General features: G+C 67.2%; 162 protein-coding genes and 1 pseudogene (1 of these 163 running past the window's edge). 59 read left to right on the top strand and 104 right to left on the bottom strand.

Annotated features, from left to right (window positions below):
* The 4 genes in view from ACFVUS_RS08265 to ACFVUS_RS08280 are tightly spaced (at most 13 nt apart) and all read left to right on the top strand, a layout consistent with a single transcriptional unit that may run on beyond the window.
* Window positions 1-424 carry the final stretch of a J domain-containing protein gene (locus ACFVUS_RS08265; protein WP_387762571.1) on the top strand. Its footprint begins 596 nt before the window's first position, so 424 of the gene's 1,020 nt are visible here — the last part of the coding sequence; its start codon lies beyond the left edge, outside the window; its stop codon occupies window positions 422-424.
* Window positions 425-429: 5 nt separating this feature from the next.
* On the top strand, window positions 430-1,416 hold the full coding sequence (locus ACFVUS_RS08270; RefSeq protein WP_387762573.1) for a hypothetical protein: 987 nt from the start codon (window positions 430-432) through the stop codon (window positions 1,414-1,416).
* A 13-nt stretch (window positions 1,417-1,429) separates the two neighbouring features.
* Window positions 1,430-2,728 (top strand): adenylosuccinate synthetase, encoded by a 1,299-nt coding sequence (locus ACFVUS_RS08275; RefSeq protein ID WP_387762575.1) that lies wholly within the window; start codon window positions 1,430-1,432, stop codon window positions 2,726-2,728.
* Between the two features lie 10 nt (window positions 2,729-2,738).
* Entirely contained in the window at window positions 2,739-3,368 is a 630-nt protein-coding gene (locus tag ACFVUS_RS08280) for an NUDIX domain-containing protein (RefSeq protein ID WP_387762577.1), read from the top strand.
* Window positions 3,369-3,544: 176 nt separating this feature from the next.
* Here ACFVUS_RS08280 and ACFVUS_RS08285 read toward each other — a convergent pair whose 3' ends face one another.
* Complete coding sequence (locus tag ACFVUS_RS08285; protein WP_387762579.1) at window positions 3,545-4,333, bottom strand: TetR/AcrR family transcriptional regulator; 789 nt, start codon at window positions 4,331-4,333, stop codon at window positions 3,545-3,547.
* Between the two features lie 85 nt (window positions 4,334-4,418).
* Here ACFVUS_RS08285 and ACFVUS_RS08290 point away from each other — a divergent pair, with 85 nt between their 5' ends.
* On the top strand, window positions 4,419-5,390 hold the full coding sequence (locus ACFVUS_RS08290) for a zinc-binding alcohol dehydrogenase family protein (RefSeq protein ID WP_387762581.1): 972 nt from the start codon (window positions 4,419-4,421) through the stop codon (window positions 5,388-5,390).
* Window positions 5,391-5,626: 236 nt separating this feature from the next.
* Complete coding sequence (locus tag ACFVUS_RS08295) at window positions 5,627-6,499, top strand: SDR family NAD(P)-dependent oxidoreductase (RefSeq protein WP_387762583.1); 873 nt, start codon at window positions 5,627-5,629, stop codon at window positions 6,497-6,499.
* Between the two features lie 79 nt (window positions 6,500-6,578).
* Here the strand turns inward: ACFVUS_RS08295 and ACFVUS_RS08300 are convergent, their stop codons facing one another.
* The 4 genes from ACFVUS_RS08300 to ACFVUS_RS08315 are packed head-to-tail and all read right to left on the bottom strand — an operon-like array spanning window position 6,579 to window position 9,106.
* Complete coding sequence (locus ACFVUS_RS08300) at window positions 6,579-6,836, bottom strand: YciI family protein (RefSeq protein WP_387762584.1); 258 nt, start codon at window positions 6,834-6,836, stop codon at window positions 6,579-6,581.
* A 17-nt stretch (window positions 6,837-6,853) separates the two neighbouring features.
* Window positions 6,854-7,363: a transcription antitermination factor NusB gene (nusB, locus tag ACFVUS_RS08305; RefSeq protein WP_387762586.1), complete on the bottom strand. Its 510-nt coding sequence runs from the start codon at window positions 7,361-7,363 to the stop codon at window positions 6,854-6,856.
* 19 nt (window positions 7,364-7,382) lie between these two features.
* Window positions 7,383-7,946 (bottom strand): elongation factor P, encoded by a 564-nt coding sequence (efp, locus tag ACFVUS_RS08310; protein WP_364632428.1) that lies wholly within the window; start codon window positions 7,944-7,946, stop codon window positions 7,383-7,385.
* Between the two features lie 35 nt (window positions 7,947-7,981).
* Window positions 7,982-9,106 (bottom strand): M24 family metallopeptidase, encoded by a 1,125-nt coding sequence (locus tag ACFVUS_RS08315; RefSeq protein WP_387762588.1) that lies wholly within the window; start codon window positions 9,104-9,106, stop codon window positions 7,982-7,984.
* A gap of 154 nt (window positions 9,107-9,260) precedes the next feature.
* Between ACFVUS_RS08315 and ACFVUS_RS08320 the strand changes: the two genes are divergently transcribed.
* The 4 genes and pseudogenes from ACFVUS_RS08320 (at window position 9,261) to aroB (ending at window position 13,545) form a co-directional block, all read left to right on the top strand.
* Complete coding sequence (locus ACFVUS_RS08320) at window positions 9,261-9,746, top strand: prepilin peptidase (RefSeq protein WP_387762590.1); 486 nt, start codon at window positions 9,261-9,263, stop codon at window positions 9,744-9,746.
* Window positions 9,747-9,806: 60 nt separating this feature from the next.
* Complete coding sequence (gene aroC, locus ACFVUS_RS08325) at window positions 9,807-11,015, top strand: chorismate synthase (RefSeq protein WP_387762592.1); 1,209 nt, start codon at window positions 9,807-9,809, stop codon at window positions 11,013-11,015.
* 20 nt (window positions 11,016-11,035) lie between these two features.
* A pseudogene (locus tag ACFVUS_RS08330) lies at window positions 11,036-11,527 on the top strand (shikimate kinase); the annotation flags it as partial.
* Between the two features lie 896 nt (window positions 11,528-12,423).
* Window positions 12,424-13,545, top strand: coding sequence for a 3-dehydroquinate synthase (aroB, locus tag ACFVUS_RS08335; RefSeq protein WP_387762594.1), 1,122 nt, complete (start codon window positions 12,424-12,426; stop codon window positions 13,543-13,545).
* 85 nt (window positions 13,546-13,630) lie between these two features.
* On the opposite strand, the gene ACFVUS_RS08340 is transcribed toward aroB, so the two are convergent.
* Window positions 13,631-14,113 carry a B-4DMT family transporter gene (locus tag ACFVUS_RS08340; RefSeq protein WP_387762597.1) on the bottom strand — a complete coding sequence of 161 codons (483 nt, stop codon included), beginning with the start codon at window positions 14,111-14,113 and terminating at the stop codon, window positions 13,631-13,633.
* A gap of 135 nt (window positions 14,114-14,248) precedes the next feature.
* On the opposite strand from ACFVUS_RS08340, the gene ACFVUS_RS08345 reads away from it, so the two are divergent.
* On the top strand, window positions 14,249-14,866 hold the full coding sequence (locus ACFVUS_RS08345) for a helix-turn-helix transcriptional regulator (RefSeq protein ID WP_387762599.1): 618 nt from the start codon (window positions 14,249-14,251) through the stop codon (window positions 14,864-14,866).
* A 13-nt stretch (window positions 14,867-14,879) separates the two neighbouring features.
* The gene (locus ACFVUS_RS08350; protein ID WP_387762602.1) at window positions 14,880-15,332 is read left to right on the top strand and encodes a DUF3291 domain-containing protein; all 453 of its coding nucleotides are present in this window, start codon (window positions 14,880-14,882) and stop codon (window positions 15,330-15,332) included.
* Between the two features lie 6 nt (window positions 15,333-15,338).
* On the opposite strand, the gene ACFVUS_RS08355 is transcribed toward ACFVUS_RS08350, so the two are convergent.
* From ACFVUS_RS08355 to alaS, 4 genes are all read right to left on the bottom strand, one after another.
* The gene (locus ACFVUS_RS08355; protein ID WP_387762605.1) at window positions 15,339-16,166 is read right to left on the bottom strand and encodes a shikimate dehydrogenase; all 828 of its coding nucleotides are present in this window, start codon (window positions 16,164-16,166) and stop codon (window positions 15,339-15,341) included.
* Window positions 16,141-17,616 (bottom strand): endolytic transglycosylase MltG, encoded by a 1,476-nt coding sequence (gene mltG / locus ACFVUS_RS08360; RefSeq protein ID WP_387762607.1) that lies wholly within the window; start codon window positions 17,614-17,616, stop codon window positions 16,141-16,143. The genes ACFVUS_RS08355 and mltG overlap by 26 nt, the downstream gene beginning before the upstream one ends.
* Window positions 17,613-18,116, bottom strand: coding sequence for a Holliday junction resolvase RuvX (gene ruvX, locus ACFVUS_RS08365; RefSeq protein ID WP_387762609.1), 504 nt, complete (start codon window positions 18,114-18,116; stop codon window positions 17,613-17,615). The genes mltG and ruvX overlap by 4 nt, the downstream gene beginning before the upstream one ends.
* A 77-nt stretch (window positions 18,117-18,193) precedes the next feature.
* A complete protein-coding gene (alaS, locus tag ACFVUS_RS08370) occupies window positions 18,194-20,860 on the bottom strand; it encodes an alanine--tRNA ligase (protein ID WP_387762611.1) in 2,667 nt (888 codons plus the stop codon).
* Between the two features lie 71 nt (window positions 20,861-20,931).
* Here alaS and ACFVUS_RS08375 point away from each other — a divergent pair, with 71 nt between their 5' ends.
* Window positions 20,932-21,591 carry a CatB-related O-acetyltransferase gene (locus tag ACFVUS_RS08375; RefSeq protein ID WP_387762613.1) on the top strand — a complete coding sequence of 220 codons (660 nt, stop codon included), beginning with the start codon at window positions 20,932-20,934 and terminating at the stop codon, window positions 21,589-21,591.
* On the opposite strand, the gene ACFVUS_RS08380 is transcribed toward ACFVUS_RS08375, so the two are convergent.
* A complete protein-coding gene (locus tag ACFVUS_RS08380) occupies window positions 21,592-22,794 on the bottom strand; it encodes a cytochrome P450 (RefSeq protein WP_387762615.1) in 1,203 nt (400 codons plus the stop codon). It abuts the gene before it with no gap.
* Between the two features lie 329 nt (window positions 22,795-23,123).
* On the opposite strand from ACFVUS_RS08380, the gene ACFVUS_RS08385 reads away from it, so the two are divergent.
* Complete coding sequence (locus ACFVUS_RS08385) at window positions 23,124-23,909, top strand: VOC family protein (protein ID WP_387762617.1); 786 nt, start codon at window positions 23,124-23,126, stop codon at window positions 23,907-23,909.
* 6 nt (window positions 23,910-23,915) lie between these two features.
* On the opposite strand, the gene ACFVUS_RS08390 is transcribed toward ACFVUS_RS08385, so the two are convergent.
* Both ACFVUS_RS08390 and ACFVUS_RS08395 read right to left on the bottom strand, forming a co-directional pair.
* The gene (locus ACFVUS_RS08390) at window positions 23,916-25,265 is read right to left on the bottom strand and encodes a replication-associated recombination protein A (RefSeq protein ID WP_387762619.1); all 1,350 of its coding nucleotides are present in this window, start codon (window positions 25,263-25,265) and stop codon (window positions 23,916-23,918) included.
* Window positions 25,266-25,342: 77 nt separating this feature from the next.
* Entirely contained in the window at window positions 25,343-25,948 is a 606-nt protein-coding gene (locus tag ACFVUS_RS08395) for a hypothetical protein (RefSeq protein WP_387762620.1), read from the bottom strand.
* Between the two features lie 106 nt (window positions 25,949-26,054).
* Between ACFVUS_RS08395 and ACFVUS_RS08400 the strand changes: the two genes are divergently transcribed.
* The gene (locus ACFVUS_RS08400) at window positions 26,055-27,695 is read left to right on the top strand and encodes an alkaline phosphatase D family protein (RefSeq protein WP_387762622.1); all 1,641 of its coding nucleotides are present in this window, start codon (window positions 26,055-26,057) and stop codon (window positions 27,693-27,695) included.
* 84 nt (window positions 27,696-27,779) lie between these two features.
* Here the strand turns inward: ACFVUS_RS08400 and ACFVUS_RS08405 are convergent, their stop codons facing one another.
* A complete protein-coding gene (locus ACFVUS_RS08405) occupies window positions 27,780-28,949 on the bottom strand; it encodes a phosphotransferase family protein (protein ID WP_387762624.1) in 1,170 nt (389 codons plus the stop codon).
* Between the two features lie 195 nt (window positions 28,950-29,144).
* Here ACFVUS_RS08405 and ACFVUS_RS08410 point away from each other — a divergent pair, with 195 nt between their 5' ends.
* On the top strand, window positions 29,145-30,503 hold the full coding sequence (locus ACFVUS_RS08410; protein WP_387762626.1) for a hypothetical protein: 1,359 nt from the start codon (window positions 29,145-29,147) through the stop codon (window positions 30,501-30,503).
* A 67-nt stretch (window positions 30,504-30,570) separates the two neighbouring features.
* Here ACFVUS_RS08410 and aspS read toward each other — a convergent pair whose 3' ends face one another.
* Entirely contained in the window at window positions 30,571-32,361 is a 1,791-nt protein-coding gene (aspS, locus tag ACFVUS_RS08415; RefSeq protein ID WP_387762628.1) for an aspartate--tRNA ligase, read from the bottom strand.
* 119 nt (window positions 32,362-32,480) lie between these two features.
* On the opposite strand from aspS, the gene ACFVUS_RS08420 reads away from it, so the two are divergent.
* Complete coding sequence (locus tag ACFVUS_RS08420; RefSeq protein WP_387762630.1) at window positions 32,481-33,404, top strand: neutral zinc metallopeptidase; 924 nt, start codon at window positions 32,481-32,483, stop codon at window positions 33,402-33,404.
* A gap of 15 nt (window positions 33,405-33,419) precedes the next feature.
* Here the strand turns inward: ACFVUS_RS08420 and ACFVUS_RS08425 are convergent, their stop codons facing one another.
* Together ACFVUS_RS08425 and ACFVUS_RS08430 are read right to left on the bottom strand one after the other, a co-directional pair.
* Window positions 33,420-34,835, bottom strand: coding sequence for an MFS transporter (locus ACFVUS_RS08425; protein ID WP_387762632.1), 1,416 nt, complete (start codon window positions 34,833-34,835; stop codon window positions 33,420-33,422).
* 31 nt (window positions 34,836-34,866) lie between these two features.
* Window positions 34,867-35,535, bottom strand: coding sequence for an SGNH/GDSL hydrolase family protein (locus ACFVUS_RS08430; protein WP_387762634.1), 669 nt, complete (start codon window positions 35,533-35,535; stop codon window positions 34,867-34,869).
* 138 nt (window positions 35,536-35,673) lie between these two features.
* Here ACFVUS_RS08430 and ACFVUS_RS08435 point away from each other — a divergent pair, with 138 nt between their 5' ends.
* Window positions 35,674-36,495, top strand: coding sequence for a hypothetical protein (locus ACFVUS_RS08435; RefSeq protein ID WP_387762636.1), 822 nt, complete (start codon window positions 35,674-35,676; stop codon window positions 36,493-36,495).
* 11 nt (window positions 36,496-36,506) lie between these two features.
* On the opposite strand, the gene ACFVUS_RS08440 is transcribed toward ACFVUS_RS08435, so the two are convergent.
* From ACFVUS_RS08440 to ACFVUS_RS08455, 4 genes are all read right to left on the bottom strand, one after another.
* The gene (locus ACFVUS_RS08440) at window positions 36,507-37,586 is read right to left on the bottom strand and encodes a 2-oxoacid:ferredoxin oxidoreductase subunit beta (protein ID WP_387762637.1); all 1,080 of its coding nucleotides are present in this window, start codon (window positions 37,584-37,586) and stop codon (window positions 36,507-36,509) included.
* Window positions 37,583-39,505: a 2-oxoacid:acceptor oxidoreductase subunit alpha gene (locus ACFVUS_RS08445; RefSeq protein WP_387762639.1), complete on the bottom strand. Its 1,923-nt coding sequence runs from the start codon at window positions 39,503-39,505 to the stop codon at window positions 37,583-37,585. Before ACFVUS_RS08445 ends, ACFVUS_RS08440 begins: the two co-directional genes overlap by 4 nt.
* Before the next feature lie 132 nt (window positions 39,506-39,637).
* Entirely contained in the window at window positions 39,638-40,654 is a 1,017-nt protein-coding gene (locus tag ACFVUS_RS08450) for an Rv2578c family radical SAM protein (protein ID WP_387762641.1), read from the bottom strand.
* A 50-nt stretch (window positions 40,655-40,704) separates the two neighbouring features.
* Window positions 40,705-41,694 carry an NAD-dependent epimerase/dehydratase family protein gene (locus ACFVUS_RS08455; protein ID WP_387762643.1) on the bottom strand — a complete coding sequence of 330 codons (990 nt, stop codon included), beginning with the start codon at window positions 41,692-41,694 and terminating at the stop codon, window positions 40,705-40,707.
* A 177-nt stretch (window positions 41,695-41,871) separates the two neighbouring features.
* On the opposite strand from ACFVUS_RS08455, the gene ACFVUS_RS08460 reads away from it, so the two are divergent.
* On the top strand, window positions 41,872-42,201 hold the full coding sequence (locus ACFVUS_RS08460; protein WP_387762645.1) for a type VII secretion target: 330 nt from the start codon (window positions 41,872-41,874) through the stop codon (window positions 42,199-42,201).
* A complete protein-coding gene (locus ACFVUS_RS08465; RefSeq protein WP_387762647.1) occupies window positions 42,198-43,778 on the top strand; it encodes a hypothetical protein in 1,581 nt (526 codons plus the stop codon). Before ACFVUS_RS08460 ends, ACFVUS_RS08465 begins: the two co-directional genes overlap by 4 nt.
* A 9-nt stretch (window positions 43,779-43,787) precedes the next feature.
* On the opposite strand, the gene ACFVUS_RS08470 is transcribed toward ACFVUS_RS08465, so the two are convergent.
* From ACFVUS_RS08470 to ACFVUS_RS08485, 4 genes are all read right to left on the bottom strand, one after another.
* Window positions 43,788-44,447 carry a hypothetical protein gene (locus ACFVUS_RS08470; RefSeq protein WP_387762649.1) on the bottom strand — a complete coding sequence of 220 codons (660 nt, stop codon included), beginning with the start codon at window positions 44,445-44,447 and terminating at the stop codon, window positions 43,788-43,790.
* A 26-nt stretch (window positions 44,448-44,473) separates the two neighbouring features.
* Entirely contained in the window at window positions 44,474-46,984 is a 2,511-nt protein-coding gene (locus ACFVUS_RS08475) for a hypothetical protein (RefSeq protein ID WP_387762652.1), read from the bottom strand.
* The gene (locus tag ACFVUS_RS08480; protein ID WP_387762654.1) at window positions 46,981-47,298 is read right to left on the bottom strand and encodes a hypothetical protein; all 318 of its coding nucleotides are present in this window, start codon (window positions 47,296-47,298) and stop codon (window positions 46,981-46,983) included. Before ACFVUS_RS08480 ends, ACFVUS_RS08475 begins: the two co-directional genes overlap by 4 nt.
* Window positions 47,299-47,563: 265 nt before the next feature.
* Entirely contained in the window at window positions 47,564-48,313 is a 750-nt protein-coding gene (locus ACFVUS_RS08485) for an SDR family oxidoreductase (protein WP_387762656.1), read from the bottom strand.
* 252 nt (window positions 48,314-48,565) lie between these two features.
* On the opposite strand from ACFVUS_RS08485, the gene ACFVUS_RS08490 reads away from it, so the two are divergent.
* On the top strand, window positions 48,566-49,438 hold the full coding sequence (locus ACFVUS_RS08490; RefSeq protein WP_387762658.1) for a TIGR03619 family F420-dependent LLM class oxidoreductase: 873 nt from the start codon (window positions 48,566-48,568) through the stop codon (window positions 49,436-49,438).
* Window position 49,439: 1 nt separating this feature from the next.
* Here ACFVUS_RS08490 and ACFVUS_RS08495 read toward each other — a convergent pair whose 3' ends face one another.
* The 3 genes from ACFVUS_RS08495 to hisS form a co-directional block, all read right to left on the bottom strand.
* A complete protein-coding gene (locus ACFVUS_RS08495; protein WP_387762660.1) occupies window positions 49,440-50,450 on the bottom strand; it encodes a malate dehydrogenase in 1,011 nt (336 codons plus the stop codon).
* Between the two features lie 158 nt (window positions 50,451-50,608).
* Entirely contained in the window at window positions 50,609-51,256 is a 648-nt protein-coding gene (locus ACFVUS_RS08500; RefSeq protein WP_387762662.1) for a hypothetical protein, read from the bottom strand.
* Between the two features lie 502 nt (window positions 51,257-51,758).
* Entirely contained in the window at window positions 51,759-53,039 is a 1,281-nt protein-coding gene (gene hisS / locus ACFVUS_RS08505) for a histidine--tRNA ligase (protein ID WP_387762664.1), read from the bottom strand.
* 128 nt (window positions 53,040-53,167) lie between these two features.
* Between hisS and ACFVUS_RS08510 the strand changes: the two genes are divergently transcribed.
* On the top strand, window positions 53,168-53,977 hold the full coding sequence (locus ACFVUS_RS08510; RefSeq protein ID WP_387762666.1) for a peptidylprolyl isomerase: 810 nt from the start codon (window positions 53,168-53,170) through the stop codon (window positions 53,975-53,977).
* 425 nt (window positions 53,978-54,402) lie between these two features.
* Window positions 54,403-54,957, top strand: coding sequence for a hypothetical protein (locus ACFVUS_RS08515; protein WP_364632359.1), 555 nt, complete (start codon window positions 54,403-54,405; stop codon window positions 54,955-54,957).
* A 114-nt stretch (window positions 54,958-55,071) separates the two neighbouring features.
* Here the strand turns inward: ACFVUS_RS08515 and ACFVUS_RS08520 are convergent, their stop codons facing one another.
* The 13 genes from ACFVUS_RS08520 to ACFVUS_RS08580 form a co-directional block, all read right to left on the bottom strand.
* On the bottom strand, window positions 55,072-55,458 hold the full coding sequence (locus tag ACFVUS_RS08520; RefSeq protein WP_364632357.1) for a DUF4913 domain-containing protein: 387 nt from the start codon (window positions 55,456-55,458) through the stop codon (window positions 55,072-55,074).
* Window positions 55,455-57,314 carry a type IV secretory system conjugative DNA transfer family protein gene (locus ACFVUS_RS08525; RefSeq protein ID WP_387762669.1) on the bottom strand — a complete coding sequence of 620 codons (1,860 nt, stop codon included), beginning with the start codon at window positions 57,312-57,314 and terminating at the stop codon, window positions 55,455-55,457. The genes ACFVUS_RS08520 and ACFVUS_RS08525 overlap by 4 nt, the downstream gene beginning before the upstream one ends.
* 37 nt (window positions 57,315-57,351) lie before the next feature.
* Window positions 57,352-57,879 (bottom strand): hypothetical protein, encoded by a 528-nt coding sequence (locus ACFVUS_RS08530; protein ID WP_387762671.1) that lies wholly within the window; start codon window positions 57,877-57,879, stop codon window positions 57,352-57,354.
* A 190-nt stretch (window positions 57,880-58,069) separates the two neighbouring features.
* Window positions 58,070-58,378, bottom strand: coding sequence for a transposase (locus ACFVUS_RS08535; protein ID WP_376069057.1), 309 nt, complete (start codon window positions 58,376-58,378; stop codon window positions 58,070-58,072).
* Entirely contained in the window at window positions 58,375-61,770 is a 3,396-nt protein-coding gene (locus tag ACFVUS_RS08540; RefSeq protein WP_387762674.1) for a hypothetical protein, read from the bottom strand. The genes ACFVUS_RS08535 and ACFVUS_RS08540 overlap by 4 nt, the downstream gene beginning before the upstream one ends.
* A 6-nt stretch (window positions 61,771-61,776) precedes the next feature.
* A complete protein-coding gene (locus ACFVUS_RS08545) occupies window positions 61,777-63,267 on the bottom strand; it encodes an SCO6880 family protein (RefSeq protein ID WP_375953523.1) in 1,491 nt (496 codons plus the stop codon).
* Window positions 63,264-64,742, bottom strand: coding sequence for a hypothetical protein (locus ACFVUS_RS08550; protein WP_375953525.1), 1,479 nt, complete (start codon window positions 64,740-64,742; stop codon window positions 63,264-63,266). The genes ACFVUS_RS08545 and ACFVUS_RS08550 overlap by 4 nt, the downstream gene beginning before the upstream one ends.
* Before the next feature lie 56 nt (window positions 64,743-64,798).
* Window positions 64,799-65,629 (bottom strand): hypothetical protein, encoded by an 831-nt coding sequence (locus tag ACFVUS_RS08555; RefSeq protein ID WP_387762677.1) that lies wholly within the window; start codon window positions 65,627-65,629, stop codon window positions 64,799-64,801.
* A gap of 52 nt (window positions 65,630-65,681) precedes the next feature.
* Window positions 65,682-65,945, bottom strand: coding sequence for a hypothetical protein (locus tag ACFVUS_RS08560; RefSeq protein ID WP_375953529.1), 264 nt, complete (start codon window positions 65,943-65,945; stop codon window positions 65,682-65,684).
* On the bottom strand, window positions 65,945-66,235 hold the full coding sequence (locus tag ACFVUS_RS08565; protein ID WP_364632339.1) for a hypothetical protein: 291 nt from the start codon (window positions 66,233-66,235) through the stop codon (window positions 65,945-65,947). Before ACFVUS_RS08565 ends, ACFVUS_RS08560 begins: the two co-directional genes overlap by 1 nt.
* A 160-nt stretch (window positions 66,236-66,395) precedes the next feature.
* Window positions 66,396-67,049: a hypothetical protein gene (locus ACFVUS_RS08570; protein ID WP_387762679.1), complete on the bottom strand. Its 654-nt coding sequence runs from the start codon at window positions 67,047-67,049 to the stop codon at window positions 66,396-66,398.
* Window positions 67,046-67,921, bottom strand: coding sequence for a MinD/ParA family protein (locus tag ACFVUS_RS08575; protein WP_387762681.1), 876 nt, complete (start codon window positions 67,919-67,921; stop codon window positions 67,046-67,048). The genes ACFVUS_RS08570 and ACFVUS_RS08575 overlap by 4 nt, the downstream gene beginning before the upstream one ends.
* An 18-nt stretch (window positions 67,922-67,939) precedes the next feature.
* Window positions 67,940-68,596, bottom strand: coding sequence for a hypothetical protein (locus ACFVUS_RS08580; protein WP_387762683.1), 657 nt, complete (start codon window positions 68,594-68,596; stop codon window positions 67,940-67,942).
* Window positions 68,597-68,920: 324 nt separating this feature from the next.
* Here ACFVUS_RS08580 and ACFVUS_RS08585 point away from each other — a divergent pair, with 324 nt between their 5' ends.
* Window positions 68,921-69,682 carry a 3-hydroxyacyl-CoA dehydrogenase gene (locus ACFVUS_RS08585; RefSeq protein ID WP_387762685.1) on the top strand — a complete coding sequence of 254 codons (762 nt, stop codon included), beginning with the start codon at window positions 68,921-68,923 and terminating at the stop codon, window positions 69,680-69,682.
* Between the two features lie 85 nt (window positions 69,683-69,767).
* Here the strand turns inward: ACFVUS_RS08585 and ACFVUS_RS08590 are convergent, their stop codons facing one another.
* Window positions 69,768-70,739, bottom strand: coding sequence for a zinc-binding alcohol dehydrogenase family protein (locus ACFVUS_RS08590; RefSeq protein ID WP_387762687.1), 972 nt, complete (start codon window positions 70,737-70,739; stop codon window positions 69,768-69,770).
* A 100-nt stretch (window positions 70,740-70,839) separates the two neighbouring features.
* Here ACFVUS_RS08590 and ACFVUS_RS08595 point away from each other — a divergent pair, with 100 nt between their 5' ends.
* Complete coding sequence (locus ACFVUS_RS08595) at window positions 70,840-71,757, top strand: dienelactone hydrolase family protein (RefSeq protein WP_387762689.1); 918 nt, start codon at window positions 70,840-70,842, stop codon at window positions 71,755-71,757.
* 72 nt (window positions 71,758-71,829) lie between these two features.
* Here ACFVUS_RS08595 and ACFVUS_RS08600 read toward each other — a convergent pair whose 3' ends face one another.
* The 7 genes from ACFVUS_RS08600 to ACFVUS_RS08630 all read right to left on the bottom strand — a co-directional run bounded on the left by ACFVUS_RS08600 (window position 71,830) and on the right by ACFVUS_RS08630 (window position 81,059).
* The gene (locus tag ACFVUS_RS08600; protein WP_387762691.1) at window positions 71,830-72,141 is read right to left on the bottom strand and encodes a pyrimidine/purine nucleoside phosphorylase; all 312 of its coding nucleotides are present in this window, start codon (window positions 72,139-72,141) and stop codon (window positions 71,830-71,832) included.
* Window positions 72,142-72,214: 73 nt separating this feature from the next.
* Complete coding sequence (locus ACFVUS_RS08605) at window positions 72,215-73,531, bottom strand: serine/threonine-protein kinase (RefSeq protein ID WP_387762693.1); 1,317 nt, start codon at window positions 73,529-73,531, stop codon at window positions 72,215-72,217.
* Window positions 73,532-73,620: 89 nt separating this feature from the next.
* Window positions 73,621-73,971 carry a hypothetical protein gene (locus ACFVUS_RS08610; RefSeq protein ID WP_387762696.1) on the bottom strand — a complete coding sequence of 117 codons (351 nt, stop codon included), beginning with the start codon at window positions 73,969-73,971 and terminating at the stop codon, window positions 73,621-73,623.
* 9 nt (window positions 73,972-73,980) lie between these two features.
* A complete protein-coding gene (locus ACFVUS_RS08615; protein ID WP_387762698.1) occupies window positions 73,981-74,616 on the bottom strand; it encodes a pyridoxamine 5'-phosphate oxidase family protein in 636 nt (211 codons plus the stop codon).
* A 134-nt stretch (window positions 74,617-74,750) separates the two neighbouring features.
* Window positions 74,751-77,108, bottom strand: coding sequence for a RelA/SpoT family protein (locus ACFVUS_RS08620; protein ID WP_387762700.1), 2,358 nt, complete (start codon window positions 77,106-77,108; stop codon window positions 74,751-74,753).
* 207 nt (window positions 77,109-77,315) lie between these two features.
* Window positions 77,316-78,911 carry an ABC-F family ATP-binding cassette domain-containing protein gene (locus ACFVUS_RS08625; RefSeq protein ID WP_387762702.1) on the bottom strand — a complete coding sequence of 532 codons (1,596 nt, stop codon included), beginning with the start codon at window positions 78,909-78,911 and terminating at the stop codon, window positions 77,316-77,318.
* A 165-nt stretch (window positions 78,912-79,076) separates the two neighbouring features.
* Window positions 79,077-81,059, bottom strand: a complete 1,983-nt coding sequence (locus ACFVUS_RS08630) for a peptidoglycan DD-metalloendopeptidase family protein (protein WP_387762704.1) — start codon at window positions 81,057-81,059, stop codon at window positions 79,077-79,079.
* Window positions 81,060-81,216: 157 nt separating this feature from the next.
* Here ACFVUS_RS08630 and ACFVUS_RS08635 point away from each other — a divergent pair, with 157 nt between their 5' ends.
* Complete coding sequence (locus ACFVUS_RS08635; RefSeq protein WP_387762706.1) at window positions 81,217-81,504, top strand: hypothetical protein; 288 nt, start codon at window positions 81,217-81,219, stop codon at window positions 81,502-81,504.
* An 8-nt stretch (window positions 81,505-81,512) separates the two neighbouring features.
* Here the strand turns inward: ACFVUS_RS08635 and ACFVUS_RS08640 are convergent, their stop codons facing one another.
* Window positions 81,513-82,703: a PucR family transcriptional regulator gene (locus ACFVUS_RS08640; RefSeq protein ID WP_387762708.1), complete on the bottom strand. Its 1,191-nt coding sequence runs from the start codon at window positions 82,701-82,703 to the stop codon at window positions 81,513-81,515.
* 220 nt (window positions 82,704-82,923) lie between these two features.
* On the opposite strand from ACFVUS_RS08640, the gene ACFVUS_RS08645 reads away from it, so the two are divergent.
* Window positions 82,924-83,181: a hypothetical protein gene (locus tag ACFVUS_RS08645; protein ID WP_387762710.1), complete on the top strand. Its 258-nt coding sequence runs from the start codon at window positions 82,924-82,926 to the stop codon at window positions 83,179-83,181.
* 34 nt (window positions 83,182-83,215) lie between these two features.
* On the opposite strand, the gene ACFVUS_RS08650 is transcribed toward ACFVUS_RS08645, so the two are convergent.
* The 5 genes from ACFVUS_RS08650 to yajC form a co-directional block, all read right to left on the bottom strand.
* The gene (locus tag ACFVUS_RS08650; protein ID WP_387762712.1) at window positions 83,216-83,788 is read right to left on the bottom strand and encodes an adenine phosphoribosyltransferase; all 573 of its coding nucleotides are present in this window, start codon (window positions 83,786-83,788) and stop codon (window positions 83,216-83,218) included.
* Window positions 83,789-83,823: 35 nt separating this feature from the next.
* The gene (locus ACFVUS_RS08655; RefSeq protein ID WP_387765454.1) at window positions 83,824-85,476 is read right to left on the bottom strand and encodes an ABC transporter substrate-binding protein; all 1,653 of its coding nucleotides are present in this window, start codon (window positions 85,474-85,476) and stop codon (window positions 83,824-83,826) included.
* A 103-nt stretch (window positions 85,477-85,579) separates the two neighbouring features.
* Window positions 85,580-86,809 (bottom strand): protein translocase subunit SecF, encoded by a 1,230-nt coding sequence (secF, locus tag ACFVUS_RS08660; RefSeq protein ID WP_387762714.1) that lies wholly within the window; start codon window positions 86,807-86,809, stop codon window positions 85,580-85,582.
* Window positions 86,809-88,509 (bottom strand): protein translocase subunit SecD, encoded by a 1,701-nt coding sequence (secD, locus tag ACFVUS_RS08665; protein WP_387762717.1) that lies wholly within the window; start codon window positions 88,507-88,509, stop codon window positions 86,809-86,811. Before secD ends, secF begins: the two co-directional genes overlap by 1 nt.
* A gap of 97 nt (window positions 88,510-88,606) precedes the next feature.
* Window positions 88,607-89,008, bottom strand: coding sequence for a preprotein translocase subunit YajC (gene yajC / locus ACFVUS_RS08670; RefSeq protein ID WP_387762719.1), 402 nt, complete (start codon window positions 89,006-89,008; stop codon window positions 88,607-88,609).
* 211 nt (window positions 89,009-89,219) lie between these two features.
* Here yajC and ACFVUS_RS08675 point away from each other — a divergent pair, with 211 nt between their 5' ends.
* Together ACFVUS_RS08675 and ACFVUS_RS08680 are read left to right on the top strand one after the other, a co-directional pair.
* The gene (locus ACFVUS_RS08675; protein ID WP_387762721.1) at window positions 89,220-90,140 is read left to right on the top strand and encodes a helix-turn-helix domain-containing protein; all 921 of its coding nucleotides are present in this window, start codon (window positions 89,220-89,222) and stop codon (window positions 90,138-90,140) included.
* Between the two features lies 1 nt (window position 90,141).
* Window positions 90,142-90,669, top strand: a complete 528-nt coding sequence (locus ACFVUS_RS08680) for a dihydrofolate reductase family protein (RefSeq protein WP_387762723.1) — start codon at window positions 90,142-90,144, stop codon at window positions 90,667-90,669.
* A 97-nt stretch (window positions 90,670-90,766) separates the two neighbouring features.
* Here the strand turns inward: ACFVUS_RS08680 and ACFVUS_RS08685 are convergent, their stop codons facing one another.
* Complete coding sequence (locus ACFVUS_RS08685; protein WP_387762725.1) at window positions 90,767-92,260, bottom strand: flavin-containing monooxygenase; 1,494 nt, start codon at window positions 92,258-92,260, stop codon at window positions 90,767-90,769.
* A 58-nt stretch (window positions 92,261-92,318) separates the two neighbouring features.
* Here ACFVUS_RS08685 and ACFVUS_RS08690 point away from each other — a divergent pair, with 58 nt between their 5' ends.
* Window positions 92,319-92,990, top strand: a complete 672-nt coding sequence (locus ACFVUS_RS08690) for a TetR/AcrR family transcriptional regulator (RefSeq protein ID WP_387762727.1) — start codon at window positions 92,319-92,321, stop codon at window positions 92,988-92,990.
* Window positions 92,991-93,080: 90 nt separating this feature from the next.
* On the top strand, window positions 93,081-93,632 hold the full coding sequence (locus ACFVUS_RS08695; RefSeq protein WP_387762729.1) for a DivIVA domain-containing protein: 552 nt from the start codon (window positions 93,081-93,083) through the stop codon (window positions 93,630-93,632).
* Window position 93,633: 1 nt separating this feature from the next.
* Here ACFVUS_RS08695 and ACFVUS_RS08700 read toward each other — a convergent pair whose 3' ends face one another.
* Together ACFVUS_RS08700 and ACFVUS_RS08705 are read right to left on the bottom strand one after the other, a co-directional pair.
* Window positions 93,634-94,884 carry a hypothetical protein gene (locus ACFVUS_RS08700; protein ID WP_387762732.1) on the bottom strand — a complete coding sequence of 417 codons (1,251 nt, stop codon included), beginning with the start codon at window positions 94,882-94,884 and terminating at the stop codon, window positions 93,634-93,636.
* Between the two features lie 107 nt (window positions 94,885-94,991).
* On the bottom strand, window positions 94,992-95,375 hold the full coding sequence (locus tag ACFVUS_RS08705; protein ID WP_387762734.1) for a VOC family protein: 384 nt from the start codon (window positions 95,373-95,375) through the stop codon (window positions 94,992-94,994).
* A gap of 93 nt (window positions 95,376-95,468) precedes the next feature.
* On the opposite strand from ACFVUS_RS08705, the gene ACFVUS_RS08710 reads away from it, so the two are divergent.
* Window positions 95,469-96,959 (top strand): phospholipase D-like domain-containing protein, encoded by a 1,491-nt coding sequence (locus ACFVUS_RS08710; protein ID WP_387762737.1) that lies wholly within the window; start codon window positions 95,469-95,471, stop codon window positions 96,957-96,959.
* Between the two features lie 54 nt (window positions 96,960-97,013).
* Here ACFVUS_RS08710 and ACFVUS_RS08715 read toward each other — a convergent pair whose 3' ends face one another.
* The 5 genes from ACFVUS_RS08715 to ACFVUS_RS08735 all read right to left on the bottom strand — a co-directional run bounded on the left by ACFVUS_RS08715 (window position 97,014) and on the right by ACFVUS_RS08735 (window position 102,098).
* Window positions 97,014-98,153 (bottom strand): ABC transporter substrate-binding protein, encoded by a 1,140-nt coding sequence (locus tag ACFVUS_RS08715; RefSeq protein ID WP_387762739.1) that lies wholly within the window; start codon window positions 98,151-98,153, stop codon window positions 97,014-97,016.
* Window positions 98,154-98,210: 57 nt separating this feature from the next.
* Window positions 98,211-99,194 carry an ABC transporter permease gene (locus tag ACFVUS_RS08720; RefSeq protein ID WP_387762741.1) on the bottom strand — a complete coding sequence of 328 codons (984 nt, stop codon included), beginning with the start codon at window positions 99,192-99,194 and terminating at the stop codon, window positions 98,211-98,213.
* Window positions 99,191-100,045, bottom strand: coding sequence for an ABC transporter ATP-binding protein (locus ACFVUS_RS08725; protein WP_387762743.1), 855 nt, complete (start codon window positions 100,043-100,045; stop codon window positions 99,191-99,193). The genes ACFVUS_RS08720 and ACFVUS_RS08725 overlap by 4 nt, the downstream gene beginning before the upstream one ends.
* Window positions 100,046-100,115: 70 nt before the next feature.
* Window positions 100,116-101,315: an amidohydrolase family protein gene (locus tag ACFVUS_RS08730; RefSeq protein WP_387762745.1), complete on the bottom strand. Its 1,200-nt coding sequence runs from the start codon at window positions 101,313-101,315 to the stop codon at window positions 100,116-100,118.
* Window positions 101,316-101,348: 33 nt separating this feature from the next.
* A complete protein-coding gene (locus ACFVUS_RS08735; protein WP_387762747.1) occupies window positions 101,349-102,098 on the bottom strand; it encodes a sulfite exporter TauE/SafE family protein in 750 nt (249 codons plus the stop codon).
* A 213-nt stretch (window positions 102,099-102,311) separates the two neighbouring features.
* On the opposite strand from ACFVUS_RS08735, the gene ACFVUS_RS08740 reads away from it, so the two are divergent.
* The gene (locus ACFVUS_RS08740) at window positions 102,312-102,956 is read left to right on the top strand and encodes a GntR family transcriptional regulator (protein WP_387762749.1); all 645 of its coding nucleotides are present in this window, start codon (window positions 102,312-102,314) and stop codon (window positions 102,954-102,956) included.
* Between the two features lie 132 nt (window positions 102,957-103,088).
* On the top strand, window positions 103,089-104,342 hold the full coding sequence (locus tag ACFVUS_RS08745) for an amidohydrolase family protein (RefSeq protein WP_387762752.1): 1,254 nt from the start codon (window positions 103,089-103,091) through the stop codon (window positions 104,340-104,342).
* A 38-nt stretch (window positions 104,343-104,380) separates the two neighbouring features.
* Here the strand turns inward: ACFVUS_RS08745 and ACFVUS_RS08750 are convergent, their stop codons facing one another.
* Both ACFVUS_RS08750 and ACFVUS_RS08755 read right to left on the bottom strand, forming a co-directional pair.
* On the bottom strand, window positions 104,381-105,631 hold the full coding sequence (locus ACFVUS_RS08750; RefSeq protein WP_387762754.1) for an amidase family protein: 1,251 nt from the start codon (window positions 105,629-105,631) through the stop codon (window positions 104,381-104,383).
* Entirely contained in the window at window positions 105,631-106,773 is a 1,143-nt protein-coding gene (locus ACFVUS_RS08755; protein WP_387762756.1) for an acetamidase/formamidase family protein, read from the bottom strand. Before ACFVUS_RS08755 ends, ACFVUS_RS08750 begins: the two co-directional genes overlap by 1 nt.
* Window positions 106,774-106,930: 157 nt before the next feature.
* Between ACFVUS_RS08755 and ACFVUS_RS08760 the strand changes: the two genes are divergently transcribed.
* Entirely contained in the window at window positions 106,931-107,632 is a 702-nt protein-coding gene (locus ACFVUS_RS08760) for a FadR/GntR family transcriptional regulator (protein WP_387762758.1), read from the top strand.
* Window positions 107,633-107,685: 53 nt separating this feature from the next.
* Here the strand turns inward: ACFVUS_RS08760 and ACFVUS_RS08765 are convergent, their stop codons facing one another.
* On the bottom strand, window positions 107,686-108,660 hold the full coding sequence (locus tag ACFVUS_RS08765) for a GlxA family transcriptional regulator (RefSeq protein WP_387762760.1): 975 nt from the start codon (window positions 108,658-108,660) through the stop codon (window positions 107,686-107,688).
* Between the two features lie 70 nt (window positions 108,661-108,730).
* On the opposite strand from ACFVUS_RS08765, the gene ACFVUS_RS08770 reads away from it, so the two are divergent.
* Entirely contained in the window at window positions 108,731-109,693 is a 963-nt protein-coding gene (locus tag ACFVUS_RS08770) for an NADP-dependent oxidoreductase (RefSeq protein WP_387762762.1), read from the top strand.
* Between the two features lie 167 nt (window positions 109,694-109,860).
* On the opposite strand, the gene ruvB is transcribed toward ACFVUS_RS08770, so the two are convergent.
* The 8 genes from ruvB to ACFVUS_RS08810 all read right to left on the bottom strand — a co-directional run bounded on the left by ruvB (window position 109,861) and on the right by ACFVUS_RS08810 (window position 115,899).
* Window positions 109,861-111,027, bottom strand: a complete 1,167-nt coding sequence (gene ruvB, locus ACFVUS_RS08775; protein ID WP_387762764.1) for a Holliday junction branch migration DNA helicase RuvB — start codon at window positions 111,025-111,027, stop codon at window positions 109,861-109,863.
* 6 nt (window positions 111,028-111,033) lie between these two features.
* Complete coding sequence (gene ruvA / locus ACFVUS_RS08780) at window positions 111,034-111,639, bottom strand: Holliday junction branch migration protein RuvA (RefSeq protein ID WP_387762766.1); 606 nt, start codon at window positions 111,637-111,639, stop codon at window positions 111,034-111,036.
* Window positions 111,636-112,205, bottom strand: a complete 570-nt coding sequence (gene ruvC, locus ACFVUS_RS08785) for a crossover junction endodeoxyribonuclease RuvC (RefSeq protein WP_375953598.1) — start codon at window positions 112,203-112,205, stop codon at window positions 111,636-111,638. Before ruvC ends, ruvA begins: the two co-directional genes overlap by 4 nt.
* Window positions 112,206-112,310: 105 nt before the next feature.
* A complete protein-coding gene (locus ACFVUS_RS08790) occupies window positions 112,311-112,757 on the bottom strand; it encodes an acyl-CoA thioesterase (RefSeq protein WP_387762768.1) in 447 nt (148 codons plus the stop codon).
* 40 nt (window positions 112,758-112,797) lie between these two features.
* On the bottom strand, window positions 112,798-113,307 hold the full coding sequence (locus ACFVUS_RS08795) for an O-acetyl-ADP-ribose deacetylase (protein ID WP_387762770.1): 510 nt from the start codon (window positions 113,305-113,307) through the stop codon (window positions 112,798-112,800).
* Between the two features lie 147 nt (window positions 113,308-113,454).
* Window positions 113,455-114,207 (bottom strand): YebC/PmpR family DNA-binding transcriptional regulator, encoded by a 753-nt coding sequence (locus ACFVUS_RS08800; RefSeq protein WP_387762772.1) that lies wholly within the window; start codon window positions 114,205-114,207, stop codon window positions 113,455-113,457.
* 127 nt (window positions 114,208-114,334) lie between these two features.
* Window positions 114,335-114,958, bottom strand: a complete 624-nt coding sequence (gene pdxT / locus ACFVUS_RS08805) for a pyridoxal 5'-phosphate synthase glutaminase subunit PdxT (RefSeq protein ID WP_387765456.1) — start codon at window positions 114,956-114,958, stop codon at window positions 114,335-114,337.
* 125 nt (window positions 114,959-115,083) lie between these two features.
* Window positions 115,084-115,899 (bottom strand): NAD(P)H-binding protein, encoded by an 816-nt coding sequence (locus ACFVUS_RS08810; RefSeq protein ID WP_387762774.1) that lies wholly within the window; start codon window positions 115,897-115,899, stop codon window positions 115,084-115,086.
* Between the two features lie 87 nt (window positions 115,900-115,986).
* On the opposite strand from ACFVUS_RS08810, the gene ACFVUS_RS08815 reads away from it, so the two are divergent.
* Complete coding sequence (locus ACFVUS_RS08815) at window positions 115,987-119,277, top strand: arabinosyltransferase domain-containing protein (RefSeq protein ID WP_387762776.1); 3,291 nt, start codon at window positions 115,987-115,989, stop codon at window positions 119,275-119,277.
* Between the two features lie 139 nt (window positions 119,278-119,416).
* Window positions 119,417-121,177, top strand: coding sequence for an APC family permease (locus ACFVUS_RS08820; RefSeq protein ID WP_387762778.1), 1,761 nt, complete (start codon window positions 119,417-119,419; stop codon window positions 121,175-121,177).
* 12 nt (window positions 121,178-121,189) lie between these two features.
* Here ACFVUS_RS08820 and ACFVUS_RS08825 read toward each other — a convergent pair whose 3' ends face one another.
* Entirely contained in the window at window positions 121,190-122,041 is an 852-nt protein-coding gene (locus ACFVUS_RS08825) for an acyl-CoA thioesterase (protein WP_387762780.1), read from the bottom strand.
* Window positions 122,042-122,286: 245 nt separating this feature from the next.
* On the opposite strand from ACFVUS_RS08825, the gene ACFVUS_RS08830 reads away from it, so the two are divergent.
* From ACFVUS_RS08830 to ACFVUS_RS08870, 9 genes are all read left to right on the top strand, one after another.
* On the top strand, window positions 122,287-124,542 hold the full coding sequence (locus ACFVUS_RS08830) for a tetratricopeptide repeat protein (protein WP_387762783.1): 2,256 nt from the start codon (window positions 122,287-122,289) through the stop codon (window positions 124,540-124,542).
* Window positions 124,543-124,555: 13 nt separating this feature from the next.
* On the top strand, window positions 124,556-125,995 hold the full coding sequence (locus ACFVUS_RS08835) for a hypothetical protein (RefSeq protein ID WP_387762785.1): 1,440 nt from the start codon (window positions 124,556-124,558) through the stop codon (window positions 125,993-125,995).
* Between the two features lie 43 nt (window positions 125,996-126,038).
* Window positions 126,039-126,644 carry a hypothetical protein gene (locus ACFVUS_RS08840; RefSeq protein WP_387762788.1) on the top strand — a complete coding sequence of 202 codons (606 nt, stop codon included), beginning with the start codon at window positions 126,039-126,041 and terminating at the stop codon, window positions 126,642-126,644.
* Window positions 126,645-126,707: 63 nt separating this feature from the next.
* Window positions 126,708-126,890 carry a hypothetical protein gene (locus ACFVUS_RS08845; protein ID WP_387762790.1) on the top strand — a complete coding sequence of 61 codons (183 nt, stop codon included), beginning with the start codon at window positions 126,708-126,710 and terminating at the stop codon, window positions 126,888-126,890.
* A 47-nt stretch (window positions 126,891-126,937) separates the two neighbouring features.
* Window positions 126,938-127,492, top strand: a complete 555-nt coding sequence (locus ACFVUS_RS08850) for a DUF1990 family protein (protein ID WP_387762792.1) — start codon at window positions 126,938-126,940, stop codon at window positions 127,490-127,492.
* A 103-nt stretch (window positions 127,493-127,595) separates the two neighbouring features.
* Entirely contained in the window at window positions 127,596-128,561 is a 966-nt protein-coding gene (locus ACFVUS_RS08855) for a DUF1152 domain-containing protein (RefSeq protein ID WP_387762794.1), read from the top strand.
* 70 nt (window positions 128,562-128,631) lie between these two features.
* Window positions 128,632-129,183 (top strand): LppP/LprE family lipoprotein, encoded by a 552-nt coding sequence (locus ACFVUS_RS08860; protein ID WP_387762795.1) that lies wholly within the window; start codon window positions 128,632-128,634, stop codon window positions 129,181-129,183.
* A 124-nt stretch (window positions 129,184-129,307) separates the two neighbouring features.
* The gene (locus tag ACFVUS_RS08865; protein WP_387762797.1) at window positions 129,308-130,498 is read left to right on the top strand and encodes a Rieske 2Fe-2S domain-containing protein; all 1,191 of its coding nucleotides are present in this window, start codon (window positions 129,308-129,310) and stop codon (window positions 130,496-130,498) included.
* A gap of 43 nt (window positions 130,499-130,541) precedes the next feature.
* Complete coding sequence (locus tag ACFVUS_RS08870; protein ID WP_364632222.1) at window positions 130,542-130,790, top strand: hypothetical protein; 249 nt, start codon at window positions 130,542-130,544, stop codon at window positions 130,788-130,790.
* Window positions 130,791-130,793: 3 nt separating this feature from the next.
* Here ACFVUS_RS08870 and ACFVUS_RS08875 read toward each other — a convergent pair whose 3' ends face one another.
* Genes ACFVUS_RS08875 through ACFVUS_RS08890 form a run of 4 tightly spaced genes read right to left on the bottom strand, consistent with a single transcriptional unit; the run spans window position 130,794 to window position 134,910 of the window.
* A complete protein-coding gene (locus ACFVUS_RS08875) occupies window positions 130,794-131,270 on the bottom strand; it encodes a hypothetical protein (RefSeq protein WP_387762800.1) in 477 nt (158 codons plus the stop codon).
* Between the two features lie 15 nt (window positions 131,271-131,285).
* A complete protein-coding gene (locus ACFVUS_RS08880) occupies window positions 131,286-133,784 on the bottom strand; it encodes an ABC transporter permease (protein ID WP_387762802.1) in 2,499 nt (832 codons plus the stop codon).
* Window positions 133,781-134,473 (bottom strand): ABC transporter ATP-binding protein, encoded by a 693-nt coding sequence (locus tag ACFVUS_RS08885; protein ID WP_387762804.1) that lies wholly within the window; start codon window positions 134,471-134,473, stop codon window positions 133,781-133,783. Before ACFVUS_RS08885 ends, ACFVUS_RS08880 begins: the two co-directional genes overlap by 4 nt.
* Window positions 134,473-134,910: an SRPBCC family protein gene (locus tag ACFVUS_RS08890; RefSeq protein WP_387762806.1), complete on the bottom strand. Its 438-nt coding sequence runs from the start codon at window positions 134,908-134,910 to the stop codon at window positions 134,473-134,475. The genes ACFVUS_RS08885 and ACFVUS_RS08890 overlap by 1 nt, the downstream gene beginning before the upstream one ends.
* Before the next feature lie 317 nt (window positions 134,911-135,227).
* On the opposite strand from ACFVUS_RS08890, the gene ACFVUS_RS08895 reads away from it, so the two are divergent.
* From ACFVUS_RS08895 to ACFVUS_RS08930, 8 genes are read left to right on the top strand one after another with little or no spacing between them, the layout of a single operon-like run.
* Window positions 135,228-141,629 (top strand): type I polyketide synthase, encoded by a 6,402-nt coding sequence (locus ACFVUS_RS08895; protein ID WP_387762808.1) that lies wholly within the window; start codon window positions 135,228-135,230, stop codon window positions 141,627-141,629.
* Window positions 141,626-143,263 carry a fatty acyl-AMP ligase gene (locus ACFVUS_RS08900; protein WP_387762811.1) on the top strand — a complete coding sequence of 546 codons (1,638 nt, stop codon included), beginning with the start codon at window positions 141,626-141,628 and terminating at the stop codon, window positions 143,261-143,263. Before ACFVUS_RS08895 ends, ACFVUS_RS08900 begins: the two co-directional genes overlap by 4 nt.
* The gene (locus tag ACFVUS_RS08905) at window positions 143,260-144,195 is read left to right on the top strand and encodes a metallophosphoesterase family protein (protein ID WP_387762813.1); all 936 of its coding nucleotides are present in this window, start codon (window positions 143,260-143,262) and stop codon (window positions 144,193-144,195) included. Before ACFVUS_RS08900 ends, ACFVUS_RS08905 begins: the two co-directional genes overlap by 4 nt.
* On the top strand, window positions 144,192-144,449 hold the full coding sequence (locus ACFVUS_RS08910; protein WP_387762815.1) for a hypothetical protein: 258 nt from the start codon (window positions 144,192-144,194) through the stop codon (window positions 144,447-144,449). The genes ACFVUS_RS08905 and ACFVUS_RS08910 overlap by 4 nt, the downstream gene beginning before the upstream one ends.
* The gene (locus ACFVUS_RS08915; RefSeq protein WP_387762817.1) at window positions 144,446-144,946 is read left to right on the top strand and encodes a hypothetical protein; all 501 of its coding nucleotides are present in this window, start codon (window positions 144,446-144,448) and stop codon (window positions 144,944-144,946) included. The genes ACFVUS_RS08910 and ACFVUS_RS08915 overlap by 4 nt, the downstream gene beginning before the upstream one ends.
* On the top strand, window positions 144,943-145,806 hold the full coding sequence (locus tag ACFVUS_RS08920; RefSeq protein WP_387762819.1) for a class I SAM-dependent methyltransferase: 864 nt from the start codon (window positions 144,943-144,945) through the stop codon (window positions 145,804-145,806). The genes ACFVUS_RS08915 and ACFVUS_RS08920 overlap by 4 nt, the downstream gene beginning before the upstream one ends.
* Entirely contained in the window at window positions 145,803-147,317 is a 1,515-nt protein-coding gene (locus tag ACFVUS_RS08925) for a flavin-containing monooxygenase (RefSeq protein WP_387762822.1), read from the top strand. The genes ACFVUS_RS08920 and ACFVUS_RS08925 overlap by 4 nt, the downstream gene beginning before the upstream one ends.
* Window positions 147,314-147,955: an ester cyclase gene (locus tag ACFVUS_RS08930; protein ID WP_387762824.1), complete on the top strand. Its 642-nt coding sequence runs from the start codon at window positions 147,314-147,316 to the stop codon at window positions 147,953-147,955. Before ACFVUS_RS08925 ends, ACFVUS_RS08930 begins: the two co-directional genes overlap by 4 nt.
* A 23-nt stretch (window positions 147,956-147,978) precedes the next feature.
* On the opposite strand, the gene ACFVUS_RS08935 is transcribed toward ACFVUS_RS08930, so the two are convergent.
* From ACFVUS_RS08935 to ACFVUS_RS08960, 6 genes are all read right to left on the bottom strand, one after another.
* Window positions 147,979-148,848, bottom strand: coding sequence for an MHYT domain-containing protein (locus ACFVUS_RS08935; protein ID WP_387762826.1), 870 nt, complete (start codon window positions 148,846-148,848; stop codon window positions 147,979-147,981).
* Window positions 148,849-149,102: 254 nt separating this feature from the next.
* Window positions 149,103-149,279: a hypothetical protein gene (locus ACFVUS_RS08940; RefSeq protein ID WP_387762829.1), complete on the bottom strand. Its 177-nt coding sequence runs from the start codon at window positions 149,277-149,279 to the stop codon at window positions 149,103-149,105.
* 77 nt (window positions 149,280-149,356) lie between these two features.
* On the bottom strand, window positions 149,357-150,106 hold the full coding sequence (locus ACFVUS_RS08945) for a nucleotidyl transferase AbiEii/AbiGii toxin family protein (protein ID WP_387762832.1): 750 nt from the start codon (window positions 150,104-150,106) through the stop codon (window positions 149,357-149,359).
* Window positions 150,103-150,759, bottom strand: coding sequence for a hypothetical protein (locus ACFVUS_RS08950; RefSeq protein ID WP_387762834.1), 657 nt, complete (start codon window positions 150,757-150,759; stop codon window positions 150,103-150,105). The genes ACFVUS_RS08945 and ACFVUS_RS08950 overlap by 4 nt, the downstream gene beginning before the upstream one ends.
* A gap of 123 nt (window positions 150,760-150,882) precedes the next feature.
* Entirely contained in the window at window positions 150,883-151,785 is a 903-nt protein-coding gene (gene pdxS / locus ACFVUS_RS08955) for a pyridoxal 5'-phosphate synthase lyase subunit PdxS (protein ID WP_387762836.1), read from the bottom strand.
* 143 nt (window positions 151,786-151,928) lie between these two features.
* The gene (locus ACFVUS_RS08960) at window positions 151,929-152,591 is read right to left on the bottom strand and encodes a winged helix-turn-helix transcriptional regulator (protein ID WP_387762837.1); all 663 of its coding nucleotides are present in this window, start codon (window positions 152,589-152,591) and stop codon (window positions 151,929-151,931) included.
* A gap of 78 nt (window positions 152,592-152,669) precedes the next feature.
* On the opposite strand from ACFVUS_RS08960, the gene ACFVUS_RS08965 reads away from it, so the two are divergent.
* Window positions 152,670-153,803 carry an acyl-CoA dehydrogenase family protein gene (locus tag ACFVUS_RS08965; RefSeq protein WP_387762840.1) on the top strand — a complete coding sequence of 378 codons (1,134 nt, stop codon included), beginning with the start codon at window positions 152,670-152,672 and terminating at the stop codon, window positions 153,801-153,803.
* Between the two features lie 312 nt (window positions 153,804-154,115).
* On the opposite strand, the gene ACFVUS_RS08970 is transcribed toward ACFVUS_RS08965, so the two are convergent.
* Complete coding sequence (locus ACFVUS_RS08970) at window positions 154,116-155,849, bottom strand: hypothetical protein (protein ID WP_387762843.1); 1,734 nt, start codon at window positions 155,847-155,849, stop codon at window positions 154,116-154,118.
* Between the two features lie 133 nt (window positions 155,850-155,982).
* Between ACFVUS_RS08970 and ACFVUS_RS08975 the strand changes: the two genes are divergently transcribed.
* Window positions 155,983-157,248, top strand: coding sequence for a hypothetical protein (locus ACFVUS_RS08975; RefSeq protein WP_387762845.1), 1,266 nt, complete (start codon window positions 155,983-155,985; stop codon window positions 157,246-157,248).
* Between the two features lie 207 nt (window positions 157,249-157,455).
* Here the strand turns inward: ACFVUS_RS08975 and ACFVUS_RS08980 are convergent, their stop codons facing one another.
* The 17 genes from ACFVUS_RS08980 to ACFVUS_RS09060 form a co-directional block, all read right to left on the bottom strand.
* Entirely contained in the window at window positions 157,456-158,025 is a 570-nt protein-coding gene (locus ACFVUS_RS08980; protein ID WP_387762847.1) for an alkaline shock response membrane anchor protein AmaP, read from the bottom strand.
* On the bottom strand, window positions 158,026-158,562 hold the full coding sequence (locus ACFVUS_RS08985; protein ID WP_387762850.1) for a DUF6286 domain-containing protein: 537 nt from the start codon (window positions 158,560-158,562) through the stop codon (window positions 158,026-158,028). It abuts the gene before it with no gap.
* On the bottom strand, window positions 158,559-158,900 hold the full coding sequence (locus ACFVUS_RS08990; protein ID WP_387762853.1) for an Asp23/Gls24 family envelope stress response protein: 342 nt from the start codon (window positions 158,898-158,900) through the stop codon (window positions 158,559-158,561). The genes ACFVUS_RS08985 and ACFVUS_RS08990 overlap by 4 nt, the downstream gene beginning before the upstream one ends.
* Window positions 158,897-159,085: a hypothetical protein gene (locus ACFVUS_RS08995; protein WP_364632201.1), complete on the bottom strand. Its 189-nt coding sequence runs from the start codon at window positions 159,083-159,085 to the stop codon at window positions 158,897-158,899. The genes ACFVUS_RS08990 and ACFVUS_RS08995 overlap by 4 nt, the downstream gene beginning before the upstream one ends.
* Before the next feature lie 25 nt (window positions 159,086-159,110).
* Complete coding sequence (locus ACFVUS_RS09000) at window positions 159,111-159,587, bottom strand: Asp23/Gls24 family envelope stress response protein (protein WP_387762857.1); 477 nt, start codon at window positions 159,585-159,587, stop codon at window positions 159,111-159,113.
* A 44-nt stretch (window positions 159,588-159,631) separates the two neighbouring features.
* The gene (locus ACFVUS_RS09005) at window positions 159,632-159,934 is read right to left on the bottom strand and encodes a hypothetical protein (RefSeq protein ID WP_387762860.1); all 303 of its coding nucleotides are present in this window, start codon (window positions 159,932-159,934) and stop codon (window positions 159,632-159,634) included.
* Window positions 159,931-160,455, bottom strand: coding sequence for an Asp23/Gls24 family envelope stress response protein (locus ACFVUS_RS09010; protein WP_387762863.1), 525 nt, complete (start codon window positions 160,453-160,455; stop codon window positions 159,931-159,933). The genes ACFVUS_RS09005 and ACFVUS_RS09010 overlap by 4 nt, the downstream gene beginning before the upstream one ends.
* Window positions 160,452-161,048 carry an anti-sigma factor family protein gene (locus ACFVUS_RS09015; RefSeq protein ID WP_387762865.1) on the bottom strand — a complete coding sequence of 199 codons (597 nt, stop codon included), beginning with the start codon at window positions 161,046-161,048 and terminating at the stop codon, window positions 160,452-160,454. The genes ACFVUS_RS09010 and ACFVUS_RS09015 overlap by 4 nt, the downstream gene beginning before the upstream one ends.
* Window positions 161,039-161,599, bottom strand: coding sequence for an RNA polymerase sigma factor (locus ACFVUS_RS09020; RefSeq protein ID WP_387762868.1), 561 nt, complete (start codon window positions 161,597-161,599; stop codon window positions 161,039-161,041). The genes ACFVUS_RS09015 and ACFVUS_RS09020 overlap by 10 nt, the downstream gene beginning before the upstream one ends.
* Before the next feature lie 154 nt (window positions 161,600-161,753).
* Window positions 161,754-162,422: a hypothetical protein gene (locus ACFVUS_RS09025; RefSeq protein WP_387762871.1), complete on the bottom strand. Its 669-nt coding sequence runs from the start codon at window positions 162,420-162,422 to the stop codon at window positions 161,754-161,756.
* A gap of 454 nt (window positions 162,423-162,876) precedes the next feature.
* Window positions 162,877-163,905: an NUDIX hydrolase gene (locus ACFVUS_RS09030; protein WP_387765458.1), complete on the bottom strand. Its 1,029-nt coding sequence runs from the start codon at window positions 163,903-163,905 to the stop codon at window positions 162,877-162,879.
* A complete protein-coding gene (locus ACFVUS_RS09035; protein WP_387762874.1) occupies window positions 163,905-165,029 on the bottom strand; it encodes a glycosyltransferase family 4 protein in 1,125 nt (374 codons plus the stop codon). The genes ACFVUS_RS09030 and ACFVUS_RS09035 overlap by 1 nt, the downstream gene beginning before the upstream one ends.
* Window positions 165,026-166,045 (bottom strand): phosphatidylinositol mannoside acyltransferase, encoded by a 1,020-nt coding sequence (locus ACFVUS_RS09040; RefSeq protein WP_387762877.1) that lies wholly within the window; start codon window positions 166,043-166,045, stop codon window positions 165,026-165,028. Before ACFVUS_RS09040 ends, ACFVUS_RS09035 begins: the two co-directional genes overlap by 4 nt.
* Window positions 166,042-166,713 (bottom strand): phosphatidylinositol phosphate synthase, encoded by a 672-nt coding sequence (pgsA, locus tag ACFVUS_RS09045; protein WP_387762880.1) that lies wholly within the window; start codon window positions 166,711-166,713, stop codon window positions 166,042-166,044. Before pgsA ends, ACFVUS_RS09040 begins: the two co-directional genes overlap by 4 nt.
* 1 nt (window position 166,714) lies before the next feature.
* Window positions 166,715-167,323, bottom strand: a complete 609-nt coding sequence (locus tag ACFVUS_RS09050; RefSeq protein ID WP_387762883.1) for an HIT family protein — start codon at window positions 167,321-167,323, stop codon at window positions 166,715-166,717.
* A gap of 3 nt (window positions 167,324-167,326) precedes the next feature.
* Window positions 167,327-169,378 carry a threonine--tRNA ligase gene (gene thrS, locus ACFVUS_RS09055; protein ID WP_387762885.1) on the bottom strand — a complete coding sequence of 684 codons (2,052 nt, stop codon included), beginning with the start codon at window positions 169,376-169,378 and terminating at the stop codon, window positions 167,327-167,329.
* Window positions 169,379-169,490: 112 nt separating this feature from the next.
* Entirely contained in the window at window positions 169,491-170,177 is a 687-nt protein-coding gene (locus ACFVUS_RS09060; protein ID WP_387762888.1) for a (2Fe-2S)-binding protein, read from the bottom strand.
* A gap of 479 nt (window positions 170,178-170,656) precedes the next feature.
* Here ACFVUS_RS09060 and ACFVUS_RS09065 point away from each other — a divergent pair, with 479 nt between their 5' ends.
* Both ACFVUS_RS09065 and ACFVUS_RS09070 read left to right on the top strand, forming a co-directional pair.
* A complete protein-coding gene (locus tag ACFVUS_RS09065) occupies window positions 170,657-171,118 on the top strand; it encodes a hypothetical protein (RefSeq protein WP_387762891.1) in 462 nt (153 codons plus the stop codon).
* A 121-nt stretch (window positions 171,119-171,239) separates the two neighbouring features.
* On the top strand, window positions 171,240-171,587 hold the full coding sequence (locus ACFVUS_RS09070; protein WP_387762893.1) for a hypothetical protein: 348 nt from the start codon (window positions 171,240-171,242) through the stop codon (window positions 171,585-171,587).
* Here the strand turns inward: ACFVUS_RS09070 and ACFVUS_RS09075 are convergent.
* A complete protein-coding gene (locus ACFVUS_RS09075) occupies window positions 171,584-171,733 on the bottom strand; it encodes a hypothetical protein (protein WP_364632171.1) in 150 nt (49 codons plus the stop codon). The genes ACFVUS_RS09070 and ACFVUS_RS09075 overlap by 4 nt on opposite strands.
* Window positions 171,734-171,982: the final 249 nt, after the last annotated feature.

Below are 171,982 nucleotides of genomic sequence, written 5' to 3' on the forward strand. Positions count from 1 at the left end.
GATGCACCGGCGGCTACTGCGCTGCCTGTCCGGGGCCGCACTGGCCGGATGGGTGCACACCGCCATCTGCCCGGCCAATGTGCTGATCCATCCGGCACAGCACGGTGTCGTCCTGGTCGGCTGGTCCTTCGCCACCCGCCCCGGCGCACCCGCCGGCGCGACGCTCGGCACGCTCGACTATCCGCCGGAGATTCGCGATGCGGTCTCCCCCGCCACCGACGTCCATCTCGCACATCGGCTGATGCTCACCATGCTCGGCCGCCACGCTCCCCCGGCGATGCGATCGTTCGCCGCCGGATCCATGCAGCCCGATCCACGGCTGCGCCCCGACGCCGCCGATCTACTCGGCGAATTCGACGACCTGCTCGACCGGCTTTACGGACAGCGCCGCTTCCGGCCCTTCGAGCTCACGAAAGGACAGTGATCACAATGGGTTACGGAAATTGGGACGACACCGCCTACGACGCCGCCCGCACCTTCCGCGCCGCGCGCGGCCTCGACGATTTCGGCTACACCGCGGATATGCGGTCGCAGCCGTTGAACGATTGGAAGGCGCACCCCTCGCTCGATCCCAAGGGGGTGAAGTTCCGCGAATCCCGCGATTCGGATGATCACGGGAACTCGCTGCCCATCGCGGTGCTCTTCGATGTCACCGGATCCATGGGCGCGGTACCGCGCATCATGCAGGAGAAGCTCGGCAAACTGCACGGACTGTTGCAGCGCAAGGGATATGCCGAGGATCCGCAGATCATGTTCGGCGGTATCGGCGACGCGGACTCGGACCGAGTTCCGTTGCAGGTCGGGCAGTTCGAATCCGACAACCGAATGGACGAGCAGCTGCGGCTCATCTTCCTGGAGGGCAACGGCGGCGGACAGAAGTCCGAAAGCTATGAACTGGCCGCGTATTTCATCGCCCGGCACACCGCCACCGATGCCTGGGACAAGCGCGGGCAGAAGGGGTACCTGTTCATCGTCGGCGACGAATTGAACAAGCCGCGCCTGGCATCTCGGCACATTCGCCGCGTGATCGGCGACAAGGTGGACCGGGATATCACCGTCGAATCGGTGTTCCGCGAGGTGGCCGACCGCTGGCACGTGCACTACATCCTGCCCAATCAGTCCAGCTACTACAACGATTCGGAGATCTCGGACTACTGGCGCGGACTGCTCGGCGAGCGATTCCTGCGCCTGGACGATCCGGCGGCGGTGTGCGAACTCATCGCACTGACCATCGGCATCGGCGAGGACCGCATCGATCTCGGTGCGGGACTGGCGGATCTGCGCGATATCGGCTCCATCGACGAAGCCGATGCGGTCGGCAAGGCGCTCGCCCCCATCGGGGCCGCGCGGCGCACCCGCAGCGCCGGGGCACTGCCCGCCGCCACCGGCGACGATGCCGTCGACTTCGGAAACTAGAAGGGAGACAACCATGTTCGGCGATCGCCACCTGATAGTGGTCGACCTCGGGTTCGGCGATGCCGGCAAGGGGGCGACGGTGGATTGGCTCTGCGCGCCGGCGACCGGGCTCGATGTGGCCGCGGTGGTGCGATTCAACGGCGGCGCGCAGGCCGCGCACAATGTGATCGCCGACGGGCGGCACCACACCTTCCGGCAGTTCGGGTCCGGCACCCTGTCCCGGGTGCCGACCCTGCTGTCGCGATACATGCTGGTGGAGCCCATCGCCCTGGCCGCCGAGGCGCGGGCGCTGGAACTGCTCGGGATCGCCGATCCGCTCTCGCTGATGTCAGTCGACGGACGGGCGCTGCTCACCACCCCGATCCACGGGGCCGCCAACCGTTGCCGGGAAGACACGAGGGGTGCTGCCCGGCACGGTTCGTGCGGAATCGGAATCGGGGAGACCGCGAGCTACGCGCTCGAACACGACGCACCGCGGGTGGCGGACTGCCTGCGGCCGGATGTGCTGCGGCGCAAGCTGATCGCGCTGGAGGAGCACTACGCGCCATTGCTGAGCGGGAGTGTGCACGGGTACGACGCGATCGATGATCTCGTCGAGGTGTACACCGAATTCGCCCGGGCCGTAGCGATTCTGCCGGGCGATCAACTGGCGGCGTTCGCCGCCCAAGGGCGATTGGTGTTCGAGGGCGCGCAGGGTGCGCTGCTGGACGAATGGCGCGGGCTGCACCCGTACACCACCTGGTCGACGGTGGAGCCGCGCAATGCCCGGGCCATGCTGGCGCGCATCGACGCGCCCGGCTATGTCCTCGGGGTCACCCGCAGCTACTTCACCCGGCACGGGGCGGGACCGTTCCCCACCGAGGACGCCGAACTCTCGATCGTGGAGCGGCACAATGGAACCGGGACGTACCAGGGCGAATTCCGGCGCGGGCACCTGGATCCGATTCTGCTGCGCTACGCCGTGGACGCCTGCGGTGGTGTGGACGGGCTGGTGGTGAACCACCTGGACGCGATCGGCGATATCCGCACGGCCACCGGCTATCTCACGCCCGAGAGCTATGTGGACCGGCTCGATCTCGGTGACTGGCAGGATCTGGTGCATCAGCGCCGGTTGACCGAGCTGCTGCACCGCGCGACACCGGTGCTGGCCGACCTGCCCGCCGATGTGCCCGGATACCTCGAGGCCGAACTCGGCGTGCCGGTGGTGCTCACCGCGAACGGCCCCGATCGAGCCGATCGAAGGCCAGCAACAAATCGGTCATTTCGCCCAACTCGGGCCGAACACGCGAATCCTCCCCCGGCTACGGCATGATTATCCACTTGTGGAGCAACAATCCGCGGTATCCATCGATGTGATCGCCCTGCGCTACGGGCGCGATGACCCCACCGTCACGGTCGGCGTCGCACCCCGGCGCTGGGAACCCTTCTCCGGCGAACTCGCCCTGCCCGGCGTCCTGCTCGGGCGAGGTGAACGCCTGGAAGCGGCCGCCCGGCGCGCCGTGCACACCAAACTCGGTGTGCCCGAGGACGCCATCCGCGCGGTCGGCCAGCTGGTCACCTTCGACGAACCCAACCGCGACCCGCGCGGCCCGACCCTGTCCATCGCCATGTGGGCGGTCATCGGCGACCACGACGGCGACACCGCCGAATGGGCCAACTTCGAGCGAATGCCACACCTGGCCTTCGACCACAATCGCATCGTCGACACCGCCCGCGGTCTCTTCGCCGAAATGCTCTGGAAGCACCTCGGATTCACCCGCCCCCTGATCGGCGAACAGTTTCCGGCCACCCGCGCGGTGGAACTCACCGCCGCCCTCGAAGGCTCCCGCCCCGACCCCGGAAACCTCAACCGCACCCTCGCCGCCCTCCCCGGCCTCACCCGCACCGGCGACCGCATGCGCGTCAAAGCCACCGGCCGCCCCGCCGCGGTCTGGGCCTTCGAGGCCGAGTAGACATCCGGCTCTGCTCAGGGCATTTCATGACGTGAGCACCGAATTTTGGTGTGGACGGGCTGCTTTCGTGACCCCGGGTGTATCTAACACGCGGAATTCACATATTTAGATGCGCATATCTACGTCTAGGTATGTTCGAGACCGGAGCGCTTGGATTCCAGCCCGGCACTCCGGGATCAGGCCGAGTGCGTGATCGTCAGCACCGAGTTCACCAGTGCACGAATGGCATTGCGCAGGCGCTCGGTCTCCCCCGCCCGGACCATGGCACGCGCGACTTCCGAACCGACGGAGCTGAAGAGCAGGCGGCCCGCCGCTTCCGCGTCGAGGTCGGGTCGGGCTTCGGCCAGCAGGGTGGTGATGTGGTGATCCCAGGTTCCGTGGAATTCGGCGGTGCGCGGATGCGGGGGGATGGCGGAACCGGTGTATGCGGCCATGAGTTCGACGTTCTCGGCCATCATGACCGTCATCGCGTCGAAGAAGGCGAGTAGGCGATCACCGGCGGACGCGCCCGGGCCGAGCGGGGGCGGGCCGGTGCTGATCGCGGCCAATAGCGCCTCGGCGGGCTCGGCGACGAGGGCGTGCAGCAGTCCCGCCCGATTGCCGAAGCGGTGAAAGATGGTGCCCTTGCCCACCCCGGCCGCCGCCGCGACCCGGTCCATGGTGATCGCGTCCGCGCCATGCTCGGCCAGCAGCCGGCGGGTGGCGTCCAGAATCGAGCGGCGATTACGAGCGGCATCGGCACGCTCCCTCGGCACCGCCCGCTCCGCCGACGCACCGGCCTGCGTCGAGGATGCGCGGTCGCCCGGCGCGCCGTGAGCTGTCGAATCGCCGTGTGCTGTCGAATCCTCGGCTCGATTCGGCGCAACGCGCTCCCCCGTCGCCGCGTCTGCGCTCGACGCGGGTCGCGGCGGGATCACGCCCTCGGTCGCACGGCGCGGCTGGCGATCGGGCTGCTCAGCTGGCATTTCCTCGACTTTCGTTGACAAGTTGACCGTCGGTCCATATCGTAGCGACGCATAACTGGACCGCTAGTCAACTTATGAGGTTTCGATGCAGGCAATCCTATTGACCGCCACCGGTGGACCCGACGTCCTGGTGCCGAATGAGGTCCCGACGCCGCGGCCGGGAGCCGGGCAGGTGCTCGTGCGCAGCGAGGCGATTCCGGTGTTGTATCCGGAGACCATGCTGCGGTCGGGGGCGTTTCCCATTCCGCTCGAGAAGCCGTTCATCTTCGGCACACAGGCCGCCGGCGTGATCGTGGAACTCGGGGACGGGGTGGATCCGGCACTGCTGGGGCAGCGGGTGATCGTGGCCAGTGACAGCTTCGGCACCTATGCCGAATTCGTGTGCGTCCCGGCCGAATCCGCGGTGCGCATTCCGGACGCGCTCTCCTCGGTCGACGCCGCGGCGCTGACCATGAGCGGGTCGGTGACCGTTCCGCTGTTGGCCGCCGCCAAACTCACCGGAACCGAGACCGTGCTGATCGAAGCCGCCGCAACGGGAATCGGCGGCTATCTGACCCAGCTCGCCAAGGAGGCCGGGGCCGCGCGCGTCATCGCCACCGCGGGCGGGCCCGAAAAGGCCGAGCGCGCTCGCGAATTCGGCGCGGACCTGGTGCTCGACCATCTCGATCAGCAATGGCCCGCGCACCTGCGCGAAGCACTCGGCGGTGCGACCATCGACGTGGTCTTCGATTCCATCGGCGGTGAATCCGCCACCGCGCTACTGGATCTCATGACCCCGCTGACCGGTCGCATGCTCAGCTACGGATTCCTGTCCGGCGCACCCGCGCAGGTCACCGCCATGGACCTGATCATGCGCGGCCTCACCCTGATCGGCTGCTCCGGCCCGGCCTGGCTGGCCGGTGTCGCGAACTCCCGCGCGGCCGCCCTGGAACTCGCGGTGACCGGATCGATCACCCCGCTGGTCGATCGTGTGCTCCCCCTCGATCAGGCCGCCCTGGCCCACCAGCTGCTCGATCAGCGCGCCGCCAAGGGAACGATTGTGCTGCAACCGAGTTAGCCGCCGAGCCGGGAGAGTCGCACCGGGACAGCGCAACCGAGTCGGCCCGATGCGCCGACTCGACCGGTGCGCGACTCCCCCTGGAAGATCCGGCGGCAGCCACATGCCGGGATCGACACGCTGAGGTTGTCCGGCGACCCGGCGCGCAGACCGGCCAAACCTTCCGATTCGGGCGCGGGGTCCGCATAGAGTGCGTAGACGACAGCGGCGCGGCATCCCACCGGAAGCGAGACTCCATGAGCTCCTCGAAAACCGTCCTGATCACCGGCACCTCCACGGGTATCGGCCTGGCCACCGCCATAGCGGCGGCGCGCGCGGGCTGGCAGACCGTGGCCACCATGCGCGATGTGGGGCGCGCGGGGGCGCTCATGGACGCGGCCAACGAGGCGGGGGTGGCCGGGCTGATCCGAGTGGAGGCCCTCGATGTCACCGATTCCGGCTCGGTCGCCAACTGCGTGCAGCAGGTGATCTCCGAATACGGACGACTGGACGCGGTGATCAATAACGCCGGAGCCGGATTCGTCGGGACCATCGAGCAGACCGGCGTGGACCCGGTGCGAAAGGTCATGGAGGTCAACTACTTCGGCGTGGTAGCGGTGACCCACGCGGCCATGCCGCATCTGCGCGCCACGGGCGGACGGCTGATCACCGTGTCCAGCGTCGGCGGGGTGATCGGGCAGCCGTTCAACGAGGCGTACTGCGCCGCCAAGTTCGCGGTGGAGGGCTTCATGGAGGCCCTCGCACCGGTCGCGGCGACCGTCGGCGTGCGGGTGCACGTCATCGAACCCGGTGCGGTGGCAAGCGAATTCGTGGCCAGCCAGGGCATCGATATCCCGGCGCTGCTCGCCGCGGCCGGACCGTACGCCCCGGCGCTGAAGTTCTATATCGAACGCACCCAGCAGGCGTTCCGCAATGCTCAGACCCCGGAGCAGGCGGCGGTCCCGATCATCGCGGCGCTGACCGATGACGAAGCGCCGTTCCGGGCGCAAACCTCCTCGTGGGCACGCGGATTCACCTCCACCAAGCTCGCCGATCTGGATGGCGCGGCCGTTCAGATGGTCACCTCGAGCTGGGTCGAGAAGCACGATCACGTCGGCGCGGACCACTAGCGCCGGGAACACCCCCGTTTAACGGCAATGAGCGCCATCCGGATTCCGGAGGCGCTCATTCGCTGTGCCGCAGCGGCTCTCAGCCGGTGATCTCCCACTCGTACACGGTGAGTTCGGACGCACCGGTCGTATGAATGGGATCGGTGAAGACCAGATCCCTTGCGGCATCGAGGCTTTCGGCGAGGATCACGTACGCCCCGCCGCTGTCATCGGTGAATTTGCCGGTCTCGACCAGCTGCCCGCGCCAGCGGACGCCGTCGAGCCAATCCCGATGCGGCTGTGCCACAGCCGGATCGAAGCGCGGGGTGCGCATCGCCAGCACCAAGTACTTGCGCACCCTGCGCCTCTCCCTACTTATTTGTCGTCGTCGCGGGGCGCGCGAGTCGCCGCCGCGGCCGCCCGGACCTGCGGTGCGACCTGCACCACCTGGCCGAGCACACCGTTGATGAACGAGGGGGAATCATCGGTGGAGAGCTCCTTGGCGAGCTCGACCGCCTCATCCACCGCCACCACGGGCGGAACATCGTTGGCATGGAACAACTCCCACACCGCGACCCGCAGAATCGCGCGGTCCACGGCGGGCAGCCGGGACAGCGCCCAATCCTGCAGATAGGACTCGATGGTGCCGTCCACCCGATCCAGATCGTCGGCGACGCCTTCGACCAGGACCCGGGTGTAGGGGTTCACCGGGGCCACCGAATCGTCCCGCACGGAGAGCGAGACGCGTTCGGACAGCAGTTCGGCCGGGTCGATATCGCGGGCTTCGGCTTCGAAAAGCAGATCCACCGCACGTCGGCGCGCCTTGTGTCGCGCACCCAGCTTCTTGAAACCGGCGGACTTCTTGTCCGGGGGTTGGTTGGCCACGGTCACCATTATCCGCGCGTCAGGAGTTGACGCGGCTGATGTAGGAACCGTCGCGGGTATCCACGCGCAGCTTGTCACCCTGGTTGATGAACAGCGGCACCTGGATCTCGGCGCCGGTCTCCACGGTGGCGGGCTTGGTGCCCGCGCTGGAGCGGTCGCCCTGCAGGCCCGGCTCGGTGTGGGTGACGATGACGTCGATGGCGACGGGGAGCTCGACGAACAGCGCCTCACCCTCGTGCATCGCGATCTGCACCTGCATGTTCTCCAGCAGGAAGCCGGCGTTCTTGCCGATGGTGCCTTCCTGCAGGTGAATCTGGTCGTAGGTCTCGCCATCCATGAAGATGAAGTCCGAGCCGTCGTGGTACAGGTAGGTCATATCGCGACGGTCGACGGTCGCGGTCTCCACCTTGACGCCCGCGTTGAAGGTCTTGTCGACGACCTTGCCCGAGACGACGTTCTTGAGCTTGGTACGCACGAAGGCGGGACCCTTACCCGGCTTGACATGCTGGAATTCGACGATCTGCTGCAGCTGATTGTCGATCTTCAGCACGAGGCCGTTCTTGAAGTCACTGGTGTCCGCCACTGTCCTGCGATCTCCTGTTTGTCGGTCAACCGGCGTCAGTCGACGACGGTCAGGTCTTTGCTGGTGCGGGTGAGCAGCTCCGGGCCCCCCTGGCGAACCACGAGCGTATCCTCGATCCGGACTCCGCCGCGGCCGGGGAAATACACACCTGGCTCGACGGTCACCGCCACGCCATCGAGAAGTGTACCCGTGCCGGTTTTGGCGATTCCGGGCGCTTCGTGAATCTGCAGGCCGACCCCGTGTCCGAGGCCGTGCACGAACAGTTCACCGTGACCCGCGGCCTCGATGACCGAGCGGGCGGCCGCGTCCACCGCGCGGGTGGAGACACCGGGGGCGAGGGCCTCGCGGCCCGCCTGCTGTGCGGCGTACACCAGGTCGTAGATCTCGCGCTGCCAGTCCGAGGGCTGGCCGAGCACGTAGGTGCGGGTCATATCGGAGTGATAGCCGTCGACCATCGCACCGAAGTCCAGCTTCACGAAATCGCCCTGAGCCAGCACCGCATCGGTCGGACGATGGTGCGGGACGGCCGAATTCGCGCCCGCGGCCACGATGGTCTCGAAGGCGACCGCGTCCGCGCCGTGCTCGAACATGAGCCATTCGAGTTCGCGCGCCACCTGGCGTTCGGTGCGGCCGGGGCGCAGACCACCGCGCTCGAGCAGGGTCGCCAGCGCCACATCGGCGGCATCGCAGGCGGCTTGCAGGCGGCCGACCTCGAAGGCGTCCTTCACCATGCGCAGCTGTTCGACCAGGCCCGAGACCGGGACCAGATCCAGGCCGGTGGACTGGGAGACGAAACCGCGATGCTGATCGAAGGTGACGATATGGCTCTCGAAGCCGACCCGGCCGGTCTGCCACTCCCCCGCTATCTCGACGACGCGGCGGGCGCTGGCGCGATTGATCTCGGCGCGCAGATCGGGCACCTGTTCGCCGACCTGGGTGATGTAGCGGCCGTCGGTGCAGATGACAGTGCGGTCGGCATCGCTGCTCCAGGCATAGACCAGTAGCGCGGCATTCGATCCGGTGAAGCCGGTGAGGTAGCGGATATTGATCAGATCCGTGACCAGTAGGGCATCGACGCGGTTCTCGACGAGCAGATTGCGCAGGTTGGCCCGGCGCTGCGCGTAATTGGGGCGCGCGCCCGGATCGGGAGCAGCAGACATGCGTCCAAGCTACCGCCGACACGCCGCAACACCGACACGCAACACGTTGATCGGCGGGTGCAGGAGAAAGCCCGGTTGTTCACATGTCAAGCGGTTCTCCACATTTCGCGATTCCGCGGCCCGCGGCGGGCTCTCGAAGAGCAGGCTCGAAAGTATGCACCCGCTGCCGCTGTTGGTCCTCGCACTCTGGTGCGCGCTGCTCAGCTATGTCGATCTGCGCGCGCATCGACTGCCGAATCTGCTCACCCTGCCCGGGGCCGTGGCGGTGCTCGGATACGGATTCGCCACCGGGCGCGGCACAATCGCGGTGCTCGGGGCGCTGCTGCTGGCGGTTCCGTATCTGCTCGTACATCTCTGCGCGCCCGCGGCGCTCGGGGCCGGGGATGTGAAACTCGCCCTAGGACTCGGTGCTGCCACCGCGCTCGGCGGGGCGCAGTGCTGGGTCTGGGCGGCACTGGCCGCGCCGGTGCTCACCGCCCTCGCCGGGGTCGGGTCGATCGCCGCGCAGGCGGTGCGACCGGGCAATATGGCCGGACAGAAGCTACCGGCCGGAACGTTTTCCGGTGCCGCGATCGGTACCGTCGCACACGGCCCGGCCATGTGCGCGGCGAGTGTGGTTGCGCTGCTTGCCACACCGTGACGCGCATCATGCGCGGACCACGTGTCCGGGCAGGCTCATTGACATGGAAGGATGTAACCCGTGTTGCGCTGGATAACTGCCGGAGAATCCCATGGCCCCGCTCTTGTCACGATCCTCGAGGGGATGGTGGCCGGTGTCGAGGTGAGCTCTGCCGATGTCGCGGCGCAATTGGCGCGCCGACGCCTGGGCTACGGGCGCGGCGCCCGAATGAAGTTCGAGGCCGATGTGGTCACCCTGGTCGGCGGCGTGCGCCACGGCCGCAGCATGGGCGGGCCGATCGCCATCGAGGTCGCCAATTCCGAATGGCCCAAGTGGACCCAGGTCATGTCCGCCGATCCGGTGGACGAGGCCGAACTCGCCGAGCTGGCGCGCAACGCACCGCTCACCCGGCCCCGCCCCGGGCATGCCGACTACTCGGGCATGCTCAAGTACGGCTTCGACGACGCCCGCAATGTGCTCGAACGCGCCAGCGCGCGTGAGACCGCCGCGCGTGTCGCGGCCGGGACCGTGGCCAAGAACTTCCTGCGGCAGGCGCTCGGGGTCGAGGTGATCTCGCATGTGGTGTCCATCGGAACCGCCGCGAACACCACCGGTTTCGTGCCGACCGCCACCGATCTGGCCGCCATCGACGAGAGCCCGGTGCGCTCGTTCGACAAGGACGCCGAGGCCGCCATGATCGCCGAGATCGAGGCCGCCAAGAAGGACGGCGACACCCTGGGCGGTGTGGTCGAGGTCGTCATCGAGGGGCTGCCCGTCGGCCTGGGCTCGTTCACCAGCGGTGAGGCGCGCCTGGATTCGCGACTCGCGGCCGCGCTCATGGGAATTCAGGCCATCAAGGGTGTCGAGGTGGGCGACGGTTTCGAAACCGCGCGCCGCCGCGGCAGCCAGGCGCATGACGAGATGAAGCCCGGTCCCGATGGGGTGCTGCGCTCGACCAATCGCGCGGGCGGTCTCGAAGGCGGTATGACCAATGGTGAGGCGCTGCGCGTGCGCGCGGCCATGAAGCCGATTTCGACCGTGCCCCGGGCGCTTTCGACCGTGGATATGACCACCGGTGACGAGGCCGTCGCCATTCACCAGCGGTCGGATGTGTGCGCGGTGCCCGCCGCCGGTGTGGTCGCCGAGGCCATGGTGGCGCTCGTGGTGGCGCAGGCCGTGTTGGAGAAGTTCGGCGGAGACTCGCTGAACGAGACGGTCGACAACATCACCAGCTACGTGAAGCGAATCAACGCGCGCCCGCACGTGCCCTCGGGCAACGCACCACAGTGACCGGGGAAACCGGCCAGCCGCTGAGTGTGGTGCTGGTCGGTCCGCCCGGTGCGGGTAAGTCGACGATCGGCCGCAAGCTCGCTCGTGAACTGGGGCTGGACCTCTATGACACCGATGCCGGGATCGAGGAGCAGACCGGGCGCACCATTCCGGAGATCTTCGCCGAGGATGGCGAACCCGAATTCCGCCGCATCGAGGAACAGGTGGTGCGCGACGCCGTCCTGGCCGGGCACGGCATCATCTCGCTCGGCGGCGGTTCGGTGCTGTCCGGGGCCACCCGCGAGATCCTGCGCGGGCGCACCGTGGTCTACCTGGAAATCAGTGTGGGAGAGGGACTGCGCCGCACCGGTGCCAGCACCAACCGTCCGCTGCTGAACGGCGACGATCCGGCGGCCAAGTACCGCGAGCTCATGAAGATCCGCCGCCCGCTCTATCGCGAGGTGGCCTCGGTCCGCGTCCGCACCGACGGCCGTAGCCCGGGCCGCGTGGTCCGCATGATTCTGGCCAAACTCGGCCTGGAATCGGTACTGCCGCAGGAGGAAACCACCCCCGGCACCCCGCCCGCGGTCGTGGAGCCCGGCGATTCGACCCGCACCCGGTCCCGCCGACGCCGCCGTCGCGGCCGTGGACGCGGTGACAAATCCGCCGAGGCACAGCCGAATGCCGCCGCGCCCGAAGCTAATTCGGTAGCGAGCGACAGCACGACCGCCGAATCCCCCGTGACCGCGCCGGACTCACCCGTCGCCACCGAGGACTCGAAACCCGCACGCCGCAACCGCCGTTCGCGCCGTCGCAGCCGCCGCCCCGCCGGTCCAGCGGCCGCGCCCACACCGAATGCCACCGACGCGGGATCATCCACCGCGTCGGACACCGGTCCGTCCGAGTCGGCAATCCCGAACGTGGGCACTGTGAACCATGCCCCGCGTTCGGGTGGTGGCGCGGCGAATGACACCGACGGCAGCACGTCGGTCGCCGAGAGTTCCACCGCCGCAGGTGAACTCAGCGCATCGGGCGAGACTGCCGCCTCGAGCAGGGGGCGTCGGCGCGGTCGAGGGTCTCGCAGGCGCGGGAGCGTCTCGACCGAATCCGTGCGTGCCACCGCGGCTGAAGCTTCGGCGAGCGCCGACCAGCGGTCCGGTGGAACCGATGTCACCCGACCCGGCGCGACCGGTGAACCACATATCGGTTCCGCCGAATCACCCGGGCGGGACCGGACCACCCCGAGTGGATCCGCCACCGAGGGCACCTCAACCACCGCCACGGCCGAATCCGTTGGTGGACAGCAGGGTTCGGTGGCTGGGGAGCCGGGGGCGGGGCGGTCGCGGCGGGCCAGGGCGCGGCGGGCGCGGGCTCGGGCGCGTGGGGAGCAAGCAGAACTATCCGTACGAGAAGAATCGGAGCAGCATCCATGAGCGAGCCGACCCGTATCGAGGTCCGCACCGCCGATCCGTATCCGGTGATCATCGGGCGCGGCCTGCTGGGTGATCTGGTGGAGCAGGTGACCGGGCGCAATGGTGTGCGCACCGTCGCCATCTTCCATCAGCCGCCGCTCGCCGAGACCGCCGAGGTGGTGCGCAAGGCGCTGGCGGACAGTGGAATCGACGCGCACCGCATCGAGATCCCGGACGCCGAGGACGGTAAGGATCTGGCCGTGGCCGGATTCTGCTGGGAGGTGCTGGGCCGGATCGGGCTGACCCGCAAGGATGTCATCATCAGCCTGGGCGGTGGCGCGGCCACCGATCTCGCGGGCTTCGTCGCCGCCACCTGGATGCGCGGCGTGAGCATCGTGCACGTGCCCACCACACTGCTGGCCATGGTGGACGCCGCCGTCGGCGGTAAGACCGGCATCAATACCGAGGCGGGCAAGAATCTGGTCGGCTCGTTCCACGAACCGGCCGCGGTCATGGTCGACCTCGCCACCCTGGAAACGGTGCCGCGCAATGAGATCGTCGCGGGCATGGCCGAGATCATCAAGGCCGGTTTCATCGCCGACCCGGTCATTCTCGAACTGATCGAACGCGATCCCGAAGCCGCCCTGGACCCGACCGGCGAGGTGCTGCCCGAACTGATTCGGCGCGCGGTGCAGGTGAAGGCCGATGTGGTCGCCGCCGACCTGAAGGAATCGGATCTGCGCGAGATCCTGAACTACGGCCACACCCTCGGCCACGCCATCGAGCGCCGCGAGCGCTACCGCTGGCGTCACGGCGCGGCCGTCTCGGTCGGCCTGGTCTTCGCCGCCGAACTGGGCCGTCTGGCCGGTCGCCTCGACGATGCCACCGCCGAACGGCACCGTGACGTGCTTGCCAGTGTCGGACTGCCCACCACCTACGACGCCGACGCGCTCCCGCAGTTGCTGGACACCATGCAGACCGATAAGAAGACCCGGTCGGGCATGCTGCGTTTCGTGGTGCTGGACGGTCTGGCCAAGCCTGGCCGCTTGGAGGCTCCGGACCCGTCCCTGCTGGCCGCGGCCTATTCGGCCATCGCCCGCGAGGCCACCCCCGGCGGCAGCACCGCCATCCTGCTGTAGCGCGAAAGCCTTCGCCCACAACGGGTTTCATACAGCGAACGCCCGCAGTCGATATCGACCGCGGGCGTTCTGCGTGGTGCAAGCGTCAGACGCCGGCGGTTTCCTTGTTCAGGACGACGGTGTTCGCGTTGGCCGAGCCCTTCTTGGACTCGCGGCCGACCAGGTAGCGGCCCAGGGCCACACCGATCATGGCCGGAATGAAGATGAGCAGGATGATGAACGACGCGCCCGAGGAGATCTCGAAGAGCAGGCCGTTGTCACCGAGGTCGAACTTGGGCAGGAAGTCCAGGATCCAGGCGACCAGACCGGCGCCGAGGCCACCGGCGAGCCCGGCCTTGAGCCAGCGCATGGTCAGATCGGCGCCGTGATCGGGATCGGGATTGGCGCGACGATCGTGACGACCGTCCAGCACGCCCCATGCCACGACCGCGCCGACCAGCACGATCAGGCACAAGATCCGCATCCAGGAACCATTGGTCGGCCAGTTCACCATCGCGAAGCCGAGCAAGGTTCGCAGCACAACGGTCAGCGCTCCCAGACCTACGGCGCGCAACACCCACGCATTCATGATGATCACCTTAACCTGCGAATTGGCCCGGCCGAACTGAAACCGGTTCTAGAACTGTATCCGTTTCCGGATTCGGCATCCCGCACGGTACCCGCGACCCCGCTCACCACTCGAACACGCTGCTAGAAATGCAGGGTGAGCATCGAAGCCGTCGCCCTGCTGCAGGATCCGATTCGCAGGCGGCTGTACGACTACATCGCCGCCGCGAACCACGATGTGAGCAGGGACGAAGCCGCCGAGGCCGCCGAGATCAAACGGCCGCTGGCGGCATTCCACCTGGACAAGCTGGCCGAGGCCGGACTGCTGGACGCGGTGTTCCGGCGACCCGAGGGCAAGACCGGGCCGGGTTCGGGCCGGCCCGCCAAGTTCTATCGGCGCGCCGAGGCGGAATTCGCGGTCAACCTGCCCGCCCGCGACTACCGCACGGTGGCAACGATTCTCGCCGAGGTCACCGAACACGCCGGATTCGAGGAGGCGATCGCCAAGGCCGCCGCGCAGCACGGTCCCGCCCTGGCGGGCCGCGACCCGCTCGAGGTGCTGCGCGAGCGCGGATATGAGCCCTACCTGGACGGCGAAGTGATTCGCCTGCGCAACTGCCCCTTTCACCGGCTCGCGGTCGACTTCCCGCCGCTGGTCTGCGGATTGAACTTCGCACTGCTGGAAGGGGTTGCCGCCGAGGCGGGTTGGACGGCGCGCATGGACCCGGCCCCGGGGCGATGCTGCGTAAGTCTTTCTAAAACAAACACAGACTAGTTATAGTCAGGTCATGCACCTCGCGCTCTTCAATATCGGCCGCATGATCGCCCCCGAAGGCGATCCCCGAGTCGCCGAGTTCTACGCCGGACTCGATCGCATCAACGCCCTCGCCGACGACTCCCCCGGATTCGTCTGGCGCATGGTCGACGGGGAATCCAATAACGCCACATCCGTTCGGCCCTACGCGGCCGATCCGGACATGCTGGTGAACCTCAGCGTCTGGGAATCACGCGAGGCGATGTTCAACTACGTCTATCGCAGCGAGCACATGGAATTCCTGCGCCGCCGCCGCGAATGGTTCCTCCCCACCAAGGAGGTGATCACCGTGCTCTGGTGGGTGCCGATCGGATATACGCCCACACTGGCCGAGTCGATCGAACGCCTCGACCATCTGCGCGCGCACGGCCCGACCGCGCACGCGTTCACCTTCCGAAACGCCTTCGAACCGCAGCCGACCGGCTAGGCGAGGTCAGTCTTGGAGTGCGGCAGCCATTTCCGCGCGGGGGGCCGGTTTGCCGGTGAACTGTTCCACCTGGCCGTAGGCCTGGTTCAGGAGCATTTCGAGGCCGCTGACCACGGTGTGGCCCGCGCGGGTGACGGCCTCGGCGAGCGGGGTGGGCCAGGGGTTGTAGATGGCGTCCAGGATTACGGGGGCCTGGGCCACCGCGTCGGCGATGGGTTCGGCTCCGGCCGCGGGGACGGTGCTGACCACGGCGTCGACGTCGGAGCAGACGAAGCCGATACCGTCCGGGTCGAAGCCGATGACCTCGGCCGAAAGGCCGAGGCGCTCGGCAAGTTCCAGGGTGTCGGCGGCACGGCGGGGGCTGCGCGCGACGATGGTGACGGTGTGCGCGCCCAGTTCGGCCAGGGCCAGTAGAGCGGGGCGGGCGGTGCCGCCCGCGCCGATGACCACGGCCTTCTCGATCTCCTCGACGCCCGCGCCCTCGAGTGCGCCGCGCACACCGTCGACGTCGGTGCAGTCGGCGCGCCAGCCATTGTCGATGCGCAGCAGCGTATTCGCCGAGCCGACCAACTCGGCGCGCTCGGTGCGTTCGGTCGCGTAGTCGAGCGCGGCGACCTTGCCCGGCATGGTCACCGACAGGCCGACCCATTCCGGGCCGAGCCCGTCGACCAGACCGGGCAGCTGTTCGGCATCGCATTCGATGCGCTCATAGGTCCAGTCCAGGCCCAGGGCGCGGTACGCCGCCAGGTGCAGTTGCGGCGAGCGCGAATGCGAGATGGGGCTGCCGAGTACGGCTGCCCTGCGGCGCTCACCGTCCACTGTCGAGAATTCCACTCTGCCTGGCCTTTTCGATATTGCGCAGATGTTCGCTGTAGCTGTCGGTGAACAGGGTGGTGCCCTGTTTGTCGACGGTGACGAAGTACAGCCAGTTACCGGGCTCCGGCTTCTCCATGGCGCGCATGGCATCCACGGACGGCGCGGAGATCGGCGTCGCGGGCAGACCCGCCATCGCGTAGGTGTTCCACGGGGTCTTCTTATTGCGGTCGGCGTCCGTGGTGGCGACCTCGGTCGCCGGGAGCGCGTAGTTGACCGTGGAATCGAACTCCAGTTTCTGATCCGCCTTGAGCCGGTTCACGATCACCCGCGCCACCTTGGACATGTCCTGCGGCAGCGCCTCACGCTCCACCAGCGATGCGCCGATCAGCGTGTCATAGGGCGAGAGACCGTTGGCGGCACCGGAATTCATGATCCCGGTGGACTCGTAGGTGGCGGCGCTCGTCGTCACCAACTGCTTGAGGATCTGCTCGGGCGAACCACTCGGATCGAAATCCAGGGTGCCCGCGGCGATCAGGCCCTCCAGCTGCCGACTGCGATCGGGCACCTGGCGCACCCGGTCCATGGCCCACGACGGCACCCCGAGCAGACCCGGATCGGCACTGCCGCCCGCGGCCTCGAGCTGGTCGTAGGTCACGCATTTGGCGCTGGATCCGGTGCCGACACAGCTGGCGTCGGCGATCTTGCGGTAGATGCCGTCCTTGCGCGCACCGGTGGTGACATCGGTGGAATCGTGCAGCTGACGACCCTCGGAGATCACCACGTTGCCGACCCGCGAGCTCTTGCCCACCAGCGCGACAACGGCTTCGGAGGCGCGGCTGTGGCTGGCGATGGCGTAGTAGCCGGGCTGCACCGAGCTCATATTGTCATTGCGCACCGCGGCCTCGTAGAACGCGGCGCTGCTGGCAACCACACCCTTGGCGAACATGGTGTCCGCGATCTGGGTGGCGGTATCGCCGGGCTTGACCTGCACCACGGCCAGCGGTCCCGGATCGCCGGTGTAGTCCTCGGCGGCGGTGAACCGGTTCATGAACTTCCAGCTCGCGAATCCGGCCGCGCCGACGAACAATACGACGAATACGGTGCCGATGACGATCAGGTTCCGCCGCCGCCGCTTGCGTTCGGCGGCCTTGCGCGAGGCGGCGCGGGAGCGGCGCGGGCGCTGTCCGCCGCGGCCGCCCGAGGCACGCGAACCACCGCGCCCATTACCGCCCCGACCGTTGCCACCGCGACCGCGGTCGCCACCGCGCTCGGCGCGCTGGGGCGCCTGGCGGCGCGGGGGTTCCGGCTCCAGGATCGGTTCGTCGTCCTCGTCATCCTCGTAGCGGGGAATGACGGTGGTGTCGTCCTCGTAATCGTCGACTTCCGACCAGTCCAGGTCGTCGCGGCGATAACGGCGTTCAGCGCTCTGCCGGTAACGTTCCTCGGCTCGCGTCCAGCGGTCGGTCATGCAAGATCACCATCACCGCGCGGCTTCAATGCTGCACTCCGTTCGTCCAACCAACCCTGCAGGATCGACACGGCGGCCGCCTGATCGATGACGGACCGCTGCCCGCGCGCGCGAACTCCACTGTCCCGCAACGCCCGTGCAGCAGACACCGTAGTCAAACGTTCGTCGGAAAGCCGCACCGGCACCGGTGCGATCAAAGACCGCAAACGCCCCGCGAAGGTGGCCGCCAGCTTAGCCGACGAGCCGCTCTCTCCGCGCAAGGTGCGGGGAAGGCCGACAATCACTTCCACAGCCTCGTATTCGCGCACAATTTCGGCAATTCGGGCAAGGTCGGGCGCGAGGGTGCCGGGCGCGATCTTCTTCGCCTTGGGCACGGTCTCGACCGGGGTGGCCAGCAGGCCGTCCGGATCGCTGGAGGCCACGCCGATGCGGACCGTGCCCACATCGAGCGCGATCCGCCTGCCGCGACCCGGATCATCCGAGAAGCTGGGCCGGTCCACCGCGAATCCCGGTGTTCCGGTGTGAGTCCGGGCGTCGCCGTCGACGCCCGGAGAGTCCGAGGGTTCGGAAGGGGGCATCACCCGGCGAGCTCGGCCACCCGCGCCCGCAAGGCCGCGAGTCCGGCCTCGATACCAGCGGGTTCGGAGCCCGCGCCCTGCGCCATCTCCGGCTTGCCGCCACCGCGGCCATTGATGCTGGGGCCGAAGGACTGCACCAGATCGCCCGCCTTCACACCCAGATCCTGGGCATGCTTGCTGACCGCGACGACGAACGGGACCTTGCCCTCGTCATTGCCGAGCAGTGCGACGATGGCCGGTTCGGCGCCCAGGCGGCCCTTGATATCGGCGACCAGGGTGCGCAGATCGCCCGCGCCGACGCCCTCGGGCGCGGCGGCGGCGACGAGCAGTACCTTGCCCACGCGCTGCGCCTGCGCGGCGAAAGTTCCGGCCTGGGCGAGCACGGCCTGAATCTTGGTGCGCTCCAGCTCTTTTTCGGCAACCTTGAGGCGTTCGACGAGCTGCTCCACGCGCGCGGGCACCTCATCGGAGGGCACCTTCAGCGAGGAGGCCACACCGGCGAGCAACGCCCGCTCCTTGGCGAGGTACTTGTACGAGTCCAGGCCGACGAAGGCCTCCACGCGGCGCACACCCGAACCGACCGAGGACTCACCCAGCAGGGTGATCGGGCCGATCTGCGAGGAATGCTGCACGTGCGTACCACCGCAGAGCTCCATGGAGAACGGTCCGCCGATCTCCACGACGCGCACCTCATCGCCGTAGTTCTCGCCGAACAGCGCCATCGCGCCCATCTTCTTGGCCGAGGGCAGATCGGTGACGAAGGTGTTCACGGCGAAATCGTCCGCGACCGCGTTGTTGGAGATGGCCTCGATATCGGCCTTCTGCTGCTCGGAAAGCCCGCCCTGCCAGTTGAAGTCGAAGCGCAGGTAGCCCGGCTTGTTGAGCGAGCCCGCCTGAACGGCGTTGGGGCCCAGCACCTGTCGCAGCGCGGCGTGCACCATATGGGTACCCGAGTGGCCCTGGGTCGCGCCGTGCCGCCAGGCCGGATCGACCTGCGCGAGCACGGTGTCACCCTCGGTGAGCTGACCGCCCTCGACGGTGGACCGGTGCACCCACACCGTCTTGGCGATCTTCTGCACATCGTTGACGCGCACCTTGAGCCCGTGCGAGGACACGATGGTGCCGCGGTCGGCGATCTGGCCGCCGGACTCGGCGTACAGCGGCGAACGGTCCAGAATGATCTCCACGTCCTGGCCCACTTCGGCCACCGGCACCCGCACGCCATCCTTGATGAGCGCGAGAACCGTTGCCTCGGTGGCGAGTTCATCGAAACCGGTGAACTCGGTGGCGCCGCGGTCGACGAATTCCTTGTAGACGGTGAGGTCGGCGTGCGCGTGCTTGCGCGAGTACGCGTCCTCCTTGGCGCGGGCGCGCTGCTCGGCCATGAGCGAGCGGAAGCCCTCCTCATCGACCTGGAGTCCGGCCTCGGCGGCCATTTCCAGGGTGAGGTCGATCGGGAAGCCGTAGGTGTCGTGCAGGGTGAACGCCTCGGTGCCGCTGATCTTGCTGCCGCCCTGGGCCTTCACCTCGGAGGCGGCATCGTCGAACAGTTTGGAACCGGTGTTCAGGGTGCGCAGGAACGCGCTCTCCTCACCGACCGCGACGGTTTCGATGCGCTTGAAATCGGTGGCCAGCTCCGGGTACGAGGGGGCCATGAGATCGCTGACGACCTTCATGAACTCGCCCATGACCGGCTTGTCGGCACCCAGCAGGCGGGCCGAGCGCACGATGCGGCGCAGCAGGCGGCGCAGCACATAGCCGCGGCCGTCATTGCCCGGGTTCACACCGTCGGCGATGAGCATGGCGCCGGTGCGGGCGTGATCGGCGATGACGCGGAAGCGCACATCGTCGGTGTGCTCGACACCGTAGTTGCGGCCGGTCAGTTCCTCGGCCTTGTTGATGATCGGGCGCAGCAGATCGGTTTCGTAGACATTGTCGACGCCCTGCAGCAGGAAGGCGACGCGCTCGACGCCCATGCCGGTGTCGATGTTCTTCTTGGGCAGCGGGCCCAGGATCTCGAAATCGTCCTTACCGCGGCCTTCGCCGCGCTCGTTCTGCATGAACACGAGGTTCCAGATTTCGAGGTAGCGATCCTCATCGGCCTCGGGGCCGCCCTCGATACCGAATTCGGGACCGCGGTCGTAGTAGATCTCCGAGCACGGGCCACAGGGTCCGGGGATGCCCATGGACCAGTAGTTGTCGGCCATACCGCGGCGCTGGATGCGCTCGGCGGGCATACCGATGGAGAGCCAGATCTGCTCGGCCTCGTCGTCATCGAGATAGACCGTGGCCCACAGCTTTTCGGGGTCGAAGCCGTAGCCGCCGTCCTCGACGCTATTGGTGAGCAGCGACCAGGCGAAGGTGATGGCCTCGCGCTTGAAGTAGTCGCCGAAGCTGAAGTTGCCCGCCATCTGGAAGAAGGTGTTGTGCCGGGTGGTGATGCCGACATTCTCGATATCGCCGGTGCGCACGCACTTCTGCACGCTGGTCGCGGTCGCCCAGGGCGGGGTCTGCTGACCGAGGAAATACGGGACGAACTGGACCATGCCCGCGTTGACGAACAGCAGGTTGGGGTCGGCCAGGATCAGCGAGGCACTGGGAACCTCGGTGTGTCCGGCACGGACGAAATGCTCCAGGAAGCGTCGGCGAATCTCGTGGGTCTGCACAGATGTCAAGCCTACCGGTCCCGGTCCAGCGGGTTTTCAGCCCCCGCCCGCTGCTGGCTACCATCGCGGAGGTGACTGTGATCCCGGACCCATCGACGCCCTATCCGCTGCCGCACACGGACCGCACCGTCTTCCTGAAACCGCACATCACCTCGGCGAATATCGAGGTCGGCGACTACAGCTATTTCGACGATCCGGACGCGGCGACCGAGTTCGAGACCAGGAATGTGCTCTACGCGTTCGGGCCGGAGAAGCTGATCATCGGCAAATACTGTGCCCTGGCCACCGGCACCCGATTCATCATGGCGGGCGCGAATCACCCCACGGCGGGCGTGTCGACCTTCCCGTTCACCATCTTCGGCGGCACCTGGGCGCAGGACACCATGGACATCCTCACCTCGATTCCGAGCAAGGGCGACACCATCGTCGGCAATGACGTGTGGATCGGCTACAACGCGCTGATCATGCCGGGCGTGCGGATCGGCGATGGCGCGATCATCGCGACGGGCTCGGTCGTGACAGCCGATGTCCCCGCCTACACGATCGTGGGCGGCAATCCGGCCAAGCCGGTGAAGCAGCGCTTCCCGGACGAGGAGATCGATCTGCTGTTGCGCGCCGCCTGGTGGGATTGGCCGGTCGAACTGGTCACCGAACATGTACGCGTGATCATGGGCGGCACCCCGAAGGAGATCGAACGGATCGCCCGGGACAACGGCCTGTTCCGGGACTGATCACCAGCTGACCGGGAGCGATGTCGGCCCGCGCACGAGCATGCCGCGCTTCCAAGGGATTTCGGTATCGGGCACGGCAAGCCGCAGTGCCGGGAAGCGCCGCAGCAGCGTATCGAGCACCACCTGAAGTTCGATACGCGCGAGCTGCGCTCCCAGGCAGTGGTGGAAGCCGTGCCCGAAAGCCATGTGCGGGTTGTGTTCCCGGGTCAGATCGAGGGCATCGGCGGCGGTGAAGACCGATTCATCGCGATTGGCGGCCTGGGTATTGATGAATACCGCCTCACCGGCGCGAATTCGAGTGCCGGACAACTCGACATCCTCGGTCGCGATGCGCGGAAACCCTCCGCCGGAACCCAATTGGACGAAGCGCAGCAGTTCCTCGACGGCGGTGGGCACCAGTTCCGGTCGCGCGCACAGGTATTCCCACTGCCCCGGCTGGGTGAGCAGCACATACGTGAAGTTGGCGATCTGATTCGCGGTCGTCTCATGTCCGGCGATGAGAATGGTGACGCCCAGCCCCACCAGTTCGGCTTCGGTGAGCCGGTCCCCGTCATCGCGCGCGGCGACCAGCGCACCGAGCAAATCATCGCGCGGCTGCGCGCGGCGCGCCGAGACCTGTTCGGCCAGATAGGTTTCCAGCCCGGCGCGGGCGGCGACGATCTGTTCGCGAGTGGCGGCCGTGGTGGACATGACGATGTCGGAGAAGTCCCGGAACCGGTGTTGATCGCGCGGCGGGACACCGAGCATTTCGCAAATGACGGTGACCGGCAGCGGCAGGGCCAGCGCGGGGATGAGATCGGCGGGCGAGCCGCCGCGCTCCATCTCGTCGAGCAGGCGGTCCACGATCTCCTGGACATGCGGGCGCAACGCTCGCACCCGCTGCCCGGTGAACGCCTTCGCCACCAGTTTCCGCAGCCGGGTGTGCTCGGGCGGATCGGAGTTGAGCAGCGAATCCCCGCGCGCCGGTTCGGGAGTCACCCGCGGCACATCCTCACGTCCGACGACTCCCGCCCGGCTGAACCGCGCGTCGGCGAGCACCATCCGCACATCGTCGAACCGCGTGACCAGCCAGCCCTCCCCGCCGTAGGGCAACCGCACCCGGGACACCGGTTCCTCACGCCGCAATGTCTCGAAAAGCGGATGCGCGTCCAGCCGAACCGGCTCCCCGAACGGATACTCGCGAACTTCGGACTGAATGGTCATACCAACTTCTTTCGCCGGAGTCACGACCAGCCTACGAGCGCCCCACAACCGGAGTCAACGATCGAATTCCGTTACAGCGGAAGCACACTCAGCGCATTCGACGCTACCGCCGCAGGATTTCGGAGCCGCCCGCCGAACCGGTTCGCACCATCGCGCCATCCGGTGTCGGCGCACCGTAAACCCGCTGTTCACGGCATGAAAATGAGAACGCCCGGTCGGAACGCGAGTTCGCTGGATAACCGGACATCGAGGGCATGGAGTTCTAGGCTCGCGGTGTCGGCTCATCGGCCCATGAGCCGGTACTTTTTCCCGCCCGAGAGGAGTCGGCCATGCCGCAGATGAGCTCGTACGATCCGGGAGTTCCCAACTGGGTGGATCTCGCCACCCCCGATATCGCAGCGTCTTCGAATTTCTACGGTGAGTTGTTCGGCTGGCAGGCCAATTCCTCACCGGATCCGCAGTACGGCGGGTACACCATGTTCACCCTCGCGGGCAGCGAGGGGAATGAGGTGGCCGCGGCCATGCCGATCATGATGGAGGGCCAGCCGCCCTCCTGGACCACCTATGTCAATGTGCTCGATGTCGACGCGACCGTGAAGGCCGTGCAGGCGGCCGGCGGCCAGGTCTTCATGGAACCCATGGATGTGCCCGAACAGGGCCGCATGGCCGTATTCGCCGATACGGTCGGCGCGGTCATCGCCGCCTGGCAGCCGTACAACTTCAAGGGTGCGGGCATCGTCAACGAACCCGGCAGCTACTGCTGGAGTGAGCTGAACTGCCGGGATATCGACGCCGCCAAGGCTTTCTACGCCGATGTCTTCGGATGGGAAAGCGCCACAGCCGAATTCGGCAGCACCACGTACACCGAATTCAAGGTCGGCGGGAATTCCATCGCCGGCATGATGCAGATGGACGACAACTGGCCCGCGGACCTGCCCGCGCACTGGATGGTCTATTTCGCCGTCGCCGATACCGATGCCATCGTGGCCAGGACGACCGAACTCGGTGGCACCGTCTCGATTCCGCCGACCGATATCCCCATCGGGCGCTTCTCGGTGCTGGGCGATCCGCAGGGCGCGTACTTCTCGGTCATCGCACTGAGCGGCACGATGTAACCGGACCTATTTGCCTCGAACTATGCGGCGGAGCTTGGTGACTCGGGGACCGACTTCGCGTTCATAGCCGTGATCGGTGGGGTGGTAGTAATCCGTCCCGACCAGTTCGTCGGGCGGATACTGCTGCCCCAGCACACCATCGGGGTGATCGTGCGGGTATTTGTACCCCTGCGCATTGCCCAGCGCCGCCGCACCGGCGTAGTGACCGTCGCGCAGGTGCGGTGGTACCGCGCCCGCCTTGCCCGCGCGCACATCGGCCATGGCCGCGCCGATACCCTTCACCACCGCACCGGATTTGGGCGCGGTCGCGATATGAATGGTGGCCTGGGTGAGCGCCAGCTGCGCCTCGGGCATGCCGACCAGCTGCACCACCTGCGCGGCGGCGACGGCGGTCTGCAATGCGGTCGGGTCGGCCATGCCGACTTCCTCGCTGGCCTGAATCATCAAGCGGCGGGCGATGAATCGCGGATCCTCACCCGCGCTGATCATGCGCGCCAGATAGTGCAGCGCCGCGTCCACATCGGAACCGCGCAGCGATTTGATGAACGCGCTGATGACGTCGTAGTGCTGATCGCCCGCCCGGTCGTAGCGTACGGCGGCCTTGTCGACGCTGGCCTCCACCAGCTCCACGCCGACCTTCCCGTCCAGCGAGGATTCGGCCGAGGCCTCGAGCGCGGTGAGTGAGCGCCGGGCATCACCGCCCGCGATGCGCACGATGTGCTCGATCGCTTCCTCGCTGACGGTGTACTCCCCCGCCAGCCCGCGCGGATCCTCGATGGCACGGGTCAGCACCTGTCGAATATCGGCCTCCGACAACGAGGTCAGCTGTAGTACCAGCGAGCGCGACAGCAGCGGCGACACCACCGAGAACGACGGATTCTCGGTGGTCGCGGCGACCAACAGCACGATGCGATTCTCCACCGCCGCGAGCAGCGCGTCCTGCTGGGTCTTGGAGAACCGGTGCACCTCATCGATGAACAGCACGGTCTGCTCACCCACGGTGAGCCGCCGCCGCGCCAGCTCGATGACCCCGCGCACCTCTTTCACCCCCGCCGACAACGCCGAGAGCGCCTCGAACCGCCGCCCGGTGGATTGCGAAATGAGCGAGGCGAGCGTCGTCTTGCCGGTCCCCGGCGGCCCATACAGCAGCACCGAGGCCGCCCCGGAGCCTTCGATCAATCTGCGCAGCGGCGAGCCGGGTCCCAGCAGATGCTGCTGCCCGACCACTTCATCCAGATTCCGCGGCCGCATGCGCACGGCCAGCGGCGCGAACCCCTCACCCATCGGTGCCACACTCGGCACGAACCCCTCGTCCACGTCCTCCGTCCCCGGCGCCTCGAACAACCCGTCACTCACCCCGCGACCGTACCGCCCACCCACGACAGGATCCGCCGCACCGCTGTCCTCTGGCGCGCCAGCCGCCGGTCGACGACCTATTCGACTGGATGAGCCGCGGGCCCCGGATGGCCTTCGAGCGCATGCGCGGCGAAGGCGAAGAGTGGGAGCGGGCTTGCTTCGGCCCGCCTGCCGCGCTCTCGTTCGAGGCCGTCCGGCCCGACGGAACACTCGGGTGCGCCGGGCCGGGTGTGCCATCGGAAGCGAGAGGACCGGAAGTCGCTGTAGGTCAGGATGAGTTGATGGCTCGGACACGCCGGGGTCATCTCGGCGATATCGGCGAGCATCGCGCAGGCATTGAACATGTCGCGCACCTTCGCGGCGCCGGCGACGCGGTCGTCATCGATTCCACCCCACCCCGCCTGTGCGAACAGGGCGAGCGAACCGATGGTGAGCTGATAGGTGACGGCGTACGAATTGATCCCGTGCCCCGCGTGACAGACCGCGACGTAATCCTCGACCCGTTCCCGCTCGGCTTCGTGCGGGTATTGATCGAACAGGTACATCGCCAACGGATCGATATCGCGGGTCGCATAGGCCCATTCACCGAGCTTCGTGAGCTTCGATCGGAATCGGGCCGGAATCGGTGGTTCGCCAAGGTGGTTGGCGTCGAAGAGCTCACACATTTCGCGGTAGTCACGCATGATTCAAGATCGCTGTGCGGTGTGTGAACGTTCACACGGCGTTGTTATGAACTGTTCATCTGTCCAGATTTGCCTATCGGGTGCTGTATCCGATCTGATCGGGGGCGTGCGCCTCACCGAGATCATCGCAACGCCCTTCGGTCGCCGTTCCGCGTTGAAGGGTGGTGGGGCCGCTGTCGCGGTATCGCTACTCGGGGCGGGGACGGCGCGCGCGGAGTCGGATGTGTTCCGGCACGGGGTCGCTTCCGGCGATCCATTGCCGGGCGGAGTGCTTGTCTGGACCCGCGTCACACCGTCCGAGGACGCGACTCCCGGATCGGGTGCGGGTGCGCCCACCCAGGTGCGCTGGGAGGTTGCCAGCGATGCCGGATTCGGTTCGATCGCCGCGTCCGGAACCCATACCGCGACAGCGGAATCCGATCACACGATCAAGGTCGATGTCACCGGGCTGGTCCCCGCGCGCGAATACTTCTACCGATTCACGGCTCTGGGCCAGACCTCGCCGGTGGGTCGGACCCGCACCGCACCGGAAATCTCTGCCGCGCCCGACCGCCTGCGGCTCGGCGTGGTGTCCTGCGCCAATTGGGAGGCGGGCTATTTCGGGGCATACCGGCATCTCGCGGCGCGCGAGGATCTCGATGCCATCGTGCATCTCGGGGATTACATCTACGAATACCCGCGCGGTGAATACGGCGGCCGCAACGGTTCGGTGCGCCCGCACGACCCCGCGCACGAGATCGTCAGTCTGGCCGACTATCGAATTCGGCACGCGCAGTACAAGACCGATCCGGATCTGCTGAATCTGCATGCGCGAGTGCCCTTCATCTGCACCTGGGATGATCATGAATCGGCCGATAACGCCTGGTCCGGCGGTGCGGAGAATCATCAGCCCGCGACCGAGGGCGATTGGCAGGCGCGCCGCGCGGCGGCATTGCAGGCGTATCTGGAGTGGATGCCGGTGCGCACCGGCAGCGATCGGCGGCTGTACCGCCGCTTGCGCTTCGGCACCCTGGCCGAGCTGTCCATGCTGGATCTGCGCAGCTATCGCAGCCAGCAGGCCAAGTCGGGACCGGGCTGGCGGGTGGTGGACAGTCCGGATCGCACCATCGCGGGCAAGGATCAATTGGATTGGGTCTCGGCCGGTATCACCTCCGCCCCGGTGAGCTGGAAGTTGATCGGCAATCCGGTCATGATCGCCCCGCTGGTGTTCCCGCCGCTGGAGCCCGCGACCACGGCCGCGCTCACCGAGCTGATCGGCATTCCAGAATCCGGCATTCCAGCCAATCTGGATCAATGGGACGGATACACGGCAGATCGCCAGAAGTTGTTGCACGCCATCACCGATAACCAGGTCGCCGACGTGGTCTTCCTGACCGGTGATATCCACACCTCGTGGGCCGCGGACATTCCCGTCGACGCCGCGAACTATCCGGCCGGGCAGACCGCGGGCGTGGAATTCGTGGTGCCGTCGGTGTCCTCGCAGAGCATGGGCGATATGACCAAAACTCCGCCGCGCACCGCCTCGGTCATCGCCGAGTCCGCGCTGGTCGGGGTGAACCGCCACCTGCACTACGCGGAATTGGATTCGCACGGGTACGGCGTCCTGCACGTGGACGCCGATCAGGCGCAGATGGACTGGTTCTATCTCACCGATGTGGCCGATCCGAACACCGGTGTCCGCCACGGCATTTCCTTCGGCGTGCGGCGCGGCGGCCGGATCGAGCCACGCTCGAACCCGATGGTTTGATTGCCGAGCCGTCTACCGACACAGCCCTGAACAGCGGAAAGGCCGGGTCCCCAAGGGGATCCGGCCTTTCCGCGTCGAATGTTTCTACTCTTCCCAGTGCTCTTCGAGGGTCGCCGAGACGTGTTCGGCGAAGTCACCCAGCGAGTCGTCACCGGTGCAGCGGGCGTCCTCGGCGAGGGCGGCCCAGCGATTGATCAGTGCGGCCGAGCGCGGAATCGACAATCCGTGTTCGCGTGCCGCGGCGATGCGGGTGTGGTCGGCGGGCAGGAACCAGTAGGTGGACAACCACACCCAGATGAGCCGGGCCTCGAGAATGCGCTCGTTGAGCACATCGTCATCGGCGAGGGCGGGCCACACCGCGACCACTTCCGAGCGCCAGGCCTCGACCATCTGCCGGGCGCGTTCGCGGGAGAGTTCGAAATCGCAGAGGCAGCCGGGGAAGGAGACCAGCGCGTACGCGATATCGAGGGTGGCATCGCGGAAGCCGCCCCATTCGTAGTCGAGGAAGCGTGCGCCCTCCTCGTTGAGAATGACATTGTCGGGGCACAGATCCGAGGGGCTGAAGGCGCGGTAGCGGCCCGCGGAGAACAGCCGGTTACCGCGCACGATGCGTTCGGCGATCTCGCCGGGCACCTCGATGCCGAGTTCACGCTGGAGCATGAGCGGCACTTCGGAAACGGCGGTCTCGGCCTGCTGGGCGATACCGTCGACCCGATGCACCACGTCGACCCGGCGGAGCAGGGCTACGAAGTCGGCCTCGCGGCCGACGGTGGCGGCGTGCATGCGGCCCAGTGCCTGCGCGAACGCCATGAGCGAGTTGCGTCCGGCGGGTTCGGCATTCGCCTGCAACACCGCGGTGAGCGAGGTGTTCTCGCCCAGATCGCTGAGAATGAGCAGCCGGTCGGGGAGGCTGTACCCGAGTAGGTACGCCCCCGGTCGGTGGTCACGCCCCAGCGCGGTGGTGAACTGGTAGGACACCGCCTCGCGCAAGAATGCGGAGTCGATGCTGGCCACACCGGGTGCCATGCCCCCGGTGCGTCGTTCCTGTGCGGCGCCACGTACCTGCTTCACTATGAGTGTGCGAGGAAGTGAAAACGCGTTCTCCGCAACACGCACGCGAAGTACTGTCGTCCTACCACTACCGCTGAGTTCCATAGGATCACTCAGCTTTACCGGAGCACCCATTCGCTTTGTGAGCAACTGTTGTGCCGCGGACACGACTTCGGCGGCGCGTTCGGCCAATAGTGCGGTCATCTCGTCCCAAGTTACTCGCACCAGGTCACTTTCAGCGAGCGGTTGCGCAACCTTTCGCGCGTCGTCCGGCGTGTCTTGGTCAAGGGTTTGCCCACACGGCGCTGGTTGCTTGACACAACCGGGGTGGTCTAGTTGTCTCATGTTCAACTGCTGTGCGCCACACCGTAAACCGGGAAATGTGAAAGGCTCGCGACCATGACCGGCACGCCGCCCTCCGCACCGAACGATCCCTCCGGCGACACTCCCGGCGACCAAGGCGGACCGCGCTCGACCGCCCGTTCCGGACAGCATCAGAACCCCGAACCCGCGGCGTCCGCCACCGGACCCGAACACGGGCGGCACGAATTGCCCGGCCGCGCCGGCTACCCGCAATTCGACGGCCCGGGCGCGGCGCAGTACGGCGAGGCCGTGGAACCCCCGCCCCGCCTGTCCCCGCAGTCGGGCGCGCCCGCACCCCAGGGTCAGCCGGGCGGATACGGCAATCCCGCCGGTGGATTCCCGCCGCAGCAGGGCGGTTACGCACCGCAACAAGGCAATCCGAGTGGCGGGTATCCGCCGCAGGGCAACCCTCAGGGCGGGTATCCACCGCAAGGCGTGCCGCCGCAGGGCGGATTCGCACCGCAGCAAGGTAATCCGCAGGGCGGGTTCCCGCAGCAGCAGGGCAATCCGCAAGGTGGCTTCCCGCAGGGCAATCCGCAGGGCGGCTTCGGGCCGCAGGGTGCGCCGCAGGGTGGATTCGGTCCGGGCGGTCCCCAGGGCGGTTATCCGCAGCAGGGCGGACCCCAGGGATACGGTCAGCCGGGCGCACCGCAGCAGGGTGGTTTCCCGCCGGGTTCCGGACCGGGCAGTGTTCCCCCGGGCAGCGTGCCCCTGGGGCCGGATGGCACTCCCCCGCCCGGACCGGTCGATAACTCCATCTCGGCGCGCCCGTACGAGCGCCTCGATGTCGGTCACGCGGTGTCCTACGGCTGGGATCGCTTCCGCGCCAACCCGGTTCCCTGGGTCGGCATGGTGCTGATCGGTTTGATCGCCTGGCTGGTGGTCACCCTGCTGATCAATATCGTGAATGTGCAGTCCCTCGCCGGCGTGCTGCTCATGTTCGCGGTGGCGACGCTGATCGTCTGGCTGTTGCAGGCGGCCATGATTCGCGGCGCGCTCTACGAAACCGACGGCACCCCACCGGATTTCCCGGCCTTCTTCGGCTTCGTCAACGCGGGCAGCGTACTGCTCACCGCCCTCATCGTCTTCGTGGCGTGCGTGATCGCCTCGATGCTCTGCATCTTCCCCGTGGTGATCGTCGGCATCCTGTGCATGTTCTCGCTGCACTTCGTGATCGACCAGGAAATGGATCCGATCAACGCGATCAAGGCCAGTGCGCAATTGGTGATCGCCAATGTGCTGCAGATCCTGCTGCTTGCCCTGACCGTCCTGGTCATCACCTTCGTCGGCGCGCTGTTCTGCGGTCTCGGTCTGCTGCTGGCCGGTCCGGTGAGCGCCATCGCGGTCACCTACGCGTACCGCTTCCTCACCGGCCGCCTGGTCGTGCAGTACTGATCCACCGGAACGACCAAGCACCCGTTGCCGAGGTAATCGGCAACGGGTGCTTCGTTTTTCGTACGACCTACTTCTCGGCCTTGACCGGGTTGCCGTTCTCGTCGAGCTTCACGTCCAGTCCGGCGTCGCGACGCTGGATCGGGGTGATCGGGGTCGGGGCATCGGTGAGCGGGTCGACGCCGCCACCGGACTTCGGGAAGGCGATGACCTCGCGGATGGAATCGACGCCGGCGAGCAGCGCGGTGATGCGGTCCCAGCCGAAGGCGATGCCGCCCATGGGCGGAGCGCCGTAGGAGAAGGCATCGAGCAGGAAGCCGAACTTGTCCTGCGCCTCCTCGTCGTTGATGCCCATCACCTTGAAGACCCGCTCCTGCACGTCCTTACGGTGAATACGGATCGAGCCGCCGCCGATCTCATTGCCGTTGCAGACGATGTCGTAGGCATAGGCCAGCGCCGAACCGGGATCGGTGTCGAAGGTGGCCAGGTGCTCGGGCTTGGGCGAGGTGAAGGCGTGGTGCACCGCGGTCCAGGCCGAATGGCCAAGGGCCACATCGCCGCTGGCGGTGGCGTCGGCGGCGGGTTCGAACATGGGGGCGTCCACGATCCAGACGAAGGCCCATTCGTTCTCGTCGATGAGGCCGCACTTGCGCGCGATCTCACCGCGGGCCGCGCCGAGCAGCGCGCGCTGCGGCTTGGCCTCACCGGCGGCGAAGAACACGCAGTCGCCCGGGTTCGCGCCGACGTACTTGGCCAGACCCTCGCGCTCGGCGTCGGTCAGGTTCTTGGCGACCGGTCCGCCGAGGGTGCCGTCCTCCTGAATCAGGATGTACGCCAGGCCCTTCGCGCCGCGCTGCTTGGCCCATTCCTGCCAGGCGTCGAGCTGACGCCGCGGCTGCGACGCACCGCCCGGCATGACGACCGCGCCGACGTACGGGGCCTGGAACACCCGGAAGGTGGTGTCCTTGAAGTACTCCGCCATTTCGGTGATCTCGATGCCGAAGCGCAGATCGGGCTTGTCCGAACCGAACCGGCGCATGGCGTCGGCGTAGGTCATGTGCGGGATCGGGGTGGTGATCTCGTGCCCGATCAGCTTCCACAGCGCGACCAGGATGTCCTCGGCGAGGAGGATCACATCCTCCTGGGTCACGAAGCTCATCTCGATATCGAGCTGGGTGAACTCGGGCTGACGGTCGGCGCGGAAGTCCTCATCGCGGTAGCAGCGTGCGATCTGGTAGTACCGCTCGATGCCCGCGACCATGAGCAGCTGCTTGAACAGCTGCGGGGACTGCGGCAGCGCGTAGAACTTGCCCGGCTGCAACCGCGCGGGGACCAGGAAGTCGCGCGCGCCCTCGGGCGTGGAACGCGTCATGGTCGGGGTCTCGACCTCGATGAACGCGTGCTTGCCGAGCACCTCGCGGGCGGCGGCACTGACCTGGGACCGCAGCCGAATGGCCTTGGCGGGCCCTTCGCGGCGCAGATCCAGGTAGCGGTACTTCAGGCGAGCCTCTTCGCCCGGCTCGTCATCGAGCTGGAACGGCAGCGGCGCGGACTCGTTGAGCACCTCGAGTTCGGTGACGTTCACCTCGATCGCGCCGGTGGGCAGGTTCGGGTTCTCACTGCCGGCGGGCCGATTCTCGACTACACCGGTGACCTTCACACAGAACTCGTTGCGCAGCTTATGGGCCTGTTCAGCGGGCTCGCCCTCACGGAAGACGGCCTGCGAAACGCCCGAAGCATCACGCAGATCGATGAAGATCACGCCACCGTGGTCTCGACGCCGGGCCACCCATCCGGTGAGGGTGACGGTCTGACCGGCCTGCTCGCTTCGCAGCGAACCAGCCAAGTGGGTGCGCAGCACGGGAATCCTTTCGACGGGCTGGAAAACACCACGGGGTCCGCCGGGTGCGCTCCCATCGTAGTGAGACACGTTTCCCGAGTGGAAACCGATATCCGTGCGGCCGTGCCAAGCTAGTGCGTATGACCTTCAACGAGGGCCTGCAGATCGACCCGAACCGGGTTTCCGGCGGCGGTGGCGGACCGGGCATGGGCGGCGGATTGGTTCTCGGCGGTGGTGCCGTGGGCATCATCGTGCTGATAGCGACATTGCTGTTGGGTGGCGATCCGGGCAGTGTGCTCGGACAGTTCACCGGCGCGGACAGCAATGCCAACAGCGGATCGGTGAAGACCCCCGATCACTGCAAGACCGGTGCGGACGCGAACAAGTACGTGGACTGTCGCGTGGTGCTGACGGTGCAAAGTTTGGACGCGGTGTGGAGCACCGAGCTGCCCAAGCAGGTGAACAAGAAATATGTCGACCCGAAGGTGACGCTGTTCTCCGGTCAGGTGAACACCGGCTGCGGCCGCGCGTCCTCGGCGGTCGGCCCGTTCTACTGCCCGGCCGATCAGACCGCGTACTTCGACACCAGCTTCTTCCAGGAGCTCAAGGATCGCTTCGGCGCGAGCGGCGGTCCGCTGGCGCAGGAGTACGTGGTGGCGCACGAGTTCGGCCATCACATCCAGAATCTGCTCGGCGATATCAATCGCGCCCAGCGTGATCCGCAGGGTCCGGAGTCCGGCGCGGTCCGCACCGAACTCCAGGCCGACTGCTACGCGGGCGTGTGGGCGTACTACGCCGATAAGCTGCCCGCGCCCGGTTCGGATCAGCCCTTCCTGAAGCCGTTGACCAACAACGACATCAATGACGGTCTGTCCGCCGCCTCGGCCGTGGGTGACGACCGCATTCAGAAGGCCTCGACCGGGCGGGTGAATCCCGAAGCCTGGACCCACGGTTCGTCCGAGGAACGCCAGAAGTGGTTCCTGTCGGGCTACAAGACCGGGCAGATCAAGATGTGCGACACCTATTCGGCGCGCGATCTGAACAACCCGCCCGGCCTGAAATAGCTCCGAACAGTCCTGTCAGGCAATCGCTTTGGCACGCGCAGAAGTGATGCCGAGCGCGGTGAACATGCTGAGCAGTGCCACCGCGGCGATGGCCCACCAGGCGCGGGTGAAGCCGGTGACGGCCTCATCCGTGGCGCCGCTCAGCGTGCCGAGGATCGCGACGAGCATGGTGACGCCGAAGACGTAGCCGAGCTGGCGGCTGGTGTTGACCACACCGCTGCCGCTCGACACATGCGCGGGCGGCAGGCCGACGGTCGCCGCGGCCAGCAGGCTGGGCAGCGAAAACCCCACTCCCACACCGATGATCATCCAGCCCGGGAGCACCCGGGTGAGGTAGTCGACCTCATCGCCCGCGCTCACAGCCAGCAGCACCGCGCCCAGCGCGAACAGCGCATTGCCCAGGGCGACAAGGTGACTGGCGGGCCAGCCGCGCCGGGTGAGTCGCTGTCCGACCACGGCGAAGACCATCACCATGAGCGGTCCGGGCGCGAGTGCCAGACCGGTGGTCAGCGCGCTGTAATGCGCGCCCGTCTCCAATCGCAGTACCGCACTGGGCAATACGGCCCCGAACGCGGTGCAGAACAGCAGCGCGGTGATGTTCGCCCAGAAGAAGGTGCGCACACGCAGCAGTCCCGGATCCACGATCGGCGCGGCATGGGTCAGCACCCGCACGACCACCATGACGAATCCGGCGGCGGCGAGCGCGAAAGCGATGAGCGTGGATACCCCGAACCAGCCCCACTCCTGCCCCTTCACCAGCGCCAATGCCAGCGCGCCGAGCCCGAGCGCCAGGACCAGCGCGCCCAGCAGATCCGGAATCCGGCCCACCGCAGCGTCTTTGATCTCGGGCACCACGTACCCGGCCGCGACCATGGCGGCCACCCCGACCGGGACGTTGACCAGGAAAACCCACTGCCAGGACAGTTGCACCAGTGCCCCGCCGACGATCGGGCCGATCGCGGCGGCGAGGGAGGTGGAGGTGGCCCAGATCTTCACGGCGGTCGCGCGGCGTTCGACCGGCAGCGTGGTCAGCAGCAGTCCGAGGCTGGTGGGCGTGAGCAGCGCCGCCCCCGCGGCCTGTAGCGCACGGAATCCGATCAGCGACCACAGACTCGGCGCGAGGGCGCACGCCACGCTCGCCGCCGTGAATAGGGCCAGGCCCGTGAGGAATCCGCGTTTGCGACCGTATCGATCGGCCAGCCGCCCGGCCGGGATGAGCAGCGCCGCGTACACGATGGTGTACGCGTTCAGCACCCAGCTCAGATCCGCGAGTGATGATCCCGGGAACCCCTCGCCGATGGCGGTGAAGGCGACATTGACGATGAAGGTGTCCAGCATCGCCATGAAGGCCGCCGAACACAGCACCAGCAGAATGAGATTCGACCGGTCCCGGACCGGTGGCGATACCAGAGTCTGACTAGACTCAACCATAGCTAGTTTCCCTAAAATTTTTTGGGCCGGATCATGCCAGGCGATGGGCGAGTTCGCGGACCATGAGCGTCGCCAGGATGGCCTGACCCGACGTGGAGAAGTGGATTCGGTCCTCGCTCAATAGGTTCGGGCGGTCATTGAGCGGGTGATCCTCGGAATCGACCAGTACGGCATCGAATTCGCGGGCGAACTTGCGAGTGAGGTCGTTCAACCTGCGCCGCCGGTCATTCCAATCCGGGAAGACCGGGATGACGAAGGCGCGGCCGAGGGTGTAGACGGCGATGCGGGCGCGGGTGGCGGCGGCGAAGCGGTACATGGTGCGCAGTCCGCCCTCGATCCCATCCCAGTCGGGGTCGCGGCGCACGATATCGTTCGCGCCGCTGTTCACATGCAGCAGATCGGGGGCGAAGTCGTGGATGCGCTCGCCCTGCTCCGCCAGGGCTTGCGCGGTGGTGGCGCCGATGCGCGCGGTATTGAGATACGCCAGATCCGGGCGCACCATCCGCAGCACGCGCTCGACGCGGGCGGGCCACCCCAGATCCAGATACCCCGGGGTGGGATCCCCCGCGCCCACCGAGAGGCTGTCGCCGAATACCGCGTACCGCCGCCAGGGTGCGTCGAACAGCAGAGCGGCGAGTTCGGTGGGCGGCAGGACGTGCGGGTCCGTGTCTTCGGTCAGAGGTTGAGTCAGTGCGGTCATGAAAGTAAGCATACGACCGTACATATACCTAGGCAATGGGATTGGGCCGGCCGAGTGCCGAAGGTGACTCCGGACCGCACACCCGGCAGAATCACCGACGGCGGGCATACGCCCGGTGGGGACTTCGGGAGGGCATCCATGCGAAAACTCGGTACGACACCACGATTCGGCGGCACACTGCGGCAGCATGCCGCGATCGCGGCGGTGATCGCCGGATTGCTCACCGGCGCAGTAGGTTTCGCGAACGCCGATGATCCGGCGGCTCCGCCCGCCGCGCCGTCGGCGGAGCCGGCAACTCCCTCCGCCGAGCCTGCCGCTCCGGCGGCTACTCCCCCGACCGCAACCGCTCCCGCCGTGGAACCCGCTCCGGCCGTGCCAGTTTCACCGCCGCCACCCGCACCCGCCACCACGGTGCCGCCGGTGACCACGATCCCACCGGTTCCGGTGACCACCGCGCCGCCGACGCCGCCGATTCCGCTGACCACCGTCCCCGCCGTCGAAGCTCCGCCGCCCGCGCCGATCGTCCCGGTGCCGACCCCCGACACATCCACCACCACGCCGCAGGCGCCGGTCCCGGTGACCACGCTGTTCATGCTCACGACCATGCCGAACGCGTGGGCGAGCACCCCGGATATCCGTCCGGCGCTGGAGGTTCAGTCCGACGGGCACGCGCTGCGGCGGCAGGACGGTAGGGAGATCAACGGGTATATTCCGGCGGATGCGCTGGTAGCCGCCACCACCGAGGTGCGCGCGCTCGCGCTGTCCGATATGGGGTCCCCGAGTGTCTCCGATCAGGGCAATATGATCATCGATTTCATGCCGAAAGCGCCTGATCAGGATGTGCATCTGATCGTGTACGCGCCCGAGTTCTCCGATGGGCTCACCGATGAGCAGAAGGCGTCCCGCAAGCGCTTCGCCGATGTGTATCAGCGCCTGCTGAACGCCTTTGTCGCGTCCTGATTACCGAAAGCTCAGGCGACCGTCCAGGTTTCGCGGCCGGTGAGCAGGTGCTGGAGCGAATTCTCCTGTACCGGTTTGCGTTCGGCGGCCGTTTCGAGCTGTGCGCGGACGCCGTCGTCGTAGGTGGTGCGCGCGACGCTGCGGAATACGCCGGTCACCACGTGTGACAGGTCCTGATCGGAGAGCCGCGAGAGCGCGTACGCGTATTCCGGATTGTCGGTGTACGCGTCGTGCACCACGATCTCGGATTCGGCGACGGTGTCCGCACGCGCCACCCGCAGCCCGAAACCGCTTCGCACCACCGCGAATTCGCTTTCGGCCCCGAATCGGATGGGTTCCCCGTGCCGCAGCCGGATCAAATGCGATTCGGCGTTGTCGCGGCGCAGCGCGTCGAAGGACCCGTCATTGAAGATCGGGCAGTCCTGCAGGATCTCCACGAACGAGGTGCCGCGATGTTCGGCGGCGGCCCGCAGCACCTCGTTGAGCCCGGCCCGGTCGGAGTCCAAAGCCCGTGCGGCGAAGGTGGCTTCGGCCCCAAGCGCCACCGACAGCGTGTTGAACGGATGGTCGATCGACCCCATCGGCGTGGACTTGGTGACCTTGCCGGTCTCCGAGGTCGGCGAGTACTGCCCCTTGGTGAGTCCGTAGATCCTGTTGTTGAACAACAGGATCGTCATATTCACATTGCGCCGCAGCGCGTGAATGAGGTGGTTACCGCCGATCGAGAGCGCGTCACCGTCACCGGTCACCACCCAGACCGACAGATCCGGCCGGGTGACCGCGAGCCCGGTCGCGATGGCGGGCGCGCGCCCGTGAATCGAGTGAATCCCGTACGCCTCCAGGTAATACGGGAATCGGCTGGAGCAGCCGATCCCGGAGACGAACATGAGGTTCTCGCGTTCGAGTCCGAGATCGGCCAGGAACCCGCGCACGGTGGCGAGGATGACGTAGTCACCGCAGCCGGGGCACCAGCGCACCTCCTGATCGGTGGTGTAGTCCTTGGCTTTCTGCGGTCCGTCCGCGCGCGGTACCCCGGACAGCCCGGTCAGGCCGAGATCGGTTCCCACGAACGGGTTTTCGAGGATGGTCATGCGTTACCCCCTGGTGTGCGGTAGGTGGCCCGCGCGCGGGCGGCGAAGGCCTTGGCCTGTTCCATCTCCGCGATGGATCCGTCCAGTGCCGCGTCGATGACGCCGACGAGTTCCTGCGCCGAGAAGGCCAGCCCGGCGATCTTGGTCCACGGCTGCACATCGACCAGGTAGCGGCCGCGCAGCAGCATGGCCAGTTGGCCGCCGTTCATTTCCGGCGCGACCACGGTGCGATAGCGCTTCAGCACCGCACCGAGGTTGGCGGGGAACGGGTTCAGATGCCGCAGATGCGCCTGCGCCACCGGCACCCCGCGCCGCCGGGCGCGGCGGCACGCCTCGCCGATCGGCCCGTAGGAGCTGCCCCAGCCGATGAGCAGCAGTTCGGCGCGCCCGCTGGGATCCTCGACCTCGAGATCGGGCACGGTGATGCCGTCGATCTTGGCCTGCCGCAGCCGCACCATCAGTTCGTGATTGGCGGGCTCGTAGGAGATATTGCCGCTGCCGTCGGCCTTTTCCAGGCCGCCGATGCGATGCGCGCGCCCGACCGTACCGGGCACCGCGAGCGGGCGGGCCAGGGTTTCGGGATCGCGGGCATAGGGTTCGAACGGATCGCTCGCATCCCCGCCGGGCTCGAATCCCGGGTCGATGCGCGGCATTTCGCTCACCTCGGGGATCGACCACGGTTCGGAACCATTGGCGATAGCGCCGTCGGAGAGCAGCAGCACCGGCGTGCGGTAGGTGAGCGCGATGCGCGCGGCCTCCACGGCGGCGTCGAAACAGTCCGCGGGCGACCGCGGTGCGACCACCGCCACCGGCGATTCGCCATTGCGCCCGTACAGCGCCTGCAACAGATCGGCCTGTTCGGTCTTGGTCGGCAGTCCGGTGGACGGCCCGCCGCGCTGGACGTCGACGATGAGCAGCGGCAGTTCGGTCATGACGGCCAGGCCGATGGTCTCGCTCTTGAGCGCCAGTCCGGGCCCGGATGTGCTGGTGACCCCCAGCGCTCCGCCGAGTGAAGCCCCCAGTGCCGCACCGATTCCGGCGATCTCGTCCTCGGCTTGGAAGGTGGTGACGCCGAAGTTCTTATGTTTGCTCAGCTCGTGCAGGATGTCCGAGGCCGGGGTGATCGGATAGGTCCCCAGGAAGACCGGCAGCCCGGACAGCTGCCCGGCGGTGACGATGCCGTAGGCGAGCGCGGTATTGCCGGTGATCTGCCGGTAGGTGCCCGCGGGCAGCGTCGCCGGAGCGACTTCGTAGGTGGTGGCGAAGGATTCGGTGGTTTCGCCATAATTCCACCCTGCCCGGAATGCGAGGATATTCGCTTCGGCGATATCGGGCGTGGCGGCGAATTTCTCCCGCATGAACTGTTCGGTGCCGCCGAGCGGCCGCCCGTACATCCAGGACAGCAATCCCAGCGCGAACATATTCTTGGCGCGCTGACCGTCTTTTTTGCCCACACCGGTCGGTTCGGTAGCGCCGAGGGTCAGTGAAGTCATGGGCACCTTGTGCACCACGAAATCGGTCAAAGTGTCATCGGTGAGCGGATCACCGGCATACCCGACCTTGGCGAGATTACGTTTGGTGAATTCGTCCGTATTGATGATCAAGGTCGCCCCGCGCGCCAGATCCTCCAGATTCGCCTTCAGCGCGGCGGGATTCATCGCCACCAGCACATCGGGCTGGTCACCGGCGGTGAGGATGTCATAGTCCGCGATCTGGATCTGGAATGAGGAAACACCCGGCAGCGTGCCCTGGGGCGCGCGGATCTCGGCGGGAAAGCTGGGCTGGGTGGCGAGGTCATTGCCGAAAGCGGCTGCCTCGTGGGTGAATCGGTCACCGGTGAGCTGCATACCGTCGCCGGAGTCACCAGCGAACCGAATTACAACCTTTTCCAATTTCTCTGGGGCACCGCTGTTTCCCATGCGCCTACATCACTTCCTCGTCCGTGAGAGGTACCAACGCCAAACTACTCCGCTATATTCGCGGCACGCCCGCGATGTGAGCGGTGAAACGGGCAGAGATTGGTGAATCAGGCAAAGATTGCGCGACCGGCGTCAGGCGAACAGGGCCAGTTGCGGGTCGGGCGTCTGCGATACGGCGGCGCGCACCTCGGGTTCGGCCTGCCGTTCGCGGTTCAAACCGTGCTTCTCCAGCAGTGGCTCGATCCGACCGCGTAGCCATGCGGAGTACTCCGGTGTCACCGAAGCACCGCGACCATACAGCTGCCGGTATCGGCGCAGCATCGCCGGGTGCTGTTCGGCGAGCCAATTGAGGAACCAGCCGCGGGTGCTGCCGCGCAGGTGCATGGGGAATGCGACCACACTCGCGGCGCCGGCTTCGGCGATGGCGGAGATCAACTCATCGAGGTGGGCGCGGCTGTCGGTGAGGTACGGAATGATCGGGGCCACCATGACATTCACGGCGAAACCGGCATCGGCGAGGGCGCGCACCAACTCCAGCCGGGCGCGCGGTGAGGGCGTGCCGGGCTCGAGGCTGGAATGCAGTTCCGGATCGAGGATCGCGATGGAAACAGCGAGATGCACCGGCACCTGCTGGGCCGCCTGGGTGAGCAGCGGCAGATCCCGGCGCATCAGGGTGCCCTTGGTGAGAACGGAGAATCCCGTCCCCGATTCGGCGAGCGCGCCGATGATGCCCGGCATCAGCCGGTAGCGACCCTCGGCGCGCTGATAGGGATCCGTATTCGACCCCAGCGCAACGGTTTCGCGATGCCAGGAGCGCTTGTGCAGCTCCCGGCGCAGCACCGCCGCGACATTGGTCTTGACCACGATCTGACGGTCGAAATCATCGCCCGCGTCCAAATCCAGATATTCGTGGGTGCCGCGTGCGAAGCAGTAGGTGCACGCGTGCGAGCAGCCGCGCATGGGGTTGATCGTCCAATTGAACGGCAGGCTCCCGCCGTCGGGCACCTTGTTCAGCGCGGACTTGCACAACACCTCGTGGAAGGTGATGCCTTCGAAGTCCGGAGTCTGTACGCTGCGAACGAATCCCGCGCGTTCGAGCCCGGGCAGCGCGCCGTTATCGGCCTCCAAGGTCTGGCTCTGCCACCGCACCACCCAAGTCGAACATTTGTTCTAGCGTAAGTCAAGCGTCATCGCCGGTGTCAAGCGATCTTCTGCGTGACGACCTTGAAATTCTGACCGTTGTAGAACGCGACGAGATCGCGGATGGTCTCCTCGGCAGGCCGCGGCCGGTAACCGATTTCGGCGGTTGCCTTGTCGTGCTCCACAATCGGGGCCGACAGCAGCGCGCCCATGGCGGCCTTGGAGATGCGGTCGCTGCCCATGGCCTTGGCGACCGGTTCCATCACCGGCATCAGCGAGTTGATCAGCTTGGCCGGAATCGCGAAGGCGGGCTTCATCTTTCCGTTCACCTCGGCCGCGAGCCGGGTGGCGTCGAACATATTGGTGAAGTGGCCGCCGAGCAGGTAGTTCTCACCGGTGGTGCCGCGCTCGCCCGCGAGCACCAGACCGTTGGCGACATCGCGCACGTCGACCAGGTCGAAGCCGCCGCTGATCATGACCGGGACGCGGCCGCGCGCGGCATCCCAGAGGGTCTTGTTGATGCGCGAATCGGTGTGGTCGACCGGACCGTACACACCGGTCGGATTACAGACGACCGCGTCCAGGCCCTTGTCGATGACCTTGCGCAGTTCGATCTCGCCCTGGAACTTGGAGCGGTCGTAGACCGGCAGTTCGGGATCGATGGACCGCGGCGCGCGCTCATTGATGACGCCGCCGCAGGTGTACTGGTTGAACGCGTGGATCGAGCTGGTGTGCACCATGCGGCGCGCGCCGACCTCGAGGGCGGCCTCGGCCACCACGCGCACGCCCTCGGTGTTGACCCGCCAGGCCAGATCGTTCTTGTGCGCGAGGGTGATGAGCGCCACCAGGTGGTAGACCACCTCGGCCCCGTCGAGGGTCTTGCGCATCGAGGCGGGATCGAGCACATCGCCGCTCACCCACGTCACGCCGGGCGTATCGGTGGACGGGCGGACGCGATCGATGGCAGTCACCTCGTGACCGCGATCCGTAAGCAGGCGAAGCAAATTGGTGCCAAGGAACCCGGCGGCGCCGGTGACTGCGACCTTCATGTGATGAAGAATATAGAACTTGTTCTAATTTGCAAGAACGGCCGGGCGACGATCCGGAAACCGCTTCTACCTGCGGCGTGGAGACCAACGGCACGCCGAGCTGGACTCTCAGTGGGCTATATTCGCAACCGCATGTCTTTTCAACTCGATGCCAGTCACGCTGATTGGGGGGCTCCCATGGCCGATCTCTCGGTCGACACCGACGCGGTTCGCGGCTTCGCTACCGCACAGCACGGCGTGGCCGCCGATATCGCCGCCACCGGCGGCATCGATACGGCCTCGCACGTTGCCGCCATGACACCGGTCTTCGGGCTCATCGGCGCGGATTTCCTGGCCAGCTTCGCGGTCGCCGAGCTACTGCATGACAGAGACATCAACGCGCTCTCGGAGAGATTCGCACATATCGGGCAGACCGCCTTCGGCTCCGCCGCCACCTATGACGCCACCGACGGCTCCTTCGCGAGCGGGCTGGGCAGTGCGGCGAATCAGATCGGTGAGCAGGCATGAGGCCGCTCGATACCGGAGTGATCGGACTGCACCATCCCATCGCCGCGGTCGATCCGGCGCGGGCGGTGCCCACCGAGTACCCCGGAGCCTTGCCCACACTGCCGCTCGGTGATCTTCCGGACGATATCCCCGACTTCGAACCGCCCGCATTCGCCCTGTCCCGCAAGGAATTCGAGCAAGGCAGCCCGCTCTCGGGTGGCCTGCCGCATTTTCCCGGTGGCTCCGGCGGGGATACGCATGCCGCCTCGGTGCTGGACGCCGCGATCGCGCCGGCGCTGGACTCGGCGCACGGTGTGCTTTCAGGTGCGCAGCAGGTGCTGAGCAATGCCCAGGGTGCGCTCGGCAATGCCCATACGGCGTTGAACAGCGTCCCGGCCGCGCTGAGCGCCGCGCAGGCCGCGTTCAACCAGGCCGCCGGTAATCCGGTATTGCCTGCGCTGCCCGCCGATTCGGTCGGCGATCTCATGAAGGGTTTATCGGTTCCCGCGATTCCGGGGATCGACGCGCTGTTCAAGCCGTTCCTGGACCTGATCAACAGCTTCGGCACCGGCGTCCTGGGCACGCTGAATCCGGCCACGCTGCTGAGCCAGGGCTCCAAATACATCGAGAGCGCCGTGCAGATCGGCAGCGGCGCGCTCAAAACAGTCGAATCGCTGTGGAAGGGCCAGGCTTCGGACAAGGCCCAGTCGGCGGGCCAGCAGGCTCAGACGCACGGCGAGGAAACCACCCAGCGCGGTTTCGATCTGTCCACCCTCACCGAGCAGGCCGCCGCGGTGGTGCAGCGCGGCAATATCCAGCTCACCGCCATCGCGCAATCCTTCGCCGCCCAGGCCACCGCGCTGGCCCCGGTAGCGCTCACTCCCCCGGGCCAGACCGCCCTGATCGCCTCCGCCACAGAACATCTCGGCTCGGCGATCACGGTGGTCAATCTGACCCACGGCGAACTCTCCGGCTACACAACCCAACTCAACGCCGTGATCGGCCAGCTCCTGGGCCGCAACGGCACCGGCGTCAACCCCGCCGAGGTGGCCCAGTCCCTCGCCCAGAATGTGGGCCAGCCCATCCTGGAACAGGCGAAATCCCTGCTGGAGGGCGCGATCAATCCCGCCGCGACCACCCCGGCGAGCCCGAACCCCAATTCCCCCACCGATCTCGACACCAAGGCCGCGGGCCTGGGCGGAGGCGGCGGTGGCGCGGCCGGCGGTGGCGGCGCGGGCGGTGGCGGTGGCCTCGGCGGCGGCATCCCCTCGGTCCCCGGCGGCCCCGGCTCCTCCATCCCCGGCGGCCGAATCGCCGCCCAGGCCAACCCCTTCGGCTCCGGAGCCGCGGGAGCCCCCGGTATGGGCGGCCCCGCCAACCCCGGCTTCATGGGCTCCCCGGCGGCGGGCGCGGGCCAGCGCGGCGGCACCGATCAGGATTCCACCCGCACCGTCCAACCCCACCAAAGCCTCACCGCCGAAAGCGAACTCACCGGCAACCTCGGCGCGGCCAGCCCCGAGGTCATCGGTCAGCCCGACACCGAGGAGCCCACCCCTCCCCCGGCGACCACGTCACTACAGGGCCCGATGGCGGACTGACCGACCGTGCTACGACTTCTGCTTCAGGCAGGAGTCGTAGGTCGTCTGGTAGGTCGAGACCAAAATATCGGCCGGGATATGGACATCCCGGAAGTACTGCCCGAAAACCGTCGCCAGCGCCTGATCACCGCCCGCGATGGTCACCGCCCGGTCATAACCGACGAGCGCGCCGCGTTCGTCGAGATACGGACGCAGCACCTCGGATTCGGGCAGCCGGTCGGCGGGCCGGTCGAATTCGTCTGTGCCCGAACGGAGTTGCTGGGCCAGCGTGTAATAGATTCGCCCATCCGTCGCACGCCCATCGGTCACGACGCCAAGCAGATCCATGTAGACATGATTGAACTGATATCCCGGAAAACCCTGACTGTTGAGATAATTCACACCAACAGTGGCCAGCTTGTCATTTCCCAGCCGCGGGTCCTTGCTCGGATTATCTACCTGCAGTGCCGCGTCGAACGGAATGACATTCCCGTTCGAATCCAAATATGGCAGCATATGCGAATCTTCGATCGGCTTCGTCTTCCGGTCCTGCACCAGCAGATTATATTCGAGCAGCGCCCGGTTATTGTACATACAAGTACGGTCGATCGCGGGTTCATTCGACACCGCAGCATCGTGACCACAACCGGTCGCTACTGAAACAATCAGCCCAGCGACGATTACCGTCAAGCAATCTCTCCAACGGTTACCACTACTCATTGCGGGCTCAACACCTCCTGTCGACCATTGCTGATTGCTCGTAGAAATCTGGCGATCGGAAAACCTTGTTTATCCAAGTAGCCCTCGGTGACACCGCCCAGCTTGTCGCGTCCCAGCCGAGGGTCACCGGTCGGGTTGTCGACCCGTATCGCGTCGTCCCAGCCGAGCAGCTTTCCATCCGAATCCAAGTAACGAGCAAGGTAGGGGTCAGGGTGCAACGGCCCCTGGGCTTGGAGCGCACGAACGATGTTGTATGACTGATGAGCGTCGACCTGCTGCTCGGCGTTGCCGCTGCGGGGTGACACCGGGTCAGCGCTTCCGATCAATGTCTGGTCGATCGGATTGGTGAACAAATCTATCAGACCGCTGCTGAATTTACCGGCAGGTTCGAGCGGCCCGAGCGGCAGGTAAGTCACACCATTCTTGATGAGAGCTCGCGCGGAGTCGAAAACATCCTTGCGGTGGTCACTGCCGTCTTTGGCCGCCGAATTCGCATCGTCCTGTCTGTCGTGAGCCTCCAGGGCATAGCCACTCTCCACCATTCCTTGAATACGCCCTGCGGCAGCTCCGATATCAATGCGCGGATTTCCCGGATCATCCATCGTCACTTCGGCAAATTTGTACTCCAACTCCGCGATCGCAATATACGCATGAGCGTTGAAATCCCTCGATGCCACATCGTTCGAGTTCATGATCGAGAAAATATGAGTAGCGGATGCGTTGTCCGTATTTCCATATCCCCGTGTCGACAGGAATTCCGGATCTGCACCAGCCATGTTTCCGATAAAGGGCGCCAGCGCAGTGGACAGTTTCTGCACCGCAACAGGATTCAGCTCGCCTATCGAGGCGTTGTGGTGGCCGGGGACATTCATGAAGGTGTCGTACAGTTTGCTGTCGGTGAGGATCTGCGAGAGGCCGAAGGCGGCCTGCCCGGCGTGTTCGGCTCGGGCGATCTGGGCGGGGTTGCCCGGATCGGTGACGTTGGCGTCCTGGCCGATCCAGTTGTAGAGGCCGGAGAGGGCCTTGCCGTCGTCGTTCCATTCGTGGCGCAGCAGCGGTGCGATGACGTCGTTGCGGTGGTAGCCGTCGAAAGTTTGTCCGGGGACGCCCTTTCCGAAGAGTTCGTCGTCGCCGTTCCCGGTGAGCAGGGCGTAGTTGGAGTCCCGGTTGCGGGTGCCCGCGTCGAGGAAGTCGTGGGCGCTGGCCTCGGTGAGGCGGGAGAAGTAGGAGCTGTCCTCGGAGTGGCCTTCGTAGTGGGTGTACGCGCCGTTCTCCAGCAGCCAGGCCTGATGGGCGGATTGGCGGGTGAGTTCGACGCCGAGGCGCTGGCCGGGGATATAGCGCGGGTCCGCGTTGTCGATGAAGTTCGCCAGCCGGGAGATATCGCGGGTGTATTCCTCCAGCGCGCCGTGGCGGTCCTTGGAGGTGAACAGGCCGGGCCGGTAGTCGTCGGGGACGTCGCGGGTGTTGGCGTCGGGCGCGCCGGTGCCGAAGGCGGGGCGGGTGCCGATGAGTTCGCGGACTTCGGGGGCGAGTTTGTCGTAGGAGCCCTTGTCGGTGACGCGCCCTTGCGAATCGCGTACCACGACATGCTCATTGGAGAGCATCATCATGCCGTTGCCCAGGGAGCCGCGCAGCGCTTGCGCCCCGGGCGCACCGCTGCCGTCGAGTTTATGGGACAGCACGAGCAGTCCGTCGCGGCCCGCTTCCCGATACAGGTTGGTCAGGTAGTCCATGGTGGATTGCGGGACGGTGATGTCCTGGCCATCGGCCATGGCCGCCAACTGTTCCGGGGTGAGTTGCGCCCGCAGCAGTCGCTCGGTGATCCGATCGGACTCGTCCGCGGACAGCTTGCCGTCCGCGATGGTGGCACCGTCTTCGGTTCCGTCCCGGCCGCTGAGTTCGGCCCGGGTGTCCCGGGTGCCCGCTGTCACCGGCACGTCGAGACCGTCACCGAAATTGCTGCCCGCATCCCGAACCTGCTGTGCCGCAGCTCGAATGAGCCGGTCCACCTGATGCGCCGCATCGCGGAGTTGAATCCAGGCGGCATTGATCAGATCCTGGTGACCACGTGCCCGATCGAGAATCTTCGACCTCTCATCCGCGGTGACACCGGCGGGCCAGGTGACCTGGACGGCCCAATCGTCAGCGACCTTCAAGGTTTCCCCCGCGATGGCCCCCGCACCATCCTCGGCGTCGGCGACCTTGCGCAGCAAGGTGTCTCGCTCCCAGAACAGGCGGCCGCCCGCATCGGAGAGCACGGTGCCGAAGTCCGCGACCTCCTCTTTCACCTTGCGAGCCTGCAGTGCGTCCTGCGCCACCCGATCGGATGCCGCATCGCGGGCGCGTCCGGTCCAGCGGTCGCCGAGGTCTCCGAGATGCCTTGGTGGCGTGCCGATTTCGGTCTCGTACAGACCGTTCCGCGTCCCGACGGCGGTGGCGAGATCACCGAGCGCGCCGGTATTCCAGGCCTGGACATTGGCCCGGGTGAGCGACCAACCGCTCATCGCGGCTCGCCGGGCAGTCGGAAGTTCAGTTCCTCCAGCCTGCCCCGAAATGACTCGTCGGTGGCCGACACCCCCGCGGCGCTCTGCCGCATCGCGCCCGCCACCTCCGCGATGCGCTGTGAGACCCGCAGCCAGGCACCTTCGATGTATTCGGCGCCCTGCTCACACGCCTCCCCGAGTGGGGTCCCGGGCAATGCTCCAGCGATCGAGGTGGACGCACCGCGCACATCGAGTGCGTCTATCTTGGCCGCCGCGCCGTCCAGCACGGTGGCGAGTGCGTTGATCTGCTCTATGTCGGCTTTCAGCAGGGTCACCGATATCCCCCTCCGCGGGTGTCGCACCAGGTGCCGCCGGACCGGATCGTCGCAGATCAGGTAGCCAGCAGTTCGCCTAAAGATACCAAGCGCATATTCGGGGTGACGGGACTGCCGATGAACAAGGGGACGAACGAAGTGATGCCGCGGTCCCGGAGTAGCTGCTCCGGGACCGCGGCATCGTGGGGGCCGAGACCGATTGCGGATTTGTACACCTCGCGGGCGACGGCCACCGTTCGTGGGCCGGGGATCGCCCGGCGCCGGATCAGACCGCCGAGGGGCGGACCTGGGCGTCGATACCGCCGTCGATTACGAACTGCGCGCCGTGGATGAAGCCCGCGTCGGGACCGATCAAAAACTTGATGAGCGAAGCGATTTCGGCGGGAGTGCCGTTGCGGCCGATGGGGGCGACGAAGTTGCGGATGGCGTCGCCGTAGCGCGGATCGTCCATACCCGCCTGCAGCAGCGGGGTGTCGACGCTGCCGGGGGCGACTGTGTTGAGGCGAACGCGCGCGTTACCCCATTCGACCGCGCGCTGGCGAACCGCGACGGTGACCGCGTTCTTGGAGGAGGCGTAGGCGTACTGGCCCGCGAAATCGCCCGCGGAGGCGAAGGATTCGGCCTCGGTACCCTTGTTGATCGGGTTGTCCTCCCACTTGATATGGGTGGAGGCCACCGACGAAACCACCACGGCCGCAGGGGATTCGCCCTTCTGCAGGGCGGGGAACAGCGCGTCCAGGAAGGCGATGGTGGCGCGGTAGTTGATCTCGACCACGAAGTTGGGGTCCGGCACGTGCGGGCCGACGCCGGCGCACAGGATCAGGCCGTCGAGCACACCGCCGGAGCGCTCCAGCACCGCCTCGACGGCGGTGGCGCGGGCGGCCGGATCGGTGAGGTCGGCGGTCACATCGGCATTGCGCAGGTCGATGCCGATGATGTCGTGGCCCGCCGCGGTGAGCGCGGCGGCGGTGGCCGCTCCGATGCCCGACCCGGATCCGGTGATGGCGATGGTCATGCCTTGGATTAGAACAAGATGCAGATTCGAAAGGCAACCCCCTCGGACCGGCCATCTCAGCTATCGAGACCTCCGCGGGCGGGTCGGCTACGGCTGCGCTACAACAGATGCTGCACCTCAGCGATATCGCGGCCGGGTGGCAGGTTTCGGCCGGTTCATCTGCCGCCGCGGCCGATATCGGGCTAGCATCACGACAACAACTAGAATCTGTTCTAGTTTTCGAACTTGCTCACTGTCGAGAGGACGAACCCGATGCGCTTCACCTATGCGGAGGCGATGACCAACCCGGATTACTACATCCCCCTCGCTCAGGCGGCCGAGGCGGCCGGGTTCGACAGCATCACCGTGGCGGACAGCATTGCCTATCCGGCCGAATCGGACTCGAAGTATCCGTACAACTCCGACGGCAACCGCGAATTCCTCGAGGACAAGCCGTTCATCGAGACCTTCGTGCTGTCGGCGGCCATCGCGGCGGCCACCACCACGCTGCGGCTGACCCCGTTCGTGCTCAAGCTGCCGATCCGCCCGCCGGTGCTGGTCGCCAAGCAGGCGAGTTCGCTTGCGCGCCTGAGCAATAACCGTTTCGCGCTCGGCGTGGGCATCAGCCCGTGGCCGGAGGATTTCGAGATCATGGGCGTGCCGTTCGAGCGCCGCGGCAAGCGCCTGGACGAATGCATCGAGATCGTGAAGGGCCTCTCGACCGGCGAGTACTTCGAGTACCACGGCGAGTTCTACGATATTCAGAAGATCAAGCTCACCCCCGCGCCGACCAAGCCGCTGCCGATCCTGGTGGGCGGGCACAGCGATGCCGCACTCAAGCGCGCGGTGCGCCTGACCGACGGTTGGATGCACGCGGGCGGCAATGCCGAGGAGCTGGACAAGTACCTGGCCCGGATCAACGAATTGCGCAGTGAGCGTGACAATCCCGGCGAGTTCGAAATCCACGCGGTCTCCTACGACGGCTACACCCCGGATGGGGTGAAGCGCGTCGAGGAGAAGGGCATCACCGATCTGATCGTCGGTTTCCGCAACTCCTACGCCAAGGAGCACGATACGGAAACCCTCGAAGAGAAGATCACCAAGATCAAGTGGTACGGCGACAACATCATCGCCAAGGTGCGCTAGGTCAGGGGCGTTTGGCGAAGCCGAGCTCGATCACCGCATCGCGCTCGGCCGCCAGCTCCGCGACGCTCAGATCGATTCGGGCGCGGGAGAATTCGCCGATCTCCAGGCCCTGCACGATGCTGTACTCGCCGTCGGCACAGATGACCGGGAACGAGCTGATGAGCCCCTCGGGCACACCGTAGGAACCGTCCGACGGCACGGCCATCGACACCCATTCCCCGGGCGCGGTGCCCAGCGCCCAATCGTGGATGTGATCGATGGCGGCGCTGGCCGCACTCGCCGCCGAGGACGCGCCGCGCGCCTTGATGATCGCGGTGCCGCGCTGCTGCACGGTCGGAATGAAGTCGTTCTCCACCCACGCCTGATCGTCGATCAGCTCGAGCGCGGGCTTACCGCCGACGGTCGCGTAGCTCAGATCCGGATACTGGGTCGCGGAGTGATTGCCCCAGATGGCGATTCGCTCGATCTCCGCCGCTGCCGCCCCGGTCTTCTTCGCCACCTGCGCGATGGCGCGATTGTGGTCCAGCCGGGTCAGCGCGGTGAAGCGCGCGGCGGGCACGTCGGGAGCGTTGCTCGCGGCGATGAAAGCGTTGGTATTGGCCGGATTTCCGACCACCAGCACCTTGATATCCGGCGCCGCGTTGGCATTGATGGCCGCACCCTGATCGGTGAAGATGGGCCCGTTCGCGGCGAGCAGATCCCCGCGCTCCATCCCGGCCGTGCGCGGGCGCGCACCGACCAGCAGCGCGATATTCGCCCCGTCGAACCCGACCCACGGATCATCGGAGATATCGATCCCGGAAAGCAGCGGGAACGCGCCGTCCTCCAGCTCCATGGCCACGCCCTCGAGCGAGGACACCGCAGCGGGAATCTCCAGCAGTCGCAATCGCACCGGCGTGTCGGCTCCGAGCAGCGCCCCGGACGCGATCCGGAACAGCAACCCGTAGGCGATCTGTCCGGCGGCCCCGGTAACGGTGACGGTCACAGGCTCCGGCCGAGCGGCAGTGCTCACGACGAACTCCTCGCGGTAGTCGATTCTCCGCCTCGAGCCTAACTCCGCTCACCGCCCGAACACCCCGCCCGTGAGCCCGTTCGTGAGCAATCAGACACCGCGCGCTGGGCCTCCCGGCAGCCGAACAGCGTCCATCCGCGCGATAGCGTGCGCGGCGATCAGCGGGCCAACTGGGCGATATCGGCGTCGGTCAGCACAATCGTGGATACCGCGTCCCGATCCCGCACCAGCCGCACGGCCCGGTACAGCGGCCGCTCCTCGGCGAACGCGTCGCGCGCCTCGGTCCGCGATTGCAGGATGAGCACATCGGACACCGCCAGGGCCGCGGCAAGTGGGCAGGCGGACAACGCGTCGGCGAGTTTGCGCAATCCGAGCGGATGCAGTTCGCGCCCTTCACCGGTATCGGTGTACATGCCGAGCGGCACGATGCGGGTATCGGGTCCGGCGGTGGCGCGCAACACGATTCGACTCAGCCGACCGGGATGCACCAGGATTTCCACCCCGGTGGCGGCGGCCAGATCGAGCCGTTTCTCACCCCGCCAGGTGCGCGCCCGGACCTCGGTACCGGACAGCCGAATTCGCCTGCGCTGCACGGCGATCGCGTAGAGCGCGGTGGGCGCTCCGAGCACCGCTCCCACCGCGATGCCCACCTGCCAGCTCACCAGCACCGCCGCCAGCAATCCCACCCCGGCCCCGATTCCGATGGCCGCCACGGTCAATCGGCGCAGCGCGGGCGCGAGCACCTCGGGTGCGATCAGATCGAGCCCGATCTCTGCGACGGGCCCCGGTACGGATTGTTCTGTCACGGTTGCGCATTCATCCGGGAGGCGCGCCGGTGGGCGTGGCGCACCAGCCGCGCGCCGCACGGGACGCTACCAGCCGTTCCAGACTCATGGCCGCGATTCGCACGGTATCCACCCGACACCGCCCAGGCCGAACGATGACGCCCACGTGGCCGACCGGCTCACCGCGGGCAGATCCTCACCGGCACAACACAGATCGACCACCGCCACCCGGCATCCAGCCCACCACCACCGGGCAACCCGACCACCGGCACCGGCAATCCGACCATGCGTCAGCTGGTACCGCGGGCACACAGCGGGCCACCACACGAGCCTCCCCGATCGAGGGTTGTCAGCTGCGCCGAGGATAACCGCGCACGCGGCTGCCAGTAACGGCGCACCATGGGGTCGCGCCCGCGGCGTTCGCCACGCCCGGCGAGCCCGGATGGTCACGCGAGGCCGTCACAACCCTCATCAACGGCGTTGTCCGGAGCGGCCTTTCAACCGCCCCGGACACCCTCCATCATCAATCCTGTTGGCCCGCAAGGGCCGCGGTCACCTGGGCGACGGCTTCGTCCAGAGGGATCTGGCGCTGTTCGCCGTTGCTCAGGTCCTTGAGGCCGATTTCGCCGTCGGTGACCTCGCGGTCGCCGAGCACCAATGCGTAACGGGCGCCGGACTTGTCGGCCGCCTTCATGGCGCCCTTGACGCCGCGACCGCCGTAGGCGAGGTCGGTGCGGATACCGGCCGCTCGCAGCTGTGCGGCGAGCACGACCAGGCGCTGTTTGGCGATATCGCCGAGCGATACCCCGAACACGTCGACGCGGGAGCCGTCGGTGGCGGATTTGCCCTCGGCCTCCAGCGCCAGCACGGTGCGGTCCACACCGATGCCGAAGCCGATGCCGGACAGCGGCTGACCGCCGAGTTCGGCCATCAGTCCGTCGTAGCGGCCGCCGCCGCCGATGCCGGATTGCGCGCCGAGACCGTCGTGCACGAATTCGAACGTGGTCTTGGTGTAGTAGTCCAGGCCGCGCACCATGCGCGGATTGACCACGTACGGCACGCCGAGCGCGTCCAGGTAGCCGAGCACCAGATCGAAGTGCGCCTTGGCCGATTCGGACAGGTGGTCGATCATTAGCGGCGCGCCCGCGGTCATTTCCTTGACCTCGGGCCGCTTGTCGTCGAGCACGCGCAGCGGGTTGATCTCGGCGCGGCGGCGGGTCTCCTCATCGAGCGGGAGCTTGAACAGGAACTCCTGCAACAACTCCCGATACTGCGGGCGGCAGGAGTCGTCACCGAGCGAGGTCAGTTCCAGCCGGAACCCGTCCAGGCCCAGGGAGCGGAAACCGCGATCGGCGATGGCGATGACCTCGGCGTCCAGCGCCGGATCATCCACGCCGATGGCTTCCACGCCGACCTGCTGCAACTGCCGGTAGCGGCCCTTCTGCGGGCGCTCGTAGCGGAAGAACGGCCCGGCGTAGGCGAGTTTCACCGGCAATTGCCCGCGATCGAGCCCGTGCTGGATGACCGCGCGCATGACGCCGGCGGTGCCTTCGGGCCGCAGCGTGAAGCTCTCGCCGTTGCGGTCGGCGAAGGTCCACATCTCCTTGGAGACCACATCGGTCGACTCGCCGACACCCCGGGCGAAGAGCGCGGTTTCCTCGAAGATAGGCAGCTCCACATGCCCGTATCCGGCCAGTCGAGCGGTGTTCATCAGGGCGTCGCGCACAGCGATGAACTCCGTCGATACGGGCGGGAGGTAGTCGGGCACACCCTTCGGGGCACGGAAGCTGCTGGTCTTGGTCACGGCGTCCAGTTTTCCCCATGGTGCTTCCGCAAGTCCAACCGGTTATCGTGCAGCGGTTATAAGGGATTGTCTCAGGAACTGATGGCACACTCTTAGCCCGGAAGCAACCGATACGGAGGGACTAGCTAGTGCCGAGCAATGAACAGCGACGCGCTGCGGCGAAACGGAAGCTGGAGCGTCAGGTCGCCAGTCGGGCCCAGCGGGCGCGCAAGCGCAAGCAGTTGACCATCGCCGGCTCTGTGGTGGGTGTAGTGGTCGTGGTCGCGGCGGTGAGTTTCGGCATCTACTGGAACCGGGACAAGGACGACGACAAGAGCACGACCGCGAGCGCGTGCGATTTCCGCCCCACGCAGACCCCCGCGGCGCGCCCGGTCGACAAGCCCAAGGTGGACAAGCCCTCGGATGTGAAGAGCGCCAAGGCAACTCTGGACACCACCCAGGGGCCGATCCCGGTGCAGCTGAACGCGGACCAATCCCCTTGCACGGTAGCGAGTTTCGAGTCGCTGGCGAAGCAGAAGTTCTTCGACGGCACCAGCTGCCACCGGATGACCACCGGTGAGGGTCTCAAGGTGCTGCAGTGCGGCGATCCGTCCGCGACGGGTTCGGGCGGTCCGGGCTACCAGTTCGACAACGAGTACCCCACCACCAAGTACAGCCCGATGGATCCGGCCGCGCAGCAGCCGATCGATTACAAGCGCGGCGTGCTGGCGATGGCCAACGCCGGACCCGATCCGACCGATGGCGGCGGTACCAACGGTAGCCAGTTCTTCCTGGTGTACGGCGATTCCAAGCTGCCGCCGCAGTACACCATGTTCGGCACCGTCGACGAGGCCGGGCTGGCCACGCTCGACAAGATCGCCGCGGCGGGCGTGCAGGGCGGTGGCGGAGACGGTAAACCGGTCGACGATGTGACCATCCAATCGGTCAAGATCGACTGATCGACCCAAAACGACTGACCGGCATGGTTTTTCGGTCCCGGCGTCCGATGACGCCGGGACCGTTTGGTTTCCGGCGAAACACGCTGGTTTCGGCCACCGAACCTTCTGTGTAAGGCTTTCCTAACCAAAGAAAATCCTGAGTTTTCCGCACACTGCCGGAATTGTGCGATATATGCTGTATCGCGACGCGCGCGTACGGCGGTATCCGAGTTTTCGCTGGTAATCTCGTAGAACGGAGTACGAAGCGGCGTAGTACAGCCCACCGGGCAACCCCCAACGGGCAGTAACCCCAACGCCTCCAAGTGCTCTCGGTGTCCACGTTTGCAGGCGGGACATGACTACCCGAATTACCGTTCGTGTGGCGATGTCCGTGACGAAGCACCACAATCATCCATAGTGATCACTGCAGCATCGGGGAGCATGCGATGGCCGAGGAACTCGACGACATCGGCCGCGAAACCGCGGCGATGATGAGGCAAATGTTGCAGCTCGCGACACTTGTCGCGCTGCGAACCCGGGAACGTGGCCAGAAAGAGGCGGAAGCCCGCGTCAAAGTCACCGAAGCCCGGCAGAAGGAAGCCCGTGAGCGTCAGCTCCGGGAAGCCGCGGATGCCAAGGCCAAGGATCCGCGCAACGTGGCTCTCGCGCGGATGATCGAAAAGCCGCCGCTGGACAAGGGTGTATCTCTCGAGAAGGACCGGTTCGCCGCGCAGGCCGAGGCCACTCGTATGGCCGCGACCCAGGCCGCGATGAACAAGTCCCTGGTGCGCTACGACTCCGTCGAGCGCCGAACCGCTCTGGCCCAACATCTTTCGCGCATGGGTATCGCTCCCGAATTGGCGGCGGTGCGCATGCTGATGGAGGTCGGGCAGGCGCAGTCCGCGGCCGAGGCCGTGCGCGCCAAGGAGCAGGAGGCCGCGGTGGCACAGCGCCGGGCCCGGGAGCAGGAAGCCCGCGGGCGCGAACGCGTTCGCTCCTGATCCACTCCATCCGAGAGAGCGAAGCGGCGGATCGCGTCGAAACACGATCCGCCACATAGCTTCCGACAGCGCGACCGTGATCGCGCCGGTCGTCCGCCCCGGGTGATCCGCGTGCTACATCCGGAAATCACCCATGGTGGGATCGCTGAACAGTCCGCCCACCGGCGACTTCAACGGCAGCGGCGTGAGCATGTCCTTGTGACCGTTGCGCACGCTGCAGTACTTGAACGGCCCCTTGGGGTCGAACAGTTTCGCCATATGTGGATCGGCGTGATCCAGAAACCACACCGACAGACCGGTTTTGCCGTCCTTGCGGAAGTGCTCCCACGCGCGCCACATGGCATCCAGGCGCGCCACCGCCTCGGCGTGCTTCCACCATTCCGGGCACCAGACGGTATCGCTGATATCGGTCACCTGCCGCCGGTACACCAGGCTCAGATAGTTCTCCACGAACTCCACCACGCTGGCGTAGACCATCGGTGTTTCCTGCTGTTCGTTCACAGCGGCCGGACCTCCTCAATCTGCCCGGCGTCGCTCGCCGGCTCTGCCTTGATCAGCGACGGCGCGCCGATCAGATCAACGATTTCGGTCTTGCGGCGAGGTGAGGGATCGTGATGCGTGATCGACTTCTTCACCTCTTCGTTGTATTCACCCTCCCACCACGGCACGGTGCGCACCAGCACCGCCGGTGTGCCGGAGGAGAATACGATGGCGCGTCCGCGCGGCAGCGTGGCCAGACCGTTCACGCTGAAGGTGCGCGAGGAGCCCAGCGAGCGCGAATAGCTCTTGCCGCCAGAGGATTCCGAGACGGACTGGGAGATGGCGTCATGATCGCCGATGGCCTCGGAGCGTTCGGTGAGGAACTTCGTATCGTCCACACCGCTGCCGAGCACCTTGATATTGGCCGCGGCCCAGAGCGCTTCCATACCGTCCGCGCCCCAGCAGCGAGCGCCCTGCGCCCACGATTGCAGCACCGTCATGACCACGATGCCGCGCGAGCCGAAGTGGCTGTACTGCTTGGGCAGATCCTTCCAGCGCACCACGTTCGCGGCCTCGTCGAGCACCGCGAGCAGCGGGATCTCCAGGCGACCGCCGTGTGAGCGGGACGCCTCGCGGGTGGCGACGTCGATGACCGCCTCGGTCAGGGCGCTGACCAGTGGTGCGGCCGAACCGCGGCCTTCGAGCGAAAGGCAGTACAGGGTGCCGTTATCGCGGATGAAGGCGAGTTCGTCGAACTGCTGGCCGCCGAATTCCTTGGTGATCCAGCGGTGCACGTTCGAGAGTTTGAGGCAGCGCACCATCTTCTTGGCGGTACCGAAAACGCCACTGCGCGTGCGCTCGTCGACGTTGTACTGCTGCGCCAGGCCCGAGGCCATGAAGTGGAACCGCCCGGAGCGGCGCAGCAATTCGATGGGTTCGGTGTCCTGCGGGTTGGTGACCCACTCCCACACCTGGGTGATGGGGCGCTCGTCCACCGCCGCGGCCAGGAACAGACCGGCGAGCAGATCCTCGGCTTCCTGATCGAAGAAGCTGTCGGTGGAGGTGGCGACCGAACCGGAGCTGTCGTCACCGTCGGCGAAGTGCCCGGCCAGCCGGGCCGCGCGCATTTCGCATCCGTCACTGCGGGCGTCGACCCAGGCCAGCGGATCCCAGAACCAGGTGCGGGCGCGGTCATCGTGATTCATCGGATCGACCGCGATGTCCTGCGGATCGAAGATGAAGATCGGACTGCCCTTGCTGTCGCGCACATCTCGGGTGGCGTCGACGACATCGCGCTTGTTGGAGGTGACCAGCACCGGGCCGATGGCGGCGAGAATCGCCGGGATGACCCGTGAAGTGGTCTTGCCCTGGCGCGGACCCCAGATGTCGATGTGCAGATCCTCGTACGAGCCGTACAGCATGCAGCCGTCCGCGACGGACATGCCGATCGGCACACCGGGCATATCCTCGCGGCCCAGGCGCATGCCGAGCTGTTCGGCCTTCTCGCGCACACCGGCGTCGGTGAGCGCCTTGATCGCACCACCATTGCCCATGACGTCGGCCTTGTCGTCGACCGGGAGTCGTCCGACGGCCTTGCGCGCCTTGGCCTTCCGCTTGTACAGCTGATATCCGAGCGCGGCGGCGATCACCAGCAGCACGATGACGGTCGAGCTCCAGCGCCATTCCAGCTTGCCCTTGGCCAGGGCGACGCCGATGGCGATCGGGTTGATCGGCACATCCTGCTTCGGCGTGGACAGCAGATTGCCCAATTGGATTGCCAGCCACAGGGTTCCGAAGACCGCGAAGCCCGCGTAGATCATGTTCAGTTGATGGTCCGGGCCCGCTTCGGCCGGATCCTTCACCGGTGCTTTCGCCATCTCCAGCCTCCTCAGATGACCTGTATGTCGTTGCCGCTCAACGGAATCCGTCGAGTTGCCAGGTGCCGTTGGTTCGTACGACGGTAGCGACGACCGTACTGGCCGGGAGCGGGCTGCGCCGCCCGTCCGGATAGACGACCGTCTGTTCGATACCGATCTTGTACTGCGCCCGATTGGGATCCGCTCCGGGCGGTGCGGTCTCACCCGAAGCGAAGGCGAACGCCTCTATATGCGCTCCGGCCTTGGCCCAGTCGGCCCACTGCAGCGTCGCCTTCGGCATTTCGGCGCTCGTGGGTGGTGTGTCCAGTGTACGGATGAGCGTGGGACCCAGCCATTTCCGCGCCCGGCCCAGCGACGAACTCTGGGATTCGGTAGCCGGATACCAGGTGAAGATCTCGCGCAGCGCCGCCACCGCGACTCCGTCCGCGCTCGTCGGATCCGGGGCCGGGGCACTCTGCAGCAGGCGCGTGGTGGATGTCGGCGGATTCAGCCTGCTCGGCTTCGAATCACCGTCACTGCCACTACTGCACGCGGACACCAGCATTGCGACGCTCAGCACCAGCATCACCACCAGTTTCGTGCGTTGCCCAGTCCTTCGTACGGTTGCCGCACCGGCCGCTGCGCGCGGTTCGCGCGATTGCGGACCTTGCTTCCAGGCTAGCCGCTGTGACCGACACCCGGGCCATACCAGCGGGTTTCCCGGCTCGGCGTGTCCGCGCGGCGGATACGGGGTCATCGGGTGACCCGGTGCGCGGTCACATGCCCCGCTTGGCGTCGTAGAGGGTTTCCACCAGGGTGCGGTTCATTTCCGCGGCGGCGGCCAGCTGCTGTTGCAGCAGAGCTACTTTGCGGCGCAGGTTGGTGGCGTCCATCTGCTCCAGGCCGGGGGTTTCGGCGGCCCGGACCCAGTTGCGCACCGAATTGGTGTGTACGCCAATCTGTTCGGCGACCACCCGGCATGCCTCGGATTCCGAGCGCAGCTTTCCGGTGAGTGCGATGACCTGCTCGACCGCGGCCTGGCGCACTTCCGGTGAAACTCTTCGGTAGGACCTGTGCGGCATCATTCGGTAGCGCTCCCGTCCTCGGTGCCGCGGCGGGCGGTGGATTCGGTGAATTCACTGAACCGCTGGTTGGTGTCGTGGATTCCGCTTTCCTTCTCGGACCACGTGAACTCCATGTGGAACGGAATGCCCGGGCGCCGGTCCTCACCGATCTTGAGCAGGAATTTGCCGGTGCCGGGGGCGGGTGGGCGTTGCTGTCCCGGTTTGAGCGCCTCACCGGTCAGTGCCTGCGGCGCCGACCAGCTGGTGACCATGTCCTCCTCGGCGGAGGTGAACGGGACGGTGGAGTCCAGGCGGGCGATCTCCTCGGCGGGCAGCGCGCCGAAGATCTTGGCGCGGGCGCGTTCCAGGAAGCCGAGCGCCTTGGCGATGGCGGCTTCGGAACCCAGTGCCTGGAGGTCCTTGATGGTGTGGCTGATCATGATGAGCGAGGTCGCGATACCGCGCTGTAGACGGGTCAATTCGTCCACCCGGTCGACCATGAAGTCGCCCAGGCCCAGCACCTGCCACAGCTCGTCCATGACCACCTGGAAGTAGCGCTGCGGGCCCAGATCGGCGTCCGCGAGCACGTGCGCGGCCTCGACCGAGGCGAAACCGTCCGCCCAGCAGGCCAGCATGACCGCGGCCTTGAGCTTCTTGTCACCGCTGGGGATATGCGAGACGTCGATGCAGACCGCGGTGGCGGTGGTGTCGATGGGAGTTGTGGTCTGGCCGTTGAACACCGCGCCGAACGGACCCTGGGTGAGTGCGCGCAGCGAGCGGCGCAGACCCTTGATGGCGTTCTGGTACTCATCGGGATTGTCCGCGCCCGCGTCGAGTTGGAGTTCATCGCCGCCCGCCACGATGACCTCGAGCAGATCCTCGATGATGGGGGGCTTATCCGGGGTGAACGCGCTGCCCGGGCGGTACAGGATGCGCAACGCCGTGGCGAGCAGGGTCTCCTCGTAATCCCGTACGCGCGCACCGCGAACCAGCTCCACCAGACCCGCGACCAGGGTGACCTGGCGCGCGCGCAACTCCTGCATGACCTGGGTGTGCAGGGCGGGCAGTTCGGTCAGCATCGGGACGATGGAGCCGAGCACGCCCGCGGCCAGCGGATTCAATTTGCCGTGGCCGTAACCCAGATCGATGACCTGGCCGCCGACCAACTCCACCAGCTTGCGGTAGTCGGGTTTGACGTCGGCCAGGATGAGCGGGGTGATGCCCTGCGCCACACCGCCGAGCACGATTCGGCGCACCAGCGAGGATTTACCGAAACCGTTGAGTCCCAGCACGAAAAGGCTGGGCGCGGTGATGAAGCTGCCGCGCATGAACCAGTTCATCGGATCGAAGCAGACCGGTGCGCCGGTATGCAGATGCGAACCCAGCGGGGTGCCGATCAGCGGTGCGCCCGCGCCCACCGACCACGGCCACAGGCCCGCGACCTGCGCGGTGGTGGCGCGGTACTCCACCGGCCGCCCTACCACGTTCATTCGCCCGCCACCCGCGCCGATATAGCCGCGATCGGTCAATTGCTGTGTGGTGCGGTCGAATTCGTCGAAGCTGCCGTACTCCATGCGCTCCGCGCGCGCCGCGAAGTTGCGCCGCCGCAGATCGTCGGTGTGCAGCCGGAAGGTCGCCCACAGCGCACCGATGCCGTTCTGCTCACGGGTGATGACCTCGAGCTTGGCCCGCGTCGAATCGTCGAGCAGCTTGGGGCCGGACTGGCGCTGCTTCTTCTTCGCCGCCGCCCGGCGTTTGGCCGCGGCCGATTTGGCGGCCTTGGTCCGCTCGGCGCGCTCACTCCTGGTCTCGCCCTTGCCCTTACCACCGGCTGCCCGGGCCTGGGCTTCGGCCGCACCGCGTTCGGTGCGCCCGCGCCGCTCCCGCCCCGAGCGCTCCCCCGGCTCACCGTCCGGCCGCGGCCGCCGGGTGCGGCTCGGCGAACCGGCTCGTCCACCCAGGTGCACCCGGTCCGGATCGGTCGGCCGCTTACGGGCCTCCGCGCTGCGGCCTTCGGTTCCTCCGGCGCGCTGCGGATCTCGCGCACCCTCGCGCGCATCGGCGCGCCCGTCACGTTCACCGCGCTCACCGCGCCCGCTCGCACGACCGTCACCGCGCGGGATCTCGCGCCCGCGGGCGGCCTCACGACCGTCAGCACGCCTGCGGCCCGCTTCCCGATCGTCACCGCGTGCGGCGTCGTAACCCTCGCGATGCCCGCGTTCGTGGCCCTCGCCACCCGCACCCTCGCGGCTCTCACCCGGGAGCGGCTCACGGCCACGCCCGCGCGTTCCCTCGGTTGCGCCACCGCGCGGGACGTCCCGGCCTTCGCCGCGTCGTCCCTCCCGGTCGGTCCCCGGACCCCGGCGGTGCTCCCGCCCGGCCGGGTCCGTCGCTCGCTCGCCCGCATCGCCACGGCGCGCGACCTCGCGGCCGGGATGCGTTTCGCGCCCTCGCACCGCCGGATCCGCGGCCGCACCGTGCGCCGATCCCTCGGCCGTCGCGGCCTCGGTACCGCGTGCCCGCCGCGCACTGACCGCGGCTGCCCCGGAGTCCGATCCCGGAGTCTGTTCGCGCCCGGCGGTTTCCGCCTCCAGCGTGGCGGCGGTGTCACTACCCGATAACCCGCGCGTGTGATCCTCGTCCATACGGTCCCCCTCGACTCGATCCGAACCGCGCGGGCGCATCCCCTCCGCCGCGCGGGGCGCGCGTTCGCGCTCCACCTGTTTCGAGCCGGCGGCGGATTCCGGTCCGCCCGCCGCGTCTGCCGCGGGCGCGCTCGCGCCCTCGGACGTACCGATCTCGGTGCGAGACACCATTTCCGGCCCCGAATACGGTTCGGGCTCCAGACTGGGCAATTTCTTCCGGCGGCCGAGTGACCAGCTCGCACTCGATCGCAACGCATCGGTGGACCGCGCGCGGTCCTGCGCCTCCTCGGCGGAGAGTTCGGGCCCCGGTTCCGAGAACAGTTCCGGCACAGCGCTATCGGCGACTCCGCCGAGCCCGGCCCGGGACCACGGATCCGGCTCCGGTGCGATCTCGCCCGAGGACTCCGGTTCCGGCGCTACCACCTCGGGCTCGGGCCGCGATTCCGGAGGCGTGAGCGCGACCTCGTCCCGGTTCCGCGCGTCCGGGCTCGCGAGCGTCTCCGGACTCGAATGCTGTTCCGGCTCCGCCGATTCCGGATCCGGGCCGAGTTGCACCGGACCGTCGGGCAACGGGTCGCGGCGCAGCATGCGACGGTCCGGGAGGGTGCCGCGACGGGGACGGTGCTCGTCGCGGGCCACACGGGTTACCGGCAGCGCCGGATCCTCGGGGGTGAGGTCCGGTTCCGGGGGCGTGTCCCGGCGGGTGGAACGGCGGGCGGGTGGCGCGGTATCGCGCTCCCGGACCGGGGGTTCGAAGTCACGTGGCATGAAGGGTTACCCCGCAAGCGCTTTCGGAATTGTCGCGTGTTCCGGCAGGATCACCCCGCAGCCGAGCGAGGCCGCGAAGGCCGCCGCCTGGTAGCGGTAGCAGCGCCGGATCTTCAAACGCGACTGGGTGGACAGATCGCGGGTGATGGCTTCGATGCGCGGCAGATCGCCGCGCAGGGGTTCGGTGATGGTCACCAGCGCCCCGAAGCGGGTCACGCCGTGACCCCTGGCCTGTTCTTCACGCGCCTGCTGGGTGGCCCCGACCCGAATGGACGCCGCCGCCGAGACGACACCGCGCTCACTCTGCTGCGCCACCAGCGCGTTCTTGAAATCGTCGTCCACGATCTGGGCGGCGTCGCCCGCGGAGTGCGGGCGATACACGATGGTCACGCGCTTGCGCGGCACTTCGGGATTCGGTGCGAGCAGCCGCTGCAGCACCCGCTCGTCGACCGCGCCCTCGGGTGCGGTGTCCATCTCCCAGGTGACCGAACGGCCGCCGTCGTGAATGAAGTGATCCCAGCGCTCCTCGTGCGAGACCGGTCCGGCATCGGCCCAATCCAGGCCGTGCCCACCGGGTTCGCCCGCCGCCACCTCGAGATCGGCCTGCGAGGCCGGATCGTAGCTGCGCCGGATGAAGGAGATGACATCGTCGGCCGACATGGGCTGGGCGCGGACGCCCGCCTCCGCCAGCGCCGCGCAGATACCGGGCAGGCGGCGGCCGATCTCGACTGCCTCCTCCGCCGGATTCTTGCGGCGCTCGGCGGTGGTCGCCTTGAAGGTGATGGCCACGCGCGGCAGCAGCTGCACCCGCTCCTGCGGCAGTTCGGTGGCCAGCTCGTACATGACCTGCTGCGCCAGATCCGGCGCCTCGGGACGGGTGATCGCGGAAACCTCGGTGAGCAAACGGTTTCCGGTCTCGGGCACGGTATCGATCACCGGCACCACCGCCACGATGTCCGAGGTCTGGCCCAGCGAGGCCAGGAAGGTGCCCCACGCCGACACCCAGCGGTCGATGACCGGCTGATCGACGGCCTCGTGCCCCTGCGGCCAAGCCCGCAAAACGACCGTGTACTGGCCGAATTGGGGTAGGTGGATCATGCCGAAGCTGTAACCGCCGGCGTCGATGCCCTCGTAGAGCCGCGACGGCGCCATCAGCCCGGGTAGCCGGGTCACACCGCCCGGAATCCGGGAGAACCGGCCGCCGCGGTAGACGTGCTCGCCCTTACTGCGGCCGCGCAACCAATGGAACATCATCAATCCGTTCTCGTAGCCGGAGCGGCCCCCCGTCCGCCACACCAGTGGAACCATCACGATCAGACCGAATACCGCGACGACGAGCGCGGGCATCGGCCCGAAGATCATCGCCGTGAGCAGGCCGCTGATCACGACGGCGAAACCGACCAGGGTCTCGCCCCAGCGCAGACCGAAAAGTCCTGCGCTGCGCGGCTTCTGCCACAGACCGTAGGCCCGGCGCTCGTAGGTATCGGTCATCGTCATCGCGGGATGGTGCTCCTGCCGAGGTCGGGTGCGCGGTTGGCCCAGCGGTCACCGGCGAGATCACCGGCGGCGGCATCGGCCTTGTTCAGGCTGGCGGTGGCCGCTCGGACCTGGGCGACCCGGTTCGCCGCGGACCGCGCCGCGCCTGACGGTACTGCGCCCGAGGTCCCCGGACCGGAAGGATTCGCGGCCGCCGCGCCGCCGCCACTGGGAGCCGGACGCGGTGCGGGCGGTCGCGGACCGCCACCTCCGCCGCCACCGCGCGGACCACCGCCCGGCGGTCGTCCGCCGCGGCCGGGTCCGACATATCCCGCGGCTCCCGGTGCGGCCGTTGCCTTCACGGCCACCGCGCGGGTACCGACCGCGCCGACCGCGGCGACACCGACGAGGGTGCCGGTGGTGGCGGTCAGACCCGAACCACCGCTGCCCACGATGGAGACGGCGGGGGTGGCCAGGCGCATGAGCGCCGGGAGTACGAAGGCCGCGCTGCACAGCAGCACGATGGCGACCAGCATGCGCTGCGCCTGATCGGCGTCGGGCAGACCGGCGGTCGAGGTCAGATCATCGGTATTGCCCGCGGTCACGAAGGCGATCATGTAGACGATCGCCGCCACCGGCTTGTAGAGCATGAACGCGATGATCCAGCTGATCAGCTTGGGATAGGACTGTTTACCGGTATTGGTGCCCGAAGCCGCTGCCGCGAGCGGCAATACGCCCGCCGCCACCACCAGCAGACCCTGGCGCACGATGGCGAGCACGATCTGCGCGAGCGCGCCGAGCAGGCCGACGATAGCGATGATCAACACCAGGCCCGGCGAGAACGCTTGCAGCTTCGAGGTTTTCACCATCAGCTCGGCCAGATCCTTGGCCTGGCCGTTGGTGGCGTCGTTGATCACCCATTCGGAGAACTTGTCCGAGGCCTGTGTCGCGGCGACGATCACCGCGCCCAGCATCCAGGAGCTGAACACCACTCGGGCGTACATTCGGAACGATTCGGCGGCCTCACTGACCGCGGCTCCGCGTCTGGCCTCGGCAAGCTTTGCGCCGGACAGGATTACGGACACCATCAACAGAAGTATCTGTACCTGATACGTGTAGTCGTTGATCTTGGTGAAGAGCGATCCGGAATCACTGACCCGTTCATTGGGTAGTTTCATCCAGAACGTCAATGCCAGGATCAGCGCCTCGCCCAGGCCGTTCATCAGCGAGTCGACCACCTTGCCGAAGGTGGAGTCCCACGCCTTATCGCGTACGGCGGCGGCCGCGTCGGTCGGATGGGTCGCGACATTGCCCGCCTTGCACGCGGCCGAGGCGGCGTCACCGAGGGACAGCCCCGGAATGCCGAGACCGTCGAGCGAGTCGTGTAATTGGTTGCAGGCCGGATCGAATCCGTAGTCCTGTCCGTACGCCACGGTCGGCGTAGCGATCATGACGGTGAACACGACCGCGAGGATCGTAAAGATACGCCTCACCATGTGGTTCCACCCCTCAATGGGTCGCTGGGCCACTTCACTGGTCACCACTCGTTCGTTTACCACCGTGTCCACCCGGCCAGGGAGTCCACGTATTCGGTCTGCGAGGCCTTGGAGCTGGATGGTTTGAGCCGCCAGTCACCGGCGTCCCACACCATGATCAGCCGCACCGCGGCCCAGGTCTGTCTGCTGTCGAGCACCGGACCGCGTGCGGCCAGCCGCACGATGGCCATATCGTCGGCGTAGTTCTCGATCTGGAAACCGTCCGGGGCGACCAGATAGCGGGTCACCTTCTCCGGCTGCTGTTTCGGCAGTCGCTGATCCGCGAGCGCCTGGTCGTAGGCGGACACCTGCTGGGCGGAAACACGCACCTGCCGCACATAGAGCTCACGGTCGGCGGGGCGGGCGTTGAGGCGATAGGTGATCTGCGCCGCCGCCAGCGCCGCACCCTGGGGGGTGTGCGAATAGCCAACGGCCAGACCGTCTTCCAGACGGGTGGGACCGTCGGAGGTGGAGAACGGCACCGACGCCCCGTACACCCGCTGCCAGCCGTGCGGATCGACGGTGCCCTCGGGGGCGGCGGTCAGCCAATCCTGATCGGCGGCCTTGCGCTGCTTTCCGGGCTGCTGCGGAAGCGGTTGCCCGGCAGCGTTATTGGGTATGTCGACGCGGCGGCCGAACAGATCCACCTCGGGTGAGGCGAAACCGGTCGCGCCCGGCTCCGAGGTGGTGGGCGCCGTGCCATCGGGTTTCGCCACCGAGGGGCTGCCGCTGTCGCCGTGGTTGATGTACACCACGACGCCCGCGATGATGATCAGCGCCACCACGGCGGCCGAGGCGATGACGCCGAACGAGACGCGGTCGCGCTCGGGCGACTCCTTCTCGCTCATGACGACGCCTCCAAAGTCTTTTCGTCACTGGACAATTGCGATGCCTGAACTCTTACGTCGGGAGCAGTGCGAGCGCGATGCCGCTGGCCGAACTCGCCATGATCGCACCGAGCAGGCTCACCACCACCCCGTGCGTCGCGTCGTTGGCGGCCAGATCGTCGCGGAACGCGTACCACAGCCGCCCCGCCGAGAGGATCATCCAGGCCAGGCAGAACAGCAGCACGCACCACAGCAGCCAGTCGATCAGCTGCATCATCGGCCGCAGTACGTCGGCCGGCATCTGTTTGTAGGCCAGTACGGCCACTGTGGCGGACATTAGGTGATCACAGCGTTCATGATGGTTCCGGCGCTGGTGGCGATGATTCCACCAATCATGGCCCCTGCCACCATCTTCGGCGACTCCAAACCGCCTCCCGTCCACTTCTCCCAGGCGAACTTGCCGCCCGCGTAGGTGATTCCCATGATTCCGGACAACAGCACGAACCAGGTGAAGTACCGAACCAGCTTCAGCAATTTGTCGGACGCGGGCGGCGCCTCCGGGGTCGGGTTACCGACCTGGGCGAGAAACTGCCCGTACGCGTCGTGTACGGCGAGGATCATGCTCATTGTCTGTCCTTCTCCAAAAGCGAACTGCTAGTGACAATCTCGCCGCCGACCGGCGCGCACGCACGCCATGTCCCGGCAACTCCTTCTTCGGCTAATCGTTCCGCCGTTCCCGGGGCCCGGGAACATGTTCGCGCGCAATGGTTTCCACTATTCACAATGATCACTCCCCGGCTTCCGGAGCGTCCGGGCGGGGGGCATCCAGGGCCTCCTGCGCGGCGGACACGATGCTCAGGCCCAGTTCGCGAACGTCGGTTGTAACCTCTTGCAGCGCATCGGGTTTGCGTTTGCGCTGCACAGGCGGCTGATCGCCGGGCGACCAGACCGGGAGTTGATCTGGCTCGACCAGGGTCCATTCCTCATGCCAGGGCACCTGCCAGACCTGACCGGCGAGCGAGCCCACCACGTCACGGTAGCGGCGGATTTCGGCGGGGATGCGGCCCGGGCGCGCGGCCACGGTCACCAGGCCCAGCACCTCGCAGTCGCCCGCCAGGCCCGCGTGATGCTGGCGCAGCAGGTCGTGGGCGCGGGTGAGCCCGGAAATGGTTTCGCGGGCGACCAGCACCACGAACGGGGATTCGCGGTCGAAGACACCGGGCCAGCGGCGATACGAATCCGCCGCCGGGGCAAGCACATGCGCGAGGGTGCTGGCACCCGCGCCGCCGTGCACGCCGAGCAGCCACACCAGGGGTGCGCGGCCGCCGCCGGGTACGGGTCGGTCCCAAATCGGTGCTCGGCGGGCCTCCGGGGGCGGCACCACGCCCGCCGCCATAGCGGTCTCGGAGGAAGATCGGCGTTCCTTCATGGCTGCGGTCATGATGCCACCCCAGCAAGCAGGCGGCGATACGCGCGGCGTGTCTCGGCGGCGAGGTCGCTGTGCCGCACCAGTTCTCCGCGTGCCAGGTGAGGGTCGTACGGCAGTTCGAGAATATCGCCGACCCAGCCGTCGAGGTGTTCCCGCAAATGATCAGCGATCCGAGAGTCGCTGCCCGGCAACTGATGTGAGACGACGATTGTGGTATCGCCGACAATTCCCGCGCCCTGCCCCTCGCCGGGCCCGCCGAACTGATCGTCGAGCCACTCCAGGGTGACCCGCAACCGGTTCGCGGCGTCCACGCGCGCCGGGATCGCAAGCACCAGAGCGATATCGCCGTCCTCGAGCAGCGGTCGCAGATGCCGGCTCGCGATCGGGCTGCCGCCGTCGTAGACGGGCGTGTACCCGGACTCGTTGATGGCGCGCGCGACCGTCAGATACGTGGCGCGGCGGCGCAGCGGGGCCGGATCGCGCCACAGCAGACCGATGCCGGAGGTGGCGCGGGAGAGGCATTCCTTGAGCGGCGCGGCCTCATCGTCACCGCGGCCGTAGAGCCACGATTGCAGGCTGATCGGGCTCAAATGTTCATCGGCGCCACGTAATGCGAGATCGCTGCCCGCGAAAGTGGCGTCTACGGCTACAGTTTGCGCACCCGCGGCACCGATCTCACCGGCGATGCCGAGGGCGGTCGTGGTCACGCCCGCGCCACCGCATCCGCCGACCACCAGAATCGGCCGTTGCGCCGGGCCGGGCTCACCGGAGTCGCCGCGGCGCTTGCGCAGCCGCACCACCGGAGCCTTGGAACGCGCGGCACTGTCCGACGATTCGCCCTCTTCGGGCACTTCGTCGAGCCAGCGGCTCCAGTCCTGATCCATCTCTGTCAGCTCTCCCTCTTATCCAGCCGGTGTGCCCGCGGTAGGGATATGGTCGCCGATCGCCACGGTGGCCGTCATTTTGTTGTACGCCGCCGGGCGGTCGCTCGTACCCGATTGCGAGTCCATACCGAGTGTGCCGATGGATTGCGAAGTGCCGCCGTGTGAGTTGAGCACATATAGAGCAACTCCTCCGGCAGCGGCTAGCAACAGGATGGCAACGATCAGGAATCCGAGTGCGTACAACCGGCGGCGGCGAAACTGCGCCGGAGACACCGCGGCCGGGCGCGCGGTCGCCTCCGTATCGGCGCCGACGGCATCCAGCAGTGCCGTGGCGACATCCGGGCGCGCTCCGTCTTCCGCACCCTCCCAGGGGAATTCGAGCACCGCGGAATCGCGGTAACGGAGTTTCGGTGTGTACGAGACGGTCTCGCGATCGGTCATCCAATCGGACCACGCGCCGGAGAAGTGCGTGCGCTTGAGCACCGACTCGGGCACCGGCGGGATTTCCAGCTCGGGTTCGGTGTCCTGGATGTAGTGCGGGAAACGCGCGGGTCCGTCATCGCCGTCGAAGGCCGTCTCGCCGTTGACATCCGCGGGTTCGGGCAGACTCCCGTCGGCGGCCACCGGTTCCAGCGCCGGATACCAGCGCGAGACTTTTTTGTACGACTTCAACATTGCTCGGGTCTCCGTGGAGCCAGGCGAGTCTTGCTGCATCGTCGGACCCTCTCGGCGGTTGGTCGTGACGGGACGATCGATCGTCGTACGGCGGCCCGCCGTCACCGCGCCGCCGGGTGCGTCGCAGTCAGGACGGTCCCAGTCGGAAATTATTTCGCATGTGCAGGATTCCAGCGCGTCGACGCGCCGGAGCGCACTCCTGTTTTCCACGCGCGCGTGCGATAGCAGGCCCGGGAGCATGGTGTGCGCACCACGCCGGGGACCCGCTTTTCCGCACCGCCACAGCAGAATCTACATTCACAAGACCAGATATTTGGAGGTTTTGTGAAGACAGCAGACATCGCCGCGGTCGTAACCGGTGGCGCGTCGGGACTCGGCCTGGCCACCGTGCGTGAACTGCACTCGGCCGGCGCGAAGGTCGTTATCCTCGATCTTCCCTCGTCCGACGGCAAAGCTGTGGCCGAGGAACTCGGTGAGCGCGTGGTGTTCTCGCCCGGCGACGTGACCAGTGAAGAGGATGTGACCGCCGCTCTCGACGCAGCTCAGAGCCTCGGCACGCTCCGAATCGCGGTGAACTGCGCGGGAATCGGCAATGCGATCAAGACGGTCGGCAAGCAGGGCGCGTTCCCGCTCGACTCGTTCAAGAAGATCATCAACGTGAACCTGATCGGCACGTTCAATGTCATTCGCCTGGCCGCCGAACGCATTTCGGCGACCGAGGAGGCCGACGGCGAACGCGGCGTGATTGTCAATACCGCTTCCGTGGCGGCGTTCGACGGTCAGATCGGGCAGGCCGCCTACTCCGCCTCCAAGGGCGGTATCGTGGGCCTGACCCTGCCGGTGGCGCGTGACCTGGCCCCGCTCAAGATTCGCGTGATGACTATCGCTCCGGGCCTGTTCCACACGCCCCTTTTCGCCACGCTGCCCGATTCGGCCATCGCGGCATTGGGCGCACAGGTGCCGCATCCGGCCCGCCTCGGCGATCCGTCCGAGTACGCGGCGCTGGTGCGCCACATCGTGGAGAACCCGATGCTCAACGGTGAGGTCATCCGCCTGGACGGCGCGATCCGCATGGCGCCCCGGTAACCAAAGAACGACCTAGCTCCGGAATGCCATGGCTCCGGAGCCGCGACCCGGCCGGAAGTCCTTGACTCCCGGCCGGTTTCGTGACTCAGACCGCGAGGATGAGTTTGCCGGTGGAGGTGCGGCTGTCCATCAGGCGATGGGCCTCGGCCGCCTCGGCGAGCGGGAACTCGGCGGTGATGGGCAATTCCACCTTGCCGCTGGTCACCAATTCGAAGGCGTGCGAAGCGATTTCGCGCAGCACCCGCGGTTCACTCGCGGTCAGGCTCAGGATCGAGAAGCCCGCGATCGAACGGCCGCGCGGGTACAGCTCGGGCTGGCCGATCTGCCAGGCTGGTTCACCGCTGGCGTTGCCGAAGGACACCAGGCGGCCGAACAGGGCCAGCGCGTCCAGACTGCGGCGCAGGGTCTCCCCGCCGACCGGATCGAGCACCAGATCCACGCCGCGGCCGTCGGTGGCGGCGCGGACATCGTCATCGAAAGTTCCGGTGAGGAAGGCGTCGTCGTAGCCGAGCTTGCGCGCGTAATCCGCTTTGGCCGCACTGGAAACCACGCCGTAGACCGCGCCCGCCCCGGCCAATTTGGCCACCTGCCCGACCACGGTGCCGACGCCGCCCGCGGCCGCCTGCACCAGCACGGTCTCGCCCGGCTGTACCCGGCCCACGGTGTGCACCAGCGCGTACGCGGTGGGCAGCACGGTGGGAAGCGTTGCGGCCGTGCGCAAATCGACGCCCTCGGGCACCGGGAACACCGTGGCGGCCTTGGCCCGCACCACCTCGGCGTACGCGCCACCCTCGGTGATGGCGGCGACCGGCTGGCCGACCTGGAATCCTTCGACGCCCGCGCCGAGCGCGCGAATCCGGCCGGACAGTTCCAGACCGGGTACGAACGGCAACCCGGGCACCCGGTAACCGACCGACCGCGCCTGTAGATCCGCGAAATTCACGCCGATGTAGGCGATATCGATGGTCACCTCGCCCGCGGCGGGTTCGGGGATATCGAGTTCGACCACCCGCAGTACCTCCGGTCCGCCGAACTCCTCGAAACGCACACCGCGCATGCGGCACCTCCAGATCCTGATTTACAGCGACGTGAAGTCATAACGAAGACGGGGCCATAGTGTTCCCCGGCCCCCGCCCTATGCGCCTAGGCTGATCTTCATGACGCCGCTGCAGCGCTATATCGCAGAGGAAATCGCCACCGACCACGTCGAGGGCCTGCTCAGTCGCCGCGAGGCGCTGCGCCGCCTGGGCATGCTCGGACTGGGCGCACCGGCCGCGGTGGCACTGCTGGCCGCCTGCTCCGATAAGGCCGACCACTCCGGCGCCGCCGCCGCGACATCGGCGACCGGAACCGGTAGCACCCCACCTTCCGGTCCGCCACCGGGATCGGCGACCGCGCTGCCCACCACCGCCGTCACCTTCCCCGGCCCGGACGGCCGCACCTTGCAGGCGGCCTGGGCCGCCGCCGTCCAGCCGCGCGGTGGGGTCCTGGTGATCCATGAGAACAAGGGCCTCACCGATCACATCCGTTCCATCGCAGGGCGTTTCGCGGGCATCGGCTACAACGCGCTCGCGGTGGACCTGCTCTCGGAGGAGGGTGGCACCGCCACCTTCACCGATCCGGCCGCGGCCACCGCTGCCCTGGGCAAACTCCCCCAGGAACGTTTCGTGGCCGATCTGCAGGCCGGTGTGGCCGAGCTCGGCCGCCGCACACCCGGAAAACGACTCGGCGCCACCGGTTTCTGTTTCGGCGGTGGCCTGGTCTGGCTGCTACTGACCACCGGCACACCGGAATTGGCGGCCGCCACCCCGTTCTACGGGCCCTTCCCCGACAACGGTGAGATCAAGACCAAGGCTGCGGTACTGGCCGTCTACGGCGCTCTCGACTCCCGTGTCGACGCCTCCCGCCCCGCCGCCGAAGCCGCCCTGGACAAGATCGGCGCGACCCACGAATCCTTCGTCGCCGACGGCGCGGACCACGCCTTCTTCAACGACACCGGGCCCCGCTACAACCCGACCGCCGCCATCATGGCCTGGCGGCGCGTCACCGACTGGTACGCCCAGCACCTGGACTGACAGCACAACGCCCGTGTCATCGCGGGGATGACACGGGCGCACGGTGCGCGCTCGGCCGAGCGCGGCCGACGATCAGCCGAAGTGGCACACGTAGTGCACGGGCTCCACGACCTCGATCTGGAAGCTGCTGTCACCGGGCACCGAGAACGACTCGCCACCGCGGTAGACGACGGTCTCGTCCGACCCCGCCAGCGTCACCTTGGCCTCGCCCTCGATGAGCTCCATGATCTCCGGCGCGCCGGTAGTGAAGGTCAGCGTCGCCGGGAGGATGACGCCGACCGACTTCGCGGTGCCATCGGCCAACGTGATGTTGTGGCTGACGCACTTGCCGTCGAAGTAGACATTCGCCTTCTTGGTGACACTGACATTCTCGAACGCGGTCATGAACTCTCCTGGTAGTGACGCTGGGAGAGGTCAGCCTACCGGGGGCCGGGTCACCGGCCGCGCGGCGGCCGGGTCAGCGGCGGCGCAGGCACCACAGTTCGACCTCGGAGGGCGCGGGGTAGGTGAACGAGACGCCGCCGGTGTGGTCGCAGCGGAGGTTGAAATCGGTTTTGGCGGCGTCATCGGTGGGCTGGGGTGCGGCGAAGCGGAGGCGGTCCACGATGAGCCATTCGGCTTCGGCGGCGGTGCACGGGATGGCGGTGCGGGGCGGATTGGCGCTGTCGCGCTTTCGGATACAGCTACCGGGCGCCACCGACAGGCCGTCGGCCAGATCGAAGGTCTCATCGGCGAAGCTCGAGAACCAGACGCTGTTGCGGTAGAGGGTGATGACCGTGACCGTGCCGAGAATGATCACTGTGACGGCGGCGGCGAGGGTGCGCAGCAGGCGGGTGCGGCCGAAAGACCGTCGCGCCGGGCGGGATTCGGCAGCGGGCGGGGACTCGGCGGCGGCGACCGGCGGCCCGGGAGTGCGTCCGCGCACCGGCCGCGGTGCCGGTTCGGACCGAATCACGCTGTCCTGCGGGCGATTCAGCAGGGCGCGAGCGGCGGCTATGCTCGGCCGTTCGCTCGGATCCTTCGCCAGCAGGGCGGTGATGAGCGGTTCCAGGCGTCCGGCGGCGGGCAGCGGCGGGACCGGTTCGAAGAGTACGGCGCTGAGCGTGGCGGTCACATTGTCGCGGTGGAACAGCGAGATACCGGTGCACGCGTAGTGCAGGGTCGCGCCGAGGGAGAACAGATCGCTCGGCGGTTCACTGCGTTTATCGCCGGTGCGTTCGGGGGCCATGAACTCCATCGAGCCGATCAGCACACCGGTCTTGGTGACCAGGGTGTCGGATTCGTGCACGGCGATTCCGAAGTCCGCCAGCAGGATTCGGCCGCTGGCGGCGAGCATGACATTGGAGGGCTTCACATCGCGGTGCACGATGCCCGCGTCATGCGCGGCCTCCAGGGCGTTCAGCAGCGCGTCGGCGACGCCCGCGGTGTCCTCGACCGTCAGCGGCCCGCCGGTCTTGACCCGCTGCTCCAGCGACTGACCGTTGACGATCTGCATGACCGTCCACGGAATCCCGTGCTCGATGACCACGTCGTAGACGCCGACGATATTCGGATGATCGCGCAGCCGAGCGGCATTGCGCGCCTCATGTTTGGCGCGCAGCAGCAATTCCTGATGGTCCGCATCGGGCAGGATCCGCGCGAACGTCACTTCCTTCAGTGCCACTTCGACATTGAGCGCCTCATCGTGCGCCCGCCACACCCGCCCGAATCCACCCGAACCCAGCACTTCGACGAGCCGATATCGACCACACACGGCATGGGCTGGTTCGAACATTCCAGCCATAGGACCCCCGATCACTCACACGCCTCCGCACGGCGTGCACGACGATCGTAGTGCCACCCAACATTTTTCGGTGTTCGAGGCTATTCCGACTGCGCCCAGGCCGCGACCGGGAAGGTGAGGTAGACGCCGAAGTTCTCCAGACCGGTCGCGGTCGCGAGGTCGGCGTGCAGGCGATCGGCCCGGTCCTGCCGGTTCACCGCGCGGCTCTCGAAGAACTTCGAACGCACCTCGATCACGACATCGAGCCCGCTCACATCGAAGGGGCCCAGCGCGCGGAATCGAATCTCGACATCGCCCGGCTGCAGATCACCGTCGTAGGGCTCCTCCGGGCATTCGACCGCGGTCGAAACCAGATGTGGCAGAACATCAGCCAGCCCGGGCAGGGCGGATTCGGGAACGTGCGCGGCGTAGGTGACCTCGATCAGTGGCATCGGTCGATGCTACCGACCAAGATCGGAACCAGGCGGGGTCGCCCGCAGGCGCGCGTTCTCGCGTTCGAGTTCACCGATGCGGTCGTGTAGCGATTGCACGGCCTCGAGGACTTCCTCGCGCGGGTAGAGCTCGGGGATGTGCTGGCTGCAATTCCAGTCGAAGGCCTCGACCTCGATGAGCAGCGCCCGCTCGACGCGGGCCGGATAGTCCTTGTCACCGAGTGCGGCGATGAGGTCCGGATCCTGCTGCGCCTCAACCACTCTGGCCCGACCCATGATCTTCAATCGGGTTCGGGCGGCGTAGTCCATCAGGAACAGCGCGACGCGACCGTCGTGATCGAGGTTGCCGCGGCTGATGTACTGCTTATTGCCGCGGAAGTCGGCGAAGCCGAGGGTGCTGGCATTGATCACCTTCAGGAATCCGCGCGGTCCGCCGCGATGCTGGATGTACGGCCAGCCGGTCTCGCCGACCGTGGCGAGGTAGAAGCTGTCGCGTTCGGCGATGAACAGCGCTTCGTTCGGACCGAGGCGATCGGGCACCTCGGGCACCGCCGCCATCCGCTCGTAGGCCCGCAGACTGCCGTGTTCGCGCTGATGCTCGCGCACGGCGGGCGTGAACGCCACCTGCGCATAGTGCCCCGTCATGACCCGCGACTCCTTCACGTCGATAACCGTCTATATGAGTTTCAACAGTTAGTGACGCGAAGTTGATTCCCGATGCGGGAAAGAAAAAGCGGCGCTTCCCATCGCATGGGAAGCGCCGCCGGTGGTCGTGCGAATCAGGCGGCCGAAGTCACCCGGTAGACGTCGTAGACGCCTTCCACATTGCGGACCACGTTCAGCAGGTGGCCCAGATGCTTCGGATCGCCCATCTCGAAGGTGAACTTCGAAATGGCCACGCGGTCACCGGACGTGGTGACCGCCGCCGAGAGGATATTGACCTTCTCATCGGCCAGCACCTTGGTGACATCGGAGAGCAGCCGGGTGCGATCGAGCGCCTCGATCTGGATGGCGACCAGGAACACCGAGGACGGGGACGGGGCCCATTTGACCTCGATGATCCGTTCCGGTTGCGCCCGAAGCGAATCCGCGTTGGTGCAGTCGGTGCGGTGCACGCTGACCGCGCCGCCCCGGGTCACGAAGCCCATGATCTCGTCGCCGGGCACCGGGGTGCAGCACTTGGCGAGCTTGGACACCGTGCCGGGCGCGCCCGGAATCTCCACGCCCGCATCACCGGTGAGCCGCTGGCGCGAGGGAACCGTTGAGGGCGTTGACCTTTCGGCCAGCTCGTTCTCGACATCGCTGACGCCGCCGAGCTGGGCCATCAGGCGCTGCACCACGTGGTGCGCCGAGACCTGGCTTTCCCCGACCGCGGTGTACAGCGCGGAGATATCCGCGTAGTGCAGCTCGGCCGCGAGGCTGGTCATGGCGTCCGCGCTCATCAGACGCTGCAGCGGCAGACCGGACCGGCGCACCTCCTTGGAGATCTGGTCCTTACCCGCCTCGAGGGCTTCCTCGCGGCGTTCCTTGGCGAACCACTGCCGGATCTTGGCCTTGGCGCGCGGGGAGACCACGAAATTCGCCCAGTCCCGCGAGGGGCCGGCGTTCTGCGCCTTGGAGGTGAAGATCTCGACGACCTCACCGTTCTCCAATTGGCGTTCCAGCGCGACGAGCCGCCCGTTGACGCGCGCGCCGATGCAGCGGTGACCGACCTCGGTGTGCACGGCGTAGGCGAAGTCCACCGGGGTGGACTTCTGCGGCAGCGTGATGACCTCGCCCTTGGGGGTGAAGACGAAGATCTCCGGGGATTTCAGGTCGAAGCGCAGCGACTCCAGGAACTCCGCCGGATCCGCGGCTTCCCGCTGCCAGTCCAGGAGCTGGCGCATCCACGCCATATCGTCGACTTCGGTGGAGTCGTTGGAATGCTTACCCTTGGTCTCCTTGTACCGCCAGTGCGCGGCGATGCCGAATTCCGCGGTGCGGTGCATGTCCTGGGTGCGGATCTGCACCTCGAGGGGTTTGCCGTCCGGGCCGACGACGGTGGTGTGCAACGACTGGTAGACCCCGTACCGCGGCTGGGCGATGTAGTCCTTGAAGCGCCCGGCCATCGGCTGCCACAGCGAATGCACAACGCCCACCGCGGCATAGCAGTCCCGCACCTCATCGCAGAGGATGCGGATACCGACCAGATCATGGATATCGTCGAAGTCTTTGCCCTTGACGATCATCTTCTGATAGATGGACCAGTAGTGCTTGGGGCGGCCCTCGACGATCGCGTTGATGCGGCTCGCGGCGAGCGTATTGACGATCTCATCGCGCACCCGGGCCAGATAGGTATCGCGCGAGGGTGCGCGATCGGCGACCAGGCGCACGATCTCGTCGTACTTCTTGGGGTGCAGGATCGCGAAGGCGAGGTCCTCCAGCTCCCATTTCACCGTGGCCATACCCAGGCGATGCGCCAGCGGGGCGATCACCTCGAGGGTTTCGCGCGCCTTCTTGGCCTGCTTCTCCGGCGGCAGGAAGCGCATGGTGCGCATATTGTGCAGCCGGTCCGCGACCTTGATCACCAGTACGCGCGGATCGCGGGCCATGGCGATGATCATCTTGCGGATGGTCTCGGCCTCGGCGGCCGCGCCCAGATTGACCTTGTCCAGCTTGGTGACGCCGTCGACCAGGTGCGCTACCTCGGTGCCGAACTCATTGGTGAGCTCGTCGAGGGAGTAGCCGGTGTCCTCGACGGTGTCGTGCAGCAGCGCGGCCACCAGCGTGGTGGTGTCCATGCCGAGCTCGGCCAGAATGTTCGCGACCGCCAGCGGATGGGTGATGTACGGGTCGCCGGACTTACGGAACTGATGCTGATGCTTTTCATCGGCGACGTCGAAAGCCCGTTGCAGCAGAGCCAGATTCGCCTTCGGGTACAGCTCGCGGTGCACCGTGGCCAGGGGCTCTAGCACCGGTTTCACAGCGGCGATGCCGCGCTGGCCGGTCATCCGGCGGGCGAGGCGGGCGCGCACGCGGCGGGACGCGGAAGTGGGGACGGCGGCCGAGGCGGGACGCACAGGAGCGCCGGGCGCGGGAGTGGCGGACTCGCCATTCTCCGATTGCCCGGCGTTCGCCTTCTCCAGATTCTGTGTCATGCCACCACCTCTCCCGGCCTCGATCGGAACACCGTACCGGACCGTCCAACCACGTAGACCACCCACTTTAGTCCTGGAAACGTTTCGAGACCGGAACGCCGAACGCCGCCTGACCGGACCTGCCCGGAGCGTTGAACCTTACTCCCCCGCACCGACAGTTCGCGGCGGCATTGCGTCCGGATTGCTCCGGTCCCGAAACCGCATCCCTTATTCGACCGGGGCGTCTGCCAGACCGTCCGCGGTGAGCTCGAGGCGGCGCGTCACCCCGATCTCCGCCAAGAAGCGCGGATCGTGACTGACCACGATGAGCGCACCCTGGAAACCGGCCAGCGCCTGGGTGAGATGCCGCAGGCTGGGCAGGTCCAGATTATTGGTGGGCTCGTCCAGTAGCAGCAGTCGCGGCGCGGGTTCGGCCAGCAGGATCATGGCCAGCGCCGCGCGCAGCCGCTCCCCGCCCGAGAGCGCGCTCGCGAGCACATCCGCGGCACTCCCCCGGAACAGGAAGCGGGCCAGTTGTGCCCGAATCTGTTCCGGCGAGGCGTGCGGCGCGGTCGCGGCCACATTCTCGAAGACCGACAGGTTCTCGTCGAAGACGTCCAGGCGCTGCGGCAGCATGCGCCACGGCACCTTCGGCGATTCCTGCCGAATACGGTGCAGCAGAGTGGTTTTGCCCACACCATTGCGGCCGGTGAGCGCGATGCGCTCGGGCCCGATCACCGTCAGCGATACGGTCGGCCCGCAAGCGAGGGTGATCTCATCCAATTCGATGACGTCCTGCCCCGGATAGAGCCGGGTATCGGGCAGATCAACCCGGATCTCCCGGTCATCACGCAATTTCTCCTGTGCCTCGGTGAGGTGATCTTTGGCGTCCTCCAATTTGCCGATGTGCTGATTGCGCAGCTTGCCCGCCGAGACCTGGGCCTCACGTTTGCGATTGCCCATGACGATCTTGGGTTCGCGCTTCTGATCCCACATCTTCTGCCCGTACCGCTTACGCCGATCGAGCTTGATATGGGTCTCCACCAATTCCCGCGCCTGTTTGCGCACATCGCCGCGCGCGTCGCGAATCGCGGCCCGCGCGGCCTCCTGCTCGGCCTCGATGATTCGCTCGTACTCGCTGAAATTGCCGCCGAACAAACGGATTTCGCCCTGCCGCAACTCGGCGATGGCGTCCACCCGCTCCAGCAGTTCCCGGTCGTGGCTGACGGTCAGCACGGTGCCGTCGAACTGCCCGACCACGTCATAGAGTCGCTCCCGGGCGAGTTGATCGAGATTGTTCGTCGGTTCGTCCAGTAGGAGGATCTCGGGCTCGCGCAGCAATTCGGCCACCAGTCCCAGCAGTACGGTCTCCCCACCGGAGAGCGTCTCGAGCCGCCGATCCAATTGTGCGATATCGCCTGCGACATAATGCAATCCGAGCCGCCCGAGCAGGGCCAGCGCGCGTTCCTCGATATCCCAGGCGGACCCGACGAGATCGAAATCCGCCGTACCGCCCGCACCGGATTCGATGCGGTGCAACGCTTTACGGATCTCACCGATCCCCAGCACCGCGTCCACCCGCTGTCCCGCGGCCAGACCGAGATCCTGTCGCAGATACCCGCGCATTCCGGGCACCGTCACGGACCCCCGGGCAGGTTGAAGTTCACCGGTGATCAGGCGGAAAAGAGTGGATTTACCGGCGCCATTGCTCCCGACCAGGCCGATATGACCCGGACCGAGCCGGGCATCGAGACCGTCGAAAACAGAGGTGCCGTCCGGCCATGTGAATGCGAGATCGGAAATAGAAATAACGGGTAATGACATGCGGACTCCCACAGGTACTCGCGAGATGCGGCGCGCAAGGACTGCGGGCCACGCGGCGGTTACCTCAGGAAATCAACGCATTGTCTCCGATCGATCGGGGCAAGAACGTTTGCCACTCTAACCAGACCCAACGAACCAGTGCAAGTGTCTATTTCGTGAGCGGGCTCACTGGCCGATGCGGCGGGCCTTCATACCGTTCAGGAGCGGGACCTCGGCGACCTTGCCGCCGGGTTCGGCGTGCAGCATGCGGCCGTTGCCCAGGTAGATGCCCACCGTGGCCGGGCCGCGGGGGCCGAAGTTGCCGAAGACGAGGTCACCGGATTTGGCCTTGAGCAGCGCCACCTCGGTACCGATCTCCCACTGCTGTTCGGCGGTGCCGGGCAACGTGATGGTGCCGTTGCTGGCGGAAAAGACCGCGGCGGCGGTCAGGCCGGGCTCGTCGAAGCCGCCGTCGCTGGGGCCCGACGTGGTGCCGCCGCCGAAAACGTAAGGGGTACCGAGCCATTCGTGACCCGCCGCGGCGATCTGCGGGCCGAGGGCGGCCGCCGCGTCGGGGGTGAAGCGGCCGGAGCTGCCCATGCTGCGGAAGTTCGCTTCCGCGGCAAGGATTCTCGCCACGTAGGGGCGGGTCTCGCTGAAGTGGCCGGGTACCTGATTGGGCATACCGCCCGAGGCCAGCACCGCGCCCTCACCCGCGTTGTAGGCGGCCAGACTCAACGCGGTGACATCACCGGTCACCTTGCCCTGATCAATCCAGCCCTGCACGGCCTGGGCGATGGCGCACATATACCGGCCCTGGCCCATGATGGCGTCACCGTCGTCCCAGAGGCTCGCCGTACCGTTGCCGTCGGCGTCTATCACGTACGGCTGGCCGTCCGGGGCCAGCGAAGCCGCTGTGCTGGGCAGGAATTGGGCCAGGCCCTCCGCACCGGCGGGTGAGGTCAGGCCGCGGCGGAAGCCGGATTCGGCCTCGCCCTGCGCGGCCAGCAGCGAGGAGCTGATCTGCGGGCACAGCGAGCCCGCGCGGCGATACCAGACCTCGAGCTCGGGCGGGACCTTGCCGGGGGCGAGATTGCCTCCGGCGGAACCGAATCCGTTCTCACAGTTATTGGGAACGGTCGCGGTCGGGAGCGAGGAGCCCGAGAGCCAGGCCATCGGGTCGACCTGGTGACCGCCGGTCAGGCGACCACCGGGTACCAGCTCGAAATGCAAATGGGGGCCGGAGGATTCGCCGTTGGAGCCGACGTCGGCGATGTGCTGGCCCATGGTGACGATGTCACCGGTGTGCACGAAGATGCCGGACTCGTACATGTGGCCGTACACGGTGGAGTAGCGGCGGCCGCTCTCGTCCAGGGAGTCGATGACGATCCAGTCGCCGAAGCCCGAGGCCGGGCCGGAGGCGACCACCAGGCCGTCCGAGGCGGCGTAGATCGGCGTGCCCGCCGCACCCGCCATATCCACGCCCAGGTGAGCGCCACCGCGCGCGCCGAACGGATCCGAGACGGTGAAAGTGCCTGCGGCCATGGGGTATTGGCGGCGTCCGGCACCGGTCAGCTTGCCCGCCTCGTTCACCGTTCCCGGCATGGCGGCCAGCGAGACCTCGGTCGGGCCGCTCACCGTCGAGGTCGCGGTGACGGCCTTGATGGTCACCTGGACGCGATCCATATGATTGCGCGCCGCGTCCCCGCGATCCTCCATAGGCGTCCACTGGATACCGCTGGAGGCCTCCGGGGTCCAACTGCGCTGGCGCCACAGCACATAGTCGACGTGGAAGTTCGCGGCGCTGTCGCGCAGGAAGTTCACGATGGCATCGCCCTTGGCCTGATCATTGCCGACGATGAATTCCACCGCGCGGCCCTCGCGATGATCCGGGTACGCGTCATCGGCGATCACCCCGCGCATATCCATCATGCCGAAACGCGCCACCACACAGCGCAATGCGCGCAGCGCGCCCTCCTGCAACCCGGCCTCGGCCGCCGATCCGGTGGCGGGACAGTTGGGTTCGGTGCGCGCGCTGGTGGCCACGGGAATTCCGGGAGTGCCCGCACCGCAGGTCGACTCGGTGGCGGGCAGGATGACCACGAGCACCAGGGTCATCAGGCTCAGAATGAGTCCGACGGCACCGCCGATGAGGTACTTGGCCTTCACGCCAGAACGCTTCCCGTGGCCGTCGTGATCACTCGGTCATCATGCCATGCCGGACACGCCGAATCACGGACCAGCCATTCGGTTTCACGATCCAGCGCGTCGCTCGCGACCCGCCGGTTCGCGTTTTCGAAGGGCACACAACGGGCATCCTTCTCCAATGCCTTATGTCGCCCGCAATGAGGCCACCGCCGCCCGCATAATCAGCGGCGTCGGGGCACTGTTCGCCCTCACCGAGGGCCTGTACATCCTGCTGCTGGTGTTGCAGGCCGATCAGTCGAATCGGTTCTTCACCTTCATCAAGGGTTTCGCCGAGCCGCTGGCGCTGTTCTTCCCGGGACTGTTCCACACCGGCAACGACACCATCGACATCATTCTCAATTACGGTCTGGCGGCGGTCTTCTGGCTCGTCGTCAGCGGTTTCGTCGCCCGGATGGTGGCGCGCTGACCGATGCGCTACAGCTCGGCGGTGGCCAGATCGAACGCGGTGAGCGCCGCGGCGAACAGCGGCGTGTGCTCGGAGCGGCCCGGATCGTAACCGGTGAGGGTGGCGATCCGGTTCAGCCGGTAGTTGAGCGTATTGCGATGCACCACCAGCGACTCCGCCGCCGCCACCCGATTGTGGTCGTGGGTAAGGAACGCGCGCAGCGCCTCCATCAGATGCGGATGTCCGGTGAGCGGTTCGAGCAGGCCCACCAACCAGGTGCGCGCGGGTCCGGGCCGGGCGAACTGATACTGCAATGCCAGATCGGCCATTCGATACACACCGGTCGGTCTGCCCAAACCCAGTGCGAGCCGGGCGATCTCACCGGCCTCCTCGGCGCGCGGCGGAATCTCCGAAACCAGTGCGGCGGTGGCCGTTCCGGCGATCACCCGGACACCCGCGGCGGCGGCGATGCGCGCGACCGCGGCATCGAGCCGGGCCGAGGATTCGGTGGCCGGCACCAGCACCCAGCCGCCCGCGCGATCCAGCACGGTGAGCGCGTGCGGCGAAAGCGTATCGATCTCACCGTGAATCACGCGCATGGCCGGCCGCGCACCGTCCGCGGTCTCCGCGCCGCCGCAGGTGCGCAGTGCCAGCACGTGATACGACCCCAGCGTGATGCCGAAGCGCTCGGCCAGTATCTCGGCGGGCTTGCCCTGTAGCAGCGCTTGCGCCAGAGCGCGTTTCACTTCCCGCTGCTCCCAGTGCAGATCCTGGCGCTCGCGCAGATACGAGGCCGCGACCCCCGGTATCACCGCGCCCAGATAGCCCAGCAGCTGCGGTACCGCGGCGATGAGTTCATCGCGCTGCTCCGGCGTCTGCGCCGCGGCGGCCAGGAAATTCCATGCCGCCAACGCACCCCGGTGATACACCGAGAGCACCGAATCCAGCGGAATGCCTTCGCGCGCACGGCGTACCGCGACCTCGATCATCTCGTCGAGATCCCCCGCGCGCGGTTCCCGGTGTTCGCTCACCAGGCGCAGGAACAGCCGCAGATTCTCCTCCGAGCGGCGAATCAGGTCCTGTTCCAGCAATTCGGTCGGCAACTGTTCGTAATCGGGCACGGTGCGCACCACCGCGTGGACCACTTCGCGGGCCACCTCGGGTAGGTGCGCACTGAAGAATTCGGTGAAGGGTGTCTGCTCCCCCGGTGCAGTACTCATCTCGATATTGTGGGCGCGAACGAATCCCCGCGCAGCACAACGGGACACAACAGGGCAATCAAGACACCGACCGGTCTACATCCTGTCATTCGAACAAACCCGGGGCCGCACAATCGACTCCGCGCACCGGAAACACCCGCGCGCCGAACCAGCGTTTCAACCGGCTGACATGGGGAATCGCCCATACATGCCTTACATGTATCAAACCTACCGGGAGAGCATGGCCGCCCGACTGATCGGCGGCATCGGTGCTCTGTTCGCGATAATCGAAGTCGTCTACATCCTGTTGCTGGTCTTCGGCGCGGACCAGGCCAACCGCTTCTTCACCCTGATCAAGGGCTGGGCGGAACCGCTCGCGCTGTTCTTCCCCGGCCTGTTCCACACCGGCAACGGCAATCTGGACATCGTCATCAATTACGGTCTGGCAGCGGTGTTCTGGCTGTTCGTCACCGGTCTGATCGCCCGGGTCGTGGCGTGACCCGGGCGTCGACGACTCGAACGCGACGAACGGCTCAGAGCTTGACGATCGAGGTGAGCGGGTAATCGCCCTGGCGATCCCGCCCACCCAGGAAGCCGAGTTCGAGCACCACTGCCGCGGCGACGATCTCCGCGCCCGCGGCGTGGAAGAGTTCGGCCGCCGCGGCCAAGGTGCCGCCGGTGGCCAGCACGTCGTCGAGCAGCAGTACGCGACGGCCCTTCAGATCGATACCGTCGGCCGGGATTTCCAGTGCGGCCGAACCGTATTCGAGGGTGTACTCGCGGCTGATGACCGGCGGCGGCAGCTTGCCCGCCTTGCGCACCGCCACCACACCGGTGCCCAGAATCGCGGCCACGCCCGCACCGAGCAGGAAGCCACGCGCGTCCACGCCCGCGACCAGATCCGCATCGGGCGCACAGGCGGCGAAGCAGTCCAGCACCGTGCGGAAGCCCTCGGCATCGGCGAACACCGGCGTGAGATCGGCGAAACGCACTCCCGGAGTCGGGAAGTCGTCATGCCAGCGGGTCAACCGCTGTACCGAGTCCGCGGCCCTGGCGGTGCGCTGCTCCACCGTTTCAGCGGTATCCGCGATTCCATGCTTGCTCATAGACCCACTCCTCGTCACCTCGCCACCACGGTCACTCACCGTTCGAGCACCCAGCGATCCATATTCCAACCCGCGCCCGCCCGAGTGGGGCTGGCGATCCCGTCCTTCAGTCCGTCCCCGAACGCGATGGTGCGCGGGGAGGCGAACAACGGGATGGACGGCATCTCGCTCCAGAGCAGGTTTTCCTGCTCGTTGAGCAAGTTCAGCACGGTGGTCGAGTTGTCCTCCGCCGCAAGCTGATCCGCGATGGCATCGTAGCGGCCATTGCCGAACCTATTGAAATTGAGCCCCTGACCTGTGTGAAGCGCGGCGATCGCATCGGTAGCTGTGAGCGATCCGGAGGGTCCCGGCATGGCGGCGGTGCCGCCGAGGATGGCGTCCACCTTGCCGTCGACGAGCTGCTGCGGCGAGAAGTCCGGCGTGCCCGCGTCCACCACCGTGATGCCACCGGCCTTGCAGGCATCCGCGATCATGGTGACGGTCTGGGCGCGCCGCTCATCGGGACGCAGATAGCCGATCCGAATGGTGGCATTGGCCTGACCGGCCGAGGTCATCGCCTGACCGGCCGCACCGCCGTCACCTTTGGCGTACTTGTCACCCGGACCCGAGATGACCGGGTAGTACAGCGAATCCTGCTGCACCGTACGGGAATTCAGGATGCCCGCACCCAGGCCCACATCGACCTTGTAGCCCGGATGCCCGAGCTTGTCGAACAGCGCCTGGCGCGGCACGCAGAGCGCGAACGCCCGGCGCGCGGCCACATTCTGGAACACCCCGCCGGTGCTCAGCACCAGCTGCTCCACACCGCGACCGGGCAGATTCTCCGCGGAGAACCCGCTCAGCTTGGCCTCACCGAGCGCGCCCGCACCGATATCGAGCACCCCGACGGCCTTGGCATCGACCTTGGCCTTGAGGTCGGTGTTCTTGTCCCACACCACGATTCGCGGCGTCCGGGCGGAATTGCCCCACCACTTCTCGTTCTTGACCAGGACCAGACCGTCCTTATCGCTGAACGATTCGATCCGGTACGGCCCCGAGGACGGCAGTGCGGTCAGGTCCAGCTTGCCCGGGGCCAGCTTCCAGCCGTTGTTCCAGAAATCGGCGATCCGCTCCGCGACGCCCTGATCACCGGATTGCAAGGGCGCCACCACATTCGGCACCTTCACCGCGGTGGCGACCACATGCGCGGGCATCAGCTCGGAGGCATTGAACAGCGTCTTCCACGCCGTGTAGTGCCGGCCCGGCCGGAACACCACGGTGGCGTCCTTGGATCCGGGCTGGCAGTCCACGCGCTCGATATCGCTGTATCCGGCCGTGCTCGCGGCATCGAACATCGGCACCGGTCCACCCGGACCGGCCTTGGTGAAACGCCCGCTGCGCGCCGCCCATGCCATGACCAGATCGTCACAGGAGGTCGGCGCGCCATCGGAGTACTTACCGTCCGGATTCAGGCGGTACTGGATGGTCTGGGCCTCGCCCGGCACCTCCTTGGCGGTGCCGGTATCGGTATCGGCCACCGGCTGCCCATCGGGGCCGGTGTAGAAGAACCCGGTGATCACCCGCGAGAACACCGCGGCCGCACCGCTGTTCGCGCCGAGCGTGCTGCCGCCGTTATAGCTGGCGACGGCGGTATCGACGCCATACCCGATGGACGGAACCTGGTTCTTCCCGGCGCAGCCCGCCACCATGCCCGCGGCGACCACACCGGCGAGCACGATGACCGAACCGCGAGCCACGACAGAGCCGTCGCGGCGAGCTTTGTTTCCAATCACTTGCCGCAACCCCCTGCGCTCAGTGCCTTCTCTTGGTTCGTTTCCCGGTCGGTCGAGTACCCGGTCGCGGGGCATCGCCCCCGCGCGAACGCGGTGCGGAACCGTCTCGCCCCGCACCCGCGGTCACCGGACGGCTGGCCGCGCCCGCACGCTGCGCGGCGGCCTCGGTGGCCCGCCCGCTGACCGCGCCCGAGCGCCGCGCCAGCACCTTCTTGGTGTGCGCGGCCACCGGGCCGAAGCGCTCCTTGATGGTCACCAGCAGCGGCACCGCGAAGAAGATCGAGGAGTACGCGCCGACGATCATGCCGACCAGCTGCACCAGGGCGAGGTCCTTGAGCGTGCCGACGCCCAGCAGCCATACCGCGACCACCAGCATGCCGATGATCGGCAGGATGCCGATGATGGTGGTGTTGATCGAGCGCATCAGCGTCTGGTTGGCCGCCAGGTTCGCCTTCTCGCCGTAGGTGTGCTTGGTCAGATGCAGGACGCCCTCGGTGTTCTCCTCGACCTTGTCGAAGACGACCACGTTGTCGTACAGCACATAACCCAGAATGGTGAGCAGACCGATGACCGCCGCGGGCGTCACCTCGAAACCGACGAGCGAGTAGATGCCCGCCGTCACAACGAGATTGAAGAACAGCGAGCCGATGGCCGCGATGGACATATCGCGTTCGAAGCGAATCGCGATGTACACCATGGTCAATACGACGAACACCACCAGCGCCAGCAGCGCCTTGTGCGTGACCTCGCCACCCCAGGTCTCGCTGATCTCCGCGGTGGAGATGGCGTTCATATTGGGCTGTCCGTTCGAATCCTTCGGTTTGAAGGCGTTGAACAGCGCGTTCTGCAGTTTGTCGGTCTGATCCTTGTCCAGGCTGTCGGACCGGATCTGAATGGCCGCGGCCGAACCGGAGCCCACCTTCTGCACCGCGACCGCGTCATGGCCGAGGGTGTCGGCGTAGACCTTCTCCACCTGCGAGGTGGTGACCCCGTCGCCCGCGGGCAACTGGATACGCGAACCACCGGCGAAGTCGATGCCCAGGGTGAACCCGCGCACCGCGATGGAGGCGATCGCGATCAGCAGCAGCAGCGCCGCGAGACCGTAGAACAGCTTGCGCCGTCCGACGATCTCGAAACCGCCGGTGCCGGTGTACAACCGCTCGAACAGGCTGTGCTTACGCGTCGCCCGCTCGGATTCGTAGTCGAGTTCGGAATCGATATCCAGAACCGAACTGTTGTCGCGCGCCATCACGCCTCCTTCACCAGGACGCCGGACGCCGCTTTGCGCTCCCGGGCAATTTCAGCAACAGCGCCGAGACCGTTCACCGACGGCTTGGCCCAGAAGGCCGAGCGCGACGCCAGCATCAGCAGCGGCGAGGTGACCAGGTAGAGCACGATGATGTCGAGCACCGTGGTCAGACCCAGCGTGAACGCGAAGCCCTTCACCTGACCGGCGGCCAGGATGTAGAGCACCGCGGACGCGATCAGCGAGACCGTCTTACCCGAGAGGTTGGTGCGCTGTGCGCGCTGCCAGCCGCGCGGGACCGCGGAGCGGAAACTGCGCCCGCCGCGCATCTGGTCCTTGATGCGTTCGAAGAACACGACGAACGAGTCCGCCGTCATACCGATACCGATGATCAAACCGGCGATACCGGCGAGATCGAGGGTGAACCCGATCGACCGGCCCAGCAGGATGATCAGCGCGTACACCGCCACACCGGCCGCGACCAGTGAGAAACCGGCCAGGAAGCCGAGCATGCGGTAGTAGAGCAGGCAGTACAGCAGCACCGCCACCAGGCCGATGGCGCCGGCGATCAGACCGGCCCGCAGCGAGCTCAAACCCAGTGTCGCGGAGACGGTTTCGGCCTCCGAGGTCTGGAACGAGAGCGGCAGCGAACCGTACTTGAGGGTATTGCCCAGCTCCTGCGCGGAGGACTTGTTGATACCCGGGCCCGAGATCGAGGTGCTGCCGCCGTACTGGCCGCCCTGCTGCACCACGGGCGCGCTGACGACCTTGGTGTCGAGCACGAAGGCCAGCTGCTTGTTGTAGTACTCGGTGGTCAGCTTGCCCCAGGTGTCGGCGCCGCCGGACTTGAAGTCAACGGACACAACCCATTTGGATTCCTTCTGGACGTACTGTCCGGAGGCGTCCTTGATCTCCTGGCCGTCCAGGCGGCTCTTGTCGAGCAGGTAGACCTCATTGCCCTCGACACCACAGGTCACCAGCGGCAGGTTCGGATCGTCGTTGCCCTGCAACGGATCCGGCTTGGTGCAGTCCATGGTGAGCATGGCGGTCTGCTGGATCGTCTGATCGGTGCTCTGGCGCAGGGCCTTCGCGTCCGCGATCTCCTTCTGCGTCTGCTGCGGGGTCGGCTGCGCCGGGGGCGCGGTAGGAGCCTGTGCCGGGAACACCCGGTTCTGCGCGGCCGGGGCCTCGGTCGTCGGCGCGACATCCGCGGCGGGCGGCGCGTCGGCCGGGGCGCTCGGGGAGACCGAGGCGGGCGGCGCGGCCGGTTGCTGCTGCGGTTGTTGCTGCTGCTGATTGACCGGTTGGCCGTTCTTCACCTGCGGCGCGATGGCCTGGATCACCGGGCGGACGTACATCTTGGCGGTGGTGGCCAGCGCCTTGGCTTGCGCGCCGTCCTCGCCCGGAACCGTGATGACCAGGTTGTCACCCTCGATGACGACCTCGGAACCGGAGACACCCAGGCCGTTGACGCGCTGCTCGATGATGCTCTGCGCCTTGCGCAGACTGTCCTGGCTGGGCTTGCCGCCGTCGGGGGTACGCGGCGTCAGCGTGACGCGGGTACCGCCCTGTAGGTCGATGCCGAGCTTGGGGCTCGCCGTTTTGTCTCCGGTGAAGAAGATCAGGCCGAACATCACGGCCACCAGTGCGGCGTAGACGCCGAGCAGGCGCAACGGATGCGCCGTTCCCTGGGAAGGTGGCACAGTACTTATCTCCTAGGCGGATCAGTGATGGATCGAGCGGGCACACCGCAGCGCCGTCGGCCGCCGGATCGCGGCGGGCCGACGGCGCGCGGGAATGTCAGTCCTTGGACAGCTTGGGAGCCGCGTCGGAGTTCTCCGACCCGGCGGTCGCGTCGGTGTTCTCCGACGCGGGAACGCTGTCGGACACCGATTCGATGGCGGGAGCCTCGGTATCGGTGTCGGTCGACTCCTCGGTGACCGCGGCGTCATCCTTGCGGATTTCGCGGATGCTCGCGCGCAGCCAGGTGGTGACGACGTCCTCGGCGATCTCGATATCGACCGAATCATCATCGGCCTCGACGACGGTGCCGAATAGGCCGGAGGTGGTGACCACCCGGTCGCCGACCTTCAGGGCTTCCTGCATCTCGGTCACCTTGGCCATCTCCCGCTTCTGGCGGCGGACCCCCAGGAACATCGGGATGAGCAGAGCAACCAGCAGCAGCGGCAGCAGAAGGTCCATCGTCGAAGTCAGCCCTTAATTTGAGTGGTCGAATGGGTCGTTTCCCCGACAGTCTGCCAGGAGATCCTGAGATAGGGCGCGTCGACCTGTATTGGATTCGCCCAGGGCGAATGAGTTGGCCGGACGTGCGGACAGCACTCGCCCGGCGAATGGCCGACACAGAGCAAGATCGGTCAAGCGCGCCGGGCGGCCCGCACGCGAGACTTGTCGAGTGCGCATCGGACGAGATCGACTTCGTGAACTGCTGGACGCGGTGCTGGCGCAGGACAATTCGACGCTGGGAGATATGGCGGCCGAGGCGTTCTCGTCGCCGTTCCATTTTTCCCGGCAATTCACCCGCGGCACCGGGGAATCACCGGTGGCGCTGCGGCGGCGGGTGCTGCTCGAACGCGCGGCCTGGCAATTGAGTCACGGGGAGAGCGTCACCGAGGTGGCGTTCGAGGCGGGATACGAATCGGTCGAAGGGTTCAGCCGGGCATACAGCCGGGCCTATGGACATCCGCCGAGCGGGACCACGACCGACCGCGCGGCGCGCTGGCTGCCCGCGGTCAACGGTGTGCACTTTCATCCGCCCATGTCGCTGTGGGTGGAGAGCGAACCGAAGGGACGGCCCGATATGGACCCGACGGCGATCATGCTGCACCACGAGGTGGATGACACCCGGGAGCTGCTGGAACGGGCGGCGGGACTGCCCGATGAGCGGTATCGGCACGTGCGCGCACCGGGATTCTCGGTGCTGGAGTGGGACGGGGTGGAGGAATCCATCGCCGGGGTGCTGACCACTCTGATCCGGACCAGGGAGGTCTGGCTGGCCGCGATCGAGGGTGCGGACACCCCGGCCGCGGCGGCCGACGATCCGGCGGCGCTGCGAGAGCGATTCGAGGAGATCACCCCGCGCTGGCTCGCCGCCGTGCGCGAGATCGACGGGCGCGGTGGCTGGAACGACACCCTCATCGACGCGCTGTGCGAACCGCCGGAGAGCTTCGTACTGGGCAGCGTGATCGCACATGTACTGACCTATTCGGCACATCGCAGACTGCTCGTCCGAGCCTGGCTGCGGGCCGAATCACCCGATGAGACAACGGAAATCGGCCACGGGGATCCCATCATGTGGCTACGACGGAGAGGTTGAGATGCCATTCACCACCTATTACACCGCCAGCAGTCTGGACGGTTTCATCGCCGATGCGGAGCATTCCCTGGATTGGCTGCTCACCCGCAAGAACGACGGTTCGGGACCGATGGGTTATGAGCTGTTCATCGCCGAGATAGGCGCGATTGTCATGGGGGCCAACACCTATCAGTGGCTGCTCGACAATGAGCCCGGCCCGTGGCCGTACACGGTGCCGGTCTGGGTGGTGACGCATCGGGAATTCGAGCCGCGGCCCGAGCACGATATTCGCTTCACCAGTGCGCCGATTCCGGCGATCCATCAGCAGATGGCAGCCGCGGCCGGTGACAAGAAGCTGTGGGTGGTCGGTGGTGGCGGACTGGCGGCGGAATTCGCCGAGCACGGACTGCTGGACGAGATCATCGTCTCGTTCGCCCCGGTCACCCTCGGATCGGGCGCGCCGATGTTCCCGGTGCGGCAGGAATTGCGCGCGGTCGAGACGGCACTGAACGGCGAACTCGTCTGCGCCCGTTTCGAAGTCGTGAAATAGCCGCGCAGTCGTGAAGTAGACCTGGCCGCGCGGCCGGAGCCGACCCTCCGGCCGCGCGTCTCCGTACCGGACCTACCCGGCACGGAGCTCACCGGGCTCAGGCCGAGCGGGTGCCGTAGGTGTAATCGTCCAGCGGGAAGCTCGCCGCCTCGCGGTGCGCGTTCAACGTGCTGGTGGGGCGCAGCAGCGCCGCCTCACCGTGCTGGTTGAAGTAGTAGCTGCGCGCGGTGGAGCACTGACCGCCGTAGAACACCGAGGAGTCCAGCTTGTCGGTGACGCGATCCAGGAATCCGGTATTGGCCTGTTCGGTGACCTCGAAGACCTCTTCGCCGCGACGCGCCATCTCACCGAACAGTCGGCCCATATGCTTCATCTGGGCCTCGATGGTGGTGAAGTAGGACAGGCCGCTGTACGAGTACGGGCTGTTCAGGCTGACGAAGTTCGGGAACTTCGGCACGGTGATGCCCTCGTAGGCCTGGAAACGGTTGTCCCGCCAGAACTTTCCGAGGTTGACCCCGTCGCGGCCGATGATCTCGATGGCCGGGAAGTTCACATCCCACAGGTTGAAGCCGGTGGCCAGGATCAGGGTGTCGATCTCGGTCTTGTGACCGTCGGCGGTGACGATGCCGTCGGGCTCGATGTGATCGATGGAGTTGGTCTCGAGGCGCACATGCGGTTCGTTGAACGTCTTGAAGTAGTGATTGGAGAACGTGGGGCGCTTGCAGCCGAAATCGTAATCGGGCGTGAGCTTCTTACGGGTCTCGGGATCCTTCACCGAATTCCGCAGATGCGCCTTGGCGAGTGCGGCGGCGGCCTTGTTCAACGGCTTGGCCTGCTTGAAATGCAGCACGCCGACGACCATGAGCGCTTCCAGCATGGTGGTGTTCACCATGCGAGCGGCCTTCTGCGTCAACGGAACTCGCGCGAACAGCGATTGCACCGGCTTGGGGATGGCGGTGTCGACCTTGGGCACCACCCAGATCGGGGTGCGCTGGAAGACGGTGAGCGCACGCGCCTTCTTGGCGACCTCGGGAATCAGCTGCACGGCGGTCGCGCCGGTGCCGATGATGGCGGCCTTGGTATCGGTCAGGTCGAAATCGTTCTCCCACCGGGTGGTGTGAATGATCTTGCCCGCGAAGGTGTCGATGCCCGGGAAGGGCGGGGTGTAGGGCTGGGACAGGAAGCCGGTGGCGGTCATCAGATAACGGCCGGTGACCGATTCGCCGTTCTCGATGGCGACGACCCAGTGCTGCTGTTCCTCATCCCAGCGCGCGCCCCCGACGACCGTGCCGAAGCGCATGCGACGGCGCAGATCGTATTTGTCGGCGACGTGCTCGGCGTACTTCTTGAGCTCGGCACCCGGCGCGAACAGGCGCGACCAATTCGGGTTGGGCTCGAAAGAATAGGAGTAGGTGACCGAGGCGATGTCCACCGCCAGGCCCGGATAGTGATTGACGTGCCAGGTGCCGCCGAGGTCGTCCTCGCGCTCCAGGATCACGAAATTGCTCAGGCCGAGCCGATCCAGCTCGATGCCCGCGCCCATCCCGCCGAAACCCGCACCGACCACGATCGCGTCGTACTGAGGTGCCACGACGAACCTCCCTGTAAAACTGCGGCCCATAGGCCGTATGTGACCCGGATGTCACGGAATGACATCTCATTCCGTTTGTGAACACCGTATCATCGGGGTCGTGACGAAGCCATCCTCGAGAATCGAACGGCGCAAGGCCGAACTCCGCCAGGAGATCATCGATACCGCGTTCGCCTGCTTCGCCGATAAGGGCTATCACGCCACCGGCATCGCCGATATCGCCGCCGAACTGGGCATCGGGCATGGGACGTTCTACCGGTACTTCGCGAATAAGCGCGACATCATCGATCACGTCATCGACGATCTGGCGGCCCGCATCATCGAGGCGCTGGGCACCGATAACGCACCCGACGCGGCCGAGAGCCTGGAGGAGTACCGGGCGCAGCTCGAACGCATCGGCAGCGCGCTCAACGATATTTTCCTGGCCGATGCCCGGGTGGCGCAGCTGCTGCTGTTCCAGGCCACCGGTATCGATACCGAATTGACCATGCGGTTGTACGGACTGCTCGATACGGCCGACGCGCTGACCACGGCGTATCTGGAACACGGTGTGGAACAGGGGTATTTGCGCGCGGATCTGGACACCGTCAATACCTCGCGCGCGGTGACCGGCATGCTGCTGGCCGCGATCCTGCACGGGCTACGGCAGCCGCAACCCTCCGCGGCGACCACCGCCGATCTCACCCAGGCGATTCGGCGGTTGATCATCGACGGTGTGCGCAAGGACTGAGGCCGGGTGGCCCGGACCCGAGGTTCCGACAAAGCGGATCCGCAAGGGGCGGCGACGATTCGGACATGAGCACCTTGGCACAATGACCGCGTGACCCCCGAGGACGTTCGCCGCAGACACTTCGGCACAGCACCGTTCGGGCACCACGGCTATCACCCCGGCCAGGTGGACGCCTTCTGCGGGCGCATCGCCGACACCATGTCGGGCCATGATCATCTCAGCGCCGCCGATATCCGGCTGGTGGAATTCGACGGGCCGCCGTTCGGGCATCGCGGGTACGACATCGAGCAGGTGGACGAGTTCCTGGATCAGATCTGCCTGGAACTCGAGTATCTGCGGCGCGGGCATCCGCTCATCGCGGTGCGGCAGCAGGAGGATCCGCTCACCCACGACGATGTGCTGCGGATGCGGTTCTCCGCTCCGCCGTTCGGGCTATCGGGTTATGCCGCCGAGGAGGTCGGGGCATTCCTGGATCGGCTCGCGGCGACCCTGGCACATGACGGTCCCAACGGACTGACCGCGGAAGATGTGCGCCACACCAGATTTCACACCGCCTCCCCCGGTACCGCCGCCTATCACCGGGAGGAGGTCGACGCCTTCCTCGACCTCGTCTCGCAGCAATTGTCCAAGGCCACCAGCTGATTCAGTTCCGCGCGCGGGCGTAGTCCGGAAAGCGTTCGCGCAGTGCGAGATCGAACGCGGTGGCGCGGGCGTGCGAATCGAACGCGCCGAACGGGTCACGCAGGCGGCGGAACGGGCGTAGATACCAGCCCATCAGATCCGCGGCCTGTACCGGCTGATCATGGAGCAGACACCAGACGACCGCACCGCGCAGCCGGGCGGCGTTGAAGCGCATTCCCTTGTCGCGCAGGCGAGCCGAGTCCACGAACGCCTGTGCGTCGGGCCACTGCGCCAGCCAGGGCGCGACCGGACCGCGCACATAACCCATGAACCATTCCACCGCTTTGTCGAAATCGGCGCCGCGCCCGAGCAGGAAGCCGTGCCCCGGATCCCAGCCCCGATCGCTCCCGGCGAAGCCGAGGTCGTCGATCTCCCCGAATCGGCGATCATCGCCTTCTTCCCGGTCCAGCCACGCGGTCTCGGGTAGCTCGGCCACCAATCGGCCCACCTCGGCATCGAAAAGCACCGCGTAGCCGTCGATTTCGACATCGCCGAAGCGGCTGCGCCGAATATGGGCCGCCACCGCCGCGGTGATTCCCGGCACCGCGGTATCCCTGGTGAACCAGCAGCGCCACTCGTCGAGGGGATCGACGGCGGTGAAACCGGCCGCGGTCAGGGCGGCGGTCAGCCGGTCGGTGACCCCGCCGAGCAGTTCCGCGGTGACGGGTGATTCGAGTGTTTCGAAGGGCTCCACGGTGTCATCGGGCGCTGCCGTCGCGGAGTCCGCGGCCGCCGTCGCACCGGTGGTGAGGGGCGAATCGTAGCTGTAGCCCACCAGCTCCTCGGCCAGGAACATGGGCAGATCGAAGGGGCTCGCCGCGGCCGCCGCGCACCGGCGGCGGGCCGAATCGTATTGCGGTGGCAGCTCACCGCTCACCCGGAGCTCACCGTCATCGATATACGGATCGAAGGCCACCAGCCACCGCTGCGCCCCATCGACCCACCCCTCGATGGACGCGCACCCCGCCAGCTCCTCGACCTCGAGCGAAATCACCTCGCACCCCACCGAGAGCCGAGGCAGATCCGCGATCTCCTCGATCTCCTCATAACCTCCCTCGGCCACCACGAGATACCACCCACCCCGCCCCATCGCCCCCGAATACGGCGGCGCCGCAACAGCACTCCGCTCCCCCGTCCGCCGCAACCCCAGCGCCCCGCACACCTCATCCGACGTCCTGCCGCGCACCGCGACCCAGCCGACCGACTCTCCCATAACATTCCCTCCCCGATAACACTGTCCCTGACAACGTATCGAGGAAGCCCGACATGCGCCCGCGCTCAGTAGTTCGCACGAATCGACACCCCGCTCGATCGTGCCGCTCACATGAGCGGATCCACCCGGCCGCGCAGCAGACAGAATTCGTTGCCCTCGGGATCGGTCAGCACATGCCAGGAGACATCGGGTCCCTGGCCGATATCGGCGAGCTTCGCACCGGCGGCGAGGATGCGTTCGAGTTCCTCGGCCTGGTCGCGGTCGGTGGGGCTCACGTCCAGGTGCAGCGGGAGTTTGCCGCGCCGGGGGTCGGTGGTGGGGCTGAAGAGCAGGGTGGGGTGGGGGCCGCCGAATTCGGCGCCGGGCGGGCCGATTTCCAGGGTGCCTTCGTCCCAGCCGAGTTCGGTGTAACCGAGGACTTCGCACCAGAAGTCGGCCAGGCGCTGGGGGTCGGTGCAGTCGATGACCAGTTCGGTGATTCTGCAAGCCATGGTGGGGACGCTAGCGCAGAGGATTAGGCGCAGTAGGGTGAATTGTCCGTCTGTGCGGGCGGGTGGGTGGCTGGACGAGAGAGTTGAGTGCGTATGAGTGACGAGTCGCGAATCCTCGTTCCGGGTGAAACCTGCTGGCAGATAGCGCAGGCCGAACGGCTGGCGTGCATTGTCGATGCGGCGGACTACTTTCGCCATGCCAAGTCGGCGATGTTGCAGGCGCGCAAGCGAATCGTGCTGATCGGCTGGGATTTCGACACCCGGATCAAGTTCGAACCGCAGGGCGCGACCCTCGAAGGGCCGAATCGGCTGGGCGAGTTCCTGTCCTGGCTGCCCCGCGAGCGGCCCGATCTCGATATCTACCTGCTGAAATGGAATATCGGCGCGTTCGCGGCGATCACCCGCGGGATGACACCGGTCTTCGTACTGAACTGGCTGACCGATAAGCGATTGCACTTCGAGATCGACGGCGCGCATCCGATCGGTTCGGCACACCATCAGAAGATCGTGGTGATCGATGACGCGCTCGCGTTCTGCGGCGGCATCGATATGACCGTCGACCGCTGGGATACCGGCGATCATCGCGATGACAACCACTACCGCACCGAACCCAGCGGCAACCGCTACGGACCGTGGCATGACGCGACCACCGCGGTCGACGGTGACGCGGCGGCGGCGATCGGCGAATTGGCCAGGGCCCGTTGGAAGTCCGCGACGGGACAGGAATTGGAGCCGGTCGGCGCACTGGACGGGGACGCCCCCTGGCCGGAAGGTTTGAACCCGACCATGCAATCGGTGGATGTGGGTATCGCCCGCACGCTCCCCGAACTGGCGGACCGCACCGAAGTCCGCGAGATCGAGGCGCTGTACCTGGCGGCCATCGCGGGCGCGACCCGTTCGCTCTACATCGAGAGCCAGTACCTGGCCTCACGCACCCTCGCCGAGGCCATCGCCGCCCGACTGCGCGAACCGGACGGCCCGGAGATCGTGCTGGTCATCCCGCGCAATGCCGACGGCTGGCTGGAACAGCTGGCGATGGACGGCGCTCGCCGCCGCCTGCTGCATCTGCTCTGGCAGGCCGATACCGGCAACCGCCTGGGCGTCTACTATCCGGTCACCGCGGGCGACGCCCCGATCTACGTGCACGCCAAGGTCCTGGTCATGGACGATCGCCTGCTGCGCGTCGGCTCGTCGAACCTCAATAACCGTTCGATGGGTTTCGACACCGAATGCGATCTGGCCGTCGAGGTCACCCCCGAGACGGCCGATGCCGAACAGCTGCGCGACACCATCCTCGGCATGCGCCGCAGACTGCTCTGCGAACACCTCGACACCGATACCGCGACCTTCGACGCGACCCTCGCCGAAACGTCCTCACTGCTGCGCACCGTGGAAACGCTGCGCGGCACCGGCCGCACCCTGAAGCGATTCGAACCCGAAACCGTCGAACACGAGGACAGCCCGCTCGCGGAGAACGAGCTGATGGACCCCGAACGCACCCCGCCGAGCCTGTGGGACCGCATCCTGCCGAACCGGGATCTGCGCCGCGCGTGGGGACTGCGGGCCGGTCAATCCGCACGGTGACCGAAGACCGGCGCTGCCATCGAACGCGGTTGTGCGCCAACCGCGTTCGCAGAGTCAGCCCTGGGTTTTCAGGCCCTTCGCGGTGTCGATGAATTCATTGGTGACCAGATCCGAGGCTTTGAGACCGTCGGGGACCGGCTGACTGCGGGCCTTCAGGATGGGCGCGATCTGGGCGATGGCGCGGTCGACGCGGGCGGTGTCGAAATTGCCCAGGGTGTTATCGGGTCCATTGCCGATGATCTTCTCGGCGAGTTGGACTTTCACCGAATCGGTATTGCCCGCGGCGCTGATGGGCGGGCCGTCGGGGATGGTCTGCGAGATACGCAGCAGGGCCTGATTGGTGGGTTCGGGGTTGGTGGCGTAGTCGATTTGGGCCTGCTGCAGCATGGGGACGAGCTTTTGCAGGCACGGGCGAAGTTTGTCGAGTTCCCCGGTGCGCACGGACCAGGCGTGCGGATAGGCCTCATAACCGGATTTGGCGATCAACAGACTGGCGGTGGGCTTCTGCCAGCCCTTCACATCATGTTCCCAGCGGTAGGGCTCATTGGATACGTAGCCCTGCTGCATGACCCGCCCCTTCTCGGCCACGAAGCGGCTGGGGGTGCCGTCGTAGGAGGCGTCGAGCTGCTCCTTCTTCACGTAGCCGTTGGCGACGAGGAAATCCATGTACGGCTTACCCTCGGAATACAGGATCGGCGCACCGCTGGCCGCCACATCGGGCCAGGATTTGATCTGCGGATAGGTGGCCGGATCCCACATGATGATCTGCGGGTTGATATCGAGGGAGGCGAAGACGCCGGTCAGCGGCGTCTTGGCGGCGGCGCGGACCTGTTCGTCGGTGGGCACCATGCCCAGGGTGATGCTGGTGTCCTGATACATCTGCGCCGGCACCGGCTGCCCGCCCAGGAATGGACCGCCAAGGCGCACTTCGACATTCACGCCGGTGTCACCGAGCGGTCCGACGTACGCGCCCTTCTTGGCGTCGACGGTGCCGTTCGGGCCGACGAGCTGGTAGGCGGCGGCCCGCTCGGGCGTTGCGTACCAATCCGTTTGGATGACGACGGTGGCCGGACAGATTCCGGCGAGCACGCCCTGACCGGTCGGCTTGGGCGACGAGGCGCCACCGCCGCAGGCCGTGAGCACGAGACCGAGACTGCCCGCGAGGGCGGCGGCGGCGAGGAGACGTTTCTTCACGAGCATTCCTTGGTTGGGTACTACGGGGTGGAAACTTGTGTGGCGCGGCCGGTTTCGTCAGCGGCGCTTACCGTGCGCGCGGTCGACGCGGGCGGCGAGGAAGTCGAAGATCCAGAACAGGATCAGGCCGACGAGTGAGGACAGCAGCAGGGCGGTGAGCAGCTCTTCGGTGGCCAGGCGCTGCCGGTAGACATCGATCATGCGGCCGATGCCCGGATCGCCCTGGCGGAAGAAGAAGTCCGCGACGATGGATCCGATGATGGCCATTCCGGCGGAGATCTTGAAACCGGTGATCATGGCCGGAAATGCCGCGGGCAGTTGCAGTTTCAGCAATCGCTGCCGGCGGGACGCGCCGTGCAGGGTGAACAGGTCATGCTCGGCGGCATTCACCGACTTCAGGCCGAACAGCGTATTGGTGATGACCGGGAACAGCGACACCATGACGCAGACGATGACGCGGCTGCCGAACTCGTAGCCGAACCAGAAGCCGAACAGCGGCACCACCGCGAGCACCGGAATGGTTTGCAGCACAACGGCGTACGGGTAGAGGGAATACTCCGCCCAGCGCGCCTGGCTCATGATCACCGCGAAGGCGACGCCGAGCGCGATGGCGATGGCCAATCCGGTGAGCGCGATCTGCACCGTCGAGCCGAGTGCGGTGAAAATCTCGGTGCGGGCGGTCGTGTCGAGCAGTCCCTTGGCGAGCACCGATTCCGGTGGGGGCAGCAGGAACCGGGAATCCTCGGCGATCACGTAGTGGCTCACCACCGACCAGGCCGCCATGACGATGACGAACACCGTCACCGGGGCGAATACCCGAATCGGCGCGATGGCGAAGGGCCACAGCGTTTTTCCACGTGCCGGTGACGGTGATTCCGGGGTGGCGGTCCCCCGGTCGGTCGTCGCGGTGACAGGCGCGGTTCCGGCCGGAGCAGCCGGTACCCGGGCAGCCGAACCACGATCGTCCGGGGTCGGCTCCCCCGCCATGGCCGCGGCGACCATTGTCGCGGCGGCGGCCGATCGAGCGGTTGCGGCGGTCATGCGGCCCTCCCGGTGGTTTCGGTGCTCTCGGCCGCGTGCAGGGCGGCCGAGACGGTGGCGGCGATCTCGGCGAACTCCGGGGTGTAGCGGAGTTCGGGGGTGCGCGGAAAGTCCAGGGGCACCGCGATATCGGCGGCGACCCGGCCGGGCCGCCCGGTGAGCACGATGACGCGGGTGGACATGAATACCGCCTCGGCCACCGAATGGGTGACGAAGACGCCGGTGAATCCGGAGCGCCGGTAGAGCCCGCTCACCTCCTCGTTGAGGCGCTGGCGGGTGATCTCGTCGAGTGCGCCGAAGGGCTCGTCGAACAGGAACAGCTCCGGCGCGCGAGTGAGGGCGCGGGCGATCGAGGTGCGCATGCGCATACCGCCGGAAAGCTGTGCGGGCTTGTGGTTTTCGAAGCCGGACAGGCCCACCCGTTCGATGGCCGCGCGGGCGGCGGCACGGCGGGCGGCCTTGTCGACGCCCGCCAGTTCGGCGGGGAGTTCCACATTGCGCAGCACGGACCGCCACGGCAGCAGGGTGGCTTCCTGGAAGACGTAGCCCAGTTGGGTGCCGGCCACCCGCACACCACCGGCGGTGGGTTTGTCGAAACCGGCGGCCAGTCGCAGCAGCGTGGATTTACCGCAGCCCGAGGGACCGACGAGGGAGACGAATTCGCCTGTGCGAATGGCGATATCGATGCCATCGAGCGCGTGGGTGCCGTTCTCGAAGACCAAACTCGCGTTATCGAAAGCCAGTGCCGGGACGCTGGAGGCCGGGCCGGTGTATACATTGCCGTCGCTGTCGGCGGTGGTATCCCCGGTCCGGCCTCGGTCCGTTATGGCTTGTGAAGCGGTGGTGCTCATGCTTCACAGTTCTATCGGGGCCGCATTGCCGTTCGCGGTCAACATGATTACGCCCCTGTTTCGTATACGATTAGTCGGCTACGAGCGCGCCGGAACGCGCCACCACTCGACCGCGCTTGAGCACCAGTTCCCGCGTCGGCACCGAAACCACCGCGTGCGCAGGGGTTTCCGCGGTCACCGTGAACAGATCGGCGGCGGAACCCACACCGAGCCCGTAGTTGTCGATCCCGAGAACCCTTGCCCCGCCGTAGGTTCCGGCCGCCAGCGCCAATTCGATCTCGGCGTCGGCGACCAGGCGGCCGCGGAAGGCCACGGTCATGATGCGGCGCAGCATGTCACCGTCGCCGTACGGGGTCCACAGATCGCGAATACCGTCATTGCCCAGCGCCAGGCCCGCGCCGGTCTCGTGCATGAGCCGCACCGGCACCACCGGGGCATCGCCGACCGCGCAGGTGACCATCGAAACCCCGGCGTCCGCAAGGCCTTCCGCGATGCGGCGCTGTTCCTCGGGCGCGAGTTCACCCATGGCGTAGGCGTGGCTGATGGTGACGCGGCCGGACAGTCCGGTGGCGCGGGTGCGTTCGATGATCAGGTCGTATTGCCAGGCCCCGAGCGCACCGCGATCGTGCAGGTGGATATCGATGCGCGCGCCGTACTTCTCGGCCAGGCCGAACAGCAGATCGAGCTGTCCGGTGGGGTTGCCGTCATAGCCCGCCGGATCCAGTCCGCCGATCACCTCGACACCGTCGGCGAGGGCGGCCTCCAGTAGTTCGGCGGTACCGGGGCGATTCATCAGGCCGCCCTGCGGGAAGGCGACCAGTTGTACGTCGACGCGATCCGAATACCGTTCGGCCGCGGCGCGTACCGCTTCCACCCCGCCCAGCCCGACCTCGGGATCGATATCGATATGGCTGCGCACGTGCGCGGTGCCGTGCGAGATCATGGCGGCCAATAGATTCGCGGAATACTCGGCACTGGGCAGACCCAGCTCCCGCCGTCGCCCTTCACCGTTCGCGATGCGGCCCGACAGGGTGCGGCCGCCGCTATTGGGGATCCAGGGTCCGCCGTACATGGTCTTGTCGAGATGGCAGTGCGAATCCACCAGGCCCGGCAGTACCAGCGCGCCCGCCAAATCGATGGTCTCGGTGGCGGTTTCGGTGAGATCCGGCCCGATCGCGGTGATGCGACCGCCGCTGATCAGGATGTCGGCGGTGGTGAGGGGCGCGCCCGGGGTCCAGGGGCGGCCGCCGCGGAGCAGCAGGTCGTTCATCGTTTACACCTCTTCGATACGTGGGGACGGAAATCAGGTGAGCAGCATGGCGGTGCCCGCGCCGACACCGAAGACGATCACGACCGCGCGGAAAGCACCGGGCCGCAATCGATCCGCGAGTTTCGCGCCCGCGACGCCGCCGAGCAGACAGGCGGGGGCCAGCACCAGCACCGAGAGCCACTGCACCGGGCCGAACAACGCGACCGCGATCATCGCGGTCGTCGACACGGTCAGGGTGAGCAGGCTTTTGAGGCCGTTGAGCGCGGTGATCGAGGCATCGATGCCGAGCGCCAGCGCGGTGAGCAGCACAATGCCCATACCGCCGTTGAAGTACGCGCCGTACACACCGCCCAGGAAGACCCCGGCGAACAGCAGCGGCCGCGAATCGCCGTCACCGCGCCGGGTCGCGAGCTTCCTGGACAGCAGCGGCTGCGCCGCGAACAGCGCCGTCGCCGCCAGAATCAGATACGGCACCACCGCGGCGAACACCTTGGGCGGTGCGGCGAGCAGTACGACGACACCGAGCGCCGCGCCCAGCGCGCCGGTGAGCACCAGCCCCGGCACCAGCGACCGATGCTCGTCGAGCCGCTTGCGCAGGGCGGCCGCACCGCCCAGATACCCCGGCCACACCGCGACCGAATTGGTGACGGTCGCCGCCACCGGGGGCAATCCGGTTGCCAACAGGGCCGGGAAGGACAACAGACTGCCGCCACCGGCGACGGCATTGCAGACGCCCGCACCGAAACCGGCGACGAGCAGTAGAACGAGATGCGCGGGATCCATGAAACCCTTCCGAAATGGGATGCAGCGCATCGTATACAAAGCTCGCGGCACCGGCGAACCGAAAAAGCCGGTGCGACAGCGGGAGCCGAACGGGCTGACGAGTTCACGCCGTGGATTTGCGGCGCTCATCCGGCACCGTCAGGATGGATCGTATGCAAACCCCCGTTCCCCGTCCGTCCGCCGGGCGGCCGCGGTGATCCTCGCGAGCCCGCGGTGAGCAACGCCGTGCGGCGCATGACGCCGCAGCAACTGTGCCGTGCCATTCGCGATGACATCATTCGCGGGGTGTTCAGCCCCGGACAGCGGCTGACCGAGGAATCGCTCGCCGAAAGCTACGGCGTCTCACGGGTTCCCGTGCGCGAGGCGCTGCGCACCCTGGAGGCCGAGGGTTTCGCCTCGTCACGGCCGTATGCCGGGGTGTTCGTCGCCGAATTGACCGAGGACGAGGCGGCGGATCTGCTGGAGATCCGGGCGCGGCTGGAACCGCTGTGCGCCTCGCGCGCGGCGGTGCGGCGTACCCCCGAACAGCTCGGGCGGCTCAAGGAATTGACCGCGCTCGGGCAGGACGCCGTGCGCGCGGGGCGGCTCGATGAGCTCACCCGGCTCAACAGCCGCTTTCACGAGGTACTGGCCGAGGCTTCCGGCAGCACGCTGCTGGAACAGCTGATCACGCAGTTGAGCTGGAAGATCGCCTGGGTGTACGCGGTCGAACTGCCGCGGCGCGCCAGTGACTCCTGGCAGGAGCACGAAGAGATCTGCGCCGCACTGGAAGCCGGGGATCCCGAGCGCGCCGCGCGCGTGGTCGCGGACCATATCGCGCACGCCACCTACGCCTATCGGCTGCGCCAGCGCGACTGACCGGCAATGGAATCGACTGGCCGCCAACGCAGTCCGTAACCTCGGCGCAGCATTGCGCGTCCGAGATCGAAACATGTCGGTCGTATACAACCGAGGACAGTTCTTCACATCGCTGTGCTCGCGGAGGTATCCATGGCCGATCTGGTGTTGCGCAATGCCCGCATCGACGATGCCGTCGAACCGGTGGATATCGCCATCGAGGACGGGCTGATCAGCGCCATCGGGGCCGGGTTGCCCGATATCGCTGTCGATGACATCGATTGCGCCGCACGGGTGGTCATACCCGGGCTGATCGAATCGCATGTGCACCTGGACAAAGCCCTGCTGGACGCCGAACGCCCCAACCCCGACGGCACCCTGGCCGGGGCCATCGCGGTGACCGCAGAGCTCAAGCGCGAGTTCACCGTGGCATCGATCACCGCCCGTGCCCGCCGGGTGCTCGATATGGCAATCACGAACGGCACCACGATGATCCGCGCTCATCCGGATGTGGATCCGATCGTCGAGCTGCGCGGCATCGACGCGCTACTGGCCCTGCGCGAGGAGTACCGCGACCGCATCGGCCTGCAAATCGTCGCGTTCCCACAGGAAGGCATCCTTCAGGCTCCGGGCACCCTGGACCTGCTGCGCGAAAGTCTGCGCCGCGGTGCGGATGTGCTGGGCGGCTGCGCCTACAACGAGGCCACCGTCGCCGATTGCCGCCGCCATATCGACCTCATCTTCGACCTGGCCGCCGAATACGCCGTCCCCCTGGACATTCACGCCGACTTCGCCGACGACGCCACCGACCCACGCTTCGCCATGGCCGACTACATCGCCGAGGTCACCGAGCGCACCGGCATGTCCGGCCGAGTCACCCTGGGCCACATGACCTCCCTGGCGGGCCAGGACCCCGCCCGCAGACACGACACCCTTACCCGTCTCGCGGCAGCGGGCATAGCGGTGGTCCCCCTCCCCGCCACCGATATGCACCTCGGCGGCCGCGCCGACACCGTCAACCCCCGCCGCGGCATTGCCCCCATCCGCGAACTCTGGGCCGCGGGCGTGGAAACCGCCTACTCCTCCAACAACATCCGCAACGCCTTCACCCCCTACGGCAACGCCGACCTGCTCGACATAGGCCTCTTCCTCGCCCAAACCTCCCACCTCTCCGGCCCCGCCGACCTCACCCGAGTCCTATCCATGGCCACCACCCAGGCCGCCCGCATAATCGGCATCTCCGACACCTACGGCCTGCACCCCGGCGCCCGAGCCGACCTGGTAGTCCTGTCCACCGACCGCGTATCCCACGCCCTCCTGGACCGCCCCGACCGCTGCTACGTCATCAAGGCGGGCCGAATAGTCGCCCGCACCACCAGAATCAACGAACTCCTCCCACAGCGGTAGCTCGGAGCCGCCACCGGACCGGAACGGACTGCGACGGCTCAGCCGAGCCGGTCGGCGACGTCCCGGGCCGCTCGAATGAGCGAATGATCGGTACCGGCAGCGCCGATCAGGCAGAGACCCATTGGGAGGCCGTCGGTTCCGGCGAGCGGGAGGGTGACGGCGGGCAGGCCCGCGAGCGAGGCCAGACAGGTCAGGTGCAGGGTGCGGGTGCGTCCCGCCTCCAGCTCCGCCGGATCCGCGGTCCGGAGCGGTGGGTACGTTGCGGTGCTGGGGAGCAACAGGATTCGACCGGCGAACACGGGTGGCAACTCAGACGCGGCTGAATCGAGTAGTCGCCGGGACTGGTCGGCGGCCGCCGGCGTGATGGTCGCGGCGAAGGCGAAGCGTTGCGCCACTTCGGGTGTCAGCGCTCCGGGGTGGGTGGTGATCCATGGACCGTGATTGCGCCAGGCCTCATACGCCTGAACGGTGCGGAAGGCCGTGAACCAGGATTCGAGATCCGCGCCCAGGGTCACCGGCGCTGCGCCCAAGGCGTCGGCGGCAGCATGCACCGCGGCAGCCAGCGGCGCGTCCGCGACCTCGCAGAGCCCGGTGTCGACCACCAACCGAGCAGGATCGGCGCTCACCACGTCGATGGTGGAATCGGGTGCGACGCCGAAGGCTGCGGAGTCGGGCGGTAGGAGGCAATTCGCGACGGCGGCGAGGGTTTGGGGGTCGCGGGCCATCCAGCCGACGGTGTCGAAGGATTGGGCGAGTGGGAGTAGGCCGTGGGTGGATATGCGGCCGTGGGTGGTTCGGATGCCCCACAGGCCCTGGTAGGCGGCGGGGACGCGAATGGAGCCCGCCGTATCGGTGCCGAGGCCGATGGTGGCTTCGCCGCGGGCGACCGCGACAGCCGAACCGCTCGAGGAGCCGCCGGGGATGCGCTGTGGGGCAGCGGGATTCACCGGCATTCCGTAGGTCCCGTTGGAACCGGTGATGCTGTAGGCGAATTCGTCGGTGTGCGCGATTCCGGCAATGTCGGCACCGGCTGCCAATAAGGCCGCCACAGCGGCGGCATGCTGGGGTTCCGGGTCGCCGAGGTGGTCGCGCACACCCGCGCCGATGGCGAATCCCGCTACGGCGTAGAGATCTTTGACCGCGACGGTGTGGCCGGAGAGCGCGCCGGATCCGGGCGCGACGATCAGCGGCGCGCCTTTCACGCGCCACACGGTGTCGCTGCTCCCCGGTGCTGCCGCAGCACTGCCGGGCACCACGTGTGCGCCTGCTTCAGCCGTGGTCTCGGCCACTACGCGCGCTCCAGGATGCGGCGGGCGAGGGCGGTGGTGGCGTGGTGGGTGAAGTCGGCTACGCGGATTTCGCCGTGTACGCCGCGGACCTGGTCGACGGCCTGAGAGATGTTGAAATCTGTTGCGGCGCTGAGGTAGAGGTAGGCCTGCTGGGGGTCGGCGTCGAAGAGGGCCACCACCATTTCGATGGCGTTGCGGACACAGCCCTCCAGTGCCCGGTTCAGATCCGGATCGAGGCCGGTGGGGATGATGAAGCCGTGGGCGGCGGCGAAGGGGCCGATGGGGCGGCCCAGACCGGCTTTGACCTCGGCGGCGGGAACGAGATCCACGGTGAGGCGGGCGCGCAGGGGCGCTTCGAGGGCGGTGAGGGCGACTTCACCGTTGCCCTGCGCGAAGTGCGGATCGCCGATGTAGAACAGGGCGTCCGGAACCTGTACGGGGAGGAAGAGTGTCGCGCCGGGGGTGAGGCGGCGGATATCGATATTGCCGCCGTGCAGGCCGGGCGGCACCGAGGACAGGTGCGAATCGGTATCGGTGGCGACGCCGATCAGGCCGAGGAACGGGGCGAGCGGGAATTCGGCGGTGTGCGGGTGAGCGGGGTGAATCGGCATGGTGCCGAACCACTTTCCGTCGCGGGAGTCCACGCTGCAGAACTGGCCGTAGTCACCGTCGAAGCCGAGCTTATGCGCCAGCACGCCGCGATTGTGCCGGGTGGACACCACGCCGTATGGCGCGCGCATGGTGAGATCGTCGATGCGGATGGCCAGCAGATCGCCTGGGCGCGCACCGGTTACGGCGATCGGTCCGGTCACGATATGCGGCCCGGCCAGCGAATCCCGCTTGCGCGAGGCCGCGATGTCGACGGTGTCCCCGAGGATATGATCCGCGTCCACCCCGTGCCTGCCGAAGTAGGCGAGCGGATCCGAGCCCTGGTCCTCGAGAATGCCTTCGTGGCTGACGGTGTCGATGAGCACCGTCTGCCCGGGATCGATGGTGGCGATCGGAGTGTCGCCCGCGCACGGGATCCGCCCCCACCGCACCTTCGACGGTTCGGCCGGAATATAGGGCGTCGTATCGCCGATTCCCTCGCCCTGTTGCAGCACCGGAAACGCGGGGACGAACCCCTGCACAATCGACGTCACGCGCACTACCTTCCCTACCCGACCGCAATTGGTCGGACCATCCGATCTGCCGACCATAGGACAGCCGACCGGGCGGAAACAGGGTTCACAACCTAACGTAACGAGCGCTTTACGCGCGCGAAATAGCCTGCATACGAAGGGATTTAGAGTTGAGCCGATGACGGCTTCGATACCACCGCTGAGCCGCCGCGCCCGCAGTGTGAGCGCGGAGGTGGCGGCGCACCTGGAGGGCCTGATCATCAGCGGCGAACTGCGCGCCGGGGATCGGCTGCCACCCGAACGCGAACTCGCCGCGAATATGAGCGTCTCGCGATCGTCATTGCGACAGGCCATGTTCGAGCTGGAATCCAAGAAGCTCATCGAGCGCAGGCAGGGCCGGGGCAGCACCGTCGCCGACATACCCTATGCGGCAGCGGAATTGGCGGGCAGCCTGGCCGAGACCGAAATCGAACTCGGGCACGCGAGCGAACTGCGCGATCTGGTGGAACCGCGCATCGCGCATCTGGCGGCGTTGCGCGCGGTCGAATCCAACCTGCTCTCACTGGAGAACGTGCTCGAGCGGAGCCATGACGCGCTCACCGCCGACGAATCCCTGCGCCTGGACATAGAATTCCACGCCCTGCTCGCCCACGCCGCGCAGAACCCGCTCCTGGTCACCCTGTGCACCATGACCACCGAATGGACCCGCCGCACCCGCACCCTCTCGCACCGCACCAAACGCGGCCGCCGCGTCTCCCTGGACGGTCACCGGCTGATCTACGAGGCGGTCACCCGGCACGACGGCGCGAGCGCGGCCGCGGCCATGGAACAGCACCTGCGCGAAGTCCGCGAACTCAGCCTGCGCACCGGCCGCCGCTGAGAACCGCTGTCACCATGGGGAATTCGGCGGCATGAATGCGGTCGGTCGCGAGATCAGGGTGCGGCCGCAGCTCCGGCGCGGAAGGTGCGGCGGTAGGCGAGCGGGGCGATGCCGATCGCCTCGTGCAGGTGCTGGCGCAGCGAGGTGCCGGTGGCGAAACCGACCTCGGCGGCAATGCGATCGACCGAGAGTTCGGTGGTCTCGAGCAGTTCGCGAGCACGGAAGACGCGCTGCTGGATGAGCCAGCGGCCGGGGCTGATTCCCACCTCATCGCGGAAGCGACGGGCGAACGTGCGGCCGGACATACGGGCGCGTTCAGCCAGATCGGCCATGGTGAGCGGGCTGTGCAGGTTTTCCAGCGCCCACTGCCGGGCATCGGCGGTGCCCGCGGCGGCCGGCGGCGGGACGGGCTGTTCGATGAATTGCGCCTGGCCGCCCTCGCGCCACGGCGGCACGACACATCGGCGCGCCACCATATTGGCGACCTCACTGCCGTGATCGCGGCGAATCAGGTGCAGGCACAGATCGACTCCCGCGCTCGCGCCCGCCGAGGTCAGAATGTCGCCGTCGTCGACATAGAGCACATTCGGGTCGACCCGGATGCGCGGGAAATGCGCACCGAACCGCTCGGCGAAATTCCAATGTGTGGTCGCGGGCCGATCATCCAGCAGTCCCGCGGCGGCCACCACGATGGCACCGGTGCAGATGGAGACCAGGCGCGCGGCCGGGTTGATGCGCGCGAGGGCGTCCGAAATCTGCTGCGGTAAAACATCTTTCAGAATGGCGAGCACATCGCAGGGTGGTATGACCACGGTATCGGCGGTTTCCAGCGCACTCGCGTCCCGCGCGACCGCGATATCGAAATCGGAATCGCTGCGCACCGGCTTGCCATCGACCGAACAGGTGAACACCTCGTAGCGTCCGTCGGCGGTGCCGAACACCCGGTTCGGAATGCCCAGTTCGAACGGGTACACCCCGTCCAGCGCCAATACGACCACGCGATGCGGCCGGATCACCTCGCTCTGCATGGCACGATTCTATCGAATAATGGCGATCGTGCCATTTCCTTGCGCGTCGATCGACGGCAAGCTCGGTGCTATGAGCGAGAAGGACATCCCCAAGACCATGCGCGCCATCAGCCAGGATGTACTCGGCGGACCCGAGGTGCTGCGCGAGGTCGAACGCCCGGTGCCGCGGCCGGGACCGAGCGAGATCCTGGTCCGCGTGCACGCGACCGCCCTCAACCCCACCGACTGGGGTCATCGCCGCCGCCCCGGTCTGTTCCTGCCCGAACCGCCGTTCGTCCTGGGCTGGGATGTCTCGGGCGAGGTGGTGGCGGTCGGCATCGGCGTCACCCTCTTCCAGCCCGGTGACGAGGTCTTCGGCATGCTCCCCTACCCGCACGGACACGGCGCGGCCGCCGAGTACGTGACCGGCCCGACCCGCGCGTTCGCCCGGAAACCGGCCAACCTCAACCACATTCAAGCCGCGGCGATCCCGCTGGCAGCTCTCACCGCCTGGCAGTCGCTGGTCGATGCCGCCGATGTGCGACCGGGACAGCGGGTCCTGATCCACGCCGCCGCGGGCGGTGTCGGGCACTTCGCCGTGCAGATCGCGAAATCACTGGGCGCGTACGTCATCGGCACCGCGAGTTCGGCCAATCACGACTTCGTGCGCGGCCTGGGCGCGGATGAGGTCATCGACTACCACGCCGTCGACGTGCACGAAACGGTCCGCGATGTGGATGTCATCCTCGACCCGATCGACGCAGAACACGCGATCGAGTCCATGAAATCGCTGCGCCCCAACGGAATTCTGGTCTCGCTCCGCGCACTCGGAGCCGATTCCCTGGTGCGGGCGGGTGCCGACCGTGGCGTGCGCGCCGTGCTGATCCTGGTCGAGGCCGATCACGCCGGTATGACCGCGCTGGCCGAACTCGCCGAATCCGGCACGCTCCGGCCGACCATCGCGGGTGTGTTCCCGCTCGCCGATGCCGCCAAGGCGCACGCCCTCGGCGAAACCGGTCGCACCGTCGGAAAATTGGTGCTCACCGTCGAGTGAACCGCTCGCGGGCCGGGTGCGTAGTACCCATTCGTGGGCACCGCCCCGGCGACCTCCCGCAGCCGGACGACGCCTCCCCGAAACCCGATACGGGGAATGAGGTTGTGGGAGAAGCGCCCCCGTCACAGCATTCGCTGTCACGGGGGCGTTCGCCGTTTCGGGACCTGTTAGGCCGAGTCGAACAGGCCCGGATGTTGTTCGCGGGCACGGACTTCGATGGAACCGAAGACCAGATCCGGGGGCGGCACCAGGCCGAGGTGTTCCCAGGCCGCGGCGGTGGCGACGCGCCCGCGCGGGGTGCGCGCCACCAAACCGGCACGCACCAGGAAGGGTTCGCAGACCTCTTCGACGGTGGCGGCTTCCTCACCCACGGCGACCGCGAGCGTGGAGACGCCCACCGGTCCGCCGTTGAAGCTGCGGATCAGCGCGGTCAGGACGGCACGGTCGAGCCGGTCCAGGCCCAGCACGTCGACGTCGTAGACCGCCAGCGCGGCATGCGCGATCTCGCGGGTGACGATGCCGTCGGCCTTGACCTCGGCGTAGTCGCGCACGCGGCGCAGCAGACGGTTGGCGATACGGGGCGTGCCCCGGGAGCGACCGGCGATCTCGGTGGCGGCCTCCTCGTCGATCTGAACACCGAGAATGCGCGCCGAGCGCAACAGAATCCGTTGCAGCTCATCGGGTTCGTAGAAATCCATATGCCCGGTGAACCCGAAGCGGTCACGCAGCGGGCCGGTGAGCGCACCCGAGCGGGTGGTCGCGCCGACCAGGGTGAAGGGTGCGATATCGAGGGGGATGGAGGTCGCGCCCGGACCCTTGCCAACCACCACATCGACCCGGAAATCCTCCATGGCGAGGTAGAGCATTTCCTCGGCGGGCCGTGCCATGCGGTGGATCTCGTCGATGAACAGCACATCGCCCTCGACGAGATTGCTGAGCATGGCGGCCAGATCCCCGGCGCGCTCGAGCGCCGGACCGGAGGTCAGGCGCAGCGCGGTGCCGAGTTCACCGGCGATGATCATGGCCATACTGGTCTTGCCCAGTCCGGGCGGACCGGACAGCAGCACGTGATCGGGTGTCCCGCCGCGCTGTTTCGCACCGCGCAGCACCAGCGCCAACTGTTCGCGCACACGCGGCTGCCCGATGAAATCGTCCAGCGATTTCGGGCGCAGGCTGGCCTCGATCTCGCCATCGGAGGCGAGATAGGTGGGGATGACGGCGGATTCGTCGGCATCGGCCGCGAAGTCCGGGTTCGGGTCGAAACCCGATTCGGAAGCGAAGTCGGGCTCGCTGCTGAAGTCCGGTTCCGGGGCGAAGTCTGGTTCGTCGATCATCAGCGCCTACCGGTTCTTGCTCAGCAGCCCCAGCGCGGCCCGCAATGCCTGCGAGGTGCCCAGGTCCGGATCGTGCACCAGCACGGCCTCCACGGCGGGTTCGGCCTGTTTGACCGGGAAGCCGAGGCCGATGAGCGCCTCCACCACCTGTTCGCGCACCGGTGTGGCGATCGTGGCCGGACCCGATCCGGGCGGACCCGATTGCACCGGAACCAGATCCACCTTGTCGCGCAATTCCACCACCATGCGCTCGGCGCCGCGCTTGCCGATACCGGGCACGCGGGTCAGCGCGGCCACATTGCTCTCGGCCAGCGCCTTGCGCAGCGCTTCGGGTTCGAGCACCGCGAGCACCGCCATGGCGATCTTGGGACCGACCCCGGACACGGTCAGCAGCAACCCGAACAGTTCGCGGGATTCGGTGTCGGAGAACCCGAACAGGGTCATCGAATCCTCGCGCACGATCATGGTCGTGTAGAGCCGCGCGTCCGCACCGGCGCTGAGCGTGGCTAGCGTGGCGGGGGTGGCATTGAGCCGGTACCCGACTCCCGCGGCCTCCAGGACCACATGGTCGAGCCCGATCTCGAGCACCTCACCGCGTACCGACGCGATCACCCGGACACCGCCTTCCGTTGCTGGGCAAGCCTTTCCTCGTACATGCGCCGCTGCGCCGCCGCCATGGCCTCGGCCTTGGCCATGCGATCGATCATCGGCGCGCGCCAGCAGTGGCAGATGGCCAATGCCAGCGCGTCGGCGGCGTCCGCGGGTTTCGGCGCGACCGCCAGCCCGAGGATACGGGTCACCATGGCGGTCACTTGCGCCTTATCCGCCGAACCGTTCCCGGTGACCGCCGCCTTCACCTGACTCGGGGTGTGGAAGTGCACCGGAATGCCGCGCCGCGCCGCCGCCAGCGCGATCACCCCGCCCGCCTGCGCGGTCGCCATGGCGGTGCGCACATTGTGCTGGGAGAACACCCGTTCCACCGCCACCGCTTCCGGGAGATATTTGTCCATCCACTGCTCGGCGGCATCGGCGACGCCCATGAGCCGCTGTGCGAGATCCATATCGGGCGGGGTGCGCACCACGTCGACGGCCAGCGCGGTTACCGTGCGCCCGACCCCGCCTTCGACCATGCTGAGCCCGCACCGGGTGAGCCCGGGGTCGACGCCCATCACCCGCACGAAATCCCCTCTCACCGCAGACGAACAATTGTTCGAGAGTCTAACGGACCACGGGGGATTCCCCGCCCACCGACACGGATTTCGACGGGCATCGGGCCGAGTCCCTCAGGAGCACATCGGTTCCACGCCCAGCAGCGTCGGATCCTTGGCTCGCACAGCCCATTCCCGTGCGGGATCGGCCACCAATCGCCGCGTCGCCAAATCCATCAACCCGCTGACGTGCGTAATGGTCGCCGATAGTTCCCCATCGGCCCGGGTGAACCGATGCTCCACCCGATAGGTCTTACCTTCTCCCCACACCCATTCGCAGGTCACGTCAACGCAATCCCCCGCCCGCAACTCCCGGTGATACTTGATCACCGTCTCCAGATTCACCGGTCCCAGGCCGCCCCCGACCAACTCCTCCACCGAAATACCCGCCGCGCGAACGCATTCGAACCGCGCGTGATCCGCGTACTGCTGATACGCGGCACCTGTCACATGTAGTTGAGGATCGAGGTCCGAAAGCCTGACCTCGATTCGGATCCGAAACGCCTCATCGGTATTCGTCACCTCTCCAGCCTTGCAGAGGCCACCGACAAGAACCGCGCGGTTACTCCAGCCGACCCTGAAATGCCTGGTACGCATCGTCTCCGAAGAGTACGAACCGCACCTGCGCGACCGTCGTGACCGCACCGCGCACCGTCTCGATCGCGATCCGCGCCCCATCGTCCATGGGCCATCGGAAGATTCCGGTCGAGATGGCCGGAAAGGCCACCGATTCGGCCCCCAATTCGGCTGCCACCCGCAGTGATTCGCGATAGCAGGACGCCAGCAATTCCGACCGGTCCTCGGTATCGGACCACACCGGCCCCACGGTATGAATCACCCAGCGCGCGGGCAATCGCCCCGCCGTGGTGGCGACCGCCTGCCCGGTGCCCAGACCGCGTCCGTAGTGCGAGGCCCGCAGGGCTCGGCACGCCGCCAGAATTTCCGGACCGCCCTTGCGATGAATCGCGCCGTCCACTCCCCCGCCGCCGAGCAATGAGGAATTGGCCGCGTTCACCACGGCGTCCACGACCTGCTCGGTGATATCGCCTCGGACCGCGACCACTTCGACCATGCCGGTGATTCTTCCACCGCGCCCGTGCGACATTCGATCCGTTTTTCGTGGCGCGCCCGGGATTGGTCCGGGAACGACGAAGGCCGCCTTCCGAATTCGGGAGGCGGCCTTCGTTCGCGTGCTTCGACTCGAACCCGCGGCGTCGACTCAGTCGTCGAGTTCGGCGAGGACCTCGTCGGAGATGTCCACGTTGGTGTAGACGTTCTGGACGTCATCGCTGTCTTCGAGCGCGTCGACCAGTTTGAACACCTTGCGGGCGGTGTCGGCGTCCACCGAGACCGACATCGAGGGCTGGAAGCCCGAGTCGGCGGAGTCGTAGTCGTAACCGGCCTGCTGGAGAGCGGTACGAACAGCGATCATGTCACCGGGCTCGGAGATGATCTCGAAGGTGTCGCCGTTGTCATTGACCTCTTCGGCGCCCGCGTCGAGCACGGCCATGAGGACATCGTCCTCGGACAGGCCGTTCTTCTCCATGGTGACCAGGCCCTTGCGGTGGAACAGGTACGACACCGAACCCGGATCGGCCATATTGCCGCCATTGCGGGTCATGGCCACGCGCACCTCACCGGCCGCGCGATTGCGGTTATCGGTGAGGCATTCGATCAGCACCGCAACACCATTGGGGCCGTAGCCCTCGTACATGATGGTCTGCCAGTCGGCGCCGCCGGCCTCTTCACCACCGCCGCGCTTGCGGGCGCGCTCGATATTGTCATTGGGCACCGACGACTTCTTCGCCTTTTGAATGGCGTCGTACAGGGTCGGGTTGCCGTCCGGGTCACTACCACCGGTGCGGGCCGCCACCTCGATGTTCTTGATCAACTTGGCGAAGAGCTTGCCGCGCTTCGCGTCGATCCCGGCCTTCTTGTGCTTGGTGGTGGCCCATTTGGAGTGGCCGCTCATTCCCTACTTCCTCGGTTCAGGGGGCTGAGTAGTTTCACCAAAGCGACACTACGGGCCCACGGACGGACAGCGCCCCAGTCTACTGCGCGCGCCCGTGACGGCCGCGAGCACGTGAACTCGGGCCGGGTCAGACTCCGGCGCGCGGGCGCACCAGGGTTTCCACGAACAGTCGGTGAACGCGCAGATCTCCGGTCACCTCGGGGTGGAAGGACGTAGCCATGACATTGCCCTGCCGCACCGCGACGACGGTGCCCGCCGCCGGACCCGAGGGCACCCGCGCCAGCACCTCGACATCGGCGCCCGCGCGCTCCACCCACGGCGCGCGAATGAAGACCGCGCGCACCGGACCGTCATCGAGCCCGGCGAACTCCAGATCGGTTTCGAAAGAATCGACCTGACGTCCGAAAGCATTGCGGCGCACCGTCATATCGATGCCGTTCAGGGTGTGCATATCCGGTCGGGTATCGAGCACCTCACTCGCCAGCAGGATCATGCCCGCGCACGAACCGTAGGCGGGCATACCGTCGCGCAGGCGCTGCCGCAGCGGTTCGAGGAGTTCGAAGATGTCCAGCAGCTTGCTGATCGCGGTGGATTCGCCACCGGGAATCACCAGGCCGTCGACCGAGGCCAATTCCGATTCCCGGCGCACCGCCACCGGCTCGGCGCCGCACGCCGCCAGCGCGTGCATGTGCTCGCGCACGTCGCCCTGCAATGCCAGCACACCAATCCTCGGAGTCACGCCGTCGAGCATAGTGTTCGGCCCCGGACCACCCCGAAGCGGCATTTCGGGCAGCATCGCGTCGACGCCGGAGCAGAGCCGCGTCGACGCCGGAGCAGGGCCGCGCGGTGCATCCGGGCGACCCTCGAACGGCCGTATCAGTCGAGGTCGAACCGCGCGACGTTAGCGCCGGCCCACCGGGCGAAGGTGGTCGCCGGGCGGCCGGTGATATCGGCGACGCTGGTGATGGGCAGTCCGACCGGGTTCGGGTCGAACGAGCTCAGCGCGTTGTCGACATACCAGGTCGCGGTCTCGCCCATGGTCGGCGTCAATGCCGCGATGGCCTCCTCGCGGGAGGAGCGTTCGAAGGCGATATCGCGGCCGAGTGCCGCGCCGAGCTGTCGCGCGAGTTCGGCACGGGTGAGAATCTCCGGCCCGCCGAGCGAGTGCGCCCGGCCGTGATGATCATCGGAGAGCAGGGCGACCGCCGCCACCGCGGCGATATCGTCCATGGCGATGGGCGCGCTCGCCGCCTCCGGATGCGGTTCCCGGATGATGCCGACCTCGTGGATCTGCCGCGACCACATCAGCGTGTTCTCCATGAAATCGGCGGGCCACAGATGCGTCCACGCCATCCCGCTGTCCTCGACGGCCTTGCTGACGCTCCCCCACCAGCTTTCCGGTTCACCGGACAGGTCGACGATCTGGCGCACCCCGGCGGCGCGCGCCAGCGCCAGCACCTCGGTGACGGTATCGGGCACGGGCGCGAGGTAGATCCGTTCCACCCCCTCGAACGCGGCCGGCAGCGTCTCGGGTTTACCCAGGTGGCCCTGCGCCACCCGCACCCCATCGGGTAGCGCCGCCTTTCGCGGACTATTGGTGAGCGCCCGAACATCAGTGGCCCCCAATGCCAGTAGATGATCGACAACCTTGCGTCCGATATTCGCGGTGGCCCCGGTTACCAGGATTGTCATGCCGTCCCCTCCGTCGTGATCGCTGAACCATTAATCCTGCCAATGGAATTCGAATGACGCACATGGCTCCGGCTAGCATCGGGCACCGTGGCTGACATTGGGGTGCGGGCGCGACGACCGTCCATCGACGAGTCCGGGCGCAATGGTGAACGGCAAGGCGGACATCGTGATCGGATACGACTGATCGCGGTGATCTCCGGGCTGCTCGGTGCGTTGTTCGCGATAGCCGTGCCATTTCTTCCCGTGCGCATGGAGGCCGCGACGCTCGCATGGCCGCAGGCGCAAACACTGAACAGTGTTGCGGCACCGTTGGTCACCTATGCGCCCACGCGACTCTCCGCGCGAATTCCGAATGCGGCGCTGACAGCGCTCGCGGACCACGGCGGCACCGTCGTATCGACCATTCCGCGGCAGTCGGCGGATATGGAGAAGTACGGATTCGTGGTCAAGGTCGTTCCGGACGCGGCGGATCGGCCCGGCAGGGTCGATATCGTCTCGCGCGGCACCCTGCTCTGGTCGGTGGCGCTCGATTCGATTCGCGATCGCGATACCGCACTGGCCGTGGATATTTCGACGACGCGGGCGAGCGTATCGGTGACCGGTCTCGATGGTGCCGGCGCGGAGCTGTCGTCGGATCTCCGGCCACAGGTGGTCGGCGTCTTCACCGATCTGACCGGTGCCGCACCGAATGGGATGGCGGTGCGCGCCGATATCGATTCCCGATTCTCGACCTCGCCGACCCCGCTCAAACTGACCGCGATCGTGCTGTGCCTGCTCGCGACGCTGTGCTCGCTGGTGGCGCTGCATCGTCTGGATCGCGGGGACGGCCGGTCGACGCGACGGTTCCTGCCCGAGCGGTGGTGGCGGCTACGCCCAACGGACTGGGTCGTTTTCGCGGTATTGGGGATGTGGCATTTCATCGGCGCGAACACCTCCGATGACGGCTACATCCTCGGCATGGCACGGGATTCGCAGAATTCGGGCTATATGTCGAACTACTACCGGTGGTTCGGCGTGGACGAAGGCCCCTTCTACACCCCGTACACCGATGTGATCGCGTGGATGACGCATATCTCCGCGGTGAGTCCGTGGGTTCGGCTGCCCACCATGGCGACCGCCGTGATCACCTGGTGGGTGGTCAGTCGCGAGATCATTCCCCGGCTGGGCGTCGCAGCCCGCAATAATCGGATCGTCGCCTGGACCAGCGCGCTGGTATTCCTGGCGTTCTGGCTGCCGTATGACAATGGTCTGCGCGCCGAACCGTTCGTGGCGATGGGCGTGGTGCTGACCTGGGTTTCGATCGAGCGAGCCATTGCCACCCGGCGGCTGCTCCCCGCGGCCGCGGCCATCATCATCGCCGCGCTGACCCTGACCGCCGCGCCCTCCGGATTGATCTGCCTCGGGGCCCTGGCAGCCGGGGCGCGCACCGTCACCGCGGTGATCACCCAGCGCGCCAAGGTGATCGGCTATCTCGCACAGTTATTGCCGCTGCTGGCTTCGGGTCTCGTCGTGCTGACGGTGATTTTCGCCGATCGCACGCTGGCTGGTGTCCGCGAAATGGCGTACGTGCACGGGGAGATCAAACCCGGCGAGTCCTGGTTCTTCGAATTCCTGCGCTACCAATATCTCCTGCAGCTCAATGCCGATGGCTGGCTGACCCGGCGATTCGGCATGTTCATGATGCTGCTCGGGCTGGCCGTCTGCGTGGTGACAATGCTGCGGCGTGGCGGCCATATCCCGGGTATCGCGGTCGGGCCGTCGCGCCGGGTCATCGGCATCACCTTCGCCGCGATGGTGTTGATGATGTTCTCCCCCACCAAATGGACGCATCAGTTCGGCGTTTTCGCGGGACTGGCCACGTGCGTGGCGGCGCTCACGGCGGTGGCGGTGAGTGCGCGGGTGATGCGGCCGGTGCGCAATCGCGCACTGTTCGCGGCAGCGTTGTTCTTCGCGCTGGCACTGACTTTCGTCGGCGCGAACGGCTACTGGTATGTCTCCGCGTGGGGAATTCCCTGGTGGGATAAGCCGCCGACCATCGCCGGGAAGGGATTGTCCACCGCCGCAGCCGGTTTGGCGGTGCTCGCGCTGCTGGTGGCCGCATGGTTCCATATTCGACCGCAGACCCGGCTACGACCCGAATCGCTTCCCGGCCGCATCGCCCGCGTCCCGCTGCTCGCGGTCGCCGCGGCGCTGATGGTGCTCTTCCTGGTCGGTTCCTTCCTCAAAGCCGCTGTGGCTCAGTACCCCTCGTACTCGGTGGCGCAATCCAATGTGAGCGCGGCGTTTTCGCACGGCTGCGGTATGGCCGATGACGTGCTGGTGGAAACCGATCCGAACGCCTCGATGCTGCGCCCGCTGTCCGGTGACGCGGGTTCGGCGCTCGCGGGCATCGACTCGGCGGGCTTCGGCGCGAACGGGGTCGCACCGGTATTGACTTCCGATGAGGTCGAATCGACTACCGGACAGGCCAATTCGGTCTCCGATGATCAGGACAAACTCCGTGACGCCGCCAAATCAGCGGGTTCGGGCTCGGATACCTCGAGTGGTAGCGGGATCAACGGCAGCACCGTTCCGTTGCCGTTCGGGCTCGATCCGGCGAGCACGCCCGTGCTCGGCAGCTACCGCGATGGTGCGCAAACCCCGTCCTCGCTGACCACCGGCTGGTACCGGCTGCCGGACGCGGCCGATGGAAGTCGCGGGCAGATCATCGCCATCGCCGTGGCCGGGCGCATCCGCTCGATCGACGCCGACGGTATCGAGCATCCCGGGCAGCAGCTCGACATGGAGTACGGCAGAACACAATCCGATGGGTCGGTCGCGTCCATGGGACGCACGCTGCCGATCGATATCGGTCCCGCTCCGCTGTGGCGGAATCTGCGCGTTCCCCTCGACACCCTGCCGGGCGAGGCCGATGTGGTCCGGCTGGTGGCCGATGACAAGGACCTCGGTAAAGACCAGTGGCTCGCGGTGACACCGCCCCGGGTGCCCCGCACGACCACGCTGAACACCCTGGTCGGATCGCGGACGCCGGTGCTGCTGGACTGGGCGGTAGGACTGCATTTCCCGTGTCAGCGACTGGTTCCCACGCGTGTGGGCGTCGCCGGACTCCCCGAATATCGCATCCTGCCGGATCGCAATGGCGCGACCATCACCAATCTGTGGCAGGGACATGACGGCGGCGGTCCGCTGGGCTGGACGCAATTGCTGTACAGCTCGCGCGCGCTGCCGTCGTATCTGAACAACGATTGGGATCGCGATTGGGGTTCTATCGAACGTTTCATTCCACTCGATCCGACCACCGAGCCCGCCCGGATCTCGGTCGAATCGGTGCGGCGCTCGGGCTGGTGGACGCCCGGGCACATCATCACGTCGTACTGAGGAGCGGCGGCAACCTGTTGTACTGATCACCGCGGGCGTCAGGGTTTCGTTAGGACGAGTGTCCAGCTGTCGAATTCGGTGAACACTCCGCGATGTGACTGACGTGTTACCTCAGACTTTGCCCGGGCCGAACGGTGGAATGAGTGCGCCACCGCCCAAGCGCGGGTTGACCGTCTCCACCGGTTTGGCCGGACTTTCGCTCGATGCCATGGCATCGGTGTCCTACGGTCCGGAAGCGATCGTGCTGGTGCTGGCCGCGGCCGGTTCGGCCGGACTGGGGTTCACGCTCCCGGTGACGGCGGCGATCGTGGTGCTGCTGGCGGTGCTGATCGCCTCCTACCGGCAGGTGATCGCCGCGTTCCCCAATGGCGGCGGCGCGTACGCGGTGGCCAAGGAGCGGCTCGGACATCGCACGAGTCTGGTTGCGGCGGCGTCGCTGATCGTCGACTACATCCTGAATGTGGCGGTCTCCATCGCGGCGGGTGTCGCGGCGCTGACCTCCGCGTTCCCGGAGTTGCTGCCCTATACGGTGTGGATCTGCCTGGCGGTGCTGGTGGGCATCACGGTGCTGAATCTGTACGGCATTCGGGAGAGCGCGCGGGCATTCATGGCGCCGACCGTCGTGTTCGTGGCGGGTATTTTCGTGGTGATCATCGGCGGCCTACTGCGCGCCGAACCCGCGAGCGTCGCCACCGGGGCGGCCGTCGCGACCGATGCGCATGCCATTGGAATCCTGTTGCTGCTCAAGGCTTTCTCCAGCGGTTGCGCGGCGCTGACCGGTGTCGAGGCGATCGCCAACGCGGTGCCGAGTTTCGCCCAGCCCAAGGTCAAGCGGGCGCAACGGGCCGAGGTGGTGCTGGGTGCGCTGCTGGGTCTGATGCTGCTCGGCCTGGCGACGCTGATCCAGAAGTTCTCGATCCATCCGATCGAGGGCACCACCGTGCTGTCCCAGTTGACCGAGGCCGCGCTCGGGCACGGAATCGGTTACTACGTGGTGCAATTCGCCACGGTGATCCTGCTTGCCTTGGCCGCCAACACTTCCTACGGCGGGCTGCCGACGCTGACCAAATTGCTGGCCGATGACAATTGTCTGCCGCACCGGTTCGCGGTGAGTTCGCCGCGTCAGGTCTACCGCTTCGGCGTGCTGGTGCTGGGCGGCACCTCGGCGCTGCTGCTGCTGGCCTCCGACGGCAATATGAACGCGCTGGTGCCGTTGTTCGCCATCGGCGTCTTCGTGGGCTTCACCATCGCCCAGGTCGGCATGGTGCGGCACTGGCGGGCCACCCGCGCGCCGGGCTGGCAATGGCGCACGGCGCTCAATGGTTTCGGCGCGGTGCTCACTTTCGTCGCCGCCATCGTCACCACCACCATGAAGTTCGCCGAGGGCGCGTGGCTCATCGTGCTGGTGCTGCCGCTGCTGGTGATCGCCATGGAACGCATTCGCCGGACCTACCACCGCATCGACGGCTGCCGGGGAATCGGCGGCGTCCCGCAGACCCCGCGCCCCACCGAGACCGCCATCGTGGTCCCCGTCTCCGAGGTCTCCGAACTGAGCCGCGAAGCCCTCTCCGCCGCAATGTCATTGGGCCGCGACGTGTACGCCGTGCACGTCTGCCTCCCCGGCGAGAACATCACCGTCTTCACCAAGGAATGGGAAACCTGGCATCCCGATGTCCGCCTGGTACTCCTGGAAGACGGCGACTGCACGGTCGGCGGCCCGGTCGCGCACTACGTCCGCGACCATTTCCCCGGCCGCCGCAAGGTGGTCGTCATCGCCGAGGTGGAACCCCCGGCAGGCTGGAATCACGTCCTACCCAGCCACCGCAGCGATGAACTCGAACGCGTCCTGCGCAAACTCCCCGATACGGTCGTCTGCCACCTGCGCGTGCAGACCGCCTGATTCGGCTGTCGCTCAGTTCGTTCCGGGCGGGAAGGACGCGGCCTTCTTGTCCCGGAACGTACGGATGAGACCCTCCTGGACCACGACCGCGACCAGTTCGCCGCGCTGATTCCAGATGCGACCGGCCGTCAGGGCGCGGCCGAAGCCCGCCGACGGGGACTGCTGGTCGTAGAGCAGCCAGTCATCGGCCTGGAATGGGCGCAGGAACCACATGGCGTGGTCGAGGGAGGCGTTCTGGGTGGGCTCGTCGGGGTGCGGGACCTTGGAGGAGCCGAGCAGGGTCATATCGCTCATGTAGGCGAGGGTGCAGACGTGGAAGAGCGGGTCGTTGGGCAGCGGATGGCGGTAGCGGAACCACACCTGCTGCTGGGCGGCCAGGCCCTCGCGGCGGTCCACCTTCTCCTGCGGGACGGTGCGGATATCCCAGTGCTCCCATTCGCGCATGGCCCACAGTCGTTCGGGGCTCATGCTGACCGCCGCGTCGGGCAGATCGTCCGGGGCGGGCACCGTCGGCATCTCGTCCTGATGTTCGGGGCCCTCGTCACCGACGTGGAAGGAGGCCGACATGGTGAATATCGCCTCGCCGTTCTGCACGCCGGTCACCCGGCGGGTCACGAACGAGCGCCCGTCCCGAATGCGATCCACCAGGTACACGGTGGGCTCGAGCGGATTGCCCGGCCGCAGGAAGTACCCGTGCAGCGAATGCACCTGGAATCCCGGATCGACCGTGCGCACCGCCGAGACCAGCGCCTGCGCGGCGACCTGACCGCCGAACGTGCGGGGCAGCTGCGTCTCGGTCGACGCGCCGCGGAAGATGTCACGCTCGAGCCGCTCGATTTCGAGGGCCTCTTCGATCGTCGCCATGCACCGTTCCCTTCCGGATTGTCCGGCTCAGGCTAACAACCGGACACCGGTGGCAGCCGCGCGACCTGCCCGAACGCCGGAAATGTCGGTCCGGGAAATACTTACGAATCGTTTACGGGCAGTGGTGGCAGCATGAGCACTGATGGGGATGCGCCCCACCGGGTTTCGCGTTTTTCAGGGGGGCCAGTGCTGGCATTCGCCGGGGCCGATGCGGCCTTGGTCCGGTTCGTTGCGCGGGCGCGATCATGACCACGGTGACGCGATCCTGCGGGCAACCGGGCTGCTCGGGTTCGATCGCGGACGGATACTGCGATTCGTGCGGACTCGCGCCGCTGCCCGAGACATCGGCGGGCATCTCGTCCGGTCCATTGAGCGCCGAATCCGGGCGGTCGGCGGTGGGAACGGCCCGATCGCGGTCCGGACACCGGAGTCGGCGCGGGTCGAGTCGATCCTCCTCGCGCTCGACTCGCACCGCCGGTTCGAGTCGGGGACGGCTCGGCGCGGGGCTGGTATCGATTCCCGAAGTGCCATACCGGGATCCCGCCACCGCGGTATTGGCCGATCCGCGGGTGCCGGAGCGAGATCGGTTCTGTAGCAACTGTTCCCAACCCGTCGGCCGCGGCCGGGAGGGCGCGCCGGGACGCGCCGACGGGTTCTGCGGACGCTGCGGGACCGGCTATTCGTTCACACCAAAGCTCGCGCCCGGCGACCTGGTCGCCGGGCAATACGAAGTGCTCGGCTGTCTCGCGCACGGCGGACTCGGCTGGGTCTATCTGGCGCGCGATCACAATGTGAGCGAGCGCTGGGTGGTGCTCAAGGGCCTGCTGGACAGCGGTGACGCCGATGCCATGGCGGCCGCCGCGGCCGAACAGCGATTCCTGGCCGGGGTCGAGCACCCGAATATCGTGAAGATCTTCAATTTCGTGCGGCATCCCGATCCCCGGACCGGCGCGCCCGTGGGGTACATCGTGATGGAGTACATCGGCGGCGCCTCGCTCAAAGAGCTGCGATCGGCGCGGGACGAGTCGAATGCGCTGCGCCCCTTGCCATTGCCGCGGGCACTGGCCTACATGCTGGAGATCCTGCCCGCACTCGGATATCTGCATTCGATGGGCCTGCTGTACTGCGACTTCAAGCCGGACAATGTGATTCAGACCGAAGAACAGCTCAAGCTGATCGATCTGGGCGCGGTGCGGCGGATGGACGATCAGGACAGCGCGGGCTACAAGACCGACGGCTACTGCGCGCCCGAACTGGAAGCCGATGGGGCGTCGGTGGAATCGGACCTGTTCACGGTGGCACGCACGCTGGCGGTGCTGAGTTTCAACTTCGACTATCGCGGCGTGCACCGGTACACCCTGCCCTCGGCAGCGGAAGTGCCACTGTTGGAACAGTTCCCGTCCTTCCACCGGCTGCTGGACCGCGCCACCGCCGCCGATCCGGCCGAACGCTTCGCCACCGCCGCCGAAATGGGCGAACAATTGACCGGTGTGCTGCGCGAGGTCGTGGCGGCACAGGACGCACTGCCGCATCCCGCGATCTCGACCGTATTCAGCGGTGAGCGAAGCGCTTTCGGCATCGATCCGGCGACCTGGCCCACCGTCCCCGAGATGGCCGTCATCGCGGCGGCCCTGCCGATCCCGCTGGTCGATCCGGCCGATCCGGCGGCGGGGCTGCTCGCCACCACCACGGTCGCCGATCCGCGACTGCTGTTGCGGGCACTCGAATCCGTGGTGTCGGCCTCCCCCGAGGTCATCCTCGCCCGGGTTCGCGCCCGCATCGAGATCGGCCATTTCGACTACGCGGCAGCGGATCTGGCGACGCTGGAGAACTCCGAACGGGCGGATTGGCGGATCACCTGGTACCGGGGTCTGGCGGCGCTCGCCGCCGGGGAATCGGCCACCGCCCGCGAACTCTTCGATACCGTCTACTACCTTCTCCCGGGCGAGCGCTCCGCCCAGTTGGCGTTCGCGGCCGCCACCGAATGCGCGGGCGATACCCGCACCGCCGCAAGACTTTACGAGCAGGTCTGGCGCACCGATCGCGCCTATCCGAGCGCCGCGTTCGGCCTGGCCCGCACCCGGGCGCAGGACGGGGATATCGACGGTGCGATAGCCGCCGCCGAATCGGTTCCCGCCAGCTCCAGCCACCACCTCGCCGCCCAGCTCGCGGCGCTGCGCATCCAGATCGCGGGCGGTCTCGAGCGGCACGACGCGGGCTATCTGATCGCGGCCGGACGGCGACTCGATGCCCTGGACCTGGACCCGCAAGCGAAGGCGCGCAACGGTATCGCCGTGCTGGACGCGGCACTCACGCTCACGACCGGGCCGGCGCGACCGCCCGCGACCACCCGGGTGCTCGAGTGCCGCTGTGAGGAAGCCGCGCTGCGGCGCGCCCTCGAAGGACAGTATCGCGAACTCGCGCGGCTGGCACCGGATCGGATCACCCGCCGCGATCTGGTCAACCGGGCCAATGCGATTCGGCCCGTGAGCTGGGTGTGAGAGGCGAGATTCGATGACAACCACGACCCGGGTCAGCCCGATCCGCAGCACGATCGACCGCACCCGCGCGCGACTCCCCGATCGGGACGACATTCCCAGTTGGATCCGGTATCTCACCATTCCGGCGGCACTGCTCACCGTGCTCATGTCCGCGTTCCTGGCCACGAACGCGGACGCCACGCGCGGAGATATCGAGGTGATCGGCCACCGCACCGCGCCGACGGTCACCGCCACCGAGGACCTCTACTTCGCCCTGGCCGATATGGACGCACAGCTGGCGAATATCCTGCTGGCCGGTAATGATTCGGCGCTGGCCGCCGTCCGGTCGGCGGCGCTGAACGGCTATGGGCAACGCCGCGTGCAGGTCGATGCCGACCTACAGCAGGCCATGACCATCGCCACCGGAGCCGATGCCGCCTCGGAGATTCGGGAGCTGCTCGATCGCTTCGGGCAGTACGTCGCATCGGCGGCGAATACCGTTCAGCTGTCGAATCTGGACCCCGGTCCGGCGGGCCGACCGTCCGCCCGCACCCTCGCCGCCTACCGCGAGGCCACCGCGCTGGTGCCCGACCTGCTCACCCGGGCACAGCAATTGGCCGACGCCAACGGCGCGGTGCTCGAAAGCTCCTATCGGGCAGCCGAAACCACGACGGTCGGCGCCAGGGTCCGCATCAGCCTGCTCGGTGCGCTCGCGCTCGCGGCCCTGATCGGTGTGCAAGTCCTGCTCCGGGTGCGCATGCGCCGCCGCCTCAATCCCGCGCTGGCCGCCGCGACCGTCCTGGCCGCCGCACTACTCACCGGTGGTTTCGCCGCAAACGCCACGGCCGCACAACAACTCACCATCGCCGAACATGACGCCTTCGATTCCCTGCTCGCCCTGCGTCAGGCGCGCGCGGTCGGCTACAGCGCCAATGCCGATGAGAGTCGCTATCTGCTCGACCCCGAACACGCGGCCGACCATCAGCAGGCGTACTTCGACGCGTCCCAGCGGCTGACGGACATTCCGGCGCACGGCGTCGACGACTACGCCGCCACGCTCGATAACGCGGTGGCCGCGTATCGGCGCACCGGCGAGATATGGATGAACCCCGGCTCGTTCTTCGGAAAGGAATTGCGCAACATCACCTTTCCCGGTGAGGGCCCCGCGGCCGCCGGCGCACTGAGTGCCTACCTGGCGTATCAGCACGACGATCACGATATCCGCGCACTGGCCCGCACGGATCCGCGCGCGGCCATCACCCTGTGCACGGGTCGGTCCAACGCGGATTTCACCACCTATGACACGGCGCTGGTCGCCACCATCGATATCAATCAGCGGGCCTTCGACACGTCGATCGACAGGGCCGAATCCGCACTCGCGGGCTGGAATACCTGGCTGCCGCTCGGTGGCGCGGCAGCCATCGTCGTGCTGATCGGGCTGGGTGTTCGCCCCCGGCTGGCCGAGTATCGATGACCCGCGCGAATCCCGGCTCCCCCGAATCCAGCATGATGGACAGGTGCCCGAGTTCACCGCCATCACCCCGGATGCCCTGGCCCGGCTGGTCGCGGACCGGGCGAGCGAGCTGACCGGCTTCGCCGTACTCGCGGTGGACGGTGCGGATGCGGCCGATCCGGTGTCCTTCGCGACCGCGGTCGCCGAACTGCTGCGGGCCGCCGGGCGTCCCGCCGAGGTGGTGGCGCTGCACGATTTCGTACGACCGGCCTCGGTGCGGCTGGAATTCGATCGGGAGGACGAATACACCTATCGCACCGGATGGTTCGATTACGCGGCATTGAATCGCGAAGTGCTCAAACCACTTCGGGCCAACGGACGGTGGCTGCCCGCACTGTGGAACGAGCGCACCGATCGCTCGGCTCGCGCGCGGATTCGCACCGCGCTGCCCGGCACGATCCTGATGATCGCCGGTCCGATGCTGCTCGGGCGCGGCCTCGACTTCGACTACACGGTGGGTCTGCGCATGTCCGAGGCCGCGCTGCACCGGCGCACCGCCGCCGAATCGCAGTTCACCATCCCCGCTTTGCTCGAGCAGCAGCAATTGGAGGAACCGAGTCTGCGGGTGGCCTGGGATCATCGCGACCGGCCCGCGATCAGCCGGAGTTGACGCGGATCAGCGCCGCCACCGGGGATGGTGGCGGGCCCCGGCGAACAGGCGTATCCAGGCACTATGAAACTGGGACAACATCCCCAGCGCACACCCTTCTACGGCGTGCTGATGTTGCTCACCGTCATGATCACCGGACTGTGGGTGCGCGACCTGCCGTGGCTCGGTGTGCGCATCGTCGCGTGGATAGCCCTGTTCGTCATCGCGATCGCGGGCTTCCTGATGACCTTCCGCGACTACTCCTGATCTCGATAGCCTGAACGCGGCGATTCATCGAGGGGAGGGAGTGCGATATGTCCGACGACGAACCCGCGACCACGGTCGTGGCGCTCAGCTACGCACCGGTGGGCGGCACCCGGCCCGCCGATCCCGTGTGGCCCGATACCCCGGCCGGATACCGGCGCTATGAGCACACCGTCGGCATCGGCCACGGCGAAGCCGATTGGCGCGCAGCCTGCGAGGCGGTGCTGAACTGGGAGGTGAAGCGCCGCAGCGGATTCCGGGTCGAATGCGGCTCCGGTCCGGATATCCGCGCCACCGCGGGCAACGACTACCGGATCACCGCGGCCTTCGGCCCCATCGAGATTCATGAACCCGCCCGCGTGGTCGCGGTGGTGGACACCCTCACCCGCTGCGGCTTCGCCTACGGCACCCTGCCCGGCCACCCGGTCTCGGGCGAGGAGGCGTTCATCGTGCACCGCTCCCCCAATGGCGCGGTATCGCTGACCCTGCGCTCGCTGACCCGACCCGCCGCGACACCGCCGTGGCGATTCCTGTTCCCCCTGCTCCTGGTGGCCCAGCGCCGTTATCGCCGCCGCTACCTGCGCGCCCTCGCCCCGAGGTACTGAGCGTATCGGTGCGGGTTCCAGCGGGAGCGCCATCCGACGCGGCCACCGCCGCCGGAGCGAATCCCACTGGCACCGAACCATTTCGGTGACCATGATGGCGGGGGTGACTTCGTTCAGTCTGGCCGAGCCGCCTCTGTTCACCCGGCTGCGGGACGCTTCCAGCGTGCTGATCGCCGGTGCGGGCGGCGGATTCGACATCTACGGCGGTCTGCCGCTCGCGGTGGCGCTGACGGGCCTCGGTAAGCGAGTACACCTGGCGAACCTGTCTTTCAGCGATCTCCGCCAGACCCCGCTCGAGGACTGGCTGCTCCCCGGCGTCGCCGCCATCACCCCGGAGACCCCGGGCAATGACGACTACTTCCCCGAGCGCACCCTCGCACGCTGGCTGGCGAGCACCGGCCGCGAACCCCTCGTGTACGCGTTCCCGAAATCCGGTGTGCGCCCGCTGCGCGCGGCCTACGCCGAACTCATCGCACATCTGGGCGTGGACGCCCTGGTACTGGTCGACGGCGGCACCGATATCCTGCTGCGCGGCGACGAGGCCGGACTCGGCACCCCGCAGGAGGATATGACCAGCCTCGCCGCGGTCGCATCGTTCGACAACCTCACCCGACTGGTGGTCTCGGTCGGTTTCGGCATCGACGCCTACCACGGCGTCTGCCACGCACACGTCCTGGAGAACCTCGCCGCCCTGCAACGGCAGAACGCGTTCCTGGGCGCCCTCTCCATCCCACCCGACAGTCCCGAGGGCGCGGCCTATTTCGCCGCCGTCGTCCACGCCCTGCGCGAAACCCCGCTACGACCGACGGTGGTGCATTCACAGATCGCGAGCGCACTGCGCGGCGAATTCGGCGACGTACACGCCACCGACCGCACCGCGGGCTCCGAACTATTCGTAAACCCGCTCATGGCAATGTATTTGACCGTCGACCTGCCCGCGCTGGCCGATACGGTCGAATACCTGCCCCTGTTGGAGCCGACCGAGCACGCCTACCAGGTCGCGATGCTCATCGAAGCCCATCTCACGTCTCGGCCCGCACCCCGTCCCGCCGGCGTCATACCGCATTGAGCACGGACGTGGCCTGCGGTTATCGGATAACACCTGATCGCCCCGGCCCGATCTCATTCATGTGACTCACATGTGGCGGGGATTCGCGCGGACCGTACCGGCCCTACTCGCGGCGGGGATCGCCCTGTCGGCGGCCGGTTGCGGTTCGACCTCACAGGCCGGATCGCCCAATCCGGAGCCGGTGGCGCAGCAGCAGCGGCAGGCGCCGGAGGGCAGCGGGCACGGTCTGTGCCTGGATGTGAATTCCGCCCTGGCCCAGTCCGCGGTGAGCAGATTGGGGGCGGCGCCGATCGGCAGCTGGTCGGTCGGGCAGGCGAGCGACGCCTCGGTCGACGCGGGCTGCGCGGGCGTGCTGTCCTGGATGACCGTCAATACCGATACGAATCATCCGTACACGCACATTCTGTTCTTCACCAACGGCACCTATCTCGGCACCGCGACCTCCGAGCCGTACATGTACACGATGGTCGCCGAGCAGAACCGCGGCAGCGTCGCGGCGACGTATCACTGGCTCAACAACAGCGATCCGATGTGCTGCCCGCAGGGCGGCCCCAGCGTCGTCACCTTCACCCTGAACGGTGGCAAGGTCACCGCGAACGGTCAGTTCCCGCCGCATACGTAGCAACCTTCTAGAACCTGTTCTACCAATCACCCGTTCGCCTATCTCGAGGTGAACGGGTGATTTTGTGGCGGCGGCGACTCATCTTTTGTAACGTGTTCTAGTACACGAACCGAGGGAGATCGTCATGACGGGCACAGCACAGGGACGAGGCGGGAAGATCCGCGAGATCGATGTGGGCGCGGCGCCGACGCGCTTCGCGCGGGGCTGGCACTGCCTCGGACTCGCCGAACCATTCCGCGATGGACAGCCGCACGCCATCCAGATCTTCGACACCAAACTGGTGGTGTTCGCCGACAGCGCCGGACGGCTACAGGTGCTCGACGGTTACTGCCGCCATCTCGGCGGCGATCTGAGCATGGGTGAGATCAAAGGCGATTCGATCGCCTGCCCGTTCCACGACTGGCGCTGGGGCGGCAATGGCAAATGCACCGGCATCCCGTACGCCCGGCGCGTACCGCCGCTGGCCCGCACCCGCGCGTGGACCACGCTGGAACGCAATGGCCAACTGTTCATCTGGCATGACCACGAGGGCAATCCGCCGCCGGACGAGGTGACGATCCCGTACATCGAGGGCCCGTACACCGATGCCGACGGCAAGGGCACCGACCGGCACGACGGCGCCTGGACCGACTGGACCTGGAATTCACTGCTGATCGAAGGCGCGAACTGTCGCGAGATCATCGACAACGTGGTCGATATGGCGCACTTCTTCTACATTCATTTCGCCTACCCCACCTACTTCAAGAACGTCCTCGAGGGTCATATCGCGACCCAGTTCCTGGAGACCAAGGCCCGCCCGGATATCGGCATGGGCACCAAGTACGCGGGCGACGCGCTTCTGAAATCCGTTGCCGCGTACCACGGTCCGTCGTACATGATCAATCCGCTCACCAACAGCTACAGCGGATTCACCGTCGACAGCGTGCTGATCAACTGCCACTATCCGATCAGCCAGGACTCCTTCATGTTGCAGTGGGGCATCACGCTGCGCAAACCGCAGGGCGTGGACGACGCGACCGCGGATCGCCTGGCGCGCAAAACCGCCGACGGTTTCGGCGAGGGCTTCCTGCAGGACGTCGAGATCTGGAAACACAAGTCCAAGATCGACAATCCACTGCTGACCGAGGAGGACGGCCCGGTCTACCAACTCCGCCGCTGGTACGACCAGTTCTACGTTGACATCGCCGATATCGACCCGAAAATGGTGCGCCGCTTCGAATTCGAGGTCGACACCGCCAAGGCAAATGAGGCTTGGGAGGCCGAGGTCGCCGAGAACCTCCGGCAACGAACCGACCAGGATCCCACCCGGACGTAGGGTTGATGGGGCGGAAACCTCCGCGTCGGGAACGGAGACCTTCATGTCGGACGCCAACAAGCACAACCTCGTCTACTTCGAAAACCCGTCCATGCGTGGACTTTACGAGGACATCGACACCTGGCAGCGGGAAAACCACCTCCGCCTGCTGTCCATCGCGGTACAGCGCGACGGTGACAATTACTGCTGCATCGCACTCACCAACCCCGCCGAAGTGGTGATCACCAGCGTGGACGGCCACAACCACGCCAGCGTCAGCCGATTCGGATTGCTGGCGGTGGATTCGCAATAGCGGTCACGGGCAGGCGGGCGAGGTTTGGCCCGCGTTGGCGAGCATCTGGCAGGCCCATTGCTTCTGGAGTTTCCAGGTGCCGTCCGCCGCCACGAACGGAATGACGGTGTCGCCGTCCAGGGTTCTGCCGTTGAGAACGACGGTGGCCGAGGCATTGAGCAGGCCGTTGCCCGCGTAGTCGACCTTGGTGATGGTCATGGTCATACCGTTGGCGGCGGCGGTGCGGATGAGCCGTTCCAGCAGGCCCGGGTCGGCGTCCGCGCCCTCGATGACCGCGGAGCCGGATCCGGGTGCGGCCGAATTCATTCGACCCAGTACGGCCGCATTGAGCAGTTCGGCGGTGGGCAGGGGTATGGGCGGCAGATCGGCCGCCGCTGTGGTGCGGACGGGTTCGGGCACGGGGTCCGAATCCGCCCACGAGGCGGTGAGGGTCACGGCGAGGGCGACGAGCAGCAGGGCGGGCGTCCGGTGGTGCGGCATCACGAGTCCTCTCGATCAGTCGACGGCGATGGCGTCGACAATGCGGATCCGGGTGGCGCGCAGGGCCGGCGGAATCGCACCGGCCAGGCTCAGCACCAGTGCGCCACAGGCGAACAGGACGGCGAACGGCGCGGGACGGTAGGCCACATCGAAGTTCAGAATGCCGGGTGTCACCGCGTCGTAGCAGTACTGACCCGCCAAACCGAACGCCAGCCCTAGCAGTCCGCCGATCGCCCCGATACCCGCGGCCTCGGCCAGGATGGTGCGCAGGGTGAAGCGACGGCCCGCTCCCAATGCTCGCAGCACGCCCAGTTCGCGGCGGCGTTCGAGCACCGACAGTGTGAGGGTGTTGAGCACCGCCACCGCGGCGATGAGAACCACGATGATCCACATGGCGGTGCCGACCGAACTACCCTGCCGCAGCGCCGATTCCACCCCGGCCAGCGATTGCGCACCGGTGAAAAGGTGCACACCCGCGGGAGTGATGGCGCGCAGACCGTCGAGCACCGCCGCCGTATCCACGCCGGGCGCGGTATCGATCTGCAGGGTGGTCGCGCCGGGCCGATCGAACCATTCGCGCATCAGATCCAGTGCGATGCCGACGGTTCCGGTCAGCACCGAGAAATACGGCACCAGCGCCAGTACGGGTGTGTGCCGCACGCCGTGCGGCGTCTGCAATTCCAGACTGTCGCCGACGCCCACGTTCAAGCTCTTGCCGAGATCCCGGGACAGCACCACCCCGCGACCGGCCAGCAGATCGCGCCGCACCGGTTCGGTGAGTCCCTGGAACAGGGGTTGATCGGTGCCGTCGGCCAGTCCATCGAGCAGCACCTTGGTATCGCCGAGAACCGCGAAAGCCAACTGCCCCGGCACAACTCGTTCCACGCCGGGTACGGCGGCCGCCTTGGCCGCCAGATCCGCCGGGAGCAGCGGGCCGACGGACAGCTGATCGGCGGGCGCGGCGGCCAGCCAGGCGTCGGCCTCCGATACCGAGGCCAGTGAACCGCGCGCGGAGGCCATCATATCGGCGTTGGATCCGGTGATGGTCACCGTGATGGCGACGGCCATGAATACGGTCATGACCGTTGCCCAGACCCGGCGTGGCGCACGCGCCACGGTGGCGGCGGCCAATGCTCCCGGCGGCCCGAAGATTCCGGCCGTGCGCGCCGTCAGGCGCACCAGCGGTCCGGCGGCCACGAAACACAACCCGATGCCGGCGCCGAAGAACAGCGCCAGCGCCGCGGCCGAGAACACCAGCGTCTCCTGATCCGAAGCGATGATGACAGCTGTTGCGGTGCAACAGAATACGACCTGACCCGCCGCTCCGAGCCGAAGCCAGCCCGGGACCAGATCCGCGCGCGACACCTCGACCGGTGCCAGCGCCTCGATGGGCGAAACCTTGTAGACCTGATGCGCGGCCACCGCCGAAGCCAGCACACTGGTGCCGACGGCGATGACAATGGCGATCGGCACGGCGAGGACCGGAAAGACGTAGTACGTGCGAGTTTCCACGGTTTGCACGAGTACGTTGGGCAGACTCCGGACCGCGACGCGCCCCATGACGATTCCCATGATCGCACCCCCGATGCCGCCGCACAGCCCCAGCACGGCCGCCTCGACGAGCAGATCCGCCACCAGTGACCGCCCCCGTCCGCCGATGGCGCGCAGCATCGAAATGGCCTGCCTACGTTGGGTTATCGCCATACTCATGGCGGTGTAGATGAGGAATGCGGCGACCACGAAGGCCGCTGTCGCACCCATGAGTGTCATATACCGGACGATGCGAATCGCATTGCCGGTCCGCGCCACCCGCTGAATCGGATCGCCGATCACCGCGCGCCCGGCCACGGCCGCGGTGACTCCCGCCCGCACGACCGCCGGATCGGCCCCCGGTGCGAGTGTCACCAGCACCGCGTCCAAGCGTTCGGCGCGCCCGGTCAGCCGCTGTGCCAACGCGAGTGGGGCCAGCACGAAATGCCCGTCATTGAGCCTGGCCAGCGTTCCGTCGTCCAACACCCCGGCCACGGTGACCGTGCCGGAGCCCAGCGGCAGCGAATCCCCCCGGGAGCGGCCCATTCCCGGACCGATCAGCACCCCGCCGGGCACCGACAGCAGCCGCGGCAGCTGATCGAGCACCGCATCCTGCACATCGCTGTGCAGCGCGACCCCGCTCGCGTCGGCGCCGACCAGCAGTGTCGTCCCGGATCCGGCGGGCACTGCCGCGCGCACCATCGGCACCGCTGCCGCGACACCGGGCACCCGCGCGATATCGTCCCGGATCGGTTGTGCGAAACCGGAATCGGTGATGCCGGAGATCTCGATGGCGGCATCGCCGGCAATGCTCTCGGCCAGTCCGCTGATCGATCCGGTCAGCGATCCGGTCAATCCGAGCACCGCCACCAGGAATGACGACGACACCGCCAGCACGGTCATCGAGGCGATCGTGCGCCCGCGATGCACCAGCACCTCACGCAGACCGAACAGTCGCGCTCGATCCAGCAGTACACCGATCATCGCACCGCACCGCCCCCGGCCGGATCGGCGTCGATTCGCCCGTCCCGCATACGGATCACACGATCGGTGGCCGCCGCGGCTTCCGCGTCATGGGTCACCATCACCACCGCGCGCTCACCGGTGCGCGCGATCTCGGCGAGCAGTCCCAGCACCGCCGCACCGGTCACGGAGTCGAGATTGCCGGTCGGTTCATCGGCCAGGATCAACGGCGGGTCCATCATGAGCGCTCGCGCGACCGCCACCCGCTGCATCTGGCCGCCGGAGAGTTCGGCGGGCCGATGGGCGGCCCGATCGCCAAGCCCGACCAGGTCCAGCAGCTCCAGGGCGCGAATTCGCGCCCGCCGCAACGGGATTCCATCCAAAAGCTTGGGAATGGCGACGTTCTCCCAGGCCGCGAGCGTCGGCAGCAGATTGAAGAACTGGAAGACGAATCCCACCTCGTGCCGCCGGAATTCGGCCCGCCGCTCCTCGCTCGAATCGCCGATCTCGTTGCCCCGGAAGCGAATCGATCCACTGTCCGGTACGTCCAGCGCCCCGAGCAGATGCAGCAGCGTGCTCTTGCCCGCTCCGGACGGCCCGACCACCGCGACGAAACCCCCGGTGTCGATGCGCAGACTCACCCCGTCCAGCGCGCGCACCGGCGCTCCACCGATGCGGTATTCGCGCACCACGTCGACGAGTTCGAGCATCAGGCCGCCTCGGCGAGCGCCGCGAGCCGGTCCAGTGACGCCTCGAGTTTGGCGACCACATCGGTGTCCACGGCCCGCATCAGCCCGCCGGTCAACGCCGGACCGGTGAAATCGCCCGACAGCGTCAGTTCCGAACCGCCCGCCTGCCGCCGCACCGAGAAGCGGAATTCGCAGGCCACACCCGCCGCACTGCTGCCGGACAGCACCAGGTGCATGGGCGGCCGGAAGGAGGTGACGGTCAGCTCGACGCGGTGCGACATACCGAGCACATGCACGTTCTGCACCATGCGGCTGTTCACAGCGATCTGCTTGGGCGGCTCCCCCACGAAGGTGTCGTGCATTGCGAACCATTGCCCCCAAGTGGAGGGGTCGGCGATCGTCGCATACAGGCGGGCGGGGTTCACTTTCATCAATTTCGTGACCTCTATATGCGCCATGAAAACTCCTAAATTAAATCTAAATTCAAACCGCGCCAGGGAAATCTACGTGCACGTTCCCTGCGTATACAACCCTTTCGGACATAGATCATCCACACGGCTACGACAGCCGAATGTTGCTGGAATTCAACATGATTCAGCAGGTCAGCGCGTGCTTGTGTGACATATGCCACACTGACATCGGTATTTTTCAAACCCTTTTGCACGGACCGCCAATCTGCTTACACTGCATCGCGATCCCTCATTTTGCGGCGCCCCAATGATTGCGGCAGCCCATTCTCCGCACCCCCTTCAGCCATATGAAATATGGAGCGTAAATGACGTTCGACTCTTCCCTTCGCGAGCCGATCGCCGTTGTCGGCATGGCCTGCCGGTTTCCCGGCGGAATCGATTCACCGGACGCACTGTGGCGCTTCGTCATCGAAGGCAAGCACATATCCAGCAAATTCCCGGACGACCGATCCATGACCGAACTCGCCGATATGGCCTCCCCCGAGGTGATCGCCGCGTTCGCACCCATGGGCGGCTTCATCGACGAACCGGGCCGATTCGATCCGGAGTTCTTCGGCATCAGTCCCCGCGAGGCCCGGGCGATGGATCCGCAACAGCGCGTGCTGCTGGAGGTCGCCTGGGAGTCGCTCGAACGCGCCGGAATCGATCCGAACACCTTGCGCGGCAGCGATACCGGCGTCTACGCGGGGGCCATGTCCGGCGATTACGCGTATCTCATTCCGGGACAGAAGGATATCGATCCCGGCTACATCTCCCTGGGCGTCAGCCAGAGTGTGCTGTCCGGCCGCATCGCCTACCTGCTCGGCCTCGAAGGCCCGACGCTGAGCGTCGACACCGCGTGCTCGTCCTCACTCGTCGCCTGTCATCTCGCCGCCCAGGCGCTGCGCCTGGGCGAATGTTCGCTCGCGCTGGCCGGGGGCATCTCCATCATGTCCACCCTCACCGGCTTCTACGCGCTCGGCCAGCACGGCGCTATCTCCAAAGAGGGTCGCAGCAAACCGTATTCGGCCGATGCGGACGGTTTCTGCATGTCCGAGGGCGCGGCGATGCTGATTCTCGAACGACTCTCCGATGCCGAACGGAACGGGCACGAGGTGCTGGCCGTGCTGCGCGGCAGTTCGGTCAATCAGGATGGCGCGTCCAAGGGGCTCACCGTGCCCAGCACCGCCGCACAACTCAAACTGATCGACGCCGCGCTCACCGCCGCCGGATTGACCGGCGCCGAGGTCGATGTGATCGAGGGCCACGGCACCGGCACCCCGGTGGGCGATCCCATCGAACTGGAGGCGTTGCTGGCCACCTACGGACAGGGCCGCGCACCCGGCAATCCCGCCCGGCTCGGTTCGATCAAATCGAATTTCGGGCACACCCAGGCCGCGGCGGGCGCGGCCGGGATGATCAAGATGATCGAATCCATGCGGCACGGGGTGCTCCCGGCCAGTTTGCATGTGAGCGAGCCGACGCCCAGCGTGGACTGGTCGGCCGGTGACATCAAGGTGGTCACCGAACTCACCCCGTGGCCCGAACCCGGCCGCCCGCGCCGAGCCGCGGTGTCCTCCTTCGGAATCGCGGGCACCAACGCGCACGTGATCATCGAACAGGCCCCCGTGCGGCCGCGACCCGAACGCACCACCGAGCCCGCCGCCGAGCTGCTCGCCTGGCCGATCTCCGCTCGTTCGCCGGAGGCACTCACCGAACAGGCCGCGCGACTGCTCGCACATCTGCGGGCGCATCCGGAATTCCGGCCCGCCGAGGTGAGCCATGGGCTGAGCACCACGCGCGCCACATTCGAACATCGCGCCGTCGCACTGGGCGGCAACCGCGACGAGCTGCTGCGAAGCCTCGAGGGCCTGGCGGAGGATCGTCCCGGCGGCGCACCGCGCGGCCACGCCAATGCCGCGCACCGGGTGGTCTTCGTCTTCCCCGGCCAGGGTGCGCAGTGGACCGGTATGGCGGTGAGCCTGCTGGCCGAGTCACCGGTCTTCGCGGCGCGAATGGCCGAGTGCGAGCGGGCATTCGCCCCGCATGTGGACTGGTCACTCACCGAGGTGCTGCGCGGGGCTCCGGGCGCGCCGAGCCTGGATCGCCTGGATGTGGTGCAGCCCGCGCTGTTCGCCATCATGGTGTCGCTGGCGGCGGTGTGGGGATCGCTCGGCATCACCCCGGACGCGGTCATCGGGCATTCGCAGGGCGAGATCGCGGCCGCGTGCGTCGCGGGGGCGCTCTCGCTCGCGGACGCCGCGCGCATCGTGACGCTGCGCAGTCGGGCGCTGCTCGCCATCGCCGGACGCGGCACCATGGCATCGATCGCACTGCCCGTCGATGATGTGCGCGAAAGGCTTTCCGGCACAACCGGTATCGATGTGGCCGCGGTGAACGGCCCGCAGACCACGGTTATTTCCGGTGATACGGCCGCGGTGCTGGACTTCAACGAAACCTGTGCCGCGCAGGGGATTCGCGCGCGCCATATTCCGGTGGACTACGCATCGCATTCGGCGCATATCGACGCCATCGAGGACACCATCCTCGCGGCCATCGCCGAGATCGCGCCGCGCGGCACCGATATCGCGTTCTTCTCCACCGTCGCCGCCGACGCCGTCGATACCGCCACCCTGGACGCCACCTACTGGGTGCGCAACCTGCGCGAGCGGGTGCTCTTCGAGGACACCTTCCAGGCCGCCTACCAGACCGGGTACAGCGCATTCCTGGAGATGAGCCCCAATCCGGTGCTCACCGCCGCCATGCACGAATCCCTGGAGCACGTAGGCGCTTTCTCCGACTACTGCGTCATCACCGGTTCGCTCAAGCGCGATGACGGCGGACTGGACCGGCTGCTCACCTCCATCGCCGCAGCGCACGTGGCCGGAGTCACCGCCGAGTGGCGGACGCTCACAGCCGGGCGCGCGCTGCCGCGAATCGACTTGCCCACCTACGCTTTCCAGCGTCAGACCTTCTGGCTGACCGCGGGTGGGGCGGTCAACGGCGGTAAACCGAGCAGCCTGGGCCTGGCGGCTCCGGGCCACCCACTGCTCGGCGCGATAGCGGAGGTGCCCGGTGCGGACAAATTCCAGTTCACCACCCGGCTCGCGCAGGCCACACACGGCTGGATCGCCGACCACGCCCTGTTCGGCACGGTGCTGGTGCCCGGGGCCATGCTGCTGGAATTGGCGCTGCACGCCGGTGAGCGACTCGGCTCCGCGCGCGTGGACACCCTGACCATGTATTCGCCGATCACGTTGCCGGACAAGGGCGCTGTCCACGTTCAGGTCGTGGCCGGCGAACGCGATGGGCAGGGCCGCCGCACGGTGACGATCTATTCGCGCCCGGAGGTGGAGGACGCCGCACCCGGTGAGAACCAGTGGCGCTTGCACGCCGACGGCAAGCTCGGTCAGCCCGATGGTCTCGACGAGGCCGACACCATCGAGGTGTGGCCGCCGATCGGTGCGGAACAGGCCCTCGAACCGGACACCGCCTATGCGGGTCTGGCCGCGCTCGGCTATCAGTACGGTCCGGTCTTCCGGGGCATGCGCGCGGTGTGGCGGCGTGGTGAGGAGGTCTTCGCCGAAGTGGCCCTGCCGGATTCGGTGACCGACGCCGACGAGTACGGCCTGCATCCGGCGCTGCTGGACGCCGCCATGCAGACCGGTGCCGCGCTCACCGCCATGGCGCCGACCGAGGGCGGCGCGATCCGACTGCCTTTCGCCTGGGAGGGTGTGCGCCTGCACGCGGTCGGCGCTGCCGCGCTGCGCGTGCGGCTCAGCCCGGCCGGTCCGGATCGCATGCGCTGGCTGCTCGCCGACACCAATGGCAAGGCCGTCGCCACCGGAACCCTGCAGGTACGCTCGGTCACGGCGGGCAAACTCGCCGAACGTGGTCTGGCACAGCAGCAGGACTCGCTGTTCGGGGTGGACTGGCTGCCGGTGCCCACGCCCCGGGTGCGCTTCACCGCGCCGCCGGGCGCGTGGACGCTGGTCGGTTCGGCTGCGGGACTGGACCTTTCGGAATCGGAGCTGCGCACCGCCGGTGTCACCGCGCATGATTCGATGCCGGGGCTGGTCGCCGCGCTGGATCGCGGCGACGACGCGCCCGCGGTGGTACTGCTGTCGCGGGTGGATCAGCCCGCCGACGCGGTGGCCGACGGTACGGCCGCCATGCTCGAACAGATCCAAACCTGGCTGGCCGATGAGCGATTCGTGTCCACCCGGGTACTGGTGCTCATGCGCGGCACCCAGGCGGTGCGCGGTGGTGAGGACATCTCCGATCTGGCCGGCGCCGCGGTATGGGGTCTGCTGCGCAGTGCGCAATCGGAGAATCAGGGGCGGCTGATCCAGCTCGACCTCGGCCTCGGCGACGCCGGATTGGATATCCTCACCGTCGCGCTGCAAGCCGACGAACCCGAGCTGGCGCTGCGGGACGGCGAATTGCACGGTCGCCGGATTCGCCCGGCGGTCGATGCCGCCGCCCGCGACTCCGCTCTGCTGCAACGGCATTGGCGTCTGGACATCCCCCGCTCGGGCAACCTCGAGGACGCGGGCCCGATCGACGCCATCACCCCGGACCTGGACGATCTGGCACCGGACGCGGTGGCGGTGCGACTGCGGGCGGCCGGGCTCGGCTACCGCGAGGTCGCGCACGGTCTGGCACTGAACACCGCTCTGCGTTCGGCGAGCCCGTTCGAGGCGGCGGGCCTGGTGGTCGCCGTCGGCGCCGAGGTCACCGAATTCGCTTCCGGCGACCGGGTTTTCGGCTTCTTCGACGATATCTCGGCCACCTCGGTGACCGCCGCGCGGCGGCTCGCGCCGATACCCGCGCACCTGTCCTTCCAGCAGGCCGCGACGGTGCCGGTCGCCTTCGGCACCGCCCTGTACGCGCTGCGCGAGCAGGCCGCCGCGGTCCGTGGTGAATCGGTGCTGGTGCACGGCGGCGCGGGCGGGGTCGGCCTGGCCGCCCTCGCGCTGGCCCGGACGATGGGTTTGGAAGTGTTCGCCACGGCTCGTCCGCACAAATGGGATGCGTTGCGCGAGCTGGGCATACCGCATGAGCGGCTGGCCGATTCCCGCTCGGCGCGCTTCGCCGCCGAGTTCACCGCCGCCACCGGCGGGAGCGGGGTCGACCTCGTATTGAATACGCTGCCGGAGGAATTCACCGATCCCTCCCTGCACACCCTGGCCGCCGGTGGCCGGTTCATCGAAATCGGGCGCGCCGCCGTGCGCGATCCGGCGGAGGTCACCGCGCGTTTCCCGGGCATCGACTATCGCACCTTCGAACTGGGTGCATTGGAATCGGACACCCTGGGCACACTGCTGCGCGATATCGCCGACCTGCTCTCGGCGCACGAGATCGAACCGCTTCCCTTGACCGCCTTCGATATTCGGCGAGCGGGCGCGGCGCTGCGCCATATCGCCGAGACCCGCCAGATCGGCAAGGTGGTGCTCACCTGGCCCGCGGACTTCGATCCCGAGCGCACCGTACTCATCACCGGTGGCACCGGCAAGATCGGCGGTGTCATCGCCAGGCATCTGGTGACCCGCTATGGTGCGCGGCGACTGCTGCTGGCCGGTCGCAGTGGCCCGGCTGCGCCCGGCGCACGCGAATTGGCCGCCGAGTTGGGCGAACTCGGCGCTGAGGTCACCTTCGCCGCCTGTGATGTCGGCGACCGGGACGCGGTGCGCGACCTCATCGCCGCTGTGCCCCAGAATCATTCGATCGGTGCGGTGGTGCACATCGCCGCCACACTGGCCGATTCCACCTTCGCCGGTCTGACCCGGGCACACCTGGACCGGGTGCTGCACGCGAAAACCCTGGGGGCGCGGCATCTGCACGAGCTGACCACCGGTCTCGAGCTGTCGATGTTCGTGCTGTTCTCCTCCGCCGCGGGCGCTTTCGGCGCTCCGGGCCAGGCGAACTACGCGGCCGCGAACGTCTATCTGGACGCCCTCGCCCAGCATCGTGCCCACCTCGGGCTCCCGGCGGTGTCGATGGCCTGGGGCTGGTGGGAGCAGGAGACCTCCAATACCGATCAACTCGACGACAAGGACCGGGCGCGACTGGCCCGGATGGGCATCACGCCGATTCCCACCGCCGAGGCGCTCACCCTGTTCGACACCGGATTGGGCTGGGGCAGACCGTATGTGGTGCCGGTGGGCCTGGACGTCGCGCTGCTGCGCGCGGCCGCCTCGGTGGCCGAACTGCCGCCGTTCTTCCGCGCTCTGCTGCACACCCGCACCAAGGCGACCACCCAGCTCAACGATCCCGCGCAGCTGGCCAAACGACTGTCCGGGATGAGCCCGGAGCAGCAGCACGCGGTGGTGGTGGAGATGGTGAAGGTGCCGATCGCCATGGTGCTCGGCTACTCCTCCCCCGAATCCGTGCTGCCGGACCGGGAATTCACCGAAATGGGCATCGATTCGCTCAGCTCCATCGAACTGGGCAGCCATCTGCGCGCGCTCACCGGTGTCAAGCTGGCCAATTCGGTGATCTTCCAGTATCCGACGGTGAGCCTGCTCGCCCGGCACATTCTCGAACAGGTGACCCCCGCCGACGCCGAACTGGCCGGGCCGATCCTGGCGGAGGTGGCGATGCTCATCGATCGGCTGGCCGATATGCACGGCGATCGCGAGATACCCGCCGAACTGCTGGCCCGACTGACCGGCCCGCTCGAGCGCCTCGGCGTGGGCGCCGGGCACGCCGCGGTGGAGGTCGGATGAGCCGCTTCAGCGAGGATGTGTTCGTTCGAGTTCCGCAGGGCGACAAGGGCATCGTGACCGGTGCCCCGCACGCGCCGGTGCGGCACAGCTGGGCCGCGGTGCACCGGGCGGCCCGTGCCATGGCCGGCGGGCTCGCCGGGCGCGGAATCGGCGCGGGCAGTCCGGTGGCCATTCTGGCCGGACAGCCCGCCGATGTCGCGCCGCTGGTACAGGCGGTGTGGATGCGCGCCGCCTCGGTCACCATGCTGCACCAGCCCACCCCGCGCACCGATCTGGCGGCCTGGCTGGCGGACACACTGTCCGTGCTCGAACTGCTCGGCACCCGATCGGTCGTGGTGGCAACACCTTTCGAGGCCGCCATCGCGGTCCTGCGGGAGGCGGGCGTGACGGTGATCGAGATGGCGGAATTGCGCACGGCCGAGGCCGTCGAACCGGTGCACGCCGACGAGGACGCGATCGCGCTGTTGCAACTCACCTCCGGCTCGACCGGTGCCGCCAAGGCCGTCATGATCACCCATCGCAATCTGGACCGGAATTGGCGCTCGATCAGCGCCGTGGCCGCGTTCACCGACAGCGATGTGATGGTGAGCTGGCTGCCGTTCTCCCATGATTTCGGCATGATCGGGCTGCTCATGGGGCCCATGCAGGGCGGGTTGGACGCGGTGATCGTGACACCCGCGGACTTCCTCACCGATCCGCTGCTGTGGGCCGAGCTGATCACGCGATATCGCGGAAGTATCACCGCCGCACCGAATTTCGCCTATGCGCTGTGGGCGCGCAGTCTGGCCGAGGCGCCGGACGGCGCGTACGACCTGTCCAGTCTGCGCATCGCCTGCAATGGGGCCGAACCCATCGATATGGCGACCATGGCGGCGGTGAGCACCGCCGGACGCCGCTTCGGTCTGGCCGAGTCCGCGCTCACCGCCGCCTACGGTATGGCCGAGACAACCCTGGGCATCTCCCTGTCCACCATCGACGCGCCGATCACCGTGGACAGTGTCGACGCGCACGACCTCGAGGCGGACGGGCGGGCGCGGATCAGCACCGAACCGGAGGCCCGGCACTTCGCGGTCCTGGGCCGGCCGCTGCCCGGCCTGGGTCTGCGGGTGGTCGACGATTCCGGAGATCGACTGCCGCCCCGCATGGTCGGCGAACTCCAGGTGCGCGGTGAGGCGGTCACGCGCGGGTATCGCACCGGCGCGGGCGTGGTCCCGGCGATGGACGCCGAGAACTGGCTGGCCACAGGTGATCTGGGCTATCTCACCGAGACCGGGGAGATCGTGGTGTGCGGGCGCACCAAGGATGTGATCATTGTCGGCGGACGCAATATCTTCCCCACCGATATCGAGCGCGCCGCCTGCCGGGTGTCCGGGGTGCGGCAGGGCAATGCCGTCGCGGTCGGCCTGCGCCGCGCCGATCATCGCGAACAGTTCGCGGTGGTGGTGGAATCCCGGCTGCACGCCGATGCCGAAGCGGTGGAACGGATTCGGGCCGAGATCGCCCGCACCGTCTACGCCGAGATCGGCATCGGACCCCGCCATGTCACCGTGCTGCGGCCGGGCGCGCTGCCCAAGACGCCCTCGGGCAAACTGCGGCGCGCGGCCACCGCGGCGCTGCTCGGCGGTGCGCGGTGAGCGCCGCCGTACTGGCGGTGAGCGATCTGCACCTGGGGCATCGCGGCAATCGTGAAGTGGTGCAGGGTATTCGGTCGAACGATCCCGGCGACTGGCTGATCGTGGCAGGTGATGTCGCGGAGAAGACAGCCGATATCCGCTGGGCGCTGACCCTGCTGCGGGAGCGTTTCGCCAAGGTCGTCTGGGTGCCCGGGAACCACGAATTGTGGACCACCGCACTCGATCCCGAACAATTGCGCGGCGAGGGCAGATACCGGCACCTGGTGGAACTGTGCCGCGAGATCGACGTGCTCACCCCCGAGGACGAGTATCCGCGCTGGGACGGCGCGGGCGGACCGGCCGTGCTGGTGCCCATGTTCCTGCTCTACGACCACTCCTTCCTGCCCGCCGGGGCCGCCACCGCGCGAGACGGACTGCGCATCGCCGAACAGCGCGGTGTGGTCGCCGTCGATGAACAACTCCTGGTCGCCGCACCCCATGCGTCCAAGGCCGAGTGGTGCCGCGAACGGGTGCGCTATACCGCCGCACGACTGGACGCCCTGGACCCGGCGATGCCGCTGGTGCTGATCAACCATTTCCCGCTGGTGCGCGACCCCACCCTGCTGATGGCCCCACCCGAATTCGCCCTGTGGTGCGGCACCACCCTGACCGCCGACTGGCACCGGCGCTACCGCACGATCTGCGCGGTCTACGGCCATCTGCACCTACCGCGCACCGACTACTACGACGGGGTGCGCTTCGAGGAGGTCTCGCTCGGCTATCCGCGCGAATGGCAGCGCCGCGGCCTGCCCGATCCGCTGCCGCGCCGGATTCTGCCCGCCCCGGACCGTTCTCGCTTCGCCCTCGACAGCTGGGGGCGGCGACTGGCCGGGCGGGCACTGCGCGCCGCCCGCGAGCACAGCACCGTTCCCGACAGGAGAACCGATCGATGACCGCACCTCGAGATGAACTCGAACGGGAATTGGGCGGGCCGTTCACCGCGCTCTACCTGCTCCCCGAACCGCAGTGCGCGGACCTGCTCGACATGATCCGCACCGCACCGGATCGCGAGCGCAGCGCCATGGACGCGGCCGTGGAAGCCAAGCTCGCCACCCTGCCCCGGGGTACCCGGGCCGCGGCCCGCGTCATGGCCTACGGCTGGAAACGCACCGTGCGACTGCGCTTCTCCCGAGCGGAGCGCCCGTGAGCGACGCGCTGACCGAGGAACTGCACCGACTGGCGCACATCCTGCACGTACCCCCCGAACGCGTGGAACACCTGGCGCAGCTGGGTTACGAACACGCCTTCGCACTGCGCCGGCGCGTCACGATCGCGCTCGCCGATCGCTATGCCGACGACCACCGGCGACTGCGGCTCTATCGCCGGTTCATCCCGTTGCGCGTGAGTCTGCCGCTGGCGGCGAAGATCCTGCCGCCCAGGCTGATCGGGCGCGCGGCCAGCAGTGTGGTGGACGCCCGGGATATGGAGCGCGCGCTGCTGGTGCTGGCCCGGCTCGATCCGGCCGTGGTCGCGGACGCCGCGCCGTACATGGATCCGCGCACGATCGCGCGCTTCGCCCATCTCGCGCCGCCCGCGCTGGTCAACGGTTTGATGCTGGAGTTGCTCGCGCGCAAGGACTTCAGTACCGCCGACCTGTTCGTGGACTTCGTCGACCCCGCCGTACTGGAAGCCGAGCAATCATGAACCAACCGTTGATCGGCGATATCTCCGATACCGCGCGCTGGGTGGCGGCCTATCGGGCCGCCGAATCCGAACGTCCGGACGCGCTGTTCCACGATCGGCTCGCCGATCGGCTCGCCGGGGCACGCGGACACGCCATCGCGGACGGTCCGGTGGCTCCGCGCGGCGGTCGTAACGGCTGGCCGCAGGTGGTGCGCACCAGACTCATCGACGATCTGATCGGCCGCGCGCTGGCGCAGGGCTGCGACCGCGTGATCAATCTCGCCGCGGGTCTGGACACCCGGCCCTATCGGCTCGAATTGCCCACGGGACTGCGCTGGTACGAAGCCGACCTGCCCGGACTCGTGGCCGAGAAGACTCGCCTGCTGGCCGAGGAGACGCCCGGCTGCACCGTGGTGCGGCGCGCCGTGGACGTCACCGATGACACCGCCTGCCGGGCATTCCTGTCCGAGGCCACCGACGGCGCGCGGCACGCGCTGATCATCACCGAGGGACTGCTCCCCTATCTGACCCCGGAACAGGTACGCGGGCTCGGCGCGCTACTGCGGCAGCCCGCCGTGGAGTGGTGGCTGCTCGATATCTACTCGCCGATGATGCGGCGCGCGGTGAATCTCACCATGGGCGAGCAGTTGGGCAGTGCCCGTTGGCAATTCGCCCCGGTCGAGGGTGTGCGCTTCTTCACCGGGTGGACCGCGCTGGAGACCGAATCGCTCTTCGAGGCCGCCGCCCGCTGGAAACGCTCACCACCCTTCGTGCGCCTGCACGCCCGGCTGCCGAGCCTCGGCACCCCGGACCGGCCCGGGCGGATCAGCCTGTGGTCCGGCGCGGTTCGACTGAAAAATACTGTGAGGGAAGAACAGTGACGGCACAGCACACCGAACGACCCGATCACGAGATCATCATCATCGGCGCGGGCTTCGGCGGTCTCGGGGTGGCGATCGAGCTGAAGGCCGCCGGAATGGACGACTTCGTCATCCTCGAACGCGCCGCCGATATCGGCGGCACCTGGCGGGACAATGTGTATCCCGGTGCGGGCGTTGATGTTCCGTCATGGAACTACTGCTATTCGTTCGAGCCGAATCAGGAATGGGGGCACTGGTTCGCCAAGGGGCCCGAACTGAAGGCGTACGCCGATCACTGCGCCGACAAGTACGGCCTGCGACCGCATCTGCGCCTGAACACCACGGTCAAACAGGCCGAATTCGATGAGGGCACGCACCGCTGGACGGTCGATACCGAAGGGCTGGGGCCGATTACGGCCCGATACGTCGTCTTCGCCTACGGCGGGCTCACCATACCCAAACGCCCCGATATCCCCGGCCTGGACGATTTCGCGGGCACCACCATGCACAGCGCGCGCTGGGATCGGGACTATGCGCCGGGCGGCGAGCGGGTGGCGGTCATCGGCACCGGATCGTCCGCCGCACAACTCATTCCGGAGTTGGCCGAGCAGGCCCGCACGCTCGCCGTCTTCCAGCGCACGCCCATCTGGGCCGTGCCCGCCATGGACTTCCGCATTCCGCGGCCGCTGCGCTGGTTCCTGAAGAAGGTGCCGCAGGCCTGGATTCCGTTCCGCATCGCCTCGGTGCTGATGATCGAGAGCTTTTTCCTGTTCGGCATCAGATTCAAGATTCCGGCCATGGTGCGCATGGTGGAATGGGCGGGCCTGGCGCTCATGCGCCGACAGGTGCGTGATCGGGAAATCCGCCGCAAGCTCACCCCGAATTACCGCTTCGGCTGCAAGTTTCCGACCTTCTCCAATCGGTACTACCGCACCTTCGCGCGCGAGAACGTCGAACTGGTCACCGATCCGATCGAACGGATCACCCCGACCGGCGTGCTGACCGGCGACGGTGTGCACCATGAGATCGACACCCTGGTACTGGCCACCGGGTTCTACATCTACGAGCGCGGGGCCGCGCCGCCGTTCCCGATCGTCAATGGCGCGGGCACCGATATGGGCGACCATTTCCAGACCCATCGCTGGTCCGCCTACGAGGGGGTGACCGTCCCCGGCTGGCCCAACGGCTTCTGGGTGCTCGGCCCCTATTCGGTCACCGGGTCGTACTTCCTGATGGTGGAGAACACCGCCCGCCATGCCATTCGGTGCATGCGCGAGGCAAGGCGGCGCTCGAGTACGCGCGTCGAGATCGGCCGGCGACCGCACGACGCGTACTTCGAGGAGATGGTGCGCAGGCAGTCCACCTCCATCTTCTACACCTCCAATTGCGCCGACTCGCACAGCTTCTACTTCGACAAGTTCGGCGACGTGCCGCTCATCCGGCCCGCCACCGGGGCCGAAGCCTGGTGGCGGGCACGGCGATTCCCGCTGGACGACTACACCTTCACCGCACGGGAGAGCACCCCCTCATGAGCACCGCATCGCCGGAACCGACCCTGGTCGCCGGTATGACCAATACCGAACTCGTCGAGGCGCTACCGGAATTGGCCGCCGACGCGGCCGCGCGCTCCGCCACGCTGGCGACCGAGCTGCAACGGTGGTCGCGAGACTGGTTACGGGCGTGGAACTCCCAGGATCTGGAGGCGGTACTGGCACTGGTCACCGACGATATCGTCTGCACCGATCCCGCACTCTGCGGAGAATCGGTCACGGGTAAGGCCGCGTTCCGCGACTACGTGCTGATGACCTGGCGTGCCTTTCCCGATATTCACTTCGAGCTCGCGGGCACGCCGTACCTACCGCTCATCGGCACCGGCATGGCCGCGCCGTGGCGGGCGCGCGGCACCTTCGGCGGCGATCTCGGCGGTGGACCGTCTCCGCTCGGGCTCGCACCCACCGGCCGCTCGTTCGACACCACCGGGGTCGACCTCTACGAACTCCACGACGGCCGACTCCGCACCTGGACCAGCGTCGCGGATCTGATGGAGCTGGCCCGGCAGATCGGCATGCTGCCCGAGGCGCGAAGTCCGCTCTTCCGCTTCGCGATTCGCGCCCAGCGGCTCGGCGCTCCACTGCTGCGCGCCTATCTGCGCCTGCGCGGGCGCGGCTGACCTCGCCCCGCGCGTTCCGGCGGTCAACGACGATGGCGGGGATCGAGCGGGCGCGGGTTGAACTGCTCGGTCGGAAAGTCGTCGGCGCGGAACCTGGGCAGCGGTATCGGATCCTCGGGGTCGCTCGGCCAGAACCGGCTGGCGTACTGACCCCGAATCCGGCTCAGATCCGGTTCGTCGATATCGGTGATGCCGACCTGGAAGAACATGAGCATGGTGGCCATGCTCACCGCGATGATCAACGGCGTCAGCAGCTGATTCGCCTGGGCGCCCGCGGGCGCGTGCATATGTTCGGCGACGTGGGCGCGCATGGCGAACATGCCGGTGTAATGCATGCCGCACACCGCGATTCCCATGATGAGGGCGGCGCCCACGGTCGCCACGATGCCCTCCACGTGCAGCGCGAACCAGAGCGCGGCGATGGCAGCGACAATGGCGATGACCAGGGACAGCAGCACTATCCACGGGTCGTATTGCACGGTCACATCGGTTTTCATGGCGTACATGCCCGCGTAGTGCATGGCCGCCACCCCGAGACCGGTGATCGCGCCGCCGGTGATCAGCGCGAACCATTCGCCGCCGCGCCGATGCACCACGATCGAAAGACCAAGCCACACAACGCCCATGGCGATCACCGCGCTCAACACGGTGACCGGGACGTTGTAGCGGATGGTGGCGTCACGCACCGAGAAACCGAGCATGGCGATGAAGTGCATGACCCAGATTCCGGTGCCGCCCAAGGCAACCGCACCGGTGACGATCCAGCCGCGATGCCCCGCCTGACTGCGCGCCCGAACCATACAGCGCAATGCCAGCAACGAGCCGACGACGGACATCAGATACGCGAGCGTGGGGGTCAACCAACCATAGGTGAACTGGTCGATTTCCAGCATGCGGGCTCCTTGCCAGATCACTGTGAGTCGGCAGAAACAGCGGCGACTGTGGCGAACAGTAGCGAGGAAGCACCAGGTAGTAAATTTGCCGCAGCACAATACTGGAAAAGTAGCTGGCGTTTGCTGGGGCACAATTTCGCAGGAAAATCGGGGTGTGACCCAGCGCACAAAGCATTTCGCGCACGCGTATTGCGCCCTTGACGGCAGCGATCACAGCAACCTGCTGGAATACCGCTGCCGCACAGTCGATCAGGTCAGGATTTCAGGTATGCCAGCGCGGCGTGCAGACGGTCGACGAAGGATTGCTGGGCGTCGGCGAGGTGTGGGTGATCCTTGGCGAATTCCTCCCAGTCGGCGCTGTGGTCGAGATCGCCGAGCAGGCGCGGCAACCACGCACCGCCGGTGTCCTGGCCGAGCACCGTGGCGAGCAATTCGTAAGGGAGGCGGCAGTTCTCGGCGAGCAGGACCGCGTCGTAGAAATCCTTGCCCTCGGGGTGGACGTCGGTTGTCAGCCAGGCAGCTTCCAGGCGAGGGAGAGCTCGGGGGTGGCGGTCAGCAGGTGTGACGACGGGCCCGGGTGCGACAGTCGGGGCAGGTCGGACCAGGTCGGTGGTTGCGGGATCGTCTCGTTGAAGACGAAATCGAGTTGTACGGTGCCGGAAGGTATTTCAGCGTCGATCGCGGTCCAGGGCAGTACCAGGCGGCGACCGGGAACGCGATCGTAGGTCCAGATGTAGTCGGAGAGCGCATCTTCCGGACGCAATCGGACCGTGCTGTCCGAGGCCGCCGCGACGAGTTCGGCGCGGCGGGCGATATCGGCGAACATATCGTCGGTGGCGGGCTCGTCGACCTGCCATTTCATCGGCAGCACAATGAAATCCACATCACCGGGCTCCCTGGCGGCCGCGCCGAACCAGGCGGCGAGCAGAACACTGCCGCGCAGCATCAGCTGCCCCGCCCACGGTGAATCCGCGACGGCGGCGAGGATGTGGTCGATGGCTTCGCGGCGCGCCGCGAACCAGGCCGCGCCACGGCCGGGATCGGCGAAATGCGGTTCGCTCAAACGCATTCCGAAGGAGTACTCGGCCATCGCGGGATCGAAGACCGGATGCTGGACGACACCCGCGTCCGGTACCGGGGACAGCGTGCGCGGCAGACCCTTGGCCGCCCGGACCTGCTCGGTCGGCGGTTCGGCGGGTACCACCTGGTCGGCCTGCCACGGGCCGTGCCGGAATTCGTTCCACGGAGTGGCGGTCATGACGGTTCCCCGTTCTCGTCGATCCACCCGTCGTCGATGGATTCATCACTGTCGTAGACGACGAATTCGCGTTCGACGGACTGTATTTCGTAATTCCCGACGGTCAGCGCGGTCAGCAGATCGCGCAGCCGGGCGTCGGCGACCGGGTCGCCGACCGAGCGGCAACGCTGGGTGACGAAGCGTTCGGCACGGCCGTCGGAGCGAACGCGCCGCGCGTTCGCGGACAGATGCGCCGCGTGGGCGACCGCGATCGCGGTGAGCGCGGCGGGATCGGCCTGTGGGTCGAGCACCAGTTTCACATGATGTTCGAAGTAGTAGCCCGGTCCCAGCGCCAGCGCCTCGGCAGCCGTGACGGGCACCCCCGTCGCCCACGGCGTCGACTCGATCTTCGTGCGGCACAACGGGAATCCCGCGCCGGTCAGGCGCGCCGCCAGCTCGGCCACCGAATCCCGCACCGACGCGAAGGTTCCCGAATACCGTGCGGTCAGCATCGGCTGATCCCGAACGCGCCCGCGCGCCAGCCGGATATGGGTGAACTTCAATTCCTGTGCGGCGGCGTGCCGTTCGAGCGCCGCCAGGCTGGTCGCGTCATCGGCGCGCACGGTCAGGTGCGCCTCGAAATCACCCTGGAATATCGGTGGAGCTGTCATCACGACCATATGCTCGCAAATCGAACGGGGCCGCGTCGCGGGAGTTTTCGCGCCCCGGTAATACGACACCGCCGGGCGGCCCTCGAAAGGGCCACCCGGCGGCGCGAATTCGGTGAGCGGGGCCGATTACCAGCCGCGCTCGGCGAGCCGGTGCGGCTGCGGGATCTCATCGACATTGATGCCGACCATGGCCTCACCCAGCCCGCGCGAGACCTTGGCGAGCACATCCGGGTCGTCGTAGAACGTGGTGGCCTTGACGATGGCGGCGGCACGCTGGGCCGGGTTGCCGGACTTGAAGATGCCCGAGCCGACGAACACACCCTCGGCGCCGAGCTGCATCATCATGGCGGCGTCGGCGGGGGTGGCGATACCGCCGGCGGTGAACAGCACCACGGGCAGCTTGCCGGTCTGGGCCACTTCCTTGACCAGCTCGTACGGGGCCTGGAGTTCCTTGGCGGCGACGAACAGCTCGTCCTCGGGCAGGGTGCTCAGGCGACGCAGCTCACCGCGGATCTTGCGCATGTGGGTGGTGGCGTTGGAGACGTCACCGGTGCCGGCCTCACCCTTGGAGCGGATCATGGCCGCGCCCTCGGTGATCCGGCGCAGCGCCTCGCCCAGGTTGGTCGCGCCACAGACGAAGGGAACGGTGAAGTTCCACTTGTCGATGTGGTTGGCGTAGTCGGCCGGGGTCAGCACCTCGGACTCGTCGATGTAGTCGACGCCGAGCGACTGCAGCACCTGGGCCTCGACGAAGTGGCCGATGCGCGCCTTGGCCATGACCGGGATGGAGACCGCGGAGATGATGCCGTCGATCATGTCCGGATCGGACATGCGGGAGACGCCACCCTGGGCGCGGATATCGGCGGGCACCCGCTCCAGCGCCATGACGGCTACCGCGCCGGCATCTTCGGCGATCTTGGCCTGGTCGGGGGTGACGACATCCATGATCACACCGCCCTTCAGCATCTCGGCCATGCCGCGCTTCACGCGGGCGGTGCCGATGGAGGGGGTGGTGTCGGACGAGGTCACGGCGAACTCCTGTGTCATCTGGGCCAATCGAATCGGAAACGAACACTCCGAGTCTAGGCGGCGCGATCAGGCCACTTCATAGCCAGTCGGACACGACTGGACTGCTTGCGGTCAAGCCTGTTAGCCGGGTCACAGCTTACGGGCTATCGCGCCGCTACAGGAGACAGGCGCAGCACCGAATCCATCCGGCGGGTCAGGGTCGAGGGGCCGACGAACTCCAGGCGGCCGGTGCGCACCGCATGGTGGATGGGCACCCGGCCCAGCCACACCTGATAGAGCGAACTCACATCGGAGGTAATGGTCACGTGCACCGGATAGCCCGGATCGGAATCGCAGACCGAGGGCACCCCGGACTCCACCACGATCCAGTAGCGATGCGGATCATCGGTGAATCGGACCCCGAGCACATGGCGTTTGCCGGGGAATGACGAGGTGTCCAGCCGGGTATGCATCCACCACACCAGCAACTGGGCGTCCAGTTCCTCCGGTTCGGGTTCGCCGAAGGTCCAGCGCGCTCCCCACGCGCCCAATCCGAACAGGATCGGCTCGAGCTGATATCCGGCATCGGTGAGCAGATAGCGACCGTCCTCGGTCTTGGACACCAGCCCCGCGCGCTCGAACCGGCGCAGGCGGCGGGTCAGCAGACTGCGCGAGAGTCCGGGCAGTCCGCGCGCCAGATCATTGAATCGTGAAGTGCCGGTGAGTAAATCGCGCAGGATGAGCAGTGACCAGCGCTCACCGAGCAGATCCAGCGCGCGGGAGATCGGACAGTACTGGCCGTAACCGGCGGGAGCGATCGTCGACAAGGGGCACCTCGTTATCGTCGGCGGGGAGTCCACTTTATGGACTATTCGGTTATCGCGCCGGTCCATAACTTCGGAAACATGACATCGACTGTTCCGGAAACCACCACCCGCGACTGGATCGCCACCGCCACCGCCGTGGGCGAGGATCTGCTCGACGGAGTCGGCGAACGCGACCGCACCGGCGAGCTCGCCGTCGCCGCCTACGATCTGCTGCGTTCCTCCGGGCTCAGCCGGGCGCTGGTGCCCGCCGAGTTCGGCGGCGGCGGGGCCACCCACCGCGAGATGGGCGAGATACTGCGCGAACTCGGGCGGCACGATCCGTCCCTCGCGGTCGCCTTCGCCATGCATTCGCATCTGGTCGCCGCGCAGGTGTGGCGGCATAAGCACGGCATCGACGCGCGGCCGGTATTCGAGAAGGTGGTGGCCGGGGCGATCCTGGTCAGCACCGGGGCCTCGGACTGGGTCGACTCCAATGGCAGCGCGGTGCGCGTCGAGGGCGGCTATCGGGTGACCGCGCGCAAGGCTCCGGCCAGCGGATGCGAGGCGGGGACCATCGCGGTGAGCAGTATCCGCTGGGATGAGGCACCCGAGGGCCCCAAGGTGCTGCATTTCGCGGTGCCGTTCACCGCCGATGGGGTGCGCATCGAAACGACTTGGGACACACTGGGATTGCGCGCCAGCGGATCACATACGGTGATCTTCGAGGATGTATTCGTGCCCGATGCGGCGGTCTCGCTGATCCGCCCGGCCGATGTGTGGCCGCCGATCCTCAATGTGGTGATCGGTGCGGCCATGCCACTGGTGATGGCCGCGTACCTCGGAATCGCGGACCGCGCGGTGGAATTGGCGACCGATATGGTCGCGGGCCGCGCGGACGCGCACACCGTGCAACTCGCGGGCGAGATGATGAATTCGTACACCACGGCCGCCGACCTCATCGACGCCATGTTCACCGGATCGGACGATCTGCGTTTCGCCAATACCGATGACCATGCCGCCAAAACGCTGAGCCGCAAGACCGTGGCCGCGGACGCACTGGTGCAGACGGTGCGCCTGGCCATCGAAACCGTTGGCGGCGCGGGGTATTCGCGCGGCTGTCCGCTGGAAATGTGGTACCGCGATATCCACGGCTGCCTGTTCCATCCGCTGCCGCGCGCCAAGCAGACCCGGTTCACCGGGCAGATCATGCTCGGGCATTCCCCGCGCGCCTGACGACACGCTTTACGGGCTGGTCGTGCCCAGCGGGTTGATCACCAGCATGGTGGCCCAATATTGCGCCGCGGATTCGCCCACGTACGGCACCAGAAAGTCGTAGAGCAGATAAGACACGAAATCCATCACCTTCCACACGCGGTTCGCCGAATCTCATACCCGGCAAACCGCCTCGACCCTAACCGAGATGCGCGATCGCCACATCCCGATCCTGTGAATGCCCATCGCGCGCGACCGGAAACCCCCGGCAACCGATCCGGGGGAAATTCCGGAAGCCCTTCCGCGGCAGTCCAGTTGCGGGCGCTCGAGTGATCAGTCCCAGCGATCGATGGTGTAGCGGGTACGGATTCCATCCGCCGTGACCCGGAAATCATGACCTCGGGAATCGCCCTTGGACAGGATCAGGCCGCATACCTGCGCCGCATCGCGGCCCGCCACCACCGCGCCGGTGGTGTGGGCCTCCAAGGTTGTGCGGATCTCATGCAGCTCGGCGCGCAGGTATTCGGGGAAGAAACCCGCGCCCCCGCTGTACCCGGTATCGGTCGCACCGGCCAGCGCGAACAACACCGCCTGTTCGCGGCCGGTGCGATCGGGCCCGTACCAGTTCGCCGGATGCGGGACGACCGCCGTCACTTCGCGGAACTCGCCGGGGCGCAGGCCCCAGCGCGCGGGCACGGAACCCTTGACGTAGACGTACCAGGTCACCGGATTGCGGCGATCGGCACGATCCCACTGAATGATCGGCGGCGCTTCGGGATTCGCGGCCGTCACCATCGCGCCGTAGCTGGTGGCAGCCTCCCGAACCTGGTATTCGACGCGCTGCGCGGTGGGCAGTACGGTGCGCGCGAACTTCTCCCACGTCATCACCACCGGATCGGTGTCGAGATCCACTGCGCCACCGCGCTTTCCGGCGGGCACGAGGTGCGCGAACACGCCACCGGACCGTGACTCGGGCGCATCGGCCGATGCGATTCCGGGCTCGGGCACTCGACCCGGGGCGTCGGCGGAGGCGGCCGCGCCCGCAGCGGGCGCACCCGCGGCGAGTATCGCGGCGAACAGCGCATTGTGCTGCGGCGCATGCCATATCGGCCGCACGTCGGCGAGTTTCGCGAAGCGGCGGTCCAGCGATCCGGCGGCCCGCAATTCACCGATGACCTGCTCGGCGCGCGCGATCATGGCCGCGGTCGGCGCGGCCGTGGGGCGGCGATACCGCAGCGGATCCATCTTCTCGGCGAAGCGGCGCCGCACGCTGTCGAAGGGCAGGCCCTCGGCGAGATCGGTGAGCAGGGTGCCGATCATGCCGCTCTTGACGTGAGCGTATCCGGCCGGTGCGGTGGCGGCCGCCAATCGAATGAGGTTGTCGCGCCGCGCCTGCGCGACGGTATCGCGACCTCGCACCCCGTCGAGCGTGCGATGCAATTCCAGCAGCCAGGTGGCGACGCCGAGAATGGTGTCCGAGCGATAGAGCTGCTCGGTGCGCAGCAGCGCCACGGCCTGTTTCACCACGGGCTCGGGGAATTCACCGAGTGCGCGCCGCAGGGTTTCGGCATCCGCATTCTTGGCGGCGATGTACTGGCGGGTGGTCTGCAGCGGGGTCGGACCATGCACCGCGTGCTCGGGCGGGGTCAGCGCGAGATGGGTCCAGCCGCCTCGCTCGGCACGGCCCCACTGCCGCCCTTCGGAACGGAACAACGAGGTGATCGGGGCCCGCTCAACCCACTCCCGCATGGCCGCAACGGCTTTCGAGAATTCCGGAGGTACGCCTGATATCGCCCACAGTGCGGATTCGGAATCGCCTCCGGCAGCGATGCGCACCATGCCGCCGTAGCGCCGCACGAAGGCGCGGCAGGTGCCGCACGCGTGCTCGGCCGCCAATTCCGGCGGCAACGCGCCGAGGAAGACCTCGAACAATCCCTCGGTCGCCACGGTGAACACTTCGGTGCGCTCGGCGAGCTGCGACTGGAATCGAGCGCGCACGGCGTCGAGGAATTCGTCGTATCGGTCATCGATGGGCGCTGCTGCCGGCCCTGCGACTTGCGTTGTCATGATTCTGGTTTCGCCCCCTCGTGCGACTAGCTGGATCCGACCATAGCGCCCGCCCGTCCTCGCCCCCAGCGGATATCCCGCCCCGGAAATATCGGTTTGCCCGCGACGGCGAGACGCCCCAAGATCAACGGCGATGAGTGAAGAATTGGAACAGGCCCGGCAGCTACTCGCGGAAGGCGATGTGCCGGGGGCGGTGCGCACGCTGCGCCCCATCGCGGATCGGACGCCGCTGCGCGAACTCGCCGATATCGTGGTCCCACTGGCTCGCGCCGTCGAGTTCGAGGATCTCGCCGTCGCGGCCGAGGCCGCGATCGAACTGCCCTCGGATGCGAAGGCGCTCACCACTTTCGGCTACGAGTGCATCGAACGCGGCATCTCCTTCCTGGCGATTCCGGTACTGCGCGAGGCCGTGCGACTCGATCCGGGATCCGCGCTCGCGCTCAATGAACTCGTGACCGCGTTCGAGGACGAATACCGGCACCACGAAGCCGTCGAGACGCTGCTGGCGCACGAGGCGTCGCTGCGGCCCTGGCCGGATCGCTATCTGCTGATCTACAACGCCATCCTGTCCGGTGATCTCGACCGTGCGCGTGCGGAATTCGCGACGCTGCCGCCGCCGGAGGATGAGCGGTGGCTGTTCGCCCGCGACCGCGTGGCGCGCATGCTCGAGCGCTCGGACAATGCCCGGACCAGCACCCCGCTCGACTGGACCGATCTGCGCGGCTGGCATTTCACCCTGACGGGCGGGTACCTCGGCACGCTGTCGCCGTACGGCTTCACGGCCGGAATGACCGGGCGCTGGGCCTATCTCGGCGATGGTCCGGAGCTATGCCGGTACAGCCTGAACCGATTGGCGCTGACCCTGTCGGCCACCGGACACACGCCGCGATGGGTTTCGCTGCTGCCGGGCCGAGCCGACCGCGTACTCGGCATGGCCGCGGCCCAGCTGCTCGCCCTGCCGACCCAGCCGTACGAACCTGGCGGTGTGGACACCCTGGTGATCGCCTACGACCTGAACGAATTGGACCACGATCTGGCGCGCACCCTGCATGAGCGCACCGCCGGGCAGATCCTGTTCGAACACGCCAGCTGCTGGACTCAGCCGCCCGCCGTCAGCGCGGATATCACCGGGTTGCTGGCACAGCGCGTCAACGACCCGTGGTCACCGGGATTCCGCGTCGACGGTGCGCCCGCCGAGCCCGATACCCGGTCCGAGGATGAACTCGTGGCGGAGATCGTCCGGGCGGTTGGCACACCGGATCCCGGCGACGGCGCCACCCCGCCCGATACGGATGCCGATTTCACCGCGTTCGTCGCCGCGACCCGGGACACCTGGTTGCGCGGCCCCCGCACCCGGCTCAATTCGCCCGGACCGGTGCGCAGTTCATCGTTCGGCTGAGATGTCGCGGCGACCCGGGCGGAGTTAACGTCGTAGCCTGAGTCGCATTGTTCGTCGTGACATCGGTCGTGCCTTCAATCGGAACCGCAGGCGTATTGCGTGTCGCAGGCGGAGTCGTAGTCGCAGGCAAATCGCAGGTGCGGCGCGAACGCGATCCTCGACACACCTCCACGCCACCACCCGGGGCCCGGGCGCACACCGAAGGAATCAGCGTGTGCGCGCGGGCTTTTCGGCGAACCGCAGTTCCATGCTGACCGGAATGATCTCGACCTCGAGGGCTTGACGCAGCCGCGGGACGGCTTCGCCGAAGATACGGCGGCGCAGCGCGGTCAGGTCCGCGCCGGGTTCGGCGGTGACGATGAGATGCAGGTCGGGGGCGCTGCCCGGACCGGAGAGCACGGCCGAGACCTCGCGGACCTCGGAGTAGCGCTCGATATCGGCCGCTATCGCATCGGCCGCGACCGAGGACGCCAGCAGCGTCGCCCCGGCGGAATTGCCGTGCGACAGCTCCCATTCCACCGCGCGCGGCAATCGGAACACCTGGGCGAGCAGCCAGCGCAGGCACAGCACGCCCAGCGCCACCGCGCACAGCACGATGACCAGCAGTACCCAGTCCGGTGGTGCGCCGGTGCCCGGCACCAGCGCACCGTCCGCATCGATCCAGCCGATACCGCCGCGATTCGCGGCGATGGCGTAGCCGCCCACGGCCAGCAACAGCAAACCCGCGAGCGCGAGCACTGCCCGGTTCAGCCGGGCGGGACGATTGAGTTCGGTCATCTATCGCTCCTGTTTCCGGTGCGATCGCAGTCGGGTCCGCACCGGCGCGCGCGACGCCGGTGCGATGCGGTCCAGGGCCCCGGTCACGGCATCGCGCATGGCGCTGTCGAGGCCATCGGTCTCGGCCCGGCCGGTTGCCGCCGAGACGTGAATCCGCTTGCCGCCCATGCGGACCCGGGCAGATTCCACACCGTGCACGGCGCCGGCCGCACGACGCAGCGCGGCACGCAGCCCACGGCGCGATATCCCGGCGGGGCTGCCGTCGAGTTCTTCCAGCGGTACCACCACCGGACGTCCGGGCACGACGGCGACCAGCAGCAACACCAGCCCCGCCGCGGCGATCGCGATACCCGCGCCGAGCACCAGGGCATCGTCCCAATGGGTGTCGCGCAATCGCCGCGCCACGGCGTCGTAAGACACCAGTTCCCGGCGGCCGAGTAGCCGCTCGGACAGCGAGATCACCGCGACGACGCACAGGGTCAGCAGCACCAGCGCCAGCAGTACAGCCGGTACAACCCGGCGCGGCAGGCGCGTCATCGCACCCTCGCGTCCACGGAATCGTGTGCCGTGGAATGCGATTCGACCACCATCTCGGACACGGAGATATCGAGTCCGGTCACCGTCAGCCCGGCGAGTTCGGCCGTGCGCCGGATCAGATGCTCGCGGCATTGCTCCGCGATCCGCGCCACCGGCAGCGGATACCGGATCGGCAAGCGCACCGACAGCACCGCCGACTCACCGGTCACCCGGGCATCGACCGTGACCCGGCCCCGCACCCCGTCGACCTCCCGGGCGGCATGCGCCGCAATGCGCTGTACGGCACGTTCACTCACCGTCGTCCGGCCCGCGGGCTCATGCACGACGGTGTCGGTCATCGCCTGCCCCGGTCCCGGACCGAACGCAGCAAACCGGACAGATCTATCTCACCGTCGAGCCAGCGCCCGGCCAGCAGTCCCAGCCCGGCGAACACCAGCACGATGGCGAACGCGCCGAGACCGCCGAAGGCCGCGGCGAATCCGAGCGCGATGCCGACGGCCAGGCATATCGATGTGGCGTTCATCTGCGACTCCTCAACGAGGCGGGCACTATTGGACGCGGGTGGCGGCGGAGGAGGTGTCGTCGTCCTCGGGGATGTAGACGTCATTGACATTGATATTGACCTCGACCACTTCGAGTCCGGTCATCTGCTCGATCGCGGCGATCACACTGCGGCGAATGGAACGCGCCAATTCCGCGATGGCGACGCCGTATTCGACGACGATCTCCAGATCGACCGCGGCCTGGGTCTCCCCCACCTCGACCGAAACGCCCTGTCCCACACTGGCGGACGCACCGGGAATGCGATCGCGGATCGCGCCGAACGCGCGCGCGGTGCCGCCGCCCAGATCGTGCACGCCGCGCACATTGCGCGCGGCCAGACCGGCCACCTTCTGCACCACGATATCGGCGATGGTGGTGGTGCCCTGATCGCTGTGCAGTTCGCTCTTGGTCGTCGACGCGGGCTTTCTGCCGGTGTCGGCGGGTGTTTCGCTCTTGCTCTTATCGGTTGCGGTGGTAGTCATGCCTGCCTCCAATTCGCTTGTGCTGAAACGGGTCACACGGGAAATCAGGGGGATGCGGTCTCGAACGCGCTCGCGGCGAGCCGCGTGACCACCATGCGGATGGTGGCATCGGCCCAGGCGGTATCGGCCAGCAGCGGCCGCACCGCCTCGGACAGTCGGTCCAGTAGCGCGGGCAGTGGCAAAGCTGTTGCCACCACCCGGATTTCGATGGTTCCGGCAATGAAGTCGATGGCGGTGTTGCGGCCCGGCCAGGGCAGGCCGCCGGTGATCGAGGGTTCCGGTTCCAGGCCGTCGAGCGCCGAAATCGCTTCGGCGATCGCGTCGACCAGCTCCGCGGGGGCCTTCATCGGGCCTCCGGTTCGATATCGATGATGGTCACCGACACCTCGTCGACGCGCACCCCGGTCTGCGCGCGCACGGTCCGCATCACCGCGTCCTGCACCTCGGCACCGAGCGCACCGGCATGCTGCCCGGCCGCGATCGACAGTTCCAGCTCGACCGCGAGCACCCCGCCATTGCGGTGCACGCGAACACCTTTCGTGGAGGCGAGCTCATAACCGCTCCACAGCTGCTTCCCGGCTCGGTTGAACGCCGCGACCAGACCGCGCAGCCCGTGCTCGACCCGCACCACCCCGGGTACGTCCAGCGCGGCCCGCACCGCCACACCGGCCACCACCGGATCGGCCACCACCAGTTCCGCGCGCCGGGAACTCATCGACCCTCCCACTGGAATTCGTTGCGCCCCAACCTCATCGACCACCTCTTCGGACGGCGTGCGCACCTGCTGCGGCACGACCGCCGCTTCGGACGGCCCGCGCACCTGCTGCGCCACGACCGCTTCCCCGGTGGTCGGCACGCTCTTGGTCATCGCCCGCCCTCCTGATAGACATCGACGATCGCGATATCGAGCCGCCCGACCAGCAGACCGGTGCGCGCCGACGCGGCGGCCGTGACGCGTTCGCGCACCCGCGGCACCAGACCCTGTACGCCCTCGCCGCTCACCTCGACCGCGATGGTCATGGAGATGTGCACGACCGTCTCACCGTCGGGGCCGACCCCGACCGGCCGCAGCCGCACGCGCCGTGCCCGCACCCCGTCCACGCTGTCCGCGGCGAAGCGCAGCACCACCGCGACGGCCTGTTCGCTCACCGCGACCGTGCCCCGATGCGGGGTGGCCAGGCCGAGCACCTGCCCGCGCCGCCGCTCCGCGCGCACCGCGGACATGATGCGCTCCACCAGATCCGCGGGCGGCGGATCGGGTTCGTCGATCAGTTCGCGGGTCGCGGTGCGCAGACCCAGCAGGCTCTCGCGCGCGGTCCGGCAGTGCGCGCAACTCGCCTCGTGCGCGTCGCCGCCGCCGTTCTGCACGGTGTCGAGCCGATCCCACACACTGTCCAATGCCCGGCCGCAGGGCAGCAGGTAGTCCGGTTCGGTATCGATATCGGTATCTGTCACCGCCATGGCTGCATCACCTCCGCCAGTTGGGCTCGGGCCCGCGCGATGCGACCGCGTACCGCGGTGGCGTTCGCGCCGACGATCTCGCCGATTTCCTCGTATGAGCGGCCGTGCACCTCGCGCAACAGCCAGCACGCTCGTTGTTCGGGGGTGAGCTCCCCCAGGGCCGCGGTCAGCGCCTCCAATTGGCCGTTGACCTGCGCCGCGTGTTCGGGCCGGGTCTCGACGCGCGGGGATTCGGCGGCATCGGGATCGGCGTCCACCGGAAGTTGCCGCGAGCGCAACAGATTCAGGCAGCGATTGGTGGTCATGCGGTAGAGCCAGCCCGAGAAGGCGGCATCGTCCTCGAGTTGGGCGATGCGCCGCCAGGCGGTCAGGAAGACCTCCTGCACGATGTCCTGCGCCTCGGAGCGGTCCGCCAGCATCCGCGAGGCCAGCCGGAACATGGCACCTTCATAGCGGAGAACTAGCTGTTCGAAGGCGCGAATATCGCCGTCACGGACGCGCGCGGCCAGGGTGGCATCGTCGGACACACCTGTGAGCGCCGCTTCCGGCATGGTCCCAGCACCTCCTCATCGCTTCACAGAGTTAGACACACGAGGACGGAGATCGTCACGAAGCAGTATGAGTGATGGTTGTCTCAATGGTTGCCGCGTGACGAATCGACTGTCCGGAGTGTCCGGATGCGATGAGGGGCGCAGGGGTGGGCGATCAGCCCAGGGCGTAGACGTACCGGCTGGTCGGGACCAGATCCAGGTTCTGGTGCGCGCCGAAACGGACCACGCTCTCCATCATGAGGGTGACGCGGCGTTGCAGTTCGGCATCGTCATCGCCCGCGCCGTAGAAGGCGTGCACACTGGTCATGGCCGCCATGGGGAACAGTTCCTCCACGAGCGCGTCGACCGGTTTGCCCGGGGTGATCTGCTCCAGCACGGTGTTCTGCACGTAACCGAAGGTGTCCTGGGTGTCGATGGCGACCGGGGTGTGCAGGTCGTGCCAGCGATGCAGCCATTCACCGCGGGTCAGCTCGGCCGGGATGCGCAGCAGCGCGAAATTGGCCAGGGCGTCGGTGCGCTCACCATTGCCGACCTTGGGCGGCACGATCGGGGTGCGCTCGTCGACGGTCCAGCCGTTCACCTCATCGGCCACCGAACCCAGTGCGGCGGTGACTGGTTCGTGCCCGCCGCGGGTGCGCACGCTCACGATCGCGTCGATGGGCCGGTCGTAGGTGCTGTGCTTGACCTGTGCCGCGGCCACATCGGAATCGCGCACATTGATCTGGAATTCGGTGGCCCCGATATCGGCCAGCCGGTGCCGTAGCTCGGCGGCGTGCAGCCGCTCGTCCAGATCCGCGCCCCACAGGGCGTACATCAACTTCATTCCGAGTCCTTCACCGCTCACTTTGACCGGCTCACGGTAGCTCGACGGGCCTGTTCCAGCCGTTGGTTTCGGCACACCCGTCCCATCCAGCGGACCCGCGCGGGTTCGGAACTCATTCCGGGATGTGATGCCGTTCACATCGGGCCGGTCAAACACCTATTTATATTTTTCGCAGAAATTCGTGAAACACATCCGGGTTTGCGTGAGATTAACCGAGTATCCGCAATCCAGCGGAAGACGAAAGGAAAGAAATCATGTTGCTCGGACTCATCGGCGCATTCGGCGTCGGCGCTGCTCTCGCTGTAGCCGGATTCCTCGCTGGACTGGGTATCCTGATCTGAATCAGAGACCCGCAAGGGGCTCGAGGACAATCGAAGCCCCTGACACATGGACCGATCGCCACCACGGATAACCCCGGTTATCCACGGTGGCGTTCGGCGTTTTCGGAGATAATTCAGCGAATGGAGCGGACTTCCGGATCGACATCGCCGTCCGCGGCGCTGATCGCCTCGCTGAGCAGCTGATCCAGGTGATACGGGTACACGGTCTCACCCGCCGCGTCGATGGCCGCGATATCCGCGGGGGTGCACCATTTATTACCGGTGATGGAACGCCGCTCGATGAAATCGAGTTTCGCCGGATTCGGTTCGAAGTTCTTCGCCCGGAGCGCGAAGAAAAGTTCTTCCGAGCGAATCAGCTCACCATTGAATGGAAAAACCGCGACGCGACGCCACAGCGGCCCGCGCAGGGCGGAAGAGTCTGCGGGATAACCCGTTTCTTCGTATAGCTCGCGGATAGCGGCTTCGCGCAATGATTCCCCCGGATCGACACCGCCGCCGATGGTGAACCAGAATTCGACATCCGGCACTTTCGGATCGCGACCGCGCAGCAGCAATACGCGATTGTCTTCGTCCAGCAATACAACTCGCGCCGACGTCCGGACGGTATCGACTTCCAGTCCGGTAGAGGCTGCGGCGGTTACCCGTTCGGCGATCTCGAAATAGGTCGGCAGCGGTGCGGTACCGCCCAGGTGCAGGATGCGGACCAGGCGGCGGGTGCGCAGCGCCAGGGTGTCGCGCACGGCGTCATTGTGGAAGCGGCGCGCGATCAGCACGCGCGCCTCGGCATCGGCCAGTTCGGCCACGATCTGCGGCGGCAGCCGATCGATATCGATCGCGGAAAGCGCTGCGGCCAGCTGGTTTTCAATGGGCTCGCGGTCCTGCCAGTCGGCGCGCTCGGCGCGGCCCGCGAGGGCGGCCAGCCGCCGCGCCTGTTCGGTCTGGTCCGGGCCCAGCAGCGCGGACACCGAACGCGCGACCACCGCGCGCCGGGCCAGTGCCGCGTCCAGGGCGTGCCGGGCCTGATCGGTGCGCACATGCAGGCGGTCCAGGCGATTGGCGGTCGTGTACGCCCAGACGCCAATGGTGATGACAACGGCCGCGATTAGGGCTAAAACCAGAATCGTGGTGGCGGAGAAAGTGATCATCCGGCGGTCCGCACGCGCATATCGCCGACCGTGACGGTCTCGTAGACGCGCAGGATCTGTTCCGCGACGACCGGCCAGTCGTATTCGCCGACAACCTGATTCGCGGTGCGGATGAGTTCCTCGCGCCGATTGGCATCGGTCAGCACGCTGTCGAGGGCCGCGGCCAGCAGATCGGAATCACCGACCGGGACCAGCATGCCCGCGGTGCCGTCGCGCAGCACCCGGCGGAAGGCGTCCAGATCGCTGGCCACCACGGCGGTTCCGGCGGCCATGGCCTCCACCAGCACGATGCCGAAGCTCTCGCCGCCGAGGTTGGGCGCGCAGTACACATCGGCGCTGCGCATGGCCGAGGCCTTCTCCTGATCCGAGACCTGTCCGAGAAAGCGCAGGTGCGAGGCGTTTTCACCGGCTTCGCGGCGCAGTCGCTCCTCATCGCCGCGGCCCACGATCAGCACTTCGATCCGCGGGTGGCGACGCACCAGTTCGGGCAGCGCGCCGAGCAACACGTCCATGCCCTTGCGGGGTTCGTCATAGCGGCCCAGGAACAGTACGGTGCCGCCCGCGCGCGGATAGCCGTCCAGCAGCGGGGCGTGCGCGAAGGCGGGAACGTCCACGCCATTGGGGATTTCGACGGCGTCGCCGCCGAGCGCCTCGACCTGCCAGCGCCGGGCCAGCTCGGATACCGCGATCCGGCCGCTGATCTTCTCGTGGTACGGCCGCAGCACACCCTGAAAAGTGCTGAGCACCAGCGATTTCGTGGTGGAGGTGTGGAAGGTGGCCACGATCGGCCCCTCGGCGATCTTCAACGCCAGCATGGACAGGCTGGGCGCGTTCGGCTCGTGAATATGCAGTACGTCGAAATCGTTCTCGGCGATCCAGCGGCGAATCCGGGTGTACGCGGTGGGGCCGAAGGAGAGCCTGGCGACCGACCCGTTGTACGGGATGGCGACCGCGCGACCGGCGGACACCACATAGTCGGGCAGCGGGGTGTCATCGGCGGCGGGCGCGAGCACGCTCACCTTGTGCCCGCGCTCGATGAGCACCTGCGCGAGTTCGACCACATGCGCCTGCACCCCGCCCGGAACGTCGAACGAATACGGGCAGACCATGCCGATTCTCATAGCGCGCCGTCTCCCCTGTGCCCGTCGGCGTTCTGCTTATCGCCGGGCTGCTGCTGATACCCCGTGTGCTGCTGCGTCGCGGCGATGCGATCCAGTCGCGATTGCGACAAATCACTTTCCCACAGTGGCTGCAACATGTGCCAGTCCGCGGGGTGGGCGGCGATATTGGCGGCGAAGCGATCCGCGAGTAACTGGGTCGCCGCGGCCACGCCGCCCGAGACGTCCAGGGGCGCTTCGGTCTTGAATCCCCAGCCTTCGCGGCCCTGCGCGTCGACGGTGTTCCAGCAGTGCACCGGGATCAGTGCCGCACCGGTTTCGATGGCCAGTTTGGCCGCACCGGCGGGCATCCAGGTGCGCTCGCCGAAGAAGTCCACCGGTACGCCCTTACCGGTGAGATCGCGCTCGCCCATCAGGCAGACCGCGCGGTTCTGCCGCAGCCGATCCGCCAATTGCGGGAACGGCGGCTGCTCACCACCGGTGAGCGGGAAGACCTCGAAACCGAGGCTCTCGCGGTATTCGACGAAACGCTCGAACAGCGATTCCGGTTGCAGCCGTTCGGCGACGGTGGCGAAGGTGCCGTGCGCCTGCACCAGCCACACCCCGGCCATATCCCAGTTGCCCGAATGCGGGAGCACCAGCACCGCGCCGCGACCGGCGGCCAGGGCCGCGTCCAGGTTCTCGACCTCATTGATGAACAGCGTGCCCGAGCGCACCATCTCGGCGTGATCCATGGCGGGCAGCCGGAACGCCTCGCGCCAGTAGCGGGCGTAGGACCGCATGCTCGCGCGGACCAGTTCGTCGGGGACCTGTTCGGGGGTCGTACCGATCACCCGGGCGAGGTTGCGCCGCAATTGATTCGGCGCTCCGGCGCGCGACTTGCGATTGGCCTTGCGCGCGGCGGCATCGGCTCCGGCGTCGAAGGCCTTGCGCACCAAGCCTTCCGGAAGAGTGCGCACCAGCGCCCACCCGGCCGCGTAGGCCTTATCGGTCATCGCGGACGTGAAATCGCTGCTCACCGCTGGGGTTCCTCCGGCGCTTTGGGCACAGTGGGGATGATCTCGCGGGCACCGGGCGAATTACGCACGGCCAGCACGCGCTGGAATACGGTGACGATGCTCAGCACCGCGAGCACGTAAATGGCCACGTACACCGCGTAACTCAGCCATTCGATCTCGAAATAGCCGCCGATACCGGTGAATCCGGCGCCGACGAGTCCGATGACCAGGCGGTCCGGGCGCTCGATGATGCCGCCGTCGGCCGAGAGCCCGCTGGCCTCCGCGCGTGCCTTGGCGTAGGAGATGACCTGCGAGGTCACCAGTACCACCAGCGTCGCGGCGAACAGGATCTTGGAGTTCGCGTGGTAGACCGCCCACCAGGCCAGGCCGCCGAAGATGGCGCCGTCCGCCACCCGGTCACAGGTGGCGTCCAGTACCGCACCGTATTTCGTGCCGCCGCCGCGGGCGCGCGCCATCGCGCCGTCGAGCATGTCGAACATGACGAACAGCCAGATCACCATCGTTCCCCAGAACAGGTGATCGGACGGGAACAGCGTCACGGCGGCCGCGATCGAGGCGGTGGTGCCGATGAGCGTCATCGCGTCCGGCGTCAGTCCGGTGCTCACCAGTGCTTTGCCCAGGGGCGCAGTCGCTTTGGCGAACGTTTCGCGACCGAAGAAGCTCAGCACGCTATTCGGATTCCTTCCATGCACCAGCCAGCAATGCCCGGGTCTCCCGCAGCAGTTGTGGCATCACCTTCACTCCGCCGACGACGGTAATGAAGTTGGCGTCACCACTCCAGCGGGGCACGATATGTTGGTGCAGGTGATCGGCGAGTGAACCGCCGGCAACGCCACCGAGATTCAGCCCGACATTGAAGCCTTCGGGCCGCGAGACGCGCTTCATGACGCGAATCGCCTGCTGGGTGAAGGCCATCAGTTCGGTGCTCTCCTCGACGGTGAGGTCCTCGAGGTTGGCCACGCGACGGTAGGGCACGACCATCATGTGGCCGGGGTTGTACGGGTACAGGTTCAGCACCGCGTACACCCATTCGCCGCGCGCGATGACCAGGCCGTCCTCATCCGCCATCTCCGGGATGTCGGTGAAGGGATGCCCGGTCTTCTTGGGCGCGTCCGGCTTTCGCTCCTCGGTCGCGCCGGTGATGTAGGACATCCGGTACGGCGTCCACAGTCGCTGCAACCGATCCGGCTCCCCCGGTCCACAGTCGACGATCGACTGCGGACCCGAATCCCCAAGCCCCGCAGTATCTTCGGTGAGGCCCGCCGCACGTTCAGTCATGCCCTACCCGTTCGTCTTCTCGAAACGCGCCGCCGTCGGAGAGTCGTTCTCGCGGTGCGCGATCCACTCGACCACCGCGGCCACCGCCTCGGCGACCGGTACGCCGTTCACCTGGGTGCCGTCGCGGAAGCGGAAGCTGACCGCGCCCGCCTCCACATCCTTGGCGCCGGCCAGCAGCATGAAGGGGACCTTCTGCGCGGTGTGGTTGAAGATCTTCTTCTGCATGCGGTCATCGCTGCGGTCGACCTCGGCGCGCACGCCGTGATCGCGCAGCGAGTCGATGACACCGTCCAGGTGTTCGGCGAAGGCGTCGGCGACCGGGATGCCGACCACCTGCACCGGCGCGAGCCAGGCCGGGAACGCGCCCGCGTAATGCTCGGTGAGCACGCCGAAGAAGCGCTCGATGGAACCGAACAGCGCGCGGTGGATCATGACCGGGCGGTGCTTGGCGCCGTCCGCGCCGGTGTACTCGAGCTCGAAACGCTCGGGCAGGTTGAAGTCCAGCTGGATGGTGGACATCTGCCAGGTGCGCCCGAGCGCGTCCTTGGCCTGCACGGAGATCTTCGGGCCGTAGAAGGCCGCGCCGCCCGGATCCGGCACCAGGTCCAGACCGGAATCGGTGGCCACCTTGCGCAGGGTTTCGGTGGCTTCTTCCCACAGCTCATCGGAGCCGACGAACTTCTTCGGATCCTTGGTGGAGAGCTCGAGGTAGAAGTCGTCGAGGCCGTAATCGCGCAGCAGCGACAGCACGAACTGGAGCGTGGTGGTGAGCTCCGCGTGCATCTGCTCCTTGGTGCAGTAGATGTGCGCGTCGTCCTGGGTCATACCCCGGACGCGGGTCAGGCCGTGTACGACACCGGACTTCTCGTAGCGGTAGACCGAGCCGAATTCGAAGAGCCGCAACGGCAATTCGCGGTAGGAGCGCCCGCGCGCCCGGAAGATCAGGTTGTGCATCGGGCAGTTCATCGGCTTGACGTAGTAGTCCTGGCCGGGCTTGCGCACGGTGCCGTCGTCATTGAGTTCGGCATCGAGGTGCATGGCCGGGAACATGCCGTCGCGGTACCAGTCCAGGTGGCCGGAGACCTCGAAGAGGTGGCCCTTGGTCACGTGCGGGGTGTTGACGAATTCGTAGCCCGCGGCGGTGTGGCGGCGGCGCGAGTAGTCCTCGAGCTCCTTGCGGATGATGCCGCCCTTGGGGTGGAACACCGGCAGGCCCGAGCCCAGCTCATCGGGGAAGGAGAACAGGTCCAGCTCCAGGCCGAGCTTGCGGTGATCGCGCTTCTCGGCCTCTTCGAGCAGGTGCAGGTACTCATCCTGGGCTTCCTGGGATTCCCAGGCGGTGCCGTAGATGCGCTGCAGATCCTCGCGGCTCTGATCACCGCGCCAGTAGGCGGCCGAGCTGCGGGTGAGCTTGAACGCGGGAATGTACTTGGTGGTGGGCAGGTGCGGGCCGCGGCACAGATCGCCCCACAGCTTCTCGCCGGTGCGCGGGTCCAGGTTGTCGTAGATGGTCAGCTCTTTGCCGCCGACCTCCATGACCTCCGGATCGTCGATGCCCGATTTGTCGTTGATCAGTTCCAGCTTGAACGGCTCGTTCGCGAGTTCGACGCGGGCGGCCTCGATATCGGTGACGCGGCGCGAAAAGCGCTGCGCGCCTTTGATGATCTTCTTCATCCGGGATTCCAGCTTGGTGAGATCCTCGGGGGTGAAGGGGCGCTCGACCTGGAAGTCGTAGTAGAAGCCGTCCTTGATGAACGGGCCGATGCCGAGCTTTGCGCCCGGGAACTCCTGCTGCACGGCCTGGGCCAGCACGTGCGCGGCCGAGTGCCGGATCACGCTGCGGCCGTCCTCGGAATCGGCGGTGACGGCCTCGACCTCGACGTCGGTCTCCGGAATCCAGGACAGATCCTTGAGATTGCCCTCGCCGTCCTTGACGACGATGACCGCGTCGGGGCCCTTGCTCGGCAGGTCGGCCTCGCGCACCGCGGCACCCGCCGTCGTCCCGGCCGACACCCGGACGAGGGCGACTGGGCTCTTCGGGGCTGTGGTGGTCACGGCTGTGCACTCCTTGGCATTGTCGTAAGCGCGGGAAATCCCCGCGATGTCTGGCCGGTCCATGCTATCGGCACGCCTGTGACCGCGTGCCGATGGACCTGGTGCCGGGGTGTCAGCCCCGCGCGGCCAACTCCTCCAGCAGCGCCTCGCGCTGTGCCGCAGGACGTTTCGGGCAGCTCGTGCACATCTCACAGCCGGGGGCCTCGAACACCAGGCAGCACGAGATGCGGCGCACAAAAGTGCGCCCGCCGATATCACTGAATCGGGGTACCGGCATCCGCCCGGAAACCTCCCTGGCCAGCGCCGATCCCACTTCCTGCGCGCCCGCGTCGAGCGCGCGATTACCGATCGCGTCGGCCACGATCGCCCACAGCGCCGCCACCCCCGCACCGGACACCTCGGCCACCACCGGAATCACCGCCGACAAGGTATGCCGCAGCGCGTGCCCGACCGGTTCCACCTGAATGGGGTCGCCGCCGACGCCCAACATGATCGGGTCGCCGGTGTCCGGCTCGCCCGCGCCCACCCCCGAACCGTCCACCGAGCCCAGCTCGCACATGGCCAGCACCCGCTCGACTCCCCCGTCCGGCCGCATCTCCAATCCGATGCTCGCCAGCGCCGGATCCATCACCGGCAACCCGGCGGCCTGCGCGCTCACGATCGGTTCCACCAGCGATGACGCCACCATGCACCACCACAGCGTCCCGGACACCCGGGAATCCCCGGTCCCCCAGGAAATCCCCATATCCGAGATCCGCTCCCCGAGCCACTGCCGATCCAGCAGTCGCGCTCCGGGCACCACGTTGATCCGAACAGGAGGCTGCGCAACCATTTCCATTGGACTCCGATCCAGCCGCCACCGAAGGGGCTCACCAACCAGGATGTCACTGCGGCGCGACCGAGGCTCCCGCGGACGGCGTTAACCCTATGCGCAGCTACGCGCCGCTCTCCGCAGGCGCGCCCGCCGCCCCCGATCCCGGGCATCGCGAGTCGCGTTGCGTGGTGGTTGCTCCTTGCCTCTAGGGGTGTCCCCCGAGATCTCCTGTGATCGGGAACATGCGGGATCCTCCTCGAGGTTGATACGAAAGGCGACCACGGAGCGATGTATTGAACGTCGCTCCAGCGCAGAATTTCTGGTGCGGTCGGCGGCCACGCTTACGCAGGAAGCTCACAGGCTCAACGGATCCGGGTCTCAGGGTTCGGCGTGAAAGTGGTGGTCGCGGAGGTTTGCCGCGTGAACTCGATCCACCTGGTGAAGAGGAGAACACCGTGCCCGCAATGGTTTCGATCGCTGTCTCGGGAGTTTCGTCGGAGGTTGTGCGGGAGTACCGCGACCGCGGCTGGAACGTCGATGAGACCTCGGGGGGACCCCGGTTGGTGACCGATGAGCGGATCGCGGCTGTCGAACTCACCGGGCCGCTGGCGGCCGGCGTGCGCCGGTTCCTGCGGGCGAACAATCTGTCCGGACCGGTGATCGAGGTGCGCGGGGCGCAGCGGCGGGAGATCCATCTCGTGGTGGGTGCGGGCAAGGCGGCCAAGGCGATCGAGGCGCTGCGGGCGTCGGGGGCCGTGGTGTACACCGAGGGCGCGACGGTGCCGCTGCCCGCTTCCGGTGGTGCGGCGGAGTGGGGTATCGGGCCCGATGAGGCGCGCTGGATGCCGCCGCTGGTGGCGATCTCGGCCGCGGTGCGCGCGGCGGAAAGCCGGTACGGCGCCCGGGTCACCGAGCTGGCCTGCTGAGGACCGAAACCACCGAGCTATCCGAAGACACTGAGCCGCAGCGCATCTCGCCGGGGAAGACGGCGAAATATGCCAATCGGCCGAGCAGGTGCTTCGGGGGGATTCGTTCTACGCTGCCCGCGTGAATCCCCCGGAGACCGCTCATACGGACTCGCGGCCGTGGCTGCGATGGACGCTCATCCTGGCCGGAATCATCCTGGCCGCCGCCATCGGGGGGACCCTGGTGTCACAGCGGCTGATTCCGGACAGGCCGCGAATCGATATCGCGGCGGCCAGGATCGGCGATTGTGTTGCGGGCAAGGATGTGGTGCCGTGCTCGGATGAGCGCGCCCTGTATCGCGTCACCGCGATCGTCGGCATCGGCGAATCCTCCAAATGCCCGCCGCTGAACAGCTCGGCGCTCGGCAGAGCGCGCTCGTTCGACGAAACCGCCAATGGCACCGTGTGTTTGGCGTTCCTGAACCGCTAGAGCTGGCGGATCACCTTCTCGGCGAGATAGAGCGCCGCGACCACGCCCGCGATGATGATGACGGGATAGGGGTTCGCCGCCTTCGCGTAGTCGTAGGTCGACGCGGCCGCGACGATCGTCATGAGGAAGAAAAGAAACCGCTTCATCTGCTTGCTCCCTGGCGGGGATTCCAGGGTAGACGAGGCAATTGCACTGCGTCCCAGCCGAATCCGAGCAAGGGCAGGGTACGGACAGCACTACGGCAGGCCTTGGGCCGAACGCTGCCGCTTGCGGCGAAAACGACTGTCGGGGGCCCGCGTAACGCCGGGGGCCCCCACAGGGGGGTGAGAAAAGCTCAAAGAGGACGCGGCCCCGGCCCAAAGGTCGGGGTGGGGGTTATACGAAAGGGCGGGGGC

Origin of the sequence: Nocardia sp. NPDC058058 (genome assembly GCF_042885355.1) — a bacterium.
GTDB lineage: Bacteria > Actinomycetota > Actinomycetes > Mycobacteriales > Mycobacteriaceae > Nocardia.

Coding starts and splice junctions, on each gene's coding strand:
- ACFVUS_RS08270 (WP_387762573.1), top strand. CDS start 430: ATGGGTTACGGAAATTGGGACGACACCGCCTACGACGCCGCCCGCACC.
- ACFVUS_RS08275 (WP_387762575.1), top strand. CDS start 1,430: ATGTTCGGCGATCGCCACCTGATAGTGGTCGACCTCGGGTTCGGCGAT.
- ACFVUS_RS08285 (WP_387762579.1), bottom strand. CDS start 4,333: ATGCCAGCTGAGCAGCCCGATCGCCAGCCGCGCCGTGCGACCGAGGGC.
- ACFVUS_RS08290 (WP_387762581.1), top strand. CDS start 4,419: ATGCAGGCAATCCTATTGACCGCCACCGGTGGACCCGACGTCCTGGTG.
- ACFVUS_RS08295 (WP_387762583.1), top strand. CDS start 5,627: ATGAGCTCCTCGAAAACCGTCCTGATCACCGGCACCTCCACGGGTATC.
- ACFVUS_RS08315 (WP_387762588.1), bottom strand. CDS start 9,106: ATGTCTGCTGCTCCCGATCCGGGCGCGCGCCCCAATTACGCGCAGCGC.
- ACFVUS_RS08320 (WP_387762590.1), top strand. CDS start 9,261: ATGCACCCGCTGCCGCTGTTGGTCCTCGCACTCTGGTGCGCGCTGCTC.
- aroB (WP_387762594.1), top strand. CDS start 12,424: ATGAGCGAGCCGACCCGTATCGAGGTCCGCACCGCCGATCCGTATCCG.
- ACFVUS_RS08340 (WP_387762597.1), bottom strand. CDS start 14,113: ATGAATGCGTGGGTGTTGCGCGCCGTAGGTCTGGGAGCGCTGACCGTT.
- ACFVUS_RS08350 (WP_387762602.1), top strand. CDS start 14,880: ATGCACCTCGCGCTCTTCAATATCGGCCGCATGATCGCCCCCGAAGGC.
- mltG (WP_387762607.1), bottom strand. CDS start 17,616: ATGACCGACCGCTGGACGCGAGCCGAGGAACGTTACCGGCAGAGCGCT.
- ACFVUS_RS08380 (WP_387762615.1), bottom strand. CDS start 22,794: ATGACCATTCAGTCCGAAGTTCGCGAGTATCCGTTCGGGGAGCCGGTT.
- ACFVUS_RS08385 (WP_387762617.1), top strand. CDS start 23,124: ATGCCGCAGATGAGCTCGTACGATCCGGGAGTTCCCAACTGGGTGGAT.
- ACFVUS_RS08395 (WP_387762620.1), bottom strand. CDS start 25,948: ATGCGTGACTACCGCGAAATGTGTGAGCTCTTCGACGCCAACCACCTT.
- ACFVUS_RS08405 (WP_387762624.1), bottom strand. CDS start 28,949: ATGACCGCACTATTGGCCGAACGCGCCGCCGAAGTCGTGTCCGCGGCA.
- ACFVUS_RS08410 (WP_387762626.1), top strand. CDS start 29,145: ATGACCGGCACGCCGCCCTCCGCACCGAACGATCCCTCCGGCGACACT.
- ACFVUS_RS08420 (WP_387762630.1), top strand. CDS start 32,481: ATGACCTTCAACGAGGGCCTGCAGATCGACCCGAACCGGGTTTCCGGC.
- ACFVUS_RS08425 (WP_387762632.1), bottom strand. CDS start 34,835: ATGGTTGAGTCTAGTCAGACTCTGGTATCGCCACCGGTCCGGGACCGG.
- ACFVUS_RS08430 (WP_387762634.1), bottom strand. CDS start 35,535: ATGACCGCACTGACTCAACCTCTGACCGAAGACACGGACCCGCACGTC.
- ACFVUS_RS08435 (WP_387762636.1), top strand. CDS start 35,674: ATGCGAAAACTCGGTACGACACCACGATTCGGCGGCACACTGCGGCAG.
- ACFVUS_RS08440 (WP_387762637.1), bottom strand. CDS start 37,586: ATGACCATCCTCGAAAACCCGTTCGTGGGAACCGATCTCGGCCTGACC.
- ACFVUS_RS08445 (WP_387762639.1), bottom strand. CDS start 39,505: ATGGGAAACAGCGGTGCCCCAGAGAAATTGGAAAAGGTTGTAATTCGG.
- ACFVUS_RS08455 (WP_387762643.1), bottom strand. CDS start 41,694: ATGAAGGTCGCAGTCACCGGCGCCGCCGGGTTCCTTGGCACCAATTTG.
- ACFVUS_RS08460 (WP_387762645.1), top strand. CDS start 41,872: ATGGCCGATCTCTCGGTCGACACCGACGCGGTTCGCGGCTTCGCTACC.
- ACFVUS_RS08465 (WP_387762647.1), top strand. CDS start 42,198: ATGAGGCCGCTCGATACCGGAGTGATCGGACTGCACCATCCCATCGCC.
- ACFVUS_RS08475 (WP_387762652.1), bottom strand. CDS start 46,984: ATGAGCGGTTGGTCGCTCACCCGGGCCAATGTCCAGGCCTGGAATACC.
- ACFVUS_RS08485 (WP_387762656.1), bottom strand. CDS start 48,313: ATGACCATCGCCATCACCGGATCCGGGTCGGGCATCGGAGCGGCCACC.
- ACFVUS_RS08490 (WP_387762658.1), top strand. CDS start 48,566: ATGCGCTTCACCTATGCGGAGGCGATGACCAACCCGGATTACTACATC.
- ACFVUS_RS08515 (WP_364632359.1), top strand. CDS start 54,403: ATGGCCGAGGAACTCGACGACATCGGCCGCGAAACCGCGGCGATGATG.
- ACFVUS_RS08525 (WP_387762669.1), bottom strand. CDS start 57,314: ATGGCGAAAGCACCGGTGAAGGATCCGGCCGAAGCGGGCCCGGACCAT.
- ACFVUS_RS08530 (WP_387762671.1), bottom strand. CDS start 57,879: ATGCTGGTGCTGAGCGTCGCAATGCTGGTGTCCGCGTGCAGTAGTGGC.
- ACFVUS_RS08535 (WP_376069057.1), bottom strand. CDS start 58,378: ATGATGCCGCACAGGTCCTACCGAAGAGTTTCACCGGAAGTGCGCCAG.
- ACFVUS_RS08540 (WP_387762674.1), bottom strand. CDS start 61,770: ATGCCACGTGACTTCGAACCCCCGGTCCGGGAGCGCGATACCGCGCCA.
- ACFVUS_RS08545 (WP_375953523.1), bottom strand. CDS start 63,267: ATGACGATGACCGATACCTACGAGCGCCGGGCCTACGGTCTGTGGCAG.
- ACFVUS_RS08550 (WP_375953525.1), bottom strand. CDS start 64,742: ATGGTGAGGCGTATCTTTACGATCCTCGCGGTCGTGTTCACCGTCATG.
- ACFVUS_RS08555 (WP_387762677.1), bottom strand. CDS start 65,629: ATGAGCGAGAAGGAGTCGCCCGAGCGCGACCGCGTCTCGTTCGGCGTC.
- ACFVUS_RS08560 (WP_375953529.1), bottom strand. CDS start 65,945: ATGTCCGCCACAGTGGCCGTACTGGCCTACAAACAGATGCCGGCCGAC.
- ACFVUS_RS08565 (WP_364632339.1), bottom strand. CDS start 66,235: ATGAGCATGATCCTCGCCGTACACGACGCGTACGGGCAGTTTCTCGCC.
- ACFVUS_RS08570 (WP_387762679.1), bottom strand. CDS start 67,049: ATGACCGCAGCCATGAAGGAACGCCGATCTTCCTCCGAGACCGCTATG.
- ACFVUS_RS08575 (WP_387762681.1), bottom strand. CDS start 67,921: ATGGATCAGGACTGGAGCCGCTGGCTCGACGAAGTGCCCGAAGAGGGC.
- ACFVUS_RS08580 (WP_387762683.1), bottom strand. CDS start 68,596: ATGTTGAAGTCGTACAAAAAAGTCTCGCGCTGGTATCCGGCGCTGGAA.
- ACFVUS_RS08590 (WP_387762687.1), bottom strand. CDS start 70,739: ATGCGCGGTGTGCGTTTCGAGGAGTTCGGCGGACCGGAGGTACTGCGG.
- ACFVUS_RS08595 (WP_387762689.1), top strand. CDS start 70,840: ATGACGCCGCTGCAGCGCTATATCGCAGAGGAAATCGCCACCGACCAC.
- ACFVUS_RS08600 (WP_387762691.1), bottom strand. CDS start 72,141: ATGACCGCGTTCGAGAATGTCAGTGTCACCAAGAAGGCGAATGTCTAC.
- ACFVUS_RS08605 (WP_387762693.1), bottom strand. CDS start 73,531: ATGTTCGAACCAGCCCATGCCGTGTGTGGTCGATATCGGCTCGTCGAA.
- ACFVUS_RS08610 (WP_387762696.1), bottom strand. CDS start 73,971: ATGCCACTGATCGAGGTCACCTACGCCGCGCACGTTCCCGAATCCGCC.
- ACFVUS_RS08615 (WP_387762698.1), bottom strand. CDS start 74,616: ATGACGGGGCACTATGCGCAGGTGGCGTTCACGCCCGCCGTGCGCGAG.
- ACFVUS_RS08620 (WP_387762700.1), bottom strand. CDS start 77,108: ATGACACAGAATCTGGAGAAGGCGAACGCCGGGCAATCGGAGAATGGC.
- ACFVUS_RS08625 (WP_387762702.1), bottom strand. CDS start 78,911: ATGTCATTACCCGTTATTTCTATTTCCGATCTCGCATTCACATGGCCG.
- ACFVUS_RS08635 (WP_387762706.1), top strand. CDS start 81,217: ATGCCTTATGTCGCCCGCAATGAGGCCACCGCCGCCCGCATAATCAGC.
- ACFVUS_RS08640 (WP_387762708.1), bottom strand. CDS start 82,703: ATGAGTACTGCACCGGGGGAGCAGACACCCTTCACCGAATTCTTCAGT.
- ACFVUS_RS08645 (WP_387762710.1), top strand. CDS start 82,924: ATGGCCGCCCGACTGATCGGCGGCATCGGTGCTCTGTTCGCGATAATC.
- ACFVUS_RS08650 (WP_387762712.1), bottom strand. CDS start 83,788: ATGAGCAAGCATGGAATCGCGGATACCGCTGAAACGGTGGAGCAGCGC.
- ACFVUS_RS08655 (WP_387765454.1), bottom strand. CDS start 85,476: ATGGTGGCGGGCTGCGCCGGGAAGAACCAGGTTCCGTCCATCGGGTAT.
- secF (WP_387762714.1), bottom strand. CDS start 86,809: ATGGCGCGCGACAACAGTTCGGTTCTGGATATCGATTCCGAACTCGAC.
- yajC (WP_387762719.1), bottom strand. CDS start 89,008: ATGGACCTTCTGCTGCCGCTGCTGCTGGTTGCTCTGCTCATCCCGATG.
- ACFVUS_RS08680 (WP_387762723.1), top strand. CDS start 90,142: ATGCCATTCACCACCTATTACACCGCCAGCAGTCTGGACGGTTTCATC.
- ACFVUS_RS08690 (WP_387762727.1), top strand. CDS start 92,319: ATGACATCTCATTCCGTTTGTGAACACCGTATCATCGGGGTCGTGACG.
- ACFVUS_RS08700 (WP_387762732.1), bottom strand. CDS start 94,884: ATGGGAGAGTCGGTCGGCTGGGTCGCGGTGCGCGGCAGGACGTCGGAT.
- ACFVUS_RS08705 (WP_387762734.1), bottom strand. CDS start 95,375: ATGGCTTGCAGAATCACCGAACTGGTCATCGACTGCACCGACCCCCAG.
- ACFVUS_RS08710 (WP_387762737.1), top strand. CDS start 95,469: ATGAGTGACGAGTCGCGAATCCTCGTTCCGGGTGAAACCTGCTGGCAG.
- ACFVUS_RS08720 (WP_387762741.1), bottom strand. CDS start 99,194: ATGACCGCCGCAACCGCTCGATCGGCCGCCGCCGCGACAATGGTCGCC.
- ACFVUS_RS08725 (WP_387762743.1), bottom strand. CDS start 100,045: ATGAGCACCACCGCTTCACAAGCCATAACGGACCGAGGCCGGACCGGG.
- ACFVUS_RS08730 (WP_387762745.1), bottom strand. CDS start 101,315: ATGAACGACCTGCTGCTCCGCGGCGGCCGCCCCTGGACCCCGGGCGCG.
- ACFVUS_RS08735 (WP_387762747.1), bottom strand. CDS start 102,098: ATGGATCCCGCGCATCTCGTTCTACTGCTCGTCGCCGGTTTCGGTGCG.
- ACFVUS_RS08745 (WP_387762752.1), top strand. CDS start 103,089: ATGGCCGATCTGGTGTTGCGCAATGCCCGCATCGACGATGCCGTCGAA.
- ACFVUS_RS08760 (WP_387762758.1), top strand. CDS start 106,931: ATGACGGCTTCGATACCACCGCTGAGCCGCCGCGCCCGCAGTGTGAGC.
- ACFVUS_RS08765 (WP_387762760.1), bottom strand. CDS start 108,660: ATGCAGAGCGAGGTGATCCGGCCGCATCGCGTGGTCGTATTGGCGCTG.
- ACFVUS_RS08770 (WP_387762762.1), top strand. CDS start 108,731: ATGAGCGAGAAGGACATCCCCAAGACCATGCGCGCCATCAGCCAGGAT.
- ruvB (WP_387762764.1), bottom strand. CDS start 111,027: ATGATCGACGAACCAGACTTCGCCCCGGAACCGGACTTCAGCAGCGAG.
- ACFVUS_RS08795 (WP_387762770.1), bottom strand. CDS start 113,307: ATGGTCGAAGTGGTCGCGGTCCGAGGCGATATCACCGAGCAGGTCGTG.
- ACFVUS_RS08800 (WP_387762772.1), bottom strand. CDS start 114,207: ATGAGCGGCCACTCCAAATGGGCCACCACCAAGCACAAGAAGGCCGGG.
- pdxT (WP_387765456.1), bottom strand. CDS start 114,958: ATGCTCGACGGCGTGACTCCGAGGATTGGTGTGCTGGCATTGCAGGGC.
- ACFVUS_RS08810 (WP_387762774.1), bottom strand. CDS start 115,899: ATGACAATCCTGGTAACCGGGGCCACCGCGAATATCGGACGCAAGGTT.
- ACFVUS_RS08820 (WP_387762778.1), top strand. CDS start 119,417: ATGAGTGCGCCACCGCCCAAGCGCGGGTTGACCGTCTCCACCGGTTTG.
- ACFVUS_RS08825 (WP_387762780.1), bottom strand. CDS start 122,041: ATGGCGACGATCGAAGAGGCCCTCGAAATCGAGCGGCTCGAGCGTGAC.
- ACFVUS_RS08830 (WP_387762783.1), top strand. CDS start 122,287: ATGACCACGGTGACGCGATCCTGCGGGCAACCGGGCTGCTCGGGTTCG.
- ACFVUS_RS08835 (WP_387762785.1), top strand. CDS start 124,556: ATGACAACCACGACCCGGGTCAGCCCGATCCGCAGCACGATCGACCGC.
- ACFVUS_RS08845 (WP_387762790.1), top strand. CDS start 126,708: ATGAAACTGGGACAACATCCCCAGCGCACACCCTTCTACGGCGTGCTG.
- ACFVUS_RS08850 (WP_387762792.1), top strand. CDS start 126,938: ATGTCCGACGACGAACCCGCGACCACGGTCGTGGCGCTCAGCTACGCA.
- ACFVUS_RS08860 (WP_387762795.1), top strand. CDS start 128,632: ATGTGGCGGGGATTCGCGCGGACCGTACCGGCCCTACTCGCGGCGGGG.
- ACFVUS_RS08865 (WP_387762797.1), top strand. CDS start 129,308: ATGACGGGCACAGCACAGGGACGAGGCGGGAAGATCCGCGAGATCGAT.
- ACFVUS_RS08870 (WP_364632222.1), top strand. CDS start 130,542: ATGTCGGACGCCAACAAGCACAACCTCGTCTACTTCGAAAACCCGTCC.
- ACFVUS_RS08875 (WP_387762800.1), bottom strand. CDS start 131,270: ATGCCGCACCACCGGACGCCCGCCCTGCTGCTCGTCGCCCTCGCCGTG.
- ACFVUS_RS08880 (WP_387762802.1), bottom strand. CDS start 133,784: ATGATCGGTGTACTGCTGGATCGAGCGCGACTGTTCGGTCTGCGTGAG.
- ACFVUS_RS08885 (WP_387762804.1), bottom strand. CDS start 134,473: ATGCTCGAACTCGTCGACGTGGTGCGCGAATACCGCATCGGTGGAGCG.
- ACFVUS_RS08890 (WP_387762806.1), bottom strand. CDS start 134,910: ATGGCGCATATAGAGGTCACGAAATTGATGAAAGTGAACCCCGCCCGC.
- ACFVUS_RS08895 (WP_387762808.1), top strand. CDS start 135,228: ATGACGTTCGACTCTTCCCTTCGCGAGCCGATCGCCGTTGTCGGCATG.
- ACFVUS_RS08900 (WP_387762811.1), top strand. CDS start 141,626: ATGAGCCGCTTCAGCGAGGATGTGTTCGTTCGAGTTCCGCAGGGCGAC.
- ACFVUS_RS08910 (WP_387762815.1), top strand. CDS start 144,192: ATGACCGCACCTCGAGATGAACTCGAACGGGAATTGGGCGGGCCGTTC.
- ACFVUS_RS08920 (WP_387762819.1), top strand. CDS start 144,943: ATGAACCAACCGTTGATCGGCGATATCTCCGATACCGCGCGCTGGGTG.
- ACFVUS_RS08930 (WP_387762824.1), top strand. CDS start 147,314: ATGAGCACCGCATCGCCGGAACCGACCCTGGTCGCCGGTATGACCAAT.
- ACFVUS_RS08935 (WP_387762826.1), bottom strand. CDS start 148,848: ATGCTGGAAATCGACCAGTTCACCTATGGTTGGTTGACCCCCACGCTC.
- ACFVUS_RS08945 (WP_387762832.1), bottom strand. CDS start 150,106: ATGACCGCCACTCCGTGGAACGAATTCCGGCACGGCCCGTGGCAGGCC.
- ACFVUS_RS08965 (WP_387762840.1), top strand. CDS start 152,670: ATGACATCGACTGTTCCGGAAACCACCACCCGCGACTGGATCGCCACC.
- ACFVUS_RS08970 (WP_387762843.1), bottom strand. CDS start 155,849: ATGACAACGCAAGTCGCAGGGCCGGCAGCAGCGCCCATCGATGACCGA.
- ACFVUS_RS08975 (WP_387762845.1), top strand. CDS start 155,983: ATGAGTGAAGAATTGGAACAGGCCCGGCAGCTACTCGCGGAAGGCGAT.
- ACFVUS_RS08980 (WP_387762847.1), bottom strand. CDS start 158,025: ATGACCGAACTCAATCGTCCCGCCCGGCTGAACCGGGCAGTGCTCGCG.
- ACFVUS_RS08985 (WP_387762850.1), bottom strand. CDS start 158,562: ATGACGCGCCTGCCGCGCCGGGTTGTACCGGCTGTACTGCTGGCGCTG.
- ACFVUS_RS08990 (WP_387762853.1), bottom strand. CDS start 158,900: ATGACCGACACCGTCGTGCATGAGCCCGCGGGCCGGACGACGGTGAGT.
- ACFVUS_RS08995 (WP_364632201.1), bottom strand. CDS start 159,085: ATGAACGCCACATCGATATGCCTGGCCGTCGGCATCGCGCTCGGATTC.
- ACFVUS_RS09000 (WP_387762857.1), bottom strand. CDS start 159,587: ATGACTACCACCGCAACCGATAAGAGCAAGAGCGAAACACCCGCCGAC.
- ACFVUS_RS09005 (WP_387762860.1), bottom strand. CDS start 159,934: ATGAAGGCCCCCGCGGAGCTGGTCGACGCGATCGCCGAAGCGATTTCG.
- ACFVUS_RS09010 (WP_387762863.1), bottom strand. CDS start 160,455: ATGACCAAGAGCGTGCCGACCACCGGGGAAGCGGTCGTGGCGCAGCAG.
- ACFVUS_RS09015 (WP_387762865.1), bottom strand. CDS start 161,048: ATGGCGGTGACAGATACCGATATCGATACCGAACCGGACTACCTGCTG.
- ACFVUS_RS09020 (WP_387762868.1), bottom strand. CDS start 161,599: ATGCCGGAAGCGGCGCTCACAGGTGTGTCCGACGATGCCACCCTGGCC.
- ACFVUS_RS09025 (WP_387762871.1), bottom strand. CDS start 162,422: ATGAAGTTGATGTACGCCCTGTGGGGCGCGGATCTGGACGAGCGGCTG.
- ACFVUS_RS09035 (WP_387762874.1), bottom strand. CDS start 165,029: ATGAGAATCGGCATGGTCTGCCCGTATTCGTTCGACGTTCCGGGCGGG.
- ACFVUS_RS09050 (WP_387762883.1), bottom strand. CDS start 167,323: ATGACTGAACGTGCGGCGGGCCTCACCGAAGATACTGCGGGGCTTGGG.
- ACFVUS_RS09065 (WP_387762891.1), top strand. CDS start 170,657: ATGGTTTCGATCGCTGTCTCGGGAGTTTCGTCGGAGGTTGTGCGGGAG.
- ACFVUS_RS09075 (WP_364632171.1), bottom strand. CDS start 171,733: ATGAAGCGGTTTCTTTTCTTCCTCATGACGATCGTCGCGGCCGCGTCG.